Source organism: Actinobacillus pleuropneumoniae (genome assembly GCF_003290385.1).
Taxonomy (GTDB): domain Bacteria; phylum Pseudomonadota; class Gammaproteobacteria; order Enterobacterales; family Pasteurellaceae; genus Actinobacillus; species Actinobacillus lignieresii.
Genome location: NZ_CP030753.1, coordinates 2,133,839 through 2,318,657 on the forward strand (window position 1 = coordinate 2,133,839; position 184,819 = coordinate 2,318,657).

Annotated in this window: 185 protein-coding genes, 2 tRNA genes, 2 pseudogenes and 1 other annotated feature (1 of these 190 only partly in view); of the genes and pseudogenes, 101 read left to right on the plus strand and 88 right to left on the minus strand. The window is 41.5% G+C overall.

Features of this window, described 5'->3' with window-relative positions; translation table 11 throughout:
- From DRF63_RS10170 to DRF63_RS10185, 4 genes are all read left to right on the plus strand, one after another.
- Positions 1–415, plus strand: partial view of a paraquat-inducible protein A gene (locus DRF63_RS10170; protein WP_043991927.1) — the final stretch only. Its footprint begins 827 nt before the window's first position; the window shows 415 of its 1,242 coding nt (coding positions 828–1,242); the start codon falls outside the window, past its left edge; its stop codon occupies positions 413–415.
- 176 nt (positions 416–591) lie between these two features.
- Positions 592–1,692, plus strand: coding sequence for a transglutaminase-like domain-containing protein (locus tag DRF63_RS10175; protein ID WP_005599510.1), 1,101 nt, complete (start codon positions 592–594; stop codon positions 1,690–1,692).
- Positions 1,664–2,017 (plus strand): mercuric transporter MerT family protein, encoded by a 354-nt coding sequence (locus DRF63_RS10180; protein WP_005599511.1) that lies wholly within the window; start codon positions 1,664–1,666, stop codon positions 2,015–2,017. The genes DRF63_RS10175 and DRF63_RS10180 overlap by 29 nt, the downstream gene beginning before the upstream one ends.
- Entirely contained in the window at positions 2,014–2,328 is a 315-nt protein-coding gene (locus DRF63_RS10185; RefSeq protein ID WP_005599512.1) for a heavy-metal-associated domain-containing protein, read from the plus strand. Before DRF63_RS10180 ends, DRF63_RS10185 begins: the two co-directional genes overlap by 4 nt.
- A 440-nt stretch (positions 2,329–2,768) precedes the next feature.
- Here DRF63_RS10185 and DRF63_RS10190 read toward each other — a convergent pair whose 3' ends face one another.
- Complete coding sequence (locus DRF63_RS10190; protein WP_005599513.1) at positions 2,769–3,953, minus strand: iron-containing alcohol dehydrogenase; 1,185 nt, start codon at positions 3,951–3,953, stop codon at positions 2,769–2,771.
- Between the two features lie 115 nt (positions 3,954–4,068).
- Here DRF63_RS10190 and DRF63_RS10195 point away from each other — a divergent pair, with 115 nt between their 5' ends.
- The 6 genes from DRF63_RS10195 to accC all read left to right on the plus strand — a co-directional run bounded on the left by DRF63_RS10195 (position 4,069) and on the right by accC (position 9,440).
- Complete coding sequence (locus tag DRF63_RS10195; RefSeq protein ID WP_005599514.1) at positions 4,069–4,971, plus strand: LysR family transcriptional regulator; 903 nt, start codon at positions 4,069–4,071, stop codon at positions 4,969–4,971.
- Between the two features lie 203 nt (positions 4,972–5,174).
- Positions 5,175–5,999, plus strand: a complete 825-nt coding sequence (gene dapD / locus DRF63_RS10200) for a 2,3,4,5-tetrahydropyridine-2,6-dicarboxylate N-succinyltransferase (protein ID WP_005599515.1) — start codon at positions 5,175–5,177, stop codon at positions 5,997–5,999.
- 64 nt (positions 6,000–6,063) lie between these two features.
- The gene (gene aroQ, locus DRF63_RS10205) at positions 6,064–6,528 is read left to right on the plus strand and encodes a type II 3-dehydroquinate dehydratase (protein WP_005599518.1); all 465 of its coding nucleotides are present in this window, start codon (positions 6,064–6,066) and stop codon (positions 6,526–6,528) included.
- Positions 6,521–7,309 carry a glycosyltransferase family 32 protein gene (locus tag DRF63_RS10210; protein WP_005599519.1) on the plus strand — a complete coding sequence of 263 codons (789 nt, stop codon included), beginning with the start codon at positions 6,521–6,523 and terminating at the stop codon, positions 7,307–7,309. The genes aroQ and DRF63_RS10210 overlap by 8 nt, the downstream gene beginning before the upstream one ends.
- Before the next feature lie 170 nt (positions 7,310–7,479).
- Positions 7,480–7,941, plus strand: a complete 462-nt coding sequence (gene accB, locus DRF63_RS10215) for an acetyl-CoA carboxylase biotin carboxyl carrier protein (protein WP_005599520.1) — start codon at positions 7,480–7,482, stop codon at positions 7,939–7,941.
- A 155-nt stretch (positions 7,942–8,096) separates the two neighbouring features.
- Complete coding sequence (gene accC, locus DRF63_RS10220) at positions 8,097–9,440, plus strand: acetyl-CoA carboxylase biotin carboxylase subunit (RefSeq protein ID WP_005599522.1); 1,344 nt, start codon at positions 8,097–8,099, stop codon at positions 9,438–9,440.
- A 42-nt stretch (positions 9,441–9,482) separates the two neighbouring features.
- Here the strand turns inward: accC and mobA are convergent, their stop codons facing one another.
- Positions 9,483–10,574 carry a molybdenum cofactor guanylyltransferase MobA gene (gene mobA / locus DRF63_RS10225; protein ID WP_005599523.1) on the minus strand — a complete coding sequence of 364 codons (1,092 nt, stop codon included), beginning with the start codon at positions 10,572–10,574 and terminating at the stop codon, positions 9,483–9,485.
- An 86-nt stretch (positions 10,575–10,660) separates the two neighbouring features.
- On the opposite strand from mobA, the gene DRF63_RS10230 reads away from it, so the two are divergent.
- Positions 10,661–10,930 carry a YihD family protein gene (locus DRF63_RS10230; RefSeq protein ID WP_005599524.1) on the plus strand — a complete coding sequence of 90 codons (270 nt, stop codon included), beginning with the start codon at positions 10,661–10,663 and terminating at the stop codon, positions 10,928–10,930.
- 43 nt (positions 10,931–10,973) lie between these two features.
- Positions 10,974–11,612 (plus strand): thiol:disulfide interchange protein DsbA, encoded by a 639-nt coding sequence (gene dsbA, locus DRF63_RS10235; protein ID WP_005599526.1) that lies wholly within the window; start codon positions 10,974–10,976, stop codon positions 11,610–11,612.
- Between the two features lie 301 nt (positions 11,613–11,913).
- Here dsbA and DRF63_RS10240 read toward each other — a convergent pair whose 3' ends face one another.
- From DRF63_RS10240 to DRF63_RS10265, 7 genes are all read right to left on the minus strand, one after another.
- A complete protein-coding gene (locus DRF63_RS10240) occupies positions 11,914–12,306 on the minus strand; it encodes a transposase (RefSeq protein WP_005599528.1) in 393 nt (130 codons plus the stop codon).
- Complete coding sequence (locus DRF63_RS11475) at positions 12,290–12,595, minus strand: transposase-like zinc-binding domain-containing protein (protein WP_414973572.1); 306 nt, start codon at positions 12,593–12,595, stop codon at positions 12,290–12,292. Before DRF63_RS11475 ends, DRF63_RS10240 begins: the two co-directional genes overlap by 17 nt.
- A 187-nt stretch (positions 12,596–12,782) precedes the next feature.
- The gene (gene ftsN / locus DRF63_RS10245; RefSeq protein ID WP_005599530.1) at positions 12,783–13,706 is read right to left on the minus strand and encodes a cell division protein FtsN; all 924 of its coding nucleotides are present in this window, start codon (positions 13,704–13,706) and stop codon (positions 12,783–12,785) included.
- A 111-nt stretch (positions 13,707–13,817) separates the two neighbouring features.
- The gene (locus DRF63_RS10250) at positions 13,818–14,573 is read right to left on the minus strand and encodes a class I SAM-dependent methyltransferase (RefSeq protein WP_005599532.1); all 756 of its coding nucleotides are present in this window, start codon (positions 14,571–14,573) and stop codon (positions 13,818–13,820) included.
- Between the two features lie 17 nt (positions 14,574–14,590).
- The gene (locus DRF63_RS10255) at positions 14,591–15,259 is read right to left on the minus strand and encodes a M15 family metallopeptidase (protein ID WP_005599534.1); all 669 of its coding nucleotides are present in this window, start codon (positions 15,257–15,259) and stop codon (positions 14,591–14,593) included.
- An 18-nt stretch (positions 15,260–15,277) separates the two neighbouring features.
- Positions 15,278–16,411: a succinyl-diaminopimelate desuccinylase gene (gene dapE / locus DRF63_RS10260; RefSeq protein ID WP_043991929.1), complete on the minus strand. Its 1,134-nt coding sequence runs from the start codon at positions 16,409–16,411 to the stop codon at positions 15,278–15,280.
- Positions 16,412–16,433: 22 nt separating this feature from the next.
- Complete coding sequence (locus DRF63_RS10265) at positions 16,434–16,784, minus strand: ArsC family reductase (RefSeq protein WP_005619049.1); 351 nt, start codon at positions 16,782–16,784, stop codon at positions 16,434–16,436.
- A gap of 207 nt (positions 16,785–16,991) precedes the next feature.
- Between DRF63_RS10265 and DRF63_RS10270 the strand changes: the two genes are divergently transcribed.
- Positions 16,992–17,702, plus strand: coding sequence for a DUF5358 family protein (locus tag DRF63_RS10270; protein WP_005599542.1), 711 nt, complete (start codon positions 16,992–16,994; stop codon positions 17,700–17,702).
- 50 nt (positions 17,703–17,752) lie between these two features.
- On the opposite strand, the gene folP is transcribed toward DRF63_RS10270, so the two are convergent.
- Complete coding sequence (gene folP, locus DRF63_RS10275; RefSeq protein ID WP_005599543.1) at positions 17,753–18,598, minus strand: dihydropteroate synthase; 846 nt, start codon at positions 18,596–18,598, stop codon at positions 17,753–17,755.
- A 61-nt stretch (positions 18,599–18,659) separates the two neighbouring features.
- Entirely contained in the window at positions 18,660–19,625 is a 966-nt protein-coding gene (gene rluC / locus DRF63_RS10280) for a 23S rRNA pseudouridine(955/2504/2580) synthase RluC (RefSeq protein WP_005620011.1), read from the minus strand.
- A gap of 392 nt (positions 19,626–20,017) precedes the next feature.
- Between rluC and DRF63_RS10285 the strand changes: the two genes are divergently transcribed.
- The 4 genes from DRF63_RS10285 (at position 20,018) to DRF63_RS10300 (ending at position 25,541) form a co-directional block, all read left to right on the plus strand.
- Positions 20,018–22,336, plus strand: a complete 2,319-nt coding sequence (locus tag DRF63_RS10285; protein WP_005599547.1) for a TonB-dependent receptor plug domain-containing protein — start codon at positions 20,018–20,020, stop codon at positions 22,334–22,336.
- Positions 22,337–22,491: 155 nt separating this feature from the next.
- On the plus strand, positions 22,492–23,403 hold the full coding sequence (locus DRF63_RS10290; protein ID WP_005599549.1) for a mechanosensitive ion channel family protein: 912 nt from the start codon (positions 22,492–22,494) through the stop codon (positions 23,401–23,403).
- Between the two features lie 195 nt (positions 23,404–23,598).
- On the plus strand, positions 23,599–24,777 hold the full coding sequence (locus DRF63_RS10295; protein WP_005599551.1) for an ATP-grasp domain-containing protein: 1,179 nt from the start codon (positions 23,599–23,601) through the stop codon (positions 24,775–24,777).
- Positions 24,778–24,788: 11 nt separating this feature from the next.
- A complete protein-coding gene (locus tag DRF63_RS10300) occupies positions 24,789–25,541 on the plus strand; it encodes an esterase family protein (protein WP_005599553.1) in 753 nt (250 codons plus the stop codon).
- A 67-nt stretch (positions 25,542–25,608) separates the two neighbouring features.
- On the opposite strand, the gene ptrA is transcribed toward DRF63_RS10300, so the two are convergent.
- The 8 genes from ptrA to DRF63_RS10340 all read right to left on the minus strand — a co-directional run bounded on the left by ptrA (position 25,609) and on the right by DRF63_RS10340 (position 36,521).
- Positions 25,609–28,557, minus strand: a complete 2,949-nt coding sequence (gene ptrA / locus DRF63_RS10305; protein WP_005599554.1) for a pitrilysin — start codon at positions 28,555–28,557, stop codon at positions 25,609–25,611.
- Between the two features lie 8 nt (positions 28,558–28,565).
- Positions 28,566–31,910, minus strand: coding sequence for an exodeoxyribonuclease V subunit gamma (gene recC / locus DRF63_RS10310; RefSeq protein ID WP_005599555.1), 3,345 nt, complete (start codon positions 31,908–31,910; stop codon positions 28,566–28,568).
- Between the two features lie 104 nt (positions 31,911–32,014).
- Positions 32,015–32,311: a DUF5374 domain-containing protein gene (locus DRF63_RS10315; RefSeq protein ID WP_005605960.1), complete on the minus strand. Its 297-nt coding sequence runs from the start codon at positions 32,309–32,311 to the stop codon at positions 32,015–32,017.
- On the minus strand, positions 32,301–32,957 hold the full coding sequence (locus tag DRF63_RS10320) for a DUF2572 family protein (protein WP_005599575.1): 657 nt from the start codon (positions 32,955–32,957) through the stop codon (positions 32,301–32,303). The genes DRF63_RS10315 and DRF63_RS10320 overlap by 11 nt, the downstream gene beginning before the upstream one ends.
- 9 nt (positions 32,958–32,966) lie before the next feature.
- Positions 32,967–33,599: a hypothetical protein gene (locus tag DRF63_RS10325; RefSeq protein ID WP_005599576.1), complete on the minus strand. Its 633-nt coding sequence runs from the start codon at positions 33,597–33,599 to the stop codon at positions 32,967–32,969.
- 25 nt (positions 33,600–33,624) lie between these two features.
- The gene (locus DRF63_RS10330) at positions 33,625–34,155 is read right to left on the minus strand and encodes a pilus assembly FimT family protein (protein ID WP_005599579.1); all 531 of its coding nucleotides are present in this window, start codon (positions 34,153–34,155) and stop codon (positions 33,625–33,627) included.
- 87 nt (positions 34,156–34,242) lie between these two features.
- Positions 34,243–34,773, minus strand: a complete 531-nt coding sequence (gene fabA, locus DRF63_RS10335) for a bifunctional 3-hydroxydecanoyl-ACP dehydratase/trans-2-decenoyl-ACP isomerase (RefSeq protein WP_005599581.1) — start codon at positions 34,771–34,773, stop codon at positions 34,243–34,245.
- Positions 34,774–34,883: 110 nt separating this feature from the next.
- Positions 34,884–36,521, minus strand: a complete 1,638-nt coding sequence (locus DRF63_RS10340; protein ID WP_005599583.1) for an AAA family ATPase — start codon at positions 36,519–36,521, stop codon at positions 34,884–34,886.
- A gap of 84 nt (positions 36,522–36,605) precedes the next feature.
- Here DRF63_RS10340 and matP point away from each other — a divergent pair, with 84 nt between their 5' ends.
- Positions 36,606–37,052 (plus strand): macrodomain Ter protein MatP, encoded by a 447-nt coding sequence (gene matP / locus DRF63_RS10345; protein ID WP_005599586.1) that lies wholly within the window; start codon positions 36,606–36,608, stop codon positions 37,050–37,052.
- Positions 37,053–37,124: 72 nt separating this feature from the next.
- Here the strand turns inward: matP and trpS are convergent, their stop codons facing one another.
- From trpS to ppa, 8 genes are all read right to left on the minus strand, one after another.
- Positions 37,125–38,153 carry a tryptophan--tRNA ligase gene (gene trpS, locus DRF63_RS10350; protein WP_005599590.1) on the minus strand — a complete coding sequence of 343 codons (1,029 nt, stop codon included), beginning with the start codon at positions 38,151–38,153 and terminating at the stop codon, positions 37,125–37,127.
- 139 nt (positions 38,154–38,292) lie between these two features.
- Positions 38,293–38,958 (minus strand): phosphoglycolate phosphatase, encoded by a 666-nt coding sequence (locus DRF63_RS10355; RefSeq protein ID WP_005616277.1) that lies wholly within the window; start codon positions 38,956–38,958, stop codon positions 38,293–38,295.
- A gap of 166 nt (positions 38,959–39,124) precedes the next feature.
- Positions 39,125–39,355, minus strand: a complete 231-nt coding sequence (locus tag DRF63_RS10360; protein WP_005599594.1) for a hypothetical protein — start codon at positions 39,353–39,355, stop codon at positions 39,125–39,127.
- Positions 39,356–39,513: 158 nt separating this feature from the next.
- Positions 39,514–40,308, minus strand: coding sequence for a prolipoprotein diacylglyceryl transferase (gene lgt, locus DRF63_RS10365; RefSeq protein ID WP_005599596.1), 795 nt, complete (start codon positions 40,306–40,308; stop codon positions 39,514–39,516).
- A gap of 52 nt (positions 40,309–40,360) precedes the next feature.
- A complete protein-coding gene (locus DRF63_RS10370; protein WP_043991932.1) occupies positions 40,361–41,152 on the minus strand; it encodes a sulfite exporter TauE/SafE family protein in 792 nt (263 codons plus the stop codon).
- A complete protein-coding gene (gene rppH, locus DRF63_RS10375; protein ID WP_005599600.1) occupies positions 41,149–41,769 on the minus strand; it encodes an RNA pyrophosphohydrolase in 621 nt (206 codons plus the stop codon). The genes DRF63_RS10370 and rppH overlap by 4 nt, the downstream gene beginning before the upstream one ends.
- A gap of 544 nt (positions 41,770–42,313) precedes the next feature.
- A complete protein-coding gene (locus DRF63_RS10380; RefSeq protein ID WP_005599605.1) occupies positions 42,314–43,081 on the minus strand; it encodes a M48 family metallopeptidase in 768 nt (255 codons plus the stop codon).
- A 95-nt stretch (positions 43,082–43,176) separates the two neighbouring features.
- Positions 43,177–43,704 carry an inorganic diphosphatase gene (gene ppa / locus DRF63_RS10385; RefSeq protein ID WP_005599607.1) on the minus strand — a complete coding sequence of 176 codons (528 nt, stop codon included), beginning with the start codon at positions 43,702–43,704 and terminating at the stop codon, positions 43,177–43,179.
- 73 nt (positions 43,705–43,777) lie between these two features.
- Between ppa and DRF63_RS10390 the strand changes: the two genes are divergently transcribed.
- Positions 43,778–44,488: a tRNA1(Val) (adenine(37)-N6)-methyltransferase gene (locus DRF63_RS10390; protein WP_005599610.1), complete on the plus strand. Its 711-nt coding sequence runs from the start codon at positions 43,778–43,780 to the stop codon at positions 44,486–44,488.
- A gap of 46 nt (positions 44,489–44,534) precedes the next feature.
- Here the strand turns inward: DRF63_RS10390 and rraA are convergent, their stop codons facing one another.
- Positions 44,535–45,032: a ribonuclease E activity regulator RraA gene (rraA, locus tag DRF63_RS10395; RefSeq protein WP_005599612.1), complete on the minus strand. Its 498-nt coding sequence runs from the start codon at positions 45,030–45,032 to the stop codon at positions 44,535–44,537.
- Positions 45,033–45,250: 218 nt separating this feature from the next.
- Here rraA and DRF63_RS10400 point away from each other — a divergent pair, with 218 nt between their 5' ends.
- Positions 45,251–46,045, plus strand: coding sequence for a formate/nitrite transporter family protein (locus tag DRF63_RS10400; protein WP_005599615.1), 795 nt, complete (start codon positions 45,251–45,253; stop codon positions 46,043–46,045).
- Positions 46,046–46,215: 170 nt separating this feature from the next.
- The gene (locus DRF63_RS10405; protein ID WP_005619998.1) at positions 46,216–47,040 is read left to right on the plus strand and encodes an alpha/beta hydrolase; all 825 of its coding nucleotides are present in this window, start codon (positions 46,216–46,218) and stop codon (positions 47,038–47,040) included.
- A 148-nt stretch (positions 47,041–47,188) separates the two neighbouring features.
- Here DRF63_RS10405 and DRF63_RS10410 read toward each other — a convergent pair.
- The 6 genes and pseudogenes from DRF63_RS10410 to xylA form a co-directional block, all read right to left on the minus strand.
- A pseudogene (locus DRF63_RS10410) lies at positions 47,189–48,398 on the minus strand (IS3 family transposase).
- On the minus strand, positions 48,391–49,380 hold the full coding sequence (locus DRF63_RS10415; protein ID WP_418910108.1) for an IS256 family transposase, variant Zn-binding type: 990 nt from the start codon (positions 49,378–49,380) through the stop codon (positions 48,391–48,393). Before DRF63_RS10415 ends, DRF63_RS10410 begins: the two are co-directional and overlap by 8 nt.
- Before the next feature lie 123 nt (positions 49,381–49,503).
- Positions 49,504–50,643 (minus strand): molecular chaperone DnaJ, encoded by a 1,140-nt coding sequence (gene dnaJ, locus DRF63_RS10420; RefSeq protein WP_005609377.1) that lies wholly within the window; start codon positions 50,641–50,643, stop codon positions 49,504–49,506.
- A 139-nt stretch (positions 50,644–50,782) separates the two neighbouring features.
- On the minus strand, positions 50,783–52,681 hold the full coding sequence (dnaK, locus tag DRF63_RS10425) for a molecular chaperone DnaK (protein WP_005599634.1): 1,899 nt from the start codon (positions 52,679–52,681) through the stop codon (positions 50,783–50,785).
- A 274-nt stretch (positions 52,682–52,955) separates the two neighbouring features.
- Complete coding sequence (gene xylB, locus DRF63_RS10430; protein WP_005599636.1) at positions 52,956–54,401, minus strand: xylulokinase; 1,446 nt, start codon at positions 54,399–54,401, stop codon at positions 52,956–52,958.
- A 197-nt stretch (positions 54,402–54,598) separates the two neighbouring features.
- Positions 54,599–55,918: a xylose isomerase gene (xylA, locus tag DRF63_RS10435; RefSeq protein WP_005599638.1), complete on the minus strand. Its 1,320-nt coding sequence runs from the start codon at positions 55,916–55,918 to the stop codon at positions 54,599–54,601.
- A gap of 253 nt (positions 55,919–56,171) precedes the next feature.
- On the opposite strand from xylA, the gene xylF reads away from it, so the two are divergent.
- The 6 genes from xylF to DRF63_RS10465 all read left to right on the plus strand — a co-directional run bounded on the left by xylF (position 56,172) and on the right by DRF63_RS10465 (position 63,518).
- A complete protein-coding gene (gene xylF / locus DRF63_RS10440; RefSeq protein WP_005599640.1) occupies positions 56,172–57,170 on the plus strand; it encodes a D-xylose ABC transporter substrate-binding protein in 999 nt (332 codons plus the stop codon).
- A gap of 63 nt (positions 57,171–57,233) precedes the next feature.
- The gene (xylG, locus tag DRF63_RS10445; protein WP_005599642.1) at positions 57,234–58,748 is read left to right on the plus strand and encodes a D-xylose ABC transporter ATP-binding protein; all 1,515 of its coding nucleotides are present in this window, start codon (positions 57,234–57,236) and stop codon (positions 58,746–58,748) included.
- 3 nt (positions 58,749–58,751) lie between these two features.
- Positions 58,752–59,879, plus strand: coding sequence for a sugar ABC transporter permease (locus DRF63_RS10450; protein WP_005599644.1), 1,128 nt, complete (start codon positions 58,752–58,754; stop codon positions 59,877–59,879).
- A 123-nt stretch (positions 59,880–60,002) separates the two neighbouring features.
- Positions 60,003–61,184: a XylR family transcriptional regulator gene (locus tag DRF63_RS10455; RefSeq protein WP_005599646.1), complete on the plus strand. Its 1,182-nt coding sequence runs from the start codon at positions 60,003–60,005 to the stop codon at positions 61,182–61,184.
- 4 nt (positions 61,185–61,188) lie between these two features.
- Positions 61,189–63,216, plus strand: a complete 2,028-nt coding sequence (locus tag DRF63_RS10460) for a M13 family metallopeptidase (RefSeq protein WP_005599648.1) — start codon at positions 61,189–61,191, stop codon at positions 63,214–63,216.
- A gap of 74 nt (positions 63,217–63,290) precedes the next feature.
- A complete protein-coding gene (locus DRF63_RS10465) occupies positions 63,291–63,518 on the plus strand; it encodes a zinc ribbon domain-containing protein (protein WP_005599649.1) in 228 nt (75 codons plus the stop codon).
- A 68-nt stretch (positions 63,519–63,586) separates the two neighbouring features.
- Here DRF63_RS10465 and panF read toward each other — a convergent pair whose 3' ends face one another.
- Genes panF through metJ form a run of 3 tightly spaced genes read right to left on the minus strand, consistent with a single transcriptional unit; the run spans position 63,587 to position 65,612 of the window.
- Positions 63,587–65,011, minus strand: a complete 1,425-nt coding sequence (gene panF, locus DRF63_RS10470; RefSeq protein WP_005599651.1) for a sodium/pantothenate symporter — start codon at positions 65,009–65,011, stop codon at positions 63,587–63,589.
- A gap of 7 nt (positions 65,012–65,018) precedes the next feature.
- A complete protein-coding gene (locus tag DRF63_RS10475) occupies positions 65,019–65,243 on the minus strand; it encodes a YhdT family protein (protein ID WP_005599653.1) in 225 nt (74 codons plus the stop codon).
- Between the two features lie 51 nt (positions 65,244–65,294).
- Positions 65,295–65,612, minus strand: coding sequence for a met regulon transcriptional regulator MetJ (gene metJ / locus DRF63_RS10480; protein WP_005599655.1), 318 nt, complete (start codon positions 65,610–65,612; stop codon positions 65,295–65,297).
- A gap of 168 nt (positions 65,613–65,780) precedes the next feature.
- On the opposite strand from metJ, the gene DRF63_RS10485 reads away from it, so the two are divergent.
- From DRF63_RS10485 to DRF63_RS10515, 7 genes are all read left to right on the plus strand, one after another.
- On the plus strand, positions 65,781–66,530 hold the full coding sequence (locus DRF63_RS10485; RefSeq protein ID WP_005599657.1) for an MlaA family lipoprotein: 750 nt from the start codon (positions 65,781–65,783) through the stop codon (positions 66,528–66,530).
- A gap of 74 nt (positions 66,531–66,604) precedes the next feature.
- Positions 66,605–67,414 carry a D-hexose-6-phosphate mutarotase gene (locus tag DRF63_RS10490; protein WP_005599659.1) on the plus strand — a complete coding sequence of 270 codons (810 nt, stop codon included), beginning with the start codon at positions 66,605–66,607 and terminating at the stop codon, positions 67,412–67,414.
- A 124-nt stretch (positions 67,415–67,538) separates the two neighbouring features.
- Entirely contained in the window at positions 67,539–69,506 is a 1,968-nt protein-coding gene (locus tag DRF63_RS10495; protein WP_012478608.1) for a site-specific recombinase, read from the plus strand.
- 744 nt (positions 69,507–70,250) lie between these two features.
- On the plus strand, positions 70,251–72,743 hold the full coding sequence (gene pgaA, locus DRF63_RS10500; RefSeq protein ID WP_192876860.1) for a poly-beta-1,6 N-acetyl-D-glucosamine export porin PgaA: 2,493 nt from the start codon (positions 70,251–70,253) through the stop codon (positions 72,741–72,743).
- Positions 72,744–72,757: 14 nt separating this feature from the next.
- Positions 72,758–74,530 (plus strand): poly-beta-1,6-N-acetyl-D-glucosamine N-deacetylase PgaB, encoded by a 1,773-nt coding sequence (gene pgaB / locus DRF63_RS10505; protein ID WP_005599664.1) that lies wholly within the window; start codon positions 72,758–72,760, stop codon positions 74,528–74,530.
- An 8-nt stretch (positions 74,531–74,538) separates the two neighbouring features.
- Positions 74,539–75,774: a poly-beta-1,6-N-acetyl-D-glucosamine synthase gene (pgaC, locus tag DRF63_RS10510; RefSeq protein WP_005599666.1), complete on the plus strand. Its 1,236-nt coding sequence runs from the start codon at positions 74,539–74,541 to the stop codon at positions 75,772–75,774.
- Position 75,775: 1 nt separating this feature from the next.
- Positions 75,776–76,060, plus strand: a complete 285-nt coding sequence (locus tag DRF63_RS10515) for a hypothetical protein (RefSeq protein ID WP_005599669.1) — start codon at positions 75,776–75,778, stop codon at positions 76,058–76,060.
- 103 nt (positions 76,061–76,163) lie between these two features.
- Here DRF63_RS10515 and tpiA read toward each other — a convergent pair whose 3' ends face one another.
- Positions 76,164–76,934, minus strand: a complete 771-nt coding sequence (gene tpiA, locus DRF63_RS10520; RefSeq protein ID WP_005599672.1) for a triose-phosphate isomerase — start codon at positions 76,932–76,934, stop codon at positions 76,164–76,166.
- 274 nt (positions 76,935–77,208) lie between these two features.
- On the opposite strand from tpiA, the gene truD reads away from it, so the two are divergent.
- The 7 genes from truD (at position 77,209) to DRF63_RS10555 (ending at position 82,364) form a co-directional block, all read left to right on the plus strand.
- Positions 77,209–78,222, plus strand: a complete 1,014-nt coding sequence (truD, locus tag DRF63_RS10525; protein ID WP_005618591.1) for a tRNA pseudouridine(13) synthase TruD — start codon at positions 77,209–77,211, stop codon at positions 78,220–78,222.
- Positions 78,222–78,986, plus strand: a complete 765-nt coding sequence (gene surE / locus DRF63_RS10530; protein WP_005599676.1) for a 5'/3'-nucleotidase SurE — start codon at positions 78,222–78,224, stop codon at positions 78,984–78,986. The genes truD and surE overlap by 1 nt, the downstream gene beginning before the upstream one ends.
- The gene (locus DRF63_RS10535) at positions 78,986–79,570 is read left to right on the plus strand and encodes a YqaA family protein (RefSeq protein WP_005599677.1); all 585 of its coding nucleotides are present in this window, start codon (positions 78,986–78,988) and stop codon (positions 79,568–79,570) included. Before surE ends, DRF63_RS10535 begins: the two co-directional genes overlap by 1 nt.
- Positions 79,571–79,575: 5 nt before the next feature.
- Entirely contained in the window at positions 79,576–80,157 is a 582-nt protein-coding gene (locus DRF63_RS10540) for a LysM peptidoglycan-binding domain-containing protein (protein ID WP_005599678.1), read from the plus strand.
- Between the two features lie 85 nt (positions 80,158–80,242).
- Positions 80,243–80,440, plus strand: coding sequence for a hypothetical protein (locus tag DRF63_RS10545; protein ID WP_005599679.1), 198 nt, complete (start codon positions 80,243–80,245; stop codon positions 80,438–80,440).
- Positions 80,441–80,473: 33 nt separating this feature from the next.
- Positions 80,474–81,712, plus strand: a complete 1,239-nt coding sequence (gene nlpD, locus DRF63_RS10550; RefSeq protein WP_005599681.1) for a murein hydrolase activator NlpD — start codon at positions 80,474–80,476, stop codon at positions 81,710–81,712.
- 88 nt (positions 81,713–81,800) lie between these two features.
- Positions 81,801–82,364 (plus strand): DNA-3-methyladenine glycosylase I, encoded by a 564-nt coding sequence (locus tag DRF63_RS10555; protein WP_043991941.1) that lies wholly within the window; start codon positions 81,801–81,803, stop codon positions 82,362–82,364.
- Between the two features lie 51 nt (positions 82,365–82,415).
- Here the strand turns inward: DRF63_RS10555 and DRF63_RS10560 are convergent, their stop codons facing one another.
- From DRF63_RS10560 to hemH, 4 genes are all read right to left on the minus strand, one after another.
- Entirely contained in the window at positions 82,416–83,543 is a 1,128-nt protein-coding gene (locus DRF63_RS10560) for a M20/M25/M40 family metallo-hydrolase (protein ID WP_005599687.1), read from the minus strand.
- 13 nt (positions 83,544–83,556) lie between these two features.
- Positions 83,557–84,021 carry a YjiG family protein gene (locus tag DRF63_RS10565; protein WP_005599688.1) on the minus strand — a complete coding sequence of 155 codons (465 nt, stop codon included), beginning with the start codon at positions 84,019–84,021 and terminating at the stop codon, positions 83,557–83,559.
- Positions 84,018–84,656, minus strand: coding sequence for a nucleoside recognition domain-containing protein (locus tag DRF63_RS10570; protein WP_005599691.1), 639 nt, complete (start codon positions 84,654–84,656; stop codon positions 84,018–84,020). The genes DRF63_RS10565 and DRF63_RS10570 overlap by 4 nt, the downstream gene beginning before the upstream one ends.
- A 177-nt stretch (positions 84,657–84,833) precedes the next feature.
- Positions 84,834–85,793 carry a ferrochelatase gene (hemH, locus tag DRF63_RS10575; protein ID WP_005599694.1) on the minus strand — a complete coding sequence of 320 codons (960 nt, stop codon included), beginning with the start codon at positions 85,791–85,793 and terminating at the stop codon, positions 84,834–84,836.
- 275 nt (positions 85,794–86,068) lie between these two features.
- Between hemH and rpmH the strand changes: the two genes are divergently transcribed.
- The 3 genes from rpmH to yidD are packed head-to-tail and all read left to right on the plus strand — an operon-like array spanning position 86,069 to position 86,861.
- A complete protein-coding gene (gene rpmH, locus DRF63_RS10580; protein WP_005599701.1) occupies positions 86,069–86,203 on the plus strand; it encodes a 50S ribosomal protein L34 in 135 nt (44 codons plus the stop codon).
- A 32-nt stretch (positions 86,204–86,235) separates the two neighbouring features.
- On the plus strand, positions 86,236–86,598 hold the full coding sequence (rnpA, locus tag DRF63_RS10585; RefSeq protein ID WP_080512817.1) for a ribonuclease P protein component: 363 nt from the start codon (positions 86,236–86,238) through the stop codon (positions 86,596–86,598).
- Positions 86,559–86,861 (plus strand): membrane protein insertion efficiency factor YidD, encoded by a 303-nt coding sequence (gene yidD, locus DRF63_RS10590; RefSeq protein WP_005599704.1) that lies wholly within the window; start codon positions 86,559–86,561, stop codon positions 86,859–86,861. Before rnpA ends, yidD begins: the two co-directional genes overlap by 40 nt.
- Positions 86,862–86,911: 50 nt before the next feature.
- Here yidD and glnA read toward each other — a convergent pair whose 3' ends face one another.
- From glnA to DRF63_RS10620, 6 genes are all read right to left on the minus strand, one after another.
- The gene (gene glnA, locus DRF63_RS10595; protein WP_005599706.1) at positions 86,912–88,327 is read right to left on the minus strand and encodes a type I glutamate--ammonia ligase; all 1,416 of its coding nucleotides are present in this window, start codon (positions 88,325–88,327) and stop codon (positions 86,912–86,914) included.
- A 357-nt stretch (positions 88,328–88,684) separates the two neighbouring features.
- A complete protein-coding gene (gene cpdA, locus DRF63_RS10600) occupies positions 88,685–89,512 on the minus strand; it encodes a 3',5'-cyclic-AMP phosphodiesterase (RefSeq protein WP_005599708.1) in 828 nt (275 codons plus the stop codon).
- 206 nt (positions 89,513–89,718) lie between these two features.
- A complete protein-coding gene (nudF, locus tag DRF63_RS10605; RefSeq protein WP_005599710.1) occupies positions 89,719–90,342 on the minus strand; it encodes an ADP-ribose diphosphatase in 624 nt (207 codons plus the stop codon).
- 9 nt (positions 90,343–90,351) lie between these two features.
- Entirely contained in the window at positions 90,352–90,771 is a 420-nt protein-coding gene (gene psiE, locus DRF63_RS10610; RefSeq protein WP_005599712.1) for a phosphate-starvation-inducible protein PsiE, read from the minus strand.
- On the minus strand, positions 90,764–91,492 hold the full coding sequence (locus tag DRF63_RS10615) for a 4'-phosphopantetheinyl transferase family protein (protein WP_005599714.1): 729 nt from the start codon (positions 91,490–91,492) through the stop codon (positions 90,764–90,766). The genes psiE and DRF63_RS10615 overlap by 8 nt, the downstream gene beginning before the upstream one ends.
- A gap of 59 nt (positions 91,493–91,551) precedes the next feature.
- Entirely contained in the window at positions 91,552–91,980 is a 429-nt protein-coding gene (locus DRF63_RS10620) for an EamA family transporter (protein WP_005599716.1), read from the minus strand.
- 177 nt (positions 91,981–92,157) lie between these two features.
- On the opposite strand from DRF63_RS10620, the gene nhaA reads away from it, so the two are divergent.
- Together nhaA and DRF63_RS10630 are read left to right on the plus strand one after the other, a co-directional pair.
- The gene (gene nhaA / locus DRF63_RS10625) at positions 92,158–93,342 is read left to right on the plus strand and encodes a Na+/H+ antiporter NhaA (RefSeq protein ID WP_005599719.1); all 1,185 of its coding nucleotides are present in this window, start codon (positions 92,158–92,160) and stop codon (positions 93,340–93,342) included.
- A 142-nt stretch (positions 93,343–93,484) separates the two neighbouring features.
- Positions 93,485–93,973: a ricin-type beta-trefoil lectin domain protein gene (locus tag DRF63_RS10630; protein ID WP_005618600.1), complete on the plus strand. Its 489-nt coding sequence runs from the start codon at positions 93,485–93,487 to the stop codon at positions 93,971–93,973.
- A gap of 35 nt (positions 93,974–94,008) precedes the next feature.
- Here the strand turns inward: DRF63_RS10630 and dtd are convergent, their stop codons facing one another.
- Genes dtd through proA form a run of 3 tightly spaced genes read right to left on the minus strand, consistent with a single transcriptional unit; the run spans position 94,009 to position 96,526 of the window.
- Complete coding sequence (gene dtd, locus DRF63_RS10635) at positions 94,009–94,443, minus strand: D-aminoacyl-tRNA deacylase (RefSeq protein WP_005599723.1); 435 nt, start codon at positions 94,441–94,443, stop codon at positions 94,009–94,011.
- Positions 94,440–95,270 (minus strand): virulence factor BrkB family protein, encoded by an 831-nt coding sequence (locus tag DRF63_RS10640; RefSeq protein WP_043991936.1) that lies wholly within the window; start codon positions 95,268–95,270, stop codon positions 94,440–94,442. Before DRF63_RS10640 ends, dtd begins: the two co-directional genes overlap by 4 nt.
- A 17-nt stretch (positions 95,271–95,287) precedes the next feature.
- A complete protein-coding gene (gene proA / locus DRF63_RS10645) occupies positions 95,288–96,526 on the minus strand; it encodes a glutamate-5-semialdehyde dehydrogenase (protein WP_005599725.1) in 1,239 nt (412 codons plus the stop codon).
- Positions 96,527–96,754: 228 nt separating this feature from the next.
- On the opposite strand from proA, the pseudogene DRF63_RS11480 reads away from it, so the two are divergent.
- Positions 96,755–99,027: pseudogene (locus DRF63_RS11480) on the plus strand (TonB-dependent hemoglobin/transferrin/lactoferrin family receptor).
- Between the two features lie 253 nt (positions 99,028–99,280).
- Here the strand turns inward: DRF63_RS11480 and DRF63_RS10655 are convergent.
- Together DRF63_RS10655 and DRF63_RS10660 are read right to left on the minus strand one after the other, a co-directional pair.
- Positions 99,281–100,135 carry a transferrin-binding protein-like solute binding protein gene (locus DRF63_RS10655; protein WP_005599729.1) on the minus strand — a complete coding sequence of 285 codons (855 nt, stop codon included), beginning with the start codon at positions 100,133–100,135 and terminating at the stop codon, positions 99,281–99,283.
- Between the two features lie 119 nt (positions 100,136–100,254).
- On the minus strand, positions 100,255–101,499 hold the full coding sequence (locus tag DRF63_RS10660) for a transferrin-binding protein-like solute binding protein (protein ID WP_005599732.1): 1,245 nt from the start codon (positions 101,497–101,499) through the stop codon (positions 100,255–100,257).
- Positions 101,500–101,812: 313 nt separating this feature from the next.
- Here DRF63_RS10660 and mutL point away from each other — a divergent pair, with 313 nt between their 5' ends.
- The 5 genes from mutL (at position 101,813) to hflX (ending at position 107,748) form a co-directional block, all read left to right on the plus strand.
- Complete coding sequence (gene mutL, locus DRF63_RS10665; RefSeq protein ID WP_005599734.1) at positions 101,813–103,681, plus strand: DNA mismatch repair endonuclease MutL; 1,869 nt, start codon at positions 101,813–101,815, stop codon at positions 103,679–103,681.
- A 199-nt stretch (positions 103,682–103,880) separates the two neighbouring features.
- The gene (gene adhP / locus DRF63_RS10670) at positions 103,881–104,930 is read left to right on the plus strand and encodes an alcohol dehydrogenase AdhP (RefSeq protein ID WP_005602862.1); all 1,050 of its coding nucleotides are present in this window, start codon (positions 103,881–103,883) and stop codon (positions 104,928–104,930) included.
- A 131-nt stretch (positions 104,931–105,061) separates the two neighbouring features.
- Positions 105,062–106,006, plus strand: coding sequence for a tRNA (adenosine(37)-N6)-dimethylallyltransferase MiaA (miaA, locus tag DRF63_RS10675; RefSeq protein WP_005618608.1), 945 nt, complete (start codon positions 105,062–105,064; stop codon positions 106,004–106,006).
- Positions 106,007–106,070: 64 nt separating this feature from the next.
- Positions 106,071–106,349, plus strand: coding sequence for an RNA chaperone Hfq (hfq, locus tag DRF63_RS10680; protein WP_005599741.1), 279 nt, complete (start codon positions 106,071–106,073; stop codon positions 106,347–106,349).
- A gap of 37 nt (positions 106,350–106,386) precedes the next feature.
- Positions 106,387–107,748, plus strand: coding sequence for a ribosome rescue GTPase HflX (hflX, locus tag DRF63_RS10685; RefSeq protein WP_080550267.1), 1,362 nt, complete (start codon positions 106,387–106,389; stop codon positions 107,746–107,748).
- A gap of 35 nt (positions 107,749–107,783) precedes the next feature.
- Here hflX and DRF63_RS10690 read toward each other — a convergent pair whose 3' ends face one another.
- Positions 107,784–108,344, minus strand: a complete 561-nt coding sequence (locus DRF63_RS10690) for an LOG family protein (protein ID WP_005599745.1) — start codon at positions 108,342–108,344, stop codon at positions 107,784–107,786.
- A gap of 62 nt (positions 108,345–108,406) precedes the next feature.
- Between DRF63_RS10690 and DRF63_RS10695 the strand changes: the two genes are divergently transcribed.
- Positions 108,407–108,730: a MazG nucleotide pyrophosphohydrolase domain-containing protein gene (locus DRF63_RS10695; protein WP_005599746.1), complete on the plus strand. Its 324-nt coding sequence runs from the start codon at positions 108,407–108,409 to the stop codon at positions 108,728–108,730.
- A gap of 48 nt (positions 108,731–108,778) precedes the next feature.
- Here DRF63_RS10695 and crp read toward each other — a convergent pair whose 3' ends face one another.
- The 5 genes from crp to coaBC all read right to left on the minus strand — a co-directional run bounded on the left by crp (position 108,779) and on the right by coaBC (position 112,138).
- Entirely contained in the window at positions 108,779–109,453 is a 675-nt protein-coding gene (gene crp, locus DRF63_RS10700; protein ID WP_208622122.1) for a cAMP-activated global transcriptional regulator CRP, read from the minus strand.
- Between the two features lie 77 nt (positions 109,454–109,530).
- A complete protein-coding gene (locus DRF63_RS10705; protein ID WP_005599748.1) occupies positions 109,531–109,749 on the minus strand; it encodes a YheU family protein in 219 nt (72 codons plus the stop codon).
- Positions 109,750–109,754: 5 nt separating this feature from the next.
- The gene (gene slmA, locus DRF63_RS10710; protein WP_005620316.1) at positions 109,755–110,363 is read right to left on the minus strand and encodes a nucleoid occlusion factor SlmA; all 609 of its coding nucleotides are present in this window, start codon (positions 110,361–110,363) and stop codon (positions 109,755–109,757) included.
- Between the two features lie 105 nt (positions 110,364–110,468).
- Positions 110,469–110,924 (minus strand): dUTP diphosphatase, encoded by a 456-nt coding sequence (dut, locus tag DRF63_RS10715; protein ID WP_005599752.1) that lies wholly within the window; start codon positions 110,922–110,924, stop codon positions 110,469–110,471.
- Between the two features lie 8 nt (positions 110,925–110,932).
- Positions 110,933–112,138, minus strand: a complete 1,206-nt coding sequence (gene coaBC / locus DRF63_RS10720; RefSeq protein WP_005602882.1) for a bifunctional phosphopantothenoylcysteine decarboxylase/phosphopantothenate--cysteine ligase CoaBC — start codon at positions 112,136–112,138, stop codon at positions 110,933–110,935.
- 207 nt (positions 112,139–112,345) lie between these two features.
- On the opposite strand from coaBC, the gene radC reads away from it, so the two are divergent.
- The 7 genes from radC to ddc all read left to right on the plus strand — a co-directional run bounded on the left by radC (position 112,346) and on the right by ddc (position 117,895).
- Positions 112,346–113,008, plus strand: a complete 663-nt coding sequence (gene radC, locus DRF63_RS10725) for a RadC family protein (RefSeq protein WP_005599756.1) — start codon at positions 112,346–112,348, stop codon at positions 113,006–113,008.
- A gap of 168 nt (positions 113,009–113,176) precedes the next feature.
- Positions 113,177–113,413 carry a 50S ribosomal protein L28 gene (rpmB, locus tag DRF63_RS10730; protein ID WP_005599762.1) on the plus strand — a complete coding sequence of 79 codons (237 nt, stop codon included), beginning with the start codon at positions 113,177–113,179 and terminating at the stop codon, positions 113,411–113,413.
- A gap of 11 nt (positions 113,414–113,424) precedes the next feature.
- Entirely contained in the window at positions 113,425–113,595 is a 171-nt protein-coding gene (gene rpmG, locus DRF63_RS10735; protein ID WP_005599764.1) for a 50S ribosomal protein L33, read from the plus strand.
- A 125-nt stretch (positions 113,596–113,720) separates the two neighbouring features.
- Positions 113,721–113,939 (plus strand): hypothetical protein, encoded by a 219-nt coding sequence (locus tag DRF63_RS11160; protein ID WP_162031030.1) that lies wholly within the window; start codon positions 113,721–113,723, stop codon positions 113,937–113,939.
- Between the two features lie 86 nt (positions 113,940–114,025).
- Positions 114,026–114,586, plus strand: a complete 561-nt coding sequence (locus DRF63_RS10740) for a hypothetical protein (RefSeq protein ID WP_005599767.1) — start codon at positions 114,026–114,028, stop codon at positions 114,584–114,586.
- Between the two features lie 280 nt (positions 114,587–114,866).
- On the plus strand, positions 114,867–116,231 hold the full coding sequence (locus DRF63_RS10745) for a diaminobutyrate--2-oxoglutarate transaminase (RefSeq protein WP_005599768.1): 1,365 nt from the start codon (positions 114,867–114,869) through the stop codon (positions 116,229–116,231).
- A gap of 128 nt (positions 116,232–116,359) precedes the next feature.
- On the plus strand, positions 116,360–117,895 hold the full coding sequence (ddc, locus tag DRF63_RS10750; protein ID WP_005620317.1) for an L-2,4-diaminobutyrate decarboxylase: 1,536 nt from the start codon (positions 116,360–116,362) through the stop codon (positions 117,893–117,895).
- 58 nt (positions 117,896–117,953) lie between these two features.
- Here ddc and yedF read toward each other — a convergent pair whose 3' ends face one another.
- Together yedF and yedE are read right to left on the minus strand one after the other, a co-directional pair.
- The gene (gene yedF / locus DRF63_RS10755) at positions 117,954–118,223 is read right to left on the minus strand and encodes a sulfurtransferase-like selenium metabolism protein YedF (protein ID WP_005599772.1); all 270 of its coding nucleotides are present in this window, start codon (positions 118,221–118,223) and stop codon (positions 117,954–117,956) included.
- A 17-nt stretch (positions 118,224–118,240) separates the two neighbouring features.
- On the minus strand, positions 118,241–119,461 hold the full coding sequence (gene yedE, locus DRF63_RS10760; protein WP_005599775.1) for a selenium metabolism membrane protein YedE/FdhT: 1,221 nt from the start codon (positions 119,459–119,461) through the stop codon (positions 118,241–118,243).
- A gap of 294 nt (positions 119,462–119,755) precedes the next feature.
- On the opposite strand from yedE, the gene DRF63_RS10765 reads away from it, so the two are divergent.
- The 4 genes from DRF63_RS10765 to DRF63_RS10780 all read left to right on the plus strand — a co-directional run bounded on the left by DRF63_RS10765 (position 119,756) and on the right by DRF63_RS10780 (position 121,714).
- Positions 119,756–120,088, plus strand: coding sequence for a MaoP family protein (locus DRF63_RS10765; RefSeq protein WP_005599777.1), 333 nt, complete (start codon positions 119,756–119,758; stop codon positions 120,086–120,088).
- Positions 120,089–120,239: 151 nt separating this feature from the next.
- Positions 120,240–121,346, plus strand: coding sequence for a tRNA (uridine(54)-C5)-methyltransferase TrmA (gene trmA, locus DRF63_RS10770; protein ID WP_005599779.1), 1,107 nt, complete (start codon positions 120,240–120,242; stop codon positions 121,344–121,346).
- 105 nt (positions 121,347–121,451) lie between these two features.
- Positions 121,452–121,541: transfer RNA gene (locus tag DRF63_RS10775), tRNA-Ser, on the plus strand.
- Positions 121,542–121,624: 83 nt separating this feature from the next.
- Positions 121,625–121,714 (plus strand) — tRNA-Ser (locus DRF63_RS10780).
- Positions 121,715–121,845: 131 nt separating this feature from the next.
- On the opposite strand, the gene corA is transcribed toward DRF63_RS10780, so the two are convergent.
- Positions 121,846–122,799 (minus strand): magnesium/cobalt transporter CorA, encoded by a 954-nt coding sequence (gene corA, locus DRF63_RS10785; RefSeq protein ID WP_005599781.1) that lies wholly within the window; start codon positions 122,797–122,799, stop codon positions 121,846–121,848.
- 300 nt (positions 122,800–123,099) lie between these two features.
- On the opposite strand from corA, the gene ubiE reads away from it, so the two are divergent.
- The 8 genes from ubiE to DRF63_RS10825 all read left to right on the plus strand — a co-directional run bounded on the left by ubiE (position 123,100) and on the right by DRF63_RS10825 (position 129,341).
- The gene (gene ubiE / locus DRF63_RS10790) at positions 123,100–123,876 is read left to right on the plus strand and encodes a bifunctional demethylmenaquinone methyltransferase/2-methoxy-6-polyprenyl-1,4-benzoquinol methylase UbiE (protein ID WP_005599783.1); all 777 of its coding nucleotides are present in this window, start codon (positions 123,100–123,102) and stop codon (positions 123,874–123,876) included.
- A gap of 25 nt (positions 123,877–123,901) precedes the next feature.
- Entirely contained in the window at positions 123,902–124,534 is a 633-nt protein-coding gene (locus DRF63_RS10795; protein ID WP_005599785.1) for a ubiquinone biosynthesis accessory factor UbiJ, read from the plus strand.
- On the plus strand, positions 124,531–126,165 hold the full coding sequence (ubiB, locus tag DRF63_RS10800) for a ubiquinone biosynthesis regulatory protein kinase UbiB (RefSeq protein WP_005599786.1): 1,635 nt from the start codon (positions 124,531–124,533) through the stop codon (positions 126,163–126,165). Before DRF63_RS10795 ends, ubiB begins: the two co-directional genes overlap by 4 nt.
- Before the next feature lie 91 nt (positions 126,166–126,256).
- Positions 126,257–126,487, plus strand: a complete 231-nt coding sequence (gene tatA, locus DRF63_RS10805; protein ID WP_005599788.1) for a Sec-independent protein translocase subunit TatA — start codon at positions 126,257–126,259, stop codon at positions 126,485–126,487.
- 3 nt (positions 126,488–126,490) lie between these two features.
- A complete protein-coding gene (gene tatB, locus DRF63_RS10810; protein WP_005599791.1) occupies positions 126,491–127,078 on the plus strand; it encodes a Sec-independent protein translocase protein TatB in 588 nt (195 codons plus the stop codon).
- Entirely contained in the window at positions 127,068–127,814 is a 747-nt protein-coding gene (tatC, locus tag DRF63_RS10815; RefSeq protein ID WP_005599792.1) for a twin-arginine translocase subunit TatC, read from the plus strand. Before tatB ends, tatC begins: the two co-directional genes overlap by 11 nt.
- A gap of 59 nt (positions 127,815–127,873) precedes the next feature.
- Positions 127,874–128,893, plus strand: coding sequence for a porphobilinogen synthase (gene hemB, locus DRF63_RS10820; protein WP_005610917.1), 1,020 nt, complete (start codon positions 127,874–127,876; stop codon positions 128,891–128,893).
- Positions 128,894–128,978: 85 nt separating this feature from the next.
- Positions 128,979–129,341, plus strand: a complete 363-nt coding sequence (locus DRF63_RS10825) for a DUF4870 family protein (protein WP_005599796.1) — start codon at positions 128,979–128,981, stop codon at positions 129,339–129,341.
- 50 nt (positions 129,342–129,391) lie between these two features.
- On the opposite strand, the gene mutM is transcribed toward DRF63_RS10825, so the two are convergent.
- The 6 genes from mutM to ispB form a co-directional block, all read right to left on the minus strand.
- Complete coding sequence (gene mutM, locus DRF63_RS10830) at positions 129,392–130,213, minus strand: bifunctional DNA-formamidopyrimidine glycosylase/DNA-(apurinic or apyrimidinic site) lyase (protein ID WP_005599798.1); 822 nt, start codon at positions 130,211–130,213, stop codon at positions 129,392–129,394.
- A gap of 62 nt (positions 130,214–130,275) precedes the next feature.
- On the minus strand, positions 130,276–131,562 hold the full coding sequence (brnQ, locus tag DRF63_RS10835) for a branched-chain amino acid transport system II carrier protein (protein ID WP_005599800.1): 1,287 nt from the start codon (positions 131,560–131,562) through the stop codon (positions 130,276–130,278).
- A gap of 131 nt (positions 131,563–131,693) precedes the next feature.
- Positions 131,694–132,419 carry a 3-oxoacyl-ACP reductase FabG gene (gene fabG, locus DRF63_RS10840; protein ID WP_005599802.1) on the minus strand — a complete coding sequence of 242 codons (726 nt, stop codon included), beginning with the start codon at positions 132,417–132,419 and terminating at the stop codon, positions 131,694–131,696.
- Positions 132,420–132,536: 117 nt separating this feature from the next.
- Complete coding sequence (gene fabD / locus DRF63_RS10845; RefSeq protein WP_005599804.1) at positions 132,537–133,472, minus strand: ACP S-malonyltransferase; 936 nt, start codon at positions 133,470–133,472, stop codon at positions 132,537–132,539.
- Positions 133,473–133,538: 66 nt separating this feature from the next.
- Complete coding sequence (locus DRF63_RS10850; protein ID WP_005599805.1) at positions 133,539–134,285, minus strand: epoxyqueuosine reductase QueH; 747 nt, start codon at positions 134,283–134,285, stop codon at positions 133,539–133,541.
- A gap of 36 nt (positions 134,286–134,321) precedes the next feature.
- Positions 134,322–135,317 (minus strand): octaprenyl diphosphate synthase, encoded by a 996-nt coding sequence (gene ispB, locus DRF63_RS10855; RefSeq protein WP_005599807.1) that lies wholly within the window; start codon positions 135,315–135,317, stop codon positions 134,322–134,324.
- Between the two features lie 255 nt (positions 135,318–135,572).
- Here ispB and DRF63_RS10860 point away from each other — a divergent pair, with 255 nt between their 5' ends.
- The 6 genes from DRF63_RS10860 (at position 135,573) to DRF63_RS10885 (ending at position 139,719) form a co-directional block, all read left to right on the plus strand.
- Positions 135,573–136,424 carry a patatin-like phospholipase family protein gene (locus DRF63_RS10860; protein ID WP_005599809.1) on the plus strand — a complete coding sequence of 284 codons (852 nt, stop codon included), beginning with the start codon at positions 135,573–135,575 and terminating at the stop codon, positions 136,422–136,424.
- A gap of 163 nt (positions 136,425–136,587) precedes the next feature.
- Complete coding sequence (locus tag DRF63_RS10865) at positions 136,588–137,139, plus strand: NADPH-dependent FMN reductase (protein WP_005599810.1); 552 nt, start codon at positions 136,588–136,590, stop codon at positions 137,137–137,139.
- Between the two features lie 200 nt (positions 137,140–137,339).
- The gene (locus DRF63_RS10870; protein ID WP_005599813.1) at positions 137,340–137,753 is read left to right on the plus strand and encodes a DoxX family protein; all 414 of its coding nucleotides are present in this window, start codon (positions 137,340–137,342) and stop codon (positions 137,751–137,753) included.
- A gap of 352 nt (positions 137,754–138,105) precedes the next feature.
- On the plus strand, positions 138,106–138,417 hold the full coding sequence (rplU, locus tag DRF63_RS10875; RefSeq protein WP_005618624.1) for a 50S ribosomal protein L21: 312 nt from the start codon (positions 138,106–138,108) through the stop codon (positions 138,415–138,417).
- A gap of 20 nt (positions 138,418–138,437) precedes the next feature.
- Entirely contained in the window at positions 138,438–138,695 is a 258-nt protein-coding gene (rpmA, locus tag DRF63_RS10880) for a 50S ribosomal protein L27 (RefSeq protein WP_005599816.1), read from the plus strand.
- Between the two features lie 34 nt (positions 138,696–138,729).
- A complete protein-coding gene (locus tag DRF63_RS10885; RefSeq protein WP_005599818.1) occupies positions 138,730–139,719 on the plus strand; it encodes a DMT family transporter in 990 nt (329 codons plus the stop codon).
- 228 nt (positions 139,720–139,947) lie between these two features.
- On the opposite strand, the gene DRF63_RS10890 is transcribed toward DRF63_RS10885, so the two are convergent.
- On the minus strand, positions 139,948–141,417 hold the full coding sequence (locus tag DRF63_RS10890; protein ID WP_005599820.1) for a surface lipoprotein assembly modifier: 1,470 nt from the start codon (positions 141,415–141,417) through the stop codon (positions 139,948–139,950).
- A 115-nt stretch (positions 141,418–141,532) separates the two neighbouring features.
- On the minus strand, positions 141,533–142,342 hold the full coding sequence (locus DRF63_RS10895) for a Cof-type HAD-IIB family hydrolase (RefSeq protein ID WP_005599822.1): 810 nt from the start codon (positions 142,340–142,342) through the stop codon (positions 141,533–141,535).
- A 119-nt stretch (positions 142,343–142,461) separates the two neighbouring features.
- Between DRF63_RS10895 and DRF63_RS10900 the strand changes: the two genes are divergently transcribed.
- Positions 142,462–143,139, plus strand: coding sequence for a DNA utilization protein GntX (locus DRF63_RS10900; protein ID WP_005599824.1), 678 nt, complete (start codon positions 142,462–142,464; stop codon positions 143,137–143,139).
- 434 nt (positions 143,140–143,573) lie between these two features.
- Here DRF63_RS10900 and rsmC read toward each other — a convergent pair whose 3' ends face one another.
- Positions 143,574–144,563 (minus strand): 16S rRNA (guanine(1207)-N(2))-methyltransferase RsmC, encoded by a 990-nt coding sequence (gene rsmC / locus DRF63_RS10905; protein ID WP_005599826.1) that lies wholly within the window; start codon positions 144,561–144,563, stop codon positions 143,574–143,576.
- A gap of 103 nt (positions 144,564–144,666) precedes the next feature.
- On the opposite strand from rsmC, the gene DRF63_RS10910 reads away from it, so the two are divergent.
- The 4 genes from DRF63_RS10910 (at position 144,667) to pdxH (ending at position 147,598) form a co-directional block, all read left to right on the plus strand.
- A complete protein-coding gene (locus tag DRF63_RS10910; RefSeq protein WP_005599828.1) occupies positions 144,667–145,089 on the plus strand; it encodes a DNA polymerase III subunit psi in 423 nt (140 codons plus the stop codon).
- A complete protein-coding gene (gene rimI / locus DRF63_RS10915; RefSeq protein WP_005599830.1) occupies positions 145,082–145,519 on the plus strand; it encodes a ribosomal protein S18-alanine N-acetyltransferase in 438 nt (145 codons plus the stop codon). The genes DRF63_RS10910 and rimI overlap by 8 nt, the downstream gene beginning before the upstream one ends.
- Positions 145,520–145,541: 22 nt before the next feature.
- Entirely contained in the window at positions 145,542–146,891 is a 1,350-nt protein-coding gene (gene srmB / locus DRF63_RS10920; protein WP_005599832.1) for an ATP-dependent RNA helicase SrmB, read from the plus strand.
- A gap of 77 nt (positions 146,892–146,968) precedes the next feature.
- Positions 146,969–147,598: a pyridoxamine 5'-phosphate oxidase gene (pdxH, locus tag DRF63_RS10925; RefSeq protein WP_005599834.1), complete on the plus strand. Its 630-nt coding sequence runs from the start codon at positions 146,969–146,971 to the stop codon at positions 147,596–147,598.
- Positions 147,599–147,671: 73 nt separating this feature from the next.
- On the opposite strand, the gene DRF63_RS10930 is transcribed toward pdxH, so the two are convergent.
- The 3 genes from DRF63_RS10930 to DRF63_RS10940 all read right to left on the minus strand — a co-directional run bounded on the left by DRF63_RS10930 (position 147,672) and on the right by DRF63_RS10940 (position 151,755).
- On the minus strand, positions 147,672–149,309 hold the full coding sequence (locus DRF63_RS10930; protein WP_005599836.1) for an ABC transporter substrate-binding protein: 1,638 nt from the start codon (positions 149,307–149,309) through the stop codon (positions 147,672–147,674).
- Positions 149,310–149,498: 189 nt separating this feature from the next.
- Positions 149,499–150,980: an aldehyde dehydrogenase family protein gene (locus DRF63_RS10935; RefSeq protein WP_005599838.1), complete on the minus strand. Its 1,482-nt coding sequence runs from the start codon at positions 150,978–150,980 to the stop codon at positions 149,499–149,501.
- A 205-nt stretch (positions 150,981–151,185) separates the two neighbouring features.
- Positions 151,186–151,755 carry an acetate uptake transporter gene (locus DRF63_RS10940; RefSeq protein ID WP_005599840.1) on the minus strand — a complete coding sequence of 190 codons (570 nt, stop codon included), beginning with the start codon at positions 151,753–151,755 and terminating at the stop codon, positions 151,186–151,188.
- 241 nt (positions 151,756–151,996) lie between these two features.
- On the opposite strand from DRF63_RS10940, the gene DRF63_RS10945 reads away from it, so the two are divergent.
- The 5 genes from DRF63_RS10945 to DRF63_RS10965 all read left to right on the plus strand — a co-directional run bounded on the left by DRF63_RS10945 (position 151,997) and on the right by DRF63_RS10965 (position 158,178).
- Positions 151,997–152,761, plus strand: coding sequence for an ABC transporter ATP-binding protein (locus DRF63_RS10945; protein WP_005599844.1), 765 nt, complete (start codon positions 151,997–151,999; stop codon positions 152,759–152,761).
- A complete protein-coding gene (locus tag DRF63_RS10950; RefSeq protein WP_043991937.1) occupies positions 152,761–153,714 on the plus strand; it encodes an iron-siderophore ABC transporter substrate-binding protein in 954 nt (317 codons plus the stop codon). Before DRF63_RS10945 ends, DRF63_RS10950 begins: the two co-directional genes overlap by 1 nt.
- Positions 153,708–155,660 carry a Fe(3+)-hydroxamate ABC transporter permease FhuB gene (gene fhuB, locus DRF63_RS10955; protein ID WP_005599847.1) on the plus strand — a complete coding sequence of 651 codons (1,953 nt, stop codon included), beginning with the start codon at positions 153,708–153,710 and terminating at the stop codon, positions 155,658–155,660. The genes DRF63_RS10950 and fhuB overlap by 7 nt, the downstream gene beginning before the upstream one ends.
- A 46-nt stretch (positions 155,661–155,706) precedes the next feature.
- Positions 155,707–157,794 carry a TonB-dependent siderophore receptor gene (locus tag DRF63_RS10960; RefSeq protein WP_043991938.1) on the plus strand — a complete coding sequence of 696 codons (2,088 nt, stop codon included), beginning with the start codon at positions 155,707–155,709 and terminating at the stop codon, positions 157,792–157,794.
- Between the two features lie 66 nt (positions 157,795–157,860).
- A complete protein-coding gene (locus DRF63_RS10965; protein ID WP_005599852.1) occupies positions 157,861–158,178 on the plus strand; it encodes a DUF2322 family protein in 318 nt (105 codons plus the stop codon).
- Between the two features lie 89 nt (positions 158,179–158,267).
- Here the strand turns inward: DRF63_RS10965 and DRF63_RS10970 are convergent, their stop codons facing one another.
- Positions 158,268–159,125, minus strand: coding sequence for a phosphoribosylaminoimidazolesuccinocarboxamide synthase (locus DRF63_RS10970; RefSeq protein ID WP_005599854.1), 858 nt, complete (start codon positions 159,123–159,125; stop codon positions 158,268–158,270).
- 190 nt (positions 159,126–159,315) lie between these two features.
- Positions 159,316–159,460 (plus strand) — a sequence feature (His leader region).
- A gap of 34 nt (positions 159,461–159,494) precedes the next feature.
- Here DRF63_RS10970 and hisG point away from each other — a divergent pair.
- The 12 genes from hisG to map all read left to right on the plus strand — a co-directional run bounded on the left by hisG (position 159,495) and on the right by map (position 170,507).
- Complete coding sequence (hisG, locus tag DRF63_RS10975) at positions 159,495–160,394, plus strand: ATP phosphoribosyltransferase (protein ID WP_005599856.1); 900 nt, start codon at positions 159,495–159,497, stop codon at positions 160,392–160,394.
- A 115-nt stretch (positions 160,395–160,509) separates the two neighbouring features.
- Positions 160,510–161,796 carry a histidinol dehydrogenase gene (hisD, locus tag DRF63_RS10980; protein WP_005599858.1) on the plus strand — a complete coding sequence of 429 codons (1,287 nt, stop codon included), beginning with the start codon at positions 160,510–160,512 and terminating at the stop codon, positions 161,794–161,796.
- Between the two features lie 123 nt (positions 161,797–161,919).
- Complete coding sequence (hisC, locus tag DRF63_RS10985) at positions 161,920–162,972, plus strand: histidinol-phosphate transaminase (protein WP_005599860.1); 1,053 nt, start codon at positions 161,920–161,922, stop codon at positions 162,970–162,972.
- Between the two features lie 124 nt (positions 162,973–163,096).
- Complete coding sequence (gene tnpA / locus DRF63_RS10990; protein WP_005599862.1) at positions 163,097–163,537, plus strand: IS200/IS605 family transposase; 441 nt, start codon at positions 163,097–163,099, stop codon at positions 163,535–163,537.
- Positions 163,538–163,665: 128 nt separating this feature from the next.
- Complete coding sequence (hisB, locus tag DRF63_RS10995) at positions 163,666–164,751, plus strand: bifunctional histidinol-phosphatase/imidazoleglycerol-phosphate dehydratase HisB (protein WP_005599864.1); 1,086 nt, start codon at positions 163,666–163,668, stop codon at positions 164,749–164,751.
- Positions 164,752–164,884: 133 nt separating this feature from the next.
- Positions 164,885–165,817, plus strand: coding sequence for a hypothetical protein (locus DRF63_RS11000; protein WP_005599866.1), 933 nt, complete (start codon positions 164,885–164,887; stop codon positions 165,815–165,817).
- A complete protein-coding gene (gene hisH / locus DRF63_RS11005) occupies positions 165,814–166,407 on the plus strand; it encodes an imidazole glycerol phosphate synthase subunit HisH (protein WP_043991940.1) in 594 nt (197 codons plus the stop codon). Before DRF63_RS11000 ends, hisH begins: the two co-directional genes overlap by 4 nt.
- A 120-nt stretch (positions 166,408–166,527) precedes the next feature.
- Entirely contained in the window at positions 166,528–167,280 is a 753-nt protein-coding gene (gene hisA / locus DRF63_RS11010) for a 1-(5-phosphoribosyl)-5-[(5-phosphoribosylamino)methylideneamino]imidazole-4-carboxamide isomerase (RefSeq protein ID WP_005599870.1), read from the plus strand.
- Positions 167,262–168,035, plus strand: a complete 774-nt coding sequence (hisF, locus tag DRF63_RS11015; protein WP_005599872.1) for an imidazole glycerol phosphate synthase subunit HisF — start codon at positions 167,262–167,264, stop codon at positions 168,033–168,035. The genes hisA and hisF overlap by 19 nt, the downstream gene beginning before the upstream one ends.
- A gap of 128 nt (positions 168,036–168,163) precedes the next feature.
- Positions 168,164–168,808, plus strand: a complete 645-nt coding sequence (gene hisIE, locus DRF63_RS11020; RefSeq protein WP_005599874.1) for a bifunctional phosphoribosyl-AMP cyclohydrolase/phosphoribosyl-ATP diphosphatase HisIE — start codon at positions 168,164–168,166, stop codon at positions 168,806–168,808.
- Positions 168,809–168,928: 120 nt separating this feature from the next.
- Complete coding sequence (locus DRF63_RS11025) at positions 168,929–169,594, plus strand: 7-cyano-7-deazaguanine/7-aminomethyl-7-deazaguanine transporter (protein ID WP_005599876.1); 666 nt, start codon at positions 168,929–168,931, stop codon at positions 169,592–169,594.
- Positions 169,595–169,700: 106 nt separating this feature from the next.
- Complete coding sequence (gene map / locus DRF63_RS11030; RefSeq protein ID WP_005599878.1) at positions 169,701–170,507, plus strand: type I methionyl aminopeptidase; 807 nt, start codon at positions 169,701–169,703, stop codon at positions 170,505–170,507.
- 66 nt (positions 170,508–170,573) lie between these two features.
- Here the strand turns inward: map and DRF63_RS11035 are convergent, their stop codons facing one another.
- The 4 genes from DRF63_RS11035 to DRF63_RS11050 form a co-directional block, all read right to left on the minus strand.
- On the minus strand, positions 170,574–171,068 hold the full coding sequence (locus tag DRF63_RS11035; RefSeq protein WP_005595539.1) for a thioredoxin family protein: 495 nt from the start codon (positions 171,066–171,068) through the stop codon (positions 170,574–170,576).
- Positions 171,069–171,100: 32 nt separating this feature from the next.
- Complete coding sequence (locus DRF63_RS11040; RefSeq protein WP_005609562.1) at positions 171,101–172,120, minus strand: LacI family DNA-binding transcriptional regulator; 1,020 nt, start codon at positions 172,118–172,120, stop codon at positions 171,101–171,103.
- Between the two features lie 70 nt (positions 172,121–172,190).
- Positions 172,191–173,627 (minus strand): glycoside hydrolase family 32 protein, encoded by a 1,437-nt coding sequence (locus DRF63_RS11045; RefSeq protein WP_005595544.1) that lies wholly within the window; start codon positions 173,625–173,627, stop codon positions 172,191–172,193.
- Positions 173,628–173,680: 53 nt separating this feature from the next.
- A complete protein-coding gene (locus DRF63_RS11050; protein ID WP_005595548.1) occupies positions 173,681–174,604 on the minus strand; it encodes an aminoimidazole riboside kinase in 924 nt (307 codons plus the stop codon).
- A 144-nt stretch (positions 174,605–174,748) separates the two neighbouring features.
- On the opposite strand from DRF63_RS11050, the gene nirK reads away from it, so the two are divergent.
- Positions 174,749–175,828, plus strand: a complete 1,080-nt coding sequence (nirK, locus tag DRF63_RS11055) for a copper-containing nitrite reductase (RefSeq protein ID WP_043991676.1) — start codon at positions 174,749–174,751, stop codon at positions 175,826–175,828.
- 67 nt (positions 175,829–175,895) lie between these two features.
- Here the strand turns inward: nirK and lolE are convergent, their stop codons facing one another.
- The 9 genes from lolE to prfA all read right to left on the minus strand — a co-directional run bounded on the left by lolE (position 175,896) and on the right by prfA (position 184,554).
- Positions 175,896–177,146, minus strand: a complete 1,251-nt coding sequence (gene lolE / locus DRF63_RS11060; RefSeq protein WP_005595552.1) for a lipoprotein-releasing ABC transporter permease subunit LolE — start codon at positions 177,144–177,146, stop codon at positions 175,896–175,898.
- On the minus strand, positions 177,146–177,826 hold the full coding sequence (gene lolD / locus DRF63_RS11065) for a lipoprotein-releasing ABC transporter ATP-binding protein LolD (protein ID WP_043991677.1): 681 nt from the start codon (positions 177,824–177,826) through the stop codon (positions 177,146–177,148). The genes lolE and lolD overlap by 1 nt, the downstream gene beginning before the upstream one ends.
- A gap of 100 nt (positions 177,827–177,926) precedes the next feature.
- A complete protein-coding gene (locus tag DRF63_RS11070) occupies positions 177,927–179,099 on the minus strand; it encodes a lipoprotein-releasing ABC transporter permease subunit (RefSeq protein WP_005595556.1) in 1,173 nt (390 codons plus the stop codon).
- A gap of 124 nt (positions 179,100–179,223) precedes the next feature.
- Positions 179,224–180,174 carry a 2-hydroxyacid dehydrogenase gene (locus DRF63_RS11075; RefSeq protein WP_043991678.1) on the minus strand — a complete coding sequence of 317 codons (951 nt, stop codon included), beginning with the start codon at positions 180,172–180,174 and terminating at the stop codon, positions 179,224–179,226.
- 56 nt (positions 180,175–180,230) lie between these two features.
- Complete coding sequence (gene kdsA, locus DRF63_RS11080; RefSeq protein WP_005595560.1) at positions 180,231–181,085, minus strand: 3-deoxy-8-phosphooctulonate synthase; 855 nt, start codon at positions 181,083–181,085, stop codon at positions 180,231–180,233.
- Positions 181,086–181,135: 50 nt separating this feature from the next.
- Entirely contained in the window at positions 181,136–182,002 is an 867-nt protein-coding gene (locus DRF63_RS11085) for a SirB1 family protein (protein ID WP_005595561.1), read from the minus strand.
- Positions 182,003–182,875 (minus strand): peptide chain release factor N(5)-glutamine methyltransferase, encoded by an 873-nt coding sequence (prmC, locus tag DRF63_RS11090; protein ID WP_005595564.1) that lies wholly within the window; start codon positions 182,873–182,875, stop codon positions 182,003–182,005.
- Between the two features lies 1 nt (position 182,876).
- Positions 182,877–183,407 carry a glycoside hydrolase family 43 C-terminal domain-containing protein gene (locus DRF63_RS11095; RefSeq protein ID WP_005595565.1) on the minus strand — a complete coding sequence of 177 codons (531 nt, stop codon included), beginning with the start codon at positions 183,405–183,407 and terminating at the stop codon, positions 182,877–182,879.
- A gap of 64 nt (positions 183,408–183,471) precedes the next feature.
- Entirely contained in the window at positions 183,472–184,554 is a 1,083-nt protein-coding gene (gene prfA / locus DRF63_RS11100; protein WP_005595567.1) for a peptide chain release factor 1, read from the minus strand.
- Between the last annotated feature and the right edge of the window lie 265 nt (positions 184,555–184,819).

Here is a 184,819-nt window from a genome sequence, read left to right on the forward strand (position 1 = left end):
ATTAGCCGGTTCGGTTTCCGCCGATACGCTTTTTTCAGGCGTACTGACTTTTATCAGTTTAGGCAGTTACACGGTTGCCGCCATCGTGTTTATTGCAAGTATCGCCGTGCCGTTCAGTAAAGTGGCGATAATTTTATATTTATTGTTAGCGATTCATTACAAGTGGAAACACCCGATTCATTGGCAGATGAAAGCGTTACATTACGTGCATTTTGTCGGACGTTGGTCAATGCTGGATTTATTTGTCTTGGCATTGATGATGTCGTTATTGGAACGCGGGCAAATTCTTAGTTTCTCGGTCGGTGATGCGGCATTTTTCTTCGGGGCGGCGGTATTTCTAACGATGATTGCCTCAAGTAATTTGGATGCTCGAATGTTGTGGCGAATCCATTATTCCAATGAGAAAAAAGGCTAAAACAAGCGGTCGGATTTTGTTGAATTTTTGCAAATTTTAATGAAATTCTGACCGCTTATTGTTTTTGTAGAAAATTTCTACCAACCTATTCCTTATTGATAGTTTTTAGTCTATGATGCGCAAGTCTCATTCATTCCGAATGAAATATAACAAGTTTGTTTATTTAAGGACCCATCATGAAAAAACTGCTATTAGCCACTTTGCTGGCAAGCTCGGCTGCATTCGCCAACCAAGTTCCAAACCATAACACCACCACTCATACCTACGAATTTAATCAAAATTACGATCTCGTTGTGCCGCAAGGTTCAAAAGGCGAAACCAATTTATGGGTGCCTCTACCGTTCAGTAACGATTATCAAGATGTTAAATCAATTGAATTTGAGGGTAACTACAACAAAGCCTATATCACCGAAAATAACCAATACGGTGCGAAAACATTGTTCGCCAATTGGGATGAAAAAGCGCAAAAACGTTTGTTAAAAGTGAAATTAGTGGTGCAAACCAAAGACCGTGAACCGATGGCGACAGGGGCTTTAAACGGTTATCAGCCGCCGGAAAAAATTATTTATTCGGTGGATGTACAAGAGTATCTCAAACCGACTACTCACATTAAAACTGACGGCATTGTGAAGCAATATGCGGACAAAATTGTCGGCAAAGAAACCAACCCGCTGAAAAAAGCTGAACTGATTCATAAATGGATTGTGGAAAATATGGAACGTGATAATTCCGTATTGGGCTGTGGTGACGGTGATGTGGAAAAAATGCTCACTACCGGCGTGTTAAAAGGCAAATGTACCGATATTAACTCGGTATTTGTTGCTTTAGCCCGTGCTTCCGATATTCCGGCACGTGAAGTATTCGGTATCCGCTTAGGCGCTGCGCCGAAAATGTCAAAATTCTCTAAAACTGCCTTCGGTAGTTCAAAAGACGGGATTGCGAATGAAAATAGCGGGCAGCACTGTCGTGCCGAATTTTATTTAGCCGGCTTCGGTTGGGTACCGGCCGATTCGGCAGACGTAGCAAAAATGCGTTTAGCTGAGAAAAAAGCGGTCAATGATGCCGATACGCAAGCGGTTTCAAAATACTTATTCGGTAACTGGGAAGCAAACTGGATGGGCTTTAACCATGCACGTGATTTTGACTTATATCCACAACCGGAACTAACACCGATTAATAATTTCGGTTATCCGTATGCTGAGGTCGGCGGCGATCCGCTTAATTCGTTTGATGCAAAAGAGTTTGGTTATGAGCTTATCTCAAAAGAACTCAAATAATCGCTTTTTTGCCTCGCTTACCGCTGCGCTGGTCGCGGCGGTAAGTTCTACGTTATGCTGTATCGCACCGCTGGTTTATCTGGTGTTCGGTATTTCTTCGCCGTGGTTGGTTAGCCTTAGCGAATATGAATATTTACAGCTGCCGTTATTATTCGTTTCGCTCGGTGCGTTCGGTTATGGCTTTTGGTTACTGATGTTTTCCAAGAAAATTATCTGTACTAAATATTGTTCTCGCCGAACTTTGATGATTTTGTATTGGATTGCTTTTGCGATTATTCTGTTTTTTCTGAGCTATCCTTTTATTTTGCCTTGGTTATTAGCATGAAAAAATTACTGTTTACTTTGCTTTTTTCTGTCGGAATTTCACCGCTTGTTTATGCCAATGAAGCGGTATCAACCAATAATGTGACAACCGAACAGCAGGCACAAAAAGAAGTAAATTTCTACATTAAAGAAATGACCTGCCAATTATGTATCTATTTGGTTAATAAAGAATTGCGTGCGATTGACGGGGTGATTTCGACCAAAGCGAATATGAAAGAACGCAAAGTCAAAATTATCGCTAATGAGAATGTATCGGTAGAGCAGATGATTAAAGCGATTGAGAAACTCAGTTATACCGCCGAGCAGATTTAGATTTTTACCACAGAGCGTACGGATTTTTTACCACGCACGGCAAGCCGTACGTGGTTAGGATCAGCCTACGGCTGAGTGAGCCACGCTGTGGCTCTGAGGGTTTCTGCGATGTGGTTTATTTTCGATGAATGTACGGACACCCTCGCCCCTCGTGGGAGAGGGACAGATTTTTCTTTGTTTAGAAGAAAAATCAGGGAGAGGGGGTAATCAGTTAAAAAGTCTTATTAGGTTTTTATGCCTATCAACTGTCAAATCTCCCCTGACCCCTCTTTGCTAATGAGGGGGATTTCTTTTAAAAATTAACCAGTTAGGAATTTTTGTTTACCACGCACGAGCCGTACGTGGTTAGGATCAGCCTGTGGCTCTGGTTTTTTTGCGATAAGATTAATTTCGCGTTGTCAGTATATTCCGTAGTGCATTTTTACCACGGAATATACTTATTATGCCTCTTTCGCCGCAGTATAAATTGCGACCATATCCGCTTCATATAAAGTTTTTGCCGCACCGATACTACCTTTTGAGGCGATACTGCATTTTTGTGCCATTTCGGCAATTTGTTCCGTACTTGGATTGATGCCTAGTTCGGTGAGGTTGGTCGGCATATTAATACTGCGGAAGAAATCTTCCATTGCTGTAATACCTTTTAGAGAAGTTTGTTCTGCGGTAGTTTCTGGTGTAACACCCATTACTTGAGTCGCAAAACGTTCAAAGCGAGGTAAAATATCTTGGTAAACATATCTTGCCCAGTGTCCCCACATCGCAGCTAAACCGGCACCGTGAGTGACATCAAACATACCGCTTAGCTCGTGTTCCAACATATGTGTCGCCCAATCGCCGTTACCGCCGCCGCAGCCGGTTAAACCATTGTGCGACAGGCTACCGCACCACATAATTTCTGCTCTGGCTTGGTAATTTTGCGGATCTTTCACTAAGATTTGTGCATTTTTCATCACGGTTTTTAAAATACTTTCCGCAATCGTATCGGTAATTTCCATGGTACTGTTCGGTGTGAAATAACGTTCCATCGTATGCATTAAAATATCTACGTTACCGCTTGCGGTTTGATATGCCGGTAAGGTCGCAGTTAATTCCGGATTTAAAATTGAGAATTTCGGGCGAGATAAGTTATTACTATAACCGCGTTTAATTCCGTCTTCATCTTTAGTAATGACCGAGCTTTCACTCATTTCACTACCGGCGGCTGAAATGGTTAAAACGGTTGCAACCGGCAAACAAGCGGTTGCTTGACGTTTACGGTCATACAGCTCCCAAACATCGCCTTCTTCCGCTACGCCGTAAGCAATCGCTTTTGCCGAGTCGATAACACTACCGCCGCCTACGGCGAGAATAAAATCAACGCCTTCTTGCTTGCATAATTCAATACCTTGATATACCAAAGACAATAACGGATTCGGTACGACACCACCCAATTCAATATAAGCGATACCGGCGTTATCTAATGACGCTTTAATACGATCCAATAAACCGGATTTTTTCGCACTTTGGCTACCGTAATGAATCAACACTTTTTTGCAATGTTGTGCTTGAATTAATTCGCCGACTTGTTGTTCGGTGTTTTTACCGAATACGATTTTGGTCGGAGTAAAGTAATTAAAATTTTGCATATTGGTTTCTCCTCATATCACTATTTATTTAAGCATTCTAAAAAGTGATTTATTCCTATACAATGAATAAATTACGAATAAAGAATTCCTGTTTAAGGAATAAAGTGGGGAGAGTATGCTCGATAAAGTGGAAGCGGTACGTTACTTCTGTATTGCGGCGGAAACATTGCATTTTCGTGAAGCGGCAAACCGTTTGGCGATTTCACCGCAAGTCGTGACGCGTATGATTGCCGAGCTGGAACAGCAATTAGGTGAACCGTTATTTAAACGTAATACCCGTAATATTTCTTTAACCGATTTCGGTAAAGCCTTTTTGGCGGATGCACAGATGTGGCTAAAAGCGACCGAGACTTTGTTCCAAACCGACTTTAAAGAATCTCTACGCGGCACGGTGCGGATCACTTTACCCCGTTTACCGAATAATGATCTGATTTTAGCCGAGTTACTGGAAGCCTTGGCGGATCATCCTCAATTACATATTGACTGGCGACCGGATACCGCATTGTATAACAGCGTAACCAAACAAATTGATATCGGTATTCGGATCAGTATGCAGATGGAACCGCACTTTATTGCCCGAGAAATTTGTACGATTAAAGAACGTATCGTAGTAAGCCCGAAATTGCTGGCAAAATTAGGACGACCGCAAGATCTGAATGATCTGCAAACCCGTTTCCCATTGTGTGTAGAAATTAATCCGCAAACCGGTAAAGCGTGGCATTGGTTTAACACACCGACACAGAGTTTTATCGTAAAAGATCCGTATTTTATGAGTTCGGAAAGTTACAGTAATTTAGCGGTGGTGTTGCAAGGGTTGGCGGTCGGTATGTTGCCCGAGTATCATTATGCATCGCATACCAAAGCGGGAAGATTAACGATTTTATTTCCCGAGTTAGCGATTCCGGACTGGAAACTGTTTATCTATCGTCCGCAGCAAGAAAACACTCCGATACGCGTGCTACACGTATTCAACCTATTGAGTGAGATTTTGCAAAAGCATTACGGAAAGGCGGATTAGACGAACTTTCAATATAGTGCGCCTTAGTTCGCATTTACTAAGATTAAGGGGTATTCAAGCGGTCGGATTTACATAGAATTTTGCAAAAAGTTTTGCCGATTCGACCGATTGCCTTTTTTCTAGTAGCAAAAAACGGCTATTTATGTTAAAAATTGAAGCCGATTTTCTCTCATAATTTCCATTTACATTAAAGGAACACAACAATGTCTTTACAAGCAATTATCGAAGCGGCATTTGAGCGTCGTGCTGAAATCACACCAAAAACAGTTGATGCAGAAACTCGTGCTGCAATCGAAGAAGTTATCGAAGGTTTAGATAGCGGTAAATATCGTGTAGCAGAAAAAATTGACGGTGAGTGGGTAACTCATCAGTGGTTAAAAAAAGCGGTTTTACTTTCATTCCGTATCAATGACAACCAAATTATTGACGGTGCGGAAACCAAATATTACGACAAAGTTGCATTAAAATTTGCCGATTACACCGAAGAACGTTTTGCACAAGAAGGTTTCCGTGTAGTACCGTCTGCAACCGTACGTAAAGGCGCATACATTTCTAAAAACTGCGTATTAATGCCGTCTTATGTAAACATCGGCGCATACGTAGGCGAAGGTACAATGGTGGACACTTGGGCAACCGTAGGTTCATGCGCACAAATCGGTAAAAACGTTCACTTATCAGGCGGCGTAGGTATCGGCGGCGTATTAGAGCCGTTACAAGCAAACCCGACGATTATCGGCGACAACTGCTTTATCGGCGCACGTTCGGAAGTGGTTGAAGGCGTCATCGTAGAAGACGGTTGTGTAATCTCAATGGGCGTATTTATCGGTCAATCAACCCGTATTTATGACCGTGAAACCGGCGAAATCCACTACGGTCGCGTACCGGCGGGTTCTGTGGTTGTTTCCGGTAGCCTTCCGTCAAAATGCGGTAAATACAGCCTATATTGTGCGGTTATCGTGAAAAAAGTTGATGCGAAAACTTTAGGTAAAGTGGGTATCAACGAATTACTTCGTACCATCGAAGAGTAATTAAATCCTTCTGCCCCCTCCTTGCAAAAGAGGGGGATTTTTTTACCGCTTGTAAGGAATCAATATGAAAAAAATTCTTCTGTTAAACGGCCCTAATTTAAATATGTTAGGTAAACGCGAACCGCATATTTACGGCTCGCAGACCCTCTCAGATATTGAACAACACTTACAACAATCGGCACAGGCACAAGGCTACGAATTGGATTATTTTCAAGCGAACGGAGAAGAGTCGCTGATTAATCGTATTCATCAAGCATTTCAAAATACCGACTTCATTATTATTAATCCGGGCGCATTTACCCATACCAGCGTGGCAATTCGTGATGCGTTGTTGGCAGTATCTATTCCGTTTATCGAAGTTCATCTTTCAAATGTACATGCCCGTGAACCTTTTCGCCATCATTCTTATCTAAGTGATGTTGCAAAAGGCGTGATTTGCGGTTTAGGTGCAAAAGGTTACGATTATGCGCTCGACTTCGCAATTTCAGAATTACAAAAAATACAATTAGGAGAAATGATGAATGGCTAATCCGGTGAAATATGAATCGCTGATTGTCGTCTGTAACGGGTTAGAACGCTTGTTCGGGAATATTGTTAAAGTATTAAGTTACCCGTTCCATGCGCTTTTCCCGAAACTTCGTTTTACTATTCCGGAATACAGTCCGGCAAAAATCAAATCGAAACAAAATACCCGAATCACAAAAACGATTTGGCAAACCAATTATTCAAACAAAGTAACATTGCCGGTCTATGCGAATTATCTGTTTAACCGTTTAATGTCGCTAAGTTACGACTATCGCTATGTCAGTACCGAAGAACGTGAAACCTATATTAAAGAAAATGCCGATACGCGTACCTTTAACGCTTACAGTAAGCTCACCGACGGTGCGGCGCAAGCCGATTTTTGGCGAGTGTTTACTTTATTGCAAGAGGGCGGAGTTTATATTGATATCGACGGACATTTAGTTTTTCCTATCTCGCAAATTATTCGGGAAAACGATCAAGAAGTCTTAATTAAACGTCGTGACAAATATACCAATTTCTTTTTAGCTTGCGAGAAAGGTCACCCGATCTTAAAAGATACGTTGGAAATTATTATCAGCAATATCGAAAATCGCCGTATCGAAGGCGGGGTATTTGTAATGACCGGACCGGAAACGTTAAATGTTGCGCTCGGTACGAAAAGTGTCAATACTCGTCGTGATAAAACGACGTGCGCGCAAGGTACTTTTACCAATGAATATTTCCAATATATTGATAAACCTCGTAGTAAATGGAACTATAAAAAGAATGACGAACTCTTAAAATAGTTTCCTTTTAACTGCTACGATGAGTCGCAAATTCCCGATAATTTCGCCAATTTTGCAAGATTTTATTCGCAAAATTGGCGAAATTGGAGTAATCTAGGCAAGATTTTTACTCTGCATAATGTTGTGCGGAGTTTCTCTTTTTTAATTGACTATAAAAACGGAATCTCACTATGGATATTCGCAAAATCAAAAAACTTATCGAATTAGTTGAAGAATCGGGCATTACCGAGTTGGAAGTGTCTGAAGAAGAAGGTACGGTACGTATTAGTCGTGCACAATCGGCTTCGGCGGCGGTACAATACGTTGCGGCACCGCAAGCGGCGGCGGTTGCGCCCGCACCTGCGGCGGCACCTGTTGCACAAGCAGCTCCGGTTGCGGCGGCACCGGCGGAAGTAAGCGGTCACGCAGTGCTTTCACCAATGGTAGGTACCTTCTACCGTAGCCCAAGCCCGGATGCAAAACCGTTTATCGAAGTAGGTCAAACGGTAAATATCGGTGATGCGTTATGTATCGTTGAAGCAATGAAAATGATGAACCGTATCGAATCGGATAAAGCCGGTGTGGTTAAAGCGATTTTAGTAAACGACGGCGAAGCGGTTGAATTCGACCAAAAACTTATCATCATCGAATAATTTATTCAGCACGGAAATGACGGAATACACGGAATATTGTCAGTTGAACAAGCGGTCTGTTTTCTCTCGAATTTTGTAAAAAAATCGACAAAATTAACCGCTTGCAACGGCTTCCGAGTGTTCCGTTCTTTCCTTGGCAAAAGGGGAAAACTCCAATGTTAGAAAAAGTTGTCATTGCAAACCGCGGCGAAATCGCATTACGTATTTTACGTGCATGTAAAGAGCTTGGTATCAAAACGGTTGCGGTTCACTCAACGGCTGACCGTGAATTAAAACACGTGCTTTTAGCGGACGAAACGATTTGTATCGGCCCGGCACCTTCAGTAAAAAGTTACTTAAATATTCCAATGATCATTGCCGCTGCAGAAGTGACTAACGCAGACGCAATCCACCCGGGTTACGGTTTCTTATCTGAAAATGCGGATTTTGCAGAGCAAGTGGAAAACTCAGGCTTTACCTTTATCGGCCCGACTGCTGATGTGATTCGTTTAATGGGTGATAAAGTATCGGCAATCAATGCAATGAAAAAAGCGGGCGTTCCTTGTGTACCGGGTTCTGATGGCCCAGTGGGTAACGATCCGGTAAAAAACAAAGAAATTGCAAAACGTATCGGTTATCCGGTTATTATTAAGGCGTCCGGCGGCGGCGGCGGTCGTGGTATGCGTGTGGTATACAACGAGAAAGATCTCGAAGAATCTATCGCAATGACCAAAGCGGAAGCGAAAGCGGCATTTAATAACGATATGGTGTACATGGAAAAATATTTAGAAAATCCACGCCATATTGAAATCCAAGTTTTAGCGGATACACACGGTAATGCGGTTTATTTAGCGGAACGTGACTGTTCAATGCAACGCCGTCACCAAAAAGTGGTGGAAGAAGCACCAGCACCGGGTATTACCCCTGAATTACGTAAATTCATCGGTGAGCGTTGTGCGAATGCGTGTCGTGAAATCGGCTATCGTGGTGCGGGTACATTCGAATTCTTATTTGAAAACGGCGAATTCTATTTCATCGAAATGAATACCCGTTTACAAGTAGAGCATCCGGTTACGGAAATGATCACCGGTGTGGACTTAGTAAAAGAGCAATTACGTGTAGCGGCAGGTCTTCCGATTTCAATCAAACAAGAAGACATCAAAGTGAAAGGTCACGCAATGGAATGCCGTATCAATGCAGAAGATCCGAATACCTTCTTACCTTCACCGGGTAAAATCACGCGTTTACACGTGCCGGGCGGTTTAGGGGTACGTTGGGATTCTCACATTTATAACGGTTATACCGTACCACCGCATTACGATTCAATGATCGGTAAATTGATTACTTTTGCAGAAGATCGTGATATTGCGATCCGCCGTATGCAAAATGCCTTATCAGAAACAATTGTGGAAGGTATCAAAACCAATATTCCATTACACAATCTGATTATGGAAGACGAGAACTTCCGTCAAGGTGGTACTAATATCCACTACCTCGAGAAAAAGCTCGGTCTTAAATAAGCAACAAACGGTAAGATTTACTGAAAATCTTACCGCTTTCTTTTAGCTTTTAAGCCATTGTCGAATAAAATCCGCAATCTGTTCAATGTCATTAATATCTAAGCTATTATCTCGAGCGAGCGGATAATCGGTCGCTGTCGCAATCGTCCACTCATCCGGCTCCGGTAACGGCTTTTCAATTGCTTGGCGATGTAGCTGAATCTTGGCAATCGGTTCGTGTTTAAAGCCTTCCACCAAAATCAAATCTACGGTTTCAGGATCAAATTTTGCAATTAATTGCTGAAAATCGACCGCTTGTGTTGGTGTTTCGGTCATTAATGCCCATCGTTCCTCACAGACAACCATAGTCGGATTCGCACCTGCTACACGCAAGCGGTGGCTATCTTTGCCCGGTTTATCTACTTCGACATTGTGATGCGAATGTTTAATTAGCCCGACTTTAATCTGACAAGCGGTCAATTTTGGAATTAATTTTTCCAATAAGGTAGTTTTGCCGGTGCCGCTATAACCGGTAATGCCCAATAATTTTGGCGTGTTGGTAGCCGTTAAACTCACATTTTCCAAATCGGCAAAGGTATTCATATTTTGAAAAGCAGCTTTTTGCTCGGAGAAATCTACCGCAACACTTTTTTGCGTTTGAAAAAATTGGAATAAACGACGCTCACCGTTTGCCAGATAGTGACGAAGCGATTCAGCTACCGAACGATGAATCAAGGCAACGGTAGGATGCGCTCGCTCACCGTCATGCACATAAGCAATTTGAGCTTGATTAATCGCTAATGCAACCGACAGTTTTTTCACTAAATTATTTGGTAAGAACGGCGTATCACACGGGACGAATAACAGGTATTTGCTGTTAATCTTTTCAAAGGCGGACAACATTCCGCTCAAAGGGCCTTGGAAATCGCTTAAACTATCACAATAAAAAGGCAATTGAGGGAAATGTGTTTGATATTCTGCCTGCGAACGGTTGATATTTAAATGAATCCGAGCGATCTGCGGGATAAGACGCTCTACAATATGCGCAATCAGCGGTTTGCCCTGTAAGAGCTGTAAGCCTTTTTCCGCCCCATTCATACGGCGAGCAAGTCCACCGGATAAAATTACTGCGGCAATTTGATCTATTTGTAGCATTTTTAGGTCCAAGTTTTTTGCAAAAGTGTAGCTAAAAGTATATGATTCGGAACACTTTTCAACAAGAATTTTTAAGGAAGCAAAGTATGAAATGCAAACGTTTAGAAGAATTACTTGAGTTATTGGGCGAACATTGGCGTAAAAACCCAGATTTACATCTGATGGATATTTTACAACAACTTTCGATTGAAGTCGGAGAGCCGGATAACTATGCGGCATTACGTGATGAAGTGTTAATTTACCAATTAAAAATGCGTAATGCGGATAAACACGAGCCGATTCCCGGCATTAAAAAAGATTATGAAGAAGATTTCAAAACGGCACTGTTACGTGCTCGCGGAATTTTAAACGATTAGTTGAGTCTAACAGGCACATTTATTTTTTATTCGAGGAACAATAATGAAAAAATTGGCATTAAAATCAGTTTTAGTCGCACTTTCTACATTTTTTGCAGTTAATTCAACCGCAATAGCGGCAGATCCGGTCGAGGGTAAAGAATATACTCAAGTTCGTCAAGCACCGTCGGCACAAAAAGAGGTGGTAGAGTTTTTCTCATTCTATTGCCCGCACTGCTATGATTTCGAATTAACTTATAAAATTCCAAGCCAAATTAAACAAGCATTACCGAAAGATGCAAAATTAGTTCAATATCATGTGAATTTCTTAGGTCGTCAGTCTGAGAATTTAACTCGTGCATGGGCATTGGCGATGGCGTTAGGTGTGGAAGATAAAGTAAAAACCGCACTCTTTGAAGCGGCGCAAAAAGATGCAATGAAATCAATGGACGATATTAAAGCGGTATTTACTGCAAACGGCGTAAGTGCAGCGGATTTTGATAATGGCATTAATAGCTTTGCGGTAAATGGTTTGGTAAACAAACAAGTACAATTAGCAGAAGATTTTAAAATTCGCGGCGTACCGGCGTTTTTCATAAACGGACAGTACCAAATCAATTTGGAAGGCTTTGCCGATTCCGCATCAACCAACGAATTTGTGAAACGTTATGTAGAAGCGGTGACTTTTTTAATTAAAAAGTAAATTAAGGGCATAGTAGACAAAATGGTTGCTATTTTTTGAAAAACTATGCCAAGTGGACAAAGTGGTGGCTAAATAGTATTTTTTATTTTATTTAGCCACTCTTTTTATTTAAAAAATCCTTTATAAACATAACATTATGTGACTTACTTAATCCATTATGATTATTTAATTTCCGCTTCAGTTCACTAAATAATCCTTCCAGTCTATTTGTCGTCTTTTCAATATTTAATTCCGGGTATTTTTCATAAGTAAAAATATAATCCATATAACGTTTAATACTCGCATAAGCACTTCTCACATTTCAATGTTTATAGGGAAAATAACCCTGCTCATTTTGTTTATCTGACCGCTCATTTAAAAAATCCTGATGTTTTAGTTTCCAATTATAAAAACGTAAATAAAATTCATTTTTTGAGCTGCTTTTTAATGTTTTGACTATCGTTTTTAATTCTCTCCCAGCGTGGGATTGATGTTTTTTTCTCAATGCTCTCATCACGATTGCCACTAAATGAAACTGACACATTTGCGTAGACGTATCCAGTAAATCTTTCAATAAGCCTCGTCTGCCATCGCAGGTAATAGATTGAATCATATAGCCTTTTTCTCTTAATCGATTAATGGCTATTTTGTAATAAACATCTTTCTCTGTCCTGACAATTTGATGATAAACCACTTTTTTAGCGTGTGAATCCATCAAGACTAATACGCCAAATTCTCGACTGAAAAAAAGTAGTATCCATAATGAGGTTTAAATAAAGAGAAGTAGGCGGTTTTAATTTCGTTTTAGGCGCTTTTTCAATATATCTTTGAATGGTTCGTACTGAACATTGATATTTAATGGCAAGTGCTTTATAAGTTTGTTTTCCTTGCGAATAATCAAACCAAATATCGGTAGCATTTAATTTTTGTTGGTAGGTAAATGTTTTATGACAAATATTACATTTATAACGTTGGATATGATTTCGAATACCATGTTTTTTGATATTCGAATAATGGCAAAAGGTACAGTTTTTTGTTCATATTTCAAAAAAGTGGGTTAAAGCCTTGCACTATAAGGCTTTAACCCACTTTTTAGCAACCATTTTGTCTACTATACCAAATTAAGTCTCTTAAAGAAAAGGCTCGATCATTATGATTCGAGCCTTTTTGCTTATTATGCGTAATGTAATTTTACATCGAAATAATTACACATTCCGCCACACTGCGAGCGTTTGATTGTGCGTTAGAAGCGGCGGCTCTATCGCCTACCGGCCCTACAAACACACGATTCCAATCGGCACTTGAGCTGATACGTGCATTAAAGCCTGCCATCGCTAAACGAGCCTGCATATTTTCGGCTTGCGCTTTATTTTTGAAAGCACCGCATTGTAAACCGAATCTGCCCGCTTGAGCGGCAGGTTTATCCGACGGTTTCGCTGCGCTCGCAACGATTTTAGCCTGTTCCGCTTTTTTCGCTTTTTCAGCCGCTAATTTTGCTTGTTGTTCCGCACTAGCAGCGGTTTCTACCGGTTTTGCCGTTTCAACCGGAACTTGATTTTGTTTGGCAAGTTCTTGCTGTTTTTTCAATTCGGCTTGTTTACGTTTTTCTTCCGCTAATTTTGCCGCCTTTTGCTCGGCGGCTTTTTTAGCGGCCAATTCTTCAGGTGTTAAGGCAACCACTGCGGGTTGTTGCTCCGCCGGTACCGTCGCATCCGTTTGCGTTTCCGCCGTAGTCGTTTCGGTTTGCGCTTTTTCCGCTGCTAAACGTGCAGCTTCTTCCTGCTTGAGTTTTGCTTCAAGTTGCTGTTTTTGCTCTGCGGAAAGTTGTGCCAATTTTTCTTGTGATTTTTGACTGTTATCGGTCAATACTTCACGGGTTTCCAAGTCACGGATGTAGCTGTAAACTTCTTCCGGACGACTTGGTAATGCAGGACCTTGAGGCGGCGTAACTTGGTTTTGCTGGACGGTCGGAATTGCCGGTGCGGGCGCATTTTCTTTTAACACCCATAGTCCGATTCCGCCGGCTAAAAGTAAGAAGATAATAATCCCTAAAATAAGCGATTTATTGATACCCTTTTTTTTGTTAGAACGGGCTGCATAATCACGTTGTGGCACGATAACACCTTATCTTGTTAGATCTAAAAAAATGAAAGATAGTAATCCTACTAAAAAAACAACAATTTGCCTAGAAGTTCATAGGACAAGCGATCTGATTTTGTTAAAAATTTACGCAGATTTTAAATGAGAAAGATAAATGTCAAAGCGGTGATTTTTTGTCGTTTGTGAAAAATCGGGCTTTTGCTCCGCTAAAAAAGGTGCGTAATCCGGGCGTTTTACCACCACTCTTTTACGAGCAAGTGCTTTTGCCGGTATAAAGAAATTATCCGAATCCAAATCCGCACCGACTAAATGTTGGAATACTCGCATTTCTTTTTTTACTAACGCACTCTTTTGTTTATGCGGATACATCGGGTCGAGATAAACCACATCGGCGGCTTGCTGTGCTACGTCCAGTAACGAGATGTCACGTACATCGGCTAAAATCATTCGTTCTTGCATAAATGCGCCGATTTCCGGATCGGCATAGGCTCTTACCAACCCGTCTTCCAATAACGCCGCTACAATCGGGTTGCGTTCGACTAATAACACTTTACAGCCGACAGAAGCCAATACAAAAGCATCTCTGCCGAGTCCTGCGGTCGCATCGATAATTGTTGGTAAATAATCGCCTTTGATCCCCACCGCTTTTGCTACCGCTTCACTACGACCGCCACCGAATTTACGGCGGTGTGCCATAGTACCATCGACAAAATTCACGGCAATTGCACCGAGTTTCGGTTCGTCCAGTTTACGTAGTTCTAAACGCTCGTCGGTTAAAACTAGCGCAAGAATAGCGGATCGGTCGTGAACCAGTCGCCATTTGTCACAAATTTGCTGAAATTTCTCGGTATTCGAAGATTCGTTGATAAGTTGAATTGTCATTATGTTAATTGTAAAAATTAGCTAAATAGCCGGTTAAAATGTTCGAGTAAGCAGGCTTTGCCGGCAAGGGGTTCATTTTGCCACGATTTTTGCAAAATCTGGTAATTGAATTGCTTTTCATATTCGGCGGAAATCGGACGATAGCTGATATGCCAAGGCTCATAACCGACTTTCGCATTATGAATACCATCAAAAGGGAAATAGAAACCAAAGCGTTCGGCATTATGATGTAGCCATTCGGCTAATGGTGCAAAATAACCGCCGGTTTGATATTCCCAAGGCTCAAGCTGTAAATGTTGCCCTTCCGGTAGCAAATCGGGATCAAAAATATCAATTTCCGTCCCCCAATGATGACGGCTTGAACCAGGTACTGCCGACCAGCGCATCATCGCTTGAATTTTCTGTAAATCGTCCAATTTAGCCATATCAATCGCACAGCCGTTATCATCATGTACCTTACGCTCACCGTTAAATTTTGCATTCCAAATCAACATTTGGCGATCAAAATCACGATAAGTGCTGGCGGGCTGTAAATTAAAACCGGCTGCTTTTGCCGCCTGCTGCAATGTAAGAAAAGCATCAACCGCCTCAGCTTGCAAAAAGTGTTTATCCGATAACGGATTCGGCAACGGCACAAGGTGTTCACGTGTTTTGCCGGTGAGAATTTGTTCGAGGTTTGCGATCATTTTAATATTTCCTCGGTATTAACTTTTAAGTAAACGTTCGAGGATGTGATAGTACACTTCTCCGCATTTACCAAGGTCTTCTACGCTGACACATTCATTCACTTTATGAATAGTCGCGTTTAACGGCCCGAACTCGACCACTTCCGCACCCATTAATGCGATAAAGCGACCGTCTGAAGTCCCTCCGCTCGTATCTAAGCGAGGGGTAATTTTTGTGACGTTTTCGACCGCCTGTACCGTCGCTTTAACCAATTCTCCATTACCGGCTAAAAACGGCTGACCGGATAAATTCCAACTAATACGGTGTTTTAGCTGATGTTTAGCTAACATTTCCGCCACTTTGTTTTTGATAATTTCATCGGTCACTTCGGTGCAATAGCGTAAGTTAAATTGCACGTATAATTCGCCCGGAATAACATTATTACTGCCTGTTCCCGCTTTAATATTAGCGATTTGCAAACTGGTCGGTGGGAAAAATTCATTGCCGTTATCCCATTGATAAGTAGTTAATTCGGTTAAGAAATTCAATGAAGTATGTACCGGATTTTCAGCTAAATGCGGATAAGCGACATGACCTTGCACACCTTCAATATAAAGTTCACCGGTAATTGAGCCTCGTCTGCCGTTTTTAATCACATCGCCTAACACTTTGCCGCTAGAAGGTTCGCCTACAACGGCATAATGGACTGCTTCTTGACGAGCCATTAGTGTTTCAACGACTTTTACCGTACCGTCTTTGGCAGCTGCTTCTTCATCAGAAGTGATCAATAGGGCAATTTTACCTTTATGATTCGGATTATTTTTGACAAAAGTTTCGGCAGCAATCACTAATGCGGCAAGAGAACCTTTCATATCCGCCGCACCACGCCCATAAAGTGTACCGTCCACAATTTCTGCGGAAAACGGTGGATATTGCCACTGTGTTTCATCGCCAACCGGTACGACATCGGTATGTCCGGCAAATACCACACAAGGATCTTGCGTACCGTGAGTTGCCCATAAATTTAGCGTATCGCCGAAAGGCAACCATTCGAGTGTAAAGCCTAATTGCGCCAAGCGTTCTGCAATCACTTGTTGGCAACCTTGATCAGCCGGGCTAACGGACGGACGGCGAATTAAATCCTGCGCAAGATTGATAATGTTGTGTTTCATATATTTATTTTCCAAAATCAGGTTATTTACCGAATGCTTGTTCGTATTGTTTGGCATCAAAGCCGATTAGCGCAATACCGTCTTGTAAAATAATAGGACGTTTAATTAAGGTCGGCTGGTCTTGTAATACTTTTAATGCCGTTGCACGATCCAGATTATTTTTAACCGCTTCATCTAAATTACGCCACGTAGTCGAGCGTTTATTAACCAGACTTTCCCAGCCGAAAGCGGTTTCGGCATGCTGCAAGAAATCAACGGATAGCCCGTCTATTCGGTAGTCATGAAGTTGGTGAGATATATTGTTATCTGTAAGCCATTTAAGTGCTTTTTTTACGGTATCGCAATTTTTAATACCATATACGCGGATTGTCATAGATTGTATCCTTGATTAATAAATAGAAAAGATTACTTTAGTGTTTTTTTTCTATCGAAACAAGCATTGTTCATAAAAGTGCTATATACTTTAGTCTATTATTTGGTGGGTTATTAGCCAAATAATGTTTATTAATTAGAAAAATTTATAATCGATAGCCGTGTTTATTTGTATAATTTACGGAATATTTTTTTAGGTATTACTTAAATGAAAAAACTTACTTTTAAAAGTATAACATTAGCCTTAACGTTGATGTTGGCGGCCTGCGGCAGTCATAAGGATACGAATGTATCCGGCTTATCCGAGCCGGAGTATAAAATCTCGGATGCGGATATGAATAAGTGGATCATTGAAAAAAATAAAGTGGAGCAGTGCTTATTCCCTAGAAAAGGATCCGCTAAAAATTCCAAATTGTCGGAGTCTAATCGTTTTGTTTATCAAATGGCGGCTTACAATAGAACCCTTAGTCAGATTATTGGCGAAGACGATTATCAAACGCTGATGCAAGACCCTGCATCTCAGCAATATTTAGCGGAAAGACTGGCGAAGTTAGGTCATTCTAAAAGTGTAAAAATTGAGAAGAAATGGTGTAACGAGCTGAGAGCGGATTACCAAAAATTTAATAAGGCAACGAAAACGGCAAAGTCCGCCGCAAAGAAAGCTACAGGGAAGTCTAAACAAGCTAAAAAGACGGTAAATAAAAAATCACAGAAAGTAGCGAGAAAAGAGGCGGAAGAAAAAGACATACCGTATATCGGCGATATTAATGAAAAGGTGCAAGATACTTCCAGTATGAAAGCCTCTGCACGAGGCAGGGCGAATACGGCGGAAGATAATTCCTATCAAGAACCGAAAGCACCGAACGGTCGCATTAAAGTCAATTGGGATCCGGTAAAAAACGAAGTATATTCTTACTAAATACGCAACAAAAAAGAGATGTGAATATTAACTCATATCTCTTTTTTTATTTATTCGCATTCTGCTACCGCTTGCCATACTTTCAGCATATCGGCGGTTTCCGCCACATCATGCACGCGAATAATTTTCGCCCCGTTTTGCACCGCAATCAAGGCACCGACAACCGACGCCGTTACACGTTGTTCAACTGTTTTACCGGTGACTGCACCAAGCATCGACTTACGAGATAAACCGGCAAGTACCGGAAAACCGGCATCCGAAAAGGCTTTCAAATGTTTAAGTAGTGTAAAGTTATGCTGTACACTTTTACCAAAACCAAAGCCGGGATCGAGGATAATATGTTCTTTAGGAATCCCTGCGGTGATACATTCAAAAATGCGTTGATTGAGAAAATCCGCGACTTCTTCCAATACATCATCATACTCAGGTTTTTGCTGCATATTCTGCGGATTACCTTGCATATGCATTAAACAGATCGGCAGACCTAATTCTACAGCTGTGTCTAGCGCATTCGGCTCGGTTAAGGCTCGAATATCATTCAGAATATCCGCTCCTGCAATAGCGGATTGTTTAAATACTTCCGCTTTTGAACTGTCGATTGAAATCAAACAATCAAAGCGTTTACGTACTGCTTCGACTAATGGTACGACACGTTCCAACTCTTGTTCCAGTGTCACCAGTTCCGCATTAGGACGGGTCGATTCACCGCCGATATCAATAATATCCGCTCCCTCATTTAACATTTTTTCCACTTGGAATAACGCTTTATCCAAGCTAAAAAACTTACCGGAATCGGAAAAAGAATCAGGGGTAAAGTTTAAAATCCCCATAATTTGCGGCTGAGTTAAATCTAACAAGCGGTCTTTTTTTTGATAATTTTTGAAATGAATTTGCATTACCGTATTCCTTTCGCTTAGCACGGCTGTACCGTACTAGATGATGTATATAAATTAATCCCTAGGCTTGAGATGTTCTCAACTTTGCTAACACACCTTTTAAGGTTTTATCCAACGGAGCGGTAATCAGCATTTCTTCGCCGGTTTTCGGGTGTTCGAAACGGATTGAATACGCGTGTAAAAATAAACGCTGTAAACCGGCCGCTTTCATTTTACTGTCAAATTCCGCTTCGCCGTATTTGTCGTCTAACGCAATCGGATGTCCGGCATATTGAGTATGCACACGAATTTGGTGCGTTCGACCGGTTACCGGCGAGGCTTTTACCAAAGTCGCATTCGCATAACGCTCTTCAATGCTAAAGCGAGTTTCTGAAGGTTTGCCCTCTTCGCTCACTCGCACAATGCGCTCACCACTTGCCAATTCGTTTTTTAGCAACGGAGCTTTAATCACTTTGGTGTGAGCTTGCCACTGACCACGTACTAATGCCAAGTAATCTTTTTGCACCACTTTTTCCCGCAACTGTTCGTGTAGGCTACGCAACGCCGAGCGTTTTTTTGCCACCAATAAAATACCGGAAGTGTCGCGGTCAATACGGTGAACCAGCTCTAAAAAACGGGCTTGTGGACGTAACGCTCTTAACGCTTCAATCACACCAAAACTCAAGCCGCTTCCGCCGTGTACCGCAATGCCGGACGGCTTATTAATAACCAACATCACCTCATCTTCATACAGAATTTGATCTTCCAGCTCTGCCACTTTATTCAATTTGGTTGAAATTGGGGCTTCATTCTTCTCCGCTACACGCACCGGTGGTACACGCACCACGTCATCAGGCTGAAGTTTATATTCAGGCTTGATTCGCCCTTTATTTACCCGTACTTCGCCTTTACGCACAATACGGTAAATCAAACTTTTCGGCACACCTTTAAGTTTGGCTAATAAAAAATTATCTAAACGCTGCCCGGCCTCATCTTCACTGATGGTAAAAAATTGAACGCTGGCACTAATTACTTTTTCTGTTGTCATTTTTGCTTTCTTCATAAAAAAATCATACAAATTCTATCATACCCCTGCCAATTAGAAGACTACAAGCGGTTAAATTTCCCTAATAATTTGCAATATTTCATAGAAATTAAATTTCTTACCTATAACCCACTCAAATAACCATAAAAAAATCATTGAATTATTCTGCTTCCACTCTAAAATACCCACCACTAATCCATAATCAAAATAAGGCCTTTACAATGAAATTAACGAAAATATCTCTATCTATGGCTGCCTGCTTGGTCAACACACAACTCTACGCAACTGTCGAACTTGACACTGTTCACGTAAAAGGAAACACGAAATCAGTACTTTCCGGTAAATATGAATTTGATCAAAAAAATTTAACAACCAAATTACAGACTAACTCAAATGTGAGTGATGCCTTAGTTTCGTTACCTTCAGTTCGAGTATCTAATAACAAAAACGGCAATACATTAGGTGAAATTGCTCCGCAAAATATTTCTTTTCACGGTGAGCGTTATTACAACAATAATTTTATGCTCAATGGTATAGGAATTAATGATAATGTTAATCCTATCGGCTTGGGTGAAGATTCATTATTAAAATCTGATATGACTAAAACAATCGATTCTCAATATATGCCTGCAGGGCATCCTCAAGCATTTTGGTTGAGTACCGATCTAGTTGATACGTTAGAGGTTTATGACCGTAATGTGCCTAGCCAATATGGAAACTTTACCGGCGGTGTAGTGAATGCAAAATTAAAAGAACCTGATTTCAAACGTGCATCCGGTTCTGTATCTTACCGAACAACCCGAGATGCTTGGACTAAATTCCACTTGGAAGGGCAGTATAAAAATGAATTTTATCGTGCCAATTCACCTTTATTACAACCTAAATTTACTAAGCACGAATATACGATTCAGCTAAATCAGCCACTTACAGAACGTTCCGGATTGCTATTTGCTTATAGCCGTCAGCAAAGTTCTGTACCTCAGCATCAACAGTATTTGCACAAATGGACTAATCGCTATCGTCGTAACGAAACGTTACTTGCAAGCTATAAAAATGAATTAAATGAGAATAACCGTTTAACGATTAATGGAATTTATTCTACTCATCAAGCAGATGAATATCTGGAAAATGCGGTAGATGGTCGCTTTAGATTAAGTGGCGGTGGTTTTTTAACTAATATTAAATGGGAGAATTACAACGTTCTTGGCTTGCTAACTAGTGAGTTAGCTTATCGAAATAACCGAAATCAAACTAAATACGATTCGGATACGCTTTATCGTTATACCAAAACTAAAAGTATTGACTGGATTTCTGATCCAAATACAGGAGAAGCGACAAAAGGTGGTATCGGTAAACGTTATACTCAGCAACAAAGTTTGCAGCTAAAACAAAATCTGGATTTCAATAAATTTGAAATCGGCAGCACTATTCATGAAATGAGTGCCGGTTGGGAATGGCAACAAAATACATCAAGATTAAAGCAACCTAAACTTGCAAAGCAGTATGCTGGAGCTGCCGACTATTATAAAGGTGAAGTATTTAATATTGAAAATTGTACATATTGTATTCCCAAAGAACAATATTTCAAATATAGGGTTCATTACTTACCGATAGATGGGAAAGTTAAACATAATCGTTTTGCCTCCTATTTACAAGACAAAATCGTTTGGAATAACTTCACTTTTGTGCCGGGCGTACGTTTTGACTACACGCAATTTACCCGTAAATGGAACATTGCTCCAAGAAGTTATATTGATTATAACCTGTTAGGTAAAGACCAAACTCATCTTATCGCTGGTTTCAATCGCTACTACGCAGGAGATTTAGTTGATTATAAATTACGTTCTGCCTTCAATTTTGAAGACCATTATAACAGAGAGTCTTACAACAGTCCTTGGGAGCTAGACAGATCTATCTTACATATTGCCTATAAAGGAAGTAAACTTAAAACACCTTATAGCGATGAAATTAATGCCGGAATCAGTCAAAAAATTTCAAATAGCTTATGGACATTCAAATGGGTACAACGCGACAGCAAAGATCAGTTTATGACCCAAATTGATTCTGATGTAAAACCCCAACAACGTTGGCTATCTAATTCAGGACGAAGTAAACATAATACCTTTAGTTTAGAAATAGAAAGTATCGAACCTATCGATTTGTCTTTTATGGCTCTTAAATGGCAATTCGGTGTTGCTTTTAATAAGAGTAAAACTAATCAAACAAATGATTACACCCAGCGAGATTGGAAAGATTACGGCATAACTAAAATGCTTCATAAAGATAAATTACAATCAATTGAATATCTTCCTGCAAGAAACTTCAATACCCCTTGGAAAGGTTATTTACAGCTGGAAAGTTATTTTCCATCACTTAATTTAAACTGGGCACAGCGTATTAATTATGAATCATCTAGTAAAGATTATACCTTTAAAGGTTTTAGATGTACTTCTGAAAAATCGGTATGTAACAACTATGAGGGATTGGTTGCTCGTGTATATGAAACAGCAAAACCACGCCACATTACGCTTGACTGGTTCTTTAATTGGAAAAAAGAACTAGGGCAACATAAAGCATTTTCAGTTAATGTAAGTGTACTTAATGTGCTTAACCGTAAGTTACTGGCAAATAAAATCACCACCGATGATGAAAACTATTACCAAACATACCGTGCCGGTAGACAATTTTGGCTCGGTGCAAAATATGAGTGGTAATTACCATTCTTGCAAAGTTTTGTAATAAAAGATTTATTTTAGTGCCGTACTAATTATAATTCCATTGTATTAATTCATATTTAATACAATGGAATTATTTCTTTCCAGCCTCAGCTATTACGTTGAGAAAATATCAACTTTTTAAGGAAAATAAAATGTCAGCAGAAAAAGCTACTGAAACTACACCAAATATCAATGTTGTTGCGGAAACGGAAAAAGCGATTAATAAAGTCAGCAATATGGATTTCAACACTATGCTCAATGAGTGGATTATCCCTTACGGTACAAAAATTCTGCTTGCGATTGCGATTTTTGTGATTGGTAAGTTTCTTGCCCGAGTAATTAGCACCTTATTGGGTAAAGCAGCATTGAAATCAACCAAAGATGAAATGCTACAAAGTTTTATTTCCTCTATCAGCTACTTCTTATTGCTCTTAATTGTCGTCATTGCTGCCCTTTCACAACTCGGCATTAATACCAGCTCATTGGTTGCCTTAATCGGTGCGGCAGGTTTAGCCATTGGTCTATCACTGCAAAACTCATTACAAAACTTTGCGGCAGGCGTGATGTTATTAATCTTCAAACCGTTCCGTAAAGGCGATTTAATCGAAACCGGCGGTATGACCGGTACGGTTGAGCAAATGGGCTTATTAGTATTGGAACTGCGTACCGGCGATAACAAAACCGTATTGATTCCAAACGGCAAAGTGTTCTCAGACAGCATCGTTAACTACTCTGCAAACGATGTTCGCCGTATTGATTTTACTTTTGATATTTCGTACGAATCTAACTTAAAAGAGGCGAAAGAAATTGTATCTCACCTCTTAGAAAATAACGCTTTAGTATTAAAAGATCCGGCATTTGTCGTGGCAGTCGGTGCATTATCAGCACATAGCGTACAACTTGTGGTTCGTCCTTGGGTGAAAACAGCTGATTACTGGACAGCTTACTGGGGAATTACCGAAATGGTCAAACTTGAATTTGATAAAGCCGGTATTGAGATTCCATACAATCAAATGAATCTTCACCTTGCAGACAGTAAAAGCATTGCGATTGAAAATAAATAATTATTTGAGACATAAATAACAGGCGGTAGGTTTTTTGGTAAATTTTACCAAGAATCCGACCGCTTTTTTGTTGTCCGGAAAATGCATAAAATAGTATCAAAAAGCGGAAAAGTAGCTTAGAATCTGAACAACTTTATAAAAGTTATAATCATTTTACCTATTTCTAATAAACTTTCTTATATATGGAATGAACTTATGTCAAAACAACTCAACTTTGTGATGATTTCGCCGCATTTCCCGACCAATTTCGAGACGTTCGCCGTCCGAATGAAGGAAAAAGGTATTAATACTTTAGGTATCGCCGACACGCCTTATGAGCAGCTCAGTGATAATTTAAAAGCGCATTTAACCGAATATTATCGTGTCGATAATATGGAAGATTACGATCAGGTTTATCGTGCGGTAGCCTATTTCGCGCATAAATACGGACGTATTGACCGTGTTGAATCGCATAACGAATATTGGCTTGAGCTGGATGCCAAATTACGTACCGATTTCAACGTGTTCGGTTATAAAAATGAGGATATGCTCACGATTAAAACCAAAGCGCAAATGAAAGAAGTATTTCGCAAGGCCGGTTTGAAGGTGGCAAAAGGACGTGTATTTAAAGACGAACAAGACGCTCGCAAATTGACAAAAGAGCTGAAATTCCCAGTAATCATTAAACCGAACTCGGGTGTTGGCGCATCAGATACTTACAAAGTGCGTAACGAAGCGCAGTTAAATGAATTCTTCGCCGTTCAAAATCCGCAGGTTGAATATATTATGGAAGAATTTATTGACGGAGATATTGTGACCTTTGACGGCTTAACCGATCACGAGGGCAATATCGTGTTCTACTCCAGCCTCGAATATTCCGAAGCGGTGTTAGACACGGTAGAAAAAGACGGCGATATGTTCTATTACGTCCCACGTGAAATCTCACCAAAATTAGTCGAGTTAGGCAAAATTTGTGTGGAAGCCTTTAAAGTGCGTGAGCGATTCTTCCACTTTGAGTTTTTCCGTGTGAAAAAAACCGGTGAATTATTACCGCTTGAAATCAACTGCCGTCCGCCGGGCGGTTTAACCATTGATATGTGGAACTATGCAAATGATTTTGATGTGTTCCGCGAATACGCCAATATCGTGACGGAAAATAAATTCTATGCTGACATTACCCATCCGTGGAATGTGGTATATATCTCACGTAAAGCGAACCAAAATTATCTGAACAGTATTGAGGACGTTTGCCGTCAGTATGCCGACAATATTATCAGCGTACAAACCGTACCGGGCGTATTTGCCAAAATTATGGGCGAACACGGCATTTTAGTTCGCACCGAAACGATGGAACAATTACGTGAAATTGTCCGTTTTGCACAACAAAAACAGTAAAGGAGCTAACCATGCATTTTGAAAGAAGAAGCCATTGGAGTGGTGAATTAGGTCGTGAAATGCACTTTAATGTGTACGGTCATGCCGGCAAACCGGTTATCGTGTTTCCTTCCTCGGGAGGTAATCAAAACGAATACGGTAATTTCGGTATGATTGAAGCCTGTCGTGAATTTATTGATCGCGGTTTAATCAAGTTCTACACACCGGATTCCTACGATAGCGAGTCGTGGTTGGCATTACACAAATCCGGACACGATATGGCGTTGGCGCATAACGCTTACGACCGTTATATCGTCCACGAATTAGTGCCGTTAATTCGCCATGAATCGAGCTGGAACGGCACGATGATCGCCACCGGCTGCAGTATGGGGGCATTCCATTCGGTCAATTTTGCACTTCGTCATCCGGATCTGTTTGATACTACCATTGCACTGAGCGGCGTTTATGATGCACGTTTCTTTACCGGTGAATTTTACGGTGACCCGACCGTCTATTTTAATTCGTCTATCGATTCGCTTTGGGGACAGAATGACGATTGGTTCTTAAATCGTTACCGCCAAAATCATTTTATTATTGCGGTCGGACAAGGTGATTGGGAAGATCAGCACGTGGAAGATACCCGCCGTTTACAAGAAGCGTTTAATGCGAAAGGGATTCAAGCGTGGTTTGATTATTGGGGGCATGATGTGGAACACGATTGGCCGTCATGGCGTAAAATGATGCCGTACTTCTTAGCTAAATTGGCGGAGCAACATATTATCTAAACGCGCCTCTTTCTCAAAATACAAGCGGTTAAATTTAGGTCTTTTGTAACCGCTTGTAGAGGACGATTTAATAGTATTTAACCGGGAATTGTTTTTGCATTTGTTCAATACTTTCCACTTTTTCATGGCCCGCCGGTTTCACCGCATCTTCAGCTTTCGTTTTCGTACCTAACGCTTGGCTGATAAAGGAAAAGCCTTGCTGCTCAATCACGGTGTGTTTATAAAAATCCACAATATCTTGTCGAGTGAGCTGTCTTACCGCTTCGATCATTTTCGCACGTTGGTTGAACAGGTCATTGCGGCGATTAAAGTCAAACGTGAACTGTGAAAACTCTTGGTTTAACGATTCCGGCTTACGCTGTAATTTCTCGATTAAACTGTCTCGATATTTCACAAATTCCTGCTCCGATAAAGCGGTCAATTTTGTTAAACTTTCTGCAAAAAAGCGTTGGTTATGCTGCATAATGCCCGCAGGTGTCGTATTCGGGCTTTGCACCATAAAGCGCATACCGGCGGTTTTACCCAATTTGGTATTAGTTGCCGACACCACATAACCGAGCTGTTTCTCAGTACGTAAATCGTCAAAATACCAACGCCCGATAATATCTCGTAATAAATTCGCTCTGGCAGAACCGGCTAATTCATCATAACCTTTAGCAAGGTAAGTAATACTTAACGCATTATCTTCATGCGGCACGTTTTTGATGTAATTTAATTTGCGGGTGCTGTCATTTAAATCTAAATAACGCCCTCTGCCCCGTTCCGTTTCTCTGTTTTTAACAATAGCGTTAATCTCGCTTGCCAAGTTTTCCACTTGTTTATCCGTAAGATTACCGACCGATAAAATACTCACTCCGGTCGATTTTTCTAAAAGTTTATCTCGAATCGATTTTACATCGCTCAATGTCATCTCATTTAACGCTTTACGCTGTTTGTCTTCTTCAAAATACGGATAAGCGGCAAAATTGCTAATCGCCGCATTTGCTTGAGTAAGACTGCTTGCTTTACTTAAACCGTCTAACGCTTCAAATGCTCTCTGTTTTGCCTGCGCTAAAACCGCTTCACTTAATTCAAAGGTTTTAAATTGTGTTAGCGTATCGCCGATTAATTTCGCTAAATGTTGGGTATAACCCGCCGCTTCAATCGAAATCCCGTTCGGATAAGGACTTACCCCCGCTTGCATCCCTGCTACCGCCGTTTGGAAAGCTAATTTCGTTTGCGCCAGATTATTCATATAACCTAACAAAGTCGCACTGACCGCCTCTGTTAAATCGTCACTTTTCGGCATAATGGATAAGCTGACGGAAACGATAGCTTTCGGATCTTGAGCAAAATACTGGCTCGGCATCGCATAAATCGCTTTGCCCTCATTACTTACCAAGGCTTTCGGCACTTTACGTTCGTCACTCGGTTTAATCAGTGAAAAATCGGTCGCAAAGTAAGGATTCAACTCCGGTAATTTAAGCGACGGATTGTGACTAAAATCCAACCATTGTGTTTTCTCGACATCGCTAAATTTTCTAACGCTATAACCGGCTTCAAAATACGGTGTTTTTTTATCGGTTTTCGCTTGCTCGGACACAACTAAAATGCGTGCGTTATCTAATGTCATTGCCGCCAATTTGGCTTTAATCGCCTCACTGTCCATCGCACCGACCACATAAGCCGAGTCTAAAATATGCTCGACCGGATAGTGCAACATTTGCTCTGCCAACGCTTCAATATAATTGCCGTTTTTCTCTACTTGCAGATGTTGGAAATCCTGCTTTAAGCTCTCACGCACTTCATTGAAATAGCTTTCTTGGATGCCGTCTTTTTTCACTTGTTCGATTTGCTGAAAAATCAACGAAATCACTTTATCTTGTTCCGACAGCCCTTTATCGGTTAATGCGACATAAAAGGTAAAATCGCCTCGATTTCGGCTGACGTTCGCACTCGGCACGGCTGCAATACCGCTATCGGATAAGCCTTGTTTTATCAAATAATCGGAAAGCGTTCCTTCGGTATTATTGCTAAAGACATAAGCTAAATATTCGCCGGTTTTATGGGCGAATTTGTCCTCGTCATTCGGCATATCAAATGAAACGGACAGTAATTTAGTCGATTGAACCGGTTTATACTCGATCAACACGCCTTTATCTTCCGCACGGAAGAACGGCATATCCACCATCGGTACGTTCAGATTTTTATTCTGCATTTTACCTAAAGTACGTTCGGCTAAAGCGGCTAATTGCTCGACGGATTGATTGGAATACAACACCGCTTTAACTAAGTTGGCGGAATAGTAACGCTGATAAAATTGTTCCAATTCCGCTTGTAATTTGCTGTTTTTTTTATCCGATAAAGTTTGATTATTGCCGACCGCAAACTTGGTAATCGGGTGAGCCGGATTAGCGGTAGCTAAATTCACGCTATGCAATAGATGCCCGTCACTCGATTTAGCTCGTACCATTTCGGCATTTACTGCATTCACTTCTTTCTTCGCATTGCTTTCCGATAACAACGGTTGAGCAAACGCATCCGCCAAACGAGCAACCGCTTCGTCAAACGCATTATTATTTACCTCCAAATAATAAGCGGTTCGATCCGAAGTGGTCGAAGCATTATTGTAGCCGCCGTTTTTCGTCAAGAACTGATCTAAACTGTTGGTTTCAGGGAACTGTTTTGATCCCATTAAGATCATATGTTCCAAATAGTGTGCTAAACCCTGTTGCTGTTGCGGATCTTCCATCGAGCCGATAGGTATAGCTAACGACATTAACGATTTATTCGCTTTTTCATCGGAAATCAGTAACACCGTCATACCGTTTTGCAAACGAATCGCTTGATAAATCGCCTTATCGTTAGGACTTTTATTAATAGTTTGCGCTAAAACATCAAAACCGGTTACTTTTATCGGCAACATTTTTTGTTCACCGGAAGCGGTCTGATTTTGAGGATTATTTGCAAAGGTCGGCAACGCTATCCCCAACGCAAAAGTGGCGGATAATGCGTAGCTGATGGCACGAGAAATCATATTCTTTCTCATTTCTTCTCCTTAATTTTGGTTTTTGTCGGTTTACTTTGTTGCATTAATTCGAACCATTCCAAGGTCACGGTATGAATTTGGGCGTAATCCAATTGTGAACTTTGTTGTAACACTCGTTGTAAGTAACTTTTCTCAAAATACTGCTTATCCATTAATGCGGATAATTGTTGCTGGCAATATTCCGCCACATTTTGTTCATCGGACAGCTTCTCAAAATAGTTGTCTAAATCCGTCCAAATCCCCCACGCTAATTGTCTAAAAGACGTTACATAAGCGGAAATATAAGTTTGTAATTGAGAAAAGGCTTGTTCCGCACTAACTTGATTGAATCGGAATATCTCCGCCTTCTCTTTACTACGGGCAATTGCTGTCAACTCGAGATTTAAACCTTGAGCTTGAATTAACAGGTAATAAATCCACAAACGAATATAATCTTTATCTTTCAACGAGCTGACTTTCCAAAACACAATTTCGTCGGCGAATTTATTGCGAATATTACCGAACAAGCGAATTTTCAGTTGCTCGACCTCGAATAATCGCTCAATTTCCAAAATATCGCTTTCGCCTAAATATGGTAGGATTAACTCCCGTAATTCATTAATCGAGTCGTCTAAATCTTGTAGCGAAACTTTAGCAAAGTTGGCAATCGGTAAGTTTCCTTTTAATTGTTCTTGCTTAAAAAATGCCTCTCGTTCCGCCGGTTCCAATGTCACTAGCTGATCACGTAATTGATAATCGTCCAAATCACTAAGCGAGAATTTTTCGCTCTCTGCGATACTTTCTTCATCATTGCGGAAATAAACGCCTAATTGGTGATTAAAGAAGTACTTAATCGGATTACTTACAAAGGCAATTAAATCTTCAAGATTAATCTCGGTCGGTATCTCCGCTTTTAAATCGAACGACTCATTCAGAAAATCCGCTAACGGTTCGTGTTGCTGTTCCAATAACCATTCTTTATCATAAGAACCGTATTGCGGCGTAAAGTTCTTCGGACTAAATACGGTAAGCGGTTGTTGTACCACCATTTTTTGCCAAAATAATGCTTCGGAAAAATTGTCTTTCTCACTCGCTTGTAAACGGGCTTGTTCGGTTAAATGCTCCGCCAAATAATCCAATAACTGCGAAACCAGTACAGACGGCAATCGCTGCTTATTATCGGTGGCCGATTGTCCGATATAACTTAGATAAAAAATCTCTTGCGCCGAAAGTAACGCTTCTAAAAATAAATAGCGGTCGTCATCTCGTCTGGCTCGGTCGCCTCGTTTCGGGGCGTATTGCATTAAGTCAAAACTATTGACCGAATGTTGGCGAGGAAAATCCGCCTCATTCATCCCCAGTAAACAAACCACTTTAAACGGGATGGCACGCATCGGTAATAAGGTACAGAAATTCACTTTACCGGCTAAAAACTGCAAGCTGCTTTGCTGTTGATTCAGTTTGTCTTCCAGCAATAAGCGTATTATTTCAATCCCGATACTTTCGCTAAACTCCGCCTGTTCCGCCTTATTCGCCACTTCCTCCAACGTGCTATTCAATAACAGGAGCGCATCCAAACTTTCGTTCGATTCTTGGTAAAATTCGCCGATTAATTTTTGAATACGAGCCTTCCATTCCTCAAGCGTATGATCTTGTTGAATAAACTCGTACCAAGCGGTCAAATTTTCGATAAATTTTGCCAAAAAGCCGACTAATGTCGCCGATAAACCGTAACTCTCGTTAAATGCGATACTATCCTGCCAAATGCCGGATTCCGCTTTTAAGCTGGTGCCAAGCAATAAACGGGTTAAACCGTTTTCCCACGCATTATGATTCTGCCAGTCATCTTGTTGAATATGTAGCCCGAAACGAATCCCGACTTGATTAACCCAATGGCGCAAGGTTTGCAGATCCTGCTCTTGTAAATTAAAACGTTCTCGCAATGCCTTTACATCTAATAAATCCAACAATGATTCCGCACTAAAATCGCTCTCTTTCAGATTTAAAAGCATTAAAAAGCTGGCAATAATCGGATCGACAGCGGTCACTTTTTGGTCGGAAAGGGTAAACGGAATATAACGCTTATCGCCTTTTTCATAACGGGCAAATACCGCATTAATATAAGGCGCGTATTTATCAATATCCGCCGACATCACAATAATATCTTTAGGCGCGAGCGTCGGGTTTCGCTCAAACATTTGTAATAATTGATTGTGCAGTACCTCAACCTCTCGCATCACACTATGGCAAGCGTGAATTTGTATCGACCGATCCTGTTCGGCAAGTTCGAATCGCCGTTCGTTATTAAAATTTAAAATGGCATTTTTTAGTTTAATCAGATTGGAATCGCCTTCGTATTCATCAAACACTTCTATCGTGTTATCCGGTTCTTGTTCGACTAATTGCACAAGAAATTCACGTCCTTGCTTACCCCACATCGTCAGCAATTGATTGCCTTGTTCCGCCAATAACGCATCGAGATCCTGTTGCGAAAGCTGCCGTTTTAACGCCAGTTTCTCTAACGTTTTATCTTCCACACTCTCCGTCCAATATTCTTGGCTAGGATCTAAAAAGAACAAATAAACTTCGCAATGTTCACTTAATTTTTTCAATACCGCAAGCTGCGTCGCCGGCAGTGAAGAAATACCGAAGACAAAGATACGCTTAGGCAATTTCGATTTCTCGGACTCGGTTAAATTATCCAATTTCTCAAAATATTGTTGTTGCAAATAAGCACGATGAGAAGTCATAAAGACTTCTTCGCCGCTATCAGCTTTAATGTCTTCAATTAATGCGTTCCATAACATCGATTGCCAGCGTAAATTCGCTAAAATATCCCGTTCATTTTTTTCTCTAAACGCAATTGCGGCTAAAATCTCGTTTAATACCGCTTCAATCCGATTGCTTTCCCAATGGACCAGCCAATGCGGACGGTAAACTAAATATTGGTCGAATAAATCGGCAATTTTGCCGGCTAATTGATATAGCTTTAACGGGTACTGGCGAGCATCTTTATTTAAATAGAGATTAAGCGATTCAAATTCCGCTTTCTCTAAATACTTCGGAATTAAACGCATTAAGCGCCACGTTACGCTTTCTCTTTCAAAAATATTCTCTTTCGGCAATTCCGGAAACAGTACACGATATTGTTGCCATAAAAAACTGGTCGGAAACGGGAATTGATAATGAGCGGCGACACCGGTTTGATCGGCAATTTGCATTTGCAGCCATTGCGCCATTCCGACACTTTGTACTAAGACGGTTTCCGGCTCGAACGGATTGGGATTCGGGTCGTTTTGTTGTAAACGGATAAGTAATGCGGCTAAAGATGAAAGTTTTTGAGAGAAAAAGACCGTGAACATAGTAGCTCCTTGTATAACGGAATGATTGTCCACTAAAAACCTAACGGATTCAATCTCTTTCCTTTGCCGAAAAGCGGTCGTTTTTTCCGTATTTTTGCAAAATTTCACTCAAAAATAACCGCTTGCCCAAGCGGGAAATTGACTTGAATCTTACCTTTTGTGCATTCAACCCGAAAAGTAATGCCGTTTTGTATTGTCTGCGTTTCACAAGGTTTGCCGGCTAATTGCAATGCGATCTGATTCTCGATAATTTGAAGAGCTTGCTGGCGCTGATAATTAGCGTTAATGTGCGCGGTCTGTCGTTGTTGCCAATGAGAAAAAGTAAACCAAATGAGTGTAAACAATGTTATCCCGATTAATACACCGAGCAAGGTTTCCGCCGTATATAACCTATTTTGCATGTAACAAATTCCTTGAATACGGCAAAAAATGCCAAATTGAATAATGTTCGTCAAAATACTTCACCACTTCACGGCTATAAGTAACGTATCGGTTACTTTTATCACTCTCCTGCGTGGTATAAAGCACACCGTACATTTTCGCGCCGTTTTTCAAATTAAAATAATGCTGCGTAATCAAGATACCGTAAAAATCCCGAGTTAATTTTTCATCAATATCTTGTGTTACAACTACAATTTTCGGTTCGGTCGGACTGGTCGGGGGAAGCTCGGCTAAAGTGTTTATTTGTGTAATCGGTATCGTTTCATTCAGCCTTAAATAATCGGAAATTTGCTCGAAAACCACCGTTTTTTTACTCGGAAGATTACCGATAAAAAATGACGATTGCTCGCAATAAAATTGATAAACGGAATGCGTTAATTCGACATTAATTTCATTACGCTTTGTCTGCCGACATTCATTATCTTCATCAAGTGCGGAACGCTTGAATAATGCCATTTTGTCGGTTAAATATTGTTGATAATAATGATTGGAATGCCGTTCGTAGCCGATAAACTTCTCTCTCGCCAAAAAGATAAGCGTTAAAACGCCGGAAAGAGACATTAAACCGACCAATAAAACGGTTGCTTTAAAATTACGGTAGCGCATTTTATCTTCTCAATGATTTAAAATATAAACCAAACCGCTCGCTTCATAACTGACTAGCTTTTGCTTTTTAGAAGTGAGTTTTAAAGCGATACGTAATAATTTCGGTTCTTCCAGCCAAGTAAAATGTAACCGCTCAACCCAATAATCGTCTTCGGAAGTGAATCTTCGCCACTTCTCTCGACAAGCGTTTAATAATTGCCGACACTCTTGCCGAGAACAATGCTCAAGGTTATTTTTATCGTAAATATAGAGTGATTTACGTTCCAGCTTAATACCGAATACTTCTTTCGCCAGATCTTTCGTTTGATTCGTCTGTCGGTTGATACACGAAGAATGTTTGGTCGCCCGTTTTCCTAAGCAGCCGTCGTCATTCAAATCATAGAAAAAGATAAAACACTGTCCGTTAAGATCAATTGCATAACGTTTATTGTCTTGCTCAAACAGGTGAAAATTAGTTTGCTGCCGTGAAGCTCCCTGATAGCCCAAATGCTGAATATGCTGTTGTAAGTAAGTCAGTAGCTGATGGCTTTCTTTCTGTAACATCAGCAACTCATTTTGTTTTAGTTTGGTTTGATAGAATTGGGCGTATAAATTGGAAATTGCCGTTAATAATCCGACCGCTAGAAACAAAGCGACTAACATTTCAACCGCTGTGATTGCTCTCCACTTAATCTTTGCAATGACTGCGCTTGTCTTTTTGTACGACATACACTCGCCCCCATTGATCAAATTGTAGAATTTTGCTCGTTCGGTTTAAGCTTAACGCTAAACATTTCGATTCCAAACGCCCTGCCGTTCCGTCAATATTCAGCAAGGATTTCGGATATAAGCTGTGATTTTTTAAGATGATATTCGGATAAATATTGCGATAAAGAAAGAAATGCCGATTTAAACGGCATTGTTCGATATGCAAACAGTCACAAATGATTTCTCGAGTCGAATCCTGCCGCTTCCGTACAGCAATCAAGCACCACTTATTTGTTTGTAGGTTTTGAGAAGCGGTCAGCGTATAGCTTTGTTTTTGATAACGGGCTTTAACCTGAATTTGATAAATAAAAGATTGGAGATTTTCAATTTCATTCTCTAATGTAAGGCTGTCTTGCAATTGAAAAATAACCGGCGAAATAAGATAAAACGAAATGATGAGAATAGATAAAGTGATTAGACTTTCGATAAGCGTAAAGGCTTTAAAAAACATAATAGTATTCTCCCGAAGAAGAATACTATTGGATAAGCGGTATAAATAAAATCGACTACCGCTCGTTATTCGATCTTGATCGCAAAATTAGAATGCGGAAGTGTCTTGGAATAAACCGACTTTTAAATCCGTTGCGGTATAAATCACTCGACCGTCCACTTCCACTTCGCCGTCCGCCATACCCATAACCAGTTTACGATTAATCACACGTTTCATATGAATACGGTAAGTCACTTTTTTCGCATTCGGCAAAATTTGTCCGGTAAATTTCACTTCGCCAACACCTAACGCACGTCCTTTACCTTTACCGCCGATCCAACCGAGGAAGAAACCGACTAATTGCCACATCGCATCCAAACCTAAACAACCCGGCATTACCGGATCACCGATAAAGTGGCAACTGAAAAACGGTAAGTCCGGATGAATATCCAATTCCGCCTCAATGTAACCTTTATCAAACAAACCGCCGTTTTCGGTCATTAGGTTGATACGATCCATCATCAGCATGGTCGGTGCCGGTAATTGAGGGCCTTCTTTACCGAAAAGCTCGCCGCGACCTGAAGCTAATAAATCTTCATAGGTATAGCTGGATTTAATATTAGGTGTACGCGTGTTCATTTTTTTATTCCTATAGACAAACAAAAAAGCCCGTACTATCAGGGCTTCCAATTTGAAACGATAGTACAGGCTTTTAAATTAGCGAACAACTGTTCGCTGAACTTGTCGGATCAGTGACGACGCAAAATTTGGAAAATTTTACTGAAAAACGAACCGCTTTCCTCACGGGTCTGCTCTTGTTCGATTAATTGATGAATAAGGCTAAAGATCGATTGCTTATCGCTATTTTCAGGATTATCTTCATCATAAAAGTGTTGCTTTAATAAAATTTGAATCGCTTCAAAAACATTATTAACCGCCCAAATATTGAACCGTTTTTCTTTAACCGCTTCGATTACTTCCTCTTTTAAACTTAAATGCGAAAGACAAGTCGCCGGAATAATTACCCCTTGCTTACCGTTTAATTCTCTCGCCTCGCAAATATTGAAGAAGCCTTCAATTTTCTGATTCACACCGCCGACACTCAACACGTTACCGAATTGATCGATAGAACCGGTAACGGCAATCGACTGCGGCAGCGGTAATTTTGCCAACGCACTGATTAATACACAGAAAATCGCTAACGAAGAGCTGTCGCCGTCCACCTCTCCGTAAGATTGCTCGAACGCCAATGAGGCGGAAAACGGTAATTGGGTAGGAAACTCCAATAAATTCGCCAAGCAAGATTGTGCAATAATAATTCCTTTGGAATGAATGTTACCGCCTAATTCCACTTTACGCTCAATATCGGTAATTTCGCCGTCACCGTATTGCACATTGCAGCTAATCCGCAACGGCTCGCCGAAAGAATGCGGCACACCTTCAAATTCAATCACCGATAAACCGTTTATTTGTCCGATTTCTTCATCATCGGTTTCAATATATAACTGATTGGTCAAAATATCTTGCGTAGTATATTTATTTAACACGGAAGATTGCTGTTCCAAATAATTGAAATACGGCTGAATTTGATTAAAAGCGGTCGTATTCGGATAAAAATTTGCCAGTCCTAATAAATGTTTTTTTAATAAGGTCGGCGAAATGGAAACCAATTCCTGACTCTCGCTTTCACGCACATAGGCTTGCAAAAACTGACTTAACGCCGTATCGGAAAAAGTTCTGCCGATTAAACTTTGTGCCGTACTTTGCACATAATCGCCCCACAGTTCGATACTTTCTTCGTCTAAACTTAAATAAGATTCAATTTCGGCATATTGCCCGAACTGATATAAACCGTCGTCATATTCCGCTAACATAGAAATATCTTCTCGGCTACCGATTAATACTAATTTAAATTGCGTTTGAATCTTCGGTAGTAAATAAGGAATGTGATTCAGCGAATGTTGATCATAATAACCGAATAATAATGCCTGCTTTAATTTATCCCATTGGGTAATATCCAATAATAATGCGTTGATATTCAGCATTAAAATATGCTGATCGGCATCTTGAATCGCCCCTTGAATCATTTCGACTTTATTTTCTTTTTCCAAATAAATACTGTAACCGAATAAATTATTTTTATTAAATTCGGTTTTGGTAATCACTTTAGTGTGAACGTCTTGGGTTAAATACTGCTCGATTTCATTAATAAATTCGGGGAAAGTTTCTGTTTTTAACACAAGCAACGAACCGAACTGCCCTCGTTTAAACAGATCAATCGCTTGCTTTGCATTGGGTTGAAAATCAAAGAAACGTACCGCATCAAATTCTTTGGAAAATTGATGCCGAATCGTTAAAGATTGCCACGCTAATGGGGTTAAATTCACGAAAATGCCTCATAATAGAAATTTGGTTTATTATACAGAATTCCGCTATACTGATAAGCGTTAATCTAGGGGAATCAAATAAAAATGCGATATCAAAAATTAGAGATTCAAGAAGCGAATTGGAAATGGAAATATCTGCTGAAAAAACATCGTGAAGGCGAGAATATTACCAAATATGAAGAAACCAGTTTAATTGAGTTAAAAGTTCAGCTTTTAACCACGCTTCAACATTCTCCGGAAGAAATCGAACAGTGGATTAAACAAGAAATGACCGCCGAACAACGTAAGAAAATGCGTCAGTCGGTACGAGCAAGACGTAAACGTTATTTCAATGCGGAAAAAATTACCACCAAGAAAAAGTCGATCGATTTGGAATACGCCAGCTGGTTGCGCTTATCCAAATACGCCAAAGAAAAAGAAATGACGCTGTCGGAAGCGGTCAATTACTTAATGGACGAATTGGAAAATCAGCAAATCTATCAAGAACAAATGGCAAAAATGAAATCCAGTCTGAAAGATTTATTAAAATAAGCGGTCGAATTTAGCGAAAAATCTACAAAAATGCCCTTGTATCTCACTTACAAGGGCATTTTCTTTTAAGAATTATTGTACGAAACCAACTAATTTATACACTTCTTCAAGTGTTTTTCTCGCACGAGCTCTCGCTTTTTCGGCACCTTCACGGAAGATTCTTTCGAGTAACGCTTCATCTTGACGGAAGTGGTTATAACGTTCTTGAAGATCGGTTAATAATGAAGAAACTTGTTCCGCCACTTCGGTTTTCAAGTGACCGTACATTTTGCCTTCAAACTCGGCTTCTAATTCGGCAATGGTTTTACCGCTGACTGCAGAAAGAATATCTAATAAGTTTGATACGCCGGCTTTATTTTCACGGTCGTAACGTACTACAGGCGGCTCATCGCCATCGGTCATCGCACGTTTGATTTTCTTCGCAACCGCTTTCGGGTCTTCTAATAAACCGATGACGTTATTACGATTCTCATCCGATTTCGACATTTTTTTGGTCGGTTCAAGTAAGGACATCACTCGCGCACCGGCTTTACCGATAAAAACTTCCGGCACTTGGAAAACCGGCTCAAGCACATTACCTTCCGCATCTTTTTTACCGTATAACGCATTAAAACGGTTGGCAATATCACGAGTGATTTCTAAGTGTTGTTTTTGGTCATCGCCGACCGGTACTTGATTTGCCTGATAAAGCAAAATATCCGCCGCCATTAATACCGGATAAGTAAATAAGCCGACATTTACGTTTTCTTCATAACGTGCCGATTTATCTTTAAATTGGGTCATACGGCTCATTTCACCGAAATAAGTGTAGCAATTTAACACCCAGGCTAATTGAGTATGTTCCGGTACGTGCGATTGAATAAAAATCGTGCTTTTATTCGGATCAATACCGCAAGCTAAATAAAGCGCTAATACGTCTAAAGAGGCTTTACGCAATGCTGCCGGATCTTGGCGTACAGTAATGGCGTGTAAATCGACAATACAGAAAAGGCAATCGTAATCGTCTTGCATTTTCACCCAGTTACGCAGTGCGCCTAAATAGTTACCGATCGTCAATTCACCCGATGGCTGCACACCACTAAATACAATAGGTTTGGTCATTTTTTATAATCTCTTGTTAAATTAGAAACGAATGGACTTATCTTAGCCTTTATTGCCATTCGATAAAAGCACAAGCGGTCAAATTCCAGAAATTTTTTGCAAAAAACTAAGGGAATTTGACCGCTTGTTATATGTAGAATTAACCAACAAATTTCAATACGTCAGCAAATTCGCCGGTAACGAAGGTTGGATTTGATTGCTCGATTGGTATGTTATAGTTATAACCGTAAGTTAAACCGACCACATCACAACCGGCGGCTTTGGCGGCAATCACATCATTTTCCGAATCACCGACAAATAACATTTCACTTGGCTGAATCGCAAATTTCTCACAGATATGCAACATCGGATCCGGATGCGGTTTGATTTTCGGTAGAGATTGTCCGCCTAAATATTCACTGAACAATTCAAAAATCCCGAACGCACTTAATACCGGCTCGACCAATTTGGTCGGTTTATTGGTAATCACCACCAACGTATAGCCTTGTGCCCTCAACGTTTCTAAAGTTTGTTTTACATTCGGATATAACTCGCTTTCTTCGCAAACGTAAGCGGCATAATATTTATCGAAACTGGTACGTAACCGCACTAATTTTTGGGCGTCAAACACTTGTCCGGTGTAAGCAATCGCATTTTGAAAGAAAATATCCGCACCTTTACCAATCCAGGTCAAGACCTTCTCTTGCGTCGTAGTTGGTAAACCGTATTCGGCAAACATCGAATTAGCCACCAAAGTTAAATCCGGCAGAGTATTTACCAAGGTACCGTCAAGATCAAAACCGATTACTTTATATTTTGCAGTCATAATTTTTTCCTTATCTAAATTCAATTGCCGCTAATTTTAGCAAATAAAAAAGCCGTAACAATCAGAGGTTACGGCTTTTTACGTTCTTATGAATGTTTTGCATAATTTAGCCAAAACACAAATGCTAAGGCAACTAACGTAAATACAGCTAAGGCGATAGTTAAACTCATACTTTTTTCCCCTTAAATGATTTCTTACGACAAATTCTGCCACCTAGTAAAAATAGATAAGTAGCACATAATAGCAATACGATATTGATTAAACGAAAGTCTAGCCCTTCTTTGCTATATAAGATTACCGGCAACGCCAATAATGCGACTTTCGCAATATCATCACACATTTTTCCCCAAGATTCAAACGACTCTTTTTCGACCGGTTGCTGAAATAGATTCCACATATTCGCTCCTTTTTTGGAACATAGCCTACAGAATCTTGCGGTAGATTCAATTACGACTTTGTGTCTTTTCGATCAAGCTCGCAGAATTCGGGCAGCAAAAAAGCGGTTGAATTTCATCGGAAATTTGCAAAATTTCTAACGAATTCAACCGCTTATCGTTATGCTTTTTTACGAGAATATGCCCAGATCATAATCGCCAGTCCGCCGATAATCATTGGTAACGATAATAACTGACCTCGGGTAATCAAATCATCTACCGTATTTACGTTTGGGTCGATATCACGTACATATTCGACTAAGAAGCGGAACACACCGTAACCGATTAAGAACAGTCCTGCTACCGAACCTGCCGGACGGGGCTTTTTGATAAACCAGTTTAAGATGAAGAACAGTACCACACCTTCTAGGAAAAACTCATAGAGTTGCGAAGGGTGACGAGGTAAGTAACCGCCGCTTGGGAATAATACCGCCCAAGGCACATCAGTGATACGTCCCCAAAGTTCATCATTGATAAAGTTACCGATACGCCCCATTCCAAGCCCGAACGGAATCAACGGTGCGATAAAATCTGCCGTATTCCAGAAACTACGTTTTTGGCGGAAAGAAACCCAAATCATCGCGACAATTACACCGATCAAACCGCCGTGGAATGACATTCCGCCTTCCCAAATACGGAATAAGAACATCGGGTCTTGTAACAAGCGGTCGAAATTATAGAAAAATACGTCGCCGATTCGTCCGCCTAATATAACGCCCCAAAAGCAAGTATAGATAAGCTGATCAACTTGTTCGGTTGTCCAAACGCCGTTGGAGTTTTTTGCACGGCGCATACCAAGCCAATAGGCGAAACCGAAGCCGATTAAATACATTAAACCGTACCAACGCAAAGCGATTGGACCGATACTAAAAATAATCGGGTCAATTTGTGGAAATTGAATAAATTGTTCGTTCATATTATTCCTTTAAAAAAATTCCCCTCTGATACAGAGGGGAGCAAACGTCGCATTATTTTACAAACATATTAATCGCTATCGCAACCAACATCACCGCAAAGGCTTTTTTCAAGGTCGCGACCGGTAAGACATTCGCCGCATTCGCCCCGAGCTTAGAGGTAAAATAAGAGGTTAAGGTTATACCGAATAACGCCGGTAAATAGACATAACCTAAAGAGTAGTCCGGCATCGTTTCTACATTCCAACCGCTTGCGATAAAACTAATCGTACCGGATAAACCTAAAAACGCCCCACAAAATGATGAAGTGCCGATAGCACGTTTCATTTCTAACCCTCGGCTATTTAGAAACGGCACGATAAAAGCACCGCCGGCAATCCCCGCCATACTGGATAAGGCACCGATTACGCCGCCGGCGACAATAGTAGATTGCGTGGTAAGAGGTTTAATTTCAGGCGTTTTTTTCAAGGAAAACAACATTCTCGCCGCTAAATACAGCACCATTACCGCAAAAATCTTCGACATCAATTTCGCATCCAAATTGCTTACCGCTAAGCCTGCAAGGAAGACCGATACCATTAAAGCGGGAATGAAATATTTACTGACTTGTACATCCACATTACCTAATTTGTGATGACGTTGCGCCGATGAAAATGCAGTAACAACAATGGTTGAAAACGAAGTACCGAGTGCAGCCGCCATTAAATTCTCCGGTGTTACACCGGCTAAGGGTAATAAATAAACCAAACTCGGTACGATGATCAAACCGCCGCCGATACCGAATAAACCGGCTAAGAAGCCGACCGCCGAACCTACGACAAGACAACTCAAAAATACTTCTATCATTGCGCTTTTCCTTTCTGATGCGAATTGTTCCACGTACGAGCAGATTTGCGAAATTCGCGTTTTTGATTATCACGTTTTTGAAAATCGCGCTTTTCCGTACGTTCTACACGGGGTTTTTCAACCGTTTCTGGTTTTTTGGATTCATTTAATAGTACGCCGGCAAATTCTTTCATCACTTTGCGATAAACATCGCGCTTAAACGAAACCACCTGACGCACCGGATACCAAAAGCTAACCCAACGCCAACCGTCAAATTCCGGGCTTTTAGTCGTTTTTAAATCAATCAAATTTTCATCACTGAGAAGTTGCAGCAAAAACCAACGTTGTTTTTGCCCGATACACACCGGCTGAGAACCGTCACTACGCACTAAGCGTTTGGGTAATTTATACTTCAGCCAATATTTAGACGCCCATAATAATCGCACATCTTTTTTGGTTAAGCCGACTTCTTCATAAAGCTCGCGGTACATTGCCGTTTCAATGTTTTCGCCCTCGTTAATCCCGCCTTGAGGAAATTGCCAAGAGTTTTGTCCAAACCGTTTTGCCCACAGAACTTGTCCTGCTTTATTACAAATGACGATACCAACATTTGGGCGGTAGCCATCGAAATCGATCACTTAACCACCTTATTTCTTTTAGGTAATAGAGAAAATAGGTGAGATTGTTTCACACTTTACGCCTTAGAACAACCTCTAACGCCAATTTTGTAGATAACTCTGTGGATAAGTTGTCAAATAGCTCGGTTTATAATGAATATAGCCGAGATAACCCCTTGTTTTTATTTATAAGAGCGATGATCTTTATCTATGCGCAAAAATGATCCCTTTTGTTTGTTTCGGATCTTTTTATATACTGTTTTTTATACTTTATATGGATAACTTTCCAGATCTTTATTTTTTCTTTATCTTATTCACATCGCTTGCGATTTTATCCCCATCAATTGTGGATAAATTTGTGATAGTTTCGAAAAATGAGCGTGAATAACTTTCTAAAAAATATCAACTTTCATAAATAATCTTTATAAAACAATTAGTTACATCCATTTAGTATCATGTATAAAACGACTGTTTTAAACCGGTTGTTTTTTAAACAAAAAATAAGGCAGATCCAAACGATCTGCCTATTGCAAAAAACGGAATAAATTAAACCGCTTGTTTTAAACTATTTTTTACTGGTTTGATACACTTTCATCGCTTCAGGTAGTAAGCGTTGTAAATTTTCCTGACGATCTTCGTTTGACGGGTGAGTAGAGAAAATAGAACTGCCCGAGCTGCCGCCTACTTTACTCATTTTGACCCATACGTTCGGTGCCGCCGAAGGATTGTAGCCGGATTGCGCCATTAAGATTAAGCCGATTTCGTCCGCTTCGGTTTCTTGGCTACGAGAAAACGGCTTGTTTAAACCGAGATCCGCCACCGTGCCGACCAAATCCACACCGCCGAAATTGGTTTGAATCCCTTGCGATTGTAAAGCGATTGAGCCGACTTGCGCCACAATGCCGGTTACCGCATTAAAGGTACGATCCGATTTCCCGTGTTCTAATAAAGCGTGTGCCATTTCGTGTCCCATCACGGTCGCAATTTCGTCATCATTTAAGTTTAACTTATTGACCAATCCGGTATAAAACGCCATTTTACCGCCCGGCATCGCCCAAGCGTTCATTTCATCGGATTTTAACACGGTAATTTCCCATTGGAACGGCACGCCGGTCGTATTCGCTCTTTCCGCATAAGGCTTCATTTTATTAAATACCGTATGGATACGGCGTGCGGTTGCGGAACTTGCATCTACCGCTCTTTCCGCTTGTGCTTGGTTTTTTACTTGCGCATAGCTTTGCGCCGCTTCTTGGTTAATACTTTGAGTACTGACGCAAGCCGCAATCGCTGAAACTAAAAATGCGGCTGCGCCAATTTTTTTAATCAATTTCATTTTATTCCCCTAGAAAATAAATGGGTTATTTATTTGCCATAGAAAAAATGCCAAGCACTCTGTGAGTGTTTGGCATCTCGTTCTAAAAACAACAATTATTTTTTAGCACGTTCGAATGATTCTAAGATTTCTTGGCGCGCTTCATTCACATCGCCCCAACCTTCCACTTTCACCCATTTACCCGCTTCTAACGCTTTGTAGCTTTCGAAGAAGTGTTGAATTTGTGCTTTTAATAACGCCGGTAAATCGTTTACATCTTTAATGTGATCGTATTCTTTGCTTAATTTTGTGTGCGGAACCGCAACCACTTTCGCATCACCGCCCGCTTCGTCGGTCATTTTTAATACGCCGACCGGACGACAACGAATGACAGAACCCGGTTGTAACGGGTATGGTGTCGGTACCAATACATCAACCGGATCGCCGTCAGACGATAACGTGTGGTTTACATAACCGTAGTTTGCCGGATAGAACATCGCCGTAGACATAAAACGATCCACGAATAATGTGCCGGTTTCTTTGTCCACTTCATATTTGATCGGATCCGCATTTGCCGGAATTTCGATTACTACATAAATATCATCTGGTAATTCTTTACCAGCTGGTACGTTTTCTAAGCCCATTTTAGTTTCCTTCTGTTGTAGAGGTAAAAAAACAATGCGATTATAGCGTATCTCACATTAAATTTGTACATCTATGACAAAATCTCAAGGTTTCCAATTTAAACAATTTTTTATCGCTCATGACAAATGCGCGATGAAAGTCAATACCGACGGCATCTTACTCGGTGCTATCGCCGATATTCGGCACAAACGTCAGATCTTAGATCTCGGCACCGGTACCGGATTAGTGGCAATTATGTTGGCACAGCGCACGGACGAAAATACGCAAATTAGCGCGCTTGAATTAGAGCCGAACGCCTATCGACAAGCGGTTGAAAATTGCCGAAATTCCGCATTTTCCGACCGCTTGCAAGTTTATCAAGGCGATGTCTTAGATTATCACTTTCACCAAAAGTTTGATCTTATCGTGTCGAACCCGCCTTATTTCAGCGAGAGTTTGGCTTCCCGATCTTATGAAAGAGATTTGGCTCGTGCCGCAACCCAAAGCCATTTAGACTGGCTGTTACAAGCGAAAAAATGGTTGGCGGAACAGGGTGAAATCAGCTTTATTTTACCCTTTGAAGCGGCGGAAAAATTAGTGGAACAAAGCCGAACAAGCGGTCTGTTTTGCACGAAAATTTGCAAAATCATTACCAAACAAGGGCAAGCGGCGAAACGTATGATCGTCAGTTTTTCAGCGCAAAACGTACCGCTTGAGGAACAGGAATTAGTGATTTACGATGCGGATAATCAATATACCGAAGCGTTCAAGCAGCTAACCAAGGCGTTTTATTTAAATATGTAGCCAAACAAAAAACCGACCAAGCGGTCGGTTTTCTATATTCGATGGGTTACTCTTCCAATTCTGCTAAATCCAGCAATTCCGGCGAAAGAATAATGCCGGTTAAATCCGCATAAACATAATCTTCTGGGAAGAAAGTCACGCCGCCGAAATTCACCGGCGTATCGACTTCGCCGATTTCGTTATCATCGGCACCGACCGGAATCGGCGCTAATGCGTGAATACCGATGTCCAAAGTTTCCAATACGTCCAACTGACGAACCGCACCATAAACGATAATTCCTTCCCAACCGTTATCAAGCGCAAGTTGCGCCAGTTCCGCATCGATTAATGCACGACGAACCGCACCGCCGCCGTCAATCAGCAATACTCTTCCTTGACCTTCTTCTTCTAACACGCTGGCAATTAAACCGTTGCTTTCAAAGCATTTTACCGTGGTAATTTTACCGTAAAAAGAAGAGGCTCCGCCAAAGCTCGAAAAGATTGGCTCGACTACATCGACCTGATCGGAATAAATATCACAAAGTGCTGAGGTATCAATACGCATAAGCTATTCCTTTTGTAAAAGATGTCATTATTTCAAAGTATAAACCTAACTATGCCATTTGCAAAATTTTTGCCGAAAATGACCGCTTATTTTGCGAAACGGCTCACACTTTCCGACATATAACCAAAATGCGTGAGATATAACCGCAGATTCTTTCTCTAAACGTTATCGCTCTGCTACATTTCTCCTATCCTTTTCATTAACATTTGATTTACATTATGCACAATAGAGATCTTTACCCACACGAAATCCTACAAGACGTTATCGATAAAAGTTTTGCCAAATCGCAAAGCAGTTTAAAAATGCTCGCTATTTTAAGTTTTCTCGGCGGCGGCTATGTGAGCTTCGGTTATATCGCTTATTTAAAAGTGGTCAGCGGTATTCCGCCGGAATGGAGCGGACTCGCCAACTTATTAGGCGCAGCGGTTTTCCCGATTTGCTTAATTTGTATCTTGATCGGCGGCGGTGAACTGGCGACCGGCAATATGATGCTGATGGCGTTAGGTAAATTCAGTAAAAAAGTCAGTTTACCGAAATTAGTGCGTAACTGGGTGATTGTCAGTTTAGGCAACTTAGTCGGCGCGGTTTCTATGGCGTATTTCCTCGGGCATTATGTCGGTTTGGCGGAAGGCGTTTCGGCGGCGAAAACCATCGCGATTGCGGAAGCGAAAGTCCATATGGATTTCGGGCGTGCATTTATCTCGGCAATCGCCTGTAACTGGATGGTGTGTATGGGTATTTGGTTCTACTTCGGCGCAAAACAAACTTCCGGACGAATTTTAGCGATGTGGTTCCCGGTGATGACCTTCGTATTAATCGGTTTACAACATTTCGTGGCGAATATGTTTATTATTCCGGCAGGTATTTGGGCGGGTGCTAACGTTACTTGGGGACAGTTCTTCTTTAATATGATTCCGGTATTCTTAGGTAATGTGACCGGCGGAGCGGCATTTGTCGGCGCATCTTATCTGTTTGCCTATAAACATTTACTCAAAGACGATTACGCAATCTAAGCTTTTCTCAAGCGGTTATTTTTCTGCAAAATTTTGCAAAAAATAACCGCTTTTATTTTCTTTATTTCTCCCTGTCATCTCGTTTTAAATCTTCTATAAAATCGCTTGTGTTCGATAAATAAAAAACGTTACGATCTTAATCTGAATATTGTGAAATGATGGAATATAAAATGAATTTGGATAAATACTATCTGAAAATGGAAGAACATTTTCTGTATGTGCCTTACTACAATCATCATCGCCGCATTCGCGTGCTGCTACCGAAAGACTATCATAAAGAAAATTGGCAAACTTATCCCGTACTTTATATGCATGACGGGCAAAACGTGTTTTACAGCAAAGAATCCTATTCGGGCTATTCGTGGAAAATTATTCCGACCATTAAACGTCATCAAGAATTCCCGAAGATCATTATCGTCGGCATTGATAATGCTACGGTACACCGTTTGGACGAATACGCACCGTGGCGAACCGATGTCGGACATACGCCGGAAGCGCGCAATGCCGGCGGTATGGGCGCGGAATACGGGCACTGGGTGGTAAATACGGTAAAGCCGTTTATTGACGCTCACTATCGTACCAAACCGCAACGTGAGCATACGCTGTTAGCCGGCAGTTCAATGGGCGGCATTATTACCGCCTATATGGGCGCGGCTTATCCGGATACCTTCGGCCATTTGGGCGTATTTTCTTCCGCTTCTTGGTTTAGCGAATCCGCCTTTTTGGATTTTGTGCATCGTCATCCGCTGAATAAAGCGAGTAAAGTGTTTATTCAAGTCGGCACAAATGAAGGCGATGATATGGATGCGCAGTATATTTTCAATATGAATCAGGCTTATATCAATAGTTCTCTTTATTACTATCAAGCACTGCTTCGCACTTTTCATCCGATTGATAACATTCGGCTGAAAATTATGGCGAATGAAACCCACCATGAAATACATTGGGCGAATCATTTTGTAGAATTTTTAAGTTTTTCGTTAATGGGAACATAGAGCAGAAAAAAACACAAACAAGCGGTTAAATTTGGCATAGTAGACAAAAAGGTTGGTATTTTGTCGAACTATGCCTCTATTGGACAAAAGGGTTGGTAATGATTATGTTTAGAAATTTTTATGATCTGCCCCCAAAAAGTTAGACTGTTTAATTTAAGGACTGAGTTCTGTATTGTACAAGGCTCAGTCCTTTTAATTTCACTTGAATACGCTCATTGTTGTAATAATGAATGTACTCGTGAATCACTTTCTCAAGTTGTTCGAAAGTTTCAAATCGCTTACCAAAGTAACATTCCGTTTTCAATCGTCCAAAAAAACTTTCCATTGCCCCATTATCTAAGCAATTCCCTTTTCTCGACATACTTTGTTTAATATGATGTTTTCTCAGCATTTCTTGATAGTCTGCCATCTGGTATTGCCAGCCTTGGTCGGAATGTAAAATCGGTTTAGCGTCCTTAGGCAGTTTTGCGACCGCTTGCTTTAGCATCCGCATCACTTGCTCAAAGTTCGGACTTCTTGCTAAATCATGGGCAATACATTCTCGGCAATTTTACCCACTTCACCTTGATAAGAACGATATTTCCTCTGCTTACATTTCCCTTTTAAATCAAGCTGTTGCATTATCGCTTGAACACGCTTATGGTTAATCGCACCCAAAAAATCACGTAACTTTAACGTAATACGACGATAGCCGTAATTGCCATCATTATCTTGATAAATCTCAATCACTTTCTGCCTAATCACTGCATTTTTATCGATTTTAGGCGGTAAGTGATAAAAGAACGTACTACGTTTTAAACCAGTCAAAGGGAGGAGGATTTCTAAGGGAAAATCCACTCGCAACGTTTTTACGATGGCTGCTTTTGCCGCATTTTTTGTTGGTTGAACTCCCGCAACTTTTTTAGGTAAGCTACCTCCGCTTCCAGCTCTAAAATACGATAACGTAAGCGTTCTTCTTCAGTTTTAGGTGGAGGAGGCATTTTCGGGTATTTCGGTTTCATTGTCGGACGACCTTTGGGCTTGGGTAATAAGCCGTTTATACCTTGTTCTTCAAAGATGTGCAACCATTGGCTAATCGAACCTGAATTAGCAATGCCAAAATGAAGGGAGGCGCTTTCCGCAGAAAATTGCCCCTTTTTGACCGCTTGTATGACGGTTAATTTGAATTCGGGGGAATATTTTTGCTTCTTACCTATCACCGCTAGCCCATTGATTCCGTTATGATTAAATTGAGCAATCCATCGAGTTAAGGTTTTCTTGGATAATTGAAAATGTCGTTGAGTGAATAAACGGTTTTTGTCATTTTGAAGATAAAACTCGATGACTTGTTGTTTGAATAGCGAGTTATATTTAGTCATAAAAAATCTGCACCTTAATTCGTTGGAGGTTTAGTCCAACTTTTGGGGGGCAGATCATTAACCGACTCTTTTTATTTAAAAAGTCCTGTATAAACAATATCTTATGCTTTCTCGTTAATCCGCTATGTGGGCGTAATTTGTCTTTTAATTCTTTAAATAATCCTTCTATTCGATTTGTCGTCTTTTCAATATTTAACTCAGGATACTTTTCATACGTAAAAATATAATCCATATAACGTTTTATACTTGTATAAGCACTTCTCACATTACGATGTTTATAAGGATATTTTCCTTTTTCATTCGGTTTATCTGACCGTTCCTCTAAAAAGGCTTTATGTTTTATTTTCCAGTGATGTATTTTTAAATAAAATTCATTTTTTGAACTGACTTTTAACGTCTTTATTATCGTTTTTAATTCTCTTCCTGCGTGCGATTGATGCTTTTTTCTTAATGCTCTCATCACGATTGCTACTAAATGAAATTGGCACATTTGCGTGGGCGTATTCATTAAATCTTTCAATAAGCCACGCCTGCCATCACAGGTAATTGATTGAATAATATAGCCTTTTTCTCTTAAATGATTGATGGCTTTCTTGTAATAAATATCTTTTTCCGTTTTCACAATTTGGTGATAAACCACTTTGGTTGAAAGGCTATCAATAAAAACCATCACGCCAAAATCACGATGAAAGAAAGTAGTATCAATAATTAAGTTTAAATATTTATTTTGAGGGGCTTTTAAGAAGGCTTTAGGAGCCTTTTCTAAATATCGTTGAATCGTTCTTACTGAACACTGATATTTATTAGCGAGTTGTTGATATGTTTGTTTTCCAACAGAATAATCCAACCAAATTTGGGTCGAATTTAATTTAGATGTTAAGGTAAATATTTTATTGCAAGCTGAACATTTATAACGTTGAAGCTTATTTTTAAAGCCATACTTTTGTGTTTTGGAAGATTGACAAAAAGGGCAAGTTTTTATTCATATTTCAAAAAGGTAGGTTAAAGCCTTGTACTATAAGGCTTTAACCCACTTTTTACCAACCTTTTTGTCTACTATGCCTAAAATAAAAGGCTTAGCAAATTCGCTAAGCCTTTTTAATCTTTAGTGTTTACCTAAGTTAGAGAAGAAGTTTTTCACGCTATCTAAAAAACCTTCTTGCTGCGGACGATGTTTACTTTTACTGGCTAAACTTTCTTCCAGCTTACGTAATAAGTCTTTTTGCTCGTCATTTAATGCAACCGGTGTTTCTACCACTACTTTGCAAATTAAATCACCTGCATAACCGCCACGTGGACTTGTTACGCCCTTACCTCTAACACGGAATAATTTGCCGGTTTGGGTCTCCGCCGGAATTTTCAGTTTTAATTTGCCGTCAAGCGTTGGCACTTCAATCTCACCGCCTAATGCCGCCATTGTAAAGCTGATTGGTACTTCACAGTAAAGATTTGAGCCGTCACGCTCAAAGATATCGTGTTCACGAACGTGAATCACGACGTATAAATCGCCTGCCGGCGCACCGTTCTCGCCTGCCGCTCCTTCGCCGGATAAACGAAGTTGGTTGCCTGTATCCACACCTGCCGGAATGGTTACCGATAAGTTTTTCGCTTTCTGAACACGTCCGTCACCGTGGCAAGATTTGCAAGGTTTTTCGATTTTCTTACCGCTTCCATGACAGCTCGGACAAACCGCTTCCGTCACAAAGAAACCTTGCTGACGGCGAATTCTGCCCGAACCGTGGCAGTGTGAACAGGTTTCCACTTTCGAACCTTTTTCCGCACCCGAGCCGTGGCAAGAATCACATTCGGCAAGTGTTGAGATACGAATATCTTTTTTACAACCTTTAACTGCTTCTTCCAGTGAGATTTCAATGTCGTAACGTAAATCATCGCCACGTACAACACGTTGGCGACGACCGCCGCTACCGAATCCGCCACCGAACATTTCACTAAAGATATCTTCAAAACCGCCGAAACCGCCACCGAAGCCACCGCCAAATCCGCCGGCACCACCGCCTTGTTCAAAAGCAGCGTGACCGTATTGATCGTATGCGGCACGTTTTTCAGCATCGCCTAACACTTCATAGGCTTCGTTGATCTCTTTAAATTTTTCTTCTGCGTCTTTACTGCCTTGGTTTTTATCCGGGTGATGTTTTGATGCTAAACGTTTATACGCTCGTTTAATATCATTCTCACTCGCACCTTTCTGTAAACCAAGGACTTCGTAGTAATCTTTTTTTGCCATAGTGTTTCGTTTGTAAAATTTTACGGAAATTTGACCGCTTGTCATAAACTCCCCTCTTTTCTAAAGAGGGGGGACTTGTTAGATACACCAAAAGGGCGTGTTGCCACGCCCTTTGATTTTACGATTTGAGCGTAAAAGATTATTTATTATCTTTCACTTCTTCAAACTCAGCATCCACTACGCCGTCATCTTTTGCAGATTGTTGCGGTTGTTCGCCTGCTTGTGCTTTAGCTTGAGCCGCTTGCATTAAAGGTTCGGACGCTTTGATTAACGCTTCGGTTTTCGCATCGATTTCCGCTTTGTCATCGCCTTTCGCTGCTTTTTCTAAGTCTGCGATAGCCGCTTCGATTTTCGCTTTATCGTCTGCATTTAACGCATCGCCAGCCTCTTCGATTTGTTTACGAGTTGCGTGTGCAATACCGTCCGCTTGGTTACGTGCTTGAACTAACTCTTCGAATTTTTTATCCGCTTCTGCGTTAGCTTCCGCATCACGAACCATTTGTTCGATTTCTTCGTCAGATAAACCTGAAGACGCTTGGATACGGATTTGTTGCTCTTTACCTGTATTTTTATCTTTCGCAGATACGTTGATTACACCGTTCGCATCGATATCGAAAGTTACTTCGATTTGCGGCATACCACGTGGTGCTGGGTTAATACCTTCAAGGTTGAATTGACCTAAAGATTTGTTCGCAGACGCTTGTTTACGCTCACCTTGTAATACGTGGATCGTTACCGCTGATTGATTGTCTTCCGCGGTTGAGAACACTTGTGATTTCTTCGTTGGAATCGTAGTGTTTTTCTCAATTAACACGGTCATCACGCCGCCCATAGTTTCGATACCTAAAGATAATGGTGTAACGTCTAATAAAAGAACGTCTTTTACATCACCTTTTAATACACCGCCTTGAACTGCAGCACCGATTGCTACCGCTTCATCCGGATTCACGTCTTTACGAGCTTCTTTACCGAAGAATTCAGCCACTTTTTGTTGTACTAACGGCATACGTGTTTGACCACCAACGAGGATAATGTCGTTGATTTCATTCACTGATTTACCTGCGTCTTTTAATACGGTTTTAAGTGACTCGATTGAGCTTGCAACTAAATCTTCTACTAATGCTTCTAATTTCGCACGGGTTACGTTGATCGCTAAGTGTTTAGGACCTGTCGCATCCGCTGTGATATACGGAAGATTTACTTCGGTAGATTGTGCTGAAGAAAGTTCAATTTTTGCTTTTTCCGCCGCTTCTTTAACACGTTGTAATGCCATTGGGTCGTTGCGTAAATCCACGCCTTGTTCTTTTTTGAACTCGTCAATAATGTAGTCGATTACACGGTTATCGAAGTCCTCACCACCTAAGTGAGTGTTACCACCGGTTGCTAATACTTCGAATGTTTGTTCGCCGTCGAAGTTATCGATTTCGATGATTGAGATATCGAATGTACCACCACCTAAGTCGTAAACTGCGATCACTTGGTTTTCTTTAGTTGAACCTAAACCGAACGCTAACGCTGCTGCTGTCGGTTCGTTGATGATACGTTTAACATCTAAACCTGCGATACGACCTGCATCGATTGTCGCTTGACGTTGCGCATCGTTAAAGTATGCCGGCACAGTGATAACCGCTTCAGTTACCGCTTCACCAAGGAAATCTTCCGCTGTTTTTTTCATTTTTTTCAACACTTCTGCTGAAATTTGCGGTGGTGCTAACTTATCGCCTTTTACGTTTACCCATGCATCGCCGTTGTCAGCACGTGTGATTTCGAAAGGCATAATTTTAATATCGCGTTGTACTTCTTCACTTTCAAAACGACGACCGATTAAACGTTTGATTGCAAATAATGTATTTTTCGGGTTTGTAATCGCCTGACGTTTTGCCGGTTGACCAACTAACGTTTCGTTATCCGTATAAGCAATGATTGACGGAGTTGTACGTGCACCTTCCGCATTCTCGATTACACGTGCTTTGTCACCGTCCATTACCGCTACACAAGAGTTTGTTGTACCTAAGTCAATACCAATGATTTTACCCATTTTAAAATTCCTCTGAATATAAATTTGTTTGATTACGTTTTCGTAACGTTACCCACAAGATGGTGTTCTTTCACAACTTTTCAAGGCTAAATTTGAAATTTTCTTGCAAGTATTTTTGAAAAAAGAAACGGGACGTTCAACGTTCCCGTTCAGACGAAACAATAAATAGGGATGAAAATGAAATGATCAAGGGCGTAAAATAAATTTTTGTAAGATTTTTGAATAAAACGGACAAAAAAGCCCGTCCATATTGAACGGGCTGGCTTTCCGAGCATTAAAGACCTTTTAATCTTTGGTAAATTTCCGCAAATTTTGACCGCTTGTCTTGGTATTCGGCAAACTTGCTGCGATTAGGTTGGTAAACCGCTTCAAGCGGTAACGGCTGACAGAAATTGGCAATATCTTCATTCGGATTTAAGGCAATCTGCGCCAGTTTCGCCGCGCCTAACGCCGGACCGACATCACCGCCGGTACGATATTCAAAGGTTCTACCGGTAATATCTGCTAATAATTGGCGCCAATAAGCGCTTTTCGCTCCGCCACCGATCAGAGCGATATTATCCGCTTTTACACCGGTTTCATGTAACACGTCTATACCGTCCGCTAATGCAAAACTGACCCCTTCCACCGCAGCTTTTGCCATTGTAATCGGGTTATCATTATGCGTTAGTCCCCAAAATACACCTTTGGCATAAGGGTCATTATGCGGTGTACGTTCGCCGGATAAATAAGGAAGGAAAATCGCATCGCTCGCTTGGTTGCAGTTTTCGACTTGTTGGAATAAGGTTTTAATATCGCTAATACCGGTGACTTTTTGGGCAAAATCGACCGCTGATGCGGCACTGAGCATGACCGACATCAAGTGCCAACGATCCGGTAACGCATGGCAGAAACTGTGTACCGCTTTTTGCGGATTGGCACTGAATTTATCGGTTACCACAAAATACACACCCGACGTACCGAGTGATAACATCGCTTGTCCGGATTGGTAAAGCCCGATACCAATGGCTCCGGCGGCATTATCACCGCCACCGGCAATTACCGGAACGGTATTTAATTTCCAGCTTTTTGCCAATTCAGGACGTAAGTAACCGGTAATTTGATTACCTTCAAACAGTTTAGGCATATTGCTAACGTCAAGTCCGCACGCATTCAGTAACGCCTGATTCCAATCTCTTTTACCGACATCCAACCACATTGTGCCGGAGGCATCCGACATATCGGAGGCATATTCGCCGGTCATACGTAAACGTAAATAATCTTTCGGCAGTAAGACTTTATCCACTTGTTCGGCGATTTGCGGCTGATGCTTATCCACCCATTTTAATTTCGGTGCGGTAAAGCCCGGCATCATCAGATTACCGGTAATCTCACGGCTATTCGGTACTAATGATTCCAATTCGGCACACTCCGCAAAGCTACGACCGTCATTCCACAAAATTGCCGGACTCAATACTTGGTCATGCTTATCCAATAAAGTCGCACCGTGCATTTGACCGGTTAAGCCGATCGCTTTAACGGCGGTTAAATCCTGTTGCTGTGCTAAAGCGAGCATAGCTAAATTGGTTGCGTGCCACCAGTCTTCCGGATTTTGTTCCGACCAAAGCGGATGAGGGCGAGAAATAGGTAAAGATTGATGTGTGGTTGCGATGATTTCTTGAGATTCATTGAGTAAAACGACTTTAACGCCTGAGGTGCCTAAATCAATTCCGATATACATAAAGCCTCCTAAGAGAACTCCCCTCTTTAGAAAAGAGGGGCTGGGGGAGATTTGATTGCGATATAAGCATAATCAATGAAATAAAATACGCCATATTGCAAAAAGACTTACTTAAACAATGTAAATTAACCTTTTAAACAAATCTCCCCTAACCCCTCTTTACTAAAGAGGGGGATCTTGTCCCCCTACAATAATAATTAACGATAAATATAATTATTCACTAAATTTTCTAAATATTCTTGCTGACCTGAAACCGGTTTCGGATCAAGCGCTTTGCTTTCAACGATTTTCGCTAAATCTTCAAGGCTTGCTTTACCGGCAAGAATTTGCTGACCTAAATCGCCGTTCCAGCCTGCGTAACGTTGATCAACAATACCTTGTAAGGTTTTATCTTCAATCATTTTCGCCGCACGTTTAAGTGAAAGCGCAAGCACGTCAATCGCTCCGATATGACCGTGGAATAAATCATACGGGTCGGTACTTTGGCGACGGATTTTCGCATCGAAGTTGAAGCCGCCGGTGGTAAATCCGCCCGCTTTTAAGATTTCATACATCACGAGCGTATTTTCTTCTACGCTGTTCGGGAATTGGTCGGTATCCCAACCTAATTGCGGATCACCGCGGTTGGCATCAATCGAACCGAAGATATCTAATGCCGCTGCGGTTGCGATTTCGTGTTGGAAAGTATGACCGGCTAAGGTTGCGTGGTTTGCTTCAATATTTACTTTGATTTCTTTTTCTAAGCCGAATTGTTTTAAGAAGCCGTAAACGGTTGCTACGTCATAGTCATATTGGTGTTTAGTCGGTTCTTGCGGTTTCGGTTCGATTAATAACGTACCGTTAAAGCCGATTTTGTGTTTATGTTCCACCACCATTTGCATAAAGCGACCGATTTGTTCACGTTCACGTTTTAAATCGGTATTTAATAAGGTTTCATAACCTTCACGACCGCCCCATAACACATAGTTTTCGCCGCCTAATCGTTTGGTTGCATTCATCGCATTGAATACTTGCGATGCCGCCCAAGAGAATACTTCCGGATTCGGATTGGTTGATGCGCCGGACATATAACGAGGGTTGGTAAAGCAGTTTGCCGTACCCCATAATAATTTCACACCGGTTTCCGCTTGTTTTTTCTCAAGAATATCCACCATAGTGTGGAAATTATGTACATATTCTTTATATGAATTGCCTTCCGGCGCAATATCCACATCGTGGAAGCAATAGTAAGGAATCCCTAATTTTTGGAAGAATTCAAAGGCGATTTCCGCTTTTTGTTTTGCGCCTTCAAGCAAATCGCCCGTTTTTTGCCAACTACGATCTAAAGAACCAACGCCGAACATATCATTCCCCGTCCAGCAGAAAGTATGCCAATAACACACCGCTAAACGTAAATGTTCCGCCATGGTTTTGCCTAAAATCACTTCGTTCGGATTGTAATGTTTAAAAGCAAAAGGATTGGTTGAGTCAGCACCTTCATATTTTACTTTTTCAATTTTATCGAAATAGTTAGACATAATTAATTCTCCTGTGAATCAATGGATTTTGAAAACGAGAGCATAATGATGAAAATTAAAACACGGTTCAATTATGTTATTTAGTTTTTCGGTTTTGATTATTAGTTATTGTGGCAGGGATCACAAAAGCGAAAAAACGTAATAGCGTTAAAATATTTTGTAATTGCCGTGACAAATTATCCACCGCAAACTATCGCCAGAGCAATCGTACTTATGCTCAAACTTTGTTAAACCAACCCTATGAGGTGTCATTATGAAAATGAAAAGTCTGATTTTATCTATCGCTGCGGCATTAACCGTAATGTCAGGTTCAGCGTTAGCTAAAGATTTAACCATCGGTATGTCCATTGATGATTTACGTTTAGAGAGATGGCAAAAAGACCGTGATATTTTTGTGAAAAAAGCAGAGGCTTTAGGGGCGAAAGTATTAGTTCAATCAGCAAATGGCGATGATGCGGCACAAGTTTCACAAATTGAAAATATGTTGAATAAAAACGTAGACGTATTAGTGATTATTCCGCATAACGGCGATGTATTAAGTAACGTAATTTCCGAAGCAAAAAAAGAAGGTGTGAAAGTTTTAGCTTACGACCGTTTAATCAACAATGCGGATTTGGATTTCTACGTATCGTTTGATAATGAAAAAGTCGGTGAGTTACAAGCGCAAAGTATCGTTGAGAAAAAACCGGAAGGTAATTATTTCTTAATGGGCGGTTCGCCGGTGGATAACAATGCGAAACTATTCCGTAAAGGTCAAATGAAAGTATTACAACCGCATATTGATAGCGGCAAAATCAAAGTGGTGGGCGACCAATGGGTTGATTCTTGGTTAGCTGAAAAAGCATTGCAAATTATGGAAAACGCCTTAACCGCGAATAAAAACAATATTGATGCGGTTGTCGCTTCAAACGATGCGACCGCAGGCGGTGCAATTCAAGCGTTAAGCGCACAAGGTTTAGCGGGTAAAGTGGCGATTTCCGGTCAAGATGCGGACATTGCTGCAATTAAACGTATCGTAGAAGGTACGCAAACCATGACGGTATATAAACCGATTACCAATTTAGCGGACAAAGCCGCTTCGATTGCGGTTAGCTTAGGTAAAGGCGAAACTTTAGAATCTAACGCAAAATTGAACAACGGCGTAAAAGAAGTTGATGCTTACTTATTAGATCCGATTATTGTAACCAAAGACAATATTGACAGTACCGTGATTAAAGATGGATTCCACACGAAAGAAGCGGTTTATAAATAATCTATCTTAATCTTTAAAGTGCGGTTTATCACGACCGCACTTTATCTAACGGAGGTTTTCATTATGGCTCAATTGTTAGAAATGAAAAATATTACTAAGAAATTCGGCGATGTTACGGCATTAAATAACATTTCGATTTCTTTGGAAACCGGTGAAATATTGTCCTTATGCGGTGAGAACGGTTCGGGAAAATCCACTTTGATGAAAGTCTTGTGCGGTATTTATCCTCACGGCGATTATTCCGGTGAGATCTACTTTGCCGGTGAAAAACTCACGGCGAAAAATATTAAAGAAACGGAAGAAAAAGGTATTTCGATTATTCACCAAGAATTAACCTTAGTGAAAAATATGTCGGTGCTCGAGAATATGTTTCTCGGTAATGAGATGACAAACTCAGGTATTACGAACGACAACGAAATGTACCTGCGTTGTAAAACCATTCTGCAACAAGTGCAGTTAGATATTGATCCGAATACTAAAGTAGGTGAACTCGGCTTAGGACAACAACAATTAGTTGAAATCGCAAAAGCGTTAAATAAACAAGTTCGTTTACTAATTTTAGATGAACCGAGTGCTTCTTTAACCGAAAAAGAAACGGCGATTCTTTTAAACTTAGTGAAAGATCTCAAAGCGCATAACATCGCTTGTGTTTATATTTCGCATAAATTAAATGAAGTAAAAAAAATTTCAGACAAAATCTGCGTCATTCGAGACGGCGAACATATCGGGACTCGTTCCGCTCAAGGAATGAGTGAGGATGACATTATCACCATGATGGTAGGGCGTGAAATCACCTCGCTTTATCCGCATGAACCTCATGATATCGGTGAAGAAATTCTTCGAGTGGAAAATATTTCCGCTTGGCATCCGGTCAATACGCATATTAAAAGAGTAAATAACGCCGGTTTTAAATTACACAAAGGCGAAATCCTCGGCGTAGCCGGTTTGGTCGGTTCCGGACGTACTGAAATGGCGCAATGTATCTTCGGTTCGTATCAAGGAAAATATGAAGGAAATATTTTTATTGAGAATCGGCAGGTACGTATTAAAAACTGTGCGCAAGCAATTGAAAATAATATTGTGATGGTGCCGGAAGACCGTAAAAAACACGGCATTATTCCGATTATGGGTGTTGGGAAAAACATCACGTTATCTTCGCTTCCTCAATTCTGTTTCGGCAAAAACGTAATTAACGAAGCACTTGAAGAAACCGTCATTAATCAATCAATTCAAAAATTAAAAGTAAAAACCTCTTCACCCGAATTAGCCATCGGTCGATTAAGCGGCGGTAACCAACAGAAAGCGATTCTTGCAAAATGCTTATTATTGAAGCCTAGAATTTTGATTTTGGACGAACCTACTCGTGGTATCGACGTAGGGGCTAAATACGAAATTTATAAACTGATCAATCAGTTAGCGCAAGAAGGAATGGCGGTCATCGTGATTTCTTCCGAATTGCCCGAAGTATTAGGCATTAGCGATAGAGTTCTGGTTATGCACCAAGGACAAATTAAAGCAGACTTAATTAACGATAATTTGACGCAAGAGCAAGTTATGGAAGCCGCACTCAAGGAGTAACCTATGTTGAAGCTAAAATCTGTCAATTTACAAGTTTATATTATGCTCATTGCTATTGTTGTGATTATGAGCTTTTTCTCGGTAGCAACCGACGGTGCCTATTTAAGCGCACGTAATATTTCAAACTTATTACGCCAAACCTCCATTACTGGGATTTTAGCGATCGGGATGGTATTTGTGATTATCTCGGCGGAAATTGACCTATCCGTCGGTTCATTAATGGGGTTATTAGGCGGATTCGCCGCTATCGCCGACGTTTGGTGGGGCTGGCCTTTACCGCTTACTATTGTGGTAACACTTGTGCTAGGTACATTATTAGGTGCTTGGAACGGTTGGTGGGTCTCTTATCGTAAAGTACCGTCCTTTATCGTCACCTTAGCGGGGATGTTAGCCTTCCGCGGTATTTTAATCGGCTTAACCAACGGTACGACCGTTTCACCGATTAGTAATGATATGACCGCTATCGGTCAAGGCTATATTCCGGATGTTACCGGTATGATTCTCGGTTTAGTGGCGGTATTCTGTTTCGTTACTTGGGGGACTTATCAACGTAAAGCGCGTAAAAACTTAAACTTGAATGTGCCTGATGCGACGAAAGACATTATGAAATACGGCTTATTTGCTATCTGTGTCTTAGGTGCGATTTACTTATTGAACGATTATCGAGGTATTCCGTTCCCGGTACTTGTGTTAGCGATTTTAACCGTATTCGGGATGTTTATCGCACGTAAAACCGCATTCGGTCGTCATATTTATGCAATCGGCGGTAACATTGATGCGGCACGACTTTCAGGGATTAACGTTGAGAAAGTAAAACTAACCATCTTCGCAATGAACGGCTTTATGGTAGCGATTGCAGGGTTGATTCTTAGTGCGCGTTTAGGTGCAGGTGCGCCGTCGGCAGGTCAAAATGCCGAACTCGATGCGATTGCCGCTTGTGTCATCGGCGGGGTAAGTTTAGCCGGCGGTATCGGTAGCGTATACGGTGTTATCATTGGGGCATTTATTATCGCTTTACTTGATAACGGTATGAGTATGCTTGATGTACCGACATTCTGGCAATATATCGTAAAAGGTGCGATTCTGTTATTAGCCGTTTGGGTTGATACGATGAGTAAGAAAAAAATGTAATCGTTACCTCTGCGATTGATTCCTTAAAAAGCATCCAATGTTTTCGTAAATATTGGGTGCTTTTTTCATAACTACGCAAAATGTGGTATGTTAGCGCGACTGTCTAACTACGTAATGATATTTATGGAAAAAAAATCTTTTCGTATCGCATTATGTTTTAATGCGAATAAAGTTTACGACCGCCAAGTCATTGAAGGCATCGGACAATATATTCAAGCCTCTCAATGTACTTGGAATATTTTTATGCAAGATGATTTCACTTATCATAAAAAAGATCTGGAAGGTCTGTTAATTGACGGCATTATTGCCGATTTTGACGATCCCGAAACCGCGGCATTGCTAAGTGATATGAATATTCCGGTGATTGCGGTCGGCGGTTCCTATCAAAATCCGGATTATTATCCGCACATTCCGTATGTTGCCACCGATAATTACGCTTTAGTGGAAACGGCGTTGTTACATCTCAAACAAAAAGGCATTAATCGGTTTGCGTTTTACGGTATCCCGAGCGATGAACAGAAACATTGGTCGGTGGAACGTAAAAATGCGTTCATCGATTTGATGGAAAAGTACGAACATCAAACCAATATCTATTTAGGGCATCAAGTGAATGCGCAGAATTGGTTGGAAGCGCAATCCGAATTAAGCGAATGGCTAGCTTCATTACCGGCGCAAACCGGCATTATTGCGGTAACCGATGCCAGAGCCAGACATTTACTACAAGCCTGTGAATATCTGAATATTGCCGTGCCGGAACAAATTTCCGTGATTGGTATTGATAACGAAGAGCTGATTCAACATTTATCGCGCGTTTCGCTTTCGTCGGTGATGCAAGGTACAAAGCAAATCGGTTACCAAGCGGCAAAAATGTTGCATCATTTATTCGAAGGCAAAAAATTGAGTCATTCTCCCGTCTTGATTCCGCCGTTACGGGTAGAGCAACGCCGTTCTACCGATTTCCAAGCGTTCCAAGATCCGTTTGTGATTCAAGCGATGCACTATATTCATCATAATGCCTGTAAAGGAATTAAAACCGAACAAGTTCTCGATCATTTAAGGATTTCGCGTTCCAATTTAGAACAACGTTTTAAGCACGAATTGAATAAGACGATTCATCAGGTAATTCATGAGGAAAAACTGAATCGTGCAAAATATATGCTACAATTTACCGATATTTCGATCCAAGAAATTTCGGAAATTTGCGGTTACCCTTCTTTACCCTATTTCTATTCGGTATTTAAAAAAGAATATGCGGATACCCCGAAAGCATTTAGACAATCCCATCACAAAATTTTAGTTGAGTAAGGTTATGGCAAAAAAATTTTTATTGAGTCTGGCAACCCTTTCGCTCGGGTTAGCCGGCTGTAGTACTACCGGTTATCAATCTACTTTAACGGAAGGTGTCGATAACATCGTTGCGCCGCAACAAGATTTTTATCGTTTTGTAAACGGAAAATGGCTTGCAAAAGCACAAATTCCGGCGGACAGAACTTCTTGGGGAACGTTAGCGGAATTAAACGAATTGAATGAACAACGTTCGATTAAATTCTTACAAGCGGTCATTTCCGAGCCGAAATTTGCAAATGATGCGAAAGCTCAACGTTTAAAAGCGGTATATGAAACCTATACGGACTTAAATGCACGTGAGCAAGCGGGACTTACCCCGATTGCCAAAGATATTGAGAAAATCAAACGGCTCAATACCTTTGCCGATTTAAAACGCTATTTGATTGAAGAAACCAAAGCCGGTAACGAAGTGTTATTCGGTTGGTCGGTGTTTGCGCACTTAAAAAATTCCCGTCAAAACGGTGTCTATTTAAGCAATGTGGATTTAGGTTTAAGCAACGATTATTTCCAAAAAGATACGCCGGAAAACCGTGCCACCTTAAAATTGTATCAAGATTATATCGAACAGATTTTAGGTTATGCCAAAGTCACCAACCCGGCAGCAAAAGCCAAAGCAATTGTCGCTTACGAAAAAGCGATTGCGAAAACATTATTTACCAATGAAGAAGATCGTGACATCCAAAAACGTTACAACCCGACCAATCTGACACAACTGAAAAAATTAAGTAAAAACATTGACTTAGCTCAGTATTTGAAAGCGGTTGGCGTGGAAACCGATGAGGTAATTTTATATGAGCCTCGTTATTTCCAAGCGTTGGATCAGCTTATCAATCCGCAAAACTTAGCGGTAATTAAAGACTACTTATTATTCCGTACCTTATCGGATAACGCCCCTTACTTAAACAAAGAAATGGATGATGTTCGTTTTGAGTTTTACGGCAAAAAATTAGTAGGTCAGAAACAACAACGTCCGTTAGAAAAACGTGCGTTAGCCACGATAAATAGCTGGCTCGGACAAGAATTCGCACAATTTTATGTAGCGAAATTCTTCCCGCAATCGGCAAAAAACGATGTACTGGAAATGGCGAAGTATTTAGTTAAAGCCTATCATCATCGTATTGATAACTTAGCCTGGATGTCGGCGGAAACCAAACAAAAAGCGAAAGCCAAATTAGATAAGTTTATTGTCGAAGTCGGTTATCCGAACAAATGGCGAGATTACAGCAACTTAACCCTTAAAACCGTGGCGCAAGGCGGTACGCTCTACGCCAATATGCAACAAATTGCCAAATGGGGCTACGATTATAACCTAGCTAAAGTCGGCAAACCGGTCGATTTAAATGAATGGGGAATGTTGCCGCAAGTGGTCAATGCTTCCTACAGCCCGTTAATGAACCGGATTGTGTTCCCAGCCGGCATTTTACAAGCACCACTTTATAGCCAACAGGCAGATCCGGCGGTCAATTTCGGGGCAATCGGGGCGATTATCGGCCACGAAATCACCCACGGTTTTGACGATAGCGGTTCAAAATTTGATGGAGAAGGTAATCTAAAAGATTGGTGGACGGCGGACGACCGCAAAAAATTTGAAGCCTTAGCAGATAAATTGGTCGCTCAATTCGATCAGTTTGAAGTCGCACCAAAAGTCTTTGTAAACGGGCGTTTCACTTTGGGTGAAAACATTGCCGATTTAGGCGGTTTAAGTATCGCTTATGATGCGCTGAAACTGTACGAGCAAGATCACGGTATCAGCCCGACGATTGAAAATTTCACCAGCGATCAACGTTTCTTTATGAGCTGGACACGTTCGTGGCGCCATAAAGCGACCGTCCAAGCGCTTACTCACCAAGTGAAAAGCGATCCGCACGCACCGGGGCAATTCCGTGCTTATGCGCCGGTACTGAATATCAGCGGCTTCCATCGTGCGTTCGGCACCAAAGCCGGCGATAAAATGTATCGCAATGAGGCGGAACGTATTCGCATTTGGTAATCGCAAGCGGTCGAGTTTTGACAAAATTTTGCAAAAAATCCGCCAAATTCGACCGCTTGTTTTAAGGAACTGTTATGGCATTACAACGTTGCCCAGAGTGTCGGCACAAAATTAGCGAGAGTGTTATCGCTTGTCCGCATTGCGGTTTTTCATTTAAAGAAGCGGACTTAGCCGTTTATCGTGAGAAATTGGAACAACGCCGCTTACATAATCAGGCATTGAATCGTCAGAATGTCAAAGTACAACTTTTCTGGCTGGGTGTATTTACATTAGTCATTGTAGTAGCTTCTTTGCTTAACTAAAAAGAAAGGCATAGGTTGGGAACCTATGCCTTTTTACGATTCGGTTGGTTAAAAACCGCTGTTACCGATTACGATTTTTTACCGAAACGATTGCCGATTAAGAAAGCGATTAAACCGATCACTAACGACGGTACAATCGCATGGAAGCTCAAAATACTGATTTTAAAGCTAGTGAAAATCACATAACTTGTTAAACCTGCCAACATCGAGCTAATCGCACCGGCTGCATTCGCATTTTTCCAGTAAAGCCCTAATACGATGACCCATAAGAATGTCGCTTCTAAGCCGCCGAGCGAAAGTAAGTTAAGCCAAATTAACATATCCGGCGGATTTAACGCCGCAAACACTAATAACACCGCAAAAGTAAGCGTGGTCATGGTTGAGAAGCGTTTTAACTTAGCTTCGTTATTGACTGCTTCCGGCTTCACTGCTAAATATAAATCTTTGATTAGGGTGGAAGACGATTGAATTAATAACGAGTCAATCGACGACATAATCGCCGCCATCGGTGCCGCCAAGAATATACCGGCAACCAGTGGCGGTAGTACCTGAATCATTAGGGTCGGGATGACCTGATCCGGAATTTTTAAATCGGGAATGACCGCACGTCCAAGCACACCGGCAAGGTGCATACCGAACATCAGCAACGATACCACTAACGTACCGATAACGAGCGCTTTATGTAAAGAAGCGCTGTCTTTATACGCCATACTGCGTACCGCAAGTTGCGGTAAACCGATTAAACCGAAGCAGACCAATACCCAGAACGAGGTCATAAAGGTAAAATCCAGCGGACGTTCGTCAATGCCGTACGGCTCGATTAATTGCGGATTAATGCTTTCCAACGTATTTACCGCATTCTCTACACCGCCGGCGGCATAAATTACGCCGCCCAACAATAACGATGTACCGACTAACATCACTAACCCTTGAATCGTATCGGTTAGCACTACCGCACGGAAACCGCCGATAAAAGTATAAATTCCGACAGTTATCGCAAAAATAATTACTGCAGTTTGATACGGTACGCCTAAGGTGGTTTCCAGTAAGCGACCGGCACCGATAAACTGTACCGTCATCATCGCAAAGAATGAAAGCAACAAGGCAAAGCCGGAAATCCACACCACGAATTTATTTTGATAACGAGCCAATAATAAATCGTTGATAGTTACCGCATTATATTGGCGGGCGAGTAAGGCGAATTTTTTACCCAACGCTCCTAACGCCAGCAATACCGCCGGTACTTGAATCATTGCGAGTAATACCCAGCCTAATCCGTATTTATAAGCCGCACCCGGGCCGCCGATAAACGAACTCGCCCCGACATAAGTCGCGGCGGTGGTCATCGCCAACACAAAACCGGACATTGAGCGACTGCCTACGTAATATTCGGATAAAAAGCTACCGCCTTGGCGTTTACGATAAGCATAAAAAGCGACACCGAACACAAAGCATAAATAAGCGATTAACGGCAATAACATCTCTTTATTCATTGCTATGTTACTTATTTAAATCAATGTCTTGATAAACTTTTTTGACCGTCCAATACACGACGGCGGTAAAACCGAGCGGTAGAGCGATGCAAGCAAGTTCAAACCAAATCGGAAAGCCGAAAATGCCTCGTCCTGCCGGTGAGAAATAGGCGAAAGCTATCCAACCGAATAAATAAACTAAAGCAAGCCAGAGCGCCCAGCGAGCTTCTTTCGCGAGTTGTCGATAATTCATAAGACTCCTTTTCCATTGTAAGAAAGCCTCAAAAATGAGGCTCGTTAATTATCAATATTGCCAGTTATCAGGGTCGATACCCAATTCGCGCATTTTCGCTTTAGCCTCTTCCGGAATCTCATCGCTGCGTTCTTTCATCAGATCGTCATCCGTCGGCAACGGCTGTCCAGTAAAGGCATGCAAAAAGGCTTCGCATAGTAATTCGCTATTGGTTGCATGACGCAAGTTTTTGATCTGACGTCGAGTACGTTCGTTGGTTAAAATTTCTAATACTTTAATCGGGATCGATACCGTGATCTTTTTCACTTGTTCACTTTTTTTGCCGTGTTCGGCATACGGGCTAATGTATTCCCCACTCCAATCTGCCATAGTTAAAATCCTGCTTTATATAAAAATTGCAGGTATTGTAATCAAAACAACATTCTCCCGCAATCTGGACGTCTAGATTTCTATCTTCAATTTTACTTAGCTTTTCTTTGTGTTTTAGTACGACTTGGTTAAAATGTAACAATGATTTCTTTAACAAGGCAAAATAGCATGAAATTAAAACAATTAAGTTTAGTAGCCGGCGTGCTGCTATTAACCGCTTGTTCGTCGTCAATCGATCCGGCTTCCGGTGAGCGTAAAGATCCGCTGGAAGGCTTTAACCGAGCGATGTGGAAGGTCAATTACGATTATATTGATACCTATGCTCTCAAACCGGTTGCAAAAGGTTGGCGTGATTATGTGCCGAGTCCGATTAAAACCGGTTTAACCAATGTGGCGAATAACCTTGATGAACCGGCAAGTTTTGTCAATCGTCTGTTAGAGGGCGAGGGTAAAAAGGCAATGATCCATTTTAACCGTTTCTGGATTAACTCGATTTTCGGTCTAGGCGGTTTAATTGACTGGGCAAGCCAAACGAAAGATTTAAAATTAGATAACGGTAATCGTGAATTCGGTCATACGCTGGGCAGTTATAGCGTGCCGACCGGCGCTTATATTATGGTGCCGGGTTACGGCGCGACCACACCTCGACAAGCGATCGGAAAAGCGGCGGATTCCGCCTATCCCGTTCTATCAATGCTAACTATGCCGTGGACGGTGGCGAAATTTGCGATACAAGGTGTGGACAGTCGGGCGAAATTACTCGATCAAGACCCGTTATTACAGCAATCTGCTGATCCGTATGTGACTTTCCGCGAGGCGTATTTCCAAAACCTCGAATTTAAAGTGAGCGACGGTAAAGCGGCGGAAGAAAGCGGTCAAGAACAGCTTTCCGAAGAAGAATTAAAAGATATTGATTAATATCAGGCGGTCAAATTTGCAAAAAAGGTTGTAAATTTGACCGCTTGCTTTTGGATAGGGTAAAGGAGCAGAATATGAAAACCGAATTTATTCGTCAAATCAGCCAAGGTATCAGCCTCGAGAAATGTCATGAGTTATATGTGATTCGTGTTGCACATAAGTTAGGAACAGCAGTAGTGGCTTTACAAGGCGCACAATTATTAAGTTGGCAACCGGCTACGGCGAAACAAGACGTATTATGGCTTTCGGAGATTGAGCCGTTCCAAAAAGGCAATGCGATTCGCGGCGGTGTGCCGATTTGTTATCCGTGGTTCGGTTCGGTAAAAAGTCCGTCACACGGCACGGCTCGCATTCGTGAATGGTCGCTCAGTCATTATGAAACGGATGCGGAATATGCTTACTTAGAATTTTCGCTCTATGACGAACAAAATATTATCGAAGCGAAAATTGAAATGGCGTTTAGCCAAGAATGTCATTTGATTTTCACTCACTATGCCGAACAAGAAGCGCAGGCGGCATTGCATAGCTATTTCAATGTATCGAATATTGAGCAAACCGAAGTGAAAGGCTTACCGCACGAATGCTTTGATTCATTAACCAAACAATTTGTACAAGTGCCTTCGCCGCGTAAAATTAACGAAAATGTCGATTGTATTTATAGTGCGGAGCAGGCTATTAATCGCATTGAAGATATGGCGAATCAACGCACGATTCAAATTGAACACATTGATGCGAGCGACGTCGTGTTATGGAATCCGTGGCATAAAGCGACAAGTGCGATGAGCGAAACCGGTTATCAAACGATGGTATGCGTCGAAACCGCTCGTATCAATCGAAAATTACAGCAAGGCGATAGTTTTGAAGTGATCTTTAAATTAGTTTAGTATTGATAGATTGTAATTTAATTGACGGTAAGGGAAACCTTACCGTTTTGTTTTGAACTTTTTTCCGTAAAACCAGCTCGGAATGATTAAAATTAATGAAAAATAGGAATAAATAGAATCAAATATGCCAAAAATAAACTTGAATGAAACGACCCTTTTACCCTTTGTCAGCCGGCAAATCGAACAAAACGACGCTTTTACTCTGTTAAACGGATTATGTCAGTGGCTTAGAGCCGACAAGCCGGAACAAGCGGTCGAAAAATTAGAATTTTTTACCGATTTACTTAAACAACAACCGGAACTCGCTCAAGCGGCTGCTACGCTAATTTGCCGCTGGCTTTGTCAGCTACGTTTATATCCGATTCTCGTCAGTAGCGGCATTTTAGGTCGCCAAGGTTTCGGGCGAGAAATGCGTAATCGCTTATATGAGAAACTCAACCCGTCTTTTAAAGATGTGAATGATTTACGCGATGTGTTTATTCTCTTGTTTTGCGATCGGCATGATGTGGAATGGATTAATGCCATTTCGACTAAGATCTGGTTAAATTTTCTCAATACGTTAGATCACAGTGTAAGCGAGCAGGATAGAGCTTGGCTGTATGAGCATATTCGTCACGAAGGGTTATTTGCGATCAAAATGCTTTCGATTTGGATTGCGGCGGAGGATTTGGAACCGGAGTTAATTCGTTTGGATCGAACGCTGTTAGATGCCGATTCACCGTTTGTTGCATTGCAAAAAGAAGTGTTTTTATGGTTAGCGGCTCGTCGTCAAAATCAATATTATGACGATAGCCACTTACAGGTGATGTTTAACCAATCACGCGAATTGGTGGATCGCTTACAGAAAAAAGGATCGATAGCCGGTTCGTCACTTGGGGTGGCACATTTGCTTGAACGTTTAAGTCAAACCTTAGATCGTTTGGCGATGTTGATGGAATTATTTTCTACCAACCGAGTCGCTCGTTTACGCGTGTTGCAAATTACTAAAATGTTGGCGGAAGCGGCGGCAAAACAGCACAGTATTTCCGACTTATGGAAACAAAGTGTCAAAATGCTTTCTCGCAGTATTACCCAACACACCAGTGATCACGGCGAGCACTATATTACTCGAGATAAAAAAGAATATTTCAGTATGTTTTATTCCGCTGCCGGCGGTGGCGTGCTGATTGCGCTGATGGCGCTCTTTAAAGTGTATCTGGGTGGAATGATTGACGATAAAGTCTGGAAAGGTATTGCGGAAGGTTTGAACTACGGCATCGGTTTTACCGTTATCTTTATGTTGCATTTTACAGTAGCAACCAAACAGCCGGCGATGACTGCCGCACGTTTTGCCGAAGCGGTCGAGAGAAACCCTCAGGGAAGTGCGGTGAATATGAAACTGGCGCAATTGTTGGTGGACGTATTGCGTTCACAAAGCATTGCGGTGCTGGGGAATGTGATTGTGTCGATGAGTGTAGCGGCATTAATTGCTTACGGCTATGCCGAACACACCGGAAAAGCGTTATTAGACAGTGAAATGGTGCAATATCAGCTAAGCTCGATTGACCCGACCAAAGGAACCTTATGGTTTGCGGCTATTGCCGGTTTGTGGTTGTTCTGCTCGGGGATTATTTCCGGCTACTTTGACAACCGCAGCAACTATTTAAATACCCGTATGCGGTTAAGACAGCACCCGTGGTTAAAGGCGATTTTTCCGTTATCCGTACGAGAGAAATTTGCCGATTACGTGCATGATAATATCGGTTCGATTATCGGTAACTTAGGCTTCGGTATGTTGCTTGGCATTACTGGCGTGATCGGTTATTGGTTAGGGCTGCCGTTAGATATTCGCCACGTTGCTTTTTCTTCGGCGAATGTCGGTTATGCGGTGGTGAGCGAATCGTTAGGCTGGCAAGTGTTATTGCAAAGCATCTGCTTTGTGTTGATGATCGGTGCGGTCAATTTGATAGTCAGCTTCTCTCTAACGCTGTGGATTGCGCTGCGTTCACGCAATACCGAAATTGATAGCTGGCGGGAAATTTTAAAATGCTTATGGGAAATAATACGTAAACGCCCGTTAAGTTTATTTTTGCCGGTTCAGTTAAATAAATAGTAAAACGATACAAGCGGTCTAATTTGCAAAGATTTTTACAAATTAGACCGCTTTTTTTATCTCTTTTTAATATGTTTAAAACTTTAGTCATAAATTTTAGTTTATGTCAAGTAAAACTTATGATTGAGAAATAAATAATTTTTCGTATTTGTGTTAAATAAACCGTCCTATTATAACTTTTCTATAATTATCATTTGAGTATAGTCTAATTTAAATCAGGGTTAATTAAGACGTCCGACTTGCTTTATTTAAAATTTTTGGAACTTTTAAATAGTAATTCATTCAAAGGATGTGATGAATAGGGATTTTTATATCTGAATAAAGATGTGTAAATTTATATTTGTCAAGTATGAAGGCTATTATAACTACGTTATATGTTAATGTGGCGGTATGTTGTTTGACTATATTTATAGTGTAATTCGATTATATAACAGTATGGATTTGTTATAGGTTTTAGCTTTTTTACTTAGGTAAAAGATACGATGCTAAAGATCGATTATATCTTCCCTTCTTTAATGCTATCAGCAATTCATAATACTAAGACAATATTTATTGAAATTAAGTTCAATACAAAATGGCGGAACCTCGATAATTTCTATTGTTAGTTCTGATGCTTAGTTTTTTGCTTATGGCTCAAGGTGAATATAAAAAGGATGTCTAACAGCCTCTCCATGCTCTTTATCCGTTAATTTAAGCTGTTACGTTTGTATGCTTCCGTAATGTATATAAGAGAAAGTAGTCTTTATGCGATTAAGAATGCTTATGAGAATAAGCGGAATAATCAATACTATTATAAATTTAACTAAATTATGGATGTATTTTATGGAGATAAAATTTAATTCTTTAGCGCTTTGTCTATTATCTACAACGTTCCTCAATACTGCTTTGGCCAATGCATCGCCGATAGATATAAAGCGGGAAGAAATTGTGATTTTTTCTCGTCAAGGAGACAGCCAATTAACACAAGCGATTTCTCAACTATCTGATTTATATAAAAAAACAGGTGATAGAAAAGTTAGAGACGATTTAATCGCATTAATGATGCGAAAAGGCGAATTTAAGCATGCGATTAATGTTTGTGCAGATTGTAATATTAATCATTTTTCCGAAAGTGAATTGGAAAATTTAGCCAAGGCGTATCGTAATAGTAAAGACTTCCCTAAAGCACTTCAGTTATATAGAAAATTAAGTCAAAAATATCCTAATAATCCGAACGGTTTATTAGGAAGCAGCTTGGTTGAAGTTGAACTAAGTAAATATGCGGATGCGAAAAAACATCTTACGCAATATAAAAGTAAATTCGGCGCAGATAATAGTTATCGAGAGGCATCTAATTATTTACTGGATCATACCGAGCCGAATCTTTCAAAATTAGGTCGTTGGCATCAACAATTACAAGCCGAACCTAACCCTGAACTTGCCTTAAAACTTTATCGTCTGGCAACGAAATTAAATGTACTTCCCATTCAATCCGAATTAGTTAAACGTTATCCGAATTTATTTTCTCAAAAAGATTTAAATTGGTTGGAACATGGTCAAGTAATATCTTCAATTAAAGGAGACGATAATTTAAAAATGTCCGGGTTAAAGTCCGGATATATGCGTCTGACAAATATCATCGATTCGCTGGAACAAGATAATCCTTTATATCGCCAAGCGGTTCAAGATCGCATGATATTAGCGAATAAAATGAATAATAAGGCGCTCGTAATAAAAGATTACGAGATTCTGAAATCCTTGAATCAGGAAATGCCGAATTATGTGCAAGAGGCTTATGCCGATATGCTGTTAAAAGACGGTTCGCCGTTTAAAGCATTAGAAATTTATCAAAAATTAGCCGAATCGGAACAGGCGAATAATAAGCATATAAGTACGGCCTTATTATTTAAATTAATCAATGCGTCAAGCGATGCGGGTTATTTTGAACAGGCTCAAATATATCAAGATCAAATTAAAGAGAGTAAACAAATTTGGGATTTTACCAGAAGAACTCGCCTATTAAATCCTAATTATGAGCAAGCATTCTATAGCCAAGTCAATTTACATAATTGGAGAGGCAATAAATCAAAAGCGGTTGCCGTGTTAGAAGATCGTTTAACTAATTTGACTCCGGGTGATCCTTGGGCAATGTTGGCATTAAGCGATTTGGAATCGTCCAGAAATAACCATGACCGAGCAAACGTTTTAGTGGATAAAGCAAGCCAGTTCTTAGGTAAGGATCAAGCGCTCTATAAACATCAAAGTGCGAATATCGCCTTAAATCAAGGAAATTTCGCTAAGGCTTATCAAATTATCGAAAGTTATACGGCGGAAGAAAAAGAATCGGCGGAAGCGGTCTTGAAGCGATACGATGAAGCCAGAAGAGGCGGTTTTACCGCATCATTCGGTATTTCTCATCAAACGGCGCCTAGTAATAAGCAGAGTAATGAATTTAGTCAGGAATATTATTTAAATTCGGCAAAAACTACCGAAGGGCATTACGCTTATGTGCATTATTCGGAGGATAAAGTACCGACCGAAGGGGAAGTGCTTAAGCAACGTAGAATCGGTGCCGGTAGTTATCTGAATTTCTTTCCGTTTAACCTTACGCTTGAAGCGGGTAAGGGGATTAAATTAAATGAAAAAGGATATGTTTCGGTAAATTCCGGTTACGTATTGAACGAAAACTGGAAGTTTGAACTGTCCGGTAATATTAACGGCAGCTCGACCCCGATTAAAGCGATAAATCAAAAAGTTTATACCAAAGATATCGGATTCGGCACCACTTATACCTATCGAGATCTTGTGCAAGTGGGAACCGGTGTGAATGCAATGAAGTTTGATGACGATAATATGCGTAAGTCATTCTATTTATGGGCGTCTTCACAAACGTTCCAACACGATCGCTGGGCGTTGAACAACGGTATTCGTTTTGATTATCAGCGTAATAAAAACATTGCGTCCGCTTGGTATTACAACCCGGATAAAAGTCGAAATATCGAATTCAGTACGGATTTAAGTTATCGCCAACCGATGAATTACGGGCTGGTTTTAACCCACCATTTAAAGGGTTTGGTCGGGAAATATAAGCAACAAAATCATAAAGCCGAACATTCATGGGCGGTTAGTTACGGACATGACTGGCGTATTACCAAAAAAATCAATTTATCTTATGAAATCGGTCGTAAGAAAAATATTTATGACGGTGCGGCCGAATTTAATAACTACGGTAACGTGAATTTTTCGTATTCTTTTTAATTTAGGTAATAACAATGATATTTAAAAAATTTAGTCGAATAATTATCGCTTGTTTGTCTTTTTTATCAATAAACGTATTGGCGAATAATACTTATAGCGTATTGGCTTACCATTCCGTTGTCGATGAAAGTGCGCCCAAAGATAAAAGATTATATGTCTCGCAGACGATTTCTTCCGATCAATTAATCGCGCATTTTAATTGGTTTAAAAGTCAAGGATATAACATTGTAAGCTGGCAACAAATTGTTGATGCTGAAAAGGGGAAAACCAAACTTCCGAATAAAGCGGTATTACTGTCTTTCGATGACGGTTATGAAACGATGTATAGCGTTATTTATCCGCTATTAAAGGCTTATAACTATCCGGCGGTCTTTGCGCCCGTTTCAAGTTGGATTAGCACGCCGATGGGACAAAAAATCCAATACGGTAATGAAAAACTGGATCGCGAGAAATTCTTTGCGACTTGGCAACAAATCGATGAAATGCAAAACAGCGGTTTAGTTGAAATTGCCTCGCACACTCATGATTTACACCACGGTATAAAAGCAAATCCCGGCGGTAGCCAGCTGGCGGCGATGATTGCGCCGGAATACAAAAACGGTAAATACGAAACGGAAGAACAATATAAATCCCGTATTCTGAATGATATGAAAATATCTTCCGGACTTATTAAGAAACACACGGGCAAAGCGCCGCAAATTATGGTTTGGCCTTATGGCGCTTTTACCGAAACAACAATTAAATTGGCAAAAGAAGCCGGAATGCCGTATCACTTTACTTTGAAAGAAAAGGTGAATCGTGTCGGCGATGCGCATGTAGGACGTTTTCTCGTTGATGCGGAATCTAATTTCTCCGTAATGGCACGTTATTTGAATCGAGTGGCGGATACGGATAACGAATCCTTTGTACAGAGAAAATTACATATTAATTTAGACTTCGTATATAGTCCGGATCCGATTAAGTTTAAGGCGAATTACGATGCCTTGATTAGTAATGTCGCTAAATACGGCGTAACGGCGGTGTACTTAAAAGCGTATTCGGATAGCAATAAAGACGGCATCATTGATGCGGTCTATTTCCCTAATAAATATCTTCCGGTAAGAGCGGATATTTTTAGTCAGGTGGCTTGGCAATTACGTACGCGTGCCGGGGTGAAAGTTTATACGTGGATGCCGGCTTCGCTCGAGAGCTTACCTGAGAATTTACGTCAAGTGAATGTGATGCAATCGCTTTACCGAGATTTATCGCTTTATTCAAAAACGGACGGATTATTCTTTGACAGCAAAATCGGCAAACATAAATGGATCGATAATTCGAAAGAAACGATGGCGCTGACGAAATTGTGGACGGAAGCGGCGGAACCTTACTTCTTCTTTAATCGATATACGCAAAGAATTTCCAGAAATATTCACCCGTTAGATACGAATTTTACTCAAAATTTAGTCGAGTTTAGTAAGAATTACGACAGTATTTTAATTGAGGTGCGCCCTTATTCGTTAGGCGGTGTGACGACTAAGCAGAAAGCTAAAAATTGGTTACTCGATATCGTTCAGCGAGTGAAAGATTCTAATGTTGAGAAGAAACAGATTTTATTCGATTTCTCGGTAGTGAATCCCAAAACATCGGAAAATCTATCGTCGGAAGAGTTGATCAGCTGGATTAAATTATTAGAAAAACATCAAATAATAAGTTTCGGTTATTACCCGAATAGATATTTATTTGATGAAAAAATGCTGCAAAAAATGAAACCTTATGTTTCAAGTAATAGAGATATCACAAGGAAGTAGGCGGATATATGATTCTAGAAATATTCAGTTTATTTGTATTTGCTTATCCGGCGGTAATGGCATTTTATTGGGCTTTTGCAGGGCTTACATATTTTTTATTTAAAGAAAAGTTAAAAGTACCGCCGAATTTTGATCAAATGAAGCATGAAGAAGTACCGTTAGTCAGCTTAATGGTGCCTTGCTATAACGAATCGGATAACTTAGACGAAGCGATTCCGCATTTGCTCAATCTAAAATATCCGAATTACGAACTGATTTTTATTAATGACGGCAGTAAAGATCATACCGGAGAGATTATCGATAAGTGGGCGAAAAGAGATAAGCGCATCGTTGCGTTACACCAAGCGAACTCCGGTAAAGCCAGCGCGTTAAATAACGGTCTGCGAATCGCAAGAGGCAAGTATGTCGGTTGCATAGACGGTGATGCGGTATTGGATTACAAGGCGTTGGATTATATGGTGCAGGCGTTGGAATCTAATCCTCGATACGGTGCGGTGACCGGTAATCCGCGAGTACGTAATCGAAGCACGATTTTAGGACGCTTACAAGTGTCCGAATTCAGCTCGATTATCGGTTTAATTAAACGTGCGCAATGTTTAATGGGAACCATCTTTACCGTGTCGGGCGTGTGTTGTTTATTCAGAAAAGACATAATGTTCGAGATCGGCGGTTGGAGTACGAACATGATTACGGAAGATATTGACGTCAGTTGGAAAATCCAAACGTCGGGTTATGACATCTTCTACGAACCGAGAGCGCTATGCTGGGTATTGATGCCGGAAACCATAAACGGTCTGTTTAAACAACGTCTTCGTTGGGCGCAAGGCGGTGCGGAAACCATGATGAAATATTTTCCGCAAATTTGGCGTTTAAAAAATCGCCGTTTGTGGCCGATGTTTATCGAATATATTGTGACCGCAATTTGGGCATCGTTACTTTTAGTTTCAATTTTACTGAGTATATATAACCTGATCTTTGATAACCAAATCGGTTTGTTGGATTGGGCCGAGTTAAAACCGAGCATTGCGATACTGTTTATCGCTTTTTTCACTCAATTAAGTATCAGTCTTTATATCGATAATCGCTATGAAAAAGGCGTAGTGAAATATGCATTTTCTTGTATTTGGTATCCTTGGCTGTATTGGAGCCTAAATACGATTACTTTACTGTGCGGTATCCCGAAAGCGATTTTCCGAAATAAAACCAAATTAGCGGTATGGACCAGTCCTGATAGAGGAGTTTAATATGTCGGTGCAACAATTACAGAAATTAATGATTATTAACAAAACTAAACAACTCGGTTGGTGGATTCGTTTAAAAAGCTTGTTTATCACTTTGCTGACTTGGGGCATTTGGTTAGTGATGGCATTTATGATTTGGCAATATCGAAACAGCCTTTTAGATTCACCGGTCATTGATATTTATTATATCGGAGAGGTTATTCTGTTTATCTTTGCCGTGGTGTTTACTTTGATCTTTTTGACGGTGTGTTGGTCGTATCTGGCTAAAAGTCGCCATAAAAAACCTTAAGACGACATACGAACCGATCAAATAGAAAAGCGGTTGAATTTGCAAAAAATCTTGTAAATTCAACCGCTTGTTTATTATTAGTGATGACAGATTATATCACAAATTACGCTTTCGCTTTTTCCGCCGCTTTGACGATAACCGCAAATGCAGGCGCTTTTAATGACGCACCGCCGACTAACGCACCGTCGATATCCGGCTGAGTGAATAATTCCGCCGCATTCGCATCGTTTACCGAACCGCCGTATTGGATAATCACTTGATCCGCAACCGCTTGTGATTTCGCTGCAATGTGACCGCGGATGAATGCGTGAACCGCTTGCGCTTGCGCAGGAGTTGCGGATTTACCGGTACCGATAGCCCAAATCGGTTCGTAGGCGATTACCGCACCGTTAAACGCTTCAACGCCTAACGCATCGATTACCGCATCAATTTGTTTTGCGCATACCGCTTCGGTTTGACCCGCTTCGTTTTCCGCTTCGGTTTCACCGATACATAATACCGGTACTAAACCCGCCGCTTTTAACGCAGCGAATTTTTTCGCAATGAACGTATCGCATTCTTTGTGATAAGTACGACGCTCGGAGTGACCGATAATAATATATTTTGCACCGAAGTCTTTTAACATTTCGGTTGAAATATCACCGGTAAATGCACCTTGTACGTTTACGTCTACGTTTTGTGCGCCTAATGCGATGACTGATTGACCCGCTAATGCCGCTTCCGCTTCCGCTAAGTACATTACCGGCGGCGCGATTGCAACGTCACAGCCTTTAACATCCGCTAATTCCGCTTTTAAGCCGGCGATTAACTCTTTTGTAAATGCTTTGCTACCGTTTAATTTCCAGTTACCCATTACAAGTGGACGACGTGCCATGTGATTTCTCCTATTGAGTTTGAATATAAAAATAAGTAATACGAACTATACCAAATTTTATGAAAATTTTTGATTCTTTTCGCAAAGAATTGCGACCTATATCAATTAACAATCAGAATAACGAAAAATCATCACGCTTTAACGTAACTAAATTCAGTGAAAATAAAAGATGTCGCTTTTAAAGTGAGCGATAACTGTTAAAATAGCAAGATAGGATTCAATAGGCAGGAAAGTACTTTAGTGTACTTTTTTTATGCCTGAACAAGGACATTCAATGCAATTAAATTATCTCTTAGGGCAACCGCAACAAGCGGGCAGATTAAAGGCGGAATTTGCCGATTTCATCGTGCGTGAAGAATTGGGTTATCCGCTTAGCGGCGAAGGCGAATTTGTGGCGGTAAAAATCCGTAAAACCAATGCGAACACATTGTTTGTCGGCGAACGACTAGCAAAATTTGCCGGTATCTCCGAACGAAATATGAGCTACGCCGGTCTTAAAGATCGTCATGCGGTAACCGAACAGTGGTTTTGTTTACACTTAGCCGGCAAAGAAACGCCTGATTTTACGCAATTTGAATGCGAGGGCGTAGAGGTGTTGGAAGTTACTCGCCATAATCGTAAGATCCGAGTCGGAAGCCTTGCCGGAAATCATTTTGAATTGTTATTGCGCGATGTGAATGAATCGGAAGAACTGAACCAACGTTTAAACCGTTTACAAGCGGTCGGATTTCCGAATTATTTTACCGAGCAGCGTTTTGGCAGAGACGGCCACAATTTAACGCAATCATTGCGTTGGGCAAACGGCGAAATAGCGGTTAAAGATCGTAAAAAACGTAGTTTTTATTTATCGGCGGCACGTAGTGAAGTGTTTAACTTAGTGGTTTCGCAACGTATTGCCGATCATTTAACCCAAACCGTATTAGCCGGCGATTATGTGCAGTTAGCCGGTTCAAACAGTTTTTTTATGGTGGAAGAAAAGGAAGTTGCCGAAACGCAACAGCGTTTAGCATCGGGCGACGTGTTACTAACCGCCCCCTTAATCGGCGAAAAATCGTTAGAATTAACCGCTTGCGAGCAAGAAAAAGCGATAATTGCGCAACATTCGACGTTAGTCGAGTTGATGAAAAAAGAACGTATGGCAAACGCACGCCGTGCGATGTTGTGTAAACCGCAAGATTTTTCGTGGCGATTTGAAGCCGAGGGCTTACGACTTCGTTTCTTTTTAGATTCGGGAAGCTATGCTACCGCATTAGTGCGAGAATTAATTCAATTAACGGAACAAGAATAATGAATATCTTAATCAGTAATGATGACGGCTATCACGCACAGGGCATTCAAACACTTGCCGAAACGTTGCGCGATGCAGGACATTCGGTGACGGTAATTGCGCCGGATCGCAATCGCAGTGCCGCATCAAGTTGTTTAACTTTGATGGAACCGATTCGTGTACATCAACTTGACGAATTTAATTATGCGGTGATTGCCGGTACGCCGGCGGATTGCGTACACTTAGCCCTTAACGGCTTTTTTGAGCAATCATTCGATTTAGTTATTTCGGGGATTAACCACGGTGCCAATTTAGGTGATGATGTGGTTTATTCGGGAACGGTTGCCGCGGCTTTGGAAGGCCGTCATTTACCTTATCCAAGTTTAGCGATTTCGCTGGTGGGTAGAAAATCCGAAGGACATTTATTCGGTAATAACCATTTTGATACGGCGGCTAAAGTGGTCTTGGATTTATTGCCGAAAGTACAAAAAGGCATTGTACCTGCCCGTCAGATTTTAAATATTAATGTGCCGGATCTACCTTACGAACAAGTCAAAGGCGTGATGATTACCCGTTTAGGGCATCGTTCGCCGGCGGCGGAAATCGTTAAACGAGAAGATCCTCGCGGCGCAACGATTTATTGGCTGGGGGCGAACGGCGTGCCGGTAGATGCGAGTGAAGGTACCGATTTTTATGCGTTGGCACATAACTATGTCTCCGTTACGCCGATTCAGGCGGATATGACGGCGCACTATTCCATTCAAGCTCTTAAGGATACTTTTTAATGAAATTATTTGGTCCGATTTATGATAAAACGATGGAATGGTCTAAACACCGTTTTGCCGGTTTTTGGTTGAGTTTCGTGAGTTTTATCGAGGCGATTTTCTTTCCGATTCCACCGGACGTAATGTTGATTCCGATGTCGATGAGCAAACCGCAAAAGGCGATGCGTTATGCGATTTATACCGCGATTGCTTCGGTACTCGGCGGTATTATCGGCTATTTTATCGGTTTGTATGCGTTTGAATGGGTACAAGGATTAATTGCCGATTGGGGAATGCAAGCGAATTTCGATAAAGCGAAATCTTGGTTTGAAACTTGGGGTGTCGCAGTCGTTTTTTTAGCCGGCTTCTCGCCAATTCCTTATAAAGTGTTTACAATCTGTGCAGGCGTAATGCAGATGGCATTTTTCCCGTTCGTCATTACTGCGGCGATTTCTCGCTTTGCCCGTTTTGCGTTGGTAGCGAAACTGTCGGCGTGGGGCGGAGAAAAATATGCGGAAAAAATTCGTCGTTCTATCGAATTAATCGGTTGGGGAACGATTGTTGCGGCAGCCTTAGCTTATATCGCTTATCAATTATTTAAATAAAGGATATGACAATGAAGAAATCATTTATTTTATTCCCATTAGCAGTTTCAGTTTCTTTAGCCTTATCGGGCTGTTCGTCTTCTTCGTCTTCTTCGTCTGATGGGGCGGAAGTGGCGAATGTGAATTCAAACGGTATTTCATCGACAACCGCATTGCCGAGCTGGCAAGCGACGGATTCGATTCAATCGGTAGAAATGCCGGCGTCTATGGCATCGGCTCCGTCACGGACAATCGAGCAAAATACCGCTTATAATAATCAAACCGCTTATACGCAACCGGTTAATAGCGTACCGCAACAGCCTGTGGTTCAAACTCCGGTACAATCCGCACCGAGCTATACAAGCGAAAGCGGTGCCGGTAGCAATATGATTGGTAATTGCCGAGTGGTAAGAGATGCGTTAGGTGCACCGGTTTATGCGGAAATTACCAAAGGTTGTTATACCGATAGTAGTTATACGGTCGGAAAAAGCGATACAATGTATTTAATTTCGTATCTTACCGGTCAAACGCCGGCACAAATTGCGGCATTAAATAATCTCAGTGTAGAGAGTAAATTACACGTAGGTCAAATACTGCGTGTAAGATAACGGTAGGTTTATTTTGTTAGTATTAACGACAGTTGTGCTTTGCCGCTGTCGTTTTATTCGTTTTTAGATTTTAAAGGAAAGTAATATGAAAAAGGCATTTTTATTATTGCCGTTTATGGTAAGCCTGACCGCTTGCGGAGCAAGTGAGAACGCACCGAAAGACGATGCGGAATTGGCGCCGGGGATTATGCAACCCGTTTCCGGATCAGGCGCATCGACAGGAAGCTACGGTTGGTCGTCAGACGTTGAGTCCGCACCGATGCCGGCTTCAATGACTAAATAATCGTTTTAGCATACGAAAGGATAAATTGAACAGATGAAGAAATCATTTTTTTTATTGCCGTTAGCCGCGGTAATTTTGACCGCTTGTAGTTCCAATCAACCCGCTCCCGTCGTAAGTGCGGCGGATAGTACGGAATTAACGCCGGGCGTAATGCAGCCGGTAGCCGGCAGCGCGCCGACAACTTACGGCTGGCAATCCGATATTCAGCCGGCATCTATGCCGACTACAATGGGAGCGACATCGATTCCGACTCCGACCATTCCTCAACCGGTTATAAAAAATCCGGTCATTACCGAACAGCCGGCTCAGCCGCAAACGGCGACGAAAATCGTTAAAAAAACCAAAACGGTTGAGAAAAAAGTAAATCAGAATTTTGAGATCCCTCGCGATGCGAACAATGCGCCGGTGTATAGTCAAATTCAAAAAGGTTTCTACGACGGTTCGACTTATACGGTGCGTAAAGGCGATACGATGTTCTTGATCGCTTATATTATCGGTAAAGACGTAAAAGAAATTGCCGCATTGAATAATATGAGCGAGCCGTATCAATTAACCGTAGGACAGAAACTGAAAACTGGTAAATCCGCAACGGAAACGGTAACGGTAGAAGAAAAAGTTACCGTACCTGTCGAACCGCAAATAACTTATCAACAGGGAGCGAACGGTACGACTTACGCTTCGGACGGTAATATTACCGGACCGGTAAAAGCAAGCACCGGTTCGGCTTCCGTACCTGCAACCAACAATGGTATTCGCGCTTCGGTAGGTAATCCTGCAACGGCTTCATCTACTGCGACCACCGCAGTGGTTGCAAGTGCGGCGACAACACCGGCGGTACGAGCTACGACAGCAACCGCACCTAATTATTCTTCTTCAAATAACGTGAGTGCGCCGGCTTCTAACTTTAAATGGCAATGGCCGACGGCAGGTCGCGTAGTATCCGGTTTCTCTGCGGCGGAAGGCGGCAATAAAGGTATCGATATTGCCGGTAGCAAAGGACAAGACGTAAAAGCGGCGGCGGCAGGTAAAGTGGTCTATGCCGGTAATGCTTTAGAAGGCTACGGTAACTTGATTATCATTAAACACAATGATGACTTCCTCAGTGCTTATGCGCATAATGACAGTATCAAAGTCGATGAACAGGATACGGTAAATGCCGGCGATACGATTGCGCGTATGGGAAGTACCGGTACGAACAGTAACAAACTTCACTTTGAAATTCGTTACAAAGGTAAATCGGTTGATCCGACTCGCTATTTACCAAGAAAATAGTTGTAACGTTTAGTTAAAAGCTGACCGCTTGTGAGTATGATTTTTATCACAAGCGGTCTTTTTTCATCAGTTTTTGGAGAATATGGCTATGGTAAAGCGTTGTAGTTGGGTGGGAGAGAGTGAAATTTATATCAATTATCACGATCAAGAATGGGGTAAATCTGAATTTGACAGTCGCAAGCTGTTTGAAAAAATTTGTTTGGAAGGGCAGCAAGCAGGGCTTTCTTGGATTACCGTATTGAAAAAGCGCGAGGCTTATCGCCAAGCCTTTTATCAATTTGAACCGGAACGTATCGCACAAATGACGGAATCGGATATTGATCAACTTATGCAAAATACCGGTTTGATTCGCCATCGAGCCAAATTGGAAGCGATTGTGAAAAATGCTAAGGCATATCTTGCCATGCAAGCAAACGGAGAAGATTTTAGCCAATTTATTTGGGCATTTGTCGGCGGTAAGCCACAAATTAACGACGTGCCGGATTTATCCGTCGTACCAGCAAAAACTGCCGTTTCGAGCGCAATGTCAAAGGCATTGAAAAAGAAAGGTTTTGTGTTTGTCGGCGAAACTACTTGTTATGCGTTTATGCAATCAATGGGGCTTGTTGATGATCATCTGAATGATTGTTGTTGCAAACGTGCGAAAAAATGATAAAAGGATCAGCCTACAAAAAGAGGAATTTGTAGGCTGATTTTTTATTGATTAATGATCATTAAATAAATGTTTAATGACGGCAACCACCAAATTACATTTAGGAACAATCGAATCGACTTCTAAATATTCGGTTTTCGCATGCATATTACCGCCGGTCGGTCCTAAACCGTCAATCGTCAAGCAACCTGACGAAGCGGCGATATTACCGTCACTTAAACCGCCCGCATCCACCCATTTGATTGGGTATTGAAGCTGCTGTCCTACTTCGTCAAAGATTTGTTTCACTTTCGGTAAATTCACTTCATCAATCATCGGCGCTTCATTGTTTACTAATACTTTAGTAGAGGTGACTCCTGCAACGAACGGGTTATCCAGTATGCGTTTTAAGTGTTGTTCGAAAAATTCGACGGAAGACGGCAAGCGGTAACGCATTTCAATCGTTAGTGAAGCAAAATCCGCAATGACATTATGCGCATTGCCGCCGTGATTAATCACACAGTTAAAGGTATGACCTATTTCAAAGTCGTTTAATTTGGAAAATTCGACAATAAAATTAGCCGCTTCGACTAATGCGGAACGTCCCCTTTCCGGATTATTACCCGCATGGGCGGCGACACCGTGAAAATCAATTTTATAGGTGATGACTCCTTTTCTGGTTGCTACCATCGAACCGTCTTCTCGTGCAGGTTCCATCACAAAACAATATTTGGCTTTGCGAGCATATTCGCGAATACTGTCTTTGGCATACATAGAGCCGATTTCTTCGTGGGAATTTAAGTACACCGCAACGTTATATTTAGTTAAATCCAGCTCTTGTAAAACATAGAAACTGAGTAAGGCGCCGGATTTATCGTCAATAACGCCTAGTGCGTTAATTCTTTCGCCGTCATTGGTAAACGGCACATCGTTTGCTGTACCGACCGGAAAAACCGTATCCATATGCGCAACAAACAAAATATCGAATTGTTCCGCATCGGGATGATTGCTAATGAGTAAACAATCGGCAACTTTATCACTATTCATTGGGATTTTTTTATGGGAAAGTCCAAGTTTTTCGGCTTTTTGAATAAACCAGTCGGCAACTTGATTTACACCGCTAATATGAGATGCGGGGCTTTCAATATCGGTAATCGTTTTTAACTCATGAAGAAAATCATTTAATTGACTGCTTTGCATAATTTACTCCTGATTAGACGATAAATCGCATTAATAACATAGCAAGATAAGCATTGATAATGCAGATACCGAATAAAACGAGATAGTGTTTACCGGGAACACCTAATACGCCCAATACGCGTCCCATATATTGTACTGTAGAACCGACAAGTGCCATACCCGGTAATAAGATAGCGATATGCTGTGCGTTTAACGTACCTTCTTGTACTAAGGCGACTAACACACCGGCAGCACCGCCCCAGCTTAGAAACGCCGCTAAAAATACCGCTATGGATTCACCGGGTAAGCCGAGCGGTGCCATAATAAATCCGATATATTCGCCGAGCAGTTTTAATAGCCCCGAAGCATTCAACACATAAATGATCACAAATGCCATTAATACGTTCGGAATCGTACTGGTAATCGCAATATTCCAGCCTTTTCGCGCGCCTTCGATAAATACGTCGGTCACTAATTTGTTATCGTTGGTATTACTCATACACCCACCTCATCTTCTTTTACGAACTTTTTAACATAAAGACGCATTAAATTTGCACCGAATATCTTGAAGAGGAAAATAATGCCTAAGCACATTGCAATCGAAAGCGGTGCGACGCTGCCGGCTTTATCGGTAATTAATAACAGCGGTGCGAAAGAAGAAAGGAAATTGGTTAAGAATGCGCCGGCACTAAATTGGAAGGCGGCAAAAATAAGCAGTTCTTTATGGCTGATTTGGTTTTCATTGCGTAAGAAACGGGTAGTCGAACTACCGGCATCGGTACTTTGCGTACTGGCAATTAAAGAAATGGAACAAACGCCCGGAATACCCATCAGCGGTTTTAAAATCGGGCTAAGCCATTTAGAAGCCGCCAATAATGCCCCGAAATGTTCAAAAACCGCAACAAAACCGAGTGCTAACATTACGCTAGGCACTAAGGTTAAAGCGAAAATAAAACCGCCTTTGGCACTTGTTCCTCCGGATGTTTTTAACCATTCGGGAAATTGTCCGGTCAGTTTACTGTAATCAAAGATCCCACCCCATAAATCTTTGGCAAAGCCGCCAAAGAAAATAACGGCACATAGCAATGAAATTGTTCCAACGATCAATTTCTTCGTACTGACTTCATTACTCATACTCTCTCCTTAATCTAGTTATGATAGGCGGAAAGAATATAGTATAGATAATAAAAGATTACTGTGATTGGTTTCACAAAAACGAAATGTTATTGAGGAAAAGGATAGGCGGTCATATTTTCGTGTCTTTTTACGTTTTAAAAATGTAAAAAAATCGGAAAATATGACCGCTTGTTGTTAGATTTTCGCTTCGATTAACTTAGCTAATGCGTTGATGTGATCGGTATTGGCGTTTAACGCAGGAATATAGCGATAGGATTGTCCGCCTGCATTAAGGAAGTTTTCTTTGTTTTCCTCAGCGATTTCTTCCAACGTTTCCAAGCAATCAGCAGAAAAGCCGGCGCAAATTACCGCAATTTTTTTCACCCCTTGGCTCGGTAATTTTTCTAAGGTTTCATCGGTATAAGGTTGTAGCCACTCTTCATCACCGAAACGAGATTGATAAGTCACTAGCCATTGCTCATTGGAGAGCGATAGTTTATCTGCGACTAACTGTGCGGTTTTCTGGCAGTGTTCCGGATAAAAATCGCCCTCGGTTTGGTAACGTTTCGGAATACCGTGGAACGAGAACAATAATTTTTCATCGTCAGCCAATCGGATCGTATTAGCTAACGCTTGAATATAAAGCGGATCGTTGTGATAGCTATGGATAAACTCGAACGGAACGATATTACGCTGTTGCGTTAAGCCGCGGGCAAACGCATCTAATACCGAGGCGGTTGTCGTGCTGCTGTATTGCGGATAAAGCGGTAATACGATAATTTTACTTACGCCGGCTTTAATCAGGCGATCGGTTGCACTTTCGATACTCGGATTACCGTAACTCATACCAAGCTCCACCAAAACGTTTTGATTTTGGCGGTTAAAGTAATCCTGTAAAGCTTGTTGTTGTTGGCGAGAGATCGCCAGTAAAGGCGAACCCTGTTCCGTCCAGATCTCACGATAAAGTTTAGCGACTTTAGGTGATCTTTTCGGTAGGATCATATAATTTAAGATAAATTGCCATTTGAATTTAGGTAAATCGATCACGCGAGGATCGCTTAAAAATTGCTTAAGGTAACGTTTTACCGCAGGAGTTGTCGGTTCGTCAGGCGTACCGAGATTGGCAAGTAATACGCCGATTTTATTTGTATTCATAAATAAGACTCATTAAATATGGATCGAAATAAATGAATTTTGCGTTAATTTAGGTCTGAAAACAAATAGAATTTTTGTGTTGATTACAGAGATAGGCAATAATCTATATTAAGCGGTCTTTTTTCGGAAAAACTTTGCAAATAATCGAAGGGTATTTTGCTTTCGTCCTTGATTTTCGTTTCGTTTATCGGTAAAATCGCAACTCTTTTTTATAGTCCTCGTTTGGCAAAGATTTAATTCCAGCCAACATATTTTAAATATTTAGGTAGATAACAATGAAACGTACATTTCAACCTTCTGTATTAAAACGTGCTCGTACTCACGGTTTCCGTGCTCGTATGGCTACGAAAAACGGTCGTCAAGTTTTAGCGCGTCGTCGTGCTAAAGGTCGTAAATCTTTATCTGCATAATTTGCAGTTAAAGTAACAGCCTTATCACTTTAGTGAAAAAGCTAACTTTTTCTCGGGAGCTACGTTTGTTAGCTCCCACTCAATTTAAAGCTGTGTTCGAACAACCGCTTCGAGCCAGTACCCCCGAACTTACTATTCTAGCCCGTCATAATAATCTTGATATTCCTCGCCTCGGTTTAACCGTTGCTAAAAAGCATTTGAAACGCGCTCACGATCGTAATCGTATTAAACGGATTGTACGTGAAAGTTTTCGTTTAAAGCAGCATGAATTACCGAGTGCGGATTTTGTTTTCGTAGCAAAAGGCGGTATCGGTAAGCTCGACAATGCCACTCTTTTTGCGATGCTGGAGAAGCTATGGGCTCGTCACATCCGTCTGGCGAAAAAGCCGGCGTAACGGTAAAGCCTTCGATTGGGGCTCGTTTGCTGTTATTGCCGATCTATTTTTATCGTTATTGTATTAGTCCGTTAATTGGGCCTCGTTGTCGGTTTTATCCGACGTGTTCGACTTATGCGGTTGAAGCGATTAAAACGCACGGAGCGATAAAAGGCGGCTGGCTGGCGGCTAAACGCATTGCTCGTTGCCATCCTTGGAATGAAGGCGGCGAAGATCCCGTCCCGCCTTGTTGTAATCATAAAGAAAGCAATAAAGAGAAGTAAGAGGCAAACAAAAGACGACCAAGCGGTCGCCTTTTTTGATCTTTTTGCAATTATGCGTAGTACATTTCAAATTCTACCGGGTGCGGTGTCATATTTAAACGTTCTACTTCTTTACGACGAATGTTGATATAAGCTTCAACAAATTCTTTGGTAAATACGCCGCCTTGGGTTAAGAATTCATAGTCAGCTGCAAGTGAATCCAACGCTTCCTCTAATGAAGTCGCTACTGCCGGAATTTCTTTAAGTTCTTCCGGCGGTAAGTCATAAAGGTTTTTATCCATTGCATCGCCCGGGTGGATTTTATTTACTACACCGTCTAAGCCCGCCATTAATAATGCAGCGAAGCAGAGGTACGGGTTTGCTAACGGATCCGGGAAGCGCGCTTCAACACGGGTTGCTTTCGGGCTGGTCACTGCCGGGATACGGATTGATGCCGAACGGTTACTTGCCGAATAAGCTAATAACACCGGCGCTTCAAAGCCCGGTACTAAACGTTTATACGAGTTTGTACTTGGGTTGGTAAACGCATTTAATGCTTTAGCGTGTTTAATGATACCGCCGATATAATAAAGCGCGGTTTCGGATAATCCTGCATATTTGTCGCCCATAAATACGTTTTTGCCGTCTTTGCTTAATGACATATTACAGTGCATTCCCGAACCGTTGTCGCCTGCAAACGGTTTCGGCATAAAGCAAGCGGTTTTGCCGTGTTCTAACGCAACGTTTTGCACCACATATTTATAGATCTGCGTTTCGTCCGCTTTAAGCGTTAAGCTGTTAAATTTCGTCGCAATTTCATTTTGACCTGCCGTCGCCACTTCGTGGTGGTGCGCTTCAACCACTAAGCCCATTTCTTCTAAAATTAGGCACATTTCCGAACGAATATCGTGTGCCGAATCAATCGGAGCAACCGCACAGTAACCGCCTTTTTTAAGCGGGCGATAGCCTGTATTGCCGTCTTCATATTTACGATTCGTGTTCCAAGCCGCTTCAATATCATCAATTTTATACGATACGTTGTTCATACCAATGTTGTAACGCACATCGTCAAATAAGAAGAATTCAGGCTCGGGACCAAACATTACGCTATCGGCGATACCGGTTGATTTCAGGTAGTTTTCCGCACGGATTGCGATTGAACGCGGGTCGCGGTCGTAAGATTGCATTGTGTTTGGATCGTAGATGCTACAGCGGAGAGTAAGAGTAGGGATTCGAGCGAAAGGATCAACAACAGCGGTTTCGGCGATTGGCATTAAAAGCATATCGGCTTTATTGATTGCTTTCCAACCTTCAACAGACGAACCGTCGAACATTTTACCTTCTTCAAATAAGTCTTCTAAATCGTCGCCGATTAAACTTACCGGGAGTGAAACACCGTGTTCTTTACCTTTGATATCGGTAAATTTTAACATTACGAATTTGATATCGTTATCTTTGATTAAATCAAATACTCTTTTTACAGACATTGTGGGACTTCCTTCAAGCGGGTTGATTTTCACAGGAATTTGCGAAAGAAGAAAGATACAAGAATTTGAGGAAATTTTAAATAGACAAATGTAATAATTTGCAAAAATTTTCGATTCGAAAGAAATTTATTTTAAAAAGATTGGTAATCGAAAGTTAAACGTTTGCGTCGAAACAAATTAACTTATGACAATAAATCGGCGAAATAAATCAAATAATAAGGAAAATTATTCTTATGAACTATCCTAATACGTATCAGTCTATATTTAGGTGTTTTCGGACACACTTTAAAAATTTATTCATTACGTTTTAAAATGCGCTAGGTTTTTACCTAGCCATTTTCATTAATCACGTTAGAATCAGTAACCTTTCGATTTAAAGTCCGGTAAAAATTCGTTGGAATTTAACCGCTTCACTTGCGTTTCGATATGTCCGTCATCAAATAAATTCAGCTCTCGCCAACCTTGCGGAAGCAAGTCTAAGGTAAAGTCATCACAATTCGGTTTGAATTGGATACAGGTCGAAGGGGTAGCGAAAATTCGGTAATTCTGCCAAATATCATCCACTTCTTGATGAATATGTCCGTGTAAAATCGCTCTTACGTTCGGATAATGTCGTAAAACCTCAGCCAATTGCTCGCTGTTATTCAGACAATGTTGATCAAGCCATGCGGAACGGGTCGATAAAATATTATGATGTAGGACGACCAATGAATAACGATCCGGATATTCGGCGAGTTTTTTGTCCAACCATGATAATTGTCCGAATGAAAGATGTCCGCTTGCCGCACCGGCAATCTGACTGTTAAGCAAAATAATTTGCCATTTTTCGCCGGCCAGAATATGTTTTGCCGGAGAAATATGCGGATACTTTGCCAGATATAATCCCATATGCGGTTGCAAGTCATGATTTCCTTCCAACCAGAAAATCGGCTTTGCCAACGGTTTGACCATTTGGGCGAAACGATGATAAGCCTCCGGATTATGATCTTGAATCAGATCACCGGTGGCTAAGACTAAGTCGTACTCAAATTCGCTTTGCCGAATTTGATCCAGTATGGCTTGAAAACTGTCGGTTGTGTTTACCCCGAGTAACGTTTCACTTTCCGAGGTAAAAAGATGCGGATCGGTGATTTGCAATAATCGAACGACCGGTTCTTTTTTTCCAAGCGAATAAAAGCTGCTCATGATTCCTCCTTGTTTATGCGGGCACTTTATATTCCTTTTAGTTGAGCACTTTACTACTTTATTTATAAGTTTATCAGCTACTTAACGTTAAAAATGAGCGTTATGCCTCATTTTTCACAGAAATTTACGTTTTTTTGTCGGATACTTCAAAAAATTTGCCCTCATTAAAGAGGGCAAAATTATTCGTCGTTATCGGAAAACGCTCATTACACTCGATATTTTTGATAATTAAGTTGTAACCATTGTAAACCGACCACTGCGATAACATTATCGATTTTGCCTTCACACACCCATTGATAGGCTTGTTCTCGGCTGACGACGTGTACCAGAATATCTTCGCCTTCCTCTTCTAAGCCGTGCGTTGCACCGGATTGAACGGTCGAACTGTCGATTAAGCCGAGGAACAAATGTAGGCGTTCCAATTGTCCGCCCGGGCTGTCCCAAATACTTAACGCATGCTCGACCTGATTGACGACTAATCCCGCTTCTTCTTGCGCTTCTCGAATCGCCACTTCGGCAGGATCTTCATTACCTTTATCCACCATACCGGCAACCAGTTCGAGTAACCAAGGAGAAGCATCCGATTTCGGATCATAAGCACCGATACGAACTTGTTCGACTAAAACAACGCTATCACGAACGGGATCGTAAGCGATTAATGCCGCCGCTGCCCCTTTAATCAGTAATTCACGCACGATTTCACCGCTCATTTCACCGGAGAATAGCTTATGTCGGAAATACATTTTCTTTAATTCAAAATGCCCTTTATAAACGGTTTCTTCTTTAATCAGGTGAAGATCCTGTTGTGAAAATTGACGAAGTTTGGTCATATTATTTCCTTAGCTCTTACGTAAGCGGTCTGAATGAACAAGATAGAGAGCGATAATCATCACTAAAATGGATAATGCGAACAATAATGTGTGCATTGCATTGGAGTGATCGACAATGATTAGCCGTACCATAGCGGTAATCCCGATATACAGGAAGTAACGCAACGGAAAGTGGTAATTATATTTGAAATACTGCACGATAAGTGCCAAAAATTCAAAATAGAGGAAAAAAATCACAATTTTCTCGACGATTTGGAATTTTTCACTATGACTTACCAATAATTCGTATAGAGAATAGGCTTCGGAAAATAACGAATAAGATAGTAATAATCCCGCCACTAATAGCGAGATATTGAGCGTCCATTGAAAAAATTCGGAAACGAATTTTCCAAAGCGGGAATGTTTTTCTTCTAATGTAAGTTTAGGCATTGAAATTCCTCGGATTAACTTGATAAACAAGCGGTTGAAAATTTGAAATTTTTTGCAATGTTCCGGCTTTCCATTCGCTGAGAACGGCAAGCGACTCGGATGACTCTTGATAAAAATAACATAAGTAAAACGGCAGTTGATAGTAAAAATGTAATGTACCTGTCGGACAATATGCCGAACGGATTAACCGCTGTTTTGGAAAATGTTGCACTTCGGATAATTTCACAATCCCCACACCTTGCGATTTCAATACCGCTTCATGTAAACACCAACTTAAATAAAAGCGATCGGCTAATTCGGTAAACGGCGTATGATTTTGCTCAAGTAAGCCACTAATCTCTTCCGGATTGGCGTAATGACATAATAGATCGGCATAGCGTCTGGCTTTTTGTGGATGTTCAATATCAATACCGACTTGTAATTTGTGTCTATGGTAACAAAAAATCACCGCCACCCATTCGCCGGAATGGCTGATATTAAAATCAATTTGCTCGTGTTGTACGAAAGGTCTATCGCTTTCCGTGCGTTGAATATTGTCTAATAAATTCATCGGCAATTGATATTTTTCAAACAGTTGCGCCAATAAAAAACGAGCCGTTCTGCGGCTTTTCCAACGTTGTAATTGGCGTTCGGAAAGATCCTTTGGCGGTAAGAAAGGAAGCGGTATCGGTTCGTCATGATGAGCAAACACCACTTCGATAATCGGGAATGAGTTAGGCATAAATCGTGTGTTGCAAGCGGTTAAATTTAATCGGAATTTTGTAAAAAATCGGCATTATTTTACCGCTTTATCGCAAGGGTTAAAACACCCGCCGCCACCAGCGCAATTCCAATCCAATCTTGACCGCTTGGTCTTTCGCCTAAAAAGATGACCGCAAACAGTGTAACCAGCACGATACTGAATTTATCAATCGGTGCAACTTGCGACGCATTACCCATTTGTAACGCTTTAAAATAAGCTAACCATGAAACGCCGGTTGCAATTCCCGAAAGAATTAAAAACGTCCAGTTTTTGCCGGTAAGCGAGCCGAGCGGTTGCCATTTGTTACTGTAAGTGAGGAAGGCGATGAGTGCGATAATAATGACGATAGTACGGATAAAGGTCGCAAAATCCGAATCGATACCTTGTAAACCGACTTTGGCAAAGATTGCGGTAAAGGCGGCAAATAAGGCGGAAATCAATGCCCAATAGAGCCATTCATTTGACATAATTACTCCGAAATGGTTATAAAAGAGACAAGCAGACCGGATATAGGTCTAAAAACTGCTAAATTATAGCGGATTTTGCTTTTGTATTCGGTTAAAAAAATGTTAAGGTCGATATTAAGTTTATTGGCTATACGATCGAAGGTTTTTCGGTCGTACTTATAGAGGAGATTTTTTTGCATGTTAAAACAAATTCAGAAATTTCTGAAATTAGAAGCGGCGAGTGGGATTTTACTGTTGGTATCGGCACTACTTGCGATGATTTTTGCCAATACCGATTTGAATCAGTTGTATTTTAGTTTTCTACAAACGGAAGTAGCGATTAAATTCGGGGCTTTTAGTATTGATAAACCGTTATTGATGTGGGTGAATGACGGTTTTATGGCGGTCTTTTTTATCTTAGTCGGTATGGAAGTGAAAAGAGAGCTGTTTGAAGGCTCGCTTTCAAGCTATCAAAAGGCGATTTTTCCTGCCGTCGCTGCGTTAGGCGGAATGATCATACCTGCATTGGTTTATTGGTTTATTAACCAAAACAGTCCCGAATATCAGCAAGGTTGGGCGATCCCGATGGCAACCGATATTGCCTTTGCATTAGGGATTGTCGCTTTACTCAGTAAACAAGTTCCACCGGCACTCAAAGTATTTTTACTTGCATTGGCGATTATTGACGACTTAGGGGCGATTATCGTGATTGCCTTATTCTTCTCGCATGAGATGAGTATGCAAGCTTTAACTATTGCAAGTATCGCGATTGTTATTTTAGTGGCAATGAATCGTTATAAAGTAACCGGATTAATCAACTACGCCATTATCGGTACTATTCTTTGGGCTTCGGTTTTAAAATCAGGAGTACACGCAACTTTAGCGGGTGTAATTATCGGTTTCTGTATTCCGTTGCGCGGTAAAAACGGCGAAGCGCCGTTACATCATTTGGAACATGCGCTTGCCCCGTGGTGTTCGTTTGCGATTTTACCGTTATTCGCTTTCTCGAATGCCGGCGTATCGCTTGAGGGAATGAGCTTAGATAAATTAGCTTCTCCGTTACCATTAGGGGTGGCATTAGGTTTAATTATCGGTAAACCGGTCGGGGTTTTCTTATTTAGCTATGTAGCCGTATTGTTAGGTATAGCAAAAATACCTGAAGGTATCAATTTAAAACAAATTTTCGCGATTGCGGTACTGTGCGGTATCGGGTTTACTATGTCGATGTTTATTGCCGGACTTGCGTTCGGAGAGGAAGATGCGAGTGAAAGCGTGCTTGCCTTAGCTCGTTTAGGTATTTTAATGGGGACTTTCGTTGCTGCGATAATCGGTTATTTCTTATTGAAAATCACGACGAAGCCAAGCCTAATGAAAGCGGCGTAAGCGGTCTGATTTCAGTCGTTTTTCACAAACTAAATGCCTCAGCGAATCGGTTGGGGCATTTTCATTTCAACCGTTCGGGAACTTTCAGGTGTAACATCATTCTTATAACGTTAAAAAAGTAAAAATAATAAAGGAGATTTTAATGTTAAGAGTATTGCCCATAGCCTTGTTTTTATCGGCTTGCGTTTATGTCGTTCCGTCGCCTCATCAAGGGGATTATCCTACTCATCAGCAGAATGTCATTCTTATACCGAATCAACATGATTATCCTCATTCAACACATCGTAGGCTAATTAGAACAGCATCCGGTCAATGTTTAGACCAAAGCGGTTCGAATTATCATGGCGTGATTGCATATCGTTGTCACGGCAAAGCGAACCAGCGTTTTGAATTCGTCAATTCGCAGATTAAAGTGAATGGGCAGTGTTTGGATGTCGGCGGAGAAAGACAAAATGACGGTGCGAAAGTGATTACTTATCGCTGTCATGGCGGAGAGAATCAGCAATGGTTTAGAGACGGGCAACAAATCCGTAGCAGTATGAGCGGTAAATGTTTGGATATTGGTAAACAAGGTAACAAACTGGCGATTTACCAATGTGACGGCAGCCGAGGACAACAATTTTTCTATTAAGTAAAAAGGTGCAATTCATTGCACCTTTTTTCGTTTTAGATCTGTAGCCAAAAAGTCACCGGCCCGTCATTTTGCAAACTGACTTGCATATCCGCTGCGAATTGTCCGGTTTGAGTATGGATTTTCCGAGCGGCTTGTTGATGAAAATATTCGTATAACGCATTCGCTTCCTGCGGGGCTGCACCATGCGAAAAACTTGGGCGTAAACCTTTATTGGTATCAGCGGCTAAAGTAAATTGCGATACTACTAATAAACTGCCGCCGGCTTGCTGTACGTTTAAGTTCATTTTGCCTTGTTCATCGGAAAACACTCGATAGTTAAGCACTTTTTCCAGTAATTTATCCGCTTTGGCTTGGTGGTCACCCTGTTCTACGCCAAGTAATACCAATAAGCCATGTGAAATTTCACCGACCGTTTGGTTATCAACTTCCACTTTTGCCCATTTTACACGTTGGATTAAGCCGATCATAAATTGAGTTTTCCTTTTTTCATTTCATTATATACATTTAGAGTAGAGGTAATTAGTCCGCCGAACAGTACTACTTGCCAGCTCAAATGAATCCATAACAGCATAATCGGTAATACCGCTAATGCGCCGTAAATCGCTTGATAAGACGGAAAGGTGCTAATGTACCAAACGAAGGCTTGCTTACCTAAGGTAAAAAAGATTGCGGCAACAATCGCACCGAGCATAGCATGTAGAATATTCACTTTAGTATTCGGCACCAGCCAATAAACGGTGGTGAATAATAACCAAATTAACAAAAACGGCGTGTATTGTAATAGCTGCTGGCTAAAGGATAGCAAACCGTTTTCATTAAAAATCGCCATTGAAAAGATATACGAACTAATCGCAATACTACCGCCTGCAAGTAAAGGTGCGATAAATAAAATTACGGTATACAGCAAAAAAGAGATAAAAATTGACCGCTTACGGTGGTTACGCCACATTTTATTAAGTGTTTCATCAATGCTTTGAATCAGCATTAGAGCGACCACGACCAAACCGATAGTACTGACAATTCCCATTTTTTTTGAGTTTGCTACAAACAGATCAATATATTCTTCCACCATATCGCCGGCATTTGGGGCAAAGTTATCGTAAATCAGCGTTTTCAGTTGCTCAGTTGCTTCCTGAAAGATAGGAAAAGCGGTAAAAATAGAAAATACCACCATAACCAACGGTACAATCGCTAATGTTGTGCTGTAAGTTAAATAACCTGCAGAAACCGGAATATTGTGAATTTTCCAGCGTTTCAGAAGCAGTTTAATAAAAAGCGGTTGTGACAAAGACATTATTTTCCTTCATTGACTTATTTTCTCACCAAATAATCCCCTTCACAGACCCATTTATAGGTGGTGAGCGCCTCTAAGCCCATTGGACCTCGTGCGTGGAGTTTCTGGGTGCTGACTGCCACTTCCGCCCCTAAACCGAATTCACCGCCATCAGTAAAACGGGTGCTGGCATTGATATAGACTGCCGCTGCATCGACTTGGGCAACAAACTGGCGAGCAAGTTGGTAATCGGAAGTCAGAATGGCTTCCGAATGTTGCGAGCCGTATTCACGAATATGTTCCACCGCTTTGGTTAAGTTATCGATCACCACCACATTTAAATCTAACGAAAGCCATTCTTGGCGCATTCTCGCGTCATCAAGCGGTTCAATTCCCTCAGTTTTTTGCAAATCATCGGTATGTAATGTCACGTCTAATGCTTTCATTCGATTTGCAAGTTTCGGTAAAAATTCGCCCGCTATTGCTTTTTCAACTAATAGGGTTTCAAGCGTATTACAAGTACTTGGACGTTGCGTTTTAGCATTCGCAATCAGCTCTAACGCTTTTTCTTGGTCGGCACTTTTTTCGACAAACATATGACAAACACCGATTCCACCGACAATTACCGGAATGGTCGAGTTCTCTTTACAGAACTGATGCAAACCGGCACCTCCACGAGGGATTACCATATCAATGTAACGATCGAGTTTTAATAATTCGAGTAATAAAGCACGATCGGGATCGGTGACTGCCTGAACCGCCAGTTTCGGTAAACCGGCGGTTTCTAACGCTTGTTGTACGACTTCCACTAACACCGCATTAGTAAATTTGGTTTCTTTGCCACCGCGCAAAATCACCGCATTGCCGGTTTTCAAGCATAGCGAAGCAACATCAATCGTTACATTAGGACGTGCTTCATAAATAGTGAGAATTACACCGAGCGGCACACGCTGACGTTCAATTTTCAGCCCTGAATTTAATACGCCGCCGTCAATCACCTGCCCGACCGGATCTGCAAGCTTCGCCACGTTACGTACATCGTTGGCAATGCCTTGCAAACGGCTTTCGTTTAATAATAAACGGTCGATGATAGCGGTCGAAATTCCCTGATTTTTTGCAAATTCAATATCTTTGGCATTAGCGGCAAGAATTTCCGCCGAGCGTTGTTCCAATTGTTCGGCAATGGTAAGAAGTGCGTGATTTTTTTGAACATTTCCGAATTGAGCCAGTTCGATGCTGGCGATTTTAGCTTGTTGAGCGAGGGTAAGCATTTGCATAGCGATATATCTCTTAATCATTAAATTAAGTACAGTCTATCATAGCTGTTTATATGGGTTAAAGCGGAAATTTTTACAAATAAAAAAGAAAATAATTCTCATTTATATAGAATAATAAATCGATTTATGTTTATAATTGTAAGGAATGTTTAATAATAAAAATAAAAGTCAGCTTATTAAATTATAAATGCTTAAAGGAATCCTATGAAACATTATCAAAGAATCTGAATGGCAACATTATTTGCGATATTCGGTGTAACGATACAAGCGAATGCGGAAGAGATAACGACGGAATTGGGCGAAGTTACGGTGACGGCGGAGCAAGAACGGTCGCAAAAAATCGGCGAAATTAAGAAAACTCGCCGAGCAATTCAAGAGGAGTTAATTGCGGATACCAAAGACCTTGTTCGCTATACCACCGATGTCGGAATTGCGGACAGCGGTCGCCATTTAAAAGGTTTTGCAATGCGCGGGGTGGAGGGTAACCGCGTAGGGATTAGTATTGACGGGGTAAAACTTGCCGGATTCGGAAGAAAACTCGCTATACGCGCGTTACGGTAACTTTAATACCTCGCATTTGACCATTGATCCCGAGTTAGTAACAGGGATTGATATTGTGCGCGGCTCGGATTCATTTACCACCGGTAGCGGTTCGCTTGGCGGCGGCGTGAATTATCGTACTTTAGATGCGGCGGATATTGTGTTACCCGGTAATAAATTCGGCGTGTTATTAAAAAATAGCTACGCCGGCAAAAACAGCGAATGGGTACACACTGCCGGTACAGCCTATAAAGATGAGAAGCTGGATGCGGTCTATTTATATTCCACCCGTTACGGCCATGAGCAAAAAAGTTTAGGTAACGGTAGAGTAGCTTGGAACAATACCAGCGGTGCACCGGATCCGTCATTCCATCGTAACCACAGTAACTTGGTAAAATTCGGCTACTTATTTAATGAAAAACATCGTGTAAGCGCCTCTTACAGTAATCAACTGACGAAAGCCTTTACCGGTGAACGTTCTTATAACTATTTGGACTCCTCTTGGCGTGATACCGATGATGAGGGCGAACGTCATAATGTAAATGTCGCTTATGAATATTTTCCGACCGGTGGTTATCTGTCATACCTAAAAGCCGAATATGATTATTAAAAAACCGATGTCCGTGCGATTAACTATAAAGGGAGCAGCGATTTCAAAAAATTACATATTAAGCAATCACTAGATGAAATTTATGACCGTAATATGAATAATGAATTTCATCGTATCGGTTTACGTTTAGATTCCATTCCGTTTGAAACGGATTTCGGCATACACCAAGTCACGTTACGTACGGCAGTATCACAACGTGATTTTAAAAATGAAAACACGGACACTTACTTTATTCTCGACTTCAACGGCAAGTTCGACTTATGCGATTCAACATCCGATTCGTACTCGTGCATTTTATATTGCCGCACAAGATCAAATTCAGTGGAACGAAATGTTCTCCGGTACGGCAGGACTTCGTTATGACCAAGAACAACTTGCCCCGCAAGAGCTGAATGCTAAATGTTATAACTGCGATACCCGTGGTAAAGCAACGACATTTAAAAATTTAACCGGTTCATTAGGCTTAAATGCACAAGTAACGCCGGTATGGAATTTAGGTTATTACGTTTCGACCGGCTATCGCGTACCGTCCGCTTCGGAGATGTTCTTCTCGTATAAACATCCTTCGGGTAACTGGTTGGCAAATCCGTATTTAAAAGCGGAACGCAGTGTAAATAACTCGATCAGCATTCGAGGCGAAAACCGACTCGGGCGTTTAAATTTAAGTCTATACCATATTCGCTATAAGGATTTCTTGTTTGAACAAGAAACTAACGGTTTAACTCAAATGGAATGTGATGCGCATTGCCAATATTATGGGTATAACTCAATTAATCCGACTATTTTCAACCAAGCGATTAATGTGGATAAAGCACGAATTTCCGGTTTGGAAGTGACGAGCAAAGTAAATTTAGACCAAGTTACCGCATATATTCCGAACGGTTTTAAATTCTTAGGTAGCGTGGGTTATTCGAAAAGTAAATTATACGGTACGGAAGCAAGTTTACTTTCGGTACAGCCGGTAAAAGTGATTTTAGGCTTAAGTTATGAAGATCCGAATGATATTTGGGGTATCCATTCTCGCTGGACTTATTTAGGCGCAAAACACGCTAAAGATGCAACGATTGTGACTTATGACGATTCTCGTACCAAACGAATAACCAAACCTTTCCCGTATTTAAACGGTTCGGCAACCTTATTTGATGTGTACGGTTTCTGGAAAGTACATAAAAATGTGACTTTACGTGCAGGCTTATACAATATTTTTAATCGTAAATATCATACATGGGACGCATTACGTGGCATCAACCGCTTAGGCACAACTAATACAGTTGATAAAGAATTACGCGGGTTAGAACGCTTTGTTGCGCCGGGACGTAACTATTCGGCAGCAGTAGAAATTCGCTTCTAGTTTGATATAAACGTTTTAATAAACCACAGAAAACACGGATTACACAGTACTGCTTGCTGTAATCCGTGTTTTTTATGGGCAAAGGAAATGGTATGAGAAGAGGTGTTATTGATCCCGAGGCAATTAAATGAACCTTAGAACATATAAAGCTTTTCAGTGTGTTCTGTGTCTTCTGTTATTATAAAGATTAAAAAAAGCGGTTAAATTTACAAAAACTTTTGCAAACCTAACCGCTTTGAGAGGACAAACCTAATTAAAACTCGATTACCTTAGTACCGTTAGGTAATTTATTTGAAGCCCCGAAAGCTCCGTTTTTCCCTTCTTTCGTATGATTAAATACGCCGCCTACATCACGAGCAAGCGAGCCGTAGAACGCACCTTTGGTTTCTATACCGTCTTTACTTATACCGCTAAAAGTATTGCCGTGAATATTTCCGCCAAAACTTAATTGAGTTGAATCACCCGTTAAATTCACTTTAACTTTTTTATTAGTAAAGTCGGCAATCACTTCGGAGTTCAACTGCTTATAATCGCTACCGCTACCATAAACAGCAAAACCGGTATATTTGAAACTACCTTGTCGTTCAATCGGGAAATATTTTTCTCCCTGTACAGTTACATTACCCGTTTCCGGCGTTAAGAATCCTTGCACAAAAGGATGGCTTACTCCGTCAATAATGGCAACGCCGTAGCGTATTGCACTAAAGTCGGTTTTTGACTGCGGTTTACCTTTTTCACCATAAACATCCGGCATACTGCCTACAAATCCGGTTAATTTTTTAGCCTGTCTATCACGGATATCCGCCGAAGTTAATACTTTTAATTTTCCTACGGCAGCATTACTCAAAGTATCTTTAAGACGGAATAATGCAATTTTTACACCATCAATTTCTAAGCCTTCCAAATCATCATTTTTCTGAGGATTAGCCGCTTTAAATGCTCCGTCTTGATTTGCCGTTAAAATAACACCGGACAAAGATGTGCTCTCTTTATTGCCGAATGCCGAATTTACCGCAGTGAAGAATTTACTTGATGTCGTACCATTATTATTTTTACCTTGCGGAGAACCGTTATTTTGCTTTTGCGTATTAGGCGAACCTTGATCCACTTTTGGTATAGCGGTAGATCCGCCGTCACTTCCACTTGAATAGCAGGCGGTTAATGCAAGTGAGCTTATTATGGTTAATATAGTTAGGGGGAGTTTTTTCATAAATGCATTCCTATATTTTATTTTATTTCAGTAATAGGATCGGCATTTGTGCAAGCACCACTATACCCACATTGTTTAGCTGAGCCACCAAAAACACCATCATTTCCGTTATTGGTATTATAGAATATTCCGCCTATATCATTAGCTTTTGAACCATAGAATCCCCCTTTTGTGGCAATTCCATTGTGAGAGCCGGAGAATGTATTTCCTTTAATATCTCCGCCAAAAGTAAGTGTTTGCATAGAATCTTTTGATAATTCAACTTTTACTTTACGGTTAGAGAAGTCTGCATAGGCTTTTGTTGTTAGCTCATCATAAGATCCTCCCTTACCATAAAAGGCTTTACCATTATATTCATATACTCCTGATATCGGCATTTCTCGTAAGGATCGACGATCACTGCTGTTCCCATTACGACTCATCCAATAATAATTGAATGGTGAATTTACTTTCTCAGACTCTTTTAATGTAGTTGGGGTTAGATATCCTTGTACAAATAGGTGTGTAACTCCATTTTTATCTGTGTAATATCCATAACGCATTTGTTCAAAGTCACTTTTCGAAGCAGCCTTAGGTAAACTTCCAACTTTTCCATGTCCGCTTTCTGTATTGATTTCAAAAATTTTATTAAATACTTTTTTATCATCATCTAAAATATCATCTGATTCTGCGCGATGTTTTTTCATATCATCAACACTAATAAGAGTAATTTCTTTTCCATCAACTATTAATGTATTTATTCCTTTAGAATGATTCTCTATATTCCGTCCTGAAAAACTATTTTGAGTACTTGTAGATAATCCTCCGCTTAATAAAGCGGTGCCGTCTGATATACCATTATCTTTAAATGTTTTTTCAAGCTCTTCTTTAGCTTCTGTAATTGTTAAATTTTTAGTCCTTTCGTTTTTAGATTCAGGCTTGGAAGGATTTTCTTTTTGGGGATCCATTTTAGGTTCTCCCTTTTCCTTAGGATCTACCTTAGGTATATCTTCTTGTTTAGGCTCTGTTTTAGGAGCTTCTTGGTTCTTCTGTTTTAATTGCTGCTCTAATTCTTTTTGTTTCTTTTCCAACTCGGCAAGTTTTTTGGCTGTTTCCGATTCTTTATCTTTTTTCGCTTTTTCTTCCGCCTTTTTATTTGCTTCATCGACCTTATTTTTTACCAAGTCTTCATAACGAGTGGCGCCTTTATTGTCCGACGAGCAAGCGGTAATTGCTAATGAGCAAGCGATAGCAATAAAACTTAAACGTAAATGTTTATTCATAGTGTATATCCTTTTAGTAATGTAATTGAGCGACGGTAGCGTTTTCCTTATCGACTATGTCTAATCGTCTTGCCGAAATAGTAGTGAACGGAAATAAGCCTAAAATAACAAAGTATTTGTGAATTTACATAAAAATGAGAGTGATTTACATTTGTAATTCTATCGGTGCTAAAATAAGATTTCAATACAAATAAAAATGATTCTTAAAAAGATTTATTTACGTATTAAGCGTGTGGAAACGCCTTTTTCTATAAAAACGCGGATATTTTCGCTAGAATGGGCGTTATATTTTTATTGTTATTCGAGAAATAGTATGAATAAGCCGTTAATCCATATTCTCCCGCCGCAACTTGCCAACCAAATCGCCGCAGGCGAGGTGGTGGAACGCCCCGCATCCGTTGTGAAGGAGTTGGTTGAAAACAGTTTGGATGCCGGTGCAAATCAGATTCAAATTGATATTGAGAAAGGCGGTGCGCAGCTTATTCGTATCCGAGATAACGGTTGTGGTATCGGTAAGCAGGATTTAGCGTTGGCGTTAGCTCGTCACGCGACTAGCAAAATTTCCAGCCTCGAAGATTTGGAGATGATTTTAAGTTTGGGCTTTCGTGGTGAAGCATTAGCAAGTATCAGCTCGGTTTCTCGCTTAACGCTGACTTCCCGTCCGGCAGGGCAAGCGGAAGCGTGGCAAGCCTATGCGCAAGGGCGTGAAATGGAGGTTGAAATTCAACCGGCTTCACATCCGGTCGGTACGACGATTGAAGTGGCGAATCTATTCTTTAATACGCCGGCACGCCGTAAGTTTTTACGTACCGATAAAACCGAATTTACGCATATTGATGAAGTCGTACGCCGTATTGCATTAGCAAAACCGAATATCGGTTTTACCTTAACGCATAACGGCAAAACGGTGCGTCAATATCGTAAAGTGCAAGATAATTCGGTCGAGCAACAGCAACGCCGAGTAGCGGCAATTTGCGGCGATGATTTTATTCAAAATGCAATTCATATCGACTGGCAGCACGGCGATTTACACCTGCACGGTTGGATTGGCCTACCGAATATTTCCAGACCGCAAAATGATTTATGTTACAGCTACGTAAACGGGCGAATGATGCGAGATAAAACGATTAATCACGCCATTCGTCAAGCTTATGAAGCCACTGATATGCCAGAGGGTAATTATCCGGCGTTTGTGGTTTTTCTCGATATCGACCCGAGTCAAGTGGATGTCAATGTACATCCGGCAAAACACGAAGTGCGTTTTCATCAAGGGCGATTAGTACATGATTTTATTTTGCAGGGCGTGCAAACCGCATTACAAGGGCAAGCGGAAATTGATTTAACCCATCAAGTGAATGAACCGCTGCCGAGTTATCAACGAGATACCAACCGTATGGCGGCAGGCGGTAATAGCTTTTTAGCATCGCAACAAGCGGTTGAATTTACAGAAAATTTTGCAAAACCGACCGCTTCGCATATGCCGAATTATTCGCCTCGTACAAGCGGTGTCTCGAAATCGGCACAAAAATGGTATGGCGAATTAGTCAGCCAGCCGCAAAATCAATCGGATAACATACAAGATTTAATTGAACCGAAAGCTAATTTCGCACCGGTGATTTTTGCTCAAGAGATAGATGAGGCAGAACCTAAACCGACACAAGTAGTGTCGGCGGCAATAGGGCATTGGCAACCGTTAGCTATCGTGCAAAATCAGGCGTTATTATTAAAAGCGGAACAACAATTTTATTTGCTTTCATTAGAAAAACTCGCTCGCTTGCGTTTTCAAACACAACTAACAAAAGGCGAAAGCCAAGCGTTATTGATTCCGCTGAATTTAAGTTTAGACGAGCAACAAACGCAACGCTGGCAAACGTTAAAAACGCCATTAGCGGAACTAGGCTTTGCAATCAGTGAGAAGACATGGCAAGGGCAAATTAGGCTTTCGGTTACCCAAGTGCCGAGATTGTTAAGAGAGCAAAATTTACAACAAATCTTGTTAAGTTTATTCGCTTCGCAAGCGGTCGATTTAACCGAATTTTTTGCAAAATTTGCGCCGATTCCGACCGCTTACAGTTTAGCGGAAGCGGTAAATTGGTTGGCGGAAACGGAACAAACGGCTAAATCGGAGCTGGAAAAGTTAAAAGTAGCGGTCGATTTTTCCGCATTTTTAGCGAGATGTTAAAGTGTTTTTATGTAATAAAACCATAATTTAATTATGGTTAAGTGATTGATTTTGTTAAATTTTTGTGAACTATGTCATAAAATTGATAAATTATTGTTGCACAAAAAAAGTACGTGGGCATACTAAAGGCAGTTCCAATGTTTAAATTTTAAACATTGTCCAAAAGCGTTTACCGTTGTTTTACTTCATAGGAGAAATCATGATGAAAATGCGTGCTGCTGTGGTTGCCCCACAATGTGATGGAACAGTTGAAATTGTTGAACGTGACATTCCGGAAATCAAAAATGGCGAAGCCCTTGTTGAAGTTGAATATTGCGGCGTATGTCATACCGATTTACACGTCGCTGCCGGCGATTACGGTAAAAAACCGGGTCGTATCTTAGGCCACGAAGGGATCGGTATCGTTAAATCGATCGCACCGGATGTGACTAATTTAAAAGTCGGTGATCGTGTCAGTATTGCATGGATGTTCGAGAGCTGCGGCTCGTGCGAATATTGCACTACCGGACGTGAAACGCTTTGCCGTAGCGTGAAAAATGCCGGCTATACGGTGGACGGCGGTATGGCGACGCACTGTGTCGTAACGGCAGATTATGCGGTAAAAGTACCGGACGGTTTGGATCCGGCACAAGCAAGTAGTATCACTTGCGCCGGTGTAACCACTTATAAAGGGATTAAAGTCTCGGGCGTACGTGCGGGACAATGGATTGCGATTTACGGTGCCGGCGGTTTAGGCAACTTGGCGGTGCAATATGCGAAGAAAGTATTCGGCGCACGTGTGATTGCAATCGATATTAATGATGACAAACTGGCGTTTGCCAAAGAAGTCGGTGCGGATTTAACCATTAACCCGTTGAAAGAAGACAGCGTACAAGTGATTCAAGAAAAAGTCGGCGGTGCGCATGCGGCGGTTGTGACGGCGGTATCTAAAGTGGCGTTTAACGCTGCGGTGAACTGCGTTCGAGCAGGCGGTCGCGTGGTGGCTATCGGTCTGCCGCCGGAAACCATGGATCTCTCTATCCCTCGTATCGTATTGGACGGTATCGAAATTGTCGGCTCGTTGGTCGGTACTCGTCAAGATCTTGCCGAGGCGTTCCAATTCGGTGCGGAAGGTTTAGTAGTACCGTTAGTGCAATTACGTCGCTTGGACGAAGCGAATGACATTTTCCAAGAAATGCGTGACGGTAAAATTCAAGGTCGAATGGTGATCGATATGAAAAAAGGCTGCGGTTGCGGTTGTAGTCACTAAGCCTTAATCGGCAAGCGGTCGTAAGTCGGAAGATTTACGACCGTTTTTGTTTTTATGTTTAATTATGCCGATTTGGGCTTTTGGCAAATTTCCGTTAAAATTCGACTGCTTGTAACTAAACAGAAAATAAAATGAATAAGAAACCTTTAGCGATTTTTTTAATGGGTCCAACGGCTTCGGGTAAAACCGATTTGGCGATTGCTTTGCGCCAAACGCTTCCGGTGGAAGTAATTAGCGTAGATTCCGCACTGATTTATAAGGGGATGGATATCGGTACGGCAAAACCGAGTAAAGCGGAATTGGAGCTTGCCCCTCACCGCTTGATTGATATTTTGGATCCGAGCGAAAGTTATTCGGCGATGAATTTCCGAGAAGACGCTTTGCGTGAAATGGCGGAAATTACGGCAAGCGGACGAATCCCGTTATTGGTCGGCGGCACAATGTTATATTATAAAGCCTTATTGGAAGGGCTTTCGCCGTTACCGTCTGCCGATCCGGAGATTCGTGCCGAAATAGAAGCGAAAGCCGAGCAAATCGGTTGGAGCGGTTTGCATCGCGAATTATTGGCGATTGACCCTATTGCCGGAAAGCGCATTAATCCGAATGACAGCCAACGAATTAATCGTGCTTTGGAAGTGTTCTATATTACCGGTAAAACGATGACGGAGCTGACCGCCCAACAGGGCGATAGCTTGCCTTATAACGTCCTTCAATTTGCTATTGCACCGCAAGACAGAGCGGTATTACATCAACGTATCGAACAACGTTTTTATAAAATGATGGAACTCGGCTTTCAACAAGAAGTCGAAAAATTACGTGCCAGAAGCGATTTACACAAAGATCTTCCTTCGATTCGTTGCGTCGGTTATCGTCAAATGTGGGAATATCTTGACGGTGATATTTCACTGGATGAAGCGATTTACAAAGGAATCTGTGCGACTCGCCAGCTTGCCAAGCGTCAAATTACTTGGCTGCGAGGTTGGAACAGTGAAATAACGTGGCTGGACAGCTTAGATCCGACCAGTTCTAAGCTAAAAATGATCGAAAAGATCGCACAAAATTCAATTAAATTATGATAATATCATTTTTGCCTTTGGCACTAAGACGATATTTACCACAACAATAAAAAAGGAAAAGAAAATGGCAAAAGGTCAATCTTTACAAGATCCATATTTGAATGCACTTCGTCGTGAGCGTATTCCTGTTTCAATTTATTTAGTTAACGGCATTAAATTACAAGGACAAATCGAATCTTTCGACCAATTCGTAATTTTATTAAAAAATACAGTAAGTCAAATGGTTTACAAACACGCAATTTCAACGGTAGTACCTGCTCGTTCCGTTTCTCATAACAACGGCGGTACGTCACATACTCAACAAGCTCCTGCGGTTGAAGCAGTTGCGGATAAAGCGGAATAATTAAGCTATTACTACATCAGCTTTTTTAACCGATCAGATACCAAATACAGATGAAAACGCTGTATTTGGTTTTGCTTTATCCGAGAATGGGAGAACCGCCGATAAAGAGCTATCCCATACGAAAGATAAAGCGATTCTAGTCCATCTCTTCCTTTCTCAACATAAAGATATTGAGAATCTGATGGAATTCCAAACGCTTGCCGAATCGGCCGGTGTTGAAATTCTTGCCACATTAACTACTTCTGCACCGCATATCAAATATTTTGTCGGACAAGGCAAAGCCGATGAAATCGCACAAGCGGTTAAAGATTTAGAAGCTACGGTTGTTTTAGTCAATCACGAGCTTAGTCCGTCACAAACCCGTAATTTACAAGCGTTATGCGAATGTCGGGTGGTGGACAGAACCGGTCTGATTTTAGATATTTTTGCCCAACGTGCCAGATCGCATGAAGGAAAATTACAAGTCGAGCTGGCTCAACTTAAACACTTGGCAACACGTTTGGTACGTCGTTTGGGCAATCAGGATCAGCAAAAGGGCGGGGCAGTAGGCTTACGAGGGCCGGGTGAAACTCAGCTGGAAACCGACCGCCGTTTGATTAAGGTACGAATTCAACAACTGCAAAATCGCTTGGAGAAAGTGAATAAGCAGCGCAGTCAAAATCGGAAAACTCGCCAAAAAGCGGATATTCCGACCGTGTCGTTGGTGGGTTATACCAATGCGGGCAAATCGACTTTATTCAATGCGATTACTAATGCCGGTGTCTATGCGGCGGATCAGTTATTCGCAACGCTTGATCCGACGTTACGCCGAATGCAGATTCAAGATGTCGGCACGACGATTTTGGCGGATACGGTCGGTTTTATTCGTTTCTTACCGCATGATTTGGTTTCCGCCTTTAAATCGACTTTACAGGAAACCACCGAAGCGAGTTTACTGTTACACGTGATTGATGCCGCCGATGATCGCAAAAATGAAAATATTGATGCGGTTAATCAAGTCTTAGATGAAATCGGTGCGTTGGAAGTCCCAACGTTATTGATCTATAACAAGGTCGATAAACTCGAGGGTGTGATGCCGCATATCGAGCGTAATGACAACGGTAAACCGGTAGCGGTTTATCTCTCCGCACAAGCTAATCAAGGTATTGATTTGCTATATGAAGCGATTAGAGAATGTTTACGCAACGAGTTGGTGTGTGAGAAAGTATTATTACCGGCAACCTCGGGGCAAATTTATACGCAATTTCACCTACAGCGTTGTATTAAAAATGAAAGCTTTAATCAGTTTGGTGATCGATTGGTTGAAGTGGAAGTCGATTTAGTACAATGGAATAAATGGTTAAAACAATTTCCCGAATTAACCGAATATGTTGAATTTGCAAGTTGGGCAGAGGACTAGAATACAAGCGGTAGCATTGCTACCGCTTTTTGTATTTAGTAACGACGAATTTCTGGTGGTCTGTAATTTTGAATAAATTGCTCGATTTCAGCAAGATCATCGGAGAATAACACACAATCCAAATCGGTTTGAGTCAGAAAACCGTTATCGACCATTTGTTGATAAAAGGCTTTAAGCGGTTGATAGTAACCTTCGATATCAAAGAAAATACAAGGATTGTTATTTTGTCCGATTCTCGCCCACGATACCACTTCGCTAATTTCTTCCAACGTCCCGGGACCTCCGGGCAGAGCTATATAAGCATCGCCCAATTCAATCATTTTTAATTTTCGTTCCGGCATATTTTTAACGACAATCAGCTCGGTAAGCGAAGGATGAGCTAATTCCCTTTCTTGCAAAAAGGTCGGGATCACGCCGGTTACTTTGCCGTGCCTCGCTAATACGCTGTCGGCAACAATTCCCATCAAACCTGCTCTTCCGCCGCCGTAAATCAATTGATATTGATGTTTGACAATCCATTCGCCGAGTGCTTGTGCGGCTTGTTGATATTGCGGTTTGTTTCCTACGCTTGCGCCGCAATAAACGGTAATATTCATTGGCTTTCCTATTTTTTCCGATTAAACTGAAATTATTATGACAAGCCGAACAAGGAAATACAATGCAGATTCAGGAGTATCAAAATTGGGTCAGAGCGTTTTATCAGACGCAGGGTTGGTATCGCTATAATCCGTTTATTCGAGTGAACTTTTTAAGCGAAGAAGTCGGGGAAGTGGCGCGGGCAGTGCGAGCGATTGAAATCGGTCGAGATCGTCCGGATGAAACCGAAGCCTCTTACCAAGAAAAAAGAGCGTGTTTGATCGAAGAACTGGGCGATGTGCTGGATAACTTGTTTATTTTGGCGGATAAATACGATATCTCGATTGAAGAAGTGATTGAAAAGCATCAAGCGAAATTTATCAAACGTTATGTAAAAGACGAATAAAAAAAGACCGCTTGTTACCATTAACAAGCGGTCTTTTTTCATGAAAATTTAGCGAGTGCCATAAACGACAATGGTTTTACCGTGTGCTGAAATTAAGCCTTCATCTTCTAGCATTTTTAAGATTCTACCGACCGTTTCTCGAGAACAACCGACCATTTGACCGATTTCTTGGCGGGTAATCTTAATTTGCATTCCTTCCGGATGGGTCATCGCATCCGGCATTTTCGCCAAATTCATTAAGGTTTGTGCGATACGACCGGTTACGTCTAAGAAAGCGAGGTTACTTACTTGGCGTGAGGTTTGGCGTAGGCGGCGAGCCATTTGCGCGGAAAGATACATAAGAATATCCGGATTTAAATGCACAAGCTGTTTGAATTTTTTATACGAGATTTCCGCAATTTCGCAAGCGCCTTTGGTTTTGACCCAAGCGGTACGCGGTTGAATAGTGTCTTCAAATAAGCTGATTTCATCGACAAATTCACCTTGACCGAGGTGAGAAAGGATCATTTCTTTCCCTTCTTCATCTTTAATAAACACTGCAACGGAGCCGCTGACGATATAGAATAATGATTCGGCATCCTCACCCGCATGAATAAGCGTATATTTTGACGGATAACGATGAATATGACAGTGAGTCAGAAACCATTCCACCGCCGGATCATGAATAGACGGGGCGGACAGCTCACTGTCTAGCTGAGGTGTTGAAATTGAAATATCTTGCATCTGCATAAAAAACCTCTATAAATCATTTATAGCTTTTAAGTGGTTAAAACGTAAGAATTATATCATGCTCGACATGATTAACCTAAGAAAGATTTTTTGTCTTTAATATCTAAACTTTGGTGTAGTTCCGACCAAACGATCACGACTTTATCCGCTTTTAATTGTGCGAGCAAACGTTCGCGTTTTTCCTCCAAAGAAAGTTCTCTTTCGCCGTAATCGGTGCCTTCTCGTAAAATAAATGAATCCAATACATTATTTAATGTTGCGGGTTCAAGTTCTTGCCACGGAATAATCATAAAACTTACTCAAATAACGGCTTAATTAATGCCCATTGTTTTTCAAAATGTTGATGTTGGTTGTAACTGAAGTTAGAACGTACTAAACGTAAAAATTGACCTTCGCAAAAATTCACTAAATAGCCTGCCAATGCACGTTCGTCCTCGAACGTTTTACCTTCACGCAATTTACTCATCTGTAAAATATTGGCGAACTGAAATTCTAAGCCGTCAAAAAATTTGGCAACACGTGCTTTTAATTGATCGTCTTCAAACATCAGCGCATGACCGGTTAGAATGCGAGTTACTCCCGGATTTTTGCGGGCGAATTCGATCACGGTGTAGAGAATCGCTTTAACGGTGGATGCCGTGGTATTTTCTTTGCGTTTACTGGCGTTAATATAACCGGTTAAGGTCTGTTCGATACGCTCAATTAATGCCTCAAACATCTTCGTTTTGCTTGGAAAATAACGGTAAAGCGCACCTTCCGAAACGCCGACCGCTTTGGCTAAACGCTCGGTGGTTACACGTTGCATACCGTCTTCGGAATTTAATAAGCCAATCAGCACTTCAAGGACTTGCTGTTGGCGTTCTTTTACCGATTTTTTAGGCATCTTAACTGTGGGTTGTATCATAAATTTCTCTTTGTTTTGCCAATCTGCTTATTATCAAAAGAAGTCGCAAGCGGTCATTTTTGCAAAATTTTTTACAAATTCGACCGCTTGCTTGAGTAGCGAATATTACTGTTTACCCGAATGACCGAAACCGCCTTCACCGCGTTCGGTTTGTGCAAAATCGTTTACGATATTGAAGCTGGCTTGCACTACCGGCACGAAAACTAACTGAGCAATGCGGTCGCCGACTTCCACCGTAAACGGTTTATCGCTGCGGTTCCATAACGAAACCATCAACGGGCCTTGATAATCGCTATCGATCAAACCGACCAAATTGCCTAACACGATCCCGTTTTTATGCCCTAAACCGGAACGAGGTAAAATCACTGCGGCTAAATTCGGATCGGCGATATAAATGGAAATACCGGTTGGGATCAAAACGGTTTGACCCGGTGCTACGGTTAAAGCGCTTTCAGTTAAGGCTCGTAAATCCAAGCCTGCCGAACCTTCGGTTGCATAAGCCGGTAATGGAAATTCGTTGCCGATACGGCCGTCTAAAATTTTTAAGTCTATTTGTTTCATTTATGTTCCTATTTGTCGTGTTTAAATTGCTCAATAATCTCGTGAACTAAGGCTTCCGCCAGTTTGCTTTTATCGGCAAGCGGTAGCATTTTCTCACCGTCTTGCCAAAAGAGTTGCAGAGCATTTTGATCTTGCCCGAATACCTGTCCGCCGGACACATCATTAGCACAGATTAAATCTAAGTTTTTGCGTTTAAGTTTATCTTTGGCATAGCTTGCGACATCTTGCGTCTCTGCCGCAAAGCCGACGGTAAACGGACGATTTTCGGTTAAATTCGCCACATTGGCGATAATGTCCGGATTTTTAACCAATTTAAGCATCAGCTCGTTATTATCAGCGGTTTTCTTGATTTTTTGGGTCGATACCTCCGCCATACGATAGTCGGCAACCGCGGCACAACCGATAAAGATTGCAGATTTTTGCGCAAATTTGACCGCTTGTTGCTCCATTTCTACCGCAGATTCTACATCGATTCGAGTGACATTTGCCGGTGTGGCAAGATTGACCGGGCCGGCAATCAGATTTACAGTTGCGCCACGTTTGGCGAAGGCTTCGGCAATTGCAAAGCCCATTTTGCCGGAGCTGTGATTACTGATATAACGTACCGGATCGATCGCTTCACGGGTCGGACCGGCGGTAATTGTCACACTAATATCTTTCAGATCTTGTATATGGTTAAAGTGATCACATACCGCTTGGAAGAGCTCGCTCGGCTCGGACATTCTGCCGGCACCGACATCACCACAAGCTTGGAAACCGCTATTCGGGCCGATCATTTGCACGCCGCGATTTGCCAACACCGCTAAATTTTCTTGCGTGATTGCTTGTTTGAACATTTGTTGGTTCATTGCCGGTGCGAGTAAAATCGGGCTGGCGGTTGCCAAGCAGAGGGTGGAGAGCAAATCATTTGCCATACCGGCACGTAAACGCGCGATAAAATCGGCGGATGCCGGCGCAATAACGACTAAATCCGCCCATTTTGCCAGTTCGATATGACCCATCGCTAATTCCGCTTGCGGATCTAACAGAGAAGTTGATACCGCATTCGCCGAAATCGCTTGCAGGGTAAGCGGAGTAACGAAGGCTTCTGCTGCAGGCGTTAAAACCACTCGCACATCGGCATTGGCTTTTTTGAAATGACGAATTAATTCAATCGTTTTATAAGCGGCGATTCCACCGGTAATACCCACTAAAATGCGCTTGTTATCGAGCATAGTAATTCCTATTTTGAAATGTATTTGATCACTAACATCTTTGTTTGAGCAAAGTCATTAACAATAATGTAATTCTACCTTAATAAGCACTCACTCACAATCAATCCGTTTTTGCGATCCGTGTCGAAAAAATTAAATTTTCCTTTTGTGTCAATTAATTAGCTTCTTTATGCTGTTTTCTTATTCGGTTTAATTGAGCAAAAAATAATGGATAACGTTGTATTAATGCCAAGAGAAAAATTATTGGCCTCCGGAGCGGAATCACTCACCGATCAAGAATTGTTGGCGATTTTTCTACGTACGGGTATCAAGGGCATGCCTGTTATGCAATTATCGCAAGAAGTATTGAACGGTTTCGGTTCGTTACGAGAATTGTTAAGTGCTGATTTAGCGACTTTCTGCCGTATGAAAGGCTTAGGACAAACGCAATTTATTCAGTTGCAAGCCTCAAAGGAAATGACTAAGCGTTATTTAGCACAACAAATGCAAGTGAGAGAAAATATTAATGAACCTTATTTAGCCGTAATGTGCTTTCAAGCCGAATTGGAATCGGAAGAACGAGAGGTATTTATGGTGATGTTTCTTGATAATCAGAATCGGTTGATTAAAAAAGAAAAAATGTTTTACGGCACCATTAATCAAGCAACGGTTTACCCTAGAGAAATCATTAAAGAAGCATTAAAATGTAATGCGGCGGCAATTATTGTTGCACACAATCATCCGTCGGGAAATTGTACTCCTTCCGAATCGGATAGAGCATTGACGAAAAAACTGGAAATGGCGTGCGATTTGGTCGGTATTCGCTTTGTCGATCATATCGTTGTCGGCAAAGGCGATTATTTTTCCTTCGAAGAAGAGAAGTTTCGCTGAAATAATTGATAAATTGAGGCTTGAATAACGCTATTAAAGCGAGTATAATCCGTGGTCTTTAAATATGACTTTGGTCGGGCTGTGCCTGACGAGGCAATTAGCCGAACTGATTATAAGTGCTAATCGCCCGAACCATTTAAACATTACTTAAGTAATTGGAGAATTAAAATGTCAAGAGTTTGCCAAGTAACCGGCAAGCGTCCAGCAGTTGGTAACAACCGCTCACACGCATTAAACGCGACTCGTCGTCGTTTTTTACCTAACTTACATACTCACCGTTTCTGGGTTGAGAGTGAAAACCGTTTCGTAACTTTACGCTTAACAGCGAAAGGTATGCGTATTATCGATAAAAAAGGCATCGATGCAGTATTAGCTGAAATCCGTGCTCGTGGCGAAAAAATCTAAGGAGCTAACCAATGGCAGCTAAAGGTAATCGTGAGAAAATCCGTTTAGTTTCTTCAGCAGAAACCGGTCACTTCTACACTACAACTAAAAATAAACGTAATATGCCAGAAAAAATGGAAATCAAAAAATTTGATCCGGTTGTGCGTAAACACGTTATCTACAAAGAAGCAAAAATCAAATAATTTTGGTTTAAGATTTAAAACCCAGCGAATGCTGGGTTTTATTTATGAGGTATATTGGTACAATACTATAGTTTTGGAATAGTAGGTTCTTCTGTGGATGATTATAAATTTGTTAGGAGATTTTTATGGCAATTAAAACTTATACTGTTAATGTATCTCATTATTTTGAATATGACTCATTTAACTCGGATAGAGAAGTGCTACAAATTATCGAGTTTAGAATCTCAGATATGGTACCTGATCATAACAGTTTGATTGAGAAGTGGAAAAATCATGTTATTAATAATAGACGGAAGTATCCTAAGTTTATTCGTGCTGTAATGGTTCTTATTTTTTTGGGATAGTACTACTATAGTAGATGGAGTCAGTCATATGACTCTTGAGAAATTTATTAATATGTAATATATACTTGTTTATTATAGGAGTTAATATGAAATTCTTGTTATGGATATTTTTAATATTGTTTAGTGCAAGAGTAATAGGTGAGCCATTAACACACGATTTTATTGATAAAGTAATAGGTAATTATTTTCTATGTAAAGAACAAGATAAGAAAGATGAATGTATTAAAAATGTTCATAAAAATATTGAACATATGTGGTTATATAAAACGTGGCTAAATGTTCAAAATAAACGTTATTACTATGAGGCTGTTAAGTTTTCTAATGGGATAAGTGACGAAAGTAAGAGCATTATAATGTATATTGATAATTTTGATACATATAAACGCGTAGCCTTTTCAGAAGTTGGTTCTAATATGTTTTTAATGAATAAGGGAGATTTACTGAAAGTTATTTTTGATAAAGAAAAAGTATATTATTTTAAGGTAGATGGTTCTAGTGATAAAATAGTTAGTCTTTATAATAGTGCAAATATGTTTATTGATTTATTGAAAAAATCATCGCAAGTAGAAGTAGAAATTCCAACTACACAGAAGAAAAAGGTAAATATATTATTTAATTTACAAGATTTTAAATCAGAAAATTTCTAATTTTAAGTTGCTTATCTAGGTAAAACACTTCCTTTTTTCATAAAAAAGGGTATTATACGCCTTCTTAAACGTAACCCTACATTTAAGTCTGTTTCCAACCTATCCCAACTCATTTCTTCAGGGAATATAGGGTAAAAACAAAAAAGCTGAAACGCTTTTTTTAATAAGTAGCGAGTCAAATGCCCCATGGCACCGAGTCTTTCAGGATTCGAGAGCTTAGGCTTCCTCCGCAAGGCACCCGACTTATTTTTTTCACCTCTTTTAGAAGGTTTATTTTAACATGACAATTAAAACGCCTGTTCAAGCAGTTCTTGCTTCCAACCAATACTTTTTAGATCGCCAAGATGCAATGGAATCAAATGTGCGTAGTTACCCTCGTAAGCTACCGTTTGCGTACCAAAAAGCACAAGGTGTTTGGGTAACGGATGTTGAAGGTAATGAATATCTTGATTTTTTAGCTGGTGCAGGAACTCTTGCATTAGGTCATAATCACCCGGTATTAATGCAATCAATCAAAGACGTATTGGACAGCGGTTTACCATTACATACGCTCGACTTAACCACTCCGTTAAAAGACGCATTCACGGAAGAATTGCTTTCATTCTTCCCGAAAGATCAATATATCCTTCAATTTACCGGTCCATCAGGTGCGGACGCTAACGAAGCGGCAATCAAATTGGCAAAAACTTATACCGGTCGCGGTAATGTGATCGCATTCTCCGGCGGCTTCCACGGTATGACGCACGGTGCGTTATCATTAACCGGTAACCTAAGCGCGAAAAATGCGGTACAAAACTTAATGGCTGGCGTGCAATTTATGCCGTATCCGCATGAATATCGTTGCCCGTTCGGTATCGGCGGCGAAGCGGGTGCAAAAGCGGTTGAACACTATTTCGAAAACTTTATCGAAGATGTGGAAAGCGGTGTAGTAAAACCGGCAGCGGTAATTTTAGAAGCGATCCAAGGCGAGGGCGGCGTGGTGCCAGCTCCGATCAGCTTCTTACAAAAAGTGCGTGAAGTGACCCAAAAACACGGTATTTTAATGATTGTTGATGAAGTTCAAGCTGGTTTCTGCCGTAGCGGTAAAATGTTTGCGTTCGAACACGCAGGCATTGAACCTGATGTAGTAGTAATGTCAAAAGCGGTCGGCGGTTCGTTACCGTTAGCGGTATTAGCAATTCGTAAAGAATTTGACGCATGGCAGCCGGCGGGTCATACCGGTACTTTCCGTGGTAACCAATTAGCAATGGCGACCGGTTATGCTTCATTAAAAATTATGCGTGAAGAAAATTTAGCGCAAAATGCACAAGAACGTGGCGAATACTTAACTAACGCATTACGTGAATTAAGCAAAGAATTCCCATGTATCGGTAATGTACGTGGTCGCGGCTTAATGATGGGTATCGATATCGTTGATGAGCGTAAACCACAAGATGCAACCGGCGCTTACCCACAAGACGGTGAATTAGCGGTCGCAATTCAAAAAGCGTGTTTCAACAATAAATTATTGTTAGAACGTGGCGGCCGTGGTGGTAATGTGGTGCGTGTACTTTGTGCGGTAAACATCAACCAAGCGGAATGTGAAGAGTTTATCAAACGCTTCAAACAATCTGTGGCAGACGCATTAAAAGCGGTGCGTGGTTAATTTTAACCCTACACGAGCCGTGTAGGGTTGCTTTATTTGAGCCACGCTGTGGCTCTTTTTATATCCTAGCTCCAACGGGGCTGAGTTTAATTAACCTAGCGCGGCTCGTGCTAGGTACGAGAGAAAAAATGGCAGATATTTCAAAACACAAACAATCCCTGTTCTGTAACGATCCACAATCTATTACAGACTACGAAAACGCGATGCAAAACGCCGTGCAAGCGGTCAGTTCTTGGCTGAAAAATGAAAAAATGTACACCGGTGGTTCAATCAAACAAATGCGTGCCTTGGTTGATGGTTTCAAACCGACTAAAGAGGGTGTAGGTGTACAAAAATCCTTAGATCATTTAGTTGAGATCTTCTTAAATCCAAGTCTTAAAGTTCATCACCCCCACTCTTTAGCGCACTTACATTGTCCGACAATGGTCGCGAGCCAAATTGCGGAAGTGTTAATCAATGCCACTAACCAATCAATGGACTCGTGGGATCAAAGCCCTGCCGGTTCGATTATGGAAGAGCATTTGATTGACTGGCTACGCCAAAAAGCCGGCTACGGTGAAGGCACATCGGGCGTATTTACCTCAGGTGGTACACAATCTAACCTAATGGGCGTGCTACTTGCGCGTGATGCTTGCATTGCGAAGCATTGGAAAAATGCGGACGGTTCAGAATGGTCGGTACAACGTGATGGCATTCCGGCAGATGCAATGCAGAAAGTGAAAGTGATTTGCTCTGAAAATGCGCACTTCTCTGTGCAAAAAAATATGGCAATGATGGGGATGGGTTTCCAATCTGTAGTAACAGTACCGTGCAACGAAAACGCTCAAATGGACGTTGTGGCATTAGAAATAACATTAGCGGATTTAACCGCACAGGGCAAAATCGTTGCTTGTGTGGTGGCAACTGCCGGTACGACTGATGCTGGTGCAATCGATCCGTTAAAAGAAATTCGTGCAATCACCAATAAATTTGGTGCATGGTTACACGTAGATGCAGCTTGGGGCGGTGCGTTATTGCTTTCTAAAGATTTCCGTCATTTCTTAGACGGCATTGAAGAAACCGATTCAATCACGTTAGATTTCCACAAACACTTCTTCCAAAGTATTTCGTGTGGTGCGTTCTTATTAAAAGATCAAGCGAACTATCGTTTTATCGATTATAAAGCGGATTACCTCAATTCAGAATATGACGAAGCACACGGTGTACCGAACTTAGTAGCGAAATCATTACAAACCACTCGTCGTTTTGATGCCTTAAAATTATGGTTTACGGTAGAAGCGTTAGGCGAAGACTTATATGCTTCAATGATTGACCACGGTGTAAAATTAACCAAAGAAGTGGAAGGCTACATTAACGCGACTGATGGTTTAGAAATGTTAGTGCCAAGCCAATTCGCTTCGGTGTTATTCCGTGTGGTACCGCAAGGTTATCCGGCGGAATTTATCGATACCTTAAACCAAAATGTAGCGGACGAACTTTTCGCACGCGGCGAAGCGAATATCGGTGTAACCAAAGTGGGCGACAAACAATCGCTTAAGATGACTACATTAAGTCCGATTGCAACCTTGGAAAATGTGAAAGCGTTATTAGCACAAGTATTAGCGGAAGCGGATCGCATTAAAGATTCGATTGTAAGCGGTACCTACGTGCCGCCGATTGATTAATCGGTAAAACTTTAGCTAAAAAAGACCGCTTATAAGCGGTCTTTTTTATGCGTTATAGCTATTTTTTAATCAAATAGCGTAAAGTCGCACCGTCTTGTTCTACGCTTAATAACGTATAGCCGTGATTTTTCATATCAACCGGAATATTATTGATAGATTGCGCACAATCGCTTAGTACTTCTAAGATCTCACCTTCTTGTAAAGTCGGTAACGTTTCTAAAGTGGCAATTGCCGGATACGGGCAAGGTTCTCCAAGCATATCTAAAGTGTAGTCAGGTGTGATTTCACTTGGATGTTTGTCTTTTTGTTCAATAACGATAAAAGCCATGGTTTGTTTCCTTCTGGTTAGTTAATGGTATAAGTATTGGTCGCCGCCACTCTTACTTTCGCTTTGCGAATAAAGCGTTTTTCCCACCATACGATAAAGATAAGGCAGGCAATCATTAAGGCATAGTTAATCAATAAGCCGCTAACCGGACCGAATGATTTTAATAGATTAATTTTTTCATAATCTAAAGCAAGTACCGGAGCGAGATCATCCCAAAGGTAAGCAAGTAAGGTAGAACCGATAACATTACCGACGCCCACCCACATAAAATGTACTTGTCCTTCCATTGCACGATACATCCACCCGGTTTCACAACCGCCGGCTAATACGATACCGAAGCCGAATAATAAACCGCCGATAATCGCATTCGGCCCCGCCCACATAATTTTAGGTTCCATGCCTAATTGAATGTAACTGAATACGCAAATAGTACCGATCAACATCCCGTAAATAATCGCTTTGCCCATATGCGAACGACCTGAAACCCAAAGGTCGCGGAAAGCAGAGGTAAAGCAAATTTGCGCTCGTTCGATCAATAAACCGAAGCCGAGTCCGAATAACATCGCAAAACCCAATTTAATCGAATATTGCAAGACATAGATTGAAGCGATTGTCCAAGCAGTAAAGACGGCAACACCAATCCAAAAGCGAAATTGTGCCTGCTTCGGATTACTTGCTTCCACTTTTCCTGCACCTTTTTTCAATTTAAGCGGCGGGCGGAACATCGGCAGCAAAGTGAATTTTACCCCGGCGTAAGTCCCGATTGCGGTAGCAAGCGTGAAATACCAAGCGTGCATAGAAAATTGCGGAATACCGGTAAACAGAGAGGCGAGATTACAACCCATCGCCAGACGTGCGCCGAAGCCGGCTAACGCTCCGCCGATTAACGCTTGAAGAATACGGATTTTATTTTGCGGCATCCGAATTTTCATATTATTCGCCCAAAGTGCGGCGGCGATACAGCCAGCGAACATACCGAGAATCATTAAACCGTCAATACGAGTTAAAATCGTTCCGTCTAAGCTGATGAAATTGAAATATCCCCAGCCTGAAACATCAACGCCTAATAATTGTAAAATTTCGCCGCCCCAACGGGTAAATTCACCGGTTACCGCCCAATAAGTACCGGTTAGGCCGAAATAATAAGCGGAAAGAATACCGGCTGCGATAACGGCAGGAACGGGATTCCAAAATTTAATAAGATAGGTCTGTTTGAATTGTTGCCAAATTTCTAACATAAGTCCTTAAATCCTTAAGAGAAGTTAAAAATGACAAGCAAAGGTATAATGATGAAGAAATAGAATTGAAAACAATTAGATTCGTTCATTTCCTATACACAAAACTTGCGATATATAAAATGAATCTTTAGAAGATTTAACTAAATTTTAACAATTAAAATAATTTCGTCAATAGTTTGAAATAACAAACCGAAAATACTTATTTTTTCTTGACTTATTTTGAATAATTGCTTTAATGGTTGGTCGATTTTTTCTTTCTAAATTCAGCAATAAATAATTAATAAGAGGCATATTATGGCAGAGAGTTTTAGCGTTACGCGTCGTTTTTTTGATGATAAAAATTATCCGCGCGGTTTTGCGCGCCACGGCGATTACACTATTCGTGAAGCACAAACTTTAGAGCAATTCGGTCAGGCGTGTTTAGCGTTAGAATCAGGTGAGCGTAGCCCGGTAACGGCTGAAGAACAACGTTTCGTTGCCGTAATGAAAGGTGATGAAATTGCTGAAAGCATTATCGAAAAATCATGGTTAAAATACCGTTCATTAACCAGCAAAACCAAACGTATTTATACGCTTTCGGGTAATGCGGGTAACGATGCCGGTGACGATTTCAGTGCGGCTGAATAATCGGTATTTCTGAGCATTTGCAGTTTTAATGATGCCACGAAATACGCTGAAGACGCATAAGTGTCGGTAGGGGTATTTTGTGGTTTCTTTTTTTCTACTATTTTAAATTTGCCGTCTTGTAGTCGGCAGGCAAAATGAACCTTGATAAATTATGAATCTTCCTATTGAGCAATATGCCGATCTTCTTGCAGAAAAAGCGAAAAATTTAACCGCTTTACTTGTGCCTTTTAATCCGCCTGAGCTTGAAGTATTTGAGTCTGAAACCAGCCATTTCCGTATGCGTGCCGAATTCCGAGTATGGCATGATACTAACGAAGTCGGAGAAAACGAGCTGTATCACATTATGTTCGATCAGGAAACCAAGCAACGTTATCGTGTTGAACAATTCCCGATTGCCAATCATTTAATTAATAAAATGATGAGCAGCTTATTAGCTGAAATTAAGGGTAATGAATTGCTCACTCGTAAATTATTCCAAGTGGATTACCTCAGCACGTTAAGCGGTGAAATTGCGGTTTCAATGCTTTATCACAAAAAGCTAAACGAAGAATGGCAAGCGGAAGCCGCCGCATTAAAAGCTCGTTTGGAACATCAGGGTTTTAAGGTACAAATTATCGGACGTGCGACAAAACAGAAGATTGCTTTAGATCGTGATTATGTGGAAGAAGTATTGCCGGTGGACGGGCGTAATTTAATTTATCGCCAAGTAGAAAACAGCTTTACCCAGCCGAATGCCAAAATGAATATCAAAATGTTGGAATGGGCGAGAAGCTGTACTCGACACAGTAGCGGCGATTTATTAGAACTTTACTGCGGTAACGGAAATTTCTCGATTGCATTAGCGGAGAACTTCCGCCAAGTATTAGCCACAGAGATTTCAAAATCTTCGGTACAATCGGCACAATATAATATTGAGCAAAACGGGATTGATAACTTGCAAATTATTCGAATGTCGGCGGAAGAATTTACTCAAGCGATGAACGGCGTGCGTGAGTTTAATCGTTTGAAAGGGATTGATTTAAAAGCCTATGATTGCAATACGATTTTTGTGGATCCGCCGCGTGCAGGGTTAGACCAAGATACCTTAAATATGGTGCAGGCTTACGAGCGAATTTTATATATTTCGTGTAATCCGCATACATTGGCGGAAAATTTACAGCAATTATCTCAAACGCATCGTATTGAACGTGCGGCACTTTTTGATCAGTTCCCTTATACGCATCACGTTGAAAGCGGTGTATGGCTGATTAGGAAATAAACATAAATAGTCGGTTATGCTGAAAAATAAATCATTTAGCGATTTTTGTAGATTTTTCGCTTGACCGATTTAGCTAAAACTTATATTATTCCGCTCGTTTTCAACGGAGGAATGGTCGAGTGGTTGAAGGCACCGGTCTTGAAAACCGGCGAGGGTTTACGCCCTCCGTGAGTTCGAATCTCACTTCCTCCGCCATCAAATTTATAACTTGTTGATTGAGTAAATCAGCAAGTTTTTTTCTCTCAATGAGAATACAATTTAGAATATGTTTTCAATCCGGAGGAATGGTCGAGTGGTTGAAGGCACCGGTCTTGAAAACCGGCGAGGGTTTACGCCCTCCGTGAGTTCGAATCTCACTTCCTCCGCCATCTTTCAGAGCCGCTTGTAATGTAAATTACAGGCGGTTTTTTCTTAGTTAAATTTTGCAAATTTCCGGATAAACCTGATCGCTTACAGCTAACAAAAAAGCACAGAACTTATATTCTGTGCTTTTGGCTTTTTATAACCAGCCTTTGCGTTTAAAGTAGATATACGGGGTGGCGGCGGCGCAAATCATTAAGCCGATTGCCATCGGGTAGCCGTATTTAAAATGCAATTCCGGCATAAATTCAAAGTTCATCCCGTAAGTGGAGGCAACGAGCGTTGCCGGGAGGAACATTACCGATACGACCGAGAAGAATTTCATAATTTTATTCTGCTCGATATTGATATAACCCATTGCCGCTTGCATCAAGAAGTTCACTTTTTGGAACAGCGATTCGTTATGCGGCTGGAGCGATTCGATATCTCGCATAATATCACGCGCTTGTTCAAGCTGATTATTCGGCAAACGGGTTTTACGCAATAAGAAACTTAACGCACGTTGCGTATCCATCAGACATAAACGCACTTTTGAGCTGGCATCTTCCAATTCGGTTAAATCGGAAAGCGCATCGTCAAAGTTATCGCTTTCTTGCTTACCGTTTAAGATTACACGGCTTAAGGTTTCTAAATCCGCATAAATCGTTTCGATCACGTCTGCAAGCTGCTCGATTTTGGTTTCGAATAAGTCGAGCAACAATTCGTACGCATTACTATCAATTAATTTTTCACGGCGAGAACGCATTCGATATAAGCGAAATGCCGGTAAATCGCGTTCGCGCAGAGTAAATAAACGCCCGTCACGAATGGTAAATGCCACAGTGGCGATATCGGCGTAATCGTCATCATCTAAGCAATAGAAAAAAGAGTGAAGGTGTAAGCCGTCTTCGTCTTCGAAAAAGCGAGCGGAAGCCTCTAAGTCTTCCAATTCGTGTTCTTCGGCAAGCGTTTGGTCTAAACCGCGTTGTAATACGCTACGTTCGTCATCGCTCGGGTCGATTAGATCAATCCAAATCGCATCGTTTAACTGATCGGTTGCGGTTTCATCAACGCTGATAAGACGTGCGTTATCTAAAGCAAATGCACGGATCATTTTATTCTCCAATGGTTAGGAGGTAATGAACAAAAAGGAACAAAAAAGATACTAGGCGAGAGTTACCGACTTGTCGGCAACCTGAGGGTTTGGACAAGTGGGTTAGAAATCTGATAAGTATCGACTGTGACTGTCCAAAATTGTAATCCTCAAATAAAAATAGTGTGCGAATGGTACAGATTAACCGCTTTCTAGTCAAGCAAGCGGTTATTTACTTACTTGATTTTGCAAAATTTTAAGGAAAAACGACCGCTTTTTTGCTATCGTTAGCACTCCGAAATAATCGATGAGAATTTGACAATGACTGATTTACAACACACGACGGAAACGGCTGAAAACGAAACGACCCATTTTGGTTTTAAAACCGTTGCCAAAGAAGAAAAACAGCAATTGGTTGCCAATGTATTCCACAGCGTTGCCGGTAAATATGACTTAATGAACGATTTGCTTTCGTTTGGTATCCATCGTGTTTGGAAGCGTTTTACCATTGACTGCAGCGGCGTGCGTAAAGGGCAAAAAGTGTTGGATCTTGCCGGCGGAACCGGCGATTTTACCGCAAAATTTTCGCGCATTGTCGGCGAAAACGGCGAAGTGGTATTAGCCGATATTAATAGCTCGATGTTGGAAGTCGGTCGTGAGAAGCTGCGCAATTTGGGCGTAGTGGGAAATGTGAATTATGTGCAAGCGAATGCGGAATGCCTGCCGTTTGCGGATAATACCTTCGATTGCGTGGTGATCAGTTTCGGTTTGCGTAATGTGACGGACAAAGACAAAGCGTTACGTTCGATGTTTCGTGTGTTGAAGCCGGGCGGTCGTTTATTGGTATTAGAATTTTCCAAACCGATTATTGACCCGATTAGTCAGCTATATAATTTCTACTCTTTTAATATTTTGCCGAAAGTCGGCGAAGTGGTGGTAAACGATGCGGAGAGCTATCGCTATCTTGCCGAATCGATTCGTATGCACCCGAAACAAGACGAATTAAAAGCGATGATGGAAAATGCCGGCTTTGAAAGCGTAAATTATTATAACTTAAGTGCCGGTATTGTAGCGTTACATCGAGGATATAAGTTTTAATTTATTGTCATCCGAGGAATACGCGATGTTATCTCAACTTAAACAGCAGCTTATGTTGCCGCAATTTGCTTTCGGTACGATAGAAACTGCATTTAATGCATTGCTTCAACGTTCGCCGCACGTATTGCCGGCATTACGTAAGTTGGCGGGCAAATGCTTACATATTGAATTAACCTCACCGGCGGTCAATTTCTACCTGATTTTTAGCGAAACTCGCGCGGAATGGTTGTCGGTTTACGAAGGTGAAGCGGATTGCCACGTACAACTTTCGTTTGAAACCTTACCGAAACTTGCCGATAAAGCAAAATTAGCCGAGCTGATTAATAACAAATCATTGGTGCTGAACGGCGATATTCAGGTATTACAACATTTCACCGCATTGTTAGATGAATTGGAAAAAGATCCTGCCGAACTGTTGTCGCCTTTTGTCGGAGATGTGATTGCTCAGACTTCAAGCGATTTTGCCAAAAAATTATTTAATAAGTTAAAAGGGCAGATTGAACAGAATCATCAACATATCGCAGATAATTTGATGAATGAGCGTCCGGTATTGGTACATCGCTTACAAGCGGTTAATTTTTACGATCAAGTTGCAGAGCTTGAGCAACAAGCGGTCGAATTTGAACGAAAATTTGCAAAATTTGAGAATAAATCATGACGTTTAACAATACTCGCCGCCTTTATCAAATTATTACTACATTTCTGCGTTACGGCATTGATGAAATTATTCCCGAGATTCCGCTCACTCGCCACGCTCGTTTAGGGCGTAAGGCTCTGTTTTTGGTGAGAAATCAACACAAAGATCAGCCGTTCGGCGTGCGTTTACGTTTAGCCTTGCAAGAGTTAGGGCCTGTGTGGATTAAACTCGGGCAAATGCTTTCAACTCGCCGTGATTTATTTGAGCCGGAATTAGCGGATCAGCTGGCGTTATTGCAGGATTCGGTTGAACCTTTTGAGGGTAAATTAGCCCGTCAAATTATTGAACAAACTTTAGGCGGAAGCCTTGAAACTTGGTTTGACGAATTTGATGAGCAAGCGCTTGCCTCCGCTTCGATTGCACAGGTTCACACGGCAAAATTTAATCAAAATCAACCGCTTGCCGGCAAAGATGTCGTGATTAAAGTGATTCGTCTGGATATTGCACCGCTTATCAAAGCGGATATTGCGTTGATGTATCGTCTGGCAAGTTGGATTCCTCGTCTGTCGAATGATGCGAAGCGTTTGCGTGCGACCGAAGTGGTGCGGGAATACGAAAAAACGCTACTCGATGAGCTGGATTTGACCCGAGAAATGGCAAATGCAATTCGCTTGCGCAATAACTTTGAAAACAGCGAAATGTTGTATGTGCCGGAAATGTATCCGGATTTTTGTCATAAAAACGTGATTGTGATGGAGCGTATTTACGGTATTCCGGTGTCGGATGTCGAAACGCTTAAAGCAAACGGCACGGATATGAAATTATTGGCGGAACGCGGCGTACAAGTGTTTTTCACCCAAGTATTTCGGGACAGTTTTTTCCACGCCGATATGCACGCCGGTAATATTTTCGTGAATCCGAATCATCCGGAAAATCCGCAATATATCGGGATTGACTGCGGTATTGTCGGTACTTTGAACCAAAATGATAAACGCTATTTGGCGGAAAGTTTTGTCGCCTTTTTTAATCGGGATTATCGCCGTGTGGCGTTAATGCACGTGGAATCCGGCTGGACGCCGGCGGATACCGATATTGATGCGTTTGAACAGGCGTTCCGTGAAGTATGCGAGCCGATTTTCGCCAAACCGTTATCGGAAATTTCTTTTGGTCACGTGTTACTGAATCTGTTTAATGTGGCACGTGAATTTAATATGGAAGTGCAGCCGCAATTAGTATTGTTACAGAAGACATTACTTTATATTGAGGGTTTAGGCAGACAGGTTTATCCGCAGCTGGATTTATGGCAAACCGCAAAACCGTTTTTACAAAATTGGCTGAATGAACAAGTAGGGGTGAAAGCGATTTTACGTGATTTAAAACAACGCGCGCCACAATTTAGAGAACATTTTGCTGAATTTCCGGAAGCGGTATTTAACGCTTTACAGCAACAGAAGCAGATTAATTTCCGTTTAGATGAGCTAAATAAAACCTTGCAAGCGCAAGGGCGGCAAAAATCCCATAATGTACGGAGTATCGTGAGCGGAGTAATTATTCTCGGTGTGTTATGGCGATTTGACGATTTACCGTTATGGCTGAGTTGCGGTACGTTGGTTACGGTGTTGTTAGTGTTATTGCTACAAAGAAAGTCGTAATAAATGACGTGTTTATATTGGTCATATTATTAAAATAGCATATAATGCGAAAAATCATTTTTAAACCTAAAAACAAAAAAGAGGAGCCTGTATGGGTGGCATTAGCATTTGGCAATTACTGATTATCGTCGCAATTATCGTATTATTATTCGGTACGAAAAAATTACGTACGTTAGGTACGGATTTAGGTGAATCCGTAAAAGGCTTTAAAAAAGCGATGGCGGATGACAAATCGCAACCTCAAGACGCGAGTTTTGAAAAAGTAGAAGCGAAAGAAGCGGCTTCTACCGAACAAAAAGCGAAAGAAAAAGAGCAGGCGTAATCCGTGTTTGATATCGGTTTTTCTGAATTAGTACTTATTTTTATTGTGGGGCTGGTCGTACTGGGGCCGCAACGTTTACCTATTGCAATCAAAACGGTGATGGGCTGGATTCGTACGATTCGAGGATTAGCTGCAAACGTACAAAACGAACTTGCTCAAGAGCTGAAATTACAAGAGCTTCAAGAAAGCATTAAGAAAGCGGAAAAATTGAATTTAACCACGCTTTCGCCGGAATTAAGCAAAACCGTTGAAGAATTGAAACAGTCGGCTCAAAAAATGCAAAGCGATTTGGATGCCGCAAAGGGCGAGATTACCAAATTAACGGACGAGCAAGTGGCGAATATTCAGAATAATATTGCGCAAGAAGAACAAAATCTGGCGACAGTACAGCCGGAAACGTTGCAAAAATCTGAAGAAAATCAACCGCTTGTCGATACTGCTAATGCTGAGGAGAATCCGTCGCTTTCGCCTGCGGAAATTGCCGAGCAAGCCGAATTGGACGAATCTCAATTTGCAGCGTATTACCCGCCTGACGATGATTTAGCTTCTCCAACCTCTTCACAACAACAGGATAAACAGAATGTCAGTTGAAGCGTCTCAACCTCTGATTAGCCATTTAGTTGAATTAAGAAACCGCTTGCTACGTAGTTTTATTTGTGTGCTGGTGGTTTTTTGCGCTTTGGTCTATTGGGCAAATGATATTTATACTTTGCTCGCTACGCCGCTAACAGAGAATTTGCCCGCAGGGGCGACGATGATTGCAACCAATGTTGCGACACCTTTTTTTACACCGATTAAATTAACCGGTGTTGTAGCGGTATTTTTATCCGTTCCTTTTATTTTGTATCAAATTTGGGCGTTTGTCGCACCGGCATTATATAAGCATGAAAAACGTTTGATTTATCCTTTATTGGTATCAAGTACGTTGCTGTTTTATGCGGGTGTAGCTTTTGCTTACTATATCGTATTTCCGCTTGTCTTCGGTTTCTTAACCAGTACGGCGCCGGAAGGCGTGCAAATGGCGACCGATATCAGTAGTTATTTAGATTTTATCTTAACGATTTTCTTAGCGTTCGGTATTTGTTTTGAAGTACCTGTTGCGATTATTTTATTATGTTGGTCGGGCGTTACTTCGGCGGACGATTTACGTGCGAAACGACCTTATATTATTGTCGCGGCGTTTGTTATCGGTATGTTATTAACGCCGCCGGACATATTCTCGCAAACGCTTTTAGCAATCCCGATGTGTTTGTTGTTTGAAGTCGGATTATTCTTCTCGAAGTTCTATAAACCGAGAGACGAGCAACCGGAAACGATCGCCAATTAATCCAACCCGCTTGCAAGCGGGTTATTTTTTATGAAAATTTACCAAATTAGGAAGCAATTATGACTCAATATCTTAACACTTCATTTCCCACTCGCCGTATGCGTCGTTTACGTAAACATGATTTCAGCCGTCGTTTAGTGGCGGAAAGTCAATTGACTGCCGGCGATTTAATTTATCCGGTATTTGTGATTGAAGGCGAAAATCAGCGAGTAAAAGTACCGTCTATGCCGGGTGTAGAACGTTTAACCATCGATCAATTATTAATTGAAGCCGGCGAATTGGTCAAATACGGCGTACCTGCAATAGCTCTTTTCCCAGTAGTAGGTAATGAGAAAAAATCTCTGATGGCGGAAGAAGCCTATAATCCGGAAGGTTTGGCACAACGTGCGGTGCGTGCATTAAAAGCGGCTTATCCCGAATTAGGCGTGATGACCGATGTGGCGTTAGATCCGTTTACCACACACGGTCAAGATGGCATTATTGATGAAGAAGGTTATGTACTGAATGACATCACAACCGAAGTATTAGTAAAACAAGCGGTATCTCACGCAGAAGCTGGTGCGGATATTGTTGCACCAAGCGATATGATGGACGGTCGTATCGGTAAAATTCGTGAAGCACTTGAAGCGAAAGGTTTAATCAATACGCAAATTATGGCGTATTCGGCGAAATATGCGTCAAATTATTACGGGCCGTTCCGTGATGCGGTCGGTTCTGCAGGTAACTTAAAAGGCGGTAATAAATTTACTTATCAAGTTGATCCGGCGAATGCGAACGAAGGTTTACACGAAGTGGCAATGGATATTCAAGAAGGGGCGGATATGGTAATGGTAAAACCGGGTATGCCTTATTTGGATATGGTATGGCGTGTAAAAGAAACCTTCGGCGTACCGACTTTTGCTTATCAAGTATCCGGTGAATACGCAATGCATATGGCGGCGATTCAAAACGGCTGGTTAAAAGAACGTGAATGCGTTATGGAAGGTTTACTTTGCTTTAAACGTGCGGGAGCGGACGGTATTTTAACCTATTTCGCTAAAACGGTAGCGAAATGGCTGTACGAAGATAATCGTAAATAACGATAAGAGTTAAATGTAAGCGGTTAGATTTGAGGAATTTTTTGCAAATACTTCAGTCTAACCGTTACTTTTTTAGGAGGTATAAATGAACGATCCTTTTTCTCTTCAACCGTCCGACGAATCGCAACGTAAGATGATGTATATCACTTATGGCTTATTCGGCTTAGGGATTATTTTCGGTGGCTTACCGGCGATTGCCGGTGTCATTCTGGCCTATATCAAACGTGAAGATATGCAAGGAACGGCATATTATGATCATATGTGTTTTTTGATTCGTACGTTTTGGGGAACGTTAGCCGGTTTCGTTTTAGGCTTTGTGCTTTCGATTATCGGTATCGGTTTCGTAGTTATTTGGGCGATAAGCATTTGGTATGTGTTTCGAGTGATTTACGGCGCAGTGAAATTATTCGATAACAAATCGGTAACTCCGACCGGTTGGTTTATGTAGTAAGTTGTTGCAAAAAAGCGGTCAAATTTGACCGCTTTTTTACGTTTAGGCTATCTAGGTAGTATTTGGCAATGCGGACAGAAATAGCTGTTACGTTGCCCGATAACTTTCGCTTCAATGATGGTGCCGCAATCATTACAGGCTTCACCTTTACGTCCGTAAACTTGTAATACTTGGGCGAAATAGCCCGGTTTACCGTCCGGTTGAATAAAATCTTTCAGTGTTGTACCGCCTTGAATAATCGCTTTAGTCAGCACTTCTTTAATCACTTTCACTAAGCGTTCGCTCTGTTTCTCGGTTAGATTCTGTGCGGCAAGTTCCGGATGGATTCCCGCCATAAACAGCGATTCGCAAGCATAGATATTCCCTACGCCCACCACAATATCGTTATTCATAATAAAGTTCTTTACCGCTACGGTTTTGTTACGGCTTCGCGCAAATAAATACGCAGCGGTAAAAGATTCGGATAACGGTTCCGGCCCTAAACGGGTAATTAATTCGTGTTGTTCGGCATTTTTCGTCCATAGCCAACAACCGAATTTACGCGGATCGTTATAACGTAAAACCGTACCGTCTTGCGTAATGAGATCAACGTGGTCGTGTTTACCCGCAGGCTGTTGGTTTTCCTGTAAAATCCCTAACGAGCCGGACATACCCAAGTGAATCAAAATATCGCCTTGAGTGGTATGCAATATCAAATATTTGGCTCGGCGGGATAATGCAACGATTTTCGCCCCTTGCATATGTTGCAATTCGTCCGAAACCGCCCAACGCAGTTTTTGGGTACGTACGACAATTTGTTTAATAATTTTGCCGTGCAGATAAGGTTCTACACCTCGTAAGCTGGTTTCCACTTCCGGTAATTCGGGCATGTATATTCTCCAAAGAATTTAGATAAACAAAGGGCAAGGATAACCTTGCCCGATTGATTTTATTATTGCGCTCTGACTAAACGGCTGAAGACGACGCCAATCAGTAATCCGCCTACGGCAAACGGTAGCCATTCCATAGAGTAGGCTTTAAGCGGTAAGTTTTCGGTAATACTTACGCCTGCTACGGAAAGAATGGATACGATTGTCACGAGAATCAGTGAAACACGTAATGCTAATAACGGGAGTTTCACGAATAGATTCAATAACAGTAAGAAAATAATCGACATAGCAATCGGGTAAAGTACCAGTAATACCGGAATAGATTTACTGATTACCGCACTTAACCCTTGGTTTGCCAAGCCGAAACCGATTAAAGTACAAACGATTGCATAGGTTCTATAAGAAATTTTCGGGAAAATTTCGTGGAAATATTCGCTTACCGATACGACAAGACCGATAGCGGTAGTTAAACAAGCAAGTGACACGATAACGCCTAATAGCGTTCTACCTAATTCGCCGAAGGCTTGCGTTGCGGCAACGTTAAGAATATAAGTACCCAAATCTTGTTTTTTAGCGGTTAAGTCCGCCAATACTTCCGCAGAAATCGGTAATTTGTTACCGATCCAACCGATAGAGAGATAAATTAACGCTAATAAAATTGCAGCGATTACCCCCGCCATTGCGGTTTGTTTACTTAATGCTTTGGTTTCGGATAAGCCTTTGCTTTTAATCGCATTGATTACGATAACCGAAAAGGCAACGGAAGCTAAAGCGTCCATCGTATTGTAACCGGCAAGGATGCCGTTTACCATCGGCGCTTCCATCACATTGCTGCTTGACGGATTATCGGAGAATAATGCGATACCGCTAATGACAAGTGCAAGAATGGCGATGAGTAATGCCGGTGTCAGGATAGAACCGATTCGCTCCACCATTTTGGACGGATTTAAACTTAGCCAAATGGTTAAAGCAAAATATACTGCGGTAAAAATCAGTAACGATACGGTGGTTTGCTCGCCTAAAAACGGTAATACCGCCATTTCATAAGCGGTTGCCGCCGTACGCGGAATGGCAAAGAAAGGTCCGATAGTTAAATAAATCGCAACTAAGAATAAGATAGAAAACCACGGATGAATACGATGTAACGCCTCTTTATAGCCGCCTTTATAAGAGGCGCTGACGATAATACCGAGTAACGGTAAGCCTACTCCGGTAATAATAAAACCGATGGTTGCGGTCCAAAAATCCGCACCGCTTTCAAAACCTAATTTCGGCGGAAAAATTAAGTTACCCGCCCCAAAGAAGATGGCAAACAGCATAAAGCCGACCACAAATGTATTTTTAGTCATATACATACCACACTTTTAATTTGCTTCTCAGCAAATAACAAATATAAAAAGAAAAAGGAGACCCGAAAAAATAGTAAAACCGAACTTTACCGAAAAGTAAAGCTCGGTTAAAAACAGACCGCTTGTGGCGGTTAGTTCATATATAAACCACCGTTTACGTGGATAGTTTCGCCGGTGATGTATTTTGCATCATCACTGGCTAAGAATGCGACCGCTTTCGCAATATCTTGTGCAGAGCCTAACTGACCGACCGGAATTTGGCTTAAGATCGCTTGTTTTTGATCTTCGTTTAATTCGTCCGTCATATCGGTTGCGATAAAGCCCGGAGCAACCACGTTTACCGTAATACCGCGAGAAGCCACTTCTTTGGCTAATGATTTGGAAAAACCGACTAAACCGGCTTTTGCCGCACAGTAGTTGGTTTGACCAGGGTTACCCATTGAGCCGACAACCGAACCGATAGTAACGATTCGGCCGCCTTTTTTCATCATCGGACGCAGTACCGCTTTAGATAAACGATATACGGAAGTTAAGTTGGTTTGAATGATATCGAACCAATCGTCTTCTTTCATACGCATTAATAAACCGTCACGAGTGATCCCCGCATTGTTTACTAAAATATCAACATCACCGAAATCCGCTTTAATTTGCGCTAAAACGGCTTCGATAGAGGCTGCATCCGTTACGTTTAAAACTAAACCTTTGCCGTGTTCGCCTAAGTATGCGGAAATACTTTCCGCGCCTTTTTCCGATGTTGCAGTACCAATCACGGTTGCACCTTTTGCTACCAATTCTTCTGCGATAGCTTTACCAATACCACGAGTTGCACCCGTTACTAATGCGATTTTACCTTGCATTTTTTTCTCCTATAAAAAGTTCCCCTCTTTAGTAAAGAGGGGGAGGGGAGATTTGTGTGATGTTGAAGATCCTAAAAATCTCCCCCAGTCCCTCTTTTCAAAGAGGAGAGTTAATCATTATGCTGAAACAGCCTCTAATGAAACCAAGTCATTTACCGCTTGTGCTTTGAGTTCTTTCACAATGCGAGAAGTTAAGCCTGTAAGCACTTTACCCGGGCCGATTTCATAAAGTGTTGTAACACCTTCATTCGCCATTTTTTCTACCGTTTCAGTCCAACGAACCGGGCTGTAAAGCTGGCGAACGAGTGCGTTACGAATTGCTTCGGCATCCGTTTCTACACTAACATCAACATTATTAATAACTGGTACAACCGGTGCGTTTAACGTGATATTTTGTAATGCTTCGGCTAATTTATCCGCAGCTGGTTTCATTAATGCACAGTGAGAAGGTACGCTTACCGCTAATGGTAATGCACGTTTTGCACCTGCCGCTTTACATAATTCACCCGCTTTTTCTGCAGCCGCTTTTGTACCGGCAATAACCACTTGTCCCGGGCTGTTGAAGTTTACTGCTGAAACGATTTCGCCGACTTCCGCTTGAGCTTGTTCACAAGCGTTAATAATCGCTTCGTTATCTAAGCCGATAATTGCATACATTGCACCTGTACCCGCCGGTACTGCTTGTTGCATTGCATTACCACGTAATTCCACTAGTTTGATCGCATCTTGGAAATCTAATACGCCAGCACAAACTAATGCCGAGTATTCGCCTAAGCTATGACCTGCCATGACAGACGGTTTTAATTCAGGGTATTTTTGTTGCCACACACGATAAATCGCAACCGATGAAGCTAAAAGCGCCGGTTGGGTACGTTGTGTTTGACCTAAATCTTCCGCCGAACCGTTTTGTACGAGATCCCAAAGATCGTAACCTAAAACATCAGATGCTTGTTTGAAGGTTTCTTCAACAATTGGGTATGCAGTTGCAAGATCCGCTAACATTCCGACCGCTTGTGAGCCCTGTCCCGGGAACACCATTGCAAAATTTGACATATTTTTTCCTCTTATTTATAAATTTGGTGCTGAGGACGCACTAAGAGCGTCCGTTATGAATAATGCTTAATCCGGTGAATAATAAAGTTTACCGATTTCAATACGCTGACGACCGGTTTCTAAACGCCATTTATTTGAATCACGTAAAGAATAGACGCAACCGCAATATTCTTGCTGATAGAAACGTTCACGTTTACTGATTTCAATCATACGTTGCGAACCGCCGCCTTTACGCCAGTTGTAGTCCCAATAAACCACATCATCAAATTTAGCGGCGGCACGATGTCCGCAGTCGTTGATTTGGTTCATATCTTTCCAACGCGAAATGCCTAAGCAGCTGGTATAAACCGGAAAGCCGTTGTTATGCGCATATTCCGCCGCTTTCTCAAAACGCATATCAAAGCACATCGTACAGCGGATACCACGCTCCGGCTCCCATTCCATACCTTCCGCTTTTTTGAACCACTCACGACGGTCATTTTCGTAATCATCATCGAAATCAATAAACGGAATACCCCATTTCTCGGCAAAGCGAATATTTTCTTCTTTACGAATTAGGTACTCTTTCATCGGGTGAATGTTCGGATTGTAGAAATAGATGGTAAATTCGATGCCTGACGCGTGGATCGCTTCCATTACTTCGCCGGAACAAGGCGCGCAGCAAGAGTGCAACAATAATTTGTTATGTCCGCCCGGTAGGGTTAATTTTTCACGCACAAAAGGTGCGTTCGGATCTTTGCCTTTACGCGTGAGCTTTTTCTTTTGTTGCAACGCTTGTTTATGTTCTAAAGGTTGTTGGTTTTGTTCTGCCATAAAAGTTGTAAAAAAGACTAAAAATTTGACCGCTTATTAATACGAACGATCGACCGATAAATAAGCAAGAGAAATCAATGCTTGTTTGTATTCGCTTTCCGGTAATACGGCAAGGGCATCAACCGCTTTTTGCGCTTCTTGTTTAGCGCGTGTCATTGCATATTCAAGTGATTGGTGTTCCGCCATAATTTCTAATACGGCTGGAATTTGTTCACGTTCCCCGCCATTTTCAATTGCTGAACGAATCATATCCACTTGAGCTTGATTACCTTTCTCTTGTGCAGTGTGCATAGCGTGCAGCAACGGTAAAGTCGGTTTACCTTCAACGAAATCATCACCGACATTTTTGCCGAAACTTTCCGCTTTTGCCGAGTAATCTAAAATATCGTCAATTAATTGGAAGGCAGTACCGAGATAACAACCGTAATCTTTTAACGCCGTTTCAACCGATTTTTCTACCCCAGCCACAATTGCAACACATTGGGTTGCCGCTTCAAATAAGCGTGCGGTTTTATTGTAGATAACACGCATATAATTCGCTTCAGTAGTATTCGGATCATTCACATTCATCAGTTGCTGAACTTCACCTTCGGCAAGCGCATTGGTAGCGGCAGACATCACTTTTAACACTTCAAGCGAATCGACATCGGTCATCATTTGGAATGAGCGCGTATAAATGAAATCGCCGACCAATACGCTGGCGGCATTACCGAAAGTGGCGTTAGCCGTCGCTCTACCTCGACGCATATCCGATTCATCCACCACATCATCGTGTAATAAAGTGGCGGTATGCACAAATTCGATAAAAGCGGCGCAAGTAACATGTTTATTACCACGATAACCTAATGCGTTAGCGGCAAGCACCGCAATTAACGGGCGAATACGTTTGCCGCCACCGGCAATAATATAATTGCCTAGTTGGTTGATTAAAACGACTTCGGAGTTAAGCTGAGCGAGAATCTCAGCATCTACCGCTTGCATATCTTGTTTGGCAAGCGTTTGAATTTGCTCGAGTGTTAATAGCGTTGTCATTGCGTTCTCATATTAAATGTGAAAATTTGGCGATAATTCTACCTCAAATATTGCGAGCTTCAAAAAATTATCGTGATAAGTAACCAATTATATGTAATTTTTGTAAAAAAATAGCAAAATTTAACCGCTTGTCGCTTGAATTCGGTATCAAAATTAACAGGTATGAGCAGTAGCGACTTTGCATAAGATCATTATTCTCTCTTACAAACCTAGTGATATGATAAAAATAATGGCATTAAATCGAGTGGAAGAGAAATGAAAATAGGATTGGTTTTAGAAGGCGGTGCGATGCGCGGTATGTTTACCGCCGGCGTCTTGGACGTATTTTTAGACGAGAACATTCATATTGACGGAGCGGTTACCGTCTCGGCGGGGGCGTTATTCGGCATTAATTATCCCGCTAAACAAAGAGGCCGGGTATTACGTTACAACCTTAAGTATCTCAATGATAAACGTTATATGGGATTACACAGTTTATTAACGACCGGTAATATCGTGAACCGTGATTTTGCCTTTTATGAATTACCGTTTACGCTTGATCCGTTTGATCAAGAAACTTTTGCACAGTCGCAATTTGATTTTTGGGTAACGCTAACTAATGTTGAAAGCGGAGAAGCGGAATATGTAAAAATTAGAGATGCTTTTACTCAAATGGAAGCGTTGAGAGCGACATCGGCAATGCCGATGGTGTCAAAAATGGTGGAAATTGACGGTAAAAAATATCTCGATGGCGGAATAGCGGACAGTATCCCGTTACAAAAATGTATCGAATTAGGTTATGACAAAATTATTGTGATCTTGACTCGCCCGTTAGATTATCGCAAAAAGCCGAGTTCAACCGCTTTATTTAAATGGTTTTATCGTAAATATCTGAAACTTATCGAACGTTGGCAAAATCGTTATGCCGAATACAATCAGGCGGTTGAGCGGGTAATTAAATTGCAAGAACAACAAAAGATTTTTGTTATTCGTCCGTCACAAACATTAGCCGTTAGCCGTTTGGAAAAAGATCCGAATAAAGTAAAAGCAATGTACGACTTAGGCGTAAACGATGCTATGCAATTAATGCCGTCATTAAAACGCTTCTTGTCCGAAGAGAGTAAATAAGTGTATTAAAATAAAGTAATGTTTCGAGAGGACGGCTTATTGTTTCTTTAAAGTAAAGAGTTTATTTATGATTTATCTCTAGTTATTTAAGCGAATAAGCGTACAATAGACATCGAAAATTTTATTGGAATCGTTTAAAACTTTATAAGTTAAGGATTTTATTATGACAAAAAAAATCGCAGTATTAGTCGGTAGCGGCAGCACAACTTCCATCAGCCAATTAGTGGCAAATCATCTTAAAAATATCGCACCGGCAAGTATTCAGTTAAATTTTGTGAATATCGCGGATTTACCGTTATATGATCGTGATTTGGACGAAAACAGCCCGGCGGAATATGTGCGTTTCCGCCAAGAAATTGCGCAAGCGGACGGCTTTTTATTCGTTACGCCGGAACACAACGGCGGAATGTCCGCAATGATGAAAAATGCGATTGATGTCGGTTCTCGCCCAATGGGACAAAGTTTATGGACGAATAAACCGGCAGGTATCGTATCGGTAGCGGCGGGTATGTCCGGCGGTGTACGTGCGGCGGATCAATTACGAGTAGTCGCTTCCGGCGGTTTTATTAATATGCCGGTTGCACCTTTCGCAGCGAATGTCGGCGGTGTATTTAACGGCGTATTAAATGAACAAGGCGAAATCGTTTCTGAATCCGTGGTAGGTATGCTACAAGGCTTTATCAACAGTTACGCTGATTTTATCGCTAAATTCTAAGTTATATTTAGTCTTTAATAGAATAAGCGGTTGTTTTGTAAGATTTTTTGCAAAAGCAACCGTTTTTTTCTCAATAAAATTTATTGTTTACTATTATGAAATAGTTTATTTATAAATAGCCTGTTTATTTCAAAAAATGATTTTTATAAAATAAAACCCTCGAAACATTCATTAATTCAAACTTTATTAAGGAAAGCAAAATGAACTCAAACTTAGCAAAATTTACTCCATACGCATTAGCATTGTTACGTATCGTAGCGGCTTATATGTTTTTATTACACGGCACGGCGAAATTCTTTGAATTTCCGGTATCGATGACCGGCGGCAACGGTTCCGTACCGTTAATGTCAATGTACGGTATCGGCGGTATCTTAGAAATCGGCGGCGGTATTTTATTACTTTTAGGCTTATTTACCCGTCCGGTCGCGTTTTTACTTTCAGGCATGATGGCATACGCTTATTTCTTTATGCACGCTACGGCTGAAAATATCGCTCTGCCTTTAGTAAACCAAGGCGAGTTGGCACTGTTATACTCTGTAGTATTCTTCTTATTAGTCTTTGTCGGTGCAGGTGCTTTCGCACTAGATAATAAACGTGAAAATGCTAACAAATAAGGCTTTCGGTCGATAAAAACGTTAAGCGGTCGGTTTTTGCAAAATTCTTGCAGAATTCGACCGCTTTTTTGTTATAATGAAAACATCTAAAAAGCGAGAGGGTGGCGGCTCGTTAAAACGTAAAACATATCTCTACGATTGCCGACACGGCGTGAAGCTAAAATAACTTCCTGTTTATTTTGGCGTTTCTAGCCGAAAATCGAGAGAAAGAGAAAAGAAGCTAGAAATTTTTTAATTTTTCTGAAAATCGTTCTTGCTCTTTGCATAGTTTTTGCGTAGAATTGACCACCTATTTTATATGAATTTAAGAGTGCCTAAGCAGAAGCGATTGGCACAAATTAGCGGAGTAAATATGTACGCAGTTTTCCAAAGTGGCGGCAAACAACACCGAGTGAGCGAAGGTCAAGTAGTTCGTTTAGAGAAACTTGAAATCGCAACTGGTGAGAAAGTTGAATTTGACTCAGTGTTAATGGTCGTTAACGGTGAAGATGTTAAAATTGGTGCACCAGTAGTTGCTGGCGCAAAAGTAGTGGCTGAAGTTGTAGCGCAAGGTCGTGGCGATAAAGTTAAAATCGTTAAGTTCCGTCGTCGTAAACACAGCCGTAAACAACAAGGTCATCGTCAGTGGTTCACAGAAGTGAAAATCACTGGGATTCAAGCATAATTTCAGAGGAGATCAAGTAGATGGCAACTAAAAAAGCTGGTGGTTCAACTCGTAACGGTCGTGATTCTGAAGCTAAACGCCTTGGTGTTAAACGTTTCGGTGGCGAATCTGTATTAGCAGGTAGCATCATCGTTCGTCAGCGCGGTACTAAATTCCACGCTGGTAACAACGTTGGTATGGGTAAAGACCACACTTTATTCGCAACTGCTGACGGTAAAGTTAAATTTGAAGTGAAAGGCGAGAAAAATCGCAAATACGTAAGCATCGTTGCTGAGTAATTCATTTCGATAGATTTGAAATAAAACCCCACAAATGTGGGGTTTTTTCTTACCTTTTTTCCAACCTTATCAAAAATCCATGAAACAACAACCCTTACTCGGCTTCTTATTTTCTTTGATAGCCATTTTTATGTGGGGAATGCTACCGCTTGCGATTAAACAAGTACTAAAATCACTCGATTCTCAAACAATTGTCTGGTTCAGATTCTTAGTCGCAACGCTCGGCGTTTTCGCCATACTAGCTTTTGCAAAAAAATTACCTAATTTAACCGCTTTCTTCCGACAATATCACAGACTATGGTTAATCGGAGTTATTGGATTGTCTTGTAACTTCTTTTTATTTAATCTTGCTTTAAATTATATTCCGGCGGCAAACAGCCAAATTCTTAGCCCGCTTTCTTCGTTCGTGATGATCATACTCGGTGTCGTCTTGTTTAAAGAAACAATCGGTATTCATCAAAAAATCGGCTTTGTACTCGTCATAGTCGGGTTAGTTATGTTCTTTAATAACCGCTTTGCCGACTTAATCGCAATGAACAGCTATGCATTCGGCGTATTACTCGGTATTTCTGCAAGTCTGATTTGGATCGGTTATAGTTTGTCGCAAAAAATAATGTTGGCACATTTTAGCTCACAACAAATTCTGTTACTGATTTATTTCGGTTGTACCTTAGTTTTTACGCCTTTTGCGCATATGGGGGAACTCGCTAAATTGAATCTCACGACTTGGGGCTGGCTAGGTTTTTGTGGCATTAACACGGTAATTGCTTACGGTTGCTATGCCGAAGCATTAAACCGCTGGGAGGTTTCTAAGGTAAGTTTAATGATGACGCAAATTCCGATTCTTACTATTATGCTTACCGCATTAAGCCATACGATTGCACCGGATTTGTTTGAAGCCCCCGATCTTAACGGATTAAGCTATATCGGAGCGATTACGGTGGTTTCCGGCGCAATGCTTTCCGCAGTCGGACATAAATTATTCTATCGTAATCAGTTAAGAAAGAAATTAGATAAAAAGTGATAGGAATAATTATACAGCAAAGACTTTTACTAGGATTTTCTTGTGTATTATTTGTATTAGGCATAACTTTTTCACTCAACATAATTGGGAATCCTAGTATGAATTTGTTCAGTTATATCGGTGCGATGTTAGCTGCGGTCGGAGATAAATTATTAGTAAAAAAGTAGAAAAATAAACCGCTTGTATCCCCTACAAGCGGTCTGTTTTTAAGCGAAATTTGCAATAAGGTTAGAAGCGTTTGCTAAATTCAATAAAGACTCGGTGTTTATCGTAGCTGTAAAAGACGTGGCTACTTTTTACTTTATTGAAGCTATAAGTTAAGCGGGGTGTGATTCCCCAATAGTGAACGGCTCTATGCCAAATACTGGTGTTGATGCCGTATTCTTTGTTACGTTGTGTCACGCCGAAAATAGGAAGCGGCGCTTTATAATTTTTTTGCGCATAGCTAAGCGATATGCGGGTTGAAAGTCCTAAGCCCCATTCTTGTCCCCAACCTAAGCTAATGCCTCGACGTACATAGCTATTGTCTTTATCTCGTGTCGCGGTACGATTGTAATTTAGATTACCGAACCAATACTGTTTGGCATTGGCAAGATAAGTTAAGCCGCTTGAAACGAAATGATAATTACCGTTCAGATGTTTACGATCCATATAGCGGACTTCGGCATACTCGTAGTTGGTATTCCATTGCCATTGAGGAGAAAGCCAATAGCTGGTTTCAAGCGTTGCGCCGCTCGCTTTAGAAAAACGTTTAACCGATTCGTTATTTTTAGAACCGCCTGCATATAAGGTTTGTTCCATAAACGGTAGAAGAGTAACGTCATAGCGAGCGTTTTGATAGCCTAACCCTAAACTGCCTCTTCCGCTTACTTCGTTATATTTTTTATTATTCCAATAATATTTACCGCTCGTATTCAAGCGCAATTCGTTATAAAAACCGTTACCCCAAGACCATTTTTTACCGATATTAAAATTAAAACCGATTCCTTGTGCCGATTCCGATTTCGGCGCAATCCAGTTACCGTAGGTGGTTCCTGCTTTCGGTGCATTATTGATATTCGGATCATTGAGATAAGTCATGCCGCCGGAAAACGTCCATCTATCTCGCTGTGCGATAGCGGCGATATATTTATCGACAAGCGCCTTAATTTCATCGGGAACGTTATCGGAGCGGACTTTTTCAAATTGATCTTCCGCCGCTTCCAATTCGTTATTTTCAAAAAGCGAAACGGCGAGCTGTAAACGAGCGGCGGTCGCTTCCGAATACATCGCAAGGATTTCGCGGTAATGACGAATGGCTTCGCTATAATTACCGTGATGGCGAGCAATAACTGCTTTAGACCATTTTATAAAACCGGGGTCTTGGTATTGTATCGGAATTTGTCGGTAAAGCGGGAATAGGAAAGCGACGGTTTCGGCATTGCCCTGTAAGAGGGCAAGATTAAGTGCGTTGGACAGTAAATCCGGTCGTTGAATCAATTCCTCTTTCGTCATTGATATTTGTTTAGCGGCTTTAGTCGGTTGTGAAACGTGAGCATGACGAATCGGATTCTCAATATTGCGCGGTCTAGTGACTTCCGTCTGCACGCGTTGATCATCCAAGCGATCGGAAATTTTTTGTGGAAGATCTTCCGCAATGACGGGTAATGCGGCTAAGCCGGCGAACGTAGTGATAAATAATTTAAATCTCATTTTCATTTTTGTAGTTTAATAGTAAATTATGTAAATAAAAATGAGTGCATTATATATGAGAATGATTCTTATAAAAACAAAAATATGATAAAAAAGCTATCTTTTAGATAGCCTAATAAAATTAAATGATTTCAAGTTGTTCGAGGGCGTAAAGAATACCGTCTTGTTCGATATTTTTGGTCACATAATTCGCTCGCGTTTTTAACGCTTGTTCCGCATTGCCCATTGCTACGCTGAACCCGACGGTATCAAACATCTCCAAATCGTTAAAACCGTCGCCGAACGCCATGGTATTTTCAATACTCAAGCCGAAATATTTAATCGCATCTTCTATACCGCGTGCTTTTGAATTTTCTTTTCTGAGAATATCAACACCCGTCGGATGCCAGCGACAAACTTTTAATTCGTCCGCAAAAATACCGCTTTCTGCAACTTCTTGATCACGTGATTCGGGATAGAAAGCCAATAGTTGCACGGCGGTATGCGTTAAATAATAGTCGGGATCAACAATATAATCCGCTTTAATCGGACTAAGCGCCTCATGCACGATTGTATTATCTTCGGATACGGAGATTTCATCTTGGCTGACAAAAGCATAAACAATACCGAGAGCGGTCAATTTTTCAATACATCTTTCAACTTGCGAAGCGGTTAAAGCATATTGACTGATTAGCTGATCTTTATAGAAATTATATTGCCCGTTGATCGTAACGAATAATTCGAAATAACGTTCGTCAATTAAAGGTTTTAATGCTTTTGGCAAACTGCCGAAATTCCGTCCGGTGGCAATCGCGGTAATAATGCCTTTTTGTTTTAAACGGGGTAATACTTCCTTTGTAATCGATTCGGGAATATGCGCTTTAGATTTGATATAAAGGGTTTCGTCGATATCGAAAAATACAATCTTGATGGGCTGTTTAGGTTTATTCATAGTTTATTTCCTTATATTTAATCGGAATTGTACTTTTTTCCGATCCGTATCGCAAAAATTCTTCGATTTTTCTTTATTAAATTTGATAAAACATAAAGCGTTTTATCAAGGAGAAGAAGATGAATAAATGGGATTTTCGTTGTATCGAATGTCATAAAAGATTACAGATTGCGGAACACGGTATTTGTAGTCGTTGTTTAAAAAAATTAGATATAACGCCTTATTGCGGTTGCTGCGGTTCGTTGTTAGTCGATAATCATCGTTATTGCGGAGAATGTTTGAGGAACGAGCCTAAATGGCATCGTATGGTACGGGTTTGTCGTTATAGCGCACCGATGACGGATTGGATCCATCGGTTTAAATTTCAAGGACAATATTGGTTGGATCGCGCACTTGCCCGTTTACTTTTATTAGCCATTAAAAATGCGCAACGCGAACACGGTTTGATTTTACCGGAAGTGATTTTTCCCGTTCCGCTTTATTGGTTGAGATATTGGAAACGGAGCTTCAATCAAGCGGAATTATTAGCGACTTATTTAGCGAAATGGTTAAATATTCCCATAGATACGCAAAGTTTAAAGCGGATACATAATACCAAGTCGCAACGAGAATTAACCGCCGTACAACGCCGTTATAATTTAAAAGGTGCTTTTTATTATCAACCTATATTTCCTTATCGGCGAGTTGCAATTATTGATGACGTAGTCACGACGGGTTCGACATTAAATGCAATTTGCAGCGAACTATTAAAACAGGGAGTAACGGAAATTCAAGTTTGGACATTAGCAAGGGCTTAAGTTTTAACTACAATATAATAAGGAGTATTTCTTCAAATATATTGTAATATATTGAGTGAATCTTTACGCTATAATCGATATTATTACTTTTCTGTCTTGTCTAACCAGTGTTGCAAAGATAATTTAAATTATTATAATGTTTTTGAATTCTTTACTTTTTGCTTCTTGTAATATTAACGTTATCTATAAATTATTGATATGCAACCGTCAGTTTTTTGAGAAATGTTATTATTATATTTTAAGTAAGCGTAGAATTCCCTCCCGTATATATTAAGCGATTGTTATCCGGTCGTTTAATATTAATATGGAGATAAGCGTAATGAATTAGCCGCACTTAGACGGTTTTTAATGATTGAAACGTTAGAAACAGGAGTGTCAGGTTGTTTTAAAAGACGGTTGAAAAGGAGCTTCTGACCGTCTTTTTGTAAGAGAGGTTATGCTTTTGCCGAATACACTTTAAATTTGTTCGATTTGGCGATAACCTGATGCGAGCCGAAAGCTTTGTCCAATAAATCCGGATAAGGTAAGAAAGCGTTCGCCACAATAAGCAGTTCTCCGCCGCGATTTAAACGCTGTTTCGCTTGCGCAATTAAATCTTCCACCGCGCGATAAGCGGTATCAATCCCATCGTGAAACGGCGGATTAGACACAATCAAATCAAAACGTTCTTCAATATGCGAAAAGACATCGCTTGCCACTACAGTGCCTTCCAGTGAATTTTCCGCAAGTGTATGGCGTGAGGATTCCAACGCCATTGCGTGAATATCTGACATAGTTAATTTAATCTTTTCAAATTGCTGTTTGAGGCTTGCTCCAATCACACCGGCTCCGCAGCCGAGATCCAATACTTTGCCTTTTAAACGATCCGCTTTATTAAATGTGGAAAGTAATAATTGTGTGCCGTCGTCTAACTCCGCCGAGCTGAATACCGCCGGTAAAGCGAAGATATTGAGATCTTGCAAGCGGTAAGATTTCCAGAATTTTTTACCATCAAAGTCCGGTACGCTTTGCAACTCAAAATGATATAACCCGCAGCGACGAGCCGAGTCAATTTTGGCAATATTGCCGTAAGGTTCAAGTAATTTTTCTACCGAACGTACACCGGCACGGTTTTCACCGATAATCAACATTTCTTGCCCGACATCGACTTGTGAAAGCCATTGCAGTAATTGATATTGGCATTCCTGTTTGTTTTTAGTCCAGTAAAAAACTGCTAATTCGGCTTTAATTTCGCAATATAAGCCAAAGCTCACATCGGCATATTGGCGTGCATAATCGAAATAACTGCTAAAAACAGCAACGCTTTTCGCATTCGCTTTTATTTGATCGGCAAATCGATCTCTAACATCACCAAAAAGTAAAATGGATTTATTGGCAAATAGCGGTAAATGACGGGTTAATACTTCACTTTCAAGACAGAGCATAAATATCCTTTTATTTCTGAATATTACGGAGCGTAATCATAAAACATTTCCGCATTTTACCGACTTTTGGTACTATTCCCTACTTGTTTTTGCGAGGTATGAGATGAATCGGCGAGATTTGCTATTAAATGAGATGAATATTCCTCAATGGGTGCTGACAAAACCGCAAGTATTAAAGGGCGATGCGCAAATTCGCTTGGATAACGCGGTGAAACTGGTTGTGGTATGTGAAGAGAATCATCAAGCTAGCGGTCTGTTTTTGGATATTTTACGCACCTTGCAGTTACAGCCGAACCAATATCAATGGTTGGATGCGGAACAAGCCCAGCGTTTAGCTTTTGAACATCATCCTATTTTTTGGCTAATCCAATCAGAATTACAAGCGGTTGAAATTGCAAAAAAATTTGCAAATCAGACCGCTTGGCAGCATAGCTCGTGGAAAGATTTAACTAATGTCACAACTAAACGCCAACTTTGGCGACAAATGGCGGCATTTTGTCAGCATTTTGAGGAAAATCATGATTGAAATCATTAATGAATCGGATTTTGACCGCTTGTTTGAGATTGAGCAAGCCGCACACCTCGTACCTTGGAGTAAAGGCACGTTACTTAATAATCAAGGCGATAAATACTTAAATCTCAAGCTGACCGAACAAGATCAAATCGTGGCTTTTGCTATTTGCCAAACTGTATTGGACGAAGCGACTTTATTTAACATTGCGGTTGATCCGAATTTTCAAGCAAAAGGCTACGGCAAACGCTTATTATCCGCCTTAATTGAAAGACTGCGTGAACAAGGTATCTTAACGCTTTGGCTGGAAGTACGAGAATCCAATCTCGCCGCACAAAAATTATATGACTCACTCGGTTTTAATGAAGTCACTATTCGTAAAAATTATTATCCGACACCGAGCGGCGAAAGAGAAAATGCCATTGTTATGGCACTGTATTTATAAATAATTAGGAACATTAAATATAATGACCACTGAAACCCCATTAATGACCTTTGAGGAATTGGATTTAGCCCCTCAACTGTTAAAAGCACTAAATAAAAAAGGCTACAAACGCCCGACCGCCGTACAAGCGGAAACTATTCCGCACGCGCTTGACGGACGTGATTTACTTGGCTCGGCACCAACCGGCACAGGTAAAACCGCCGCATTTTTATTGCCGGCGATTCAACATTTGTTAGATTACCCACGTCGTAAACCGGGCGCACCACGCATTTTAATTTTAACCCCAACCCGTGAACTTGCGATGCAAGTGGCGGAAGAAGCGCAAGCTTTTGCCGAATTTACCAAACTTAGTATTGCGACGATTACCGGCGGTGTGGCGTATCAAAACCACGGCGAAGTGTTTAACAGTAACCAAGATATCGTGGTCGCGACACCGGGACGTTTAATGCAATATATCAAAGAAGAAAATTTTGACTGCCGTGCGGTGGAGATTTTAATCTTTGATGAAGCGGATCGAATGTTACAAATGGGCTTTGGGCAAGATGCGGAAAAAATTGCGGCGGAAACCCGTTGGCGTAAACACACGTGGTTATTCTCAGCAACGTTGGAGGGCGAGTTGTTAGTCGATTTTACCGACCGTATTTTGGATAACCCGTTAAAAATTGATGCGGAACCAAGCCGCCGTGAGCGTAAAAAAATCCAACAATGGTATTACCATGCGGATAACTTAGAACATAAAACCAAATTGCTTGCTCGTTTAATTTCTACGATGGAAATGGAAAAAGCGATTGTATTCGTTCGCCGTCGTGAAGATGTGCGTGAGTTAAGCGATACGTTACGTAAACGTGGCTTACGTTCAACTTATTTAGAAGGCGATATGGCGCAAACTCAGCGTAACCAAGCGATTGCTCGTTTAAAAGAGGGCGTAGTGAATGTGTTAGTTGCGACGGATGTTGCCGCACGTGGTATTGATATTGATGATGTTGATTATGTGATTAACTTCGACTTACCGTACAGTGCGGATACCTATTTGCACCGTATCGGTCGTACCGCTCGTGCCGGTAAAAAAGGATCGGCGATTTCGTTAGTTGAAGCGCATGATTACAAACTCTTAGGTAAAATCAAGCGTTATACCGAGGAGTTATTAAAACCGAGAGTGATCGAAGGTTTAGAACCTCGTACCAAAGCGCCGAAAGACGGTGAGTTAAACACTACGACCAAAAAAGAAAAAGCACGCATTAAAAAACGCAAAGAAGCGAAGAAAGAAGCGAAGAAAGAAGCGGCAAAAGCCAAAGTAAAAGTGCGTCATAAAGACACCAAAAATATCGGTAAACGTCGTAAACCGGCTTCGGAAGCGACGACATCTGCGTAATCACAAGCGGTTGAAATTTTGCAAGGTTTTGCGGAAATTTAACCGCTTTTGCTTTCTGCCTTATATAAGGAGGGAAAATGGATCTACACAACATTCGAGAAGATTATAGTAAACAAGAACTGTCTCAAGCGAATTGCCATGCAGACCCGATTCAGCAATTCGAACAGTGGCTAGAGGAAGCGATTACCGCTAAAGCGAATGAGCCAACGGCGATGAATGTTGCCACCGTTCTTGACGGCAAACCGACCAGCCGTATTGTGTTATTAAAAGAAGTGAATCCAAACGGCTTTGTGTTTTTTACCAATTATCAAAGCCGTAAAGGGCAAGCAATTGAGCAAAATCCTTATGTCGCATTAACCTTTTTCTGGGCGGAATTGGAACGTTCGGTACGGATTGAAGGGCGGATTGAAAAAATTTCAGCCGAGCAATCCGACAACTATTTTGCCGGCCGACCTTACACTAGTCGAGTCGGTGCTTGGGCGAGTGATCAGAGTCAAGTGTTATCCGGTAAAAGCGAATTGGTGGCAAAGGCGGCATTGATTGCGGCAAAACACCCGTTACAAGTGCCTCGCCCGCCGCATTGGGGCGGTTATATCGTATTACCGGAACGTATTGAATTTTGGCAAGGCAGACCAAGTCGTTTGCACGATCGTATTTGTTATCGCCTTGTGGAAGGTGCATGGCATAAAGAAAGATTATCGCCGTAAGACGGCAGAGAGATAAAAAATGGTGGGATTTCCCACCATTTTTGTTGATTTGACAGAATTAGACTAAAGACTTTTAGTCGGCTAATTTTGTACCGTACAGATAAGTGTAACCGAACGGACTTTGTTTGTAGTCTTGTACACGTTTGCTGGTCGGTGCAAAGTTAATTGAGTGTGCCACGTTAATCCACGGTGCTTGTTCTCTTAACAATGCTTGTGCTTGTTCGTAGAGTTTAGTACGTTCCGCTTTATCCGATAAGCCAAGCGCTTTATCTAATAGTGCGTCTAACTCAGGGCTGTTAAAGCGAGCATAGTTACTGTTGCCAACGTTTGCCGAACCGAATAACGGCGATAAGAAGTTATCCGGATCACCGTTATCGCCTGACCAACCGTAAGTACCGGCAGTTAATTCGCCTGCTTTGGTACGTTTAATATAATCGCCCCACTCATAGGTCACTAATTTCGCTTTCACACCGATTTTCGCCCAGTCCGCTTGAATGATTTCAGACATACGGCGTGGGTTCGGATTTGATGCGCGCACCACCGGCTGTACCCAAAGTTCGGTTTCGAAACCGTTCGGATAGCCTGCTTCTGCTAAAAGTTGTTTCGCTTTCTCAATATTAAATTCCGATTCCGCTAAGCTGTCGTTGTAGCCCCAAATAGTTGGCGGTAACGGATTTTTCGCCGCAATACCGGCACCTTGGTAAACCACATCAATAATCGCTTTTTTATCGACCGCAAGATTTAACGCTTGGCGTACTTTGACATTATCAAACGGTGCTTTTTCGGTGTTAAATGCTACATAAGCGATATTTAAACCCGGTTGTGAAAGCAATTGCACTTTCGGATCGGTTTTCATTTTTTCAATATCGGTCGCATTCGGGAAGTCGATTAAATCGCATTGACCTGCTTGTAATTTTGCATAACGAGCGGTTGCATCCGGTATGATTTCAAAAATTAAGCGGTCGAAATCGGCTTTACCTTTCCAATAATCTTTATGCGCCACATAACGGCTTGCCTGATCTAATACGTAACCGGTAAAGGCGAACGGACCGGTACCAATCGGTGTGGTGTCGATGGTTTCCGGTTTACCCGCTTTTAACATCGCATCCGCATATTCCGCAGAATAGATTGAAGTGAAATCCATCCCTAAACTTGAAACGAAGGTTGCATCACGTTTGGTTAAGGTAAATTTCACCGTATGATCATCCACTTTCTCTACCGATTTTAATAAAGTCGGGAATTTCATCGCTTTAAAGTACGGATAAGTCGCTTTTGATACCGTATGGTAAGGATGATTTGGGTCTAATTGACGGTTAAATGAAAATACCACATCATCCGCATTAAAATCACGGCTTGGGGTAAATTCTTTGTTTGAGTGGAATTTTACCCCTTTGCGTAAGTGGAAAGTGTAAGTTAAGCCGTCTTCGGATACATCCCAAGATTCGGCTAATGCCGGTTCAATTTCGGTCGAACCGCGTTTAAATTCAACTAAACGGTTATAAACTTGTTGAGAACTCGCATTGTACGAAATACCGTCCATTGCTAGTGCCGGACTGAAATATTGCGGCGAACGGCTGACGCAGTTCACGAAAGTTTTTTCGGCGGCCGGTTTAGCTGTTGTTTTACCGTCCGTATTTTTATCATCGCAAGCGGCTAAAGCCAGTACCGCTAATACGGCCGCGCTCACTTTAGTTAAATTGACTAATTTCATAGGTTCTCCAAGTAGGATTAAAATTATAAAAAGTATAATTCGGCAGAGATTACCTTGTCTGATGGTGAGAGTAAAGAACAAAAGGCGTTTCGTTATAAGAAAACGATATAAAAAGCGGTCTAATTTCCGCTAAATTTTACAAAAAACTAGGAAAATTAGACCGCTGGCTCAAGGAGATTAGGTTACTAATTAGTACATGCCTTCACGTTCTTCACGAGTACTAATGTAGATATTTTTCACTTGGGTATAAGCATCCAACATCATTTGATGAGTTTCACGCCCGATACCGGAAGATTTATAACCGCCGAACGGTGCGCCCGCCGGTAGAATATTATAGCAGTTTACCCAAACACGACCGGTTTCGATTGCTTGTGAAACACGTAACGCGCGGTTGATGTCTTTAGTCCACACACCGCCGCCTAAACCGTATTCCGAATCGTTCGCCATACGAATAACGTCTTCTTCGGTTTTGAATTTAATCACGGTTGCCACCGGTCCGAAGATTTCTTCTTGTGCGACACGACTGTTATTATCTTTCGATTCGATTAAGGTCGGCTCGACGAATTCGCCGCAAGCAAGGTTGTCGGCTAACACTTTTCTACCGCCGGTAATAATACGACAACCTTCTTCTTCACCGATTTTCACATATTTTAAGATAGTGTTAAGTTGTCCCGCATTGACCTGCGCACCCATTTGCGTATCGTCTTCCCACGGTAAACCGACTTTGACTTTCTTAAATTCTTCGGCGAGTGCCGCCACAAATTTGTCGTAAATCCCTTCTTGTACGAAGATACGAGAACCGGCGCAACATACTTGCCCTTGGTTGAATAGAATACCTTTTTGCGCACCTTCCAACGCTTTGTCGAACGGCATATCGTCAAAGAAAATATTGGCCGATTTACCGCCTAATTCTAAGGTTGCCGGAATGAGTAATTCCGCGGCGGAAATCGCAATATGACGACCGATTTCAGTTGAACCGGTAAAGGCTAATTTATTGAAGCCTTTGTGATGTAACATATATTCGCCGGATTTTGAACCTTTACCGGTAATCACGTTTAATACGCCTTTCGGGAGTAAATGATTAATTTTTTGTGCAAAAGACAATAAGCTTAACGAAGTGGTGCTGGAAGGGTGAATGACCACGGTACAACCTGCCGCCAATGCCGGTGCGATTTTCCACGCCGCCATTAAGAACGGGAAGTTCCATGGAATAATTTGTCCGACTACACCGATCGGCTCACGTAATACGAGCGAGAGTTCTTCTTGATTGATTTGATTTAAGCTGCCTTCGCCGGCACGAATCGCACTGGCGAAATAACGGAAGTGATCGGAAGCCAACGGAATATCCGCCGCTCTGGTTTCACGAATCGGTTTACCGTTGTCCAAGGTTTCCTGCAATGCAAATAATTCACTGTTTTCATCAATCACGTCGGCGATTTTATTTAAAATCGCCGCACGTTCCGCGACTGTCGTTTTACGCCAAGATTTAAATGCTTCTTGTGCCGCTTTCACCGCCGCATCCACATCCGCATCGGTCGCATCGACAAAATGCGCTAAGACTTCGCCGTTTGCCGGATTATAAGAAGGAAGTAAATCGTTACCGCTACCTTGAGTCCATTCGCCATTGATTAATAAGCCGTAATTTTTATCGAAAACGTTAAGATCTTTCATTGCATAGCTCCTTATTGATTGTAGGACATAAACTCGTCTATATATTCGATAATATGCCTAACTTCTGAATTTGCAACGTTTTTTATACAAAAATGTTAATAAATTGTGAAAAATGTGAGCTAGATCTCAAAACAAGCGGTCTGATTTTCTGAAAAATCGGCAAAAAATAAGGACGCAGTAGCGTCCTTATCGAGATAAACATATTTTATTGTTTCGGCGCACCGATTGGTAATATCGTACGACCGAAGCTCTCATTAATGATTTCCGCCGCCGCTAAGTAGAAGGCTAATAATGCGGTTAATAAACCGAAGTTACCGCCGATATGAGTCAGTGAGTGATCGCCGGTGAAATCGCCCGCCGCTAATAAGTAGAAAGTGACGGTCAAGCTCAAGAAGATTGCCTGTAATGCGCGTGCTTTGGCTAAGGTGCCGATAAACATCATTAACGTGAACGTGCCCCAAGCCACTAAGTACCAACCGATAAACGGTGCGGTTACGCCTTCAGCGAAGAACACTTTGAATAATGCGAATGACCACCAAAATGCGCCGTAGCTGGTAAATGCGGTAAAACCGAACGTATTACCTTTTGAAAATTCAAACATACCAGCAATCATTTGTGCCGTACCGCCGAAAGCAAAGCCCATCGCAAGCACTAAGCCAACGTTTTCGCCACCGAAGGTGCCGTTATTGATTAAGCTAAGTAACCAAGTGGTTAGGGCAAAACCGCATAAACCTAGCGGGCCCGGATTAGCTGTTAAAGCGTTATGATTTGACATTGAAAACCTCGAGTCGTAATTGAATAAAAAATGTGTATATTGCAAAAGCGCAGGATTATATAGATAACTTAAATGAGTTGCTATAACTTGATGTTAAAATTGTAAAATTTTTTATAAATTTGCCCGCTTGTGAGCTGAAAATGGCGAGATCTTGAAAAAAGTCAAAAAGAACCGGAGAAACTTATTTAAATGCTAATAATTTTTAATTAGAATAGCTTCCTTTTATTTATTCGGAGCTATTGTGTTTTTAATTGAAAATGCGACTTTTACTATTCCTAGCCGAACTTTACTCCATTCGATTTCTTTGCAATTCGAGCAGGGTAAGGTGTACGGTTTAATCGGACACAATGGCTCGGGTAAATCTACATTCATTAAATTATTGGCAAAACAAGAACAAGTATCGGCAGGTAAAATTCTATTTAATCAGAAAGAACTTAACCAATGGTCATCACGAGAATTTGCCAAACAAGTCGCTTATCTTCCGCAACATCTTCCGCAAGCTACCAATCTGACCGCCAGAGAGCTTATCGCCATGGGGCGTTATGCGTGGAACGGTTTATTCGGTTCCAATAAACAAAAAGATCATGAAGCTATCGAACGAGCCTTAGCCTTAACCCATACCGAACGGTTTGCCGATCAGTTGGTGGATACGCTTTCCGGCGGTGAGCGTTCTCGCATTTGGCTGGCAATGTTATTGGCGCAACAAAGCAAATTTTTGCTGTTGGACGAACCGCTTGCCGCCTTGGATATCGCTCATCAAGTAGAAGTGATGGAATTGGTCAAAAAATTGGCGCACGAGCTGAATTTAGGTGTGATTATTGTGATTCACGATATTAATTTGGCGGCACGTTATTGTGATCAGCTGGTGGCATTGCATAGCGGCAAATTATTAGCGCAGGGTGATGCGTTTGAGATTGTAAACAGCCCGAAATTAAAACAAATTTACGGTATTGATCTGAATGTGATCGAACATCCTGAAACCAAACGACCGGTGAGTTTTTATTGATGAAACGACTTATTTTTTTACCTCGGAACACACAGAAAAACACGGAAAGTATATGTTGTATTTTTCGTGAGCTTCCGTATTTCTCCGTGGTTAAAACATTAGCGGTCATTTTTGGGCTTTTTTTTGCAATGTCTTGCGGGGTGAAGGCAAAATCTTTTGCGACCTTGGATTGGACGGTTGCCGAAACGTTAATCGCTTTAGGTGAGAAGCCGGTGGCGGTCGGTGATGTAAAAAGTTATCAGCAGTGGGTCGGTGAACCGGCGTTACCGCATGATACTTTAGATCTCGGCGTGCGAATGCAGCCGAATCCGGAACAGATTCTTGCCTTAAAACAGGGCGATCACGATTTGCATTTTATTAATAGCAGTTTTTACGCCCAAGCCACCACAACGCTCGAGCCGTTTTCTACTGTGACATTAGTCGATTTTTATACGGAAGGCGATGCTTGGCAAAATATTGTGAATGCCAGCCGTAAAGTAGCGTTTATTGCTGATAAACAAACGGAATTTGAGCAGCTCATGACCAACTATTGGCAAAAAATGGATGAAATTCGACCGCTTGTTCAGCCTTATTTGGAGCGCCCGATTGCCTTGGTACAGTTTATTGATACACGCCATTTACGCATTTATGCCGCAAACAGCCCATTTGGTGCGGTGTTATCACAACTCGGCTTTCACAATGCATGGGGCGGTTCGCAAAATGCGTGGGGCTTTGAGACGATTGATGTTACTCAGTTAGCTAAACTTGCGCCGAATAGCCGTTTAGTAGTGGTAAAACCGTATCCGGCGAATATCGGTTCCGCCTTGCGTTACAACACCTTATGGCAATATTTAGCCATGGCGAAAGATCCGTTAATTTTACCGGCGGTGTGGACATTCGGTGGTATTCCTTCCGCCCAACGCTTTGCCGAAATGTTTGCTAACGGATTATTGCACGGAGGCGAACAATGGTAAAAGCGAGCAAATTCTTATTCAGCGGATTAGCCGTGCTATTTTTCGGACTGTTGCTGACCGTATTAATGCTACAACTGCCGGACGGAAGCGGGTTGGTTTCGCTCTTTTTGCCGAGTGAAAATCTGGAACTATTGCTGATTCAAAGTTATAGCTTACCGCGTATTGTGATGGCATTACTTGCCGGCGGAATTTTAGGTTTAGCAAGCTTATTATTACAGCAAGTGATGGCGAATCCGTTGGCATCGGATAATACGCTTGGCATTAGTAGCGGTGCGCAATTCGCCTTATTTTTAACCGCGATTTTTTTACCGGATTGGTTGGAATACGGCTCAAGTGCGGTCGCATTAATCGGTGCGGCACTCAGCCTGATTTTAGTGTTGAGTTTGGCGATGCGAAAAACAATGTCGCCCTTATTGTTGATCCTTGCCGGCTTAGTGGTAAATCTCTATTTCGGTTCGTTTTCCGCATTAATGATGCTGTTTTATCCGGAAGAATCGCGAGGTTTGGCGCAATGGGGCGCCGGTTCTTTAGTGCAAGAAAGTTGGCGGGATTCGTTATTGCTGATTGCTCAAGCGATACCTGCGATCTTGATTATTAGTTTATTGATTCGTCCGCTCACCATTTTTGCATTAAATGATGCAAATGCGCAGAGCTTAGGTGTGCCGGTAGCAAAATTGCGAGTGCTCGGTGTATTGATCGCGGCATTTTTAATTGCGGTTGTGGTGGCGAAAGTCGGTATGTTGGGTTTTATCGGCTTGGCTTCGGCAACTATTGTTCGCCAACTGCATATTCGCCGTTTTAGTCATCAACTATGTACTGCTTTTGTACTGGGGGCGTTATTGTTGGCGAATACGGATTTGCTGTTACAGTTATTTGCCTTTTTTAGCGGGATTCATTTACCGACCGGTGCGGTGGTCGCATTATTAGGTACGCCGTTGTTGCTTTGGCTGATGTTTAGTGCATTGCCGCATACCGGACGTTTACAGCAAACGGATTCGCAAAAAATTCGTCAATTTCGACCGCTTGTTCTTATTTTGATACTCGGCGGTTTAGCCTTGACAATTTGCTTAGCGTTATTTGTCGGCAAAGGCATCAACGGCTGGCAATGGACGCAACAAAGCGAGTTAATTGCATTGCGCTTGCCTCGCTTAATGGTAGCAATAGCGGTCGGGATTTTACTGTCGGTCGCCGGTGTGATTTTACAGCGTTTGACTTTAAACCCGATGGCAAGCCCCGAATTATTGGGGGTGTCTTCCGGCACATCAATGGGGGTTTTAGCCGCTTTGTTTCTGTTTGGTGTGCAACAAACCGAATGGTTTTGGTTGGCAGGGATTCTTGGTGCTTGTGCTGCATTATTGGTATTAACTGCAATCAATCAGCGCAGCGGTATGTTGCCGGAAAAAGTATTGCTGACTGGTATTGGCTTATCGGCATTATTTGATACTCTGCAACGTTTAGCGATTGCCAGTGGAGACCCTCGAGCCAATCAGCTGATTACGTGGACATCCGGATCAACGCAAAATGTTACTAATGAAATGGCTATCGGCTTGCTAGCGGTCAGTTTTGCACTACTTTTTGCAAGTTTGATTTTCAGCCGTTGGCTCGCCTTACTGGCGTTACAAGCGCCGATGGCACAATCGCTCGGTTTAAATTTAAAACAGGTTCGCTGGAGTTTAATTTTATTTAGTGCGTTATTAACGGCACTAGCGACCTTGGTTATCGGTCCGTTAAGTTTTATCGGTTTACTTGTACCGCAAATGGTACGCTTTTTAGGGGTAAAAAAAGCTCCGCAACAGATTTTGATCTCAGCTTGTTTGGGCGGATTGATCATGTCACTTGCTGACTGGCTCGGCAGACAGCTATTGTTTCCGTATGAAATTCCGGCAGGCTTAGTCGCCACATTAGTTGGTGGAACTTATTTCTTATTAATGCTAAGAAGAGTTTAACCTTCACAATTTAAAAAATTCTTAACAACATTTTAGGGTGAATAAAATGAAAAAAACATTTTTCTATTCGACAGTCGCTTCGGCAGTTGCCTTAGCAATCTCACCGGCAATCGCACAAGAAACCGCGGTATTGGATGAGGTGTCGGTGGTTTCTTCCGGTTCAATGTACAAAATGGGCGAAGTGCCGGTACATCAAGCGAAATCAGCGGTTGCAATCAGCCGTGAAGATTTGGATAAACAAGATGTGAAAAAAGCGGACGAAATCGGGCGTTATCAGGCTGGTTTTGCGAACCAAGTATTTGGCAACGATACCAATACCAACTGGTTCCGAGTACGCGGAGAGGAAGTTTCGCAAGCCGTGGACGGCTTACCGACTTTTAGCTACGGCTTTTTTACACCTTACGTAGAAACGTTCGGTTTAGAAGCGGTAGAGGTGACTAAAGGCGCAGACTCAATGACGTTTGGTGCGGCAAATTCAGGCGGTTTAATTAACTATGTTACTAAGCGTGCGCACCGAGATCAAATCGGTCGTGGTGAATTTAAAACGAATTTCGGCAGCAATAATCTGTATGGCTTTGGTGCGGATTATACCGGCAAAATTACCGATGATGAAAATGTTCGCTATCGTGTCGTAGCTTCATTAAACCATACGGACGGTGAATGGAAAGATACCGATAATAAAACGGTTTATATTGCGCCGAGTCTTGAATGGGATATTTCAGATCGTACCCGTTTAAGTATTTTAACTAGTTATCAAAAGGATAGCGGCACACCAAGTTCTAATTTCTATCCGCAAGAAGGGACGTTACGTGCATTGCCGGACGGTTCATACTATAGCCGAAACGTAAACTTTGGTGATCCGGTAAATAATCATGAAGAGAATAAACAATACAGTATCGGTTATGAATTAAGTCACGATTTCGGCAATGGCTTGCGCGCAAACTCAAGCTACCGTTACAGCCATGTAGAAAATAATCACCGAGGCGGCTACATTTATCCGTCTGCGTATGCGGCGGATTGGTCGGCAGTTGCGCCAAGTGCTAACGGCTATAATGTATCGGGTCAAACCGTATTTAATCAAGGTAAAGCGATTTCACATTCAACCGATAACCGTATTAGCTGGGATTTCAAAAATGATTGGTTAAAAAATACGGTGGTAGTCGGTACGGATTATCGTCATAACAAAGTGGACGCTCAATATAGCCTATATGCGTTAGGTTATACGGCAAATTTACGTGATTATCGTGCAACTTGGAACCAAACTGGGACACCGGTTGGCACGGATACGCATATTAAATCTCGTCAGCTAGGTTTCTATTTACAAAATCAGGCTCGTATTGCGGATAAATATCTCTTAGGTTTTGGTATTCGTCATGATCGTGCCCGTCAAAACGAATATACCTCTGATCAAACGGTTAAAAACAATCATACTTCATATTCCGGCTCATTAATGTATGAAGGCGCATACGGTTTAAATCCATACTTTAGTTATAGCGAATCGTTCCGCTTACCAGTCGGTTTAAGCGGTAATCAGTCGCTGTATGATCCGAATATCACTCGCCAATATGAACTTGGGGTGAAATATCTACCAACTTGGTTAGACGGCGTGATTACACTTGCCGGATTCCGTGCGAAAGATACCGGTGCATTAGTGAATAATGGCACCGGTGCAACGATCAGTAGTGCCGATCCAATTTATCGCAAGGGCTTTGAGCTGCAAACGGATGTGAACTTAACTGAGAATTGGAATGCAACCTTAGCTTACACTTATACGAAAGCGGAAAGTGAAGCGGCAACCGGTGAGAAAACTCGTCAGTCATTGATTCCGACTAATACTTTAGCGGCTCGTACTGCTTATAGCTTCACTGATAGCGTATTAAACGGCTTAACGGTGGGAGCGGGTGTACGTTATTTAGGGCATAGCGTCACTTCAAAAGGCTCGCTCTATTCACACGTTCGTTTGCCAAGTGCAACGGTGGTGGATTTAATGGCTCGTTATAATATCAATCAAAACTGGTTGGCACAGCTTAATGTGGATAACGTAGGCAACCGTAAGTATGTCGCTGCTTGTGACTACTACTGCTACTATGGTGCGGAACGTAAAGTCAATGCCACAGTAAGTTACAAATTCTAATTTGCAAAACCTATTAAAAGAGCTGATAATTTCAGCTCTTTTTTATCATAATCATAAGGAAACAATATGCAATTTAAAGACTATTTAGCAACCTTCTCAGCGGTTGAGCATCTTGCCGGTTTAAATGTGCGTAACGCACAAGGGGAAGTGATTCATCATATTCCGGCTGTGGAAGGCAAATTGGGTTCACTTAAACTTTACAACGCCTTAGCGGAAAAATTTGACGGAAAATTAACCGCTTCAGCAGCACAGCAAGGCATTGAGTGGTTTGCCGAACACGTGGAAGACGCAAAACAAAATGAAGGTAAACACCCGAATATCGACTTATTATTTAAAGTTATTAACGAAGATTTAGCATTAACGCTAGAGCCTGTCGCTAAGTAATTAGTATGAAGTCATTCTCAAACAACAAGCGGTCAGAATTTGCAAAAAATTTGCAGAATCCGACCGCTTGCTTTTAGGAAAAGCGAGAATTATTTGGTTAATAAATCTAACGCTTCTTGGTATTTCGCCACGGTTTTTTCAATTACGTCCGCCGGTACTTTCGGTGCCGGAGCTTGTTTGTTCCAGCCGCTGTTTTCCAACCAGTCACGCACAAATTGTTTGTCGAATGACGGCGGGTTTGTGCCTTCTTGATAGGTATCTACCGACCAAAAACGGCTTGAGTCAGGGGTTAGCACTTCATCCATTAACGTAAGCGTACCATTCTCATCTAAACCGAATTCAAATTTGGTATCGCAAATAATAATGCCTTTAGTGAGCGCGTATTCCGCCGCTTCGGTATAAAGTGCAATTGCCGCATCACGCACTTTTGCCGCTAATTCCGCACCGATTTGGCGTTCGCATTCTTCGTATGAAATATTGATATCGTGATTGCCCACTTCCGCTTTGCTTGACGGCGTGAAAATCGGTTGTGGCAATTTGCTTGCCTCTACTAAACCTTCCGGTAATTTTAAGCCGCAAATCGTACCGGTTTGCTTGTAATCTTTTAAGCCCGAACCGGTTAAATAACCTCGCACGATAGATTCGATTTTTACCGGTGTTAAACGTTTGCAAACCACGGCACGGTGTTGAATCGCTTCCGCTTCTTCTTTCGGTAAAACATCAAAAACGGAATCGCCGGTGAAATGATTCGGCATAATATGGGCTAATTTTTGGAACCAGAAATTAGAAATTTGGGTGAGGATCTCGCCTTTACGTGGAATCGGATCATCTAATATCACATCAAATGCGGATAAACGGTCGGTGGCGACCATCAACATACGTTTATCATCAATTTCATAAAGATCGCGTACTTTTCCCGAATAGATTTTTTTGAGGCTAATTTGCATGGTTAAAAATTCCTTTAGAACAAAAAATTAAACGAATTATACTCGTTTACGCAAACGATTGCGAATTTATTCTAACGGGCAAAAAAATTTTTTAAAAAACAGCTTGCAATCTATAAACTTTAGGCGTATGTTAAAAAGCAATTCAACAAATTTATATTGAGAAAGCTATTATGAACTTTACCCGTACTCATCATCACCATCATTCAACCTGATATCTTTCGGGCATTTGAGTGTGGTCGGAAGATAGAAAATCTTCCGAGTACGTATAAAGCAAAATCGCATATCGCAGCAAAATACACAACCTCTCGGAAGGCAACTTTCGAGAGGTTTTTTATATCCGAAATTTAAACACAACATGGGAAAAACAAAATGACAACCACAAACCGTTTACGTATCGCTCTGCAGAAGAAAGGGCGTTTAAGCAAAGATTGCAACGAATTACTCAAGCAATGCGGCGTGAAAATTAACTGGAACGAACAGCGTTTAATCGCTTATGCGGAAAATATGCCAATTGAAATTTTACGGGTGCGTGATGACGATATCCCGGGCTTGGTTTTTGAAGGCGTGGTGGATCTCGGCATTATCGGTGAAAATGTACTGGAAGAAGAGGAACTCGGTCGTCTTGCTCGAGGCGAAAAAATCGAATATAAAAAATTACGTACCTTGGATTTCGGCGGCTGCCGCTTGTCGTTAGCGATTGATCGTGACCGCACTTATAACGGCGTGCAAGATTTTGTTAATTCACGCATTGCCACCAGCTATCCGAACTTACTCAAACGCTATATGAACGAAAAGGGCGTAGCGTTTAAAAGCACCTTACTTAACGGCTCTGTCGAAGTCGCCCCTTCCGCCGGTTTAGCCGATGCGATTTGCGATTTGGTTTCATCCGGCGCAACTTTGGAAGCGAACGGCTTAAAAGAAGTGGAAGTGATTTATCAATCCAAAGCCTGCTTGATTCAACGTGCCGAACCGCTTTCAGCTGAAAAACAAGCGTTAGTCGATCGCCTACTCACTCGTATTCAAGGCGTGCAACAAGCGGCGGAAAGTAAATACATTATGCTGCATGCGCCGAAAGATAAACTCAAAGAAATCACCGCACTTTTACCGGGTGTGGAAAACCCAACCATTCTCCCGCTCGCTAATGATTCCGCCCGTGTTGCGATGCATGTAGTTAGCCAAGAAAACTTATTCTGGGAAACCATGGAACAACTGAAAGAAATGGGCGCAAGTTCGGTATTAGTGCTACCGATTGAGAAGATGTTGGCTTAGAAATCTCCCCCTAGCCCCCTCTTTATCAAAAAGGGGGAATAAACGGAGAAAGAAAAGCCCCCCTCTTTTGTAAAGAGGGGCTGGGGGAGATTTAAAAACGAAAATGGAGAACAATATGCAAACCCTAATTTGGAAAAACTTAACCGAACAACAACGCAAAGAAGCGCTTACTCGCCCTGCGATTAGCTCTTCGCTCAATATTCAACAAGCGGTTGATGCGATTCGTGAAAACGTACTCACAAATGGCGACAAGGCATTATTTGAGCTTTCGGAAAAATTCGACAAAGTGAAATTAGATAGCCTTGTCATTTCAAAAGCACAAATTCAAGCGGCAAGCGATCGTTTATCAGATGAACTAAAACAGGCGATCCAAAATGCCAAAGCGAATATTAAAAAATTCCACACCGCACAAATTCCGCAGCCGGTGGACATCGAAACTCAAGCAGGCGTGCGTTGCCAAGTGGTAACTCGCCCGATTAACCGTGTCGGCTTGTATATCCCAGGTGGTTCAGCACCGCTGTTTTCCACCGTGCTAATGCTTGCTATTCCAGCAAAAATTGCCGGCTGTAAAAAAGTGGTACTTTGCTCACCGCCACCGATTGCCGATGCGATTTTGTATGCGGCGAATTTGTGTGGCGTGGAAACCATTTACCAAGTGGGCGGTGCGCAAGCGATTGTAGCAATGGCATTCGGCACGGAAACGGTGGCAAAAGTAGATAAAATTTTCGGGCCGGGCAACAGCTTTGTAACTGAAGCCAAACGCCAAGTTTCGCAAAGCGTAAACGGTGCAGCGATTGATATGCAAGCAGGTCCTTCGGAAGTGTTAGTGTTGGCGGATGAAAATGCTGATCCTGATTTTGTGGCAAGTGATTTACTTTCCCAAGCGGAACACGGTGCAGATAGCCAAGTGATTTTAGTGACCCCAAGCGAAACTTTAGCAAAACAGACCGCACTTGCCATTGAACGCCAACTTGCAAAATTACCGAGAAAAGAGACCGCTTGCAAAGCATTGGAACACAGCAGAATTTTCATCGCCGAAAGCCTCGAACAAGCGGTCGAAATCAGCAATGAATACGCACCAGAGCATTTGGTGGTGCAAGTAGAAAATGCTCGCTCACTGCTTGATAAACTCGACAATGCAGGTTCGATTTTCTTAGGCGCATATTCGCCGGAAAGTATGGGCGATTACGCCAGCGGTACCAACCACGTGCTACCGACCTACGGCTACACCCGCACTACATCAAGCTTAGGTTTGGCGGATTTCAGCAAACGAATGACCGTGCAAGAACTCACCCCGCAAGGTTTCAAAGATTTGGCAAAAACGGTGGAAGTAATGGCAAGTGCGGAACAGTTGGAGGCGCATAAACAAGCAGTTTCGATTCGATTGGCGAAGATTGCCTAGGACGAGCCGTCCTAGGATCGATAATCCCAGCCCCGCTGGGGCTGAAAATTAGAAGATAAAGAGCCACAGAGTGGCTCGGATTAAGTAACCCCATACGACTAGTATGGGGAGGAAGGAAAATATATGCAAATCTCAAAACTCTCTCGAAAAAATGTACAAGCCCTCACTCCATACCAATCGGCACGCCGTTTGGGGGGCAATGGGGATGTGTGGCTGAATGCGAATGAATACCCGACTTCACCAAGCTTTGATTTACTTAATCGCACTTTTAACCGCTATCCGGAAGCCCAGCCAGCCGCGGTGGTGAATGGTTACGCTCAATACGCAGGTGTAAAACCTGAAAATGTGATCGTTACCCGTGGCGGCGATGAAAGCATTGAGTTGATTATCCGAGCTTTCTGCGAGCCAAGCGACAGCGTGCTTTACTGCCCACCGACTTACGGAATGTACAGCGTGTCGGCAGAAACCTGTGGCATTGCGCTCAAAACCGTCCCTTTAACTGCGGATTTCCAACTTAATTTACCTGAAATTGAACGCAATTTGGACGGTGTGAAAGTGGTGTTTGTGTGCAGCCCAAACAACCCGACTGGCACACTTGTTAAGCGCTCAGATTTGCTCAAACTTTTGCAAATTACCGCAGGGCGAGCGATTGTAGTCGTGGATGAAGCCTATATCGAATTTTGCCCTGAAGCGACAATGGTTAGCGAATTAGCTAACTTCCCACATTTGGCGATTATCCGCACGCTTTCCAAAGCCTTTGCCTTAGCGGGCTTGCGTTGCGGTTTTACCCTTGCTAATGAAGAATTAATCGGTGTTCTGCAAAAAGTGATTGCCCCTTATCCGCTCCCTGTACCCGTTTCCGACATTGCCGCTCAAGCCTTGTCCGAAAAAGGGATAAACGAGATGAAACAACGTGTAGCAAATGTGTTAGAAAACCGAGCATGGCTAATCGGACAGCTTAAAACTATCCCAAGTGTGGTAGAAATTTTTGATACCGAAGCTAACTATGTTCTCGTCAAATTCCAAGACGGACAAAAAGTATTTAAAGCCCTATGGGAAAAGGGCATTATTTTGCGTGATCAACATAAAGCATTGGGATTGCAGAATTGTATTCGTATCTCGATTGGCACGAGGGAGGAGTTGGAGAGAGTGGTAGAATCAATTAAGAATACCTAGCACGAGCCGTGCTAGGTTCCATAATCCCAGCCACGCTGTAGCTGATAATTAGATAATATAGAGCCGCAGGGCGGCTCGGATTAAGTATCCCCATACGGCTCGTATGGGAAATAAAAGGAGAAATATGAGCTATACCAAACTTTTTTATCATATCGTTTTTCGCACGCTACAAAGCGTTCCTGCAATTAACGAAGAAAATGAGAAAGAGTTGTACCAATATATTTGGGCATTTTGTCAGCAACAAAAATGCACTTTACATCGCATAAATGGAATGCCTGATCATTTACATTTATTGGTGGAAATTCACCCAAGTATGGCGGTAGCTGATTTTGTGAAACAGTTAAAAAATGCGAGCCATAAATGGCTTGAACACCATAGCGATCTTTTCCCTGATTTTTACGCTTGGTCGAAAGGCTATTGTGCGTTGAGTTATAGCGAACATGAAATTGGGAAAATCATTAATTACATTAAAGGGCAGAAAGAACACCATAAAACGTGGAGTTTTGTTGATGAGATGAAAGCGTTGCTTGGAAATGTAAATGAATATCTCGAACAAGATTTATAACCTAGCACGAGCCGTGCTAGGCTAAATAACCCCAGCCACGCTGTGGCTGATAATTAGATAACATAGAGCCACAGCGTGGCTCAGATTAAGTAGCCCCATACGGCTCGTATGGGAGCACAGGAGCAAACATGACACAACCAACCCTTTTCATCGACCGTGATGGCACGTTAATTGATGAGCCGAAAACTGATTTCCAAATTGATAGTTTGGAAAAACTCAAACTGGAACGCAATGTAATTCCTGCGTTGCTGAAATTAAAAGATCACTACCGTTTTGTGATGGTCAGCAATCAGGACGGCTTAGGCACGGATTCTTTTCCACAAGAAAATTTTGATAAACCGCACAATGCGATGTTGGAGATTTTTCGCTCGCAAGGCATTGAATTTGATGCGATTTTGATTTGTCCGCATAAGCCGGAAGACAACTGCGATTGTCGCAAACCGAAGATCAAATTGCTGAAAAAATATATCGACAAAAAATTGTTCGATCCGAACCGCAGTTTTGTGATCGGCGACCGTGCCACCGATGTGCAGCTGGCGGAAAATCTTGGTATTCAGGCATTGCAATATCACCCGGAGAAATTGGATTGGGATCTGATTGTGGAAAAATTATTGCCAAAAACGACCGCTTGTGAACGCCAGCCTCGCTACGCAGAAGTGGTTCGTACCACCAAAGAAACCGACATCAAAGTGCAAGTGTGGCTGGACGAAACGGGTGTAAACCAAATCAGCACGGGAGTGGGCTTTTTCGACCATATGCTCGACCAAATCGCCACGCACGGCGGTTTTAGAATGAACGTGCAATGCAAAGGCGACTTGTGGATTGATGAACACCACACCGTGGAAGACACCGCCCTCGCTCTCGGCACGGCATTAAAACAAGCGTTAGGCGACAAACGAGGCATTCAACGCTTCGGCTTTGTGCTGCCAATGGACGAATGCAAAGCGGAATGCACAATGGACTTGTCGGGTCGCCCATACTTCAAATTCAAAGCGAAATTCAAGCGTGAAAAAGTGGGCGATTTCAGCACCGAAATGACCGAACATTTCTTCCAATCCATCGCCTACACCCTAATGGCAACGCTCCACCTTAAAACCCAAGGCGACAACGACCACCACAAAATCGAAAGCTTGTTCAAAGTGTTCGGCAGAACCCTAAGACAGTGTATAAAAGTGGAAGGGAATGAATTACCGAGTAGTAAGGGGGTGTTGTAGTATATGATGTAGTACCCTGCGTCATTGATGTCAGAAATATAGTACTGTTGTTTGCAACGAATTTTCTAATCGCAAGAAAAATATAATACACGACTTAGTACGAGAATGCTAAGTAAAAATTCTAGGGGACTTTATGTATTACTTAACTACATCAAATTTTTTTAAATTTCTACAATCTTTGGATCTAGATATTCCTCGCCATTATCACAATGAGTTTTTTAGTAATTATAAATTAAAAGATTTTGAATTTGATCTAAATCATTGCACAAAATCTGAATCTCATGTTTTAGTGATTGGCGATTTTCTTTATAAAGATACATCAAGTTTGATAGAAAGAATGACAATTGCAAAAATTTCTGTGGAACAAGATAAATGGATCAATCCATTAGGTTTACCAAGATATCATTGTGATAAAAATTGTATAAGTTCAAAAAATAGCTTTGAAAATATGCGAATGCCAAAATTTAAGCCTGAATATGATAAAGAAGCTAATAAAGCTAATTTTAGAAAATTTTTTAAAGAAAATCATGATAACTATGCAAGAAAAGATGGAGCTAGAGATCCTAGAATATTTTGTCGAAAAATAATTGAGCAATTTGGCGTTACAGATACTTTAGAGGAATTAGAAAGTATGTATTTTAATTCTCAAACTGCTAGGGTTACTGTTTCTAACTCAAAGATAGTAGAGGTCACTGAGGAAAAAATTAATAAAGAATTGGAAAAAACGGAATTAGTAACTAAAGATATTATTGATAAGTTATTAATTGAATTTAGAGATATGGTTAAAGATATAGATATAAATTATGTTAAAAAATCTTTTTTATTCAGAGACTTTCCTGATAATACTAATAAATTAAACGAAAAATTACCTGAAGATTTGGATAAATTAAGCGATGAAATGAAATTAAAATTAAAAAATATTTTTGATAAAAAGCGTGAAATTGTAAGAAAAATATTAAGGTATTATTTTGATTTTTTATTTAAAAATGGATTGGATATATCAGAAAAAACTTTAATTTATGCAGGATTTCAGAAGTGCCATATCTGTTTTAAGGAGCATAAATGACCCTCCTAACCATCATCAACACAGGTTGTGCAAACCTGTCATCTGTAAAATTTGCATTCGATCGCTTGGGTATTCAGGCGGAGATTAGTTGTGATTTAGACAAAATCAAATCAGCGGATAAATTGCTGTTGCCTGGAGTGGGAACGGCTGCGGCGGCGATGAAGATTTTGCAAGATCGTGATTTGATTGACACCATTCGTAACGCTACCCAGCCAATGCTCGGTATTTGTTTGGGAATGCAGTTAATGACCGAATTTTCTGCCGAAGGCGATGTGGGAACGCTTGGGCTTATGAGTGGCAAAACCGAGTTAATTCCAAACAAAGGTTTACCGTTGCCACATATGGGCTGGAACAAGGTTCAGTATCAAGCCGACCACCCGTTATTTCACGGTATTGAGCAAAACAGCCATTTCTATTTTGTGCATAGCTATGCGGTGTTGCCGAATGAAAACACTATTGCTACCGCTGATTACGGCGTGCCTTTCTCGGCGGCGATTGCGAGTAAAAACTTCTATGGCGTGCAGTTCCACCCCGAACGTTCGGGCAAAAATGGTGCGCAGTTGTTGAAGAATTTTGTGGAGAATATTTAATCCCCATACGAGCCGTATGGGGCTACATGATCCGAGCCACGCTGTGGCTCTTTGATACAGCCGCAGAGCGGCTGAGTTTATTCAGCCTAGCACGGCTCGTGCTAGGTACAGGAACACAATATGCAAAAAAAATCAATCATCATCCCCGCCCTCGATTTAATCGACGGCAATGTCGTTCGCCTACATCAAGGGGACTATGCGAAACAAACCACCTATTCCGATAATCCGATTGAGCAATTCGCTAACTATCTCTCACAAGGGGCGGAGCAGTTGCATTTGGTGGATCTGACGGGGGCGAAAGATCCTGCAAAAAGACAGACCGCACTTATTGGAAAGATTATTGCGGAGACAAATTGCCAAATTCAAGTGGGCGGTGGTATTCGTACCGAGCAAGACGTGGCGGATTTATTGGCGGTGGGGGCAAATCGTGTAGTGATTGGCTCAACCGCAGTGAAAGATCGGGCAATGGTCAAAGGCTGGTTTGAAAAATACGGCGCGGAAAAATTCGTGCTGGCGTTGGACGTGAACATTGACGCAAGCGGTCAAAAAATCATTGCGATTAGCGGTTGGCAGGAAGCGAGTGGTGTGTCGTTGGAAGAGCTGATTGAAGATTATCAAGTGGTCGGTTTACAACACGTTTTATGTACCGATATTTCCCGAGATGGCACGTTAGCTGGCTCAAATGTGAATCTTTACCGTGAAATCTGTGCCAAATATCCTAAAATCCATTTCCAATCATCAGGCGGAATTGGCTCGCTTGACGATATTAAGGCGTTAAAAGGCACAGGTGTGTCGGGCGTGATCGTAGGGCGTGCGTTGTTAGAAGGCAAATTTAATGTCGCGGAGGCAATCGAATGTTGGCAAAACGGATAATCCCTTGTTTGGACGTGCGTGACGGGCAGGTGGTCAAAGGCGTGCAGTTTCGCAACCACGAAATTATCGGCGACATCGTACCGCTTGCGAAACGCTATGCGGAAGAAGGAGCGGACGAGTTAGTGTTTTATGACATCACCGCTTCATCGGACGGTCGCACGGTGGATAAAAGCTGGGTGGAGCGTGTGGCACAGGTTATCGACATTCCGTTTTGCGTAGCGGGCGGGATTAAGACGATTGAAGACGCGGAAAAATTATTCGCTTTCGGGGCGGATAAAATCTCAATAAATTCGCCCGCACTTGCCGATCCGAATTTAATTACCGCATTGGCAGATCGCTTTGGCGTGCAAGCTGTGGTAGTGGGTATTGATAGTTGGTTTGAAAAAGAAACCGGCAAATATTGGGTTAATCAATACACCGGCGATGAAAAACGCACCCGCCAAACTAACTGGCAGTTGCTCGACTGGGTGCAAGAGGTACAAAAACGTGGGGCAGGCGAAATCGTGCTAAATATGATGAACCAAGACGGCGTGCGAAACGGCTACGATTTAACCCAACTTAAGCTCGTGCGTGAGGTGTGCAACGTGCCGTTAATCGCCTCTGGTGGTGCAGGCGAAATGGTGCATTTCCGTGATGCTTTTACCCAAGCCAACGTGGACGGAGCATTGGCGGCGAGTGTGTTCCACAAGCGGATTATTGAGATTGGCGAGTTGAAAGAATATCTTTACGCAGAGGGAGTTGAGATACGTCGTTAATACCTAGCACGAGCCGTGCTAGGTTCAATAATCCTAGCCGCTCTGCGGCTGTATATCTGAGAGAAAAAGAGCCACAGAGTGGCTCAGATTATGTAACCCTATACGGCTCGTATAGGGTAAGGAAAAATATGCAAATTCAAAATATAAACTGGCAAAAAGTCGATCAATTACTTCCCGTTATTATCCAACACTTCCAAACTAGTGAAGTATTAATGCTGGGCTATATGAACCCAGAAGCGTTAGAGAAAACCTTAGCGGAAAAAGTGGTAACTTTCTACTCTCGCACCAAACAACGCCTGTGGACGAAAGGCGAAACCTCGGGGCATTTTTTAAATGTGGTGGATATGAGTTTGGATTGCGATAACGATACGTTATTGATTTTAGTAAATCCAATCGGGCCGACTTGCCATACGGGTGAGGGGAGCTGTTTCCACCAATTTGAAAGCCAATCCGAAGGCGATTGGACGTGGTTTGCTAAATTGGAACAGGTGCTTGCCGAGCGTAAATATGCCGATCCAGAAAGCTCTTATACTGCAAAACTGTATGCCAAAGGTGTGAAGAAAATTGCTCAAAAAGTCGGGGAAGAAAGTGTTGAAACCGCATTGGCAGCGGTGTCGCAAGATAAAGAAGAAGTGGTAAGCGAAGCGGCGGATTTAGCCTATCATTTAACCGTATTATTACATTCGATGAATCTCGAATGGGGCGATGTGATTGCTAAATTAAAAGAGCGTCATCAAGGCATTGGGCTTCATCCGGAAGGTTCAAATAAATAAAACAAGCGGTTGGATTTTGTAAAAAATTTGCAAAATTTGACCGCTTGAGTATAATGTGCCCCTCAAAATTGGTTGCCGAGTTCCCTTACCTCGGCTTTTTTATTTTTAAAAAGGAACAATATGAACTTTCAAATTGATTTTTCAGACGCACAAAAGCGTCGTTCTCTAATTTTACTTTCCCTTTTTCATATCTTTATTATCGCAATCAGTAACTATTTGGTGCAGATTACTTTTGAGGTCAAGATTCCGTTTACCGATATTGTGATTCCGACCACGTGGGGCACGTTTACTTTCCCATTTGTGTTTTTGGCGACGGATTTAACCGTACGAGTATTTGGCGCAAGTCTTGCTCGCAAAATTATTTTTGTCGGAATGTTGCCTGCATTGCTGATTAGTTATGTGATTTCGGTGTTGTTTTTTGAGACGCAATTCCAAGGCTTTAATGCGTTAAACGAATTTAATCTGTTTGTGTTCCGTATTGCGTTGGCAAGTTTTTGTGCTTATGTGGTGGGGCAGTTATTGGATATTGTGGTGTTTAACCGCTTACGTCAGGGTAAAACCTGGTGGCTTGCGCCGATGTGTTCGACCATTTTCGGCACCTTGATTGATACCTTCGCTTTCTTTGCAGTAGCGTTTTATAAAAGCGATGATGCTTATATGGCGGAACATTGGTTCACTATCGGTACGGTGGACTATACGTTTAAACTGTTTGTCAGCTTGTTGCTGTTTTTACCGCTCTATGGTGTGTTACTCAATTATCTAATCAAAAAATTTAAACTGAAATAGTCGTTTGGGGATTATGCTGAAAAAAGGTATAATCCCCTTACTTTTTTCTGCGTATTTGCAAGAAAATTGAGAAATTTAACCGCTTGAATTAAGAAGAGAGAACAGTATGAGCAAGATTCCATTAAGAACAGAAGAAGAGATTGAGAAATTACGTGTCGCTTGTAAATTAGCCTCCGACGTATTGGTAATGATTGAGCCGTATGTAAAAGAAGGCGTAAGCACCGCAGAATTAGACCGCATTTGTCATGAATATATCGTGAACGAGCAGAAGGCGATTCCGGCGTGTTTAAATTATCACGGCTTCCCGAATGCAACTTGTATTTCATTAAATGAAGTGGTGTGTCACGGTATTCCGAGTGCGGATCGTAAATTGAAAAAAGGCGATATTTTAAATATTGACGTAACGGTGATTAAAGACGGTTACTATGGCGACAACTCAAAAATGTATGTGGTCGGCGAGCCGAGCATTCGTGATAAACGTTTAATTGAAGTGACGTTAGAATCGCTTTATATCGGTTTACGTACGGTAAAACCGGGCATTCGTTTAAAAGAAATCGGTAAAACCATTCAGCAATATGTGGAAAAACAAGGTTTCTCGGTGGTGCGTGAATATTGCGGTCACGGTATCGGTACCGAATTCCATTGCGATCCGCAAGTGCTTCACTACAATTCTGATGACGGTGGCGTAGTATTGCAAGAAGGTATGGTGTTTACCATTGAGCCGATGGTCAATGCGGGTAAAAAAGAAATCCGCAATATGCCGGACGGTTGGACGGTGAAAACCAAAGATCGCAGCCATTCGGCGCAGTTTGAACACCAAATTGTGGTGACTAAAGAAGGCTGTGAAGTGATGACGATTCGTGATGAAGAAATTGCCGAAGGCAGAATTTCTCGCATGATGAAAAACGTTTAATCGTGATAAATAAAAAATCCACCGTACAAGCGGTGGATTTTTTATGGTTTTTGCAATGAGATGTAACTAAGCCTTAGTCAGGATTTCTAACAGTTCGGCTTCCACTTGTTTACCGAATTTACCCATACGGAAATCCGCTTTCAATTCATCAAATTTTTCCGGTTCCGCTTCCATTTTCTGTTTTAAGAATTGCGGAAATTCACATAAAACCAGTTCGGTTTTGCCGTTACGAATATCAAAAATACTTGGAATTTTTTGTGCGGAAATAACCGCTTGTTGCTGCTCGTCACTATCAAAATGTTTGCGATCTTTGTTATCTTTACGTGAAACGTATTTTACGTTGATATTCGGATTGAGTTTGGTCATACGTTGGAAATAAGCGACAATTTCCACACAGTCCGGGCAATAAGGCTCCGCCATCACCAGCCAGTCGCCCTGTACGCCGACGGCTTTAAGTTTTTCTTCGGTTTCCGCTTCAAGTTTGACATCAACATAAACTTCAAGCTGATTTTCACGGTCTTCGTCACTGCTAAATTCTAAATATTCATAAAAATGTGCCATAGGTTATCCTTTTAAAATTAACGGTATCGGTTTTAGTGTCGCCAAATAATTTCGCAATCTACTTTGGCATTGTTAATCGTTTTACGCTGCAGTTTTTCTCGCATTAATTGGAAAGTTCTTAATGCAATTTGATCGTGGTCTTGCGCAATCGAGTGAATATGAAAGGGGAGTGCGTCAAGTAAATGATGATCGTCAAACGTGGCTAAATGTAATTCTTGATTCATCAATTTCGCCATTTGTTTATGTTCGGTCAGATAACGCAACACACCTTCCAAAATGGTATAAGAGGCGGTAAACACCGCTTCGGGTAAGCGTCCTAAGCGTTCAACCACTTCGGCGAACATTTGATAACCCGATTCCGGTTGGTAATCTTTATGTAAAATCCAATCGCTTTTTACCGCTAAATGCGATTGTTCCAAGCCTTCGTAAAAGCCTTCCAAGCGAGAAGCACTCGGCGAAAGCGAAAGTTGTCCGCCTAAATAGAAAAATTCTTTCGGTTGATAGGCTCTTACGATATTTTCCACCAATTTCGCTACGCTGGGCGTGTCGTCGCTGATAATGTAATTCAGCTCCAAATTCGGAATATGGCGGTCGATATGTAACACCGGCGTATGCCTAATGATTTTTTTATAATAATTCGGGTCTTGATGTGTCGGAGCGGTAATCAGTAAATCCACTTGGCGATCAAGCAAGCGATCAATGACCAATTTTTCTTGTTGAGGATTATCGTCGGAACAAGCGATCACAAGCTGTAAACCGTTTTCTCGGCACAGTTTTTCAAGATTACGGGCGGTGGAAGCAAAGCCGTAGTTGGTCAAGTCGGGAATTACCAAACCGATTACGTTAGAACGCTGCGCTTGTAACGCTTTCGCATAGATATTCGCACGATAACCGTATTGTTCGGCGATTGCTTGAACTTTTTGGCGCGTTTCAAGTTTGATGCGGAAATCATCGCTTCTACCGTTGAGAATCATACTTGCCGTTGTTTTCGACACGCCGCTAAGTGCCGCTATATCGCTAAGTGTCAGGCGTTTTTTAGCTTTGGATTCCACAATGTTCTCCTCAAAGGTGGCTTCTAATTTTGAAGCGAAAGGGCGCAAGTTTTGCTTGCGCCTATTGTTATTATTTATCTTGAATTTGAATCGGCTGCACTTGAGCAATCTGAACAGTCAGCGGACGAGAAGTTTCTAACAGATTGATTCGATTTGCAATAAAGAATCGCGATGTCATCACTTTTTCTCCGCCGTTGATGAAAATTTCCACGATAGAGCGGTCGAAAAAAATCTCTAATTTATCGAGTTTCTCAACTTCACAATGACGAAGGCTTCCGAATTTTTCCATTAGCTCGGTTTGCTCGGTTGCACTGCGATCCAGCGTTAATAAACCGTGCTCATAACGTAAGCCTAATGTTTGCCCTTTATCATTGCTAAAGAAGTTTAATGCAAGCGGTTGATTTTCGACGGAAATTTGCAAATAAGCGGTATCCAGATTGTCGATTGCAATTTTTTGCTCAATCTCGACCGCTTGTTTTGCGGTGAGTTGAACGATTGGCGTTTGCTGAATTTTACCGTTTTGCACTTTCATTTGGCGTGGCAGACTTAAGGTTGAATGCCATTTATATTTATCGGTCGGGTAGGTTAAATCCGGTAAGCCGACCCAACCGAATACGATGCGATCCGTATTTTGTACCGACTGCGGTGCATAGAAATCAAAACCGTAATCCAGTTCTTCAATATGCTCGGCGGTTAAGTTATTGCCGTCTAATTTGCCTAGCGCATAGGTCGCGTGATAATTATTTTGGAAGCGGTGTGCTTCACGTAATTTACCTTGTGGCGACCAAACAAATACATCTTTACCGTCAAGTCGGAACAGATCCGGGCATTCCCACATAAACACATTATCGTTATCAAAGTCTTTTACCGTCAATTCGGCAATTAGACGAGGCGTACTGTCGAGATCGTCCATTTCATACACTAGGCAAGTTCCGGTTAGCTTCTCACGTTGTGCGCCAAGCACAAAGCGAATTTTACCTTCTGCAGTCACAAAGGGCTTAGGATCACGAACGTGTTCGGTATAACCGGCAGGTGCTTGATCGATAATGCAACGTTTTTCCAATAATTTGCCCGACTTATCAAAAATCGCAATGTTTTGGTGCGGAACACGTTGGTTATCGCTCGCACGGCGAGTATTGCCGGTGTAAAACGCCACGATTTTGTCTTGCCACATAATTGCACCACCAGAGTAGCAACCGTGTGATTCGAACATTTCATCCGGGATCAAGCGGTCGGATTTTTCAAAAGTTTGTAAATCTCGGCTAATAAAATGTTCCCAATGTTTCATACCGTGTAAGGCATCATAAGGGAACCATTGCGCGAAGATATGATATTTCTCACCGTCAAAAATTAAGCCGTTCGGATCGTTAAATAAACCGGTTTGCGGGGCTAAATGGTAGGTCGGATAGAAATTCTGATCAGAAAGTACGGTTTGGCGGATTACGGCTAATTCGCCTTGCTCTGCTGCGTGAAGGCTTTTGTATTTGCCGTTATTGAAAATCTGCATAGTATAAAATCCTAAATTGCAAAAAAGCGGTGAAATTTCACCGCTTGTTGTGATTATTGCGCTAAAAACGCTTCTAGTTCGGCTTTATTCGGTAATGCCGACATCGCACCTTTTGCTGTCGTTGCTAAAGCGCCTGAAGCGTTCGCTTTGCGAATAACATCCACCAATACGCTTTCGTCTTTCCAATTTTCAACTTGTGATAAACCGGCAAGTAAACCGCTGACAAACGCATCGCCGGCACCGGTGGTATCAACCGGTTTTAACGCTTTACCGGCAACCGTTTGGCTATGACCGTTTAAATGATAAATCGCACCGTCTTTACCTAACGTGATAATGATTAATTTCTCCGGATATTGAGCGGTAATCGCTTTCGTCGCTTGTTCAAGTGTTGCGGTATCGGTTAAAAGGGTTAATTCTTCTTCAGAGAATTTAAGCACGTCCGCCATTGCCACTACGCTATTGACCACTTGTTTCATTTCTTCAAGACTTGCCCAAAGCGATTCGCGTAAATTCGGGTCGAATGAGAAGAAACCGCCGGCGGCTTTTATACGGCGAATCGCTTCGATTGTGGTTGAACGTGACGGATCGTTAATTAATGCGATAGAACAACAATGTAGGAAATCGCCTTTTTGGAAAGTCGGTAAATCGCCCGCTTCAAGGAATTGATCCGCACTCGGGTTTACCATAAAGGTAAAGCTGCGCTCGCCGTCGTCTAAACCGACGATCACGGTTGAGGTGCGTTGTTTAGGATCGAGGATCATATGTTCGGTCGAAACCTTTTCCGCATTAAGCGTTTGCTGCATAAATTTGCCAAGCGGATCTAAACCGACTCGACCGATAAAACCAGCCTCTACGCCTAAACGTGAAACACCTACCGCAACGTTTGCCGGCGCACCGCCCGCACATTTCAAATAGTGATTTTCGCCGTCCGGAATTAAATCTACTACGGCATCGCCGGTTACCCAAATTTTGCCCATAATCGTGTTCTCTTATCTAGTCAAAAATAGTTAATTTATCTTAGCTAAAACGGTTTAGTTTTGCAAAAGCTATTTCAAATCCTACCGCCTATGACAGTTAGCTATTATAATTCAAATAAAGGTTTCACACACGAGGAATTACCGATGAAAAAGTCCCTTATTACTCTCTGTTTTGCAGCATTTTTAGCTGGTGCTCCACTAATGGCAGAACAGCCAAACGTAGAAAATCTTGATTTAATTCCGGTTGCAAATTTACCGACGGTGGAGGCGGAATTAACCGTTGCACCCAATGTACCTAAACCGTTAGCACGTAATACGCCGGCAAAAGTCGTGGTAAAACTAGAAACTTTAGAAAAAGTGATGGAAATCGAAAAAGGCGTGAAGTTTAAATATTGGACGTTCAACGGCTCGACACCGGCGCCTTTTATTCGAGTGCGAGAAGGGGATATGGTGGAGTTGCAACTTTCTAATCCGGCAAACGGCAAAATGGCGCATGCGGTTGATTTCCACTCCGCCGCCGCACCGGACGGCGGGGCGAAAGCCAGTTTAACCGAAATCGGTAAGCAAACGACCTTTGCCTTTCGAGCGATGTCGCCGGGGTTATATTTATATCATTGCGGTGCTGATCCGGTCTCGGTACATTTAGGCAAAGGTATGTTCGGTTTAATGTTGGTCGAACCTAAAGAAGGGTTACCGAAAGTCGATAAAGAATTCTATTTAATGCAAAACGAATTTTATGTGAAAGACGGTACCAATCCGGAAATTAAAATTTTCGATATGGGCAAAGCTAGTTATGAATTACCCGATTATGTAGTGTTTAACGGTAAAGTCGGTTCGACCACGGGCGAAAACGCTTTAAAAGCGAAAGTCGGCGAGAAAATTCGTTTATTTGTCGGCAATGCCGGTCCGAATAAAATTTCCTCTTTCCATTTAATCGGTAAGCCCTTTGATACGGTCTATGTTGAAGGCGGTTCGCTTAAAAATCATCACGTACAAACCACGCTGATTCCGGCGGGCGGCGTTACCGTGGTTGAAATGGAAATGAAAGTACCGGGCGAATATACCTTTATTGATCACAGTATTTTTAGAACCGATAAAGGGGCGAAAGGTAAGCTGATTGTCGAAGGGCCGGAAAATCCGGAAATTTATACCGGTAAGACCAAAGAACAAAAATACGATAAAGTCAATCCGGATGCGGATATTGATGCGGGTTACGTGCATTAATAACAGTTAAATAAAAAACTCAGCTTTTTAGCTGAGTTTTTTATCTGCGTTTGAAAATAGTCGGAGATTAATGACCGCTTAACACTTTCGCCGGTTCTAATTTTGCCGCTCGGGTTGCCGGATAGAGGCTGGCGAATAGACTTAATACGATGGTGGCGATTAACACATAAGCGACATCTTGCCAATGTAATTCACTTGGTAGGAAATCCACGAAGTAAACACCGTCCGATAACAATTTGATGCCGAAAAATCCTTCAATCGCTTTAATCATTGCGGTTAAATTCAGCGACAATATCACACCGAGTATAATCCCGGCCAACGCCCCTTTCATACCGGACAGCAAGCCGTACCATAGAAAAATACGTTTGATAAACCCATTATTCGCACCGAGCGTACGCATAATTGCAATATCGCCTTGTTTGTCTTTTACCGCCATAATCAGCGTAGAAATAATATTAAAACACGCCACACCGATCACTAACACCATTGCGATATACATCACGGTACGCACCAGCTGAATATCGTTATACATATAACCGAATTTTTCAATCCAAGTATTGAGATACAGCGGTTGATTAAAGTTGGCGAGTTCCGGCATCTGTAGTTCTTGTACTTTAAACGGCGCTTTTAATGCCAACTCAATGCCCGAATATTCGTTCGGTTGATATTCCAATAGCTCTTGAGCTTTTTCAATCGGCAATAACGCGTAGCTATGGTCGAGTTGCCCTTCCAGTTTTAGTACGCCGGTTACCGGTAGGCTGAAACGTAACGGTTGAGCCAATTTGCCGTCTTCGGTCGGCTGCGGTAATAACAGTGTGACTTCATCGCCGGCGGCGACTTCCAAATCTTTAGCAATGCCGGCACCAAGAATCAAACCGCCTTGTTGATGGAACGCTTGCCATTGCTCACTCGGAATATAATGGCTAAGCGAACTGACTTTATCTTGCTTAACCGGATCAACGCCTCGAACTTGGGCGATTTTTAGTTGCGTACCGTTTTCAATCAAGCCGGTAAAGCTAACGAAGGGCGAAGAAGCGGTCACATTCGGATTACTATTTGCAAGATTTTCCAGTTTTTTGCCCGCTTGTATCGGGGCGTTTTCATTACCGTTGTAGGAATACAGTTCAGCGTGCGAAACAACGGAAAGCACTCGCTGATTTAACTCTCGCTCGAAGCCATTCATCGCACTTAAGCCGATAATTAATACGGCGACACCAAGCGCAATGCCGACACTGGAAAATAGTGAGATCAAGGAGACCAACCGATTTTTTTGTTTGCCTCGTTGATAACGCCAGCTAATAAAAAAAGGGGTATTCATTAATCCGCCTCACTTAATACACCATCTCGCATCACAAAGCGGCGAGATAATTTATTTGCCAAATTTAAGTCGTGAGTGACCAACAAAAAGGCGATATTTTGTTCGGCATTCAATTTTTTGATCAGATCAAAAATACTTTCTGTAGTTTTTTGGTCGAGGTTGCCGGTCGGCTCATCGGCTAACACGAGCGCCGGATTATTGACTAACGCACGGGCAATCGCCACACGTTGGCGTTCGCCACCGGAAAGTGCTGACGGACGATGGGTAATTCGGTGCGATAATCCGACCGCTTGTAGCATTTTTTCGGCACGATCTCGAGCTTCACTTTTGTTTTGATTACCGATTAGCATTGGCATCATCACGTTTTCAAGCGCAGTAAAATCCGCCATTAAGTGATGGAATTGGTAAACGAAACCGAGATTTTGGTTACGCAGTTGTGCCAGTTTATTTGCATTTAATTTTTGTAGCGATTGTTGTTTGATCCAAACTTCGCCGGAACTCGGTTGATCCAAACCGCCAAGCGTGTGCAATAGGGTGCTTTTGCCTGAACCGGATGAGCCGACAATCGCGACTAATTCACCACTATTCATCGAAAATGAAACGTCTTTGAGGACTTGTACCTTTTGGTTGCCCTCATCATAAAATTTGCTGATATTTTCACAGCGTAATAATTCGGTCATATTGTTTTTATCTTCATTTAAGTGGGAAACCACAGATTATATTTAGAACCACGGAACACAGAGATATTTTCCGTGTTATCCGAGTATTCCGTGGTTAAAACTATTCGTATCTCAATGCCTGAGCCGGCTCAATTTTTGCCGCTCGGTATGCCGGATAAAGGGTACAAACCAATGACAACACAATCGAAATCACGATAATGGTTGCCACCTGCATTGGCGAAATGAGTGTCGGCAGATGAATATTCGGATTGAGTAAAGCCACAATCTCATCCAAATTGAGCGTGATAACCGTACCGATAATGCCACCCAAAATCGAACCGATTACCCCGACAATCGCACCTTGGAAAATAAAAATTTGTGTCACTTGCCCTTTGGTTAAACCTTGGGTTTGTAAGATGGCGATTTCACCTTGTTTATCCACCACCATCAGACTGAGTGAAGTCACGATATTGGAAATGGCAACGATAATGATCAGACTGATCAATAAACCCATCATATTTTTTTCCATACGAACCGCTTGGAAAAATTCGCCTTTTTGTTCACGCCAGTCACTAATTTTGTAGTTATTTGCATCGAAATGTTGGTTAAGTTCGGTAACTTGGAACGGATCTTGCAAATATAACCGCATACCTTGCACTTGGTCTTCGGTTATCCGCAGTAAACGCCCAACATCGGCAAGGTTAGCGAAAAGAGTATATTCGCTCGCTTCATTGTTACTGTGATAAATCCCAACCACATTAAATAAACGCTGAACCGGCACACGTCCCATCGGCGTATATTGGCTGTTTTCGGTAATCATCAAACGGATCTTTTCGCCTGTGCCAATATTCAACTTATTTGCAAGGCGTGAACCGATCAATACGTTAAATTCGCCTTGTGGTAAGAGGGTTTTGACGTCTTCGCCAATCAACATTGGATCGTCGCTTTCATTCTCAACACCGAGTAACTGACCGGCGTTGATCCCTTGCTGGCTTTGGATAATCACATTCGCTTTATTAATCGCCACACTTTTACTGGCAAATGCCGGTAAGCTAAGCGATTGATTTTTATCGAAATGTCCTTCTTGTGGTAACACAATGGCGTGCGGCAGCGTTGAAAGTAAATTGCGCTTTTGCATATTCTCCAAACCGTTCATTACCGACAGCACGATCACTAATGCCATTACGCCAAGTACGATCCCGAAACTTGCTAAGTTGGTCACCAAACGCCCGAACCTGTCGGCACTTTTGGAACGCCAATAACGAAAGGCAATAAAAAGAGTTGTTAAATTCATAGTTTATCTTGAGTTACATCACTCCAATACAAAAGCAAGCGGTCAAATTTACCGAATTTTTTGCAAATTTTCGCTAATTTTAAACCGCTTGTGTCTTTGGGAAATGAGGCTATTTCGTAGAAAATTATTTCCCGTTGAGAACAAATTCTTCCATATTCTGCGTCACTTTATTTACTAAAGTGGTGACTGCAGAATCGCTTGCCCACGCAACGTGCGGGGTAATTAATAAGTTCGGTAAACGTTTTGCCGCCTGCATTAACGGATTGTCTTTTTCCGGCGGTTCTTTGACTAATACGTCCAGCGCCGCACCGGCAACCTTGCCCTGTTCTAAAGCCGCTAATAATGCTGCTTCATCCACTAACGGGCCTCTGCCGGTATTAATTAAATAAGCGGTCGGTTTCATTAATGCCAAGGTTTCGGCGTTAATCAAATTTTGAGTTGAATCGGTGAGCGGGCAATGTAATGAAATAATATCCGCTTGTTTAAATACTTCTTCAAAAGCGGTATAACCTTCACGAATTTCAGTTGCACCTTTGTGTTCCGCAAAAATGACTTTCATTCCGACCGCTTGTGCTAAGCGAGCTACTTCCGAACCGGTGTTGCCTTTACCGAAAATAGCTAAGGTTGAGCCGCGAATATCGGTTACCGGATGATCGACATAGCAGAATTGCCCGCAAGTCGCCCAACGATCCGAGGTGATTTGATCACGATGATAACCGATTAAGCTGTGCTTTAACGCAAAAATCATACCTAAAACGTGTTCCGGCACGGTTGTGGTGGAATAGCCGGTCACGTTTTTTACTGCAATACCTAATTCTTTCGCCGCGACTAAATCAACATTATTGGTACCGGTGGCGGTAATTGCAATTAATTTAAGTTTCGGTAATTGAGCCAGTAATTCTCTGCCGAGTAATACTTTGCTGGTCACGATGATATCGGCATCTTTGGCACGCTCAAAGGTTTGTGAAGCATCGGTACTGTCGTATTCAGTCCAAATATGAGGAAATGAAGGACGAGGAATTTCGTGGGTAGGCACGCCGGTTTTATCTAAAAAAACGATATTAAGCACAGTCATAGGAGGCTCCTTAAATTTTTACCACGAGAAGTAATGACTCCCCGTGGTAATAGGCATTAGTTTGACGTATCAATTTCTTCGAATGATTTAACTAAATCATCAATCGCTTTCATTTGGCTAACGAATGCTTCTAATTTTGATAACGGTAAGGCTGACGGCCCGTCACATTTCGCATTGTTCGGATCCGGATGTGCTTCAAGGAATAAACCGGCTAAACCGATTGCCATACCGCTACGAGCCAATTCAGTTACCTGATCACGGCGACCACCTGATGCTGCACCGAATGGATCACGACATTGTAACGAGTGAGTTACGTCAAAAATGACCGGACAGCCTTTCGATACTTTTTTCATAATGTTAAAGCCGAGCATATCCACGACTAAATTATCGTAGCCGAAGTTAGTACCGCGGTCGCAAAGAATCACGTTTTCGTTACCGCATTCCGCAATTTTTTCCACAATATTGCCCATTTGACCCGGGCTTAAAAATTGTGGTTTTTTCACGTTGATTACCGCACCGGTACGTGCCATTGCTTCGACTAAATCCGTTTGGCGAGCTAAGAATGCCGGTAACTGGATAATATCCACCACTTCTGCAACCGGTTTACATTGATAAATTTCGTGTACATCGGTAATGATATTTACACCGAAAGTATCTTTTAATTCTTGGAAGATTTTTAAACCTTCTTCCATACCCGGTCCACGGTAAGAATGAATTGACGAGCGGTTCGCTTTATCGAAAGAAGCTTTAAATACATAAGGCACACCAAGTTTATTAGTAACTTCTACGTATTGTTCACAGACACGCATTGCCATATCACGGCTTTCTAATACGTTCATACCGCCGAATAAAGTAAACGGCTTATCATTCGCCACTTCGATATTGCCGACTTTTACGATTTTGTTGTTCATGTTCTATTTCCTTAATCCAAAAGGATTTTAAGTAAGTTAAAGGTTAAAAATTAATGTAATCGACTTTCTTTACTTTTTTGTTCCAAACCTTTTATTTCGAGTTTGAGCATTACGGCGGAAGGATCTTCCGGACATTGATCGATAAAATAACTGAGATCTTCATAAGCAGCCTGGAAGCAATCCATACTTGCCAGCACCATACCGCGATCACGAATTTCATACGGATCTTCCGGGCTGAATACTAAACGATATTCAATTAAACGTAAGGTTTCTTCATATTTCCCTTCACGAGTGAGTGCCATTTTAAACACGGTTTCTACTCGTTCCAATAATTCTGAAGGTTTTGCTCGGCGGAGTAATTCAGGGGTAAGCTCCGTACCGTAACCGATTTCGCCCTCAAGCCATTTACCGAGCAATTCCAACGGCATAAAACTGCCGTCCCACGGATTAATAAAACGTACGGTGGTTTTACCTTTCTCATCTTTCATCTCGGCACGCAGAATTAACTGAGTCGGGAAATTAACCGGATAAATCGGTAAATCAAGCGACGCCGCTAAATAAAGCACGATTGCGCCAACCGAAACCGGCATACCTGAATGCGTGCGAATCACTTTATTGAGTAACAGATTATCCGTATGAAAGTATTGCTGATAATTACAGTTAAATCCCCATTCCTGATAAACTAAAGTAAGCAATTGTCGGATTCTGTCCGCATCGGATTCGGCATTCACTTGGTAGCGTGCTTTTTTCACTAATGCCGACATTAAGCCGAATACTTGCGGTTCGGTTAAGGAATCATCCACCAGTAACGTTAAGCGAACCATTTCACGATATAAATATTTTTGTAATTCTTTCGGGCTGATTTCAACTTTCGGCAGATCTAATTCTTTTAATAATTCTTCAATCACATCGTCCATTTATTTTGCCTTTCTTACTGCTTTAGTTAAGCGGTCATTACCGCCGTAATCTTGGAATGACTCAATTTCATCCCATTGATATTGCTTGAAAATTTGTTGAACCGCTTGAGCTTGTTGCCAGCCGTGTTCGAGCATTAACGCACCGTTATCTAATAAGTAAAGCGGTGCGTTTTCGATAATTTTTTGCAAATCGCTCAAACCGTTTTGTTCGGCAACCAATGCAGAGAGCGGCTCGAATCGTACATCGCCGTATTGCAGATTTTTATCTTGTTTATCAATATAGGGCGGATTACTGACAATAAGATCAAATTGTCGATTTTCAAGAGCGGAAAACCAATCGCTTTGTAAAAATCGAACGTTTTCAAAGCCTAAATTTTGACGATTGGTTTCGGCAAGCGTAACCGCCTCCGGCTTAAAATCCACGCCGATAATTTGCGCTTTATCGCCCAATTCCGAAGCAAGTGCTAAGGCGATAGCTCCGGTACCGGTGCCTAGATCCAAAATTTGCAACGTTTGTTGGCTTTCCAACCGCTTGTAAACCCAATCCAACGCGACTTCAACCAAACGTTCCGTGTCCGGACGAGGAATTAACGTATGCGGCGAAACTTTCAACGGCAACGACCAAAATTCCTTTTCGCCTAAAATATACGCCATCGGCTCGCCCTGCAAACGGCGAGCCAATAATTGCGCAAGTTCCGCTAATTCCGTCTGATGCAGCGCAGTTTCGCCAAACGCAAAAATAGCAGATTTTGTGCGTTTTGTGACCGCTTGCAAGAGTAAATTGGCATCGGTTTTAGGATTCAGATAAGGATCCTGGGCAATATTGGCATTAAGTGCCGTTATTGCCTGATCAAGCCATTGGGTATAGTTCATATTATTTGTTCGGACGAACACAAAGTCCGGTACGAGCTGTACCGCCGATATTTTGTTTAATGCTAAACGCATTAGGCGCAAAATTGCTTACTTCGATATTTAACGGTTTTTGTTCCGCTTTCGCTAATTGGTTGTTAATTGCTTCGTAGTATTTTTGCTCGGTAGTATTGAGCTTTTTATCCGTTTTTAATGCTTGTTGGATTTCCGCACTGTGCGCACGAGTAATAGTGCCGTCGATAAATTTATAGGTCAGTTGTTTGTTATCGTAAGACCAACTACCGGTACGTTTTACATCATATTGGAATAACAGTTTATCGTTCGGTAGCATTACTTTGCCTAAATAAGTCGCCTTGCTGTCTTCGGTTAATGTTACATTATTGCTTGTTGCTGCAATTTTACCGCCGTCCATACGGCATTCCCAGCTGCCTATAAAACTTTTTGCGCTCATAGGTTCGTTCGTCGTAGAAGTTTGATTGTTGTAAGAACAGGCCGCAAGTAAGCTGACTGCTGTTGCTAAAATAATTTTTTTCATATGCTTTCCTAAAATAAAAGTAAAATTTCAATAAAAGAGGAGGGCAATTTTGCCCTCATCACGATTACGCCTGTTCGGAAAGTGCGGCTAACTGATCCGCTTGGTATTCCGTGATAATCGGCTGAATTAACTCGTCAATTTTACCGTTCATCACTTCATCTAAGCGGTAAACGGTTAGATTGATACGGTGATCGGTGACACGACCTTGCGGATAGTTGTAGGTACGAATCTTATCCGAACGGTCGCCCGAACCAAGTAAGTTACGACGAGTATCCGCTTGTTCCGCCGCTTGACGTTCTTGTTCAACTTGCACGATACGAGAAGCTAACACCGCAAGCGCTTTCGCTTTGTTTTTGTGTTGTGAACGTTCGTCTTGGCACTCTACTACGATACCGGTCGGAATGTGCGTGATACGTACCGCAGAATCGGTGGTATTAACGTGCTGACCGCCGGCACCCGACGAGCGATAAGTATCGATACGTAAATCCGCCGGGTTGATTTCCGGCATTTCCGATTCCGGTAATTCCGGCATGACTGCAACCGTACAAGCTGAGGTATGAATACGGCCTTGCGATTCGGTTTTCGGTACGCGTTGTACGCGGTGACCGCCCGATTCGAATTTAAGCTGACCGTACACGCCTTCGCCGCTGATTTTAACGATAATTTCTTTATATCCGCCTTGTTCGCTCTCGTTGGCGGACATTTCTTCGATTCTCCAGCGTTTGCTTTCGCAATAACGGCTGTACATACGGTATAAATCGCCGGCGAAAATACCCGCTTCGTCACCACCCGTACCGGCACGAATCTCTAAGAAAGCATTGTATTCGTCATTCGGATCTTTCGGCAGTAATAGAATTTGTAAGTGTTGTTCCAGATTTTCGATCTCGGCTTTATTTTCCGCAATTTCTTCCGCCGCCATATCTTTCATATCCGGATCATCAAGCAGAATTTGTGCTTCTTCGATATCGTTATTTAATTTTTTCCAACGATTGAAAGTAGTCACAACTTCTTCAAGTTGTGAATATTCTTTTGAATAAGCACGGAATTTATCCTGATCATTAATCACGGACGGATCACCTAATAAGGCTTGCAATTCCTCATGACGTTCGCTCAGGCTTTCTAATTTATTAATAATAGAGTCTTTCATTGTTCGATTTATATCTGTTTAATTGAGTGAAAAATATTGAGATTATAGCTGAAAATGCGGAAAAATGCTCGCAGTAAAAATAATAATAAGCGGTTGAATTCCGTTAAAAATAAGTAATTTTTTAAACATAAAATTGATGACCGATTTCCTAGCTGAAATTTTCGGATCTGTCAATCGCACAAGCGGTAAATTTTTCAGAAAAATTTACAAGATTTCCACAGGATTTTCAGGTATTATAACCAATCTTTTTCACTCATTTTATTCC

Bases quoted from the DNA above. Each gene is read 5' to 3' on its own strand.
- dnaK (WP_005599634.1), bottom strand. From the start codon at position 52,681: ATGGGTAAAATCATTGGTATTGACTTAGGTACAACAAACTCTTGTGTA.
- pgaB (WP_005599664.1), top strand. From the start codon at position 72,758: ATGATATTTAAAAAATTTAGTCGAATAATTATCGCTTGTTTGTCTTTT.
- psiE (WP_005599712.1), bottom strand. From the start codon at position 90,771: ATGCCTAAACTTACATTAGAAGAAAAACATTCCCGCTTTGGAAAATTC.
- corA (WP_005599781.1), bottom strand. From the start codon at position 122,799: ATGATCCGTGCATTTGCTTTAGATAACGCACGTCTTATCAGCGTTGAT.
- DRF63_RS10495 (WP_012478608.1), top strand. From the start codon at position 67,539: ATGCCAAAAATAAACTTGAATGAAACGACCCTTTTACCCTTTGTCAGC.
- miaA (WP_005618608.1), top strand. From the start codon at position 105,062: ATGAATAAGAAACCTTTAGCGATTTTTTTAATGGGTCCAACGGCTTCG.
- trpS (WP_005599590.1), bottom strand. From the start codon at position 38,153: ATGACCAAACCTATTGTATTTAGTGGTGTGCAGCCATCGGGTGAATTG.
- hisF (WP_005599872.1), top strand. From the start codon at position 167,262: ATGTTGGCAAAACGGATAATCCCTTGTTTGGACGTGCGTGACGGGCAG.
- tatC (WP_005599792.1), top strand. From the start codon at position 127,068: ATGTCAGTTGAAGCGTCTCAACCTCTGATTAGCCATTTAGTTGAATTA.
- DRF63_RS10270 (WP_005599542.1), top strand. From the start codon at position 16,992: ATGAAAAAACTTACTTTTAAAAGTATAACATTAGCCTTAACGTTGATG.
- DRF63_RS11075 (WP_043991678.1), bottom strand. From the start codon at position 180,174: ATGACTGTGCTTAATATCGTTTTTTTAGATAAAACCGGCGTGCCTACC.
- rluC (WP_005620011.1), bottom strand. From the start codon at position 19,625: ATGACAACAGAAAAAGTAATTAGTGCCAGCGTTCAATTTTTTACCATC.
- coaBC (WP_005602882.1), bottom strand. From the start codon at position 112,138: ATGCTCGATAACAAGCGCATTTTAGTGGGTATTACCGGTGGAATCGCC.
- prmC (WP_005595564.1), bottom strand. From the start codon at position 182,875: ATGAACTATACCCAATGGCTTGATCAGGCAATAACGGCACTTAATGCC.
- dsbA (WP_005599526.1), top strand. From the start codon at position 10,974: ATGAAAAAATTGGCATTAAAATCAGTTTTAGTCGCACTTTCTACATTT.
- DRF63_RS10570 (WP_005599691.1), bottom strand. From the start codon at position 84,656: ATGAGTAATGAAGTCAGTACGAAGAAATTGATCGTTGGAACAATTTCA.
- DRF63_RS11085 (WP_005595561.1), bottom strand. From the start codon at position 182,002: ATGGACGATGTGATTGAAGAATTATTAAAAGAATTAGATCTGCCGAAA.
- tpiA (WP_005599672.1), bottom strand. From the start codon at position 76,934: ATGGCACGTCGTCCACTTGTAATGGGTAACTGGAAATTAAACGGTAGC.
- DRF63_RS10185 (WP_005599512.1), top strand. From the start codon at position 2,014: ATGAAAAAATTACTGTTTACTTTGCTTTTTTCTGTCGGAATTTCACCG.
- rimI (WP_005599830.1), top strand. From the start codon at position 145,082: ATGATTGAAATCATTAATGAATCGGATTTTGACCGCTTGTTTGAGATT.
- map (WP_005599878.1), top strand. From the start codon at position 169,701: ATGAGCAAGATTCCATTAAGAACAGAAGAAGAGATTGAGAAATTACGT.
- prfA (WP_005595567.1), bottom strand. From the start codon at position 184,554: ATGAAAGACTCTATTATTAATAAATTAGAAAGCCTGAGCGAACGTCAT.
- ddc (WP_005620317.1), top strand. From the start codon at position 116,360: ATGGCAGATATTTCAAAACACAAACAATCCCTGTTCTGTAACGATCCA.
- DRF63_RS10885 (WP_005599818.1), top strand. From the start codon at position 138,730: ATGTGGGGTTTTTTCTTACCTTTTTTCCAACCTTATCAAAAATCCATG.
- DRF63_RS10540 (WP_005599678.1), top strand. From the start codon at position 79,576: ATGACAATGAAGAAATCATTTATTTTATTCCCATTAGCAGTTTCAGTT.
- rsmC (WP_005599826.1), bottom strand. From the start codon at position 144,563: ATGCTCTGTCTTGAAAGTGAAGTATTAACCCGTCATTTACCGCTATTT.
- surE (WP_005599676.1), top strand. From the start codon at position 78,222: ATGAATATCTTAATCAGTAATGATGACGGCTATCACGCACAGGGCATT.
- brnQ (WP_005599800.1), bottom strand. From the start codon at position 131,562: ATGACTAAAAATACATTTGTGGTCGGCTTTATGCTGTTTGCCATCTTC.
- hisA (WP_005599870.1), top strand. From the start codon at position 166,528: ATGCAAAAAAAATCAATCATCATCCCCGCCCTCGATTTAATCGACGGC.
- DRF63_RS10325 (WP_005599576.1), bottom strand. From the start codon at position 33,599: ATGTTAGTCGCTTTGTTTCTAGCGGTCGGATTATTAACGGCAATTTCC.
- metJ (WP_005599655.1), bottom strand. From the start codon at position 65,612: ATGGCAGATTGGAGTGGGGAATACATTAGCCCGTATGCCGAACACGGC.
- pgaC (WP_005599666.1), top strand. From the start codon at position 74,539: ATGATTCTAGAAATATTCAGTTTATTTGTATTTGCTTATCCGGCGGTA.
- DRF63_RS10930 (WP_005599836.1), bottom strand. From the start codon at position 149,309: ATGAAATTAGTCAATTTAACTAAAGTGAGCGCGGCCGTATTAGCGGTA.
- DRF63_RS10315 (WP_005605960.1), bottom strand. From the start codon at position 32,311: ATGCAAAATAGGTTATATACGGCGGAAACCTTGCTCGGTGTATTAATC.
- rpmB (WP_005599762.1), top strand. From the start codon at position 113,177: ATGTCAAGAGTTTGCCAAGTAACCGGCAAGCGTCCAGCAGTTGGTAAC.
- rplU (WP_005618624.1), top strand. From the start codon at position 138,106: ATGTACGCAGTTTTCCAAAGTGGCGGCAAACAACACCGAGTGAGCGAA.
- radC (WP_005599756.1), top strand. From the start codon at position 112,346: ATGGATAACGTTGTATTAATGCCAAGAGAAAAATTATTGGCCTCCGGA.
- DRF63_RS10475 (WP_005599653.1), bottom strand. From the start codon at position 65,243: ATGAATTATCGACAACTCGCGAAAGAAGCTCGCTGGGCGCTCTGGCTT.
- DRF63_RS10360 (WP_005599594.1), bottom strand. From the start codon at position 39,355: ATGTGGAATCTATTTCAGCAACCGGTCGAAAAAGAGTCGTTTGAATCT.
- DRF63_RS10705 (WP_005599748.1), bottom strand. From the start codon at position 109,749: ATGATTATTCCGTGGCAAGAACTTGAACCCGCAACATTAAATAATGTA.
- DRF63_RS10265 (WP_005619049.1), bottom strand. From the start codon at position 16,784: ATGACAATCCGCGTATATGGTATTAAAAATTGCGATACCGTAAAAAAA.
- DRF63_RS10255 (WP_005599534.1), bottom strand. From the start codon at position 15,259: ATGATCGCAAACCTCGAACAAATTCTCACCGGCAAAACACGTGAACAC.
- DRF63_RS10950 (WP_043991937.1), top strand. From the start codon at position 152,761: ATGAAACGACTTATTTTTTTACCTCGGAACACACAGAAAAACACGGAA.
- DRF63_RS10175 (WP_005599510.1), top strand. From the start codon at position 592: ATGAAAAAACTGCTATTAGCCACTTTGCTGGCAAGCTCGGCTGCATTC.
- matP (WP_005599586.1), top strand. From the start codon at position 36,606: ATGCGATATCAAAAATTAGAGATTCAAGAAGCGAATTGGAAATGGAAA.
- DRF63_RS10490 (WP_005599659.1), top strand. From the start codon at position 66,605: ATGAAAACCGAATTTATTCGTCAAATCAGCCAAGGTATCAGCCTCGAG.
- ubiB (WP_005599786.1), top strand. From the start codon at position 124,531: ATGACGTTTAACAATACTCGCCGCCTTTATCAAATTATTACTACATTT.
- accC (WP_005599522.1), top strand. From the start codon at position 8,097: ATGTTAGAAAAAGTTGTCATTGCAAACCGCGGCGAAATCGCATTACGT.
- DRF63_RS10695 (WP_005599746.1), top strand. From the start codon at position 108,407: ATGCAGATTCAGGAGTATCAAAATTGGGTCAGAGCGTTTTATCAGACG.
- DRF63_RS10195 (WP_005599514.1), top strand. From the start codon at position 4,069: ATGCTCGATAAAGTGGAAGCGGTACGTTACTTCTGTATTGCGGCGGAA.
- xylB (WP_005599636.1), bottom strand. From the start codon at position 54,401: ATGTATATCGGAATTGATTTAGGCACCTCAGGCGTTAAAGTCGTTTTA.
- yedE (WP_005599775.1), bottom strand. From the start codon at position 119,461: ATGTTAGAAATTTGGCAACAATTCAAACAGACCTATCTTATTAAATTT.
- DRF63_RS10485 (WP_005599657.1), top strand. From the start codon at position 65,781: ATGAAATTAAAACAATTAAGTTTAGTAGCCGGCGTGCTGCTATTAACC.
- hfq (WP_005599741.1), top strand. From the start codon at position 106,071: ATGGCAAAAGGTCAATCTTTACAAGATCCATATTTGAATGCACTTCGT.
- fhuB (WP_005599847.1), top strand. From the start codon at position 153,708: ATGGTAAAAGCGAGCAAATTCTTATTCAGCGGATTAGCCGTGCTATTT.
- DRF63_RS10895 (WP_005599822.1), bottom strand. From the start codon at position 142,342: ATGAATAAACCTAAACAGCCCATCAAGATTGTATTTTTCGATATCGAC.
- DRF63_RS10370 (WP_043991932.1), bottom strand. From the start codon at position 41,152: ATGATAGAAGTATTTTTGAGTTGTCTTGTCGTAGGTTCGGCGGTCGGC.
- DRF63_RS10400 (WP_005599615.1), top strand. From the start codon at position 45,251: ATGCACAATAGAGATCTTTACCCACACGAAATCCTACAAGACGTTATC.
- DRF63_RS10965 (WP_005599852.1), top strand. From the start codon at position 157,861: ATGCAATTTAAAGACTATTTAGCAACCTTCTCAGCGGTTGAGCATCTT.
- DRF63_RS10320 (WP_005599575.1), bottom strand. From the start codon at position 32,957: ATGCGCTACCGTAATTTTAAAGCAACCGTTTTATTGGTCGGTTTAATG.
- DRF63_RS10745 (WP_005599768.1), top strand. From the start codon at position 114,867: ATGACAATTAAAACGCCTGTTCAAGCAGTTCTTGCTTCCAACCAATAC.
- fabG (WP_005599802.1), bottom strand. From the start codon at position 132,419: ATGCAAGGTAAAATCGCATTAGTAACGGGTGCAACTCGTGGTATTGGT.
- hemH (WP_005599694.1), bottom strand. From the start codon at position 85,793: ATGAATACAAATAAAATCGGCGTATTACTTGCCAATCTCGGTACGCCT.
- dapE (WP_043991929.1), bottom strand. From the start codon at position 16,411: ATGAAACACAACATTATCAATCTTGCGCAGGATTTAATTCGCCGTCCG.
- DRF63_RS10455 (WP_005599646.1), top strand. From the start codon at position 60,003: ATGGAAAAAAAATCTTTTCGTATCGCATTATGTTTTAATGCGAATAAA.
- tatA (WP_005599788.1), top strand. From the start codon at position 126,257: ATGGGTGGCATTAGCATTTGGCAATTACTGATTATCGTCGCAATTATC.
- tnpA (WP_005599862.1), top strand. From the start codon at position 163,097: ATGAGCTATACCAAACTTTTTTATCATATCGTTTTTCGCACGCTACAA.
- DRF63_RS10515 (WP_005599669.1), top strand. From the start codon at position 75,776: ATGTCGGTGCAACAATTACAGAAATTAATGATTATTAACAAAACTAAA.
- mutL (WP_005599734.1), top strand. From the start codon at position 101,813: ATGAATAAGCCGTTAATCCATATTCTCCCGCCGCAACTTGCCAACCAA.
- accB (WP_005599520.1), top strand. From the start codon at position 7,480: ATGGATATTCGCAAAATCAAAAAACTTATCGAATTAGTTGAAGAATCG.
- rpmA (WP_005599816.1), top strand. From the start codon at position 138,438: ATGGCAACTAAAAAAGCTGGTGGTTCAACTCGTAACGGTCGTGATTCT.
- dnaJ (WP_005609377.1), bottom strand. From the start codon at position 50,643: ATGGCAAAAAAAGATTACTACGAAGTCCTTGGTTTACAGAAAGGTGCG.
- aroQ (WP_005599518.1), top strand. From the start codon at position 6,064: ATGAAAAAAATTCTTCTGTTAAACGGCCCTAATTTAAATATGTTAGGT.
- proA (WP_005599725.1), bottom strand. From the start codon at position 96,526: ATGCAAATGCTTACCCTCGCTCAACAAGCTAAAATCGCCAGCATCGAA.
- ptrA (WP_005599554.1), bottom strand. From the start codon at position 28,557: ATGATTTCTCGTGCCATCAGCTACGCATTATCCGCCACTTTTGCGTTG.
- hisD (WP_005599858.1), top strand. From the start codon at position 160,510: ATGCAAACCCTAATTTGGAAAAACTTAACCGAACAACAACGCAAAGAA.
- DRF63_RS10190 (WP_005599513.1), bottom strand. From the start codon at position 3,953: ATGCAAAATTTTAATTACTTTACTCCGACCAAAATCGTATTCGGTAAA.
- DRF63_RS10795 (WP_005599785.1), top strand. From the start codon at position 123,902: ATGTTATCTCAACTTAAACAGCAGCTTATGTTGCCGCAATTTGCTTTC.
- DRF63_RS11070 (WP_005595556.1), bottom strand. From the start codon at position 179,099: ATGAATTTAACAACTCTTTTTATTGCCTTTCGTTATTGGCGTTCCAAA.
- DRF63_RS10460 (WP_005599648.1), top strand. From the start codon at position 61,189: ATGGCAAAAAAATTTTTATTGAGTCTGGCAACCCTTTCGCTCGGGTTA.
- DRF63_RS10355 (WP_005616277.1), bottom strand. From the start codon at position 38,958: ATGACTGCAAAATATAAAGTAATCGGTTTTGATCTTGACGGTACCTTG.
- DRF63_RS10405 (WP_005619998.1), top strand. From the start codon at position 46,216: ATGAATTTGGATAAATACTATCTGAAAATGGAAGAACATTTTCTGTAT.
- xylA (WP_005599638.1), bottom strand. From the start codon at position 55,918: ATGTCTAACTATTTCGATAAAATTGAAAAAGTAAAATATGAAGGTGCT.
- DRF63_RS10630 (WP_005618600.1), top strand. From the start codon at position 93,485: ATGTTAAGAGTATTGCCCATAGCCTTGTTTTTATCGGCTTGCGTTTAT.
- glnA (WP_005599706.1), bottom strand. From the start codon at position 88,327: ATGTCTGTAAAAAGAGTATTTGATTTAATCAAAGATAACGATATCAAA.
- DRF63_RS11035 (WP_005595539.1), bottom strand. From the start codon at position 171,068: ATGGCACATTTTTATGAATATTTAGAATTTAGCAGTGACGAAGACCGT.
- DRF63_RS10295 (WP_005599551.1), top strand. From the start codon at position 23,599: ATGTCAAAACAACTCAACTTTGTGATGATTTCGCCGCATTTCCCGACC.
- DRF63_RS10250 (WP_005599532.1), bottom strand. From the start codon at position 14,573: ATGACAATTCAACTTATCAACGAATCTTCGAATACCGAGAAATTTCAG.
- lgt (WP_005599596.1), bottom strand. From the start codon at position 40,308: ATGAACGAACAATTTATTCAATTTCCACAAATTGACCCGATTATTTTT.
- DRF63_RS10180 (WP_005599511.1), top strand. From the start codon at position 1,664: ATGAGCTTATCTCAAAAGAACTCAAATAATCGCTTTTTTGCCTCGCTT.
- panF (WP_005599651.1), bottom strand. From the start codon at position 65,011: ATGAATAAAGAGATGTTATTGCCGTTAATCGCTTATTTATGCTTTGTG.
- dapD (WP_005599515.1), top strand. From the start codon at position 5,175: ATGTCTTTACAAGCAATTATCGAAGCGGCATTTGAGCGTCGTGCTGAA.
- lolD (WP_043991677.1), bottom strand. From the start codon at position 177,826: ATGACCGAATTATTACGCTGTGAAAATATCAGCAAATTTTATGATGAG.
- dut (WP_005599752.1), bottom strand. From the start codon at position 110,924: ATGAAACAAATAGACTTAAAAATTTTAGACGGCCGTATCGGCAACGAA.
- DRF63_RS10450 (WP_005599644.1), top strand. From the start codon at position 58,752: ATGTTGAAGCTAAAATCTGTCAATTTACAAGTTTATATTATGCTCATT.
- xylF (WP_005599640.1), top strand. From the start codon at position 56,172: ATGAAAATGAAAAGTCTGATTTTATCTATCGCTGCGGCATTAACCGTA.
- DRF63_RS10890 (WP_005599820.1), bottom strand. From the start codon at position 141,417: ATGAAAATGAGATTTAAATTATTTATCACTACGTTCGCCGGCTTAGCC.
- hisC (WP_005599860.1), top strand. From the start codon at position 161,920: ATGCAAATCTCAAAACTCTCTCGAAAAAATGTACAAGCCCTCACTCCA.
- DRF63_RS11000 (WP_005599866.1), top strand. From the start codon at position 164,885: ATGTATTACTTAACTACATCAAATTTTTTTAAATTTCTACAATCTTTG.
- hisIE (WP_005599874.1), top strand. From the start codon at position 168,164: ATGCAAATTCAAAATATAAACTGGCAAAAAGTCGATCAATTACTTCCC.
- DRF63_RS10240 (WP_005599528.1), bottom strand. From the start codon at position 12,306: ATGGATTCACACGCTAAAAAAGTGGTTTATCATCAAATTGTCAGGACA.
- ispB (WP_005599807.1), bottom strand. From the start codon at position 135,317: ATGACAACGCTATTAACACTCGAGCAAATTCAAACGCTTGCCAAACAA.
- hemB (WP_005610917.1), top strand. From the start codon at position 127,874: ATGACTCAATATCTTAACACTTCATTTCCCACTCGCCGTATGCGTCGT.
- truD (WP_005618591.1), top strand. From the start codon at position 77,209: ATGCAATTAAATTATCTCTTAGGGCAACCGCAACAAGCGGGCAGATTA.
- mobA (WP_005599523.1), bottom strand. From the start codon at position 10,574: ATGCTACAAATAGATCAAATTGCCGCAGTAATTTTATCCGGTGGACTT.
- rraA (WP_005599612.1), bottom strand. From the start codon at position 45,032: ATGCGTATTGATACCTCAGCACTTTGTGATATTTATTCCGATCAGGTC.
- hisB (WP_005599864.1), top strand. From the start codon at position 163,666: ATGACACAACCAACCCTTTTCATCGACCGTGATGGCACGTTAATTGAT.
- fabA (WP_005599581.1), bottom strand. From the start codon at position 34,773: ATGAACACGCGTACACCTAATATTAAATCCAGCTATACCTATGAAGAT.
- DRF63_RS11025 (WP_005599876.1), top strand. From the start codon at position 168,929: ATGAACTTTCAAATTGATTTTTCAGACGCACAAAAGCGTCGTTCTCTA.
- DRF63_RS10765 (WP_005599777.1), top strand. From the start codon at position 119,756: ATGGCAGAGAGTTTTAGCGTTACGCGTCGTTTTTTTGATGATAAAAAT.
- DRF63_RS10690 (WP_005599745.1), bottom strand. From the start codon at position 108,344: ATGAATATTACCGTTTATTGCGGCGCAAGCGTAGGAAACAAACCGCAA.
- DRF63_RS10970 (WP_005599854.1), bottom strand. From the start codon at position 159,125: ATGCAAATTAGCCTCAAAAAAATCTATTCGGGAAAAGTACGCGATCTT.
- recC (WP_005599555.1), bottom strand. From the start codon at position 31,910: ATGTTCACGGTCTTTTTCTCTCAAAAACTTTCATCTTTAGCCGCATTA.
- nlpD (WP_005599681.1), top strand. From the start codon at position 80,474: ATGAAGAAATCATTTTTTTTATTGCCGTTAGCCGCGGTAATTTTGACC.
- DRF63_RS10940 (WP_005599840.1), bottom strand. From the start codon at position 151,755: ATGTCAAATCATAACGCTTTAACAGCTAATCCGGGCCCGCTAGGTTTA.
- DRF63_RS10230 (WP_005599524.1), top strand. From the start codon at position 10,661: ATGAAATGCAAACGTTTAGAAGAATTACTTGAGTTATTGGGCGAACAT.
- xylG (WP_005599642.1), top strand. From the start codon at position 57,234: ATGGCTCAATTGTTAGAAATGAAAAATATTACTAAGAAATTCGGCGAT.
- hisG (WP_005599856.1), top strand. From the start codon at position 159,495: ATGACAACCACAAACCGTTTACGTATCGCTCTGCAGAAGAAAGGGCGT.
- rpmG (WP_005599764.1), top strand. From the start codon at position 113,425: ATGGCAGCTAAAGGTAATCGTGAGAAAATCCGTTTAGTTTCTTCAGCA.
- DRF63_RS10850 (WP_005599805.1), bottom strand. From the start codon at position 134,285: ATGGCAGAACAAAACCAACAACCTTTAGAACATAAACAAGCGTTGCAA.
- trmA (WP_005599779.1), top strand. From the start codon at position 120,240: ATGAATCTTCCTATTGAGCAATATGCCGATCTTCTTGCAGAAAAAGCG.
- nirK (WP_043991676.1), top strand. From the start codon at position 174,749: ATGAAAAAGTCCCTTATTACTCTCTGTTTTGCAGCATTTTTAGCTGGT.
- pgaA (WP_192876860.1), top strand. From the start codon at position 70,251: ATGCGATTAAGAATGCTTATGAGAATAAGCGGAATAATCAATACTATT.
- DRF63_RS10910 (WP_005599828.1), top strand. From the start codon at position 144,667: ATGAATCGGCGAGATTTGCTATTAAATGAGATGAATATTCCTCAATGG.
- ppa (WP_005599607.1), bottom strand. From the start codon at position 43,704: ATGGGCTTAGAAAACGTACCAGCTGGTAAAGAATTACCAGATGATATT.
- DRF63_RS10465 (WP_005599649.1), top strand. From the start codon at position 63,291: ATGGCATTACAACGTTGCCCAGAGTGTCGGCACAAAATTAGCGAGAGT.
- nudF (WP_005599710.1), bottom strand. From the start codon at position 90,342: ATGACCAAACTTCGTCAATTTTCACAACAGGATCTTCACCTGATTAAA.
- DRF63_RS10660 (WP_005599732.1), bottom strand. From the start codon at position 101,499: ATGAATAAACATTTACGTTTAAGTTTTATTGCTATCGCTTGCTCATTA.
- DRF63_RS10865 (WP_005599810.1), top strand. From the start codon at position 136,588: ATGACAAAAAAAATCGCAGTATTAGTCGGTAGCGGCAGCACAACTTCC.
- DRF63_RS11045 (WP_005595544.1), bottom strand. From the start codon at position 173,627: ATGCAGATTTTCAATAACGGCAAATACAAAAGCCTTCACGCAGCAGAG.
- kdsA (WP_005595560.1), bottom strand. From the start codon at position 181,085: ATGAACAACAAAATCGTAAAAGTCGGCAATATCGAAGTGGCGAATGAT.
- DRF63_RS10535 (WP_005599677.1), top strand. From the start codon at position 78,986: ATGAAATTATTTGGTCCGATTTATGATAAAACGATGGAATGGTCTAAA.
- DRF63_RS10300 (WP_005599553.1), top strand. From the start codon at position 24,789: ATGCATTTTGAAAGAAGAAGCCATTGGAGTGGTGAATTAGGTCGTGAA.
- crp (WP_208622122.1), bottom strand. From the start codon at position 109,453: ATGCAAGATATTTCAATTTCAACACCTCAGCTAGACAGTGAGCTGTCC.
- yidD (WP_005599704.1), top strand. From the start codon at position 86,559: ATGGGCTCGTCACATCCGTCTGGCGAAAAAGCCGGCGTAACGGTAAAG.
- DRF63_RS10210 (WP_005599519.1), top strand. From the start codon at position 6,521: ATGGCTAATCCGGTGAAATATGAATCGCTGATTGTCGTCTGTAACGGG.
- DRF63_RS10740 (WP_005599767.1), top strand. From the start codon at position 114,026: ATGAAATTCTTGTTATGGATATTTTTAATATTGTTTAGTGCAAGAGTA.
- DRF63_RS10290 (WP_005599549.1), top strand. From the start codon at position 22,492: ATGTCAGCAGAAAAAGCTACTGAAACTACACCAAATATCAATGTTGTT.
- DRF63_RS10330 (WP_005599579.1), bottom strand. From the start codon at position 34,155: ATGTTTTTTAAAGCCTTTACGCTTATCGAAAGTCTAATCACTTTATCT.
- DRF63_RS10935 (WP_005599838.1), bottom strand. From the start codon at position 150,980: ATGAAAGATCTTAACGTTTTCGATAAAAATTACGGCTTATTAATCAAT.
- DRF63_RS10900 (WP_005599824.1), top strand. From the start codon at position 142,462: ATGAATAAATGGGATTTTCGTTGTATCGAATGTCATAAAAGATTACAG.
- fabD (WP_005599804.1), bottom strand. From the start codon at position 133,472: ATGTCAAATTTTGCAATGGTGTTCCCGGGACAGGGCTCACAAGCGGTC.
- mutM (WP_005599798.1), bottom strand. From the start codon at position 130,213: ATGCCCGAATTACCGGAAGTGGAAACCAGCTTACGAGGTGTAGAACCT.
- DRF63_RS10620 (WP_005599716.1), bottom strand. From the start codon at position 91,980: ATGTCAAATGAATGGCTCTATTGGGCATTGATTTCCGCCTTATTTGCC.
- ubiE (WP_005599783.1), top strand. From the start codon at position 123,100: ATGACTGATTTACAACACACGACGGAAACGGCTGAAAACGAAACGACC.
- DRF63_RS10555 (WP_043991941.1), top strand. From the start codon at position 81,801: ATGGTAAAGCGTTGTAGTTGGGTGGGAGAGAGTGAAATTTATATCAAT.
- folP (WP_005599543.1), bottom strand. From the start codon at position 18,598: ATGCAAATTCATTTCAAAAATTATCAAAAAAAAGACCGCTTGTTAGAT.
- hisH (WP_043991940.1), top strand. From the start codon at position 165,814: ATGACCCTCCTAACCATCATCAACACAGGTTGTGCAAACCTGTCATCT.
- DRF63_RS10860 (WP_005599809.1), top strand. From the start codon at position 135,573: ATGAAAATAGGATTGGTTTTAGAAGGCGGTGCGATGCGCGGTATGTTT.
- DRF63_RS10825 (WP_005599796.1), top strand. From the start codon at position 128,979: ATGAACGATCCTTTTTCTCTTCAACCGTCCGACGAATCGCAACGTAAG.
- DRF63_RS10545 (WP_005599679.1), top strand. From the start codon at position 80,243: ATGAAAAAGGCATTTTTATTATTGCCGTTTATGGTAAGCCTGACCGCT.
- rpmH (WP_005599701.1), top strand. From the start codon at position 86,069: ATGAAACGTACATTTCAACCTTCTGTATTAAAACGTGCTCGTACTCAC.
- DRF63_RS10390 (WP_005599610.1), top strand. From the start codon at position 43,778: ATGACAAAATCTCAAGGTTTCCAATTTAAACAATTTTTTATCGCTCAT.
- DRF63_RS11160 (WP_162031030.1), top strand. From the start codon at position 113,721: ATGGCAATTAAAACTTATACTGTTAATGTATCTCATTATTTTGAATAT.
- DRF63_RS10960 (WP_043991938.1), top strand. From the start codon at position 155,707: ATGAAAAAAACATTTTTCTATTCGACAGTCGCTTCGGCAGTTGCCTTA.
- DRF63_RS10615 (WP_005599714.1), bottom strand. From the start codon at position 91,492: ATGCCTAACTCATTCCCGATTATCGAAGTGGTGTTTGCTCATCATGAC.
- pdxH (WP_005599834.1), top strand. From the start codon at position 146,969: ATGGATCTACACAACATTCGAGAAGATTATAGTAAACAAGAACTGTCT.
- adhP (WP_005602862.1), top strand. From the start codon at position 103,881: ATGATGAAAATGCGTGCTGCTGTGGTTGCCCCACAATGTGATGGAACA.
- DRF63_RS10380 (WP_005599605.1), bottom strand. From the start codon at position 43,081: ATGAAATTGATTAAAAAAATTGGCGCAGCCGCATTTTTAGTTTCAGCG.
- srmB (WP_005599832.1), top strand. From the start codon at position 145,542: ATGACCACTGAAACCCCATTAATGACCTTTGAGGAATTGGATTTAGCC.
- nhaA (WP_005599719.1), top strand. From the start codon at position 92,158: ATGTTAAAACAAATTCAGAAATTTCTGAAATTAGAAGCGGCGAGTGGG.
- DRF63_RS11095 (WP_005595565.1), bottom strand. From the start codon at position 183,407: ATGAAAAAAATTATTTTAGCAACAGCAGTCAGCTTACTTGCGGCCTGT.
- DRF63_RS10565 (WP_005599688.1), bottom strand. From the start codon at position 84,021: ATGAGTAATACCAACGATAACAAATTAGTGACCGACGTATTTATCGAA.
- DRF63_RS11050 (WP_005595548.1), bottom strand. From the start codon at position 174,604: ATGGGCAAAATTTGGGTAACCGGCGATGCCGTAGTAGATTTAATTCCG.
- yedF (WP_005599772.1), bottom strand. From the start codon at position 118,223: ATGGCTTTTATCGTTATTGAACAAAAAGACAAACATCCAAGTGAAATC.
- lolE (WP_005595552.1), bottom strand. From the start codon at position 177,146: ATGAATACCCCTTTTTTTATTAGCTGGCGTTATCAACGAGGCAAACAA.
- dtd (WP_005599723.1), bottom strand. From the start codon at position 94,443: ATGATCGGCTTAATCCAACGTGTAAAATGGGCAAAAGTGGAAGTTGAT.
- slmA (WP_005620316.1), bottom strand. From the start codon at position 110,363: ATGATACAACCCACAGTTAAGATGCCTAAAAAATCGGTAAAAGAACGC.
- DRF63_RS10560 (WP_005599687.1), bottom strand. From the start codon at position 83,543: ATGCAAAGCAGTCAATTAAATGATTTTCTTCATGAGTTAAAAACGATT.
- cpdA (WP_005599708.1), bottom strand. From the start codon at position 89,512: ATGAGCAGCTTTTATTCGCTTGGAAAAAAAGAACCGGTCGTTCGATTA.
- DRF63_RS10870 (WP_005599813.1), top strand. From the start codon at position 137,340: ATGAACTCAAACTTAGCAAAATTTACTCCATACGCATTAGCATTGTTA.
- DRF63_RS10640 (WP_043991936.1), bottom strand. From the start codon at position 95,270: ATGTCTTTGTCACAACCGCTTTTTATTAAACTGCTTCTGAAACGCTGG.